192 protein-coding genes, 3 tRNA genes, 5 pseudogenes and 1 riboswitch are annotated in these 220,551 nt (G+C 38.9%); of the genes and pseudogenes, 77 read left to right on the forward strand and 123 right to left on the reverse strand.

The window, feature by feature from the left end:
• Positions 1 to 4,042: retention module-containing protein (locus tag I6F40_RS04110; RefSeq protein ID WP_197192530.1), on the reverse strand; the 4,042-nt coding region annotated here is incomplete at its 3' end.
• Between the two features lie 227 nt (positions 4,043 to 4,269).
• On the opposite strand from I6F40_RS04110, the gene I6F40_RS04115 reads away from it, so the two are divergent.
• The 4 genes from I6F40_RS04115 to I6F40_RS04130 all read left to right on the forward strand — a co-directional run bounded on the left by I6F40_RS04115 (position 4,270) and on the right by I6F40_RS04130 (position 10,798).
• The gene (locus tag I6F40_RS04115) at positions 4,270 to 6,246 is read left to right on the forward strand and encodes a TolC family outer membrane protein (RefSeq protein ID WP_166377232.1); all 1,977 of its coding nucleotides are present in this window, start codon (positions 4,270 to 4,272) and stop codon (positions 6,244 to 6,246) included.
• 384 nt (positions 6,247 to 6,630) lie between these two features.
• On the forward strand, positions 6,631 to 8,769 hold the full coding sequence (locus I6F40_RS04120) for a type I secretion system permease/ATPase (protein ID WP_165740754.1): 2,139 nt from the start codon (positions 6,631 to 6,633) through the stop codon (positions 8,767 to 8,769).
• Positions 8,766 to 10,187 (forward strand): HlyD family type I secretion periplasmic adaptor subunit, encoded by a 1,422-nt coding sequence (locus I6F40_RS04125; protein ID WP_024608819.1) that lies wholly within the window; start codon positions 8,766 to 8,768, stop codon positions 10,185 to 10,187. Before I6F40_RS04120 ends, I6F40_RS04125 begins: the two co-directional genes overlap by 4 nt.
• Before the next feature lie 23 nt (positions 10,188 to 10,210).
• A complete protein-coding gene (locus tag I6F40_RS04130; protein ID WP_010553236.1) occupies positions 10,211 to 10,798 on the forward strand; it encodes a response regulator transcription factor in 588 nt (195 codons plus the stop codon).
• Between the two features lie 22 nt (positions 10,799 to 10,820).
• Here I6F40_RS04130 and I6F40_RS04135 read toward each other — a convergent pair whose 3' ends face one another.
• The 3 genes from I6F40_RS04135 to I6F40_RS04145 form a co-directional block, all read right to left on the reverse strand.
• On the reverse strand, positions 10,821 to 12,776 hold the full coding sequence (locus I6F40_RS04135; RefSeq protein ID WP_166377234.1) for a bifunctional diguanylate cyclase/phosphodiesterase: 1,956 nt from the start codon (positions 12,774 to 12,776) through the stop codon (positions 10,821 to 10,823).
• A complete protein-coding gene (locus I6F40_RS04140; protein ID WP_166377236.1) occupies positions 12,776 to 13,483 on the reverse strand; it encodes a transglutaminase-like cysteine peptidase in 708 nt (235 codons plus the stop codon). The genes I6F40_RS04135 and I6F40_RS04140 overlap by 1 nt, the downstream gene beginning before the upstream one ends.
• A gap of 403 nt (positions 13,484 to 13,886) precedes the next feature.
• Positions 13,887 to 14,345 carry an LPP20 family lipoprotein gene (locus I6F40_RS04145; protein WP_024593173.1) on the reverse strand — a complete coding sequence of 153 codons (459 nt, stop codon included), beginning with the start codon at positions 14,343 to 14,345 and terminating at the stop codon, positions 13,887 to 13,889.
• Positions 14,346 to 14,485: 140 nt separating this feature from the next.
• Here I6F40_RS04145 and I6F40_RS04150 point away from each other — a divergent pair, with 140 nt between their 5' ends.
• The gene (locus I6F40_RS04150) at positions 14,486 to 15,679 is read left to right on the forward strand and encodes a flagellar assembly protein FlgT (protein WP_197192531.1); all 1,194 of its coding nucleotides are present in this window, start codon (positions 14,486 to 14,488) and stop codon (positions 15,677 to 15,679) included.
• Here the strand turns inward: I6F40_RS04150 and I6F40_RS04155 are convergent.
• Positions 15,676 to 16,575, reverse strand: coding sequence for a LysR substrate-binding domain-containing protein (locus I6F40_RS04155; protein WP_197179215.1), 900 nt, complete (start codon positions 16,573 to 16,575; stop codon positions 15,676 to 15,678). The genes I6F40_RS04150 and I6F40_RS04155 overlap by 4 nt on opposite strands.
• Before the next feature lie 111 nt (positions 16,576 to 16,686).
• Here I6F40_RS04155 and I6F40_RS04160 point away from each other — a divergent pair, with 111 nt between their 5' ends.
• The 4 genes from I6F40_RS04160 (at position 16,687) to I6F40_RS04175 (ending at position 20,737) form a co-directional block, all read left to right on the forward strand.
• Positions 16,687 to 17,415 carry a glutathione peroxidase gene (locus I6F40_RS04160; protein ID WP_197192532.1) on the forward strand — a complete coding sequence of 243 codons (729 nt, stop codon included), beginning with the start codon at positions 16,687 to 16,689 and terminating at the stop codon, positions 17,413 to 17,415.
• 81 nt (positions 17,416 to 17,496) lie between these two features.
• Complete coding sequence (locus I6F40_RS04165) at positions 17,497 to 18,945, forward strand: dihydrolipoyl dehydrogenase (protein WP_166377240.1); 1,449 nt, start codon at positions 17,497 to 17,499, stop codon at positions 18,943 to 18,945.
• A 145-nt stretch (positions 18,946 to 19,090) separates the two neighbouring features.
• Positions 19,091 to 20,023, forward strand: a complete 933-nt coding sequence (locus I6F40_RS04170; protein ID WP_166377242.1) for an exopolyphosphatase — start codon at positions 19,091 to 19,093, stop codon at positions 20,021 to 20,023.
• Between the two features lie 120 nt (positions 20,024 to 20,143).
• Positions 20,144 to 20,737: a DUF4303 domain-containing protein gene (locus I6F40_RS04175; RefSeq protein WP_166377244.1), complete on the forward strand. Its 594-nt coding sequence runs from the start codon at positions 20,144 to 20,146 to the stop codon at positions 20,735 to 20,737.
• Positions 20,738 to 20,814: 77 nt separating this feature from the next.
• On the opposite strand, the gene I6F40_RS04180 is transcribed toward I6F40_RS04175, so the two are convergent.
• The 11 genes from I6F40_RS04180 to rppH all read right to left on the reverse strand — a co-directional run bounded on the left by I6F40_RS04180 (position 20,815) and on the right by rppH (position 31,005).
• Positions 20,815 to 20,889: transfer RNA gene (locus I6F40_RS04180), tRNA-Arg, on the reverse strand.
• Between the two features lie 72 nt (positions 20,890 to 20,961).
• Complete coding sequence (locus tag I6F40_RS04185; protein WP_166377254.1) at positions 20,962 to 21,639, reverse strand: FlgO family outer membrane protein; 678 nt, start codon at positions 21,637 to 21,639, stop codon at positions 20,962 to 20,964.
• A gap of 8 nt (positions 21,640 to 21,647) precedes the next feature.
• Positions 21,648 to 22,349 (reverse strand): FlgO family outer membrane protein, encoded by a 702-nt coding sequence (locus I6F40_RS04190; RefSeq protein WP_197192533.1) that lies wholly within the window; start codon positions 22,347 to 22,349, stop codon positions 21,648 to 21,650.
• 13 nt (positions 22,350 to 22,362) lie between these two features.
• Entirely contained in the window at positions 22,363 to 22,956 is a 594-nt protein-coding gene (locus I6F40_RS04195; protein ID WP_166377256.1) for a FlgO family outer membrane protein, read from the reverse strand.
• Positions 22,957 to 23,692: 736 nt separating this feature from the next.
• On the reverse strand, positions 23,693 to 24,376 hold the full coding sequence (locus tag I6F40_RS04200; RefSeq protein WP_166377257.1) for an SPOR domain-containing protein: 684 nt from the start codon (positions 24,374 to 24,376) through the stop codon (positions 23,693 to 23,695).
• A 334-nt stretch (positions 24,377 to 24,710) separates the two neighbouring features.
• Positions 24,711 to 25,589 (reverse strand): UTP--glucose-1-phosphate uridylyltransferase GalU, encoded by an 879-nt coding sequence (gene galU, locus I6F40_RS04205; protein ID WP_197192534.1) that lies wholly within the window; start codon positions 25,587 to 25,589, stop codon positions 24,711 to 24,713.
• A 23-nt stretch (positions 25,590 to 25,612) separates the two neighbouring features.
• Positions 25,613 to 26,464 carry a thymidylate synthase gene (locus tag I6F40_RS04210; protein ID WP_197192535.1) on the reverse strand — a complete coding sequence of 284 codons (852 nt, stop codon included), beginning with the start codon at positions 26,462 to 26,464 and terminating at the stop codon, positions 25,613 to 25,615.
• A gap of 10 nt (positions 26,465 to 26,474) precedes the next feature.
• Complete coding sequence (gene lgt / locus I6F40_RS04215; RefSeq protein WP_007583122.1) at positions 26,475 to 27,278, reverse strand: prolipoprotein diacylglyceryl transferase; 804 nt, start codon at positions 27,276 to 27,278, stop codon at positions 26,475 to 26,477.
• A gap of 13 nt (positions 27,279 to 27,291) precedes the next feature.
• Positions 27,292 to 28,101 (reverse strand): sulfite exporter TauE/SafE family protein, encoded by an 810-nt coding sequence (locus I6F40_RS04220; RefSeq protein WP_166377259.1) that lies wholly within the window; start codon positions 28,099 to 28,101, stop codon positions 27,292 to 27,294.
• A gap of 90 nt (positions 28,102 to 28,191) precedes the next feature.
• Positions 28,192 to 30,456 carry a phosphoenolpyruvate--protein phosphotransferase gene (ptsP, locus tag I6F40_RS04225; protein ID WP_197192536.1) on the reverse strand — a complete coding sequence of 755 codons (2,265 nt, stop codon included), beginning with the start codon at positions 30,454 to 30,456 and terminating at the stop codon, positions 28,192 to 28,194.
• Positions 30,457 to 30,486: 30 nt separating this feature from the next.
• A complete protein-coding gene (rppH, locus tag I6F40_RS04230; RefSeq protein ID WP_002958704.1) occupies positions 30,487 to 31,005 on the reverse strand; it encodes an RNA pyrophosphohydrolase in 519 nt (172 codons plus the stop codon).
• A 684-nt stretch (positions 31,006 to 31,689) separates the two neighbouring features.
• On the opposite strand from rppH, the gene mutH reads away from it, so the two are divergent.
• Positions 31,690 to 32,361 (forward strand): DNA mismatch repair endonuclease MutH, encoded by a 672-nt coding sequence (mutH, locus tag I6F40_RS04235; RefSeq protein ID WP_024589993.1) that lies wholly within the window; start codon positions 31,690 to 31,692, stop codon positions 32,359 to 32,361.
• A gap of 188 nt (positions 32,362 to 32,549) precedes the next feature.
• Here the strand turns inward: mutH and eno are convergent, their stop codons facing one another.
• The 5 genes from eno to rlmD all read right to left on the reverse strand — a co-directional run bounded on the left by eno (position 32,550) and on the right by rlmD (position 40,048).
• Positions 32,550 to 33,848 carry a phosphopyruvate hydratase gene (gene eno / locus I6F40_RS04240; RefSeq protein ID WP_166377260.1) on the reverse strand — a complete coding sequence of 433 codons (1,299 nt, stop codon included), beginning with the start codon at positions 33,846 to 33,848 and terminating at the stop codon, positions 32,550 to 32,552.
• Between the two features lie 112 nt (positions 33,849 to 33,960).
• Positions 33,961 to 35,595, reverse strand: a complete 1,635-nt coding sequence (locus I6F40_RS04245; RefSeq protein WP_010553216.1) for a CTP synthase — start codon at positions 35,593 to 35,595, stop codon at positions 33,961 to 33,963.
• Positions 35,596 to 35,757: 162 nt separating this feature from the next.
• Complete coding sequence (gene mazG, locus I6F40_RS04250) at positions 35,758 to 36,555, reverse strand: nucleoside triphosphate pyrophosphohydrolase (protein ID WP_166377261.1); 798 nt, start codon at positions 36,553 to 36,555, stop codon at positions 35,758 to 35,760.
• A 2-nt stretch (positions 36,556 to 36,557) separates the two neighbouring features.
• Positions 36,558 to 38,714 carry a GTP diphosphokinase gene (gene relA, locus I6F40_RS04255; RefSeq protein ID WP_166377262.1) on the reverse strand — a complete coding sequence of 719 codons (2,157 nt, stop codon included), beginning with the start codon at positions 38,712 to 38,714 and terminating at the stop codon, positions 36,558 to 36,560.
• Between the two features lie 8 nt (positions 38,715 to 38,722).
• A complete protein-coding gene (gene rlmD, locus I6F40_RS04260; protein ID WP_166377263.1) occupies positions 38,723 to 40,048 on the reverse strand; it encodes a 23S rRNA (uracil(1939)-C(5))-methyltransferase RlmD in 1,326 nt (441 codons plus the stop codon).
• Between the two features lie 109 nt (positions 40,049 to 40,157).
• On the opposite strand from rlmD, the gene barA reads away from it, so the two are divergent.
• A complete protein-coding gene (barA, locus tag I6F40_RS04265) occupies positions 40,158 to 42,932 on the forward strand; it encodes a two-component sensor histidine kinase BarA (RefSeq protein WP_166377265.1) in 2,775 nt (924 codons plus the stop codon).
• A gap of 81 nt (positions 42,933 to 43,013) precedes the next feature.
• Here barA and pdxJ read toward each other — a convergent pair whose 3' ends face one another.
• From pdxJ to rpoE, 10 genes are all read right to left on the reverse strand, one after another.
• Positions 43,014 to 43,745, reverse strand: a complete 732-nt coding sequence (pdxJ, locus tag I6F40_RS04270; RefSeq protein WP_010553212.1) for a pyridoxine 5'-phosphate synthase — start codon at positions 43,743 to 43,745, stop codon at positions 43,014 to 43,016.
• Positions 43,746 to 43,767: 22 nt separating this feature from the next.
• Positions 43,768 to 44,460, reverse strand: coding sequence for a DNA repair protein RecO (gene recO, locus I6F40_RS04275; protein WP_007581733.1), 693 nt, complete (start codon positions 44,458 to 44,460; stop codon positions 43,768 to 43,770).
• Positions 44,461 to 44,480: 20 nt separating this feature from the next.
• On the reverse strand, positions 44,481 to 45,413 hold the full coding sequence (gene era / locus I6F40_RS04280; RefSeq protein WP_007581730.1) for a GTPase Era: 933 nt from the start codon (positions 45,411 to 45,413) through the stop codon (positions 44,481 to 44,483).
• Positions 45,403 to 46,080: a ribonuclease III gene (gene rnc / locus I6F40_RS04285; RefSeq protein WP_024598752.1), complete on the reverse strand. Its 678-nt coding sequence runs from the start codon at positions 46,078 to 46,080 to the stop codon at positions 45,403 to 45,405. The genes era and rnc overlap by 11 nt, the downstream gene beginning before the upstream one ends.
• Before the next feature lie 2 nt (positions 46,081 to 46,082).
• The gene (lepB, locus tag I6F40_RS04290; protein WP_166377267.1) at positions 46,083 to 47,018 is read right to left on the reverse strand and encodes a signal peptidase I; all 936 of its coding nucleotides are present in this window, start codon (positions 47,016 to 47,018) and stop codon (positions 46,083 to 46,085) included.
• 16 nt (positions 47,019 to 47,034) lie between these two features.
• Complete coding sequence (lepA, locus tag I6F40_RS04295; RefSeq protein ID WP_007581724.1) at positions 47,035 to 48,822, reverse strand: translation elongation factor 4; 1,788 nt, start codon at positions 48,820 to 48,822, stop codon at positions 47,035 to 47,037.
• Positions 48,823 to 49,097: 275 nt separating this feature from the next.
• Positions 49,098 to 49,547 carry a SoxR reducing system RseC family protein gene (locus I6F40_RS04300; protein ID WP_166377269.1) on the reverse strand — a complete coding sequence of 150 codons (450 nt, stop codon included), beginning with the start codon at positions 49,545 to 49,547 and terminating at the stop codon, positions 49,098 to 49,100.
• 19 nt (positions 49,548 to 49,566) lie between these two features.
• Positions 49,567 to 50,517: a MucB/RseB C-terminal domain-containing protein gene (locus I6F40_RS04305; RefSeq protein ID WP_007581719.1), complete on the reverse strand. Its 951-nt coding sequence runs from the start codon at positions 50,515 to 50,517 to the stop codon at positions 49,567 to 49,569.
• A gap of 4 nt (positions 50,518 to 50,521) precedes the next feature.
• On the reverse strand, positions 50,522 to 51,139 hold the full coding sequence (locus tag I6F40_RS04310) for a sigma-E factor negative regulatory protein (protein WP_007581717.1): 618 nt from the start codon (positions 51,137 to 51,139) through the stop codon (positions 50,522 to 50,524).
• Between the two features lies 1 nt (position 51,140).
• Entirely contained in the window at positions 51,141 to 51,722 is a 582-nt protein-coding gene (gene rpoE, locus I6F40_RS04315; RefSeq protein ID WP_002958721.1) for an RNA polymerase sigma factor RpoE, read from the reverse strand.
• Between the two features lie 246 nt (positions 51,723 to 51,968).
• On the opposite strand from rpoE, the gene nadB reads away from it, so the two are divergent.
• A complete protein-coding gene (gene nadB / locus I6F40_RS04320; protein WP_165734537.1) occupies positions 51,969 to 53,579 on the forward strand; it encodes an L-aspartate oxidase in 1,611 nt (536 codons plus the stop codon).
• Here nadB and I6F40_RS19655 read toward each other — a convergent pair.
• Together I6F40_RS19655 and I6F40_RS04325 are read right to left on the reverse strand one after the other, a co-directional pair.
• Positions 53,554 to 53,910 carry a hypothetical protein gene (locus I6F40_RS19655; RefSeq protein ID WP_231609300.1) on the reverse strand — a complete coding sequence of 119 codons (357 nt, stop codon included), beginning with the start codon at positions 53,908 to 53,910 and terminating at the stop codon, positions 53,554 to 53,556. The genes nadB and I6F40_RS19655 overlap by 26 nt on opposite strands.
• Before the next feature lie 55 nt (positions 53,911 to 53,965).
• A complete protein-coding gene (locus I6F40_RS04325) occupies positions 53,966 to 54,217 on the reverse strand; it encodes an FAD assembly factor SdhE (protein ID WP_007581709.1) in 252 nt (83 codons plus the stop codon).
• 164 nt (positions 54,218 to 54,381) lie between these two features.
• Between I6F40_RS04325 and ygfZ the strand changes: the two genes are divergently transcribed.
• Together ygfZ and I6F40_RS04335 are read left to right on the forward strand one after the other, a co-directional pair.
• A complete protein-coding gene (gene ygfZ / locus I6F40_RS04330; protein ID WP_010553210.1) occupies positions 54,382 to 55,293 on the forward strand; it encodes a CAF17-like 4Fe-4S cluster assembly/insertion protein YgfZ in 912 nt (303 codons plus the stop codon).
• Between the two features lie 12 nt (positions 55,294 to 55,305).
• Positions 55,306 to 55,791 (forward strand): FKBP-type peptidyl-prolyl cis-trans isomerase, encoded by a 486-nt coding sequence (locus I6F40_RS04335; protein WP_007581704.1) that lies wholly within the window; start codon positions 55,306 to 55,308, stop codon positions 55,789 to 55,791.
• Between the two features lie 42 nt (positions 55,792 to 55,833).
• Here I6F40_RS04335 and I6F40_RS04340 read toward each other — a convergent pair whose 3' ends face one another.
• From I6F40_RS04340 to I6F40_RS04350, 3 genes are read right to left on the reverse strand one after another with little or no spacing between them, the layout of a single operon-like run.
• On the reverse strand, positions 55,834 to 56,316 hold the full coding sequence (locus tag I6F40_RS04340; protein WP_166377273.1) for a hypothetical protein: 483 nt from the start codon (positions 56,314 to 56,316) through the stop codon (positions 55,834 to 55,836).
• A gap of 25 nt (positions 56,317 to 56,341) precedes the next feature.
• On the reverse strand, positions 56,342 to 57,154 hold the full coding sequence (locus tag I6F40_RS04345) for a DUF481 domain-containing protein (RefSeq protein ID WP_166377275.1): 813 nt from the start codon (positions 57,152 to 57,154) through the stop codon (positions 56,342 to 56,344).
• Between the two features lie 44 nt (positions 57,155 to 57,198).
• Positions 57,199 to 57,519 carry an HI1450 family dsDNA-mimic protein gene (locus tag I6F40_RS04350; RefSeq protein WP_166377277.1) on the reverse strand — a complete coding sequence of 107 codons (321 nt, stop codon included), beginning with the start codon at positions 57,517 to 57,519 and terminating at the stop codon, positions 57,199 to 57,201.
• A 367-nt stretch (positions 57,520 to 57,886) separates the two neighbouring features.
• On the opposite strand from I6F40_RS04350, the gene I6F40_RS04355 reads away from it, so the two are divergent.
• From I6F40_RS04355 to I6F40_RS04385, 7 genes are all read left to right on the forward strand, one after another.
• Positions 57,887 to 58,678, forward strand: coding sequence for a crotonase/enoyl-CoA hydratase family protein (locus I6F40_RS04355; RefSeq protein ID WP_197192537.1), 792 nt, complete (start codon positions 57,887 to 57,889; stop codon positions 58,676 to 58,678).
• Between the two features lie 71 nt (positions 58,679 to 58,749).
• Complete coding sequence (locus I6F40_RS04360; RefSeq protein ID WP_010553207.1) at positions 58,750 to 59,103, forward strand: CidA/LrgA family protein; 354 nt, start codon at positions 58,750 to 58,752, stop codon at positions 59,101 to 59,103.
• A complete protein-coding gene (locus I6F40_RS04365) occupies positions 59,096 to 59,839 on the forward strand; it encodes an LrgB family protein (RefSeq protein ID WP_197192538.1) in 744 nt (247 codons plus the stop codon). The genes I6F40_RS04360 and I6F40_RS04365 overlap by 8 nt, the downstream gene beginning before the upstream one ends.
• A gap of 38 nt (positions 59,840 to 59,877) precedes the next feature.
• Positions 59,878 to 60,714, forward strand: coding sequence for a mechanosensitive ion channel family protein (locus I6F40_RS04370; RefSeq protein ID WP_197192539.1), 837 nt, complete (start codon positions 59,878 to 59,880; stop codon positions 60,712 to 60,714).
• Between the two features lie 162 nt (positions 60,715 to 60,876).
• Positions 60,877 to 64,131: an nSTAND1 domain-containing NTPase gene (locus I6F40_RS04375; RefSeq protein ID WP_197192540.1), complete on the forward strand. Its 3,255-nt coding sequence runs from the start codon at positions 60,877 to 60,879 to the stop codon at positions 64,129 to 64,131.
• 22 nt (positions 64,132 to 64,153) lie between these two features.
• A complete protein-coding gene (locus I6F40_RS04380; RefSeq protein WP_166377285.1) occupies positions 64,154 to 64,543 on the forward strand; it encodes a DP-EP family protein in 390 nt (129 codons plus the stop codon).
• Between the two features lie 175 nt (positions 64,544 to 64,718).
• A complete protein-coding gene (locus I6F40_RS04385; RefSeq protein WP_197192541.1) occupies positions 64,719 to 65,708 on the forward strand; it encodes a sensor domain-containing diguanylate cyclase in 990 nt (329 codons plus the stop codon).
• Between the two features lie 78 nt (positions 65,709 to 65,786).
• On the opposite strand, the gene I6F40_RS04390 is transcribed toward I6F40_RS04385, so the two are convergent.
• Positions 65,787 to 66,269 carry a winged helix-turn-helix transcriptional regulator gene (locus I6F40_RS04390; RefSeq protein WP_024590009.1) on the reverse strand — a complete coding sequence of 161 codons (483 nt, stop codon included), beginning with the start codon at positions 66,267 to 66,269 and terminating at the stop codon, positions 65,787 to 65,789.
• A gap of 169 nt (positions 66,270 to 66,438) precedes the next feature.
• Between I6F40_RS04390 and putA the strand changes: the two genes are divergently transcribed.
• Both putA and I6F40_RS04400 read left to right on the forward strand, forming a co-directional pair.
• A complete protein-coding gene (gene putA / locus I6F40_RS04395) occupies positions 66,439 to 70,242 on the forward strand; it encodes a bifunctional proline dehydrogenase/L-glutamate gamma-semialdehyde dehydrogenase PutA (RefSeq protein WP_166377289.1) in 3,804 nt (1,267 codons plus the stop codon).
• A gap of 119 nt (positions 70,243 to 70,361) precedes the next feature.
• A complete protein-coding gene (locus I6F40_RS04400; RefSeq protein WP_166377291.1) occupies positions 70,362 to 71,555 on the forward strand; it encodes an HD-GYP domain-containing protein in 1,194 nt (397 codons plus the stop codon).
• Between the two features lie 59 nt (positions 71,556 to 71,614).
• On the opposite strand, the gene I6F40_RS04405 is transcribed toward I6F40_RS04400, so the two are convergent.
• The 6 genes from I6F40_RS04405 to I6F40_RS04430 all read right to left on the reverse strand — a co-directional run bounded on the left by I6F40_RS04405 (position 71,615) and on the right by I6F40_RS04430 (position 77,024).
• Positions 71,615 to 72,616 carry a general secretion pathway protein GspB gene (locus tag I6F40_RS04405; protein ID WP_166377293.1) on the reverse strand — a complete coding sequence of 334 codons (1,002 nt, stop codon included), beginning with the start codon at positions 72,614 to 72,616 and terminating at the stop codon, positions 71,615 to 71,617.
• Between the two features lie 11 nt (positions 72,617 to 72,627).
• Positions 72,628 to 73,545, reverse strand: a complete 918-nt coding sequence (locus tag I6F40_RS04410) for an ExeA family protein (protein WP_166377295.1) — start codon at positions 73,543 to 73,545, stop codon at positions 72,628 to 72,630.
• Between the two features lie 164 nt (positions 73,546 to 73,709).
• Entirely contained in the window at positions 73,710 to 74,228 is a 519-nt protein-coding gene (locus I6F40_RS04415) for an Lcl C-terminal domain-containing protein (RefSeq protein ID WP_166377297.1), read from the reverse strand.
• Between the two features lie 9 nt (positions 74,229 to 74,237).
• A complete protein-coding gene (locus tag I6F40_RS04420; protein WP_197192542.1) occupies positions 74,238 to 75,896 on the reverse strand; it encodes an Lcl C-terminal domain-containing protein in 1,659 nt (552 codons plus the stop codon).
• 69 nt (positions 75,897 to 75,965) lie between these two features.
• Positions 75,966 to 76,298, reverse strand: a complete 333-nt coding sequence (locus I6F40_RS04425; RefSeq protein ID WP_166377301.1) for a hypothetical protein — start codon at positions 76,296 to 76,298, stop codon at positions 75,966 to 75,968.
• Positions 76,299 to 76,319: 21 nt separating this feature from the next.
• The gene (locus I6F40_RS04430; protein ID WP_166377303.1) at positions 76,320 to 77,024 is read right to left on the reverse strand and encodes a DUF2982 domain-containing protein; all 705 of its coding nucleotides are present in this window, start codon (positions 77,022 to 77,024) and stop codon (positions 76,320 to 76,322) included.
• Positions 77,025 to 77,270: 246 nt separating this feature from the next.
• Here I6F40_RS04430 and I6F40_RS04435 point away from each other — a divergent pair, with 246 nt between their 5' ends.
• From I6F40_RS04435 to msrA, 3 genes are all read left to right on the forward strand, one after another.
• Complete coding sequence (locus I6F40_RS04435; protein ID WP_166377306.1) at positions 77,271 to 78,323, forward strand: efflux RND transporter periplasmic adaptor subunit; 1,053 nt, start codon at positions 77,271 to 77,273, stop codon at positions 78,321 to 78,323.
• Positions 78,324 to 78,326: 3 nt separating this feature from the next.
• Positions 78,327 to 81,425, forward strand: a complete 3,099-nt coding sequence (locus I6F40_RS04440) for an efflux RND transporter permease subunit (RefSeq protein WP_166377308.1) — start codon at positions 78,327 to 78,329, stop codon at positions 81,423 to 81,425.
• Positions 81,426 to 81,510: 85 nt separating this feature from the next.
• Positions 81,511 to 82,047, forward strand: coding sequence for a peptide-methionine (S)-S-oxide reductase MsrA (gene msrA, locus I6F40_RS04445; protein WP_166377310.1), 537 nt, complete (start codon positions 81,511 to 81,513; stop codon positions 82,045 to 82,047).
• 236 nt (positions 82,048 to 82,283) lie between these two features.
• Here the strand turns inward: msrA and I6F40_RS04450 are convergent, their stop codons facing one another.
• Both I6F40_RS04450 and I6F40_RS04455 read right to left on the reverse strand, forming a co-directional pair.
• On the reverse strand, positions 82,284 to 84,134 hold the full coding sequence (locus I6F40_RS04450; RefSeq protein WP_166377312.1) for a TonB-dependent receptor domain-containing protein: 1,851 nt from the start codon (positions 84,132 to 84,134) through the stop codon (positions 82,284 to 82,286).
• Between the two features lie 37 nt (positions 84,135 to 84,171).
• Positions 84,172 to 84,355, reverse strand: a riboswitch (cobalamin riboswitch).
• Positions 84,356 to 84,521: 166 nt separating this feature from the next.
• Positions 84,522 to 85,004: a YajQ family cyclic di-GMP-binding protein gene (locus I6F40_RS04455; protein ID WP_007377833.1), complete on the reverse strand. Its 483-nt coding sequence runs from the start codon at positions 85,002 to 85,004 to the stop codon at positions 84,522 to 84,524.
• A gap of 152 nt (positions 85,005 to 85,156) precedes the next feature.
• Between I6F40_RS04455 and I6F40_RS04460 the strand changes: the two genes are divergently transcribed.
• A complete protein-coding gene (locus I6F40_RS04460) occupies positions 85,157 to 85,510 on the forward strand; it encodes a VanZ family protein (RefSeq protein ID WP_007581666.1) in 354 nt (117 codons plus the stop codon).
• Entirely contained in the window at positions 85,503 to 86,405 is a 903-nt protein-coding gene (locus I6F40_RS04465; RefSeq protein ID WP_166377314.1) for a ketopantoate reductase family protein, read from the forward strand. The genes I6F40_RS04460 and I6F40_RS04465 overlap by 8 nt, the downstream gene beginning before the upstream one ends.
• A gap of 40 nt (positions 86,406 to 86,445) precedes the next feature.
• Here I6F40_RS04465 and thiI read toward each other — a convergent pair whose 3' ends face one another.
• Both thiI and I6F40_RS04475 read right to left on the reverse strand, forming a co-directional pair.
• Positions 86,446 to 87,903 (reverse strand): tRNA uracil 4-sulfurtransferase ThiI, encoded by a 1,458-nt coding sequence (gene thiI, locus I6F40_RS04470; protein WP_166377316.1) that lies wholly within the window; start codon positions 87,901 to 87,903, stop codon positions 86,446 to 86,448.
• Between the two features lie 97 nt (positions 87,904 to 88,000).
• Complete coding sequence (locus I6F40_RS04475) at positions 88,001 to 88,654, reverse strand: TetR/AcrR family transcriptional regulator (RefSeq protein ID WP_166377318.1); 654 nt, start codon at positions 88,652 to 88,654, stop codon at positions 88,001 to 88,003.
• Between the two features lie 198 nt (positions 88,655 to 88,852).
• Here I6F40_RS04475 and coaD point away from each other — a divergent pair, with 198 nt between their 5' ends.
• Complete coding sequence (gene coaD, locus I6F40_RS04480) at positions 88,853 to 89,344, forward strand: pantetheine-phosphate adenylyltransferase (RefSeq protein ID WP_166377320.1); 492 nt, start codon at positions 88,853 to 88,855, stop codon at positions 89,342 to 89,344.
• Positions 89,345 to 90,790: 1,446 nt separating this feature from the next.
• Here the strand turns inward: coaD and I6F40_RS19660 are convergent.
• From I6F40_RS19660 to argC, 7 genes are all read right to left on the reverse strand, one after another.
• Entirely contained in the window at positions 90,791 to 91,324 is a 534-nt protein-coding gene (locus tag I6F40_RS19660; RefSeq protein ID WP_231609301.1) for a hypothetical protein, read from the reverse strand.
• Between the two features lie 16 nt (positions 91,325 to 91,340).
• The gene (locus I6F40_RS04485) at positions 91,341 to 91,538 is read right to left on the reverse strand and encodes a hypothetical protein (protein WP_166377322.1); all 198 of its coding nucleotides are present in this window, start codon (positions 91,536 to 91,538) and stop codon (positions 91,341 to 91,343) included.
• A gap of 286 nt (positions 91,539 to 91,824) precedes the next feature.
• Entirely contained in the window at positions 91,825 to 93,690 is a 1,866-nt protein-coding gene (gene argH, locus I6F40_RS04490) for an argininosuccinate lyase (protein WP_166377324.1), read from the reverse strand.
• Between the two features lie 48 nt (positions 93,691 to 93,738).
• A complete protein-coding gene (locus tag I6F40_RS04495; protein ID WP_197192543.1) occupies positions 93,739 to 94,941 on the reverse strand; it encodes an argininosuccinate synthase in 1,203 nt (400 codons plus the stop codon).
• On the reverse strand, positions 94,938 to 95,870 hold the full coding sequence (locus I6F40_RS04500) for an ornithine carbamoyltransferase (protein ID WP_024590034.1): 933 nt from the start codon (positions 95,868 to 95,870) through the stop codon (positions 94,938 to 94,940). The genes I6F40_RS04495 and I6F40_RS04500 overlap by 4 nt, the downstream gene beginning before the upstream one ends.
• A gap of 7 nt (positions 95,871 to 95,877) precedes the next feature.
• Positions 95,878 to 96,645 (reverse strand): acetylglutamate kinase, encoded by a 768-nt coding sequence (gene argB / locus I6F40_RS04505; protein WP_166377326.1) that lies wholly within the window; start codon positions 96,643 to 96,645, stop codon positions 95,878 to 95,880.
• Positions 96,646 to 97,656, reverse strand: coding sequence for an N-acetyl-gamma-glutamyl-phosphate reductase (argC, locus tag I6F40_RS04510; RefSeq protein ID WP_166377328.1), 1,011 nt, complete (start codon positions 97,654 to 97,656; stop codon positions 96,646 to 96,648).
• Between the two features lie 224 nt (positions 97,657 to 97,880).
• On the opposite strand from argC, the gene argE reads away from it, so the two are divergent.
• Complete coding sequence (gene argE / locus I6F40_RS04515; protein ID WP_166377329.1) at positions 97,881 to 99,041, forward strand: acetylornithine deacetylase; 1,161 nt, start codon at positions 97,881 to 97,883, stop codon at positions 99,039 to 99,041.
• A gap of 64 nt (positions 99,042 to 99,105) precedes the next feature.
• On the opposite strand, the gene I6F40_RS04520 is transcribed toward argE, so the two are convergent.
• Both I6F40_RS04520 and radA read right to left on the reverse strand, forming a co-directional pair.
• The gene (locus I6F40_RS04520; protein ID WP_166377331.1) at positions 99,106 to 100,038 is read right to left on the reverse strand and encodes a hypothetical protein; all 933 of its coding nucleotides are present in this window, start codon (positions 100,036 to 100,038) and stop codon (positions 99,106 to 99,108) included.
• Positions 100,039 to 100,113: 75 nt separating this feature from the next.
• Positions 100,114 to 101,499, reverse strand: a complete 1,386-nt coding sequence (radA, locus tag I6F40_RS04525; protein WP_166377333.1) for a DNA repair protein RadA — start codon at positions 101,497 to 101,499, stop codon at positions 100,114 to 100,116.
• 362 nt (positions 101,500 to 101,861) lie between these two features.
• Here radA and I6F40_RS04530 point away from each other — a divergent pair, with 362 nt between their 5' ends.
• Positions 101,862 to 104,327, forward strand: a complete 2,466-nt coding sequence (locus I6F40_RS04530) for a PilZ domain-containing protein (RefSeq protein ID WP_166377335.1) — start codon at positions 101,862 to 101,864, stop codon at positions 104,325 to 104,327.
• 20 nt (positions 104,328 to 104,347) lie between these two features.
• On the opposite strand, the gene serB is transcribed toward I6F40_RS04530, so the two are convergent.
• Positions 104,348 to 105,376 (reverse strand): phosphoserine phosphatase SerB, encoded by a 1,029-nt coding sequence (gene serB, locus I6F40_RS04535; RefSeq protein WP_166377337.1) that lies wholly within the window; start codon positions 105,374 to 105,376, stop codon positions 104,348 to 104,350.
• Positions 105,377 to 105,528: 152 nt separating this feature from the next.
• Between serB and I6F40_RS04540 the strand changes: the two genes are divergently transcribed.
• On the forward strand, positions 105,529 to 106,149 hold the full coding sequence (locus tag I6F40_RS04540) for an AhpA/YtjB family protein (RefSeq protein ID WP_166377339.1): 621 nt from the start codon (positions 105,529 to 105,531) through the stop codon (positions 106,147 to 106,149).
• Here I6F40_RS04540 and I6F40_RS04545 read toward each other — a convergent pair.
• The 4 genes from I6F40_RS04545 to prfC all read right to left on the reverse strand — a co-directional run bounded on the left by I6F40_RS04545 (position 106,116) and on the right by prfC (position 111,364).
• Positions 106,116 to 106,883, reverse strand: coding sequence for a TatD family hydrolase (locus tag I6F40_RS04545; protein ID WP_166377341.1), 768 nt, complete (start codon positions 106,881 to 106,883; stop codon positions 106,116 to 106,118). The two genes, I6F40_RS04540 and I6F40_RS04545, sit on opposite strands and share 34 nt — an antisense overlap.
• Positions 106,884 to 106,904: 21 nt before the next feature.
• Positions 106,905 to 107,543: a pyridoxamine 5'-phosphate oxidase gene (pdxH, locus tag I6F40_RS04550; RefSeq protein WP_033028926.1), complete on the reverse strand. Its 639-nt coding sequence runs from the start codon at positions 107,541 to 107,543 to the stop codon at positions 106,905 to 106,907.
• Positions 107,544 to 107,972: 429 nt separating this feature from the next.
• Positions 107,973 to 109,715 (reverse strand): arginine--tRNA ligase, encoded by a 1,743-nt coding sequence (argS, locus tag I6F40_RS04555; RefSeq protein ID WP_166377343.1) that lies wholly within the window; start codon positions 109,713 to 109,715, stop codon positions 107,973 to 107,975.
• 59 nt (positions 109,716 to 109,774) lie between these two features.
• Positions 109,775 to 111,364: a peptide chain release factor 3 gene (gene prfC / locus I6F40_RS04560; protein ID WP_166377345.1), complete on the reverse strand. Its 1,590-nt coding sequence runs from the start codon at positions 111,362 to 111,364 to the stop codon at positions 109,775 to 109,777.
• Positions 111,365 to 112,214: 850 nt separating this feature from the next.
• Here prfC and I6F40_RS04565 point away from each other — a divergent pair.
• Positions 112,215 to 114,881 (forward strand): ATP-binding protein, encoded by a 2,667-nt coding sequence (locus tag I6F40_RS04565; protein WP_197192544.1) that lies wholly within the window; start codon positions 112,215 to 112,217, stop codon positions 114,879 to 114,881.
• A gap of 75 nt (positions 114,882 to 114,956) precedes the next feature.
• On the opposite strand, the gene rimI is transcribed toward I6F40_RS04565, so the two are convergent.
• From rimI to guaB, 5 genes are all read right to left on the reverse strand, one after another.
• Entirely contained in the window at positions 114,957 to 115,424 is a 468-nt protein-coding gene (gene rimI, locus I6F40_RS04570; RefSeq protein ID WP_007581622.1) for a ribosomal protein S18-alanine N-acetyltransferase, read from the reverse strand.
• Positions 115,411 to 115,716 carry a hypothetical protein gene (locus I6F40_RS04575; protein WP_166377349.1) on the reverse strand — a complete coding sequence of 102 codons (306 nt, stop codon included), beginning with the start codon at positions 115,714 to 115,716 and terminating at the stop codon, positions 115,411 to 115,413. Before I6F40_RS04575 ends, rimI begins: the two co-directional genes overlap by 14 nt.
• 64 nt (positions 115,717 to 115,780) lie before the next feature.
• Positions 115,781 to 115,857, reverse strand: a tRNA-Trp gene (locus I6F40_RS04580).
• A 155-nt stretch (positions 115,858 to 116,012) separates the two neighbouring features.
• Positions 116,013 to 117,590 carry a glutamine-hydrolyzing GMP synthase gene (gene guaA / locus I6F40_RS04585; protein WP_008170177.1) on the reverse strand — a complete coding sequence of 526 codons (1,578 nt, stop codon included), beginning with the start codon at positions 117,588 to 117,590 and terminating at the stop codon, positions 116,013 to 116,015.
• Between the two features lie 265 nt (positions 117,591 to 117,855).
• Positions 117,856 to 119,325 carry an IMP dehydrogenase gene (gene guaB / locus I6F40_RS04590; RefSeq protein WP_002958783.1) on the reverse strand — a complete coding sequence of 490 codons (1,470 nt, stop codon included), beginning with the start codon at positions 119,323 to 119,325 and terminating at the stop codon, positions 117,856 to 117,858.
• Between the two features lie 135 nt (positions 119,326 to 119,460).
• On the opposite strand from guaB, the gene xseA reads away from it, so the two are divergent.
• Entirely contained in the window at positions 119,461 to 120,795 is a 1,335-nt protein-coding gene (gene xseA / locus I6F40_RS04595; RefSeq protein ID WP_166377351.1) for an exodeoxyribonuclease VII large subunit, read from the forward strand.
• Between the two features lie 32 nt (positions 120,796 to 120,827).
• Here the strand turns inward: xseA and I6F40_RS04600 are convergent, their stop codons facing one another.
• The 3 genes from I6F40_RS04600 to I6F40_RS04610 form a co-directional block, all read right to left on the reverse strand.
• A complete protein-coding gene (locus I6F40_RS04600; protein ID WP_121955564.1) occupies positions 120,828 to 121,514 on the reverse strand; it encodes a hypothetical protein in 687 nt (228 codons plus the stop codon).
• A 15-nt stretch (positions 121,515 to 121,529) separates the two neighbouring features.
• Entirely contained in the window at positions 121,530 to 122,348 is an 819-nt protein-coding gene (gene cysE, locus I6F40_RS04605) for a serine O-acetyltransferase (protein ID WP_121955565.1), read from the reverse strand.
• A gap of 197 nt (positions 122,349 to 122,545) precedes the next feature.
• Positions 122,546 to 125,428: a M16 family metallopeptidase gene (locus tag I6F40_RS04610; protein WP_197192545.1), complete on the reverse strand. Its 2,883-nt coding sequence runs from the start codon at positions 125,426 to 125,428 to the stop codon at positions 122,546 to 122,548.
• 259 nt (positions 125,429 to 125,687) lie between these two features.
• Here I6F40_RS04610 and I6F40_RS04615 point away from each other — a divergent pair, with 259 nt between their 5' ends.
• Positions 125,688 to 126,644, forward strand: coding sequence for a methylenetetrahydrofolate reductase (locus tag I6F40_RS04615; protein WP_197192546.1), 957 nt, complete (start codon positions 125,688 to 125,690; stop codon positions 126,642 to 126,644).
• A gap of 169 nt (positions 126,645 to 126,813) precedes the next feature.
• On the opposite strand, the gene I6F40_RS04620 is transcribed toward I6F40_RS04615, so the two are convergent.
• Both I6F40_RS04620 and I6F40_RS04625 read right to left on the reverse strand, forming a co-directional pair.
• On the reverse strand, positions 126,814 to 128,061 hold the full coding sequence (locus tag I6F40_RS04620; protein ID WP_197192547.1) for a DEAD/DEAH box helicase: 1,248 nt from the start codon (positions 128,059 to 128,061) through the stop codon (positions 126,814 to 126,816).
• 175 nt (positions 128,062 to 128,236) lie between these two features.
• Complete coding sequence (locus I6F40_RS04625; RefSeq protein ID WP_024598641.1) at positions 128,237 to 128,938, reverse strand: DUF3581 domain-containing protein; 702 nt, start codon at positions 128,936 to 128,938, stop codon at positions 128,237 to 128,239.
• A 112-nt stretch (positions 128,939 to 129,050) separates the two neighbouring features.
• On the opposite strand from I6F40_RS04625, the pseudogene I6F40_RS19880 reads away from it, so the two are divergent.
• Positions 129,051 to 129,371 (forward strand): annotated as a pseudogene (locus I6F40_RS19880) (CPBP family intramembrane glutamic endopeptidase); the annotation flags it as partial.
• 210 nt (positions 129,372 to 129,581) lie between these two features.
• On the opposite strand, the gene I6F40_RS04630 reads toward I6F40_RS19880, so the two are convergent.
• The 4 genes and pseudogenes from I6F40_RS04630 to I6F40_RS04640 form a co-directional block, all read right to left on the reverse strand.
• On the reverse strand, positions 129,582 to 130,556 hold the full coding sequence (locus I6F40_RS04630) for a transposase (RefSeq protein ID WP_197192548.1): 975 nt from the start codon (positions 130,554 to 130,556) through the stop codon (positions 129,582 to 129,584).
• A gap of 546 nt (positions 130,557 to 131,102) precedes the next feature.
• A pseudogene (locus I6F40_RS04635) lies at positions 131,103 to 131,201 on the reverse strand (transposase); the annotation flags it as partial.
• 528 nt (positions 131,202 to 131,729) lie between these two features.
• A pseudogene (locus tag I6F40_RS19885) lies at positions 131,730 to 131,816 on the reverse strand (Mobile element protein); the annotation flags it as partial.
• Between the two features lie 83 nt (positions 131,817 to 131,899).
• Positions 131,900 to 132,520: pseudogene (locus I6F40_RS04640) on the reverse strand (transposase); the annotation flags it as partial.
• Between the two features lie 71 nt (positions 132,521 to 132,591).
• Here I6F40_RS04640 and I6F40_RS04645 point away from each other — a divergent pair.
• Entirely contained in the window at positions 132,592 to 132,795 is a 204-nt protein-coding gene (locus I6F40_RS04645) for a hypothetical protein (protein WP_197192549.1), read from the forward strand.
• A 370-nt stretch (positions 132,796 to 133,165) separates the two neighbouring features.
• Here the strand turns inward: I6F40_RS04645 and I6F40_RS04650 are convergent, their stop codons facing one another.
• From I6F40_RS04650 to I6F40_RS04660, 3 genes and pseudogenes are all read right to left on the reverse strand, one after another.
• Positions 133,166 to 134,011, reverse strand: coding sequence for a hypothetical protein (locus I6F40_RS04650; RefSeq protein ID WP_197192550.1), 846 nt, complete (start codon positions 134,009 to 134,011; stop codon positions 133,166 to 133,168).
• A 150-nt stretch (positions 134,012 to 134,161) separates the two neighbouring features.
• Positions 134,162 to 134,317, reverse strand: a pseudogene (locus tag I6F40_RS04655) (Mobile element protein); the annotation flags it as partial.
• 103 nt (positions 134,318 to 134,420) lie between these two features.
• Complete coding sequence (locus tag I6F40_RS04660; RefSeq protein WP_197192551.1) at positions 134,421 to 134,816, reverse strand: hypothetical protein; 396 nt, start codon at positions 134,814 to 134,816, stop codon at positions 134,421 to 134,423.
• Positions 134,817 to 135,567: 751 nt separating this feature from the next.
• Here I6F40_RS04660 and I6F40_RS04665 point away from each other — a divergent pair.
• Together I6F40_RS04665 and I6F40_RS04670 are read left to right on the forward strand one after the other, a co-directional pair.
• Entirely contained in the window at positions 135,568 to 136,212 is a 645-nt protein-coding gene (locus I6F40_RS04665) for a CPBP family intramembrane glutamic endopeptidase (protein WP_231609302.1), read from the forward strand.
• Between the two features lie 101 nt (positions 136,213 to 136,313).
• Positions 136,314 to 136,709, forward strand: a complete 396-nt coding sequence (locus I6F40_RS04670; RefSeq protein ID WP_197192553.1) for a hypothetical protein — start codon at positions 136,314 to 136,316, stop codon at positions 136,707 to 136,709.
• Between the two features lie 13 nt (positions 136,710 to 136,722).
• On the opposite strand, the gene I6F40_RS04675 is transcribed toward I6F40_RS04670, so the two are convergent.
• The 4 genes from I6F40_RS04675 to proB all read right to left on the reverse strand — a co-directional run bounded on the left by I6F40_RS04675 (position 136,723) and on the right by proB (position 140,296).
• Entirely contained in the window at positions 136,723 to 137,022 is a 300-nt protein-coding gene (locus tag I6F40_RS04675) for a 2OG-Fe(II) oxygenase (RefSeq protein ID WP_197192554.1), read from the reverse strand.
• Between the two features lie 170 nt (positions 137,023 to 137,192).
• Positions 137,193 to 138,677 (reverse strand): glutamate--tRNA ligase, encoded by a 1,485-nt coding sequence (gene gltX, locus I6F40_RS04680; RefSeq protein ID WP_007581594.1) that lies wholly within the window; start codon positions 138,675 to 138,677, stop codon positions 137,193 to 137,195.
• A 39-nt stretch (positions 138,678 to 138,716) separates the two neighbouring features.
• Entirely contained in the window at positions 138,717 to 139,076 is a 360-nt protein-coding gene (locus I6F40_RS04685; protein WP_007581591.1) for a glutaredoxin family protein, read from the reverse strand.
• A gap of 116 nt (positions 139,077 to 139,192) precedes the next feature.
• Positions 139,193 to 140,296, reverse strand: a complete 1,104-nt coding sequence (gene proB / locus I6F40_RS04690; RefSeq protein ID WP_165721072.1) for a glutamate 5-kinase — start codon at positions 140,294 to 140,296, stop codon at positions 139,193 to 139,195.
• A 119-nt stretch (positions 140,297 to 140,415) separates the two neighbouring features.
• On the opposite strand from proB, the gene I6F40_RS04695 reads away from it, so the two are divergent.
• Positions 140,416 to 141,375 carry a DMT family transporter gene (locus I6F40_RS04695; protein WP_197192579.1) on the forward strand — a complete coding sequence of 320 codons (960 nt, stop codon included), beginning with the start codon at positions 140,416 to 140,418 and terminating at the stop codon, positions 141,373 to 141,375.
• On the opposite strand, the gene I6F40_RS04700 is transcribed toward I6F40_RS04695, so the two are convergent.
• Genes I6F40_RS04700 through pdsO form a run of 3 tightly spaced genes read right to left on the reverse strand, consistent with a single transcriptional unit; the run spans position 141,270 to position 144,692 of the window.
• Positions 141,270 to 141,875 (reverse strand): class GN sortase, encoded by a 606-nt coding sequence (locus tag I6F40_RS04700; protein WP_166378085.1) that lies wholly within the window; start codon positions 141,873 to 141,875, stop codon positions 141,270 to 141,272. The genes I6F40_RS04695 and I6F40_RS04700 overlap by 106 nt on opposite strands.
• 17 nt (positions 141,876 to 141,892) lie before the next feature.
• A complete protein-coding gene (locus tag I6F40_RS04705) occupies positions 141,893 to 143,914 on the reverse strand; it encodes a marine proteobacterial sortase target protein (RefSeq protein ID WP_166378083.1) in 2,022 nt (673 codons plus the stop codon).
• 46 nt (positions 143,915 to 143,960) lie between these two features.
• Positions 143,961 to 144,692: a sortase-associated OmpA-like protein PdsO gene (gene pdsO, locus I6F40_RS04710; RefSeq protein ID WP_166378081.1), complete on the reverse strand. Its 732-nt coding sequence runs from the start codon at positions 144,690 to 144,692 to the stop codon at positions 143,961 to 143,963.
• 204 nt (positions 144,693 to 144,896) lie between these two features.
• Here pdsO and pdsR point away from each other — a divergent pair, with 204 nt between their 5' ends.
• The 3 genes from pdsR to I6F40_RS04725 all read left to right on the forward strand — a co-directional run bounded on the left by pdsR (position 144,897) and on the right by I6F40_RS04725 (position 148,437).
• Complete coding sequence (gene pdsR / locus I6F40_RS04715; protein ID WP_166378079.1) at positions 144,897 to 145,586, forward strand: proteobacterial dedicated sortase system response regulator; 690 nt, start codon at positions 144,897 to 144,899, stop codon at positions 145,584 to 145,586.
• Positions 145,586 to 147,724 carry a proteobacterial dedicated sortase system histidine kinase gene (pdsS, locus tag I6F40_RS04720; protein WP_166378077.1) on the forward strand — a complete coding sequence of 713 codons (2,139 nt, stop codon included), beginning with the start codon at positions 145,586 to 145,588 and terminating at the stop codon, positions 147,722 to 147,724. Before pdsR ends, pdsS begins: the two co-directional genes overlap by 1 nt.
• Positions 147,725 to 148,272: 548 nt before the next feature.
• Positions 148,273 to 148,437, forward strand: a complete 165-nt coding sequence (locus I6F40_RS04725; RefSeq protein ID WP_166378075.1) for a hypothetical protein — start codon at positions 148,273 to 148,275, stop codon at positions 148,435 to 148,437.
• A 5-nt stretch (positions 148,438 to 148,442) separates the two neighbouring features.
• Here I6F40_RS04725 and I6F40_RS04730 read toward each other — a convergent pair whose 3' ends face one another.
• Positions 148,443 to 149,693, reverse strand: coding sequence for a multifunctional CCA addition/repair protein (locus tag I6F40_RS04730; RefSeq protein ID WP_166378073.1), 1,251 nt, complete (start codon positions 149,691 to 149,693; stop codon positions 148,443 to 148,445).
• Positions 149,694 to 149,825: 132 nt separating this feature from the next.
• Between I6F40_RS04730 and I6F40_RS04735 the strand changes: the two genes are divergently transcribed.
• On the forward strand, positions 149,826 to 150,044 hold the full coding sequence (locus I6F40_RS04735) for a hypothetical protein (protein WP_166378071.1): 219 nt from the start codon (positions 149,826 to 149,828) through the stop codon (positions 150,042 to 150,044).
• 34 nt (positions 150,045 to 150,078) lie between these two features.
• On the opposite strand, the gene I6F40_RS04740 is transcribed toward I6F40_RS04735, so the two are convergent.
• The 5 genes from I6F40_RS04740 to I6F40_RS04760 form a co-directional block, all read right to left on the reverse strand.
• Positions 150,079 to 151,176: a murein transglycosylase domain-containing protein gene (locus I6F40_RS04740; RefSeq protein WP_331460296.1), complete on the reverse strand. Its 1,098-nt coding sequence runs from the start codon at positions 151,174 to 151,176 to the stop codon at positions 150,079 to 150,081.
• An 80-nt stretch (positions 151,177 to 151,256) separates the two neighbouring features.
• Positions 151,257 to 151,757 (reverse strand): DUF1543 domain-containing protein, encoded by a 501-nt coding sequence (locus I6F40_RS04745; protein WP_166378067.1) that lies wholly within the window; start codon positions 151,755 to 151,757, stop codon positions 151,257 to 151,259.
• A gap of 8 nt (positions 151,758 to 151,765) precedes the next feature.
• Positions 151,766 to 153,115 carry a sigma 54-interacting transcriptional regulator gene (locus I6F40_RS04750; protein WP_166378065.1) on the reverse strand — a complete coding sequence of 450 codons (1,350 nt, stop codon included), beginning with the start codon at positions 153,113 to 153,115 and terminating at the stop codon, positions 151,766 to 151,768.
• 2 nt (positions 153,116 to 153,117) lie between these two features.
• Positions 153,118 to 153,663: a hypothetical protein gene (locus I6F40_RS04755; RefSeq protein WP_024607489.1), complete on the reverse strand. Its 546-nt coding sequence runs from the start codon at positions 153,661 to 153,663 to the stop codon at positions 153,118 to 153,120.
• 1 nt (position 153,664) lies between these two features.
• Complete coding sequence (locus I6F40_RS04760; protein WP_024607488.1) at positions 153,665 to 155,122, reverse strand: sensor histidine kinase; 1,458 nt, start codon at positions 155,120 to 155,122, stop codon at positions 153,665 to 153,667.
• A 330-nt stretch (positions 155,123 to 155,452) separates the two neighbouring features.
• Here I6F40_RS04760 and I6F40_RS04765 point away from each other — a divergent pair, with 330 nt between their 5' ends.
• The 6 genes from I6F40_RS04765 (at position 155,453) to I6F40_RS04790 (ending at position 159,484) form a co-directional block, all read left to right on the forward strand.
• Positions 155,453 to 155,686 (forward strand): cag pathogenicity island protein Cag25, encoded by a 234-nt coding sequence (locus tag I6F40_RS04765; protein ID WP_007581561.1) that lies wholly within the window; start codon positions 155,453 to 155,455, stop codon positions 155,684 to 155,686.
• A gap of 24 nt (positions 155,687 to 155,710) precedes the next feature.
• On the forward strand, positions 155,711 to 155,938 hold the full coding sequence (locus tag I6F40_RS04770; protein WP_007581559.1) for a hypothetical protein: 228 nt from the start codon (positions 155,711 to 155,713) through the stop codon (positions 155,936 to 155,938).
• Between the two features lie 187 nt (positions 155,939 to 156,125).
• Positions 156,126 to 156,362, forward strand: coding sequence for a hypothetical protein (locus I6F40_RS04775; protein WP_007581558.1), 237 nt, complete (start codon positions 156,126 to 156,128; stop codon positions 156,360 to 156,362).
• 9 nt (positions 156,363 to 156,371) lie between these two features.
• Positions 156,372 to 156,608: a calcium-binding protein gene (locus tag I6F40_RS04780; protein WP_024598659.1), complete on the forward strand. Its 237-nt coding sequence runs from the start codon at positions 156,372 to 156,374 to the stop codon at positions 156,606 to 156,608.
• 418 nt (positions 156,609 to 157,026) lie between these two features.
• The gene (locus I6F40_RS04785; RefSeq protein ID WP_166378054.1) at positions 157,027 to 158,703 is read left to right on the forward strand and encodes an amidohydrolase; all 1,677 of its coding nucleotides are present in this window, start codon (positions 157,027 to 157,029) and stop codon (positions 158,701 to 158,703) included.
• Positions 158,704 to 158,806: 103 nt separating this feature from the next.
• Positions 158,807 to 159,484, forward strand: a complete 678-nt coding sequence (locus I6F40_RS04790; protein WP_166378052.1) for a FlgO family outer membrane protein — start codon at positions 158,807 to 158,809, stop codon at positions 159,482 to 159,484.
• A gap of 55 nt (positions 159,485 to 159,539) precedes the next feature.
• Here the strand turns inward: I6F40_RS04790 and I6F40_RS04795 are convergent, their stop codons facing one another.
• Complete coding sequence (locus tag I6F40_RS04795) at positions 159,540 to 160,379, reverse strand: HDOD domain-containing protein (protein ID WP_166378051.1); 840 nt, start codon at positions 160,377 to 160,379, stop codon at positions 159,540 to 159,542.
• Positions 160,380 to 160,674: 295 nt separating this feature from the next.
• Here I6F40_RS04795 and I6F40_RS04800 point away from each other — a divergent pair, with 295 nt between their 5' ends.
• The gene (locus I6F40_RS04800; RefSeq protein WP_197192555.1) at positions 160,675 to 162,375 is read left to right on the forward strand and encodes a dipeptidyl-peptidase 3 family protein; all 1,701 of its coding nucleotides are present in this window, start codon (positions 160,675 to 160,677) and stop codon (positions 162,373 to 162,375) included.
• Between the two features lie 41 nt (positions 162,376 to 162,416).
• On the opposite strand, the gene I6F40_RS04805 is transcribed toward I6F40_RS04800, so the two are convergent.
• Positions 162,417 to 162,821 carry an HIT domain-containing protein gene (locus I6F40_RS04805; RefSeq protein ID WP_166378047.1) on the reverse strand — a complete coding sequence of 135 codons (405 nt, stop codon included), beginning with the start codon at positions 162,819 to 162,821 and terminating at the stop codon, positions 162,417 to 162,419.
• Between the two features lie 111 nt (positions 162,822 to 162,932).
• Here I6F40_RS04805 and I6F40_RS04810 point away from each other — a divergent pair, with 111 nt between their 5' ends.
• Both I6F40_RS04810 and I6F40_RS04815 read left to right on the forward strand, forming a co-directional pair.
• A complete protein-coding gene (locus I6F40_RS04810) occupies positions 162,933 to 165,158 on the forward strand; it encodes a S9 family peptidase (protein ID WP_197192556.1) in 2,226 nt (741 codons plus the stop codon).
• A 141-nt stretch (positions 165,159 to 165,299) separates the two neighbouring features.
• The gene (locus I6F40_RS04815; protein WP_197192557.1) at positions 165,300 to 166,937 is read left to right on the forward strand and encodes a methyl-accepting chemotaxis protein; all 1,638 of its coding nucleotides are present in this window, start codon (positions 165,300 to 165,302) and stop codon (positions 166,935 to 166,937) included.
• A gap of 71 nt (positions 166,938 to 167,008) precedes the next feature.
• Here I6F40_RS04815 and I6F40_RS04820 read toward each other — a convergent pair whose 3' ends face one another.
• The gene (locus I6F40_RS04820; protein ID WP_197192558.1) at positions 167,009 to 168,529 is read right to left on the reverse strand and encodes a M17 family metallopeptidase; all 1,521 of its coding nucleotides are present in this window, start codon (positions 168,527 to 168,529) and stop codon (positions 167,009 to 167,011) included.
• Positions 168,530 to 168,658: 129 nt separating this feature from the next.
• A complete protein-coding gene (gene dinB, locus I6F40_RS04825; protein ID WP_197192559.1) occupies positions 168,659 to 169,711 on the reverse strand; it encodes a DNA polymerase IV in 1,053 nt (350 codons plus the stop codon).
• Positions 169,712 to 170,387: 676 nt separating this feature from the next.
• Between dinB and I6F40_RS04830 the strand changes: the two genes are divergently transcribed.
• From I6F40_RS04830 to I6F40_RS04840, 3 genes are all read left to right on the forward strand, one after another.
• Positions 170,388 to 170,822: an acyl-CoA thioesterase gene (locus I6F40_RS04830; RefSeq protein ID WP_197192580.1), complete on the forward strand. Its 435-nt coding sequence runs from the start codon at positions 170,388 to 170,390 to the stop codon at positions 170,820 to 170,822.
• 9 nt (positions 170,823 to 170,831) lie between these two features.
• Positions 170,832 to 171,884: an aldo/keto reductase gene (locus tag I6F40_RS04835; protein WP_197192560.1), complete on the forward strand. Its 1,053-nt coding sequence runs from the start codon at positions 170,832 to 170,834 to the stop codon at positions 171,882 to 171,884.
• Between the two features lie 116 nt (positions 171,885 to 172,000).
• Positions 172,001 to 172,924, forward strand: a complete 924-nt coding sequence (locus tag I6F40_RS04840) for an ABC transporter substrate-binding protein (protein ID WP_197192561.1) — start codon at positions 172,001 to 172,003, stop codon at positions 172,922 to 172,924.
• On the opposite strand, the gene I6F40_RS04845 is transcribed toward I6F40_RS04840, so the two are convergent.
• The 6 genes from I6F40_RS04845 to I6F40_RS04870 form a co-directional block, all read right to left on the reverse strand.
• Positions 172,875 to 173,495 carry a fumarylacetoacetate hydrolase family protein gene (locus I6F40_RS04845; RefSeq protein ID WP_197192562.1) on the reverse strand — a complete coding sequence of 207 codons (621 nt, stop codon included), beginning with the start codon at positions 173,493 to 173,495 and terminating at the stop codon, positions 172,875 to 172,877. The genes I6F40_RS04840 and I6F40_RS04845 overlap by 50 nt on opposite strands.
• Positions 173,496 to 173,779: 284 nt before the next feature.
• Positions 173,780 to 175,747: a hybrid sensor histidine kinase/response regulator gene (locus tag I6F40_RS04850; protein ID WP_197192563.1), complete on the reverse strand. Its 1,968-nt coding sequence runs from the start codon at positions 175,745 to 175,747 to the stop codon at positions 173,780 to 173,782.
• A 10-nt stretch (positions 175,748 to 175,757) separates the two neighbouring features.
• Positions 175,758 to 176,219: a response regulator gene (locus tag I6F40_RS04855; protein WP_002958089.1), complete on the reverse strand. Its 462-nt coding sequence runs from the start codon at positions 176,217 to 176,219 to the stop codon at positions 175,758 to 175,760.
• Positions 176,220 to 177,704 carry a sensor histidine kinase gene (locus I6F40_RS04860; RefSeq protein WP_197192564.1) on the reverse strand — a complete coding sequence of 495 codons (1,485 nt, stop codon included), beginning with the start codon at positions 177,702 to 177,704 and terminating at the stop codon, positions 176,220 to 176,222. It abuts the gene before it with no gap.
• Positions 177,705 to 177,742: 38 nt separating this feature from the next.
• Positions 177,743 to 177,952, reverse strand: a complete 210-nt coding sequence (locus I6F40_RS04865; protein WP_007581523.1) for a histidine kinase dimerization/phospho-acceptor domain-containing protein — start codon at positions 177,950 to 177,952, stop codon at positions 177,743 to 177,745.
• Between the two features lie 14 nt (positions 177,953 to 177,966).
• Positions 177,967 to 179,307: a sigma-54-dependent transcriptional regulator gene (locus I6F40_RS04870; RefSeq protein WP_197192565.1), complete on the reverse strand. Its 1,341-nt coding sequence runs from the start codon at positions 179,305 to 179,307 to the stop codon at positions 177,967 to 177,969.
• Positions 179,308 to 179,540: 233 nt separating this feature from the next.
• On the opposite strand from I6F40_RS04870, the gene I6F40_RS04875 reads away from it, so the two are divergent.
• Both I6F40_RS04875 and I6F40_RS04880 read left to right on the forward strand, forming a co-directional pair.
• Entirely contained in the window at positions 179,541 to 180,056 is a 516-nt protein-coding gene (locus I6F40_RS04875) for an NUDIX hydrolase (protein WP_197192566.1), read from the forward strand.
• Between the two features lie 218 nt (positions 180,057 to 180,274).
• Positions 180,275 to 181,651 (forward strand): NAD-dependent succinate-semialdehyde dehydrogenase, encoded by a 1,377-nt coding sequence (locus I6F40_RS04880; RefSeq protein ID WP_197192567.1) that lies wholly within the window; start codon positions 180,275 to 180,277, stop codon positions 181,649 to 181,651.
• A gap of 280 nt (positions 181,652 to 181,931) precedes the next feature.
• Here the strand turns inward: I6F40_RS04880 and I6F40_RS19810 are convergent, their stop codons facing one another.
• The 5 genes from I6F40_RS19810 to I6F40_RS04900 form a co-directional block, all read right to left on the reverse strand.
• A complete protein-coding gene (locus I6F40_RS19810; RefSeq protein WP_269435495.1) occupies positions 181,932 to 182,063 on the reverse strand; it encodes a hypothetical protein in 132 nt (43 codons plus the stop codon).
• 337 nt (positions 182,064 to 182,400) lie between these two features.
• Complete coding sequence (locus I6F40_RS04885) at positions 182,401 to 182,715, reverse strand: hypothetical protein (RefSeq protein WP_029751226.1); 315 nt, start codon at positions 182,713 to 182,715, stop codon at positions 182,401 to 182,403.
• A 244-nt stretch (positions 182,716 to 182,959) separates the two neighbouring features.
• A complete protein-coding gene (locus I6F40_RS04890; RefSeq protein WP_197192568.1) occupies positions 182,960 to 184,033 on the reverse strand; it encodes an endonuclease/exonuclease/phosphatase family protein in 1,074 nt (357 codons plus the stop codon).
• A gap of 23 nt (positions 184,034 to 184,056) precedes the next feature.
• Positions 184,057 to 184,419 (reverse strand): hypothetical protein, encoded by a 363-nt coding sequence (locus I6F40_RS04895; RefSeq protein WP_197192569.1) that lies wholly within the window; start codon positions 184,417 to 184,419, stop codon positions 184,057 to 184,059.
• Positions 184,420 to 184,495: 76 nt separating this feature from the next.
• Positions 184,496 to 184,744: a TIGR03643 family protein gene (locus tag I6F40_RS04900; RefSeq protein ID WP_007581511.1), complete on the reverse strand. Its 249-nt coding sequence runs from the start codon at positions 184,742 to 184,744 to the stop codon at positions 184,496 to 184,498.
• Positions 184,745 to 184,867: 123 nt separating this feature from the next.
• Between I6F40_RS04900 and I6F40_RS04905 the strand changes: the two genes are divergently transcribed.
• The 3 genes from I6F40_RS04905 to I6F40_RS04915 all read left to right on the forward strand — a co-directional run bounded on the left by I6F40_RS04905 (position 184,868) and on the right by I6F40_RS04915 (position 188,378).
• A complete protein-coding gene (locus tag I6F40_RS04905) occupies positions 184,868 to 185,557 on the forward strand; it encodes a substrate-binding periplasmic protein (protein ID WP_197192570.1) in 690 nt (229 codons plus the stop codon).
• Between the two features lie 29 nt (positions 185,558 to 185,586).
• Positions 185,587 to 186,243: a YoaK family protein gene (locus I6F40_RS04910; protein WP_197192571.1), complete on the forward strand. Its 657-nt coding sequence runs from the start codon at positions 185,587 to 185,589 to the stop codon at positions 186,241 to 186,243.
• 74 nt (positions 186,244 to 186,317) lie between these two features.
• Positions 186,318 to 188,378 (forward strand): TonB-dependent receptor, encoded by a 2,061-nt coding sequence (locus tag I6F40_RS04915; protein WP_197192572.1) that lies wholly within the window; start codon positions 186,318 to 186,320, stop codon positions 188,376 to 188,378.
• 18 nt (positions 188,379 to 188,396) lie between these two features.
• Here the strand turns inward: I6F40_RS04915 and I6F40_RS04920 are convergent, their stop codons facing one another.
• Entirely contained in the window at positions 188,397 to 189,188 is a 792-nt protein-coding gene (locus I6F40_RS04920; RefSeq protein WP_024605835.1) for an AraC family transcriptional regulator, read from the reverse strand.
• Positions 189,189 to 189,294: 106 nt separating this feature from the next.
• On the opposite strand from I6F40_RS04920, the gene I6F40_RS04925 reads away from it, so the two are divergent.
• Positions 189,295 to 190,491, forward strand: a complete 1,197-nt coding sequence (locus tag I6F40_RS04925; RefSeq protein ID WP_197192573.1) for an MFS transporter — start codon at positions 189,295 to 189,297, stop codon at positions 190,489 to 190,491.
• On the opposite strand, the gene I6F40_RS04930 is transcribed toward I6F40_RS04925, so the two are convergent.
• From I6F40_RS04930 to I6F40_RS04940, 3 genes are all read right to left on the reverse strand, one after another.
• The gene (locus tag I6F40_RS04930) at positions 190,480 to 190,701 is read right to left on the reverse strand and encodes a hypothetical protein (protein ID WP_197192574.1); all 222 of its coding nucleotides are present in this window, start codon (positions 190,699 to 190,701) and stop codon (positions 190,480 to 190,482) included. The genes I6F40_RS04925 and I6F40_RS04930 overlap by 12 nt on opposite strands.
• 110 nt (positions 190,702 to 190,811) lie before the next feature.
• Positions 190,812 to 191,225: a GFA family protein gene (locus I6F40_RS04935; protein WP_007377055.1), complete on the reverse strand. Its 414-nt coding sequence runs from the start codon at positions 191,223 to 191,225 to the stop codon at positions 190,812 to 190,814.
• Between the two features lie 305 nt (positions 191,226 to 191,530).
• Complete coding sequence (locus I6F40_RS04940; RefSeq protein WP_197192575.1) at positions 191,531 to 192,520, reverse strand: fatty acid desaturase; 990 nt, start codon at positions 192,518 to 192,520, stop codon at positions 191,531 to 191,533.
• Between the two features lie 468 nt (positions 192,521 to 192,988).
• On the opposite strand from I6F40_RS04940, the gene I6F40_RS04945 reads away from it, so the two are divergent.
• Positions 192,989 to 193,073: transfer RNA gene (locus I6F40_RS04945), tRNA-Leu, on the forward strand.
• 208 nt (positions 193,074 to 193,281) lie between these two features.
• On the opposite strand, the gene I6F40_RS04950 is transcribed toward I6F40_RS04945, so the two are convergent.
• The 4 genes from I6F40_RS04950 to I6F40_RS04965 form a co-directional block, all read right to left on the reverse strand.
• The gene (locus I6F40_RS04950) at positions 193,282 to 193,755 is read right to left on the reverse strand and encodes a VOC family protein (protein WP_197139884.1); all 474 of its coding nucleotides are present in this window, start codon (positions 193,753 to 193,755) and stop codon (positions 193,282 to 193,284) included.
• Between the two features lie 100 nt (positions 193,756 to 193,855).
• Positions 193,856 to 194,326, reverse strand: a complete 471-nt coding sequence (locus tag I6F40_RS04955; protein WP_058154198.1) for a GFA family protein — start codon at positions 194,324 to 194,326, stop codon at positions 193,856 to 193,858.
• Between the two features lie 105 nt (positions 194,327 to 194,431).
• Positions 194,432 to 196,504: a catalase gene (locus I6F40_RS04960; RefSeq protein ID WP_165727642.1), complete on the reverse strand. Its 2,073-nt coding sequence runs from the start codon at positions 196,502 to 196,504 to the stop codon at positions 194,432 to 194,434.
• A 242-nt stretch (positions 196,505 to 196,746) separates the two neighbouring features.
• The gene (locus I6F40_RS04965; RefSeq protein WP_010553100.1) at positions 196,747 to 197,580 is read right to left on the reverse strand and encodes a mechanosensitive ion channel family protein; all 834 of its coding nucleotides are present in this window, start codon (positions 197,578 to 197,580) and stop codon (positions 196,747 to 196,749) included.
• A 370-nt stretch (positions 197,581 to 197,950) separates the two neighbouring features.
• On the opposite strand from I6F40_RS04965, the gene I6F40_RS04970 reads away from it, so the two are divergent.
• The 6 genes from I6F40_RS04970 (at position 197,951) to I6F40_RS04995 (ending at position 207,246) form a co-directional block, all read left to right on the forward strand.
• Positions 197,951 to 198,337 (forward strand): hypothetical protein, encoded by a 387-nt coding sequence (locus I6F40_RS04970; RefSeq protein ID WP_165741090.1) that lies wholly within the window; start codon positions 197,951 to 197,953, stop codon positions 198,335 to 198,337.
• Between the two features lie 331 nt (positions 198,338 to 198,668).
• On the forward strand, positions 198,669 to 200,537 hold the full coding sequence (gene gss, locus I6F40_RS04975) for a bifunctional glutathionylspermidine amidase/synthase (protein WP_197192576.1): 1,869 nt from the start codon (positions 198,669 to 198,671) through the stop codon (positions 200,535 to 200,537).
• Between the two features lie 136 nt (positions 200,538 to 200,673).
• The gene (locus tag I6F40_RS04980) at positions 200,674 to 201,042 is read left to right on the forward strand and encodes a DUF2237 family protein (protein WP_165727644.1); all 369 of its coding nucleotides are present in this window, start codon (positions 200,674 to 200,676) and stop codon (positions 201,040 to 201,042) included.
• Positions 201,043 to 201,277: 235 nt separating this feature from the next.
• Complete coding sequence (gene dps, locus I6F40_RS04985) at positions 201,278 to 201,802, forward strand: DNA starvation/stationary phase protection protein Dps (RefSeq protein WP_166378003.1); 525 nt, start codon at positions 201,278 to 201,280, stop codon at positions 201,800 to 201,802.
• A 624-nt stretch (positions 201,803 to 202,426) separates the two neighbouring features.
• The gene (locus I6F40_RS04990) at positions 202,427 to 205,351 is read left to right on the forward strand and encodes a TonB-dependent receptor (protein ID WP_197192577.1); all 2,925 of its coding nucleotides are present in this window, start codon (positions 202,427 to 202,429) and stop codon (positions 205,349 to 205,351) included.
• 155 nt (positions 205,352 to 205,506) lie between these two features.
• On the forward strand, positions 205,507 to 207,246 hold the full coding sequence (locus I6F40_RS04995) for a SulP family inorganic anion transporter (RefSeq protein ID WP_197192578.1): 1,740 nt from the start codon (positions 205,507 to 205,509) through the stop codon (positions 207,244 to 207,246).
• A 52-nt stretch (positions 207,247 to 207,298) separates the two neighbouring features.
• Here I6F40_RS04995 and I6F40_RS05000 read toward each other — a convergent pair whose 3' ends face one another.
• Entirely contained in the window at positions 207,299 to 207,976 is a 678-nt protein-coding gene (locus tag I6F40_RS05000) for a glutathione S-transferase family protein (RefSeq protein WP_024590248.1), read from the reverse strand.
• Between the two features lie 177 nt (positions 207,977 to 208,153).
• On the opposite strand from I6F40_RS05000, the gene I6F40_RS05005 reads away from it, so the two are divergent.
• The 4 genes from I6F40_RS05005 (at position 208,154) to I6F40_RS05020 (ending at position 210,937) form a co-directional block, all read left to right on the forward strand.
• Entirely contained in the window at positions 208,154 to 208,924 is a 771-nt protein-coding gene (locus I6F40_RS05005; protein ID WP_166377997.1) for a DUF1223 domain-containing protein, read from the forward strand.
• A 306-nt stretch (positions 208,925 to 209,230) separates the two neighbouring features.
• On the forward strand, positions 209,231 to 209,911 hold the full coding sequence (locus I6F40_RS05010) for a CsgG/HfaB family protein (protein WP_166377995.1): 681 nt from the start codon (positions 209,231 to 209,233) through the stop codon (positions 209,909 to 209,911).
• On the forward strand, positions 209,911 to 210,258 hold the full coding sequence (locus I6F40_RS05015) for a DUF4810 domain-containing protein (protein WP_166377993.1): 348 nt from the start codon (positions 209,911 to 209,913) through the stop codon (positions 210,256 to 210,258). Before I6F40_RS05010 ends, I6F40_RS05015 begins: the two co-directional genes overlap by 1 nt.
• 1 nt (position 210,259) lies before the next feature.
• On the forward strand, positions 210,260 to 210,937 hold the full coding sequence (locus I6F40_RS05020; RefSeq protein ID WP_166377991.1) for a DUF799 domain-containing protein: 678 nt from the start codon (positions 210,260 to 210,262) through the stop codon (positions 210,935 to 210,937).
• Positions 210,938 to 211,073: 136 nt separating this feature from the next.
• On the opposite strand, the gene I6F40_RS05025 is transcribed toward I6F40_RS05020, so the two are convergent.
• Positions 211,074 to 211,382, reverse strand: a complete 309-nt coding sequence (locus I6F40_RS05025; protein ID WP_166377989.1) for a hypothetical protein — start codon at positions 211,380 to 211,382, stop codon at positions 211,074 to 211,076.
• Positions 211,383 to 211,564: 182 nt separating this feature from the next.
• Between I6F40_RS05025 and I6F40_RS05030 the strand changes: the two genes are divergently transcribed.
• On the forward strand, positions 211,565 to 212,923 hold the full coding sequence (locus tag I6F40_RS05030) for a serine hydrolase domain-containing protein (protein ID WP_166377987.1): 1,359 nt from the start codon (positions 211,565 to 211,567) through the stop codon (positions 212,921 to 212,923).
• 164 nt (positions 212,924 to 213,087) lie between these two features.
• On the opposite strand, the gene I6F40_RS05035 is transcribed toward I6F40_RS05030, so the two are convergent.
• Positions 213,088 to 213,909 carry an AraC family transcriptional regulator gene (locus I6F40_RS05035; protein ID WP_166377985.1) on the reverse strand — a complete coding sequence of 274 codons (822 nt, stop codon included), beginning with the start codon at positions 213,907 to 213,909 and terminating at the stop codon, positions 213,088 to 213,090.
• 126 nt (positions 213,910 to 214,035) lie between these two features.
• Between I6F40_RS05035 and I6F40_RS05040 the strand changes: the two genes are divergently transcribed.
• Complete coding sequence (locus I6F40_RS05040; protein ID WP_008165251.1) at positions 214,036 to 214,506, forward strand: YHS domain-containing (seleno)protein; 471 nt, start codon at positions 214,036 to 214,038, stop codon at positions 214,504 to 214,506.
• A gap of 110 nt (positions 214,507 to 214,616) precedes the next feature.
• Here I6F40_RS05040 and I6F40_RS05045 read toward each other — a convergent pair whose 3' ends face one another.
• The 6 genes from I6F40_RS05045 to I6F40_RS05070 form a co-directional block, all read right to left on the reverse strand.
• Entirely contained in the window at positions 214,617 to 214,958 is a 342-nt protein-coding gene (locus I6F40_RS05045; RefSeq protein ID WP_166377983.1) for a YajD family HNH nuclease, read from the reverse strand.
• A gap of 37 nt (positions 214,959 to 214,995) precedes the next feature.
• Complete coding sequence (locus tag I6F40_RS05050) at positions 214,996 to 215,928, reverse strand: hypothetical protein (RefSeq protein WP_166377981.1); 933 nt, start codon at positions 215,926 to 215,928, stop codon at positions 214,996 to 214,998.
• An 85-nt stretch (positions 215,929 to 216,013) separates the two neighbouring features.
• Positions 216,014 to 216,628 carry an acyl carrier protein phosphodiesterase gene (locus I6F40_RS05055; protein WP_166377979.1) on the reverse strand — a complete coding sequence of 205 codons (615 nt, stop codon included), beginning with the start codon at positions 216,626 to 216,628 and terminating at the stop codon, positions 216,014 to 216,016.
• Between the two features lie 153 nt (positions 216,629 to 216,781).
• Positions 216,782 to 217,276 (reverse strand): hypothetical protein, encoded by a 495-nt coding sequence (locus tag I6F40_RS05060; RefSeq protein ID WP_166377977.1) that lies wholly within the window; start codon positions 217,274 to 217,276, stop codon positions 216,782 to 216,784.
• A 254-nt stretch (positions 217,277 to 217,530) separates the two neighbouring features.
• A complete protein-coding gene (locus I6F40_RS05065; protein ID WP_166377975.1) occupies positions 217,531 to 218,841 on the reverse strand; it encodes a type II toxin-antitoxin system HipA family toxin in 1,311 nt (436 codons plus the stop codon).
• Complete coding sequence (locus I6F40_RS05070) at positions 218,831 to 219,136, reverse strand: helix-turn-helix domain-containing protein (protein WP_166377973.1); 306 nt, start codon at positions 219,134 to 219,136, stop codon at positions 218,831 to 218,833. Before I6F40_RS05070 ends, I6F40_RS05065 begins: the two co-directional genes overlap by 11 nt.
• A 409-nt stretch (positions 219,137 to 219,545) precedes the next feature.
• Here I6F40_RS05070 and I6F40_RS05075 point away from each other — a divergent pair, with 409 nt between their 5' ends.
• Together I6F40_RS05075 and I6F40_RS05080 are read left to right on the forward strand one after the other, a co-directional pair.
• Positions 219,546 to 219,929: a hypothetical protein gene (locus I6F40_RS05075; protein ID WP_166377971.1), complete on the forward strand. Its 384-nt coding sequence runs from the start codon at positions 219,546 to 219,548 to the stop codon at positions 219,927 to 219,929.
• A gap of 241 nt (positions 219,930 to 220,170) precedes the next feature.
• Positions 220,171 to 220,416, forward strand: coding sequence for a DUF4235 domain-containing protein (locus tag I6F40_RS05080; protein WP_024593336.1), 246 nt, complete (start codon positions 220,171 to 220,173; stop codon positions 220,414 to 220,416).
• The last annotated feature ends 135 nt before the right edge of the window (positions 220,417 to 220,551 follow it).

Consider the following 220,551-nt stretch of genomic DNA (forward strand, 5'->3'; position numbering starts at 1 on the left):
TATCAGTGATAGTAAGTATAACGGTGCCACCAATTTCATTACTGGTGCCTTGTAGCTCTGGGGTTAAGTCGCTAATGTCACCCACGGTTTGGAAGGTTAACGTGGGCGCTTGCGTGTCTATGGTTATAGTATCTGTAACAGTTGTGGTGTTTCCTGCTGCATCAGAGGCGCTCACTGTTACTGTATTATCACCCTCATTTAGCTCAACTTGAGGGGTTACTTCCCAGTTACCATTTGCATCAACAGTTGTAGTTAATGTTTGTTCAACTCCATTTTCATCAGTAATAACAACAATGATACTCGTGCCTATCTCTGCATCGCTAGTACCCGATATTGTTGGTGTTGCATCATTTGTTACGGTATCGAAGTCGACTGTTAAGCTTGGGCCCGCAGTATCAATATTACCTATTGCTGTGTCTGAAGCACTATTTCCTGCGGCATCTGATACTTCAGCCTCTACAGAAAAGTCACCTGAGGCCAATGCTTGAGGTAGCTCTAAACTCCAATCTCCGTCAATATCAGCTGTAGTATTAAATAAGCGAATAACGCCTTGCGAATCTGTCACTGTTAAGCTTATAACAGTGCCTGACACTACACCTGTAGCATTACCAGAAATAACTGGTGTTGTATCATTACTCGTTTCCAATTGATTAATTTGTATTGTTGGTGGTGTAATATCAATAACAGCATTGAGCTCAGCTGTAGCAGTACCACCACCTAAATCGGTCACTGTGGCATTGATTAAAACGGTACCTTCGGCAAGATCTGCAGGTGGTGTAACACTCCACAGCCCGTTAGCATCAACAAAAGTAGTTAGAGTAATTGTTGCGCCGGTAAAGTCAGTGATCTGGACATCAACTTGCGAACCCACTTGAATATTAAAAGTATCACCGTTTATTTCAGGGGTTTGATCGTTAGTTTCCCCAATAATATCTATATTAATAGTAAGTGTGCTTGTATCAATTGTTCCTGAAGTGTTTGCAGTACCTTCATTACCTGCGCTATCACTTATACTTGCAACAACAGAATAATTACCTTCGGCAAGTGCTGCTGGTACTTCAGCTGTCCAGCTTCCATCTGCAATTACTTGTGCTGTGACTGTTTGATCAACCCCGTTAGCGTCGGTTACTATTAAAGTAACTGTTGAACCAGCAGGCTCACCGCTAACCGTGCCTGAAATAGTTGGCGTCGTATCGCTAGTATTACCCAGCGTATTAATGGTTATTACTGGCGCTGATGTATCAACTGTTCCAGCTGCCGACGCTACCCCGTTATTTCCTGCAGTGTCTGTTACTGACACATCTACAGTATAATCACCCTCTCCAAGCTCATTTAATACATTGGCAGTCCAACTACCATCCGTTAATGTTTGTGCAGTAATTGTTTGTGGAATACCATTTGCACCGGTTACCGTTAGCGTCACGGTGGTACCTGTAGGCACCCCCTGTACAGAGCCCGAAATAGCAGGTGTGGTGTCGTTGGTATCTAAAAGCAGATCAATTGTGACTATCGGCGCGGAGGTATCTATTTCTCCTGTTGCAGTTGCTGTACTTTCATTCCCCTCAGTATCTGTTACTGATACGTCTACACTGTATTCGCCTTCGCTTAATTCATCTGGTACATCTGCAGTAAAGGTGCCATCAGCGAGTACTTCTGTAATAATTATTTGTTCGTTACCCGCGTCATCAGTTACGGTAATGGTAACAACCGTGCCTGCTGGCTCGCCAGTTGCGGTACCTGAAATAGTCGGTGTGGTGTCGTTGCTATCTGTCAGTGCATCTATCGTAACAGTTGGTGCAGATGTATCAATTTCTCCAACCACAGTGTCATTTGCTTCATTGCCTGCTGCATCAGTGACTGTTGCAGTAACTGTAAATTCACCTTCACTGAGACCTGTAGTAATATCTGCGGCATAAGTGCCATTGGTATTTGTAGTTGTTGTGAGCGCTTGTTGATTACCCTCGCTATCGGTAATTACTAATATAACTTCTGTTCCTGCTGGCACACCACTTACATTGCCGCTCAAAGTAGGTGTAATGTCATTTGTATCTTCAATTGGGTCAATCATTATCACTGGAGCTGTTAAATCAATTTCTCCAGTTTCACTTGCAGACGCAGTATTACCCGCAGCATCAGTTACTGTTGCAACTATACTAAACTGGCCTTCAGCTAATTCGTTACTTGCCTCGACTGACCAGCTTCCATCAGCACTAGTAATTACTTGTATGGTTTCTTCTGCACCATCGCTTCCTGTAAATATAACTGTAACTAATGCGCCAGGCTCTACGTCTTGGGTAGAACCGCTAACCGTTGGCGTTGTATCGTTAGTATCAATAATAAAATTAATACTTATAGTTAAATCGACATTACCTACTGCAGTGGCTTGCGCTTCGTTACCCGAGTCATCTATAACAGCAGCAACTACGCTAAAGTCCCCCTCAGGTAGAGGGGTTGTTACTTGTGCGCTCCACGAACCATCTTCTTGCGTCACTGCAAGTAATGTAAATGTACTGCCACCGCTTACTGTAATAGTTAAGGTAATTGTTGTACCTGCAGGCACATTGCTAGTATTACCACTTAAAAATGGAGTGGTATCATTTGTATCCGCTATTGAATTTATTTGAATAGAAATAGGCGCAAAAGTAACTTCGCCATTCGTTTGTGCCGATGCCTCATTACCTGCTGCATCGGTTACAGATGCTACAACTGTAAATTCACCGCTCGGTAGCAATTCAGTGGCATCAACACTCCATGTGCCATTTTCATTTAATAAGGTCGTTAATGTTTGCACATTACCGTTGATATCAGTTACTACAACAGTAATAACTGAACCAACAGAAGCACCTTCCACCTGACCTAAGAATGTTGGCGTAGTATCGTTTGTATCAGCAATTGCAGTAACTGTAATTTCAGGTGCGGTTAAATCAACATTCGCAACCGCTTGATCTACAGCCTGATTACCCGCTGTATCTATTGCCACTGCGCTTACATTAAACTCTCCTTCAGATAAAGGTGAGGTAGTAGTAATAACCCAATTTCCTAGCGCATCAACCTGAGTAACAATTGTTTGTACCGTACCTGCACTATCCGTTAACGTGACTGACACATTATCACCAGTGTTCAACCCAGATACAGTCCCTGTAATTGTCACTGTTTGCGAAGCAGAATCGATAACAGGATCAATAGCAATAAGCGGAGGTGTTGTATCAATTTCTATAGAAATAGTATCGTTTATAGGGTTGCCAACAGGATCTGTCGCTTCAACAACAACGGTCACAGGGCCATCCGCAACTGGAGTCGGTAAGGTTATTTCAAAGGTACCATCAGGGCCAATCACAACACTCACTACTTGAGAATTTCCATCAACATCAGTTACCGTTACATTAACCGTTTCGCCAATTAAGTTTTCACTCGTACCGGTAATTGTTGGTTGTGATGAATTAGTAACGCCCTGCTCATTAAGTGAAATAGAAGCTGTAGTTGCGTCAGGCACAATACCATCAGAGGTGTCTCTTAAATTAAAAGCTTCAGTAACGCTTTGATCAAAAGACGAGTCAAAAGTAACACTATTAGGATCAACACTTTCAGAAATTCGAGTTAATTGTACAAACGAGCTACCTCCACCTGCACCCGCAGCGTTACCACCACCAGCAGCTGTTGCTTCTAAATTATCTAAAATGTCCCCATCACCCTCTAATGCATCTAAAAAATCAGTTACATCTGAATTAGCTGCTGTTGATGAGTTTTGTTCTGTACCTAAGCTTGCGATTGCTTCATCTAAACTTTCGTCAAAAACGGTTGTTTCGCTAGAGTCTCTTGCTTCTTTAGCTAGTAGATCTGGGGTTATTTTTACTTTTTGGTTTGCGGGTATAGATAAGGTTTCACCTTGTACATCTAGTTGTAAAGATGACTTTATCGCTGTCACAACTAAATCACCTACGGTAATAATGTCACCAATGTTTAATGCCCGTATTGAACCATCATCCAACACAACACCAGCAGAACCCTGAATATCAATAACTAACAGTTGATTTGCTTCCATTTAGGTACCCTCAAACTTTTTAAAATAACAATCTTATAAATTAAAGGTAGAACAAAAAAAACATACAGATACTGTACCCAAGTACAGGTTTAGGAGAAAAAATAAAAATCGACGAGAAAGTGGTAGAAATTTTTTATGCTAATCAAAATGATTAGTTGCAAAAATAGTATTCCTTTACTAGATATTAATTAAGTATTTGCAGTCTGAACTAAGTATAAGAGGCCGAAATGATTACAAAAAATACTTTTAAAAAGCACCAAGGAACTATGGTAATCGGATTAATGATTACAGCCGTAACTTTATCAAACTACGTGCATGCAAACGAACAATCAGCAATGCCACTTACATACGTCTCAAGTAAAGCGATTGAAAACAATCCTGAAGTACAAGAAGCATGGCATGCTTTTAAATCTTCTATTTATGGAGTGGATGCTGCCCGTTCAGGTTATTTACCAAGTGTTGATGTATCAGCAAGTGCAGGATATGAAAGAAGAAATTACGGTATTGAAGAAGAATATAACCGTAATACAGCCGAATTAAGCGTTACTCAAATGCTTTATGACGGTTTTAGAACATCTAATACAGTTGACCGTTTTAAACGTATTCAACTTATTAGGTACTTTGAGCTTATTTCTCAAACAGAACAAACAGCACTTGAAGCCTCGATTGCACTACTTGACGTACAAAAATTCAAAGAGTTAGTACAACTTGCAGAAGCTAATTTACAAGAGCACGAGTCTGTATACCAACAAATAGAGCAAAGCGTAAGCGCCGGTGTAGCGCGCGCAGCAGACCTAGAACAAATTAGTGGCCGTTTATCTCTAGCGCAATCTAATGTATTAACGGAGTACTCAAATTTACATGATGTAAGCGCTCGCTACCTAAGAGTTGTAGGTGAGCTACCTATGAACGATATAAAGCAAGCTGACCTTGATGAAAACAATATACCAATTTCGGTTAACCAAGCGCTAGACGTCGCCTACAAAAACAGCCCTTCATTTTATGCCTCTTTGTATAATATTGAAGCGCAAAAGGCGAACGCCAAAGCACAAAAAGCGGCCTTTCATCCTAACGTAGATTTATCTGCCCGCTACGGTAGCCAAGATAGAGATGAGCTTGGTCAAAATGAAACCAGAACAGAAGCGCGAGTCGGCATAGATATTAGTTATAACTTGTATAACGGTGGTCTTGATAGCGCTAATTTAGAACAAGCTTATCAAGATATAAACATTGCAAAATATCAACGAGATCAAGCCTGTATTGATATTCGTCAAAGTCTGCAAATTGCCTACTACAACGTCACTATACTAGAGCAAAAGTTGCCAGCGCTTAATCAACACCGCGAATCATCAACTAAAGTTAAAATTGCATATAAAGATCAATTTGATATAGGCCAACGAACTCTACTAGACGTACTTGATGCCGAAAACGAATCGTTCCAATCAACACGTTCATACATAGTTGCGCTATACGACCGCCAATCAGCAATTTTAACTATGCTAAAAGAAATGGGGAAATTATTGCCAGCACTTGACGTAATGTCAGGTAAATACCCTACATTAAAAGAGCTAACTGACGATCCTATTGTGCATAACGCACAAAATATTTGTCCGAGTTACGATGTAGCAACCACCTTTAGCCGCAAGGCATTTCTACAAAAAAAAGCGAAGCAAGATAATGCCTACATGAGTGTAACCGCTATGCCAAGGTACTTAGATATACCGTTGGAAACCGACACTACACAAAGTAGCTTTTTAGATGATGATGGTGACGGCGTACCAAACGAGCAAGACACTTGTCCGAGTACGCCGCTGTCAACTAATGTTGATTTATCTGGCTGTACAATTTATAGCGCATCAACCTCGAATATAGAGATTGGTATCCCTTTTTCTGCTGACTCAAGCGATGTAAGGTCTCAATATATTCAAGAAATTAGTCGGCTTGCAGATTTTTTAAAAGAAAACCCAAATAAGCAGGTTGAAATACAAGGTCATGCTTCTCTAGATGGAGATCGAACATATAACCGCAAACTATCTGAAAAACGTGCGTTTGCCGTTGCTGAAATTCTAATTAAACAATTCGATATAAAACCAAAACGTGTTAAATCGTTCGGGTACGGTATTGATCAACCTCGAGTAAACGAAATATCAGTAAGAGCAAATGCTGCGAATCGACGTATCGAAGCTGTAATTACTGATAGCTAAGTCAATTAACGTTATGTAAATAACTAGGGTCTGTTGATCTTTGCGGATTAAAATTTGTTCAAACTAGGGGCTGTTTAATCGCGGCGCGAGATTTGTAACCTAGTGGGCTAAGTAAAAACCGAGCAACAAAGAGTAAATAGCCCCTAGGAAGAACCCTTTGGGCAGCGCCTGTTTGGCATTAATGCTACGTTATCACCCATTTATGGGGAATAACCACACTGCATAGGCTCTGCCTTGCCTAAATACCAAACAGACTGCTGCAAATTTAACCTGAAAGATCAACAGACCCTAAACTCGGCTTGAAATATTTAAGCTAAATTTATTTCTCGAGTTTAGGTTTAGTAGTAACAACCGCATGCAGTTCTACATAACATTGGATGGTTTATGGAATTAAACGATGTACTTGATCACGGTGGCATACTCGTTGACTGCCTAGCAGTTTTATGTCGCCATCATGATAAAGAGTTTTCAAGAGAAGCACTATTAAATGGACTTCCTCTAACTGATGGAAATCTTACTCCATCAGGTTTTTCGCGCGCAGCTAAGCGCATTGGCTTTAAATCGAAAGTAGTTAATAAGCCACTACAAAAAATTAATACAGCACTGCTACCTGCCATCTTAATTTTAAAAGACAATCAAGCCTGTGTTATTAATTCTATTGATTACGATAAGCAGTTGGTGAGTGTAATTTATCCAGAGCTTACCGAATCAGTTATCGAACAAAGCATTGATGAATTAGCAGGCAACAGTGTTGGTTTAATTATTTATGCACAACCAGAATTTGCATTTGATGAGCGAACACCTGTACTTGAAAAACTATCAAAAGACGGATGGTTTTGGGGAGTAATTAAAGAGTGCCGCTCACTTTATAAAGACGTAATCATTTCAGCTATTGCGTTGGGCTTTTTGTCGGTTGCCATGCCTTTATTTGTAATGAATGTATATGACCGCGTAGTGCCCAACCATGCAACAGAAACCCTTTGGGTACTTGCCATTGGTATTTTGATAGCACTCACTGCTGACTTTGTTTTACGCTTAGTAAGAGGCTATTTTGTAGAGCTTGCTGCAAGCAGAATAGATGTAAAAGTATCGGCTGTAATTATGGAGCGGGTATTAGGTATGAAACTAAAAAACCGTCCATCATCAGCTGGCTCCTTTGCTAGCAATATTCAATCATTTGAAGCTGTACGTAACTTTTTTAGCTCCATAACGCTTGTCGCATTAGTCGACTTACCATTCGTAGTTTTATATTTAATTGTTATCGCCATTATTGGCGTACCTCTAAGTTTACCCATTATAGCGGGCGCACTTATATTATTAGCTTACGCTATAGCCGCACACCGCAAACTTGAAGCCCTTTCAGAGCAAACAATGAAAGCAAGCTCAATGCGAAATGCAGTATTAGTAGAAAGTTTAACCAGCATTGAAGATGTAAAAAGCTTTCACTCAGAGTGTAAAACACAATCTGTATGGGAAAAGTCGACCATTTACATTGCGCAAGTAAACGCACAAAGTCGACTCGTTTCTAGCTCTATATCAAATACAGCATCGTGGATACAGCAATGTGTAGGCGTGATAATAATGATAATAGGCGTACACCTCGTTATTGAAGGTGAGCTAACTCAAGGCGGATTAATTGCAGCCTACTTATTATCATCTCGTGCTATGGGCCCTATTGGGCAGTCAGCCGCTGTTTTAGCGCAATATCATCATGCCGCAATAGCAATGCAGTCACTAAATGAGATTATGGAAAAAGAGGTCGAGCGCCCACCTGGTAAGCATTGGTTAAGCCACCCTATTTTAAAGGGCGATATAGAATTTAAAGATGTATGTTTTAAATACTCTGACGAATCTCATAATGCACTCAACGGCGTTAGCTTTAAAATTAAAGCTGGTGAAAAAGTCGCAATTTTAGGACGTAATGGCTCAGGTAAAAGTACATTAGAAAAGCTTATCTTAGGGCTATATGAACCCTGTTCAGGAGCAATTTTGATGGACAATAACGATATACATCAAATTGACCCTGCAGAGCTTCGCCATAATATTGGTTATGTACCGCAAACCGTTGCCCTGTTTTATGGGACCTTAAAAGACAACCTTACGATAAGCGCTTGGCATGCCAAAGACGAGCAAATTATTGAAGCCTGTGAGCGAAGCCAATTATTTGATTTAATTAATTCGCACCCAGACGGATTTGATCTACAAGTAGGCGAGCAAGGCCGCCAATTATCAGGAGGGCAACGCCAAGCTGTAGGTATGGCAAGAGCCATAATTAACGACCCACCAATACTATTACTAGATGAGCCAACTTCATCGCTAGATCACAATAGTGAAAGTAAAATTATTAACAATTTAAAAAATTATTCTAAAGATAAAACCCTAATTGTAGTGACTCATCGCTCATCATTACTCGAGCTTGTTGACCGTATTATAGTTTTAGATAACGGAAAAGTAGTTGCTGATGGACCAAAACAAAAAGTAATTGCGGCGTTAAATAATAAAACCGTGGAGCAAGCCTCATGAGTGATAACAAAAAACCACTTGAACAACGCTCTTTTGAATCTGTTAGCAAAGCAATAGAAGCAAGAAAACAAGGTAAGCCATCCGTATTTAATAAACTATTTAAAGGATGGATTTCACCGCCAAATACTCAAGACTGGGTAGTAGATGCACAGTGGGAAAAAATGCAGCAGGAACCAGCAAGCGCTAGGTTACTACTTTATCTAATTTGTTTAACGTTTATATGCCTTATTGTGTGGTCTGGCTTTGCTAATTTGGATGAAGTTGCTCGTGGCGAGGGCCGTGTTATTCCCTCTAATAAATTACAGCTTATTCAATCTTATGACGGCGGTATGGTCGAAAAAATAAATGTCCGAGAAGGCCAAATAGTAAACGAGGGGGATGTACTCATTAAAATAGACCCTACCCGCTTTATTTCTAGCTTTAGAGAAAATCAATCCAAGGTTGAATCGTTAAGTGCAAAAGTTGCGAGGCTCAGAGCGCTCACTCAAAAAAAGGAGCTCGTATTTAACGAAGATGTTATAAAAAATGCACCTCAGGTGGTTCAACACGAACGCTCTCTTTATTTGAGTAACAGCCAAGAGTTGGAGCAACAGGTAAGTATACACAAACGCCAACTAGAGCAGCGACACCAAGATTATATTGAAGCAAAAGCGGCACTTCAGCAGCATACCAGCGCGCTACGCTTAACAAACAGGGAGCTTAAAGTGACCCGCCCATTGTTACGCACCGGTGCTATTTCGGATATAGATATTATTCGTTTAGAGCGTCAAATAGTTGATTTAAACGGCGAGATAAACAGAACCAAAGCAGTTATAAATAGGAGTCTTTCGGCCATTAACGAAGCTAAAAATAAGGTAACCGAAGTTGAGCTCGTTATGATTAACCGCTGGAACAATGAACTCTCCGAAGCGCTACTGCGACTAGATTCAATTAAAGAAACTGAATCTGGCTTAGCCGATAAAGTAACTCAAACTGAAATACGCTCTCCTGTTAAAGGCACTGTACAACGATTATTAGTTAATACTGTTGGCGGTATTTTACAGCCAGGTAGTGATGTTATGGAAATTGTCCCGCTTGACGATCAACTTGTAGTAGAGGCAAAAATCCCGCCTAAAGACATTGCATTTTTACGCCCTGGGCAATCTGCAATGATAAAATTTAGTGCCTACGACTTTGCCGTATATGGTGGCCTTGAAGCCGAAGTATTACATATAAGTGCCGATACAATTACAGATGACCGCGAGAATACCTTTTATTTGGTGCAGCTAAAAACCACCAAAAATAATTTTTCAAAAGAGCTGACTATTATTCCAGGAATGACCACTCAAGTGGATATTATTACCGGTAAAAAAACCGTACTTGAGTATATTTTAAAACCGGTTCTTAGAGCTACATCGCAAGCAATGACAGAGCGTTAAAACATTTTATAAATGGAGAAGTAATGCGCCAAAGTATTTTTATTACACAGCCTGAATTTGAATCGAAACACTGGCATACAGCGTTTCCTGGTTGTTTGATATTCACAAAAGAACCACACAGAGTCACGGCATCAAGTATTATTTGGGTTTTAGCCGGCACACCTAATTGGCTTGAGCTTGTTAAAAAGTATTCTCAGCAACGTTTACTGGTTATAGTTATGACTAACGAACTAGAAATAAATCAACTAAGAAGTGCGCTTGAAGCAGGAGCTAGGGGGTACGTAGAAGCACTCGCTACTAAAGTAATTATTGAACAAGTACTTGAGACAATTTGTACCGGCGGAATATGGTTACCAGGGCAATTACTATCTAACTTAGTAGGAGCTTTATCAAATACACCGTTTAAATATGCGAGCACATGCGAGCTTGATGTACTCACAAAGCGAGAACGTCAAGTAGTTGATATTGTTGTAACAGGTGCAACTAATAAGCAAGCTGCAGAATCTTTAAATATTACAGAACGCACAATTAAAGAGCATATGAGCTCTATATTTAATAAGCTAAAAGTTCGCGACCGAATTCAATTAATGTTAGTTGTAAAAGGGCATTAACCGCACAGTTAATGCCTATTACTTACTCTTTAATAACCCCATCAAAACCTAAGTTAATAAGCGTATCTATATCATCTTGGCTTGTTACACCTTGAGCCACCACTTTAATGCCAATAGAATGCGCTAACGTGCACACTCCTCGCAGAAATGTTTGGTTATCTAGGCTGTAACTAATATTGTGTCCGTAAACGCTATCAACCTTAATCATTTCAAGACCAAATTCCTGAATTTTATTAATTTTAGTAAATTCAGGGCCCACACGTTTTAATGCTACCTTAGCGCCCATACATCGAGCCTGCTCACAAAAATCTTTAAATATCTCAATTTCGCTAACGGCAATACTTTCACGAATATCAAAACAAATTTTAGAGGCTAAATCAGGAAACGCCGAAAGGTACGTAAGAATCGAAGCAAGTGCAGCATCATCAAGTAGCGTCTGAGCAGATAATTCAACCGAAATCAGTTCACTTGGTGGCTCAATACTATAATGAGCCACCAACGCCTTAATTAAACCCCAATCTAAACGCGCTAATAACTTTAATCGGTTAGCCCACTGGTAGTAGTAACTAGCACGGTATACTTGCCCACCAAGCTTTAGGCTCAACCCTAATTGATTTTGCATTACCTGCCCTGTAAAGCTCGTTACTGGGTAAGTATTTATTTCTAAATTATTATTGTTGAGTGCCTCTTCTATGGCATTTTTCCAGCTAGTTGCATTATCAAACAGCTCACTTTCTTGCTTGATTTGAGCTACTTTTGCTTGTACATCAGATTGTTTACCCGATGATTTTAAAAGTTCATCCGCGCGCTTTAATACATCAAATCGCGTGTCGTCTTTTTGAATATAAGTACAGCTGTGAGGTATCGCTAGCTTAACGTTTTTATACTCTTCAACAAACGATTGATGCATCAATAAAATACGTTCACTGATTGCTTGAATATCATCAATATCACTAAATAAAACGGTAAAATCGCTGTGAGAAATACGTGCAATGTAATTTTCAGAAAAGTGTTCTTGATTGCTCTCTAAGAAGCTAACCAACATCTGTGAAAATCGACGTAGAAAGTTAACCATTTCTACTCGTCCCACTTCCTCACTTACGCGATCGAGGTTAACAACCCTAAATAAAAACAAGGCACCATGGGCATGATCTTTCGATTTTTGTAAGTGAGCCTCAAGCGTTGCACCAAAGTATTCTCTATTTGCTAAACCAGTTAGCTCATCGTGTTGCGATTTAAATCTAAGCTCTTCTAAACGTTTATTATCTTCTTTAATAATACGGCTAAAACGGGTAGATAATTGGTTCATTGATTGCACTAAACGTGCAAACTCAAATGTGCGCGGAACGCTCGATTTAATAAAACGTTTTTCACCAAATGCATTAGCCTGATACACAACATCATCTAGTGGTTTTAATATCCTACTTAAAAAGTAAGCACTAACTATACAAGCAAAAAAAGCGACAATTAAAAAACTAAAAAATAGTTTAAGCGCACTTTCCCATAAGGCTTGCTCAGCATATTGACTATGACTTTCTATAAACAAAGTACCAAACTGCTGCCAACCATCATTTACTTGCCCAACCCCTGGCTGTACATTTAATCCATACATTGCTCTAAACCACTGCGGAGCCGTCGCTTCGAGTTCATCGGTAAACGTGCGTTTAACAATCACCTCACCATTAGGGTTTTGTAGTTCTATTCGCTTATAGTGACCGGTATCAAATGTGGCCGATACTAATAACTCAAGCTCAACGGGGTCCTTGTCTAATTGGCTGATCATTAACGCGAGTGAACTGGCGTTATCTACATTTTTTAAGTACAGCTGGGTCGAAAAATAACTTTTAGCCGAATTAGTGCTAATTAAAACACTACTTATAAAGCCTACAAAAATAACAATTAATAATGCAATCCACAGCTCTTGCCTGAGTGTTATTTTTCGTTTTTTAAGATACTTAGATAAGGAAAATGATGCCATTACCACATAACTCCTTCTTTGGTTGTCTGCTCCAAAATTTTACGCCAGCGTGAAAGTCTTGCTGTTGGGCTGGCTACACTTTTGGTTGAATTATTAGCCCATAAACCTTGGCTGTTAAAGCTAAAAACAGGGCTTAAATCTACACGTTTTGCAGCAGGTAAAACCTTTGTTATTAAACTGTCTAAAATAAGTGGCTGATCGTTTGGTGTAGCAAAATAACCTAACACCATATGTGCTTGCGTTTTGTTAGTGCCCGCAATTTTTGCTTTTACATAAATAAGGCGTAACTTGTCGTCACTCACCCCTAGGGCTCTCAAGCTTATATACTTTGCTATTGCGTAATCTTCACAATCACCTAAGCCTCTGCCTAACGTTTCTAAAGGGGTTGCCCAATAATCGTTTTGTTTCCATAGCAAAATATCAGTTTGGTAGCGTAAATTACGCGCAAAAAAATCATTAACAATAAGAATTTGTTGTTGCTCTGGTTTGTTTTGAGTTTGTACCAACATACTTTGCCAGTTACGTGCAACAGCCGCTCGCGCAGGTCCATATTTTTGACCCATCAGCTCAATAAAGGTATTAAATTGAATAGTTAGTCGGCTTGCAAGCACACCACTAGAGAGTACAAAAAACAGTAATAGGTAGCGCAAATTGGCTTTGCACCATATAAATAATTTAGGATTTAAATGAGTTGGCTTAAACGCCATTTACAGAGCCACTGTTAATATAAGTGGCAATAAAATACATCTGTTGAGCACTACGCAATCTGCTTAAAAATTAATCCTAACAACAGCATAGCACTCAATATAAGAGGATGAGATATTTTGAATAACTTTTTTAATCATTAGGGCGTGTTGACCTTTGTGGATTGAGATTTGTTCAATCTAGGGGCGATTAAATCGCGGCGCGAGGTTTGTAACCTAGTGGGCTAAGTAAAAACCGAGCAACAAAGAGTTGATCGTCCTTAGAAAGAACCCAAAGGGCAGCGCATGTTTGGTATTTATACTACGTTATCGCCTATTCATCGGGAATAACCACACTAAATAGGCTCCGCCTTGCCTAAAAACCAAATATACTGCTGTAAATTCACCCACCAAAGATCAACACGCCCTAGTAATAAGTTACTTTTTTAACTTCGCGTGGTTTTACTTCACCTATGTATAAATCGTGCACACGCTTCATATTAAGCTCAAGCTCGGTCACGTAAGTGTCATCTACCGCGTAAGTTTTAATTATTTGTGCACCTTTAATAAGCCCCTGCACTTTACTTTCTAAGTAATCGTCTTGAGCAATTGAACCTTCCACCGTTGTTCCTGCGGTAATTTTTTGCCCATATACTTGCTCAGTAAGCTCGCGGTAAGCCTCAAGCTTAGAAGCCTTAATTGCCATAAGTTGCTTTTGTGACAGGTTAGCGCCTTTTTGCAGGCTAATAGGTGCATACCCTATCGCTTTTAAAACGGGGTAATTATTTGGCTCTACATATTTATATTCAACATGCTTATCAAAAACGCTGCTACAACCGCCTAAGGTTAAACACCCAAGTGTAATAAGTAATGAAATTGCTCGCATAGCATCTAGCCCTTGTATAGTAATTAGCAGTACATATGCACGTTTAATGCCATTTATAGCATTACTAATAATTACCAAATAACATTGGTACAGTCCTTGCTGTACCTAGTTAATAGCTAACGTTTAATTGGAGTAAAAGTATGAAGTCGTTTTTATCATTGGCATTTGCAGGATTAAGTGTAACGGCATTATTAACCTTCTCCCCTTTTACTAAAGCACAGTGGTATGAATCAACGGGTCATGCGAACGTTCAAAATGGTGATACGAGCGCAGCTAAATCTGCCGCTATAAAAGATGCGATTACACAAGCGTTAGTGTTCTCTGGCGCACGGGTTAGCTCTGTACAAACCCTGGTAGATGGCGTGTTAATGCAAGATCAGCTAAAAATTAGCAGCCACGGCGAAATTCAAAAAATTGAACTAGTCAGCGAAAATAAATACGACAATAAATTTGCCGTTACATTACGACTCGATATTTTTTCTCAAACAGAGCAATGCCCACAAAATAGTTTTAATAAGTTTGTGGCCGTTACACAAAGCCAACTTGTTCATCGTGAACACGCCAAAATGGGTCAAATATTTGACGTAAGCAAAGCGATTAGCAAAAATATTTTTACCTCTCTACAAAAATCAAAAATGAGCGCAGTGCCTATTGCTTACTATAATAATGCAATAAGCGTTGATAAATACTTTTCGCAGCAGCACGACTATTCAAACGCTCAATTAGAAGAAATATCTTCGCGCAGTAACGCTCAATATGTCCTGCTTAGCCAAATAACCAGCCTTTCGACCAGCGACAAACTTAATAACGATTACGCATTTTGGCAAGACGAGGCGTATGAGCGCAGTTACAACATTGAATTTGCACTATTTGATGGCACTACCTATGAGCAACTTTGGCAAAATAGTTACCATACTCAAGCAATTTGGCCGTTTGAAAAAACAACCATAGTTGATGTCAATAGTGATAGATTTTGGCAATCGCCTTATGGGCAAAGCATAACCGATATCAACCAATCGGTAAGTTATGATATTCAAGCCGCCATGGCGTGTTTGCCAACTCAAGGCAAAATAATGCACATGGAAAATAGCAAAATCGTTATCAACTTAGGTAAAGCCCATGGTTTGAAAAAAGGCCAGACGCTTAGTATTGCGCATCATAACTATTTAACCGATGCCGCAGGTAATGTAATGCCGCACACTATCACCACGCTTAATGAAATTCGCGTTGAGCAGCTTTACCAGCAAACCGCAGTAGCAGTCAGTATTGACAATAAACCGCTACCTGGCGTGCAAATTAACGATGTAGTAGAAATAATCAGCCAAGATCTTTAAACCTTTTTAGCTAATTTAGCTCTTAAATTAGGGTGAGCCGATAACCACTCACCCAATTGTTCTACACCAGATAAATGCGGATAATGCTTTCTGCATGCAAACACCACATTACGCTGCTGATTAGGGAATATAGGCAAGTAATCAATCCCTACACGGTCGGTACATGCCAACTTTGGTACAAATGTAATACCGTCATCCATAGCCACTAACGCTAATAATGTTTCTAAACTATTACCTTTATACTGGTTAGATACATCGACCCCTGCAGAAAAACAAAACTTTTGGGCTTGATCTTTAAAGCAATGACCATCACTTAACATTAATAGGCTACAACCTTGCAGGTCACTAAGCGCTACTTTTTTATGTTTAGAAAGCGCGTTGTCATGTGATACAGCAACTAAAAAGTCTTCTTTGTATAAACTAATAGTATGGTAGCTTTTAAGCTCTGGTACATCGGCCAAAATAGCAAAGTCGAGTTCGCCGCTATCAAGTGCCTCTAAAATAGTGGCTGTTTGCATTTCGATAAACGAAAACTGGCTATCAATAAATGCCGCTTTCATCGATGTTAATAACGCAGGCAGTAAATACGGTGCTATGGTAGGAATAATACCAATAGTTAATTTACCTTGTAGAGGCTCGTTAGAAGTAGCTGCAAGTTCTTTGAGTATTTGCGTTTGTTCTAAAATAATCTCTATTTGCGTTAATAAACGTTCACCTTTTGCTGTTAAGGTAACTTGTTTAGTTGAACGGTCAAATAAAGTAACGCCAAGCTCATGTTCGAGTTTTTTTACTTGACCACTTAATGTAGGCTGGCTAACAAAACATGCATCGGCAGCTTTGCGAAAATGCTTGTATTGCGCTATTGCTTTTACATATTCAAAATCTTTTAAGTTCATATTCAGCTCTGCATGATAGGTTATACCTATTAGTTTAATACAAACAAACGATTGGAACTATATTTATTTATTCGCCATAATGGATCCATCAAATCAAGAGGAACAAAAACTATGTTAAACAATATCGAAGGTCAAACAATCCCAAGTGTTACATTTGCAACTCGTCAAAACGACGAATGGAAATCAGTAACTACAGATGACATTTTTAAAGGTAAAACGGTTGTCGTGTTTTCACTACCAGGTGCATTCACACCAACATGTTCATCAACTCACTTACCACGTTACAACGAATTAGCTGGCGTACTTAAGCAAAATGGCGTTGACGAAATTGTATGTTTATCAGTAAACGATACCTTTGTTATGAACGCATGGGCTGAGCATCAAGAAGCGCAAAACATTACTTTATTACCAGACGGCAACGGCGAATTTACTGACGGAATGGGCATGTTAGTAGACAAGAACGACCTAGGCTTTGGTAAGCGCAGCTGGAGATACTCTATGCTTGTTAAAGATGGCGTGATTGACAAAATGTTCATCGAACCAGATTTACCAGGTGACCCGTTTGAAGTATCTGACGCAGACACAATGCTTGATTACATCAACCCTAAGCAAGCTAAACCAGAACCAGTAAGCATCTTTACTAAACCTGGCTGTCCTTTCTGTAAAAAAGCGAAAGAGCTTCTTGCAGATAAAGGCTTCGCATATGAAGAGATTGTTATGGGTGCAGGCGCATCACTAACAAGTCTAAAAGCTGTATCTGGTCGTGACACTGTTCCACAAATATTCATTGGTGGTAAACACATCGGTGGTTCAGACGACTTAGAAAAATACTTTGCTTAATTAATAAGTAAATTAAATACCTAACGTTAGTAGGTAAAAATAGGGGCTTTTATGCCCCTATTTATTAGAGGAAAAAATACTATGAAAGAATTGCAAACCGATGTTGTTGTTATAGGCGCAGGCACTGCTGGTTTAAGTGCTTATCGTAATGCTAAACAGTTCACACAAAATGTATTAATGATCGAATCAGGCCCATACGGCACCACATGTGCACGTGTTGGTTGTATGCCAAGCAAGTTATTGATTGCAGCCGCTGAAGCTGCACACGCAATTGAAATGGCACCTGCATTTGGTGTTCATAGCTCAAAACCTATCATTGATGGCAAAGCAGTTATGGCACGCGTTAAAAGTGAACGAGATCGTTTTGCAGGATTCGTAGTAGAAGCCGTAGATGAATTACCAGATGGTGATAAAATTCGTGGTTACGCTAAATTTTTAGACACAAACCGCATACAAATAGACGACCACACAATTATTACAGCAAAACGCTTTGTAATTGCCACCGGTTCACGCCCTTCGTACCCTGGCGTATTTAATAACTTTGGCGACAAACTTATTATAAACGACGACGTATTTGATTGGGATGACCTACCAGAATCAGTCGCTGTATTTGGCCCTGGTGTAATAGGTCTTGAAATTGGCCAAGCACTTAGCCGTCTAGGCGTAAATGTAAAACTATTTGGTGTAGGCGGCGCAATTGGCCCACTTACAGATCCAGTAGTAAAAGACTATGCAAATACTGTTTTTGCTGAAGAATTTTTTGTAGATACCGACTCAAACGTATCTGACATGATGCAAGTTGGCGACAAAGCACAGCTAACTTACACCGACAAACAAGGTGAAAAACACACCGAACAGTTTGACTACGTACTTGCAGCCACAGGCCGAGTACCTAACGTAGATAAACTAGGCCTTGAAAACACCGGCATTGAACTTGATGAACGCGGCGTACCGCACGCAGACACACATACAATGCAGTGTGGTGAATCGAACATATTTATAGCAGGCGATGCGAGTAACATGCTCCCATTGTTACACGAAGCATCAGACCAAGGTGCTATTGCAGGTCAAAATGCCGGGCGCTTCCCAGATGTGCGTATAGGTCTGCGCAGAGCTAAAATTGCAGCTGTATTTAGCGACCCACAAATAGCAATGGTAGGCGAAAGCTACAAGAAAATTACCGACCGTTTAGGCCCATGCGGTTGTTTTGAAGTAGGCGAAGTCAGCTTTGAAAACCAAGGCCGTAGCCGAGTAATGCTTAAAAACAAAGGTCATATGCGTGTATATGCGGAGCAAGGCACAGGCTTATTTTTAGGTGCTGAGTTTATTGGCCCACAAGCCGAACACATCGCTCACTTATTAGCATGGGCTGTACAAAACAAAATGACCGTACCAGAAATGCTTGATATGCCATTTTACCACCCAGTAATTGAAGAAGGGTTACGTACCGCCCTTCGCGACTTAAATGCCAAACTTAAATTTGGCCCAGACATTGTAAATTCATGTATGGAATGTGGTCCAGGCGCATAACCTATTTACTACACATACAAACTTACTAAGTAAAAGCCAAAACTAACGTTTTGGCTTTTTTTTATAATTTTTTTAAGCTGACCTCTCAAAAAAAAATTTAGCTGTTACACTTAATTGATAATTCAATTAAAAAGATGGAATAGCTATGCCCAATAATAAATTTAGACTAGTCACTCGCAGCGATTTTGATGGCTTAGTTTGTGCCGTATTGCTTAAAGACTTAGACCTAATTGACGATATTTTATTTGTTCATCCAAAAGACATGCAAGATGGCAAAATAGACATTACCGAAAACGACATTACGACCAACCTCCCCTACGTTGCAGGTTGTCACATCGCATTCGATCATCACCTTAGCGAAACCGTTCGTAACTCAAGCGACATAAAAAATCATATTATTGATCCAGAAGCCCCATCAGCAGCTCGCGTAGTTTATGACTATTATGGCGGCGCTGAAAAACTTCCAAATATTTCTGTTGAAATGATGGACGCGGTAGATAAAGGCGATGCTGCTCAGTTTTCAAAAGACGAAATATTAAACCCAACCGATTGGGTATTAATGAACTTTATTATGGATGCGCGTACAGGACTTGGCCGTTTTCGCGAGTTTAAAATTTCAAATTACCAATTAATGATGAAACTGATTGATGCGTGTAAAGATCAGAGCATACAAGACATTCTAAAAATGGAAGATGTAGCCGAGCGTGTTGCTTTATATAACGAGCATAACGAAAAAGCAAAAGAGCAAATTTCTCAATGCGCTACCGTGCATAAAAACTTAGTGATCCTTGATTTAACCCAAGAAGAAACTATTTACGCCACAAATCGATTTGTTATTTATGCAATGTACCCCGACTGCAATATCTCGATTCATAAAATGTGGGGCCTTAAAAAGCAAAACGTAGTGTATGCCGTTGGTAAATCTATCACTAACCGCAGTTCGAACACCAATGTTGGCGAGCTGTGCTTAAAATATAATGGTGGTGGCCACTTAAATGCCGGTACTTGCCAAGTAGAAACAAGTAAGGCCGAAGCGGTACTGAGTGAGTTAATCAATACAATTACGAGTGATGGTTAATATTAACTTACAATAACCAGAGTCATATAATAGCTCTGGTTATTTTATTTTAGTAGAGTGAGTTTTAATCGCTCTCTTTTTCATATAAATTTCTGTAATAATAAAAGAAATAATGACCTCATGTTAGATACTAAAAACTTCGAAAAAACACTTTATCAAGATACCAAAAAAGCATTTAAAGACATCATTCAAAAATATGGTAACGATCTTTATGTAATGGGTTTTTACCACACAGGCAGCTACTCATTACTTCCAATGTTTAATACCTTATCGGATTTAAAAAAAGTATTTAAAGAAGAGTACGACAATGATGTAAGTAGTTTTTACATGGCTAAATGGAATCCAGAAGACTACCCTACGCTTGAGGATTATTCCGAATACTTTGATGAAACAACTCTAGAGTGTCAAAAACTAGAAAACAGCATTGATTTGTTTCAATCAGATATAGAAGCAATGGATAATTGGCATCAATGGCTTACAACCATGGAGAAAGTGCTCATACAATTAGATACCGAAGGAATATTTTCAAATGGTATCGAACGCGAAAAAATTACTTTAGCAATACTCGCCTATGATGAAGAAGAAAGTATTCAATTTAAAAGAATCAAACGACTTAACCCACCAACTGTTCTAGCACAAATTCAAGCTGACTTTGAAGCCATGATTACAGAGCGTGAAAAATGCGGGCAAGAAGCTTTAAACGCCTTTAATTAAAAAGTGCAACACTACTACATATACGCTATACACAAAGTATAAGGGAGGGAGGTTAAAATATAACTTATTGATTTAATTGGTAGCCCCTGCAAGAATCGAACTTGCAACTGCCCCTTAGGAGGGGGCCGTTATATCCATTTAACTAAGAGGCCACAAATAAGCTGTGTGCTTAGAAGTGTGAATTATAACGGCATCTGGTTTTTTATATCAAGCAACAACTGAACTTAATTGCTTGATAAGTATATATCTTCTTTATTTAGTACATAAATTGGGATTAGTTTTCGGCTACTAGCGACGATTTTTTTTGTATGCGCGTTAATTACACGTGTATTTACAACGACAGCATCACTGCGATAAATTAATGTACCCGCCAATACATGGCTCGCCATTTGCTCTTCGCTAAGCTTTTCAATATCGCGCGAAAAAGCAAAATCACCACGGCTATTTACATCTATTGTTTGGGTTGTTTTAAAATCAACCACGCCATAACCAAACTTTTGTAACTGATGAATTAACGTCTCAGATATTTGATTACCCAATTGATTACTTTTAGTAAGCGATGAATCAAGATCAACCAAGGTAGTAACGGCAATATTAATATTGGTGTCGGTATCACTTTCAAATTCAAGCGTATCAACCAAATCAAGTGCCATTTGCTCTACATAATTAACAAGCGTTTTATGGTGCTTAAGTGGTGTAAATTGCTGAGACGAGTCGTATTCACTTTGTGATTGTATTACTTGAGTGTTATAAACAGCATTAAGCTCATTATAACTACCGTTCACAGTGTAGTCGGTTCGCGAATCAGTATCTTCGTTATGCTCATTATTTTGTATCATTGAGCAGCCTGTTAATCCAATGAAAGTAATAAATCCAACGGTAGCATTTAGTTTATACGACATAATTAGCCTCACTTGCTCGCTTGTTTCAGCATTATTCCATCAGTGCGGTAATTACTATTAAGTGCATCAACAACTGACTGTGGGATAAAACCTTGTGCAGTACCTACTACGGCTTTACTTTGAAGCCCAATAACACGTGCATTAACAAGAACTCCTCCTTGGCTACTCACTAATGTGCCAGCGAGTACATATTTAAAGTTTTGATTTTGGTTTAGCTCTAAATAATCGCGGCTTAATACAAAGTCCCCTTCTGGGGTTACACGCATGTAGTCGGTTGTTTTAAAGTCAACAACAGGTATACCAAAGTTATGTAGCTCATGCATGAAGCTTTCAGCTATTTGATTTCCCAGTAAACTACTATCACTGTAGTCATCATCTAAAAATACAAAGCTTGAAACGGCTAATGGGGTTTTTGCGTTTACATATTGTAGGTTCTCAACCATGTCTTGCATTATTCCGCGTACATAATGGTTGATGTTTTTTCGCATTGGTGGAGTTGATTTTGCACGACTATTTTGTAGAACTAGCTTCGATTGAAATAAATTATCATTCGATACTGGTTCTGCAACTCTGCGTTGATAGTTTGTCGATTGTGCTGTTTGGTTATCACTTCGAACCGAGGCTTCATTTGCACTTGTATTCATACCGTTTAGTATATGCGAACAGCCAAAGCCCAAAGGTAAGCAGAGGGTAATTAATAGATTTCTCATTTTGTGCTCCTGGTTAATATTCGCTGCGGTATAAATAACCGTCGCGTTGCTGTATTTTTTCATTACCCCACATTACATTAATTGGGATCTCTGTACTGCCTGCAGACAAGATTTGTTTATTGTTAATATTTATCAAGCGTGCATTTACAATATAAGCGTGTTGCTGACGGGTTACCGTACCAGTAATAATCAAGTCAATATTCTGACGATCGCGCAATTTATTTAAATCACGACTAAGTATACTGTCGGCATTTTCTAATAAGTTTAAGTTATTCCCCAGTCTATACTCAACAATGTTATAGCCCAAAAGAGTCATTTGAGTTAAGAGGCTTTCTTGTATTTGTTGGCTTAAACCGGCACCTTGCTCTGACATTAGTTTTGAGTCGATCTTATCTGCAAGAAAAAAACTACTTACACCAATGCGCGCATTTCTGCTGAGCGGCCTTTGAAGGCTATTAAGCTGGGCTGTTAAATTATTAACGTAGTCGTTTACTGTATAAGGTGCCATAGCTGCTTTAGGAGCATTAGTACTGATACTCGGCTCAGGCTGAGGTATTAAACTACAAGCCGCTAGATTTACAAATAATATGGGCAATAACAGGCGCATAGTTGCCATCCTCTTTAAAATATACAAGGGTTAAAGCAATAATTATGCCTAAAGGACGCTAACTGTAAGGTTATTGAACGTAATAGCTAACAGCTTATGCTACTTGCTACTTTATTAGAGCTAAATAGTCACTTTTTACATCCATTTATGTTGATATAAATACCTAACTTTAATCGATAAAAAGTTATGCTATTAATCCTTACGGTTTCTACATTTATCTAAGTGGATGAGTGTAGTGGCATAATTCTTTGATGTTTTCTCTTTTAATTCGACTGTTTTATTTTGCAATGTATTTTTAAGGCGATAATTTGCAAAGTAAATAATGCAGAGTGGTTTTTTAATATGCTTTTGTTATTGTCCATAGCATCATTAACACGACGATTCTGAACCTTATTTAATCATTTTAAATTTTGGCTCATTGCATTAATTTACTTTCAGGCTTAGGTGGCTATTCTATTTTGTTAAGAGCTTTGAAACTTGTCTGCAGAAATTTCCTGCTAGCCTAAATCAGACTTTTAATAAGAATAAATTGCGCAGTTATGTGATTCGTTTTAATTTTTTGAGATGAATTACATACTAATAAAATAAGTACAGCAGCTAGCATCATGGATTTTAAAATTATTACCTTCCCTCAAATGACGTTATTTTAGGAGTTTATATATCCCCCTCTAAACGTATTGAATTATGAAGGTCGTATATTAAGGATAAACAGATTTTAAGCTTACTTTTGTTTTAACTACAGCTTTACAGGCTTATCGGTGTAGTTACTTACTATACAATCGAGTTTATACAGCTTGAATACGCCACAGTCTGCTTTGGCATTTTTAAAATTTTTATAAGAGCCAAGCTTTAACCTGTAAAAAATTTTGCCGTTTATTTTTACGGTTTCTACATTAGTCAATATTTTATCTCTAAACAACGGCGCAGCTTTAGTATTTAGCTCTTGCCATGCTTTAATCACTCTTTGCTCTGAGTCAACCGAAGCTACTTGCAAAGCAAATACATGTTTAGGTGTATTTAATTTTACCGCTTGTTTTTTATTACTGTAGTGTTGTTTAACTTGTTGCTGCGATTTAACATTGCGCGTGTTTCGTGGTGAACTTACAAACTTGCTGCTATAACCTTGATTAGACTGCGCAATAGCTTTGCTGTTTATAATATCAATATGATTTACGAGGTAAGTTATTTCTTTTTCTAACCTTAAAATTCGCTCTATGCCTTCGCGTGCTTGTTGCCACTGCATTGCAGCATCTTTTAGCTGTGCAAGTTCAAGGGCTGTAATCGATACGTAATCAGGCGAGTTACTTTGAGGTTGCTCATCAATGGTTTTAATTTTTGGCGTAACACTACATGCAGTGCTAAATAAAAGCATTAGCGAGCAGAGTAAAAGCCTAGTGTAATTTTTTTCGTATATACACATGTATTAGTTGTCCTGAAAGCAGTATTTTTAGACTACATTTCAGTTAAACATTCTCACAAGAAAGCGTTTAACTTTATTTAGCTGTGAGCTATAAAACTTAGCTCTTAGTATGGCTATCAGTGCTTCGTAAAGCACTATATTCATACTCAACATCTTCCTTGAGAATATTATTTCATAAAAAATTAATTAACATAAACCTTACAACATAAATAACAATATGTCTGTAATGACTTAAAAACTTTTATTTTAGAGCTATTCCTTTTCTTATTTTTATCCTAATAAAACTCATAAAAAAGGCGCCGATATCGGCGCCTTTCATGTTTTACGTTAACTGTTAAATCAGTTTTTTAATAAATGATTTTAATTCATCGGCAAACTCATCGCGACGAAGTGCAAATTCAATAGTTGCTTTTAAGTAACCAATTTTACTTCCACAATCGTGGCTACGGCCTTTTATAGCGTACGCATCTACTTTTTCATGTTCCATTAACATCGCAATTGCGTCAGTTAATTGAATTTCGTCGCCTGCACCTTGCGGAGTTTTTGCAAGTAAAGGCCAGATATTTTCGCTTAATACGTACCGGCCCACTACAGCTAAGTTTGATGGAGCTTCATCTACTGGTGGCTTTTCTACCATATTAAGAATTGGCGAGCTTTCACCTTGCTTTAAGTCAACATCACCTAAATCAACCACACCAAACTGGTTCACTTGCGCCATTGGTACTGGTTCTACCATAATTTGGCTGTGCTTGGTTTTCTCAAAATTAGCGATCATTTCTGCTAAGTTATCTTTTTTAAGATCGCTCTCTACATCGTCAATAATTACATCTGGTAAAATAACTACAAACGGTTCGTTACCAATAATAGGCGCTGCACAATTAATAGCATGGCCTAAGCCTTTTGCTTCACCTTGGCGTACGTGAATAATGGTTACGTCTTTAGGGCAGATTGCTTGCACTTCGGCAAGTAGTTGCCGCTTTACACGCTTTTCTAAAGTAGCTTCTAGTTCAAAGCTCGTATCGAAGTGATTTTCGATTGAATTTTTACTAGAGTGAGTTACTAACACTATTTCTTTAATGCCTGCAGCAACGGCTTCGTTTACTACATATTGAATTAAAGGACGGTCTACCACTGGCAGCATTTCTTTAGGAATTGCTTTAGTGGCTGGTAACATACGAGTACCAAGGCCCGCTACTGGGATCACTGCTTTCATTTTATGTTTTCCTTAATCTTTTATTATACTGAAAATGGATATTGAATCGCTTCATGGCATTGATAGCCTGTTACTTCAAAGTCGTCTCGTGTTACCCACGTTTCTATGTCTTCTAATGATTTAATTTTTGGATTAATTTTTAACTGAGGTGATACAAATGGCTCACGCGTTAACTGCACATCTCGCATCAGTTCAAGTTGGTTTTCGTAAATATGTGCATTAGCAATTTTGTGGTACGCCTTACCCGCTTTGTGGCCGGTAATTTGAGCCACTAACGCAAGCAACACAAAACACTGAATTTGATTGAAATTAAGGCCAAGCGGTACATCACAGCTTCGCTGGTATGACGTTAAATATAGCGTATCGCCAAGTAGCGAAAAAGTGTGCGTATGCATACACGGCCGCAAACAACCAAGCTCAAACTCACCTGGATTATAAAACGTGATTATTTCACCACGGTCATCTATGCCATTTTTTAAGTTATTAATAACTTTGGAAAACTGATCAAGCGTTGAGCCATCTGGTCGTTGCCAACCACGGCCTTGTACGCCATAAACACGGCCCATATCGTCCTCGCCTTTACGGTGAGGATTATTAAGCCATGCATTGTTATCGTTTGCGTTAGCATCCCACGTTTTACAGCCAATCTTACGAAACTGCTCAGCGCTGTCGTAACCACGTAAATACCCTAGTAACTCAGCAATCGCTGCTTTGTAGTAACTTTTACGCGTCGTGATCATTGGAAACTTATTATTAGCCACATCGTATTCTAAATCGGCATTAATAACGGTTAAACAACGCGTACCTGTACGTTTGTTTTCGACCCACTGACCTTCGTCAACAATACGCTGACATAATTTTAAATATTGTTTCATGCTTTTCTTATTATGCCTTAGCTGTTTTAACGTGTTGTGGTTGCTTATATGCCCAAATTAATAAACCTAAACCACCCACTATCATAGGAAGTGAAAGTATTTGTCCCATTGAAATAAAGTCGGCAAATAAACCTAGTTGTGCATCGGGTTGGCGAAAATATTCAATACAGAATCTAAACACGCCGTAACCTAATAAAAATACACCGGCTACGCTGCCTGCTGGACGTGGTTTTTTAATAAACCATTGCAGGATTAAAAACAGCACTAAGCCTTCAAAAAATGCTTCGTATAATTGCGATGGGTGACGCGCAAGCGGACCGCCCGTTGGAAATACCATTGCCCATGGCACGTCGGTAACTCGGCCCCATAACTCACCGTTTATAAAGTTACCAATACGCCCTGCTAAAAGCCCTACAGGAACAAGTGGTGCAACAAAGTCGCCTACTTGAAGCAGTGACTTTTTACGCGTCCACGAAAAAATTGCGACGGCGGTTATAACGCCAAGTGTTCCACCATGGAACGACATACCGCCCTGATCTATCCTAAATAAATACAGTGGGTTTTCTATAAAATAACTAAACTGGTAAAACAATACGTAGCCAATACGCCCACCTAGTATTACCCCTAACATGCCGTAAAACAGTAAATCGCTTACTTGGTCTTTAGTCCAACCCGAATTTGGCTTTGACGCTTGACGATTAGCAAACCACATCGCAAATGCAAAACCTATTAAGTACATTAAGCCATACCAACGTACGCTTAGCGGTCCAACAGAAAAAATAATTGGATCAATTTGAGGAAACTCAAGTGCCATAAAAAATAAACCTTTAGCTAAAAACCATTTTAATTGCGATAACTACAAGCAGCACCGCGAAAACTTTCTTAATTGTATTAACAGGTAAATAGTGAGTTGCTTTGGCGCCAATGGGCGCAACAAACCACGAGGTAATAACAATCCCAAATAATGCAGGTAAATAAACAAACCCGGCAAAACCATGCTCTAAATCGGTAACATGCCAGCCTGCGCTGATGTAACCAATAGAGCCAAATAATGCAATAACAATTCCGCACGCTGCCGCGCAGCCAATTGCTTTTTTTATATCAACCGAAAAATAATTAAGCATCGGTACTATTAAAGCTCCGCCGCCAATCCCTATTAAACCTGATAACCCGCCCATTATTGCAGAAACGCCCCCTAAAATAGGACCAGCCGGCAACGGTTTTTCTGACATCGGTTTATTACGCGCGGAGAGCACCATTCTTGCTGCAATAAATACAACACTTATAGCAAACACTGTACGTAATATTTGTTCAGGGATTAAACTTGCTGCAAAGCCACTAATAAGTGCACCTAAAGCCACACCCGACATAACCCACGGGGCGATTGCCCAAGGCACGTTATCATTTTTATGATGAGCCAGCGCTGAAGACGTTGAAGTAAATAAAATAGAAGCGAGTGAGGTTGCAATAGCAATTACTAATACATGATCAGCCGACGTTACATTAAATGAGAGTAGCAGAATGCTTAGTACTGGAACGATAATTAAACCGCCGCCAATGCCTAGTAACCCAGCTAAAAACCCAACAATACAGCCTAGTAGTGCGCAGCTTGCGACTAACAAACCTAAGTCATACATAGTAATCTCAAATACCCTTTTAAGGTTTATATATTAAAGGATTATAAAACTAATAGCATCTGTGTATTGCAATTAATTAGGTGTACAAGCTTATTTTGGGGTGTAAAACAAATCACCTAATTTATGCTCTAGCATAAAGCTTCGCGTTAAACGTAGTACTTGTTTGGCAGTGGATTGCGCTAAACATTCACTTAGTAGTTGTTCCATGTCACTGACATTTAAACGCCTAAGTACCCACTTCACTTTATTAAGCGATGATAAGTTCATACTAAGGCGCCTGTAACCCATGGCAATAAGTAAAATAGCCCCTTCAGGATCGCCGCCTAGTTCACCACACAAACTAAATGGCAGTTCATATTGCTCACATTCGTGCGCCACTTTATTTAGTACTCTTAGTACACCTGGGTGATAAGGGTTAAAAAGTTCGGCTACACGTGCGTTAGCCCTATCTACTGCTAATAAATACTGTGTTAAATCGTTACTGCCTACTGAGCAAAAATCGACTTTTTTTGACCACTCTGGAAGCATAAATACACTTGAAGGTACTTCCAGCATTATTCCTATGTCGGGTCTTTCTATGGTTTGCTCTGGGTATTTTTCACTTAACTCAAAATAAGCCTGTTCAAATAACGCAAGTGACTCATCAACTTCTTCAGTGCCACTGATCATAGGGAGCATTATTTTTAAATTACCCAAACCAATATTTGCTTTAAGCATCGCTTTTAGTTGATCTAAAAATAACTCTGGATGATCAAGGGTAATACGAATACCACGCCAACCTAAAAATGGGTTTTCTTCGGTAATATTAAAGTAATCAAGTACCTTATCGCCCCCAATATCCAATGTACGCATAACCACAGGATTAGGATGATAGCTAGTTAGTACTTCTCGGTACCAATTTTCTTGCTCTGATTGCGAAGGAAACTGACCCTTTTGCATAAACCACGCTTCGGTTCGATAAAGCCCCACACCGTCACAAATATGCGCGCTACTTTGCTCAGTATTAAGCTCAAGGCCTGCGTTTAATAATAAGCTAACATGTTCACCGTCAAGCGTAATTGATTCTGAGTCTTGCTCAGCTAAAAAGCGGTTATTTAGTAGGTTATCTTGATGCTGTAACTCTGTGTATTCGTCCATCAGCATTTGTGAAGGCGATATATATAAACGCCCAGCAAATGCATCTAAAATCATCGGTTTGCCATTAAACTGCAGTAGAGGTAAATCCTCTATACCCCAAATGGCAGGGATCCCCATCGCACGCGTTAATATAGAAGCATGGCTATTTGCAGAGCCATTTACGCTTACAACGCCTGTTAAGTGACCTTTTGGCACCTCAGCAAGCATGGCGGGCGTTAAGGTATTAGCAATTAAAATAGTGTTGGGCGGATAATTTTTAACAGCGTGCTCGGTATTTACAAGGTGGTGTAATACGCGAAGACCAATGTCTTTAACGTCAACAGCACGCTCTTTTATATAAGGGTCTTGCATGGCATTAAATTGAGATATTAAACGCTCTATTACAATTTTTAGGGCGCTTTTAGCACACCAGCCTTCTTGTAATTGCATTTCAACATTATGCCCTAAACTTTTAGCATCAAGCAGTTGTTGGTACACATCAAATACCGCAAGAGCTTCGTGCGGAATAGAATCGCTTAGCGTCATCGATAGGGTATTAAATTCTTTTCGCGTTGCAGCTACAGCTTGAGTAAACAAACGGCGCTGCTCAGTGACGTCACTGTCTTTTAAAAGCTCAATAGATTTAAAATCAAGTTTTGGTAATACAACAAATGCTTGTCCTATACCTATTCCTGGCGCACTCGATACACCTTTTAAAACAGACGTTTGATGAGATGACTCATCTTGGCGTAGTATTTCTTTAATTTCAGCATGCGCTAACTGTGAAGCAAGTTGAGCAGAAAGCGTTATTAAAAACGACTCTTCGTCTTGGCTAAATACACGTGCCATTTTTTGTTGGACAACAATAACGCCCAGTACTTTTTTTTGATGAACAACGGGTACAGATAAAAAAGCGTTGTAGCCTTCTTCATTTACTTCGGGGGAGAGCTTAAAACGAGGATGCGATTTAGCAAATGCAATATTAATAGGTTCTTCGCGTTGCGCTACTAGGCCAACTAAACCTTCGGTAAAACCAATTCTAAACTTACCTACCGCATCGGGGTTTAGCCCTTCGGTTGCCATAAGTACAAAATTGTCCTGGCTGTAATCTGCAAAATAAATGGAGCAGCACTGGGTTTTCATGGCATCTTTAACCATTTGCACAAAGCACACTAATGCGCTGTCTAAATTCGCTTGTCGCGATACAGACTCCGCAATAGATCTCAGTGTAGCCAGCATGTCCTGCTCCTTTATTTTATTCTGAATTAACTACCTTTTACTTCGCCAATGATCTTTATGTTGTTCTCTCTTATTAAAAGGCATGGCGAAAGGAGCAAACTCTTTCATTACACGTCGATAAACATCCCGTTTAAACGATACAACCTGTCTTACAGGATACCAATAACTTACCCAGCGCCAATCATCAAACTCTGGATGATGGGTTTTAAGTAAATTTACATCTTCGTCTTTACAGCGTAATTTTAGTAAAAACCATTTTTGTTTTTGCCCAATACACACCGGACTAGAGTCTCGGCGGATTAATCGTTTGGGTAATTTATAGCGTAACCAATGTTTTGAGCTTGCGACTATTTCTACATCTTCTGGTCGCAACCCTACTTCTTCGTGTAATTCACGGTACATGGTTTGTTCTGCAGTTTCGCCATCATCAACACCACCTTGGGGAAATTGCCAAGAGTGTTGACCATAACGTCTGGCCCAAAAAACCTGTCCCTGATTATTGCAAATCACAATTCCGACATTGGCACGAAAACCTTCGGCATCAATCACCTTAGTGCCTCATTTGTAAGTCGATTTTTAATGATTGTTCCACATTAGCCGCAATACGGCAAATACTATTATACCCAACCCGATTAGTAAGCTAAGTTTGGGCTTTTAGTACATTGATAAATTAATGGAGAGTGGGTAAATATTTGGAAAATAACTTAATAAGGCTATTGCGGTTCTTGTTTTCCTCTAGTTACTCACAGTTTGTGCATAACTTTTGTAAAACACGCTCATTTTGCAAACAAATCCACAATATTAGATCTAAAAACTTGGCTTCTCCACAGATTCTGTGGATAAACATGTTCATATAGTTGTATTTATCCTTACAACTTTTAAATTGCTTAATCAAAACTGAATGTACAACATTAAAAAAACCAACTGAGTCAGTAACTTAAAGTAAAGCAGCTTAATTTCAATATGCTCAAAATTAACCCAAACAACAAGCGAGCAAAAAACACACAACTCTAGAGATATCCACGGCTTAGCCTATTTGCTATCATGGCTATGATATTTATACAACCGAAATTAAGAATACTGATTACGTTGAATTGACATTTATAATCGCAATAAAAAGTAGCTCAATAACAAAAAACTATCATATGCAGTTTCTCCGCATAAGTAATTTCAACGTAGTTAGTGAGTTATTAAACCTCTATAATATTCATATTTTAATAAAATTGGCATGACATGCGACCTACAAAACCACACTCAATTAACGATTTAATGCAACGCGTTAATAATATTGCCGGATTAACTCTAGGGCAGCTTGCTAACAAGTATAATTTTAAAACGCCAGATGATTTACTGCGCGAAAAAGGTTGGACTGGTCAGTTAATTGAATACGTACTAGGTGCTACTGCGGGCTCAAAACCACTTCCGGATTTTGAAGATTTAGGAATTGAGCTAAAAACACTCCCTATTTCCTATAAAGGTAGGCCACTTGAAACTACGTTTGTATCGGTTACACCTTTAATGAACGTTACAGGAATGACTTGGCATACCAGCTCTGTACGTAAAAAACTAAATCATGTTTTATGGCTGCCAATTTTAAGCGAACGTGATATTGCCCCGTTTGATAGAACCATCGGCAGCGGCTTTTTGTGGCAACCCTCACCTGAACAGGACGCTTTATTACAGCGCGACTGGGAAGAGCAAATGGAGCTAATTGCGCTAGGTAGAGTCGACGAAATATCAGGCCATTTAGGCGATGCGATGCAAATACGCCCTAAAGCTGCTCATAGTAAAATAGTGACTGATGCTATTGGTCCAAATGGGCAAATAATTAAAACCCTACCCCGTGGCTTTTACTTAAAAACCAGTTTTACAGGTGATATTTTAAAGCAGCAGTTTCAGCTTTAACTGTGTTATAAAATATTAATTGTTGAGCCATTTTGTGAGTACCCTCTTTTCGCACTGCGTGCGCGCCAGCAAGCTTAACGCTACAACTTATTCTCATCTCTTTGAAAAAGTATCAGGCATAAAAAATCCCCGCTTATGCGAGGATTTTATCATCTAAAATTAAAAATTAGATTCTATATAAAATAGAATTACTGACCTTTAACTTCTTTAAGACCGTTGTACGGTGCTTTATCACCTAATTGCTCTTCAATACGTAGCAATTGGTTGTACTTTGCAACACGGTCAGAACGGCTCAATGAACCTGTTTTAATTTGACCTGCAGCAGTACCAACCGCTAAATCAGCAATTGTTGAATCTTCAGTTTCACCCGAACGGTGAGAAATAACAACAGTAAAACCAGCATCTTTAGCCATTTTTATTGCAGCTAAAGTTTCAGTTAAAGAACCGATTTGGTTAAACTTAATTAAGATTGAGTTAGCAATACCGTTGTCGATACCACGTTTTAAAATCTTAGTATTTGTTACAAATAAATCATCACCTACTAATTGGATTTTATCACCCATTAATTTAGTTTGATGTGCAAAACCATCCCAATCAGACTCATCAAGACCATCTTCAATAGAAACGATTGGGTAGCGAGTAGTAAGATCTTGTAAGAAGAAGTTAAATTCTTCAGAAGTGAATTTTTTGCCTTCACCCTTAAGGTCGTAGATATTTGCTTCTTTGTCGTAGAACTCAGATGCAGCACAATCCATCGCTAAAGTAATATCTTTACCTAGCTCGTAACCTGCGTTTGCAACAGCTACTTTAATTGCAGCAAGAGCCGCTTCGTTAGATGCAAGGTTTGGTGCAAAACCACCTTCATCGCCAACCGCGGTTGAATGACCATCAGCTTTAAGTACTTTAGCAAGGCTATGGAATACTTCAGCACCCATACGTAGGCCTTCGCGGAAGTTTTTAGCGCCAACAGGTTGGATCATGAATTCTTGAATATCTACAGAGTTATCTGCATGTTCACCACCATTGATGATGTTCATCATTGGAAGTGGCATAGAGTAAACACCTGGCGTGCCGTTTAAGTCAGCGATATGTTCATAAAGCTCAACTTTTTTAGACTGTGCAGCTGCTTTCGCAGTTGCTAGTGATACAGCTAAGATTGCGTTTGCACCTAATTTTTCTTTATTTTCGGTACCGTCTAAATCTAGCATCACTTTATCTACAGCGCTTTGATCTAATGCACTTTGGCCTTTTAAAGCATCAGCAATTTCGTTATTGATATAACCAACTGCTTTTAATACACCTTTACCTAAGTAACGTGATTTATCACCGTCGCGTAACTCTAATGCTTCACGAGTACCGGTAGATGCGCCTGAAGGTGCTGCTGCACGACCCCAAGAGCCATCTGCTAAATGTACGTCTGCTTCAACAGTTGGGTTACCACGCGAGTCCATAATTTCGCGACCGATTACTTTTACGATTTCTGACATCTTGATTCCTCTATATTCCCAAAATGGTGAGTTCAGCTAACTTTACTACGTTTTATATAGCTTAGTCAGCCCTTAAAACAAAAAAGCCGTGCAATATGCACGGCTTTTAAAATTACGAATTCGCTTTTTGGTGGATATGCGCGGCTGCTACAAACCCTTCAAACAACGGATGACCATCACGAGGAGTTGACGTGAATTCCGGGTGGAACTGCGCGGCAATAAACCATGGGTGATCTTTATTTTCGATAATTTCTACCAGTTTTTTATCTTCTGATAAACCAGTAAAGCTTAAGCCTGCTTTTTCAAGTATTTCTACAAAGTTATTATTTACTTCGTAGCGATGACGATGACGTTCAACAATTTCGTCGCTGCCATATACTTCGCGTACTTTAGAACCTGGCGTTAAATGACATTTTTGTGCGCCTAAACGCATAGTGCCACCTAAATCAGATTTTTCGCTACGTGTTTCAACATTACCTTCAGCATCTAGCCATTCAGTAATTAAGCCAACTACTGGTGCTTCTGAATTTGCATTAAACTCTGTAGAGTTTGCATCCGTTAAACCTGCAACATTACGTGCATATTCAATTAATGCTACTTGCATACCTAAACAAATACCTAGGTATGGTACTTTATTTTCACGTGCGTATTTAGCCGCTAAGATTTTACCCTCAACACCACGTCCGCCAAATCCACCTGGTACTAAAATAGCATCTAAGTGTGAAAGTAATTCAACACCTTTGTTTTCTAAATCTTGTGAATCTACGTATTGAATATTAATTGTTAAACGGTTTTTAAGGCCCGCATGCTTTAATGCTTCGTTAACCGATTTGTACGCATCTGGTAATTCAGTGTATTTACCAACCATACCAATTGTCACTTCACCCGTTGGGTTAGACTCTTGGTAAAGCACCTGTTCCCACTCAGCTAAATCAGCTTCAGGTGGATCTAAGTGAAAACGACGACATACGAAGTTATCTAATTCTTGCGTTTTTAATAACGCAGGAATTTTATAAATGCTGTCTACATCTGGTAGTGAAATAACCGCTTTTTCTTCTACGTTTGTGAATAATGAGATTTTTGCACGCTCATTATTAGGTAGTTTACGGTCTGAACGACAAATAAGAATATCTGGCTGAATACCTACTGAGCGTAACTCTTTAACAGAGTGCTGAGTTGGTTTTGTTTTAACTTCACCTGCAGGGCCTAAAAATGGCACTAACGTTAAGTGAATAAATAGCGCGCGTTCGCGGCCAATTTCAGTTCCCATCTGACGAATTGCTTCAATAAACGGTTGTGATTCTATATCACCTACAGTGCCGCCAATTTCTACAATAGCAATATCATAACCTTCAGCACCGTCGTATACACGTTGCTTAATATCGTTAGTGATATGTGGAATAACCTGAATAGTAGCGCCTAGGTATTCACCACGGCGCTCACGACGTAATACGTCTTCATATACACGGCCTTGTGTGAAGTTATTACGACTAGTCATTTTGGTACGAATAAAACGCTCGTAGTGACCTAAATCAAGGTCAGTTTCTGCGCCGTCTTCTGTAACGTAAACTTCACCGTGTTGAATTGGGCTCATTGTGCCTGGGTCAACGTTGATGTAAGGATCCAGCTTTAAAATGGTAACATTTAAACCACGGGCTTCTAAAATAGCGGCCAGTGAAGCTGCGGCAATACCTTTACCCAAAGAAGAAACAACTCCGCCAGTAACGAAGATAAATTTTGTACTCATGCGAACCCTAGAATATCAGGAATTAAAAGGAATATAACACCCAAAGAAGAGCCTAAGGGTATATCATCAAGACGGGGCGAAATTGTACCAAAACACTGCTTATCAATCCAGCTAAAATTAGCTAATGCGCGCACAAAAAATGTGCACTATTTAACATTAAGCCTATTTTACTTTTTTAATCGCATCCCATGCGCTGTCCATTTCTTCAAAGGTGGCTGTATCTAAGCTTTTGCCTTGCGCGTGCAAATAAGCGTGTACCTTCTCAAAACGCGCTGAAAACTTGTCATTTGCGCTACGAAGCAGTTGCTCAGGATCTCGTTTAACATGGCGTACAACATTAACAGTGGCAAAAAGTAAGTCGCCGAGTTCTTCCGCTGTATGATCAGATGACGGGTCTTGCTCAATCGCTTCTTTTACTTCAAGCACTTCTTCGCTCACTTTATCAAGTGCACCATGATACGTTGGCCAATCAAAACCAAGGGAAGCCACGCGTTGTTGAATTTTTTTAGCTTTACTTAAACTTGGCATATTGGCAGGAATATCTTGCCAAAAAGAAGGTGATTCTGTTTGCGCTCTAGCACTGCGTTCTTGTGCTTTGATTGTTTGCCACTGCTGCGATAGCTGCTTATCTGTTAGCTCTTTTTTATCGCCAAATACATGCGGATGACGACGGGTAAGCTTATCGTTTAATTGCTCTACTACATCATTAAAATCAAATAGATTTTGCTCTTGTGCAAGCTGCGCATAAAAAATAATTTGAAATAACAAATCACCCAATTCACCTTTAAGCTCATCTAAGTTGCCTGACTCAATACAGTCGGTAACTTCGTATGCTTCTTCTAGTGTATGCGGCACAATAGATTTAAAATCTTGTTTGAGATCCCACGGGCAACCGCCCTTGGGATCTCGCAGTGTTTTCATTATGCTAAGAAGTTGTGTAAGCGCTGCATTATCATTCATGATTAATGACCACGCTTGGCATCGTGTACACCTTCAATTTGGTGTAACTTAGAAAGAACACGGTTAGTACCCGATAAGTCATGTACTTCTATTTGCATCGTAAATATAGCTAACTGATTATCTTCAACCGTATTTACGTTCATGTTTAAAACATTTACTTTTTCGTTAGCAAGTACTGAGCTTATATCGCGTATTAGCCCTGAACGATCGGTTGCTTCTATTTTAATACTTAGTGCGTACGAGCCGTTGATATCTTCAGACCAACTTACCGAAATAACACGCTCTGGATGCTGATTTTTTAAGTTATTAAACGAATCACAGTCTTCCTTATGAACACCTATTCCTCGACCTTGCGTTATATAACCTATTATTTCATCGCCAGGTACAGGGCGACAGCATTTGGCTACATGGCTCATTAAGCTACCAACGCCATCAACCACTATGCCGTTTTTATCACCGGTTACTTTGCTAGGTGCTTTAATACGAATAACTGGCTCATCTTCTGTCCGATCACTTACAAAGTTAAGCATTTGATTGAGGCGTACATCGCCCGCACCAATTGCAACCATTAAGTCATCAAGCTCTTTAAAATTAAAACGCTTGATTGCTGGCTCTAAATCTTTGTATGTTAAATTGAGCTTTTGTAGTTCGCTGTCGAGAATTTCTTTCCCCGCACTTAAATTTTTGTCGCGGTCTAGCTGTTTAAACCAGTGATGAATTTTGGCTCTAGCGCGCGATGACTTGATATACCCTAATGACGGGTTTAACCAATCACGACTTGGATTTGGTTGTTTTTGGGTTAGTATTTCTACCTGATCCCCCGTCGTAAGTTGATGCGTAAACGGCACTATTTTGCCAAATATTTTTGCACCAATACAACGATGCCCCACATTTGAGTGAATGTAGTAAGCAAAATCAAGCGGTGTAGCGCCAAGGGGTAAATCAATAATATCGCCGCTTGGGGTAAATATGTATACGCGGTCTTCTACTACTTGGTTTTTAAGCTCTTCTGCTAAATCGCCACCATCAACTACTTCTTCTTGCCATTGGAGTAACTTACGTAGCCAGCTAATTTTTTGCTCATAACCCGAGCCGCGCCCTGGTAATGCACCTTCTTTGTACATCCAGTGTGCAGCCACACCCAACTCAGCATCTTGATGCATGTCGCTAGTACGAATTTGTATTTCTACTGTTTTACCTTCAGGCCCAAATACCACGGTATGAATTGACTGATAGCCATTTTGTTTTGGGGTTGCTACATAGTCGTCAAACTCTTTATTAAGATGACGCCAATTGGTGTGCACAATGCCCAGCGCGCCATAACAATCTTGCAGGCGTTCAACGACGATACGCATTGCACGAATATCAAAAAGCTGATCAAACTCGTAGTTTTTTTGCTGCATTTTTTTATAAATGCTGTAAATGTGCTTAGGGCGGCCATAAACTTGGGCTTCAATGCCCGCTTCACTTAAACGGGTTTTTACTTGTTCAACCATATCTTCCATATAGGCTTCGCGCGTAAGGCGTTTGTCGTCAAGTTGTTTGGCTATGCTTTTATAGGTACCTGGGTGCAAATATCTAAACGATAAATCTTCCAGTTCCCATTTTAATTGCCCTATTCCTAATCTGTTTGCCAGTGGTGCAAAAATATCAGCAGTTTCTTTAGCGGCAATAACGCGGTCTTCTTCATCCGCATTTTTTACATTACGTAGATGACATACCTGCTCGGCAAGCTTAATGACCACGGCGCGCACGTCTTCGACCATGGTTAATAACATTTTTCGAATATTATCAACTTGCATAGTACCTTTACCTTGATGAGATAAAGTACTAATAGTGGCCATTTGTGCAACCCCAGTTAACAGCATGGCTATGTTACTACCAAGCTGCTCTTCTATGGTTTCAAGTGATATTAAATCGTTTAAAAAATACGGGGTTAAATACGCAGTAGCTAACGATTCGGGGTCGAGATTTAGCTCAGCTAAAATTTCAACCATTTCGATTGCAGTAGTTTGCCTGCTTTCATTATCACATTTTACGCAGAGCGCTTGCGCTTTAGTAAGTAGCTCTGTTTTTTCTTCAGACAAGGCAAGAAATGAAAGCCGAGTGCTAAAATCTGTTGTCTCATCTTGCTGATGTGATTGTCGTGTAGCTACCATAATGCGTTCTACCTCCGTTGAAATAACGCCATAGTTTCAATATGCCCTGTATGAGGGAACATATTCATTAGCCCAATTTTATTAAGATCAAAGCCAGCTTGTGAAATAATTGCGCTGTCACGGGCTAAAGTAACAGGGTCACAAGAGACATATAAAATAGTTTTAAACTGCTTTAAAGGTAATTGCTCTAATACAGCCATTGCACCAGTCCTAGATGGATCGAGTACAAGTACATCTAAGTTTTTACTAAACCATGGGGCGCTCTGTATGCTTTGCGTTAAATCAAAGCAATGAAACTGCGCATTGGTAATAGAGTTAGTTTGCGCATTTTGAGCAGCCATTGCAACCGCTGAAGTTACACCTTCTACGCCAATTACAGATTTTGCTTGTTTTGCCAGCACTAATGAGAAATTACCAATGCCACAAAATAAATCCAATAAATTTTCATCACCTTTTAAATCAAGCCAATTTGCGGCTTGCTTTAACATAGCTTCGTTAACTTGCGCATTTACCTGAATAAAATTACCTAAACCAAATTCAAATTTTAGATCAAACTCTTTAAGATAATAAAACGGCATGGCTAAGTGTGAATGCTCAATTACATCGCTCTCGCTTTGCCATACAACTTCAAACTGTTGGCTTTTTGTTATGTGCTCAACCAAAGCCTTTGTATCATCGTTAATTGCTTTAGTGTGACGAATAACAACAAAGTTTTTCTCATCACTTTGGCATAACTGTAAATGGCTTATACTGTGCAGCGCTTTGTGTTGATTAATTAAACCATCAAAAAGTGTAAAAACATCCGAAAATACTTCATCAAGTACTGCACATTTATTAATACTCACAATATTTTTTGAACCACTTGCTCTATAACCCACACGCATTTTTTTAGCCGCTTTATCAAACATAACGGCTATTCGGGCGCTGCGCCTGTAATGCACAGACTTACTTAATAATGGAGCTTGCCAGTTTAAGCTGTTTAATTTAGCAAACTTACTAAATAACTGAGTAACTGCAGTTTGTTTTTCTACAACTTGTTGGCTTACTTCTAAATGCTGTAATTGGCAGCCACCACACTGATTATAGTGCTCACAAAAAGCGTCTACTCTTGATTCACTCGCTTTAATAACTTTAATTACTTTTGCACTGCTGTATTTAGCTTTATCTTCGACGAGCATTGCTTTAACTGTTTCATTTGGTAATGCACCGCTTACAAAACATACTTTATTATTATGCTTCGCAATGCCACGCCCTTGATGATCCATTCCCGCTATATTTAATTCTAATGTTTGTTGCTTAAGCGGTTTTTTTTTCGCTTTAAAAATTTGCGCCATTAGGCATTACCTTCAGTTTATTTATGAAGCACCTATATTTAGATGCTTTAGAATGCGTGTTGAACCGTATATACTCAAATCATACTAATAACGATAAAACGCTCCCATTATGACCAAATTAGGCTTACGCGATTCTGTTTTAACACTGACCCTGATCCCAACGGTGATCATAGGATTACTACTTGGTGGCTATTTTACAATAAATCGTTACATTGAGCTTGATGAAATTTTATATCAGCAAGGTACTACTATTTCTGAGCCCCTTGCTATTGCGCTTGAGCAACCCATGCTCGAAAAAAACAAACAGCTATTGAATCGCCTTATAAGCTACACACATAACAAACACTCCCCTACAATTAAGTCGATTGCAATTTTTGATAAAAATAACGCGCTATTAATGACGAGTAATTATCACCGCTCATTTGAAAAGTTAATTAATCAAAAAACGCTCATAAATTTAAAAACGACCCATGTGCAAAAGTCAGATGAGCTTGTTACATTCTTCACCCCCATTATTAACCATACAAGTCACGACTCTAAATGGGATCCATCGGCTTTTCAGTCATCTCTGGGCACCGTTATTATTCAGCTAAACAAAGACCAAGCGGTTATAGGGCAGCAACGTGCTTTATTAATTAGCGGTATTGTAATTATTTTATCATTGGTGTTTGCAGCAATTTTAGCTTTAAGGTTAAGCCGCATGTTTATGACGCCGCTTAATAAGTTAGTACTTGCAACCGACAAGTTAGTCGAAGGTAAAAGAAGTACTGGCCTTAACGACAACATGATAGGTGAATTTGAGCTATTGCGAGAAGGCTTAAATACCATTGCTCACACTATGGTGATGCAAAAAGATGAAATGCAAAAAAATATTGACCAAGCAACTAGCGACTACCGCGAAACACTAGAGCAATACGAAACTTCAAATATAGAGCTCTCATTTGCAAAAAAAGAAGCTCAAGATGCTAACCGCGTAAAATCAGACTTTTTAGCTAAAATGAGTCACGAACTTCGTACTCCGTTAAATGGTGTTATTGGATTTACACGCCAGCTTTATAAAACACCACTAAACAAGCATCAAAAAGATTATCTCGACACTATTATGCTATCAGCAAATAGTTTAATGACTATTATTAGCGACATTCTAGATTTCTCCAAACTAGAAGCGGGTGCAATGGAACTTGAGTCGATTCAGTTTCAACTTCGTGATGCTGTAAATGAAGTGATGACGCTACTCGCTCCTAGCGCACACGATAAGCAATTAGAGCTATCCATTTACATTAACCAACAAGTACCAGATGACTTAACGGGCGATCCCACTCGCTTTAAACAAGTGCTGATAAACCTATTAAGTAATGCGATTAAATTTACTGAAAAAGGCTCCATTAAGGTCGACATAAGCCATCGGTTACTCGATGACGAACGTACTTCTTTACTTGTGTCAGTAACAGATACTGGCGTGGGTATACCTATGGATAAGCAAGACTCTTTATTTACTCCATTTGGGCAAGCAGACTCAAGCATTACACGTAAGTTTGGTGGTACAGGTCTTGGCCTCATTATTACCAAGCATATTGTTGAAGCGATGAATGGCCGCATAACATTAAACTCTGCACCAGGTAACGGTACCTGTTTTACATTCAATAGTGTGTTTAGTTTGCCCAATCATGTATTTACTAACGACTTACCTACGAAATCGCTCATTGGTAAACGTATTTTATATTTAGAGCCACACGAGCATACACATCACGCTGTACTTTCGTTATTGACTCAGTGGGAATCAAGCGTGACGGCATGTTTTAACGAGACTAGCTTTTTAGACGCTATAAAAAATACTGAACATAAATATGATGTTTGCTTAATTGGCCATATGGCATCAGTTGATGATATGCAGCAACTAAAAAGCTATGTAAAAGCCGTGCGTGAATCTACTGATTACTTATATTTAATGCTAAATACTGTATCGCACAATATGCGAGAAGCCTTTATAGGCAGCGGTGCTGATGCGTGTTTAAGTAAACCACTTAATCACCGTAAATTATGTGAAGTACTTGCCGCACCTTATAGGCTTGACCACCCTACTCATAATATTGAACAAAACGATCAAGCTTTGCTACCGTTAAAAGTATTGGTTGTTGATGATAACGATGCCAACTTAAAACTTCTCCATACTTTATTAAGTGAACAGATTGAAGTAATAGAAACGGCACATAATGGTTCACAAGCATACAGCTTAAGTAAAAGTCATAAATACGACATAATTTTTATGGATATTCAGATGCCAATTATGGACGGTATAACCGCATGCAAGCTTATACAAGAATCATCACTTAATGAAGATACACCAATTATAGCTGTAACGGCACACGCCCTTCAAAGCGAAAAAGAGCAACTACTAAAAGATGGCTTTAAAGGCTATTTAACTAAGCCTATTGATGAAGATATGCTTAAACAAATTATTAGCGATCATAGTCCACAGAACCCGGTTAATCGCGATAAAGCTAAAACAGATACACCACAAAGTCCTGCACCATTTCAAAGTAGTCGAATTGATTGGGCGCAAGCCCTGCAGCGTGCTGGCGGAAAGAGCGAGTTAGCGCTAGAGATGCTTAATATGCTACTTCTAAGCGTCCCTGAAACTCTTACATTGCTTGCAAAAGCGATAGAGAGCAATGATTGTCAGCAAGTCTTAAGTATTGTCCACAAGTTTCATGGCGCATGTTGCTACACTGGTGTACCTAAACTTAAATCACTCGCAGAAACAATTGAAACATCACTTAAAAATAAATGCTTGTTAGAGAATATTGAACCTGAATTATTTGAGTTACAGGACGAGCTTGAAAACTTACTTGCTGATGCAAGCGTAACTGAGCTACAAAGATAAGCTTTGAATTTTAGATACAAAAAAACGCGGCATTTACCGCGTTTTTTTATTAAGCTTTTTAAATACTTATGTAGATTCGTATTACATTCTTGCTTCAATCATTAATCGTTTCATATCGCGTACGGCTTTATCGAGTCCATCTATCGCTGCACGAGCAATAATAGCGTGGCCAATATTTAACTCATAAATCTCAGGCATTGCGGCAATGGGTTTAACGTTATGGTAATGAAGACCATGGCCAGCGTTAACAATCAAACCTAAGCTTGCTGCGTATTTAACACCTTCACGAATATGCTCTAACTCTTTGTGTAAATCAGTATCATTTGTTGCATCAGCATATGCGCCTGTGTGTATTTCTACATAAGGAGCACCACATTCTTTAGCTGCATCTAATTGTGCTTTATCTGCATCAATAAATAGCGATACTTTAATACCCACGTCGGTAAGCGTTTTTGTTGCGGCTTTAATTTTATCTATATTACCCGCTACATCTAAGCCGCCCTCGGTGGTTAACTCTTCGCGCTTTTCAGGTACTAAACACACGTACTCGGGTTTTACTTCAAGCGCTATCTGTATCATTTCATCGGTAACAGCGGTTTCAAGATTCATGCGAGTTTGGATAGTTTTAGCCATCACATAAACGTCGCGATCTTGAATATGGCGTCTGTCTTCACGTAAGTGAATCGTAATACCGTCTGCGCCTGCATGCTCTGCTACACTGGCTGCATGGGCTGGATCTGGGTAACTTGTTCCACGCGCTTGACGAAGTGTTGCAATATGATCTACGTTTACACCCAAAAGAATATCTTTCATTTTCTTACCTGTAAAATTACGTTTATTGAGAGGCCATAAATAGCTCACGGCTTTTTAATGGTTTACTACCTAATAAGGGTTTTAATAAATAGCGACTTAATTGCTTTGCCATATATAGCACATCACTTTGGCTAAAGTCATGATTTGCTATGGCGTTGAGTTGTTTGCCACTAAATCCAGAACGCGTATCTTCTTGTACTAAAAAACCAAGTTCGGGGAAATAACTATACGTCTGCTTTTCATCTATTGGTTCACCACTGGCATCAAAACTAAAATCCACGCCATAACCGAGTAATTCCAATAATTGAAATTCGTACGAGCGAAGCACTTCTTGTAAATTGGCTCCGCTGTTTAGGTTTCCTAGGTGGGATTTATATAGCTCAAATACTTGTTCAATTGGCTCATTAACAGGAACGATGCGGTTAGTCAGTTCGTTCAAATAAAAACCACAATAAAGCTCATCACCTTTTAAAAAGTGCGGGTTACCATGCAGTTCAAACTTATTGATATATTTTAAATCGTACTTGCCACTGTAATTAACAAGGAGTGCCTGGAACGGCTGAAGTTGTGCTTTATGTTTAGTGGCCTGGCGACCACTAATTCGGGCCAGCATTCTTAACTGACCAACGCCTTCTACAAGCATATCTAACATTACCTGGGAGTCACTATACGGACGCCTATGTAATAAATACGCGGTGTAGAAGTCGCTATCCATTCACTAAGCTACTGCTTGGTTTAGTCTTCACTGTAACCTAAGCTTCTTAGTGCACGTTCATCATCAGCCCAACCCGACTTAACTTTAACCCAAAGCTCTAAAAATACTTTGTTATCAAGCATTTCTTCTATGTCTTTACGAGCTTCACGGCCAATGGTTTTTAGCTTTTCGCCTTTATTACCAATAACCATGCGTTTTTGTGTTTCGCGCTCAACAAGAATTAACCCATTGATGTGCCAAATACCGTTGTCTTGCCATTTAAACTGCTCAATTTCAACAGTCACAGAATACGGTAGTTCTTCACCCATAAAACGCATTAGCTTTTCACGGATAACTTCAGCTGCCATAAAGCGCATCGAACGGTCAGTTACATAATCTTCAGGAAAGTAAAATTCGCAAGGAGGTAAGCGTTTAGTTACTTCTGCTTTGATTAAATCAACGTTTTTACCTTGCGTTGCTGATACTGGCATAATTCCAACAAAATCAAACTTGTCACTTAACCACTTCATATGAGGCAATACAAGATCACGGTCTTTAACTTGGTCAATTTTATTAATAACTAATAATACAGGCTTACCACTTTGCGATACTTTATTAAGTACCATATCGTCATCTGCATTCCAATGAGTGCCTTCAACGACAAAAATAATAAGCTCTACATCGCCGATAGAACTAGACGCTGCTCGATTCATTAAACGGTTAATAGCACGCTTTTCTTCAACGTGTAGACCCGGTGTATCTATGTATACTGCTTGGTGTTTATCTACAGTATGAATACCCATAATACGATGACGTGTAGTTTGTGGTTTACGTGAGGTAATACTCACTTTTTGCTCAATAATCTCATTAAGCAAAGTCGATTTACCTACGTTTGGTCGACCGACAATCGCCACCATTCCACAAAATGTATCTACATCACGTTCATGAGGCTGTATTAAGGTATCAAGGTTCATTTTTAAGTATCTTCAATGCTTTTTCGGCAGCTTTTTGTTCGGCCTTACGGCGCGAACTACCAACAGAAATTATGCTATCCATTCCATCAACAATACATTCAACCGTGAATGTTTGATTGTGTGCTTGGCCTTTAGTATCAACTACTGTGTAGCCCGGTAACGATAATTTACGGGCTTGCAAATACTCTTGCAGCAGGGTTTTAGGATCTTTCTGGTTAAGCCCTGGTGAAATAGCATCCAAGCGTGATTGGTACCACGCCAATATAAGATCGCCACAACTGTCGATACCTGAATCTAAAAATGCAGCGCCTATAATAGCTTCTACTGCATCAGCAAGCGTTGACTCGCGACGAAAACCGCCACTTTTAAGCTCGCCCGGCCCTAAGCGTAAATAATCGCCTAAACCAAATTCAAGACCAAACTCGGCAAGTGTTTGACCACGCACAAGTGTTGAACGCATGCGGCTTAAATCGCCTTCACGCGCTTTAGGAAATTTGGCATAAAGTGCATTGGCAATCACAAAGCTTAAAATCGAGTCGCCTAAAAATTCTAGTCGCTCATTATGTTGACCTTTGTGGCTGCGGTGCGTCATTGCTTGTTCAAGTAAACCTTGATCAGCGAATTCATAGCCAATTTTTTTATATAATTCTGTTACATTTTTTTTCATCGTTACTGAATATTACCTAGGCGTTCAAAGCGAACACCAGTTGGAACCCATCCTGGTAAAATATCATCAGGGCCATTCTCAAATTCAAAACTCATCCATATAAAGACAGCTTTACCCACCAAGTTTTCTTTTGGTACAAAGCCCCAAAAGCGACCATCTTGGCTGTTGTCGCGGTTATCACCCATCATAAAATAATGTTCAGCAGGAACAGTCCATTCATCAGAAGGCGTGCCCGGTTGCTGATAGTAACGCCCTTTTCTTTCAGGCGCTTGTGGGTTGATTAATATATCATGCGTAACTGTTGTTAAATTTTCATTAACACGAGCTAGAGGCATTGGGCCTTGTTTAAATTCGTTATCATTAATTAGTTTAAAATCAATTTTATTGAATTCATTACATAAAAGCTCACCCTGTTGGGTTTCGCCTTCTTTACAGTTTGGCTGAATATATAAACGTTTATCACGATAAACAATTTTATCGCCTGGTAAACCAATCGTACGTTTAATATAGTCAACACTTTCATCTAAAGGGTATTTAAAAACAACAATATCACCACGCTCTGGCTCACCTACGTCAACTAACTGAGTACGCCAAACTGGGTCTTTTATTCCATATGAATACTTTTGTACTAAAATAAAGTCACCCACTAACAGTGTAGGCATCATTGAACCAGATGGAATTTGAAACGGTTCAAAAATAAATGATCTAAAAATAGTAATTGCTGCAATCATCGGGAAAATCGACTTTGCGGTTTCCGTTATTACTGGCTCTGGTGCAATTAATGCCGCAGTTTCTTCATCTAACGGAGCTCCAGCAGACGTTTGCGCTATCGCTAAGCGCTCCTGTCTTTTAGGTGCATACATTAAGTGATCTATTAACCATATTAAGCCTGAGCCTAAGGTTAATAGCACCAATAAAACTGAAAAATAACCAGCCATTTATAATCCTTTGTTTTTATTTACCAACTTTTAAAATAGCTAAAAACGCTTCTTGAGGCACTTCAACATTACCTACTTGCTTCATACGTTTTTTACCATCTTTTTGCTTTTTAAGTAGCTTTTTCTTACGACTCACATCGCCACCGTAACACTTAGCAATTACGTTTTTACGTAACTGTTTTACCGTAGTACGTGCAATAACGTGTTGCCCAATAGCTGCTTGAATCGCAATATCAAACATTTGACGAGGAATAAGCTCTTTTAATGCATCAGCTAATTGACGACCACGAGACTGTGCACCATCGCGGTGAACAATAATCGCAAGTGCGTCAACACGCTCACTATTGATTAAAATATCAACACGCACCATATCTGATGTTTGGAAGTGTTTAAAGTTATAATCAAGCGATGCAAAACCACGGCTTGTTGATTTTAATTTATCAAAAAAGTCCATTACCACTTCAGCCATAGGTAGCTCATACGTAACAGCTACTTGCTTTCCGTGATAGGTCATTTTTGTTTGGCTACCGCGTTTTTCAATACACAAAGTAATAACATTACCTAAGTATTCTTGTGGTACCAAAATATTAGCTTCAACAATCGGCTCACGAATTTCTAAAATATCGTTTACTGCAGGTAAGTCAGACGGGTTATCAATCTGGAATGTACCTTCTTTAGTAACTATCTCATAGATTACCGTAGGTGCCGTTGTAATTAAATCAATATCGTATTCACGCTCTAAACGCTCTTGAATGATTTCCATGTGTAGCATACCTAAAAAGCCACAGCGGAAACCAAAACCTAATGCAGTTGAATTCTCTGGTTCAAAGAATAACGACGCATCGTTTAAGCTTAGTTTATTAAGCGCATCACGGAATGATTCATACTCATCTGATGCAATTGGGAACATGCCTGCATAAACCTGAGGCTTAATTTTTTGAAAACCAGGTAAACGAAGTGGAGCCGCATTTTTTTGATGAGTTATAGTATCGCCTACTGGAGCACCATGTATCTCTTTGATGCCAGCAATAACAAACCCTACTTCACCGGTTCTTAAAATACCGGTGTTAGTTTGCTTAGGCGTAAATACACCCACTTGGTCGGCAGTATGTATATGCTCGTTCGACATTATTTTTATTTTATCGCCAGTACGTAATTCACCGTGCTTAATACGCACTAGTGATACAACGCCTTGGTATGGGTCAAACCAAGAATCGATAATAAGTGCTTGTAGAGGTCCATCTGTATCGCCTACTGGCGGCGGAACATCTCTAACAATCATTTCAAGAACTTCGGCAATACCTACACCCGTTTTAGCGCTACATTGCACTGCATCAAGGGCATCAATACCAATAATTTCTTCAATTTCTTCTGCAACGCGCAAAGGATCCGCTTGCGGTAAATCGATTTTGTTAAGTACTGGAATTACTTCTAATTCCATTTCAATAGCAGTGTAACAGTTAGCTAATGTTTGTGCTTCAACGCCTTGGCCTGCATCAACAACGAGTAGTGCACCTTCACATGCAGCTAAAGAACGCGATACTTCATACGTAAAATCAACGTGTCCTGGAGTATCAATGAAATTAAGTTGATAAGTTTCGCCATCGTTCGCTTTGTAATTCAACGTTACACTTTGCGCTTTAATGGTAATACCACGTTCGCGCTCAATATCCATTGAATCCAAAACTTGTTTTTGCATTTCACGGTCGGTTAAACCGCCACAAACTTGGATCAAACGATCTGAAAGGGTCGATTTACCATGGTCAATATGGGCGATGATCGAAAAATTACGGATATGCTTCATAAACTGGATTCTATACTTCTATTTTAATGGACTAAATATGAATACCTAAGTGACTTGAAAATACTTGCTGTAGGATGCCATAAGCTCAGTTTGTAAATTACAAACATCACCAATGCTTTTTAATATTGATTAAAACCATTTTATTTATTGAATAACAATAAGTTAAATTTATTTAACTTATATAATTCAGCTAGATAAAATAATTTAAAAAACCACTATTCCCTGTATTTCCAAGTTACTTTGGTATAAAACGGCAATTTTACATTTAATTGGCGTCAATCACCATCTATTTGAGTTAAAGGGATACTAATTGGGTGAATTTTTATAACTTTTATATCGTGCTTTAGCGATTTCACGCGAGTTTTAGCTATAAAGAAACCAGTAACACCACCTAAAGCTGCAGCTAAAATTTGCCAACCTTCACAAGCCATAAATAATTGCGCTGCAATCAGTGCAAAAACCAGACTTAAAAGCAGTGGCAGTATGTATACCGCAAATGCATGCTTAACGACGTGACTATCATCAAGTGACAAGGTTACCTTTTGTCCTACTTCAACAGAGGATTCAAATTTATAAGGGAAGGTTTTTTTTGCAGTGCCAAACAGCTTACCAAACACTTGTGAGCCGCAACGACCATTGCAGCCTTCACAAGCTTGTTTTTGTTGTGCTTCTAAATGAGCAATGTGGCCATCGAGGGCCACAACAGTGAGGGTTTGTTCAATCATAACAATCCTTACGAATCGTTTATAATGCGCGGGTAACTGACTCAGCAATCGCTTTTGCGGTCATACTCGGTACATTACCAACAACCGATACATCAAAATTACCGCCATTATGCACATATACTGTCGTTGCACCAGAGGTTAGTGCACCACTTAAACGCTTACCCGGCAATGGACGCTGAATAAATACCGAAATTTCAACAAAACCATCAGAGAACAAGTAATAGTCTGTTAATTCGTTATTTAAATCGAGCTTATGTCTGTCTGATTTTAGTAATTCAAAGCCATCCGGTAACCAACTAATTTGCCAGTTAGTAGCTGTACTGTCTTCGTTTATAAGTGCATCGTTTGGTAAAGGCGTTGGAAAGTTTCGATTGAGCACTTCAAGTAACATACCTGCTGGCTGCTCTGTCACACTAATGTGAGTAAGCTGTAACTGCTCTAAGGCCTCACCTTCATGGTTAACGTACGCGGCTTTTAGTAATAACGACGACTCCATATCCAGCCAAATCCAATAATTATATTTATACTCGTCTTTAGATTCTATGCGAACTAGTTGTGCAGCACGCCCTGCAATACGACCTTTACCGCCTAGTACAAAATCATAGTGCGCGCTTAAGCGATCTATATCTTTAAAAAGTACTTCAGGGATTGGACCCGCTATTGAATCTGTTTTTAGGGAGTATGGTTCTGACTGAGGTTCAAAATAAGTAACTTGGTTGTCAATACGGACCATTTCAAGCCCAGCACCGTTAAGTAAACTTAAATGCTCAAGTTCTGTATCACCTTGTAAAGCATGCACCCATCGGTAGGGTTCCATTGTTTTACCTTTGACAACCACAAACGAAGCGTCAAAATTACGGGTGTGAACGGCATTAGCCATTTTTAGTAATAAATCTTTGGCAGGATTTGTGTCGTTGGCAAATGCATTAAAGCTTACTACCAACGACAGAACAAAAGTGATTACTTTCATTTAATTAGTTTTTTTCCTCAGACGCTTTGGTATTAGTTTGCGCTGTTTCTAAAGAATTCGCAACTCGTGCTTGGCGTTGATGCTCAAGAACTAATGCACCAATGCGTTGTTGCTGTAATTCACGTAAACCTTGCTCTGCATTTTCAAGCGCAGGCTCAGATGAGTAACTTACTGGCGATGCCATACCTGTCAGCGGTGTGGTTTGTAGTAATGGAATTTCGCTTTGTTGCTCGTTGTTACTTTGAGGAAGCGTATTAACTCCCACAATAGCAAACATTGCCACACTGGCTGCAATTGCTAGTTGAGCAACGGGTTTGCGCCAATTAAAAGCCACTACTTTATTATCTTGTACCGTCTCAGTGATTGCTTGAGGCTGTGTTTTTGACTGACTAAAGTCAGCATAAACAGGCTCGCTTTCAAGTGCTAATGCAACGCGATCGCTAATATCAATATGTATGTCGTTATTATTTTTTTGAGCACGCATCGCATCACCAATTAACGCATAACGGCCAAACGTAGTTACATCTTGCTCTGCAATTTTTGCATCAGTCAGATGTTGCTCGCCATCAAGTAATGCCGATAACGCTTCGTTATCTAACTTGTTAAGGTGTGCTTTTGTCATACTAAGACTCGCCTATTAATGGGTTTAATTTGTTATCTATTGCTTCACGGGCACGAAATATACGCGAACGCACAGTCCCGACCGGGCAATCCATTACCACTGCTATTTCTTCATAGCTCATCCCTTCGATTTCTCTAAGGGTGATTGCGGTTTTAAGATCTTCAGGCAAACTATCAATCGTATTAAAAATAACAGCGCGTACTTCTTCGCTTAAAAGTAGGTTTTCAGGAGATGCATTAGATCGCATTGAATCTGCACAATCATAAAACTCGGCATCTTCAGCGTCTATATCATTTGCTGGCGGCTTACGCCCCTGGGCTACTAAGTAATTTTTAGCACAATTAACGGCAATACGGTATAACCACGTGTAAAAGGCGCTGTCACCTCTAAAGTTTGGAAGTGCACGGTAAGCTTTAATAAAAGCCTCTTGTGCTACATCAGCAATATCGCCTTGGTTTGATACATAACGTGAGATCAAACCTGCAATTTTGTTTTGATACTTCTTTACTAATAGGTTGAAGGCGTTTTTATCTCCTTGCTGGACCCTTTTTACTAGCACTAAATCTAATTCCTGCTCGCTCATTCGAGCCGGTACTCCTATGTCTGATTTTTGCTTGTTATTCATATTGTCGTCATTGTTCACAAATACTCTGACCTCTTTATGAATAAAAAGTTCTGCTTAATATTATTTTTTTATAAAATAGATGATAAATAACGGCGCTAAGCCTTTAAAATCACTACGTAGTAGTATGACAAATATGGTACAACTACAGATATTAAAAACAAATATTGCTCTATACGAGCATTGTAACCGCAAAGTACCTCTGACATGAACCAAAATAAACATCACATTGCAGATGTCGCTATTATAGGTAGCGGCGCAGCAGGCTTATCACTTGCATTATCTCTAGCTAATTATTGTAACGTTACCGTGATCAGTAAAGGAGCGCTTACAGAAGGTTCTACTTTGTATGCTCAAGGTGGTATAGCAGCTGTATTTGATAAACAAAACGACAGCATAGAATCTCATGTTGAAGATACACTCGATGCGGGCGGCGGTTTATGCGACAGAGACGCTGTTCATTATACTGCCAGCAATGCTCACGATTGCCTACAGTGGTTAATCGACCAAGGTGTTCCCTTTGATATGGAGTTTGATAGCAAAGGAAAAGAGCGTTTTCATTTAACACGTGAAGGCGGTCACAGCCATCGTCGTATTTTGCATGCAGCCGATGCTACTGGCAAAGCTGTGCAAACCACGCTTATTAGCCAAGTTAAAATTCATAAGAATATAACGCTCTTAGAGCAATACAATGCTATTGATTTAATTACAGATAAAAGCGCCGGAAAAACAGGATCACACATTGAAGGTATGTATGTGTGGAACAAAAAAGCTAAAAAGGTAGAAACCATTTCAGCTAAATTTGTTGCTCTTGCCACTGGTGGCGCAAGCAAAGTGTATTTGTATACATCTAATCCAGATGTATCAAGTGGTGATGGCATTGCAATGGCATGGCGCGCAGGCTGTAAAGTTGCCAATATGGAATTTAATCAATTTCATCCAACGAGCCTTTATCATCCAGAGCTACAAAACTTTTTAATTACAGAAGCTATGCGCGGTGAAGGAGCTTATTTAAAACGACCTGATGGCACTCGTTTTATGAAAGATTTTGACAGTCGTGAAGAACTTGCTCCACGCGATATAGTGGCACGCGCAATCGATTTTGAAATGAAGCGTTTAGGTGCTAATTGTGTTTATTTAGATATTAGCCACAAAGATAAAGACTTTATTATTGAGCACTTTCCTACTATTTACGCAAAATGCCTAAGTGTAGGGCTTGATATAACAAAAGAAGCAATCCCAGTTGTACCTGCTGCGCATTACACTTGTGGTGGCGTAATGACCGACTTTAACGGTAAAACAGATCTCGATAACTTGTATGCTGTTGGCGAAGTCGCTTACACAGGCCTACATGGTGCAAACCGTATGGCAAGTAATTCATTATTGGAATGTATTGTATTTGCCCACGCTGCAGCTAAAGATATTTTAAGTAAAATTGAACATGCACCAGAGCCAATGGCTCTACCTCATTGGGATGAAAGCCGTGTTAGTAACTCTGATGAAGAAATTGTTATTACCCATAACTGGCATGAACTACGTTTATTTATGTGGGATTATGTAGGTATTGTACGCTCTACTAAACGCTTAGAACGTGCACTGCATAGGGTTGAGTTGCTGCAGCAAGAAATACATGATTATTATGCAAACTTTAGAGTAAGTAATAACTTGCTTGAGCTTCGTAACTTAGTACAAGTGTCAGAACTCATTATTAGAAGTGCAATGGAGCGAAAAGAAAGCAGAGGCCTACATTATACTATTGATTACCCTGAGCAAAATAAAAATCCAACACCGACTATTTTGACTCCAAAACGCAATTAACCGCGCTTAAAGTAGCGCGTTTTAGACGCGCATAGCTTTGTTCATTAACACCATTGGCTGAAATTATAAGCCAATGGTTGTTACTAAAACCTTTAATATGTAGCCATATATTATTGCCATAAAAACGGCTTTTTTTACTAATTTCACCCTGAATTTTTAAGCCCTCTCCCTCAAACCTAAATAGGTTGGGTTCTAGTATTATAACGCCATGATTTGGATGAATTGCCAACACTTTTTGCCACACTAAAAAGCCAGCTAATATATTAATTATCAAACAAAAAAGCATAGCTAGTAGAGAATCTAAAAATAAACATAATATTAAAATGAGCATGCAAAAAAAGACCACAATAGGTTTGTGGTCAGCTCTATTATTAGTAACTGTAAACCTATACACGAACTCGGTCTAAGATCAGCGAAACCATACCATTTAACTGCTCATCTTTACATTCTTGATGACCCATAAACCATGCAAATAAGTCAGGGTCTTCTTCTGTTAGCAAACGCTGAAAAATAGCCTGTTGCTCTGCGCTCAAAGAGTCGTATGCTTCTTCAACAAACGGCATAAACAAAACATCAAGCTCTAACATGCCACGACGGCAAGCCCAACGAATACGTGCTTTACTATGAATTTCAACCATTTTAAACCTCATACTTAATTGACTCGAGTTTAACAAACACAAGCCTATTTAGCAGCTATTAATCTCTCATTAAAGAATAAACCCGCACCAATAAGCGCTTGTCTGTACCATACGTAACAACTGCGTTATTATGTCACTTCATTTATATTGCAAAGAAGGTTTTTATGTCGAGCGTTTATGCATGTCCGTTATCTCATCAACTTATTAGCCTCTGCGGTGCTGATAAATTATCTTATTTACACGGGCAAATCACTCAAGATCTAAATAAATTAACCAGCAGTAATTATTTGTGGGCTGGCCATTGCAGCGCTAAAGGTAAACTTTGGGGCGTATTTAAATTATTTTCTTATCAAGACAGCTACTACCTTACAGGCAGCGAAAACGAAGTAGAAAAATCGTTAGCTGAGCTAAAAAAGTATGCCGTATTTGCAAAAGTTGACATTAGTGCATGTTCAAAGCGATTAATTGGTCTCATTGGTGATGATTTATCGGATGTACTCGCACAACTTGATATTAACTTTGAAGGTGATGCGAGCGCGTGTGACTTTGAAAGCGGTAAAGCACTAAAATTAGCTGATAACCGTGTTTTATTGATGGTCGATAGCCAGTTTAGTATGCCTGATGACGTATCTACACTTGATAACGAAGCTCCTTGGCAACAAGCATCTATGCTTGCAGGTGAACCTCAGTTAAGTGCAGATGCAATTGGCGAGTATGTTCCTCAAATGGTAAACCTACATGCTATTGACGGTATAAGCTTTAAAAAAGGGTGTTATACCGGTCAAGAAACTGTGGCTCGCATGAAGTACCTAGGTAAAAATAAGCGTGCAATGTATATAGTCTCAGGTCAAAGCGAAGGGATACTTTCAGAGCCCGATTTAGAAACCCAATTAGGCGAAAATTGGCGCCGTGCCGGTAAACTTATTGCACAAAGCTTTAATGAACAAACAAATAAATTAACAGGCCTCGTTGTGTTGCCAAACGATACTGATGTAACTCAGGTACTTCGTGCAAAACACACACCTCAGGTGGAGCTAAGCATTCTGCCTCTACCCTACTCTCTTGAAGATGAATAAATAGGAATGACTATGATCGTTGCGGCAAACAAAGTGGTAAAAATGCATTATTCGGTAATGGATAATGATGGCAATAGCATTGATAACTCGTTCGGTGGTGAGCCACTACACTTTATCATTGGCACAGGCTACTTAATTTCAGGCCTAGAAAATGCTTTGCAAGGTAAACAACCAGGCGACACACTTAGCGTAAAAGTTGAACCTGATGAAGGTTATGGCGAACGCCACGATAACCTAATGCAAGCTGTACCTAAGTCGATGTTTGAAGGTATGGAAATTGAAGTCGGCATGCAATTTCGTGCATCAACAGATGATGGTGACCAATCAGTAATGATCATCGATATCCAAGATGAAGAAGTTATTGTAGATGGTAACAACCCACTTGCAGGCATAACACTTAACTTTGATGTAGAAATACTAGAAGTACGTGATGCAACCGAAGAAGAACTCACTCATGGTCATGTACATGGTGAAGGTGGGTGTGGTCACGACCACTAATACACTGTTAAACCAAGTAAAAAAGCGCCTAGGGCGCTTTTTTTATATCATATTGTTGCGCTTAACCGTTTCAGTTTTTGCCTTACTAGGCAGCGCGATTGATACATTATTTTCTTTTAGAGCGGCTAGTAAACCTTTTTGATCGTTTGTGCCAACTCGATATAAAGTGCCATCTTTAAGCGTTAGCTGTATTGCACTAAAGCCAGATACTGTATACACCCAACCATCGTGAGTAATTCGCATACCAATACCGTGCCTGTAAGAGTTTTGAACTGCCTTAGCTTCTATTACTTCGCCAAGCTCAATGCTTTGCCCTGCAACGCCAGGACCAAACGCCCAGCTAATTTTTTTATCATCTACTTTTACTGTTAGACCATGGAACAAAAAGCCCACCAGCACTAAAATCCCAGCAAATATCATTAAAGGTCCATCAGCGCCTAACAAGTTCCATGCAAGCGCTACAAAACCGCCTATCCACGCTAATACAAAAAAGATAAACACCGCATACTGTTTATGCTGATACATAATATTCTCTAAATTAAATAAATACTTAAAAGCTGTACACCAATGTAGCACTCAGCTCCGAGTCAAACTTGAGTTTATCATCTTCGGGTTTTGAATTATAACGATACATGTAGGCAAATTTAAGCGATACGGCACCAATCACTTGACTAATAAGCGCCGTTTCCGATTTTAAGCGAGAATTAAGCCCTGAAAGCGACTGCTCTATACTCACATCTTGATTAAAACGAGTACGCTTGGAAACCAAACGTTCCCACTGCATTGCAACACGTACTAAATAACCAGTTTTATTAACTTCATCTTCGCTCACATCCGAATCTTCATCGGCTACTGAACGGTACAAACCAGGTCCTATATCAATGTCTACTTTGTTTTTAGAGCCTTGATATACACGCGCACCATAGCCTGTCGCCACCGTACTTTTGAAATCAAGTCCACTAAATTCATCTTCTTCGTAATCACCGTAAATAAAAAATGAGGAGTTTTTAACACCTACTTTATAGTTACCTTGTGCTGAAACGAAGATACGGTTTGCAGTGACATCTGTTTCATCTGTTTCATCATTATGATCACGCTTGTAAAGGGAGTCTATTTTGAATTGATTCCGCCAATTTTCAAAGTCTTGATATAAATTCCCTTTGAGCTTAAAGCTAGTTGAATTGGTATTCCCTTTGCTTAGAATAAAGCCAAATTCAGTGTCACCGTAGAACATGTCACCTTGATGTAACTCATGAATTTCTTCCTCAGAGAGCTTGCCATATTCATGAAAATCCTCAAAGGGATCAACCGCCCAACAAGGGCTACTAATCATCACAAGAATTAAAAATAAATACTTAAGCACAGCACTCTCTCTGATACACAGTTACAAAAACAAGTAAAATATATTTACTCTGTTTCTTTCCATAAGATATGACAAAACGGAGCATCTTTATCAAGGCTAATCAAAATCTTAGCAAACAAAACATCATCATTTTCGAATTCTAAACCAACCAACACCTGAATAAAATGCTCTGGCTCTATCTCAAGGGCTACAAAGTCTTGCCACTGTTCATCTGGCTCGTCTTCTTCAATGAAGCCTAGGTCTTCTCTAAACTCATTAAAGTCTTCAACATCTTTTTCACTCAAGTTATTTGGCGCTAACTCTAAAAAAATATCATAAGCTTGGTGAGTAGCTTCTTCTACCGTATATAAACGTGGACCCGACATATGTGCTTAACCTTAAGCTTTTAAGTTGCGCTATATTATCAAATATCATCATCATTTTGATAAAAAAAAGCTTAAAACACTGACTTTTTTGTAACCGAGTCATGCTTTATTCAGTATATAACTAAAACGACGAGCAAAACTAAACTAATCTACTGAATATAAAGATTAATTTTTATTTTTTGGTTGAAAATAACAACGTGAAATATTTTTATCATCTTAGGTTCTAATTGTTTAGCTTTTTATCATCTAAAACCAATCCTTTAAGACTACGGCTTTAGCAATAAATTCCATTTATTTAAAAAATACCGTAACTTTACTTAATTCTTATAACAACATAAGCTCAATAAACAGGTCAGAGGAGTGTGTAATGATAAAACTAGAAAAACAAAATGGCATTGCAACCGTCACGCTTAGCAGAGCAAAAAAACAAAATGCATTAAGCTTTGAAATGTTTGTAGAGCTACATAAAGCCATTAAAAATATAAAAAGAGATCGCAGTATTCGTGCTGTGGTAATAAAAGGCGATGGCGAGCATTTTTGTGCAGGTCTTGATATATCCGCAGTAATGGCTACACCAATGAACATAGCAAAATTATTGTTTAAGTGGTTACCTGGTAATCAAAATTTAGCGCAAAAAGCAGTATTAGGCTGGCAGTCACTGAGTGTGCCCGTTATTGCACAAATTGATGGCAACTGTTTAGGGGGTGGTTTGCAAATAGCTTTAGGGGCAGATTACAGGATTGTTCATATTGATGCCAAACTTGCCATTATGGAAGCGCGTTGGGGATTGTGCCCCGATATGGGAGCGAATGTAATGATGAGCAGTTTAGTTAAGCGCGACCAAGCACTTTGGCTTGCAAGCCACGCAAACCAAATCACAGCACAACAAGCAAATGAGCTAGGTTTGGTTACTCAGCTTACCGATGATACTCAGCAAGCAACGCAAAACATGCTCGATACATTACTTGAGCGTTCACCAGATACGCTTGCTGCTATTAAACGTGTTACACAACTTAGCTATAAACCAAACCAACGAAAAATACTCGCTAAAGAAACCTTCAGCCAAATTCGCTTATTGCTAAACCCAAACACTAAAAAAGCAATTGCTAAAGCAAAAGGAAAAGCGGATATAACCTACGCAAATATAAAGCACTGGTAGGCTATTGCACAATGCATAAAAGAGTTTGATTTGTTAAAGTTAAGCTCTTATCTTTTCTGTGAGCCAATTTGATGAAATATCTGCTCAGTAGCGCTATTATTTTACTATGTTTAGCCTGCGCTAAACTCATTATGCACTTTATTGGTGGAAGCTTTCCTGCACCGTTACTCGCTATGGTTATTTTATTAGTTTTACTCTTATCGGGTATTGTAAAAGAGCAACATGTAAAACCATGCGCCTCCCCTATTTTAAATATTATGCCTATATTTTTCATTCCTGCGGGTGTGGGATTTATTGAACATCTCGGCCTTATAAAGTCGCACTGGGCATTTTTAGCCTCAGTTGTGGTGCTAGTCCCTATAACTACCTTGTTGCTTGTTAGCAGTGTAATTGCGTACTTTAAGGGAAGAGAAAATAATGACTGATTTTACTTTTCCCGCTATTTCAGAGCTACAGCCTAATTTATGGTGGCTAAGTATTCCTTTTATTATTGTATTGTTTTTAGCACTAAGGGCCGTAAACCAAAGTATAAAAAACAGCGTATTTAAATCGCTCACTAACCCCGTATTTTTAAGTATTAGTATTATCGCTTTATTACTAATTAACCTAAATCTGCCTTATACGCAATTTGCCTCGCACAGCAAATTATTAAGCTGGTTATTAGAGCCCGCGATTGTGGCTTTAGCACTTCCTTTATATCAGCAGTTTACACACGTACGAAAAAATCTATTACTCATAGTCGCAACATGTAGCTTAGGTATTGTTAACGCAACCGTTGTCGCATTTTTGCTAAGCATATTATTTAATGCGCCTGCGCAGCTAAGTGCATCTGTTGCCGCACTCAGTGTCACAACCCCAATATCTTTAATTGTTACTGACTCATTAGGGGGGATTAGCTCTCTTGCTGCGGCTTTAGTTATTTTTATTGGTTTACTAGGCGCTTTATTTGGCTTTATGCTTTTTAAACTCATTAATATTTTTAATCACGAATCTCAAGGTGTTGCCATGGGCACAGCTTGTCATGCAATTGGGACTGCTGCTGCTATTGCTGAGCATCCAAAAGTAGGCGCTTACTCCTCAGTTGCAATGGCGCTAAGTGCTTTATTAACAGCAATTATAGTGCCGCTGTTATATCCATTTTTAGTCAACATTTTGCTATAGTTGGAAAAATACAACATAGCCCTAACATAGAGCGCTTTATGATCAGTTCTGAAATCGAACAGTTTGAAAAATATTACACCATGCTTACTGAGTATATGGTTACCTACAGTATGCAAATTGTTGGCGCTATTTTTATCGTCCTCATTGGTTTGTGGGTAGCACAAAAGCTTGCCAAATTTGTAGCCGCGTTAATGACCCGCCATAACGTTGACATTACGCTTACTAACTTTGTCAGTAGCGTGGTAAAAGTACTGCTAATTGTAATGGTTATAATTATTGCACTTGGCAAAATAGGTATCAGCGTTACGCCATTTGTAGCAGCCATTGGTGCTGCGTCTTTAGGTGCAGGTTTAGCATTGCAAGGAATGCTCTCTAACTATGGTGCAGGCCTTGCGATTATAGCCACTCGACCTTTTGTTGTTGGTGATACTATTGAAGTTAAAAATGTAAGCGGCCAAGTTAAAACTATTGAGCTTGGCTACACTATTTTAATCAATGAAGAAAAAGTAGAAATTACCATTCCAAATAAGCACATAGTAGGTGAAATACTTCATAACTCATTTAGTTACTCATTGGTCAAAGGTGAAATAGATATAGCCTATAGTGCTTGCTCTGATAACGCGATTAGTCTCATTGAGGACGTACTTAAAGCACATGAATTAGTTGCACAAAATCCGTTATCACAAGTGGGTATTGAACGTTTTGCCGATAGCGGTGTTACAATAAGCTACCGATATTGGGTGCCTACTACTAAAATTATCGAAACTAAGCTGGCTATTAACGGTGGTGTTTATAAAGCAATTAATAATGCTGATATTGAAATCCCATTCCCTCAACGCGTAGTTACCATAAATAAAAGCGATATAGAGTCATAAAACTCAGTGGGTAACTCAATATTGAATTACCCACATCAATAAACCACTTTTACTGCGTAAAAACTCTTTATCTGTTTGTTATTTTATCTGTAATATAAAGACTTGGTTAAAAAAGTCGGCAAATCACTCGCTTTAATTACATAATAACAATAATGAGCAATTATGAATCGCAGCCCTTTTTATTTAGGTGATTGGCAAGTCAACCCCCTGTCAAAGACTCTTCAGCGTGCAGAAAAAACTAAACAGTTAGAACCAAAAGCCATGGATGTATTAGTCCATCTGTGCTTACAAAAAGGCGAAATTGTTACGAGTGACGAGCTATTAGATCAATGCTGGAAAAATGTTGAGGTAGGCGATAACCCGCTGCATAAAACAATTACGCAGTTACGAAAAGCCCTTGGTGATAAAGCAAGTGAGCCCACCTACATAGAAACTATTCGCAAACGTGGTTACCGCGTTATTGCAAAACTAGAGTTTCCTCTAGCTGAAGACATAAAAACAACTGAAAACACATGGCAAGGAGGCTCTCCTTTTTTAGGATTAAGCGCCTACAACCCAAGCGATACACACCTATTTTTTGGCCGCAATCAATCTATAGAAACGTTACTCAATAGAATATCGAGCCAAGTTAAATTTGGTCGCGCGTTTTGTTTAATACTGGGTCCAAGTGGCACAGGTAAATCATCACTTGTTAATGCGGGTATATTGCCTAAATTACTTGATGAGCGAGGCTATAATGGCATTGGGGTTATTTCTTATAGCCAACTCGACTTTGCAGATGTTCATAAAAATAGACTTTTTTTAGATTTAGCTTCTACATTGCTTGATTGGGATATAAACGGCCTTCCTGTGTTTGAAGGATTAAGCGCGCAAACACTGGCAGAGCAACTAGAATTGACAATCGATGGCGTAATCAACTCCATACAAATTGCACTTAGCAAAGCCTCTACACAACTTAAAACACCACAGTTATTTTTATTTATTGACCGCTTAGAAGTACTGCTTTCTTCTCTTTTATTTAGTAGCGAAACACGCAGCCATTTTTTATCGGTTATTGAGCGCTTAGCAACCTCTAAAACAGTGATTGTATTTAGTGCGTGTCGTAACGACTTTTATCCTTTAGTGGTTGAACAACCCAGCCTAATGGCAGGTAAAGCTCATGGCGCACACTACGATTTAACACCACCAAACAGGCACGACCTACAACAAATTATTCGCCTGCCAACGTTAACCGCTAATTTAACATTCTCGAATGACCCAGAAACCCAAACGCCACTGGATGAAATACTTTGCGCCGATACAGCCAATAATCCCGACGCACTACCCATGCTGCAATACACACTGCAAGAGCTGTATTTGCAACGCAGTGATAATAACGAGCTACTACACAGTGTTTATACAAAACTAGGTGGTATTGAGGGCGCAATCGGTAAAAAAGCAGAAGATGTATTTATCAGCCTAAACAGCGAGCAACAGCAACAACTTAATAGCGTGTTATCGCAATTAGTGACCCTAAATCCTGATGGTAAAACCATTACGAGCCGAGCAGCACGTTGGCAAACATTAAATAATAAAAGCCAAAAAGAATTTGTGCAGGCCATGGTAGAAAGCCGTTTATTTGTATCACACTTACAAAATGGCGAAGCCTGTTTTAGTCTTGCTCACGAGGCACTATTACGCCAATGGCCTCGTGCAAAAAACTGGATTAATGACCATAAAGATGCACTAGCAATAAAAAGCCGCTTACAACACCAAGCACAAAACTGGATTAATGAAGGTAAAAGTAATGCTTACCTTTTGGCGCCGGGTAAACCACTGCAAGAAGTTATTTCACTACTCAACGATAATGTATTCGAGCTTGACGATAACGAACATGCACTTATTAAAAGATCCATTAAAAGCACTAAAACTAAAACAAACATAAAACGTGGCACAATATTTTTACTCTGTTTACTCACATTTATTGCGTTATTAATGAGTTTCACCAGTTTTAAAGCACAACAGCAGGCACAGCAAAAGCGACTTGAAGCAGAAAGCCTGCTTGGTTTTATGGTCGGTGATTTTGCCGATAAATTACGTAGCGTAAAGCGAATGGACTTACTTGACGGTATTAGTAATAAAGCACTTGAGTATTTTACTAATCAAACTGACGAATCAGGTTCACTTTTTAGCTTTAGCGATGATAAAGCACAATTTAACAACCGTTTTCAGTACGCACAAACTCTTGAAGCAATGGGAGAGGTAGCTTATTCACGCGGTAAAACCGACGAAGCCTTCACCGCCTTTGAAAATGCCCGCACCCGCCTTGAGGCATTATTAAAAATCCAGCCAAACAACTTAGAGCTACTCACGCTTGCGGGTGCCAATGCCTTTTGGTTAGGGCAGCTTAGTTACGATAAAAGTGATTACGCCGCCACTGAGCCATTATTTAAAAAGTACCACTCTTATAGCGAAAAAATGTATTCATTAGCACCCAATGATTTTAACTCGATTATGGAATTGTCATATTCACATAATTCACTGGGTTCTTTATACACAGAGAAATTTGACTATATAGCCGCGAAAAAAAGCTTTACAGAGTCACTTATGCTTAAGAATAGGGCCATTGAACTAAAACCGAATAGTAAAAATTTATTACGTGATAAAGCAGATACAATCAGTTGGCTTGCAAAAACTGAAGGTAACTTAGGTAACTTTAATGTCGCAATGAATATGCTGGAAAATGCAGTTTCTGTGGTGAAAGAAATGACTAATCACTACCCTGATGACGCCAGTCTTTTTTATATGTCAGCAAATATACATATGCAACAAAGTTATTTACTAAGTTATTTACCTGATAAAAAAATGGCCTATTTAAAAGCTCGCTTTGCGAATGAAATTATAAATGAGGCTTTAAAGCAAGATCCGGAAAATAATGAATTTCAACATATGTATTATCGCTCATTAGCGCAATTGATAATGTTGTCTTATGACAAAAAGATTGATTCAAGGACAGAAAAAATTATTAGCTTCTTAAAATCACAAGGTCTTAATAGTATCAATTCTATCAATACACAAATTAGTCTAATTCACTATTTTATTGACAGAAACTTCCCCCTTAAAGCGCAAGAGTTATTAACGACCCTTGAGAATGATGGCGAATATAAACGGTACATAACCAATAAAATGAAAAATAGAGATAACTTAGCCCCCATAAATATAAACCTACTCAAAGCTAAATTAGCTGCGACCAGTGAACAACGAGAGCAATTTTGCTTAAATGTGCTTAAAGCTATTACTAAAACAGTAAAAATAAACCAAAGTATTCACGTAAAGTACCCGCAGGTACAAGCGTATACCTGCTTAAACCGAGCAAACGAAATACCAACAATAACAGCAAGCCTGTTAAAACTAGGCATTACTGACTTTAAACTATAAAACTAAATACAAAGGAAATTACATGACTACAACTATAAACAAAGTCGACATTCAAGTGCATATTGAGTTTAACGATAAAAAAGAGGCTATTTTTAGCTACACAGAAAATGGCAAAGCCGTTGATGGCGGCGGTACAGTAAGAACCGAAACTGCAGGTACTTACACTTTAACTCCTGCTGCAGTTGGGCTAGGCTTTTTTTTCACAGGAGCTACAGTTACTGATAAAATAGGAACATGTGCCCAAGACTTCAGTTATGCACTTAGTGATAACCACCAAGCAATCACTATCACCGATACAGCAAAAAACTCAGGCACTGCGTGTTTAATATTTAACGTTGAATGTAATGATAAACCTTATTCAAGCCCTGACCCACAAGTTATAAATAAAAAAAAATTAATCAACAACGATTAATTATTGATTTTAAATTGCACTGGGCTGATTTATTCCTGTGCAATTTATTTAAACCAAAAAAATAAACAATAAGTAACAACAGCTTAGAAAGGAAGGTTACCGAAAGGTTTCAAACCCATAAATTAAATAAACTACTAGACATAAAGTTTCATTAAGAATAAAAATGAGCAACACCATGTCTAACAATAATGAAAATAGCAGAGCAAACAACACCGACAACGCTGTATCTGCATTAATCAGCAGCATTTCTAATACCGTTAACAATGAAAAAATAAGCGCAATTATTAATGTCACTAATGTCATGGCCGATGCTATTTTTATTGTTAATGCAGATGGAGTGTTTGAATCAGTAAATCCCGTTGCAGCTCGTTTTTTTAATGTTACGTCTGACTCATTAATAGGTAAAAAATGGCAAGATTGTTTACAAGAACAGTATCGCGATGACTATCAATACATGTTTGAAAGTTGGAAAAACAACTATCAAACACCACTCAATCATGGCCCTAAAGAAGTTAAAATAATAAAAAACAATGGTAACTGTTTAGATATAGAGCTCTCAATTTCTTGTATACCCGCATCAACCACAAACAATACCCCTCTATTTATTTGTATTATGCATGATATTTCCAAGCATGTTAAAAAGTATAAAGTACTCGAAAACATAGCCAAAATAGATCACCTTACAGGCGTCGCTAATCGCTGCACTTTAGAAAAGGCGATTATTAAAAATTGGCAAGAATGCATAGTAGACAAACAGCCTTTGAGTTTTATCTTGATCGATATTGATTTTTTTAAACTGTTTAATGATAATTTTGGTCATGTAAAGGGTGATAAATGTTTGCAAAAAGTAGCTCAAACAATTGAAGACTGCCTCCCCTCAAAAGATAGTTTAGTAGCACGCTATGGTGGTGAGGAGTTTGCTGTTGTATTACCCCGCTCACATGTCTCAAATGCAGAAATGATCGCAAAACGTATTCAAGAAAAAATACTCAACATTAATTTTAGAGATATTGGTTTGCCAGCGAATGTAAAGATAAGTGTAAGCCAGGGTTTAGCGTGTGAATACAATAATCAGTACAGAACATCTGAGGCATTAATATGCGCGGCTGATACGGCTTTATATAGAGCGAAGTCGGAAGGTCGTAATAAATTATGTATAAGGTGATGTACTAACTATTTGGTATAGCCTTTATCTACTAAAATAAAAAACCGCAATTGCGGTTTTTTATTACTTGAGAAAAGCTTAAATGTCGATTAGCAGCCCTTCGTCTTTTTTAATCTTTTCGATCACCATATAAGTATGATGAGTGCCCACGCCGGGAATATCGACTAAGTCGCCAAGAACTTGTCTATATTCTTCCATATTAGACACGCGGATTTTTAATAAATAGTCATAACCGCCTGCCACCATGTCGCATTCAACGACTTGTTGTATTCTTAGTATATGCTCTCTAAATACCTTAAATACTGCTGTATTTGAAGCAACAAGCGACACTTGAACATGTGCTACTAAGCTTTGATTAAGCTTTGCTTCGCTAAGCTTAGCGTAGTAGCCTTCGATATAGCCTTCTTGCTCTAATCGTTTTACACGATCAAGACACGGGCTTGCACTCAAATTAACCTGTTTTGCGAGGTTAACATTTGAAATTCTGCCGTTCTTTTGTAGAACGTCTAGTATGGCTAAATCAATACGATCTAGCATGCGTAATCTATTTGGAATTGTCATAACAGAATTTTATGCGGATAAGTTAAATTTATGCCCTGTAAATTATCGTAAAACGCGAAATTTAACCAGCATATTCTGCTGAAATTTAATTAGAATGCACTCACAATATCACTGGTAATTTATTGGTAATTAATTTTACTTTAATTCTTAACACTCCTGAGGGTTGCTTATGTTATTCAACGGCGATTTAACAACGATTTGTCCTATTAGACAAAGAATCCGTGACTTCTACCGCATAGATGAAAATGCGGTTATTGATCATATTTTACCGCTTGCAGAAGTAGGCGTAAAAGCACGAAGTCGTGCCTGGGAAAGAGCCCGCCAGATTGTTTTAAACATTCGTAAAGAGCAAGATGGGCAAGGCGGTGTTGATGCGCTTTTAAATGAATTTTCACTCTCTAGTGAAGAAGGCGTTGTATTAATGTGTTTGGCCGAAGCGCTGCTTCGCGTACCAGACAAAGCAACTCAAGATGTACTGATTCGTGACAAGTTAGCGAAAGGTGATTGGAGCTCTCATTTAGGCAGCAGCGATTCTTTATTCGTAAACGCGTCTTCTTGGGGATTATTAGTTACCGGTAAAATGGTTAACTACACAGACAAAACGAAAGAACAACAGTTCGGCATGCTTAAAAAGACCATTGGTCGTTTAGGTGAGCCAGTTATTCGTAAGTCTGTAAATTTTGCTATGAAAATTATGGGTAAGCAATTCGTTATGGGTCGTACCATTGACGAAGCAATTGAACGTGCTGCCGATACAGAGCAAAAAGGTTATGTATATTCTTACGATATGCTAGGCGAAGGCGCGCGCACAATGAAAGATGCGAAGCGTTACTTTGACAGCTACATGAATGCTATACACTCGATTGGTAAAGCGGCAAATGGTCGTGGTCCAATTAAGAGCCCTGGTATTTCAGTTAAGCTTTCTGCTATTCATCCACGTTATGAGTTCACTCATAAAGACCGTGTGATGGAAGAAATAGTCCCTAAGTTAAAAGAACTTGCGCTTGCTGCTAAGAAATACGATATCGGCTTTACCGTTGATGCTGAAGAAGCTGACCGTTTAGATATTTCATTAGATGTCATTGAAGCGGTATTTAGTGATGAAGATCTTGGTGATTGGCAAGGATTTGGCTTAGCGGTTCAAGCGTACCAAAAACGCGCTATTTTTGTAATTGAATGGCTAACAGACCTTGCAACCCGTGTTGGTCGTAAAATGATGGTACGTTTAGTTAAGGGCGCGTACTGGGATACTGAAATCAAAACCACACAACAAGATGGTTTAGAGCATTTCCCTGTATTTACTCGTAAAGCAACAACCGATGTTTCTTACAAAGCATGTGCAATTAAAATGCTTGAAGCGCGCGACGTACTTTATCCACAATTTGCTACACATAACGCTTACACTGCCGCGACTATTTTAGAAGTAGCGAAAGGCGACAACACCGGTTTTGAATTTCAACGTTTGCACGGTATGGGTGAATCATTATTCGACCAAATCGTTAACGAAGAAAAAATTCAATGTCGTGTATATGCCCCAGTTGGTCAACACGAAGACCTACTTGCTTACCTTGTTCGTCGTTTGTTAGAAAATGGTGCTAACTCATCATTTGTAAACGCGATTGTAGATACAACAAAACCTGTTGAATCATTACTACCAGACCCTGTAGAAACACTGCAAGGCCTGCGTAACAAGTACAATACGCAAATCAAAATGCCAATTGATTTATACGGTGAAGAACGTGCTAACTCTAAAGGCATGGATTTAACCGATATTAATGTTATTACCCCTTTCAAAGAGAATCTTGAAACATGGTTTAATGAGCACTTAATTGAGCAAAGCCAAGTACCAGAAGGCTCATTGGCTGTTAAAAACCCAGCAAATCACAAAGAAATCATCGGCCACGTTAAGTTACAAACTGGCGAAGAGATGAAAGTATTACTGGCTAACGCTGAAGCGGCACTTAAATCATGGTCACAAACACCAGTAAAAGAGCGAGCTAATTTACTGCGTCGCGTTGCTGACATTTTAGAGCGTCATCATGATGAACTAGTCGCTATCTGTATTAAAGAAGCGGGTAAAGTAGCGCAAGATGGTATTGATGAAGTACGTGAAGCGGTTGATTTTTGTCGTTACTACGCAGCGCGCGCTGAAGAGTTATCTAAAGATGAGCGTTTTGAAGCCCGTGGCGTTATTTTATGTATTAGTCCGTGGAACTTCCCGCTTGCAATATTCTTAGGTCAAGTTGCTGCTGCGATTGTTACAGGTAACACTGTAATTGCCAAGCCTGCTGAGCAAACAAGTTTAATCGCCCTTCGTGCCATTGAACTAATGCTATCTGTTGGTTTACCTGAGCACGTTGTTCAACCTGTTATTGCTCGTGGTTCTGAAGTAGGTAAAACAATTGTTCCTGATGAGCGCATTCAAGCGGTTATGTTTACAGGTTCTACTGAAACAGGCACATTAATTTCCCAAACACTTGCTGCACGTAACGATATTCAAGTACCGTTAATTGCAGAAACAGGTGGCCAAAACTGTATGATTGTTGACTCAACGGCGCTTCCTGAGCAAGTAGTTGACGATGTGATCAGTTCTGGTTTTCAAAGTGCTGGCCAACGTTGTTCTGCTCTTCGTGTTTTATTCATTCAAGATGACGTAGCAGATGGCATTATCGAAATGCTTAAAGGTGCTCTAGCTGAGTTACACATTGGCGATCCATCGTTACTATCAACTGATGTTGGTCCTGTAATTGATGAAAAAGCACTTAAAAACTTAAATGAACACGTTGAGTACTTAAAAGGTAATTCTATACTTCATTACGAATGTAAAATTCCTGATAATACTCAAAATGGCGCATACTTTTTTGCTCCTCGTTTATACGAAATCAAAGACTTATCAGTACTTAAACGTGAAGTATTTGGCCCATGTGTTCATATTGTTCGCTTTAAATCGAATGAACTTGATGATGTGATGGATCAAATAAATAACACGGGCTATGGTCTGACAATGGGTGTTCATTCACGTATTGAAGAGCGCTGTGAGTACCTTGCTAAAATGTCACGTGCAGGTAATGTTTACATTAACCGAAACATGATCGGTGCCATTGTTGGTGTGCAACCGTTTGGTGGCCGTGGTTTATCAGGTACTGGCCCTAAAGCCGGTGGCCCTAACTACCTACAACGTTTAGTAAAAGAAAAAGCATCACCAGATAACGTACAGATGACTAATCTAACGCCTGACGAACTTGATTTACACCACTACAGCGGTGCGAATGAGCAAGTTAAAAAGCTAATGATTAACTCAATGCGCGATGAGAAAATTTGGCGTGCAACACCACTGAATGACCGTGTTTCGGCTGTACGTCAGTTGCTTGCTAAAATCGCGACGGTAGAAATTATCGACGATTTAGCAGACGACTTAGCATTAACATTATCAGAAGCACGTGCACAGCTTAACCGCCTTGAAAAGCACATGCGTAAGTTTACTACCCTGCCCGGGCCAACGGGTGAGTCTAATACACTTCATCTAGAAGCACGTGGTTGTGTAGTGTGTTATGCAGATAAGAGCACATCATTTAACTTCTGGGCATTGTCTATCATTACTGCTATTGCCGCAGGTAACACCGTAATTACGGTAGCGTCTGAGTTATTTTATGATGAAGCCGTCGCTTTTAAAGATAAATTTATCTCTACAGGGGTTGCTGAAGGTGTTTTCCAGGTAGCTAAACCTAACCAGTTACAAGCTATTTTGGCTCACCCTCATTTAGCCGGTGCGGTAGTTGCTGCTCGCTCGTCTCGCTTAGGCTACTTTAGCCAGCAGCTTGCACAGCGTAAAGGTGCAATTTTACCAGTAATTAGCTCTGAGTATTACGATACGTTAATCAAACGTCTTATTACTGAAAAAACAATCAGTATTGATACAACAGCATCAGGTGGTAACACATCACTAATGACGCTTGTTGAAGACGATGAATAAGCGCTCTAATACTATTTAGCTTATTTTTTATAAAAGGCACTGAAAAAGTGCCTTTTTTATTAGATAAAAATGAATATATTTGTTAATTTAGAGAGAGATTAGCAACCGAAGTTGAAAAATTGAAAACTATTCCTATCTCAAAGCTACTACCTGGTATGTTTGTGCAAAGCGTTACGAAGCAAACAGGCTCTATTAAAGTCACAAATCAAGGCTGGGTTAAAACGCCTGAGAGTATCGATAAGCTTAAAAAGGCAGGAATTTTAGAGGTAATAATAGATCCCAATAAAACACTCATTGATACAGTCCTTGAAAAAGATCCAATCGCGATACCTCAAGAAAAAATAAAACGTGACCCTTGGCAAAAGACGCTGAGTAGCGAGCAAGAAATGGGGAAAGCAAAAAAGCTCTACGATGAAGCAAAAACACTACAACTAAAAGCATTTAAAGATATTGAAGCAGGCCGTAATATAGATATAGCTCCTTTTAGAGAGCTTGCGAGTGGCTTCATGGACTCTATTTTTAGAAATCAAGATGCGCTAGCATGTCTTACGCAAATGCGTCAAAAAGATGCTTATCTTCTAGAGCATTCTATTAATGTTTCGATTTTAATGAGTATTTTTGCAAAGCATTTAGGTATAGAAAAAGAAATTATAGAGCAGCTAACAACAGGAGCTCTTTTGCACGATATTGGTAAAATAAAAATCCCTGATGAAGTACTTAATAAGCCAGGTCGTTTTACTGAAGCTGAATTTGAAATAATGAAAAAACACTCTCTTTTTAGTAAGGAGATTTTAGAAGAGGCCGGCTTAACCGGTATTGCTGTTGATATAGCTGGTATGCATCATGAAAGATTGGATGGCAAAGGCTATCCGTTTGGTAAGAAAGGCGACGAGATAAGTCAGTACGTACGTATGGCGTCAATTGTAGATGTGTATGATGCACTTACAGCTGAACGCGTCTATAAAGCGGGTATGGAGCCAATTAAAGCATTCAAAATTTTAAAAGAGGGGTGTCCGGATAGTTTTGATACTGGTCTACTCACCAAGTTTATTCAATGTATTGGTATCCATCCTGTAGGGACGTTAGTTAAACTGTCTAGTCAAAAGGTGGGGTTAGTGATTGAAAGCAACCCAGCTAAGCCGTTAAAGCCGGTGGTTAAAGCATTCTATAGTGCTAAACATAGCCGCTATACGCAAATACAGAACATTGATTTATCAAGCAAAAAAAATTCAGATACGATTGAATGTGCTATTAAACCCAAAGAATATAATATTGATTTAGAGCGTTTTTACAAAAACTCTATTTTACCTTAGGCATATAAAGCTACTTCATTAAAATGATTAATTGTATATTGAAGTAGCCTCAATAATTTTTATTCAGGCCAGTCTTGTAGTGCTTTGAGACTAAATTCATAACCATCAAAATCAAGTACACTTTGCTCAGGTGTAATCTCTCTTACAGTTAGAACACCAATGCTCTCCCCTTCATGTAACTCTCGGCCATTTAGCTTGATCCAACGCTTATCAGCACTCGATGAATAAATATGCGCTTGATATTTAATACTAGGTAACATTGATTGCAAACCATCAGGTAGCAATTCTACAGGCTCAACACGTGATGACGTTTTTGATGCGTGGGTAACCTCATAATCTTGGTTTTTTTCGACATCTTGTATAGCTTGCGCAAATGCATTTTTAAGCGTTGTAGGCACTCCATCAAGCTCAGGGTCATCCGTCTGTTGAGATTGGGTGCTGCCATTAATTGGCTTACCCAGCACTTTATACTTACTCATATCTAATTGAGCTGATGCCGTATTTTGACTTTGATTTTGCCCAAATGCCGAAACGTTTTGTGTATTATTTGGATTATAATTATTTTGTGGATTAAATACTGGCTGATTATAACCTATTGCGCTCGTGACCTGACTCGATGGCATAGGGATATATTGCCCATTAGGCGTTAGTAACATTTGCTGTACACCATTAGGTGTTTGCACATGTACAATTTGCCCTTCAATCGTCGCAGTATTTGTTGGGGCCACTTTAGCGGGTTCTAACTTAGCTACTTGCTGATTTTCAGCTTCAGCATCTTCCTCTTTAACTTCTTTGTTAGGCGATGATTTTTCGCTTTCCACCACCTTAATTACAGCGGGTTCCGCTGCGTTTAATAAAGTAGTACTTTGAAACCACTTTCCGGCGGTAAAGCCACCAGCTACAGCAATAAAAGCAGCTAAGCTTGTACCAAATACTAATGCTAATCGTCTATAACGCTTAAGTGCTTGCTGTTGCTTTAACTGCTCAGATTGTAAGTCGTACTGTTCAGCACTCATATCTGATTGCTGCGACTGCTTTAGCGCATCTAATAAATAAGACATAACTTACCTAACTATAAAATAAATGAAAGCCCAATACCTACGGCAAATAAAGCAGCGAATGCAAGGCTATATGATACAAATGATGTTCCCTTGTTCGCTTCGTTAACCGGTGCTACAAAATCCATGGGTAATGACTCATGTGCTGATTTTTTTATTATATCGCTATCAACTATCAACTGCTGCTTTGCAAAAGTCCCAACTAAAGCACGCTCACATACCAAGTTCATTAATCTTGGCACACCGCCAGTTAATTGATGAACAGCTTGCATGGCATCCATCGAAAAAATTCCTTTATCACACCCTGCAACATGTAAACGGTGCTTTATGTAAGCAACTGTTTGGCCTTGCGTAAGTGGCAATAAATGATAACGAGCTGTTATTCTCTGGGCGAGTTGCCTTAATTCATTGCGTTTTAAAAGCTCTTGTAGCTCAGGTTGACCAACCAATACTATTTGTAATAATTTTTTATGATCGGTTTCTATATTTGTCAGCAAACGTAATTGCTCAAGCACGTTAGGGGCCAGTAATTGTGCTTCGTCAATAATAAGTATCGTGTGCCCGCCCGATTTATTATTAGTCTCTAAATGCTTTTTTATAATATCGGTAAGGCTTTTTAGCGTAGCATTACTGGCATCGTAATTAATGTCGAGCTCATCACAAATACTGGCTAATAACTCCAGCTCTGAAAGCGCTGGATTATGGATCATCGCTACTTGAGTGTTTTCAGGAAGCTGCTCTAACATACTGCGGGTAATTGTCGTTTTACCAGTACCTACTTCACCTGTTAATAATACAAAACCACCGTCTTCACCTAATCCATAGGTAAGGTGTGCTAAGGCTTCTTTATGTCGTTCACTTAAAAATAAGTAATGAGGGTTGGGCGAAATCGAAAAAGGTTTTTCGTTCAGGCCAAAATAGCTTAAATACACCGTGATGTTCCTTCGTAATTAAATCACGGCCTATAATGGCAAAAAAACGCGCTTAGTGACAACGTTGTAAGCGCTTTATTATTGAAATAACGTAAATTTATGTAAAACAAAAAAATGCAGCGGTTTAAAGCTGCACTTTCATCTATCTAATCTTAGTATGTACTTTATTCTTCGTAGCGAACTAACCGTAAATACACATTACTGGTTTTAGCATGCAAGCTATTCAACCCACTATCAAATTGATAAACCCACGCAGAGCTCATAGTGCTCACACCTGATGTATTTGACCAATAGTTTTGAAGCTTAGTGCCAAAAAACACCTCTTCATTAATACTCGGCTCGGTGCAACTGTGCTCTAAAATACTCGCCAGTTCTTTAATGTTAGGCATTTGCCAATCATAGTAATCTGCGGTTGTATCATTTTTAGCACCACGTAGTGCTTCTTGCCAAGTAAGAGAAGGTGTAGAGCCTTCACAAAGCTGCGTCTCTGTATTATAAGTTTGCCCATAACTACAGCGTTGCCACATTAAACCTGTTTCGGTATCAGACACGGTACCATCAGTATTTATTGTAAATCTATCTGTCGGTGTTGTGGTATCTACACCATCGTAGCAAGTTTGCGCCGCTGTAATATTAAAGCTCAAGCTTATAGTTGTTAGTGCATAGAGTAATTTCAATTTCATTATTTTCTCCTAACGGCTTCTAACTAAACGTACATAAGCGGCATTTTCTTTTGGATAAGCAAGGTCATTACCATCACTCATGTCAATAATGTACGCTTGCGATAAACTTGTACCATCGGCTGCAGTTTGCGAGGTCCAATAAGGTAAATTAACGCTGTTTATTGCACCAGAGACAGGGATATTAGGAAAGAAACTTTCATCTATTAATACTCTTTGTCCTTGCTTACCATAATCAATTAGGCCTAGCAGTTCATTATAAGTAGGTACTCGCCAATTTGTACCTCCACAAAAATCAAGCGCATTAACTTCATCAATATAAGTTCGTAAACCACAGTCCGTATTACTAGGACAAGTTGTATTTGCCCCACCTGCAGTTGTAACTCCTGACGTTGTATCTCCTATATCCCAAATATAATGATTTTGTCCATCTCGCAAAACCGTACTTGGCACTACACCCGATGCAGCACTTTTTACTTCCCAAACTAAACCAGTTAGATTATCGCGAATACAGGTAAAGTCACTACTATCATCACCAACTTCATCAGCAAATTCATTTAGTTTTGTGTAATCGAATGCTAAATTACCTTTCCCTGCTTTTTCAAGGTCATTGGCGTAACTATCACGGCCTAGTTCAGCATCTTGTGCTGGGAAGTCTTCGTCACCGCAATTAATACGTTGCGCGTTATTAAAGCACTCGCCAACACCACTGTCGTTTATAAGCCCGAGTGCTTTTGGTGATACATCAATAAATAAAGAGTCTGTATCGTTACGCCCTTTTGAGTCAGTTACCGTTACTTCAAAGCTCAATGTGGTTTGTGTATCTACATCAGAGGCAATAAATGTCGCTGTACATTGGTCACTATTGATTAATGTTTCAGCATTACCGGTAAGTTGTTGCCATTTACACTGATAGGTATCGGTAACAGTTTCGCTATTAGTTGCATCAAGCGTTACTTGTTCAAACTCTTCGACATTTTTATCAGCGCCCGCATTTGCATCCACTAACTCATTTGTTTTGTTAAGGGTCATTGAATATTGAGTACTCGCCTCACCACCTTCATCATCAGTGACCGTTAGCTGCCAAGATAAATTTGCGTTACTTTCAAGCAATGGATGAGAAAAGCTAAGAGTTGACTCATTAAAGCTGGCAATATCTAAATCAGGACCTGATAGCAGTTGCCACAAATAACTATCAATTTGGCCATTATCATCAGGATCGCTCGACTCAAGGCCGCTCAAAGTCACTGTATCTTTGTATACAGAAGGAAGTGTTTCAGGAGATGTTTGGGTAACAACAACAAGTGGGAGTTGATTATTAGAGCTCACTAAAATAGAAATATCGTCACTAACAGCGCTACTACCCGTACTTTGATAGCTTACTCTTAAGATTATTACACTGTCAGTTTTCACATCAGGTGCTTTCAATGTTTGCTCAGCGCCATCAAGCACAAAGCCATCTAAGCTTGGGCCGCTAACTTGCTGCCATGTGAACGTACCATCAGCGGGGGAACCTTGTGCTGTGATAATAAATTCGCTTTTTTCAGTGATTTGTAAATCAATACCAGCATTAACAGACGTTTCTACAACTGTATTATTGCTATCACCACCACCGCCACATGCACTCAGTAAACCACAAAAAATGAGAGAAATTGAAGTAAACGCTTTCATACGCAACACCTTGTTATGTCAAATAATTACTATGGCGTAATTATAAGCAATAAAGGTGCCATCAAAGCGTTACATGTAGGCATCTTGATGGATACGCACAAATAGCTTTGTGCCTACCTTGCTGTAGTCAACTTTATACTCTCGCCCATCTAAAGCTTGAATAAAAAGCAACTGTTTCTCTTCTCCAAATACATCGGCGCTAGCCACATGAACCAGTTCTAGGTAGCGTTCTTTTGCATCGCGACGGTTCTTAGGAAGTTCTTCTTTAAAAGGCTCTAAACCATGTTGCGTTACTTTAATTCGAGGATGAATTTCAGAGTTTATAATTACTAAATCATGCTTTCTATCTTTATGTATTATGGTGTTTCTACCACTTTTTAAAAAGGCTCTGTCTTGGCTCATTTTCTTTCCTACAGCCGCAGCTTAATTATTAATTTGCGACGCTATAAACTGACTAGGTTCGCGCTTCCACTTATTTAAGTTAGCACTGAATACCCAAATATCTCTATCTAACACACTGGCTGGTAATAATAAATCGTAACCGGTTAACAGTTGAAGGTGCTTAGTCCTGTTAGCAAACATAGCTATAAGCCCAGTATAGCTTATCCCTTTATGGGATGTATAATGTGTATCTTCTATTAGCCATTCTGATGGGCAATTACCATATTTGCAATGTTTTTGAACAACTTGCATAAATAAGTTGCGCTGCTCTATTAATAACTTTCCGGCAATTCGAGGCGCTATACTTGTTAAAAAGTCATCTATGTCGTTTACCTTAACACCAACCGCATTTAATTCTAAATAATCAAAGCCATCTTCTACTTTGGGTATACCACTGTGATGAAAGTTACTGTGAGGCATACACCAAGCTCCGTACTTATGGCAATAAATGAGCTCAGATTCACTTAATATAAGGCTATGATATGGCTCTTGGGTTTTTAAAAAGCCAATAAAGATAGCAGCAAGGCACAAACTCACTAAAAAAACTTCAAGGATACTGATCTCCCCTGGCCTTAGTAAATTAAATAGCATAATAAAGACTAAGCCTATTGCACCTGCAATAAGCACCTCAATTGCGTTTCGCGCACCTTGTGCCCGAAACTTAATGACATTGTTAGATTTATCCATGTTGGTAAAACATCATATAAAAAACAAACATAATAATAGCCCAAATTATGAGTTTTCTTGTTGTTATACATAAGTTACAGGTGGTTTTAAATTTCATACATTACCGCTTTTTCCTCAACAAAATAGGAACAATGAATAAATCTTATTTACTTTTACGCTTAACGCACAAATTTATGAGACACATAACCGCCTTTTCCCGGTCTTATTTCGTACAATACATATAATTAATTTTCAGGTATGAAAACGATGTACTCAAGACAGTCAGGTAAAGCACTTTTTCCATTTATTATTACGTTACTACTAATATTTAGCGTTTATTTATATTTACCCGCTAGCCACGGCGAACAAGCCGATTTATCACAAATGTCTACTCAAGTAACAGCTCATACTGTTACTTCTCAGGAAAACGCAGTGATGATAGAAGCGATCGGTAGCGCGCGTGCAAACCAAGCAATCTATATAAAAAGTGCGCAAAACGATTATGTCACAGATATATATTTTAAAGACGGCGACTTAGTCAGTAAAGGACAAAAGTTAGTACAGTTACAGAGCCAACAAGAACAGCTTGCAGTTAAAGAACTTGGCATCAACTTACGTGAAGAACAACGCCAGTTAGATCGCCTTACCGAACTTTCACGCTCGCAATCAACGGCAAAGTCGTTACTTGAGGAGCAGTTATCTCGTGTTGATGCCACTGAAGCTCAACTAGAAAGCGCTAAAACTAAATTAAACGAAATGACTATTAGTGCGCCCTTTTCAGGCCTGTTAGGTAAGCGTGAAATATCAATAGGTGCCTACGTAAGTAATACAACAATAATCACAACACTTGATGATATTAGTATTATTAAAGTTGACTTTAAAGTACCTGAAAAATATTTAGCACAATTAAATATGGGCATGAAAGTGCTTACGCAAAACGATGCCTATCCGGGGCAAACATTTAACGGCAAGGTAACGCATATTAGCTCGCGTATTGATTCGGTAACACGCAGTGTTGAAGTAACAGCAAGTTTTGCTAATAAATCAGGATTACTTCGCCCTGGTATGTTACTAAATACAGCACTTGAGCTAAGCAGCAACCAAGCTTTAATGGTGCCAGAAAAAGCGGTTATACCTTTGCAAGACAAACACTTTGTTTTTCAAATTCAAGATGGGATAGCTAATAGAATTGAAGTGCATGTTGCTAGCAGAAATAATGGCTGGGTTGCTATCGACGAAGGCCTAACTGATGGCGAGCAAATTGTTACTGAGGGGCTAATAAAAATTCGCTCTGGAAGTAAAGTAAGCGTAAAGGGGTAATACGTGAAAATTACTGATACTAGCGTTAAACGCCCCGTTTTTGCCATAGTAATTAATTTACTGCTTCTTACTTTTGGACTGGTTGCGTTTACTATGCTGCCACTTCGTGAATACCCGGATATTGAAACGCCGATTGTAAATATCAGCACTGAATACACAGGTGCTTCTGCCGAAATTATAGAAACCAAAATAACGCAAATAATAGAAAATCGAATTTCGGGTATTGAAGGTATTAAAAGTATTGACTCATCGAGTCGTAATGGGCGTTCAAACATTACCATTGAGTTTGATATTAACCGTGATATAGATGCAGCATCTAACGATGTACGCGAACGTGTAGCACGTGCACTTGATAGTTTGCCTGATCAGGTACGCCCGCCAGAAGTATCTAAATCAAATAGTGATGAAAGCCCTATTGCATGGTTTGTATTAAACAGCGAAACAATGGACTCGTTACAGCTATCTGATTACGCGCAGCGTTTCATTGTTGATCGTTTAGCTGTGGTAGATGGCGTATCTAATGTGCGTATTGGTGGTGAGCGTCAATACGCCATGAAAATTTGGCTAAACCGTCAAGCAATGGCTGCACGCGGTATTACTTCAAGCGATATTGAAAATACACTGCGTACAGAAAACGTTGAACTACCCGCCGGCGAAATAGAATCAATAGATCGTGACTTTACCGTGCGTACTGCTCGTAGTTATAAAGATCAGCGCGATTTTAAGAATCTGGTAATTAAACGTGGTGATGAAGGTTACTTAGTACGTTTAGGTGAAGTTGCCGATGTACGTTTAGAAGCTGCCGATGACGAAAGCTTATTTCGTGGTAACGGGCGTAATATGATTGGCTTAGGTATTGTAAAACAAGCTAAAGCAAACACACTAACCGTAGTAGATAACGCACGCAGCGAACTTGAAAAAATCAAACGCAACCTACCTGAAGGCACCACAATTCAAGACAGCTACGATTCATCTGTATTCATTAAAGAGTCTATTAATGAAGTTTACAGCACACTTGCCATCTCTATGGGTTTAGTCGTACTCGTTATATTTTTGTTTTTAGGCAATATACGAGCAACGCTTATTCCTGCGGTCACCGTACCGGTCGCACTTGTTGGTAGCTTTATGTTTTTATTGGCAATGGGCTACTCAATTAACTTACTAACTTTACTTGCCTTAGTACTGGCCATTGGTTTAGTAGTAGATGATGCCATTGTAATGCTTGAAAACATTCACCGCCGTATTGAACTGGGTGAGCCGCCGTTACTAGCTGCATTTAGAGGCGCGCGTGAAGTAGGTTTTGCCATAGTAGCAACCACTCTTGTACTTATATCTGTGTTTGTGCCATTAGTATTTATGGATGGTCGTATAGGTGCATTATTTACTGAGTTTGCTATGGCGGTAAGTGCTGCCGTATTTTTCTCAAGTGTTACAGCGCTTACTCTCGCACCAGCCTTGTGCTCAAAAGTACTTAAAGTATCAGACAAACCAAATAAATTTAGCCAATGGATGGACCGTCAATTTACTAAAATTGAAATAAGTTACCGTAATTCACTCTCCACTAACATAACCCGTAAATGGGGCTTAATGGTGAGCTTATTATTAGCTGGCTTTGTTAGTTACTCATTGTTCTTACAAGTTCCTTCTGAGCTAACGCCAAAAGAAGACCGTGGTACATTCTTTATTATGATGAGCGGCCCAGAAGGCGCAAGTTACGAGAACAATGCTGCTAATATGGCTAAAATTGAAGAGCGCTTAATGCCTTATTCGCAAGCTGGTGAGCTAAGTCGCGTACTTGTTCGAGTACCTGGTTGGGGTGGCAGCGGCGGTGTTGCGATTGTGGGTATGGCCGATTGGGATAAACGCAAACGCTCAACATGGGAAGTAATGGATGAAATAAGCGGTAAAATGCAGGAAGTTACCGATGTTCGTGCATTTGCCATTATGCGCCGTGGTATTGGCGGTGGTGGCTCATCTCGCCCTATTGAGTTTGTATTGCAAGGTAATGATTATGCACAACTAGCCGATTGGCGTGACCGTATAATAAAGCGTGCTGAACAAAACCCTGGTTTAGTAAGAATCGATCATGATTATAAAGAAACCTTCCCGCAGTTTTTAGTCAGCATAGATAAAAACAAGGCTGCTGATTTAGGCGTTTCGGTATCTGATGTAGGCCGTACACTAGAAACAATGTTGGGTCAGCGCCGTGTTACGACCTTTATTGACCGTGGTGAAGAATATGATGTGATTTTAAAAGGGACAAAAGAAGATTTTACCAATCCTACTGATATTTCAAATATATACCTTAAATCACGAAGCGGTGAACTAGTTCCACTTGATAGCCTTATCAGCTTAAAAGAAGAAGCAACCGCATCGCGCTTAAACCGTTACAACCGTATGCGCGCAATTACATTAAGCGCCAACTTAGCCGACGGTTATACACTTGAGCAAGCGCTTAACTTTTTAAACGAAGTAGCCGCGCAAGAAAACGATATAGATGGCGCAGTAGATTACAAAGGTGAATCGCAGCTTTATTACGAAGGCGCATCAGCGATGACCTACGTATTTATACTTGCACTCACCGTTACCTTCTTGGTACTTGCTGCACAATTTGAAAGCTTTATGCACCCATTTGTAATTATGCTTACCGTACCGCTTGGTTTAATGGGTGCTATGTTTGGGCTTTGGGCTACAGGACTTACCTTAAATATTTACAGCCAAATAGGTATTGTCATGCTCATAGGCTTAAGTGCTAAAAATGGTATTTTGATTGTGGAATTTACTAACCAATTACGCGATAAAGGCGTTGAGTTTAGTGAAGCAATACTACAAGCTGCTACCCAGCGCCTTCGCCCAATAATAATGACCTCACTAACAACCGTTATGAGCTCTGTTCCTTTGGTTTTTGCCTCTGGCCCCGGCGCCGAAAGCCGTATGGTAATTGGTGTAGTTGTGTTTACAGGGGTTATTGTATCTACCCTGCTGACTCTTTTTGTTGTACCTGCTGCGTATTATGCTCTATCGAAAAATACACAGTCACCTGAGTTTTTACAACAAAAGCTGAATAAACAAGCTGCTGATAAACCTTTCGAAGAGATCTAATCTCTTTATTGCGCCGTAACCTTGTTGTTGCGGCGCATACAATTTATGCTCGCCTTTAAACTCCATATACATTTTAGGAATACTTATGAGCTCAACAACGCAAGTAGCAACATTTGGTGGCGGCTGTTTTTGGTGTATAGATGCAGCATTTAGACGTGTAAATGGCGTATTGGATGTGAGTTCTGGCTATACCGGTGGCGAAACCGACACCCCTACCTATAATTCTGTATGCTCTGGCAAAACCGGGCACGCTGAGGTTGTTAAAATTGAATTTGATACTACTGTAGTTAGCTTTGAAACACTGCTAGCAATGTTTTTCACTTTGCATGATGCAACACAATTGAATCGCCAAGGTAACGATATAGGCACACAGTATAGAAGCGTTGTTTATTATCACGATGAAGCTCAACTAAAGCAAACCAATGAAATGATAGCTCAACTGCAAAGCCATGTGAGTGAGCCAATTGTGACAGAAGTCAGCCCTGCCACTACGTATTATCCAGCAGAGCATTATCATCAAGATTACTATAACGAAAACCCACAGCAGGGTTACTGTAGTATTTTAATAGCACCTAAATTACATAAGTTTGCAACCGTATTTAAAGAGTTCTTAGCTGATTAATACCAATCAGCATAAGTATAGAAGCTATTTAACGATAATAAAATTGCGCTCTAACTAGGCAAAAATTTTATATCTAGTGGTTCTAAATAAAAATTTATAACGACGTTAGCGTATGATTTAATCGGTTAAACTGTTTAGAGGTCTATGCAAATTGGTATAACTTAAAAGTAAACAGAAAATGCAAAAAGCCCGATAACTTATCGGGCTTTTGTATTTTTTATAACTAAATAATAAACTTAGAACTGGTAGCTAATCCCAGCAAATACTTGTCTGCTGGGTGCGCTGTAACCTAAAAGCTCACCACTTGCGGCAAAGCCAATACCCGCAGTGAAGTACTCTTTATCAGTTAAGTTTTCAATACGTGCATGTAGCGCTAGATTATCTAAAAGCTGATAGTTAGCAGCAATATTAAACACAGTAAACGCTGCAATTTCTGTATCGTAGTATGAAATTGAATCGCGAGATGAGCGATATAGCATGGTTAGATTGGCGTCAAAATATCCCCAACTTTTAGTAAGTGTATAATTAAATGCTTCAGATGGACGACGCGCTAACTCTTTACCCGTAGTTTCATCTTCTGTATCTAAGAAACTTAAGTTAGCGTTATGTTCAAATCCTAATGCGCTAAACTCAGCACTAATTTCAACCCCTTGCATAGACACACGCGCAACATTTGAAGGGACATATTTTCCCAAATTAGCGTCATATTGGTTTTCAATTAAGTTTGTAATATTATTATCAAAAATAGTAATATCGTAACGACCCCATTTTGTTGTAAGCGTAATGCCCAGCTCATTATTCACAGCCTCTTCGGGCTTAATATCGCTGTTACCTACATAATAGAGGCTATTCGTTACAAACGCGTTCACCAATGATGGTGCTCTAAATGCTGTACCGTGACTTGCACGAACACTAATATATTTATTAGCTTTATAACCAACACCTGTGCTATATGTATTAGCGCGACCGTGGTAATCGTAATCATCGGTTCTAATAACAGCACTAGCAAGCCATATGTCATCGTCATAAAAAGCACCAATAAATAATGCTTTATTATCGCGTTTTTCATGTAATGAAGTTGCTGTAGAACCGGATAAATCTTCTTGTAATAAATTAACACCGCCACTTAATTCTAGTGTTTGAGTTAAAGTATATAGACCACGATATTCTGCTTCAAAACGTTCAGTACTATAAAAAGTATTTACTGCAGTCCCTGTTTGCTCATTTTCTTCTTGCGATAAACTGACTGAAACACCTTGATTATAATTTTGAGAGCTTTTTTCCCAACCTAATTTAGCTATATAGTTTTCAAAATCATAAGCGTCGCTAGAGTATGCCGAGTCGTATTCACCCTCACCTTCACTATACTGTGCTTGTGCGCTAAATTGACCCAAATCTTCAGTATGATAGCTTAAGTTAAAACCAATATTTTTATTTCTATAGCCATCATCATCATGATCTTTAGTAATTGCAGCAGTAGGGTCTTTTTCAGTAACATCAAAGCCATCTGTTTCTTCATAACCTGCATTGTATTTAAAGCTCAACGCATCTTTAGCTACCCCACCTGCTAGCTGATAGTTTGAGTAACTATTGCTACCAAATGTTGCAGATAAGGTATTATTAATTGCATCACGAGTAATGATGTTAATAACCCCTGCGATTGCATCTGAACCATAAATGGCCGCGCGAGCACCTTTGATAACTTCGATACGTTCAATGCTATTAACAGGGATATTAGTAAGCGACACACTCCCCGAAGTCGCATCACTTATCCTAACACCATCCACCAAAACCAATGTGTATTTTGCCGACGCGCCACGTACAAATACATCCGCTTTTTGCCCAAAGCCCCCATTACTTACAATATCAAGACCAACAACTGTATTTAAAAGAGAGGGTAAGTCGCGTACGTTGCTTGCTTCTATTTCTGCACGCTCAATAACATTTACACTTGCTAAAACGTCATTGATTGATTGCTCAAATTTATTAGCTGTAACGGTTATTTTTTCAATTGATTGCTCTGCGCCAGACACAGAAAATGAAAGCGCAGCAGAAATAGCAACGCCTAAAGTTGTTTTGTTTAACATGATGTCCCCTACCTTTGCCCACCGCAAAGATTTAAGTAAGTAAGATTGCATCAAGGCCGGTCTCCGGACTCAGTAAGCACATCAAAATATGCAATACTTTACCGTTGCGGGGGCAGTGTTGGGCTTGTAGTCATCATGAAAACGCACCAACTTCCCGATTATCCTGCTAAAAAAATCATTACATGAAGTGGCTAGCAAGCACCTTGAAAATATGTCGCTATTGTGAGTATTTTGTTTACAAATGTCAATGGACGTCTATATAGCTAAAGCTAGATTTACCTATGATAAATACGAAAAATAACCTCACAGAAAAAAAGCCAAACATTACTGTTTAGCTTTTATTAATACATTCAACACACTCGTTAGCTAGGTTCTAGCAGGTGCACTTTAGTCACGAAAGTTTTTAAACTGAAAAGGCTGACCTAGCTCAGCGCTGCGCACTACTTGCATAGCCTCTTGAAGATCGTCACGTTTTTTACCCGTTACACGTACTTCTTCGCCTTGAATAGCAGCTTGAACCTTAACTTTAGAGTCTTTAATGGCTTTAACTACTTTTTTAGCCATGTCCTTTTCGATACCTTGCTTTAAGCCAACGTTACGAAATACATTTTTACCTGCACGGGTAATATCTTGAAGCTCTAAGCTTGATACATCCATACCACGCTTAGATATTTTGTTAGCTAAAATATCAAATAATTGCATAACCTGAGAGTCTGCTTCAGCTTTAAGCTTAATTGTTTTGTCATTTAGCTCAATAGATGCATCAACGCCTCTAAAGTCAAAGCGAGTCTCTAGCTCACGATTTGCATTATCAACTGCGTTTTTAGCTTCGTTCATTTCTACTTCAGATACAATATCAAATGAAGGCATTGGTTTGCTCCTAACTATTTAATCTTAATTTTATGTGGTAATTATAACGCTAAAATTATAAATCTTTACATTTTTCTGCATCTTGTTCAGGTGCGATATTAAATTAGTTTGATATACTTGCGCCTCTTTTTTAAGCGATTTTAGGATTTGTCGTGACAAGGCGTGTTTATCAAGCAATTTTTTTAATCAGCATAGTAGCTTTTACCTTTTTATTTGCCAAAGAAATAAAAGGTGGCGTTGTAAATTTATTTCCTCATGTTGATAAAGTCGCCCATTTTGGGATTTTTTTTATACTAGCCATAATAATGGATAAAGCGTTTAAGCTTCCTTTATATGCGCAAATACTTTTATTGGCAGGTTATGGTGCCTCTATAGAAATAATGCAAGACGCACTTCCATATAGGCAAGCATCACTCGGTGATTTTTTTGCTGATTTTGCAGGTGCCGCAAGCTACTTTTTACTTAGAGTAATTTTTACACCTCGAAAAAAGAACCCATATGGCTAATATTTTAATTGTCGGCGATGGTGCTATTGGCTTGTTACTTAGTCATTTTCTAAGTGCGTCGCATAATGTCAGTGTTTTAACTCGCAAAAGCCCAACAAATACCCGCTTTTATAGTCGAGGAAAGGGCGCATCAAAAAAAATTGACGCACAATTTATTACATTAAATCAGCTAAATAAAGCAGCTGAATTTGATGTTGTTTTATTTACCGTTAAAGCCTTTCAAGTACTTGATGCATTTACGCAAATAAAGCCATTTTTACCAAATCATTGCTCTGTTGTACTTTCGCATAACGGAATGGGTAATGTTGATGAGGTAAATAGCCAACTAAGCACTCACCAAGCACTCTACTTTTTAACGACAAGCATAGCGGGCTTTAAATCAAACCAATACATTGTGCAGCACACTGGTGAGGGACAAAGTGTTATTGGTGCTTGTAATGAATTAGCTTTTCAAAATAGCGCGCCAATAGCTGATATTTTTAAAGTGATACCCAGCCTAAAGTTTACTAATAACATTCAGCAGCTTCGTTTTGAAAAACTACTCGTAAATATTGCCATTAACCCATTAAGCGCTTTAAGTAATGTAAAAAATGGTGAGTTACGCACACCTAAGTACAACGCTATAATTTTTAATGCACTCACTGAAGCATGCAATATAGCAAACGTACAAGGGCTTAATATCCCATTGATTAAAGCACTAAATACCGCTTATAAAATAATGGAATTAACGTCTGACAATTACTCTTCAATGCAGCAAGACGTAGCGCATTGCAGAGAAACTGAAATATCAGCTATATGTGGCTATATTAGCCAACAAGGTAAACTTTACGGTATTCCTACACCTTACAATGATGAGTTGTTTGTCAAAATTCAGGCAAAAAAAAGCGTGGTATAAACCACGCTTATATTAATTCTTAACTTTAAGACGACAAACCTTATGGGCGGTAAACTTTTACCGTTTCAAAGCCTTGTTCGTGCAGCATAAGTGCCTGTAGTTGGCTCATTACGCCTCTATCACAATATAAATAGTAGTCAGTGTCTTTTGGTAAATCACCAAACTTAGTCGCCAGACGGAAGAATGGTAAATGCACCACTTCAATACCATCAATAACTAACGGTGCAGCTTCTTCTTCCTCTGGTGAGCGAATATCAACTACCACAGAGCCTACAGGTAAATCAGCAACCGATTCAGCTTCTTTAAGTTCTTGTTTGGCTTCAACGTCAATATCACGCACATCCATTATACGTGCGTTGTTTACAACGGTATCAAGTACATCAAAGTCGAACTTTTCTTCTTCACCAAGAATAACGTCTATTTTGGCTTTAACCGTTGGCTTTTTAGAAATAACACCACAGTATTCAGGCATTGTTTCTGCCATTTCGGCCGTACCAATTTGACGAGCAATATTAATAATTTCTTGCTTATCGTGTTGAATAAGCGGCCGTAAAATAAGCGTTTCAGTAACACGGTCAATCACGCTTAAATTCGCTAATGTTTGACTAGATACTTGGCCAATACTTTCGCCAGTCACAAGTGCTTGAATGTTTAACTTTTGCGCAACCACACTCCCTGCGCGCATCATCATACGTTTAAGTACAACACCCATTTGGCTGTTTTCAACGTTTTCTAAAATTTCAGCAACAACAGGTTCAAAATCAACCGTTACAAATTTAACTTTATGTGTAGAGCTGTATTTTTTCCATAAGTAGTAGCTTGCTTGCTTAACGCCAATTTCGTGCGCTGCGCCACCTAGATTAAAGAATAAAAAGTGTGTGCGTGCGCCTTTACGAATCATTTGGTAACTTGCTACGCCAGAGTCAAAACCACCAGACATAAGCGAAAGCACATCTTCTTGAGTTGGCAGAGGAAAACCAGCCATACCAAAATGTGTATGAGAAACAATGTAAGCTTTATCGTCTTTTACTTCTAGGCGTATTGTTACTTCTGGGCGGCTAAGCTTTACGCTTGCGCCTTCGATATGTTGATTTAATCCACCACCAACATAACGCTCTAAATCAGTTGAGGTAAAATCGTGTTGCCCTATGCGCTTAGCACGAACACAAAAGGTTTTACCCACAATAGTATGACCAACTAAAGCGATGGTTTTTTGATAAATATCATCAAGAGTTTCGAATTGTGTTTCGGTTACTTCAATAAATTGAACAATGCCAGGGATGCGTTTAAGGCTATCGATAAAATCAAGGCGAACTTGCGCGTCTTCAAGCTTTGTAACAACTGAAATGTTATCCCAGTTATTTCTTACTTGTACTTTTTCGTCAACACGGCGCAATACAATTTTAATGTTATTTTCTAACACTTTAGTAAAGCGTTTACGGACTGAACGGCTTTTAATGGCTATTTCAGGGTGTAGTTTGACGATAAATTTAAGCATAGTTCACTCTTAGACTGCGGGAATTCGCGCTCCCAGGCATTTGGCGCGGGATTATAGCAAAAAATTCAGCGCCTAGGAAACAGCCTATTACTATCGATTAAACTACAGCTAGGGCCTGTTGCGCTAATTCAGTATATTTTTCACGTAGCAGGTTCATTTTATCAATGCTTTTATCGGTACTGTACGCTCTAAATAATGTAAGTACTTTTAAAATGCCATGATATATATCTTGCTCGGCTAGTGTGCCACTTGGTCTACGCGCTTTAATGTAAGGCGTCCAAAAGCTAACCGTTAATTTTAATGTATGCGCTAATTCAATTACATCTTGCTCATCAATAGCAATCATTTCACTATCGCGTAAGCCAATAATTATTTTACGAACTTGCTCTAACAACTCCAACTGAAAATCAATATAAGCTTGTTTTAAATCAGCATCTCTAGAGAGAATATCCCCGAGATTGTCGTAAAAAAAATGATAGCGCCACATCAGCTCAAATAACGAATCTAGGTAAGCCGTTAAATGATTAAATGCATCATCATCTTTATTAATAGGTTTAAAGTGAGTATTTAAATGATCGCGATACAGCGCAAAAATATGACGGATAATGTCTTCTTTATTTTTAAAATGATAATAAAGATTACCCGGGCTCATCCCTAAGTTTGATGCAATATGATTTGTCGTTATTGCACGCTCACCATTTTCGTTAAACAACAAAATACTGGTGTGTATTATTTTATCCTTGGTATTCATATGCTAATACTCAAATTATCTATAGGCTACATTACACTCAAAAGAGGTAAACAGTATAAACAAATATGAATCATTAAAACACTCCCACCATGGACTGACCTGTTTAAAGAAAGTAAGTGTTTATATGCTTTTTTAGCTAGGCTGCTTTGTGGCATAAACACTGTTAAACTAGCGCTAAAATAATAAATAGTGAACATTATGAAAGTTATTGCAATTTACCCTGGCACCTTTGATCCACTAACTAATGGGCACACAGACCTTATTCAACGTGCAGCTAAAATGTTTGATACTGTATTAGTTGCCGTTGCTAATAACCCAAGTAAAAAACCCTGCTTTAACCTTGAAGAACGTGTTGAGCTTGCAAACACTATTTTAAGCCACATAGATAATGTTAAGGTAATTGGTTTTTCTGGTTTATTGGCTGACCTTGCGCGCGATCACAATGCTAATGTGCTTATTCGCGGTATTAGAGCGGTATCTGATTTTGACTATGAATTTCAATTAGCTAACATGAACCGCCGCCTGAACCCTGACTTAGAAAGTGTATTTTTAACACCCGCAGAGCGAAATTCATTTATTTCATCAACGCTCGTTAAAGAAGTAGCACGTCACAATGGTGATGTAAGCGAGTTTGTAGACCCTGTAATTGTCAAAGCTCTAAAAACTAAACTGGGCTGTGGTGCCCAATAGCACTTCGAATTAGCACATAACTTATATGCGCTAATTCGGCTTTGGTCTAAATAATGGTTTTAATTTTTTAATTAACCAAACTAGTTTTAGCAAGACTTTATTTATAATTAGTATTAATACCATAGTAAAGTCGAAAGTACATACCGAATGTGTAAATGGCCCAAAACTAATGGGGGCTGGCTTTTTACATAATGCTCGCCAAGGTAATAAAGTAGAATCAAAAATAAAAACAATTTAAGTGAGGAGTCGCTGTGCAAGCGTTCCATACAAAGACTTGAAGTATAAGAAACCAGCATAATGAGTGATAACTGTAGCAGGTTTTTATCTGCCTTATTTATACTTGCTGATAGATTATATAAAAATGAGATTAAAAAGAACCAAGTAAATAATAGTCCTATATTATCGCCTAAATCGACAAGGCTCCAAAGTAGATCAGCCACCAACCGTCCTTTTCAAACTAGTAATCAAACCATTTTTTAATTTCATCAAACATAGAAAATCTTTGTTTATAAAAAATATAGCTACCATTATAAAATCCACAGCGTTGATCCCAATTGCGTAAGCATTCCAAAGCCACCAATAACTTATATTATTTAATATATAGATGTCGTAATGCATGAAGAAATGTAAAGCTGAGTTTATAGCTAAACCAGTAATAATATATAGATGGGTAACACCATCATGCCAAAGCTGCCTAAGAAAAATAATAACTAAGAGAGTTAGAATATCGGAAAACAAAAAATCTAGATAAGTTACCGTATCCATATTTGTAAATATACTAAATGAATATGAAACACTCATAACCAAAGACAAATACACTCTTTCTTTATTGAGCTTATTAATCGAATGAGTAAGGGAGTACAAAAAGGCCATAAGGAATCCCCATTGTACAAGCCCTCCAATGTAAAACGATACTGTTGGACTAACTATAAGTTCACTCATTATTTTTAATATTTTTGGAATTTAAAGTAATAATTTTAAAAGGTGACATTTGTACAAATTTTTTATTCAGTATCAGCGAAAGCATCATCAATATATCTATTAAAGTACTCCCAACAGAATAAAAGCTCCAATACCACCACTCATCTAAGTGGTAAAGAATATACAGATCGTAATGCATTATTGATGCGAGAAGGCTATTAATAGCTAAACCTATTAGAATAAAATTAGCACTTGGGCAATATTTAATAAGGTCAATTTTTTTAAAAAAAGTATTGCTACTATGGTAAGTAAGTCATATAAAATCCAATCTAAATAAGGATCATTCAATATAGTAAAGTATCCACTCAAAAAATATGAACACAACATAATGCTTGATGTAATGAGAAGGGATTTATTTTTAATATTGACACTAGATACTAAGCAATACAAAAAGGCCATTAAAAAGCCCCATTGTGTAAAAGCATTTACATAATCTAGGAAAGCACCTGTAAAGTACATTCTAAACTAAATTACTTTGCGGGTATCGTTTGAGTTGAAGTAGCTGAGGATTTTGTTCTTTAATTTATGAAGACCGAGGAAGTCTCTATCTACAATTAGTACAACAATCATAACTAAGTCCATTAAGTTAACTGTATATGTGTAGGCATCCCATAAAAACCACGGTTCTCTATTCTCAAAAATGTATATATCGAGATACATACAAAAGAAAAAAATCGAATTTATAGACAATCCAATAATTAAATATAAAAAAGAAGGGGTTGTTTTATTTATTATTTTATAAATACACATGAGTGCAGCAATAGTAACAATATCGTAAAAAGCCCATTCAATATATACTGAATTCCTCATAGATAGCCATGTATAGAAGTAATCAGACAAGGTGTAAGATATCATCATAATAAATGAACTGAGCAAAAGGGTTGTACCCCTTTTAACATCTAATGAGTATACGAAGACATTAAAAAAGAATGTCATCAAAAAAGCCCACATCGTAAAAGCAGACAGTGAGAACAACCCAAAAAACTCAGTTAAAATCATTTAAAACCTTAAAATATTACTTTGGTCTGGTAGGCACTACGGTACCACCGGCACGCTGTAAATCAGCACTCGCAGCACTCATCGCTTCTGGAGAGAAGCTTACTGTATCAGATTGCAGGGTTTTAGGGCTAGCAGTTTGTTCCATTGCAGGCTTTAATTGTTGTGTTTTGTTGTATGCTTGCATTTGTACTTGGCTATTAGCTGAAACTTGCATGTGATTGATCCTTGTAAAAGTTTTAATTATATTTGGTGCAACTTTTAACCACATTATTATGTAGATAAATGCATCACCTGTTTAAAGTAGTGATAGCTATTTTGCTATCTACTTTATACAAAGCAACCAATGTGCCAACTTATTTTGACGCGCTAAATATACCTATAAAATATTTATACAACCAACCAAGCAAATAAAACAAACAAAAAAACTCAGACCAGACCAAATTACTGCAGACATAAAAAAACGCACAGGGGTAACCGTACGTTTTTTGTATCCAGGGAGTTTAAGCTACGTATTTACACGGGATCTCCGTACTTTTACTTAGCTTTAAAATATATTCCATTGCTACCTCGTCACAATTTTCTTTACGAAGGCATAATTCACAATCTTTCATTACTTTTTCAGGCAGGCTCTCTTTAGAGCAAAACGTAAAACGCTGCTTTTCAAAAAAGTCAGGGACACGTGTTAATACGATTACCCGATTTAGCGCCAATTTTTTGGCTTTAACTAATAAGTGCTCAACTAACTGCCTACCCTGCCCTGAAACAGCGCTTTGAGGGTCTATACCCAATGAGCGTATTTCAGCAAGACCAGTATCGTATATATACAACGATGCACACCCAGTTACTCTGCCGTTAATTTCAGTTACAGCAAACTCATTTATAGAATGCACCATATCACTTTTAGCACGCGGTAGGTTTTCGCCTACGGTTGCCCAGTGTTGAACCAATTTAGCTATTGATTCAACATCATCTAAGTTGGCATCACGAACCGTTATTTGCTGTTTTTTTTTCGCTTCTTTTATTGCATTTGTTACTTGCTCAATAGACGTGCCGCCAAGCGCTTGACGTGCTTTTATACACGCGTCAATTTCAAGTACAGGATAAACATCATCCTCAAACACGTCGCTTACAGATTTATATTGCTCAAGCGAAAGATCTTCAAGTGTTTTGCTTTCGCTAATAGCAAGCTGAACTAGCACACCTACAATATGATGCCCTTCTCTAAAAGGTACGCCTTTAGCAACAAGGTAATCGGCAAGTTCAGTTGCATTTGCATGACCCCCTTTAGCTGCGGCAAGAGTGCGATCGCCTCTTACCTTAACGCCTTTAATACAAGCTTGTGCCATGTGAATACACGCAAGCCATGTTGGCATTGCGTCAAATATGCCTTCTTTGTCTTCTTGCATATCTTTATTATAAGCAAGTGGCAACGCTTTTAACGTCATCATCATCGCGCTAAAGGCACCAAACACACGTCCAGTTTTACCACGAATAAGTTCTAATGCATCTGGGTTCTTTTTTTGTGGCATGAGCGATGAACCCGATGTCACGTTATCTGCAAGCTCTATAAAACCAGCTTCACCAGAGTTATAAAATATTAAATCTTCTGACATACGTGATAAGTGAATCATCGAAATAGAAGCACAGCTTAATAACTCTACAACAAAATCGCGATCAGACACGCCATCAAGACTATTTTTAGTCGCGCCCGTAAAACCTAAACCTTGTGCAAGTATTTGGCGATCAATTGGATAAGCAGTACCGGCTAATGCACCACTTCCAAGTGGGCAAAAGTTCATGCGTGCTTTTGCATCTTGTAAGCGGCTTTCATCACGCTCTAGCATTTCTACATAAGCCATACACCAGTGACTAAATAATACTGGCTGAGCGCGTTGTAAATGAGTATAACCAGGTAAAATTGTACCCAGTTCACGCTCAGCTAAAGATACAAACTCACCTTTAAGTTGCTCAATTGCTTTTAAAATATGCTCTGCGGTATCACGACACCATAACCTAAAGTCAGTGGCTACTTGGTCATTACGGCTTCTGCCTGTATGTAATTTTTTAGCTAAATCACCTACTTTTTCGATTAATGCAGCTTCAACATGCGAGTGAATATCCTCTGCACCCGATGTAGCTACAGCGAGTGGATCAGCTTTTACTTCTTCAAGTAACTCATACAATGCTGCAACAAGTTCTTTGTGCTCATCACTCGTTAACACATTTACTTGCTCAAGTGCGCCAGCCCATGCCACAGAGCCAATAATATCTTGCTCTGCTAACTGGTAATCGAAGGGAAGAGAGTCGTTAAATTGCTTAAACGCCTCATCTGGACCCGTAGAAAAACGTCCGCCCCATAATGCCATGAAATCTCTCCAAACCCTGTAGTGCCCCTTTTAAAGGGGCGTAATAATTTACTTTTTAGCGAGTGCTGAAATTCTGCTTGAAAGCGAGAATAAACGAATAAAGCCTTCAGCGTGTGATTGGTCGTACACATCGTCTTTACCAAATGTAGCGAATGCTTCGCTGTATAAGCTATTTGGTGACTGCTTTTGTACTGCAGTTACTTGACCTTTATATAGCTTAAGTACCACTTCACCTGTTGCCGCTTTAGAAAGTGCTTCAGCACCGGCTAAAATAGAATCTTTAAGCGGCGTAAACCAACGGCCGTCGTATACTAAATGCGAAAACTCACCGCCAAGTACTTCTTTCCATTTACGGCTTGCTTTATCAAGCACTAGCTCGTCAATGGCTTGAAGCGCAGCCATAATTACTGTGCCACCTGGTGTTTCATAACAACCGCGTGATTTCATGCCAACTAAACGGTTTTCTACAATATCAACACGTCCAACACCATGAGGCGATGCAATATCGTTTAATTTAACCAAACAATCATAAGGTTTAAGCTCTACGCCATTTACAGCAACCACTTCGCCTTCAACAACTTTTAATGTTACTAGTTCTGATTTATCTGGTGCTTGCTCTGGAGAGTTAGTCCAAGTCCATACTTGTTCAGTTGGTTGACACCATGGGTCTTCAAGCTCACCACCTTCGTGCGAAATATGCCATGCGTTAGCATCACGGCTATAAATTTTTGTAGCAGATGCTGAACACGGAATGTCACGCTCTGCTAAATAATCAAGTAATGATTCACGGCTCGATAAGTCCCACTCACGCCATGGCGCAATTACTTTTAAATCAGGGGCTAGTGCTGCAAAACATGATTCAAAACGAACTTGGTCATTACCTTTACCAGTACAACCATGAGAAAGTGCATCAGCACCTACTTTACGCGCAATTTCAACTTGTGCTTTAGCAATAATTGGGCGCGCCATAGACGTACCTAATAAATAAGTACCTTCGTAAATTGAGCCCGTTTTAAGCGTTGGGTAAATGTAATCACTTACCATTTCATCTTTTAAGTCAACTACGTAACATTCAGATGCACCAGACGCGATTGCTTTAGCTTCTACGCCTTCAAGTTCTTCAGCGCCTTGACCTACATCGGCAACAAACGCGATTACTTCACAACCGTAGTTTTCTTTTAACCATGGCACGATAGCCGACGTATCAAGACCACCAGAATAGGCTAAAACAACTTTTTTAATTGAACTCATAGGTGTTCCTTAACAAAATTTGGATTTAGTAATGTAACTAGCAAAGCATTTTGCGCATGCATGCGATTCTCTGCTTGTTGAATAATTTTTGATGCTGGACCATCCATTACCTCAGAGGTAATTTCAAATTCACGGTGTGCCGGTTGGCAATGTAATACCGTAGTCGCACCTGTTTGATCTAGCAATGCCTGATTTAATTGATAAGGCATGTATTTTTCTTTTACTTGCTCAAGCGGCGTTGTATCACCCATTGATACCCATGTATCTGCGTATACAACGTTTGCACCAACTGCAGCTTCAACTCTATCGCTCACCATGACTGATGCGCCATTCATTGCTGCAATTTGCTCTGCTTTTTTTAGTATTTGTGAATCTGGCGAACACCCTTTTGGTGTTACAGCAACAAAGTCAGTACCTAGCGTTGCGGCAAGTAACATCAATGAATGAGTTACGTTATTGCCCTCACCTAAGTAAGCTACTTTAAGCTCACTTACATCGCCATGTACTTCTTGAAGCGTTAAAAAGTCAGCAAGTGCTTGGCAAGGGTGGTACAAGTCACACAAGCTATTTACCACAGGTACCGATGAATATTCACCTAACGTGGTTAATGTGCTGTGCTGATTTACACGCGCCACAATACCGTCGGCCCAAGTAGAGATATTAAGTGCAAAATCTTTAATTGATTCACGTGCACCCATAGCGCCATTTTGCTGATCTAAATAAACAGCATGACCACCAAGGCGATTAATACCTATATCAAACGATAAACGTGTACGTAAACTTTGCTTTTCAAACAATGTTACGATTGATTTACCCGATAATACTTGGCTGTATTTTTCTGGCTTTGCTTTTATATCTTGCGCTAACTTTAATAAATTAAGTGCGCCTTCTTGGTCTAATTCTAAACCCGTTAAAAAATTCTCAAACATAATAAACCTATGGTGTAATCTTTGTTCCGACATGCTCACCTTGCAGCAGAGCAGTTAAATTTTCTGGCTTTTGCCAGCTGGAAATATACACACCGCGTCGTAAATGTTGGGCAGCGTGAAGGCTGGTCTTAACTTTGACCTCCATCCCGCCCACAATTACTCCATCTGTAATTAAAGTATCAATGTGTTTTGTGTCAAGTTGATGTAACGGTTGTTTATTTGCGTCAAGTACCGCTTCTACATCCGTCATAAAAATTAGTTCTGCATTTAAATTACTGGCAATAGCCGCTGCAGCTTCATCTGCATTTACGTTGTACCACAAGCCTTGTTCATCAAAGCCGATAGAGCTAACAATTGGCAAACGTCTAATTTTAAGTAAATCGTTGATGATAGAATCGTCGTTACTTGTGCATTTACCTACTAGGCAAAGCGCTTTTAATTTTTGAGTTGCAGTAACACCTGCCTCAAAAAGGCTTAATCCAACCGGTTTATGCCCTGCGCTTATAGCCTGTGTCATTAATTGTTTATTAGCGCAACCTGCAAGTGCGCCAACTATATAAGGCATTTGCTCTGCGGGACTAATACGTAACCCTTGGTGTTTAGCACTGGCAAAACCCGCTTGCTTTAGCCATGTATCTACTAAAGAACCACCGCCATGCACAATGACAAACTCATCATTTTTTTGCTCACTTAGCACATCAAATAATGCTTTTGCTGCATTTTCTGCATTAAGTACTGCACCACCGAGTTTAATAACCCACGTTTTTTTACTCACTTAAAACGCTCCTTTTAAGCCGGTAGTGTGATCTAAATTCATAGAAATATTAATACACTGCAAAGCTTGTCCAGCAGCGCCTTTTAATAAGTTATCAATAGCAGACATTACAATTAACTGTGTGCCTTGTTGCTGCCAACCAATATCAACAAATGGTTGCTTAGCAACACCTTTAATTGACGGTATTTTATCGCCTAGCAAACGAATTAATGGCTCGTTAGCAAGTACTTGATAAGCCGCTGTAACGTTTTCCTTGGTAACGCCTGGCTTAAGCTGTACATAAATAGTTTCTAAAATACCGCGCGCAAAGCTACCTAAATGTGGAGTAAATAATACTTTGTGGCCAAGGTGTTGTTCAATTTCAGGACCGTGGCGATGGTTAAACAAACCATAAGGGGTAAGCGATACTTCACAAAAGTGAGTACCTACACTCGCTTTACGCCCAGCACCCGTAACACCCGATACTGCATTAATAATAATACTTTCGCTGCTCAATAAGCCGGCTTGTTTAAGTGGTTTAAGTGCATTAAGCGCAGCAGTTGGGTAACAACCTGCAACAGCTATTAGTTTTGCGTTAGCTATAGCATCATGGTTCCACTCAGCTAGACCGTAAGCGGCTTCATTTAAAAGCTCTGGATGTTGATGTTCAAAACCATAGTAAGTAACGTAGTCGTCATTGCTTGCTAGGCGATAGCCACCTGATAAATCAAATACCTTTTTACCCATAGCTAAAAATTGCGGCGCTAAATCAACACTTACTTTGTGATCGGTACATAAGCATACGTAATCAGCATCACTTTGAATGTCATCAAAAGCTGATACGCTAAGAGGAAGTAAAGGGCAGTCTAGTAAGCCAAGGTGCTCTGGGTATAAATCACTTAGCAATTTATTTTTATCTAAGCTACCCTCAGATACATAACAGCCTGTTAAAGTTAAGTTTGTATGCTTAGCAACTAAACTTGCTAACTCTGCGCCGCTATAACCGCTTGCGCCAATAATCACTACATTCATTTGTTACTCGTTATCTTAAAATTAGTTACTAGTTATCTATAATGTTCGCTTAAACTAGCTTAGACGCTAATTAAGTCTTTTTTATTAATGAATTTTGATTATCGTCGCATTCTTTTCATGGCGTTACTTACAATATATTTATGCTTAAAAAGTGAATTGATATTCATCATAAATACTTTTATATTGTTATGCAATTAAATTGAATACTTATTTTGGATTTTTTTATGCCTTTACCTTCGTTTATTTCCATGTACCAACAATTGATTGCAGCCCCTTCTATTAGTGCTATTGAAGACAACCTGTGTATGAGCAATAAAAATGTAATCGAACTCCTAGCCAGTTGGTGCGAAACACTCGGTTTTACGTGTGAAATTATAGAATTAGAAGGAGGTAAGGGACGCTATAATTTATTAGCGAAACGCGGAGAAGGTGATGGCGGACTAATGCTAGCTGGTCATACCGATACAGTGCCTTTTGATGACAGTCGTTGGAATCATAATCCGTTTAAACTTACCGAACTCGATAATAAATTGTATGGATTAGGAAGTATTGATATGAAAGGCTTTTTTGCCTTTGTATTGCAAGCAATTAGTGAGCTTGATGAAAAGCAGCAAAATCAGCCTATTTTAATACTTGCCACAGCCGACGAAGAAACAACAATGGCTGGTGCACAACAAATATGTAAGCATCCCAATTTAAAACCTGCGCGCTGTATAATTGGTGAACCTACTGATATGACACCAGTATTTATGCACAAGGGCCATATGAGTACAGCAATAAGAGTAGTTGGTCGCTCTGGCCATAGCTCCGATCCCGAACGTGGCCTTAACGCCATTGAAGTTATGCATAAAGTAATTACAAAATTGATGATCTTAAAAGAGCAATTAAAGCATAAATATTCAATAGAACACTTCGAAATACCTTACCCTACATTGAATTTGGGTAATATTCATGGTGGCGATAACGCGAATAGAATTTGTGGTTGCTGTGAAATGCACATAGATATGCGCCCATTACCGGGTTTAAGCATTAAAGAACTACAAGCATTAGTACACGATGCAATGAAAGAAATTAATGATCAATACCCTAATGCAGTGAGTGTTATTGATTTACACGAGCCCATTCCGGCATTTAGTGGCAGCACCGACAGTGCTTTAGTAAAAATGGCTGAAAAAATAGCGGGACAAAAAGCAGTCGCGGTAAATTACTGTACTGAAGCTCCTTTTATACAACAACTTGGTTGTGAAACAATTGTAATGGGCCCTGGCTCAATTAACCAAGCGCATCAACCTGACGAGTTTTTAGCGATGGAAAAAATAAAACCATCACAACAAATAATCACCGACATAATAAAAGCAAACTGCTTTAGCAATCAGAGCCACTAACTGCTTATAACAACACAAATAATAAAGGCGCCAATTGGCGCCTTTATTAATACAGAACTAAGGCCTAATCACCTTTAACTTCTAAATTAATAAACTTAACTAGCTCTTCAGGTTGCCCTACTAGCATCATAACTTGTTGATTAATTTCCATCATGGTTTTGCCTTCAGGTAGCTTTGCAGATACGCTGAATGAATTTAAACCTTTAGCAAAGCTAGTTAAAGCTTCAGCTATGTCTTCAGTAACAGGCGCTTGTTGCAACTGCTGATCTAACATCATTTGCATTTGCTCTAGCGTCATGCCCTGCTTTTCAAGCTCACTTGATAGTAAGTCTTTTAACTTACCTTGGTTATTTAAGGTAAAGCTAACATTGCGCGGCTCTAACTTACTCATTGCTTGCATAACAAGTGTTTGCTGCTGTAACTCTTGCTCATAAGTAAGTGGCTGGTTACCCGCTTCTTGCTGCGCTTTACTAATCGCTAATGAAGCATCCATTAATGCTTTTGAATTAGCCAAGCCCATATCCATATTAAAACTAACAATGTCTTTTGCATCAAGCTTAACTACTACATCGCTATTGCCAGACTCTTCATCGTAATCAAGTGATGAATGTAAGTCGTAACTTGCCGACGCTAGCATTTCGTTTGTATCTGCAGGTAATTTTGATACAAAGTTTTTATCAAACTGAAAGCTTTTTACATCAAACGATGTATGAGGTGATATTTTATCTGGCTCGTAACCTGTTATTTCAATGCTTTGAATATTAGCAACATTGTCGCCCTCAGGGCTTATTACTTCCATGTTTGTTATTTCTACGCTTTTTGAAATAACACTTGCCGATAAACCAGCATATTTAAATGTAGCGCCAGTTTGCTCGCTTACTAGAGCAAGTTGCTTATCTACTTCTGCACGCACTTCTTGTGTAGCTACATAATTTGCATAGCTCACGCCACCAACGCCCGCAGCTACAATCGCTGCAACTATTACTAACTTTTTCATGTTATTTCCTTATTCTATTCTTTGTGTAAACCGAGTTTTATTAAGAGTAACATTACACATTAACACCCGTAAGTGTTAATTAATCAAACTAAGTAACTCGTGCACTGTTTTTACTGGGATAATTTTAGCGCCAAGCCCTTCCATTGATTTATGATAATTACGAAATGGGATATATATTTCAGTAAAACCATGCTGAGCGGCTTCTTTAACGCGCGGAACACCGCTATCGATTGGGCGTACATCACCGTTTAAACTCAACTCGCCCATAATACAAGTGGTTCGCGGTACAACAAACTCATTTAAGCTGCTAAGTAGCGCGGTAACCAATGCTAAATCGATACAGGTTTCTGTTTCATCAATTCTTAGCCCGCCAACAATATTAAAAAAAGTATCGTGAAATATTTTAGTTTTAGTGTGTTTGCGTAATATACCGGTCAGCATTTTTATACGATTCATGTTTAAACCAACGCACACACGTTGCGGAAACTCAGCCTCGGTTTCGGTAGTTAAACATTGAATCTCAAGTAGTAAGTTACGGTTGCCTTTACGTATACAGGTAATTGTAGAGCCTGGCGAATCAGTTGTAGACCCCGATAAGAATATTTCGCTCGGATTATCAACGCTTAACATCCCGCGTTCGCACATTTTAAAAATGCCAACTGTATCAATATCGCCAAAGCGGTTTTTATTTGCCCTAAGGGTACGTATTTGCCCATCGTTGGTGTCTATATGTAGCAGTGCATCTACAATGTGTACCAACGTTTGCGGGCCCGCTATTTCATTATTTTTATTTACGTGAGCAATAATGAACATGGTTACATCGTTTTGCTTACAGTATTGAGTTAATGCTTGGGCGGCACTTTTTACTTGCGAAGGCGAGCCTGGGCTACCATTTGCCGTTTCGGTTACAACTGCTTGAATAGAGTCGATTACAGCAAACTTAATCTTATTTTTTTCGAGCTCTTCAATGATGGTTTCAACGCTCGTTTCTGAGAGTAAATAAAGCTCGTCAGGGTTATAGTTTAATTTTAAACGGTTAACCCTGTTTTTAAACTGCGATAAAGACTCCTCTGCCGTACAGTAAAGTGACGGCATACGTTGCGACATTCTCGCTACTAAATCAGATAATAGAGTGGTTTTACCTGCACCTGGGTCACCCGAAATTATATTAACAGAACCGGTAGTTACACCACCGCTTAGCACGCGATCGAGCTCGCCTATTTCAGTTAGCTGTTTTTCGGCCTCTGATGTAGCAATATCATTGATTTTTTTAGAACCACCACCAGCGCCGCCAGCATAACCGCCTACATTCGCTCGAACTGATGTTTTTTTACTTTGCCCTGCTGAAGGTTTAAATTCTGCTAATGTGTTCCACGCACCGCAGCGGCATTGACCCTGCCAACGTGGGTAGTTCATGCCACATTCGGTACACACAAACTCTATTTTTGCCGCTTTAGTCATTTATAACCTTATCTACGATTCTTTAATTTTAAAAACATTTACTGTTAATAACTTATTTTGCCACTTCAAGCATTTATTTAGCAACAAACTCTTGCCTGCATAAAAATCTAACGCCACAATCATTAAATACAAATGATGTTTCTTTTTAGCGATAATTTAGGGCATACTTTTTGCTTTGAAATAGTTTAAAGTAACTTGCCAACAAAATGGCATATACCACATAATAATAAACTTTAAATGATCCTTACTGAAATAACCTTAATCATATTAACAAGATATAACAGTTTAGTATTTAATGGGATTTCTAATAAAGAGACATAACAGTATACCTACTTTTCAATTAGACGGTGATAGTTTTATAAATGACTGATGACATAATGCTCAAACATGAAGACCTCGTGAACGAGTTAAAAACATATTTAGGCAATACTAAATTTGACTTAATTTTCAAATCAAAAACAGGGAAATTAACTAAACCTGAGCAATTTCTGATGAAAATGGAGATGTCACGTTTATCTCAGCCAGTGGAACGCTCTATTGACTTACGTGGCGCGGTTAATGGGACTGTAAAATCCTACGAGCACGATGGTAAGCAACACTTCATGGATGATGCAGCTATTGAAGCATTTGAAAAGGCACTAAAGCAATATGGTGGATACACTTTGGCGGTTTACGAAGCCGTACTAAATACAAAAAACCATAACCGTAATATTCAAAGTAAAGAGCAGCAGCAAGCACTAGACAGCTTATTAAGTATCAATGTAGTAAAATTTGCCTCTTACGAAAGCCGTTGTGAAGAACGGATGAATTACTCAATAAAAGTAACAATTGAGTATAATAATAAAAAAGATATATCCGCTAGTACCTCAGATATTTCTTTAAGCGGCTGTAAAGTAAAGCTCGCTAAAGAACATATTATAAAAAAAGGTCAACTTATAGCAATGCGTCTAGTTGGTCTTGAACAAGATTTTGAATTAGGTTTAAAAAATGGAATTCAGTATGAAATTGTTGCTATTGAGAACAGAACATCTGAATTCAATCATGTTAGATTAAAGCGTACCTATATAGAAAAAAATGATGTATTCGATAACTTTTTAAACAGTTTTATCAATGGCAATAAACGCCGCTATAAAGTAAATCTAGATAACACACTAGATGCTGTGATTTCTAAAGGTTACGAACAGTTTTATATTCCACGTGTAACATCGCTATATGTATTTTTAAGTGAAAAAGATGAACAACTTTATCCTAGCCTTAATTTAACTACTGAAAACAACATTTTTATTCAACGCTACTTTACTGATGAAAGAAAGGTGTCACGTTTGTACAGCGTGCTAAACCACAAGCGTGTGAAAAAAATACTTGTTCAGCCTACGGCTATAAAAGAAGATTACCTTTATACATTTACCCATATTGTACATGGGAAAATTTATTATTATTCAGCGACCCGTAATGAACTTAATAATAATGCTGAATTAAGAAAATTATTTTTAGGCCTAGGAAGCCAAAAAGAAAATTGGCAGTGCTTTAAAATTCAAATTATGCCAAGTCACCCTGCTGATTCATATATTCCTTTATCACTGCCAGATAGCGTAAACGCAAACATTGCAAAACTAAATAGCCCTCCGATCCCACGCGTTGAAGGTCTTATAAAAAACGTTAAATATTTAGTTATTTTAACAAGTATTGGTAATACCGTAGAAAAACAAAATTATCAAAGAACCGATTACGATAAGTCACTTGTTAACCAACTAAAGTTATTTGGACATACAAAACACAAAGCTCCTCCACATTTAGATACAGTCGCCCTTGAGTATATAAATTTACGCTCACAAAAACGCTACCTTCACCGAACGTCTGTAGAAATGAATATTAATGGAGTGACTATTCTCGGTCATACTCGAGATTTTTCAGTAATGGGCTTGCATTTAGAGTGCGAAAAAGCTACCACATTTAACAAAGGTGATATTGCGTTACTCTCATTCCCAGAGCTACAAAAGATAACAAAAAACTACAATCTAAAAGAGTTAAAATACGAAGTTATGGCCGTTGGGGAAACGCTCGTCACATTAAATTTAAAAGCAAATAAGGAAGCAAACTCCGAGCATATTGGAATTGATTTTTTCACCCAACTAATTGAAAAAAACAAAGATAAGTTAAAAGCGTCTGAGGAAGAACCTAAGGTTGAAGGGATCTCTACGGCTTTAAGGAATATGGTTACTAAAAGTATTTGCCAATTTCCTTTATATCTAAATAGAGAAGCTGCTCATTTTAAGGTTGGCGCTGTAGGTTTTGGCTTATACGCAAGCCCACTCCATACAATTTTGCAGAATTTTGGTTTACTAAACAATAAAACAGACTTATCAAGTATATTAAGTAAAGAAGATATTCTTAACGTTATTACCCCAAATATAAAAGATCGTAGTCGAAAAGATATACCTTTACCATTCACCCTTATTCTTAACTTCAACCCTCGCATAGGCAACATTGAAGATGCAATTACAAGCCAATGTATATTCGGTGAAGATTACCAAAAAGGCTTTATACAGATAAAAAATGGTATAAAGTCTGAACTTATTTTCGTTATGCGTTTGTTTATGTCGCGCACAGGTCGCCCCGATACTGACTATCTTTCAAATGAGCTAAAATACGTAAGCCAATATGCAATGCATAAAGCAAAAGATTTAGAAGAGGCATTATGGGCAGTTGCGGGCGTGGGTGACATAGTAGATATAACAGAAGAAGCTTTAAGCCATTTAGAACTTGAAAAAGAGCAAGTTGAACAAATGGGCCGCCGTAAACTAATCTGGTTAAACCGCTTGCGCTAAGCGGTTTAACTCTATTTGTATTATGGTGTTGGCTCTTTTACTAACGGAATAGCCAGCATGTACAATAATTGCAATAGTGACCCCTCACAAATAGCGGCTTGCGCTTGCTCAACTACTTTTGGCTTACCATGTACAGCAACTCCAAGACCAGCTTGAGCCATCATTACTAAATCGTTTGCGCCATCACCTATAGCTACTGTTTGTGTTTTTTCAAGTCCTAGCTTTTGCTGAAGTGACTCTAAAAAAACCGCTTTTTGCTGCGCATCTACAATTGTACCCAGTACCTTACCTGTTAACTTATCGTCTTGAAATTCTAGTACATTAGCGTGTACTTCATCTAAATTAATAAGCTCTTGTACGCGCTCTGCAAAAGGCATAAAACCACCAGAAGCTATTGCTAAATACCAATTGTGTTGCTTTAAAATTTGGCACAGTACCTTAATACCAGGCATGAGTGGTAATGTACTTTTCAATTCTTCAATTAAGCTTTTTTCAATACCTTCAAGCTTAGCCACACGCTGATTTAAACTCTCACTAAAATCAAGTGTACCTGCCATTGCAAGCGCAGTTACTGAAGCTACTTCATCGTATACATTCGCAAGGCGTGCTATTTCGTCTATGCACTCAATAGTAATAGCTGTTGAATCCATATCCATGACCAACAAACCAGGCTCATATAAATTAGGCGGCGTAGCAACTTGCACTAATTGACAATCTAAAGTGTTTGAGAACTCTTGTAGCACTAACGGATTTATAGCTTGATCGGAATTTTGCGCGTAAAAACACAATGCTGGAGCTAATCCTAAATCTGGTTGATATTGGCATATAGCACTAACTGTTTGGTTATGCGTAGCTAAAAAATCAGTAATGCTCGCGATATGCTTTTCTTCAAAATCCCCCGCAAACGCGATACTAAATAACCCAAATTTTTTCTCAGGAACATGATCGAGAGGTGTAAATATACCACCACTATAGCTAAACCATTTATTTAGAGTTAAGTGTTGTAATGGTTGCTCAGCAGCTGGCTGTGCCATGTTGATTTGCGACATGGGATCTCCGTGTTTATTTTTATTTTCCTGATAGTTGAAATATCAAACTTGGTATTCTCAACACTAAATTCGCCATCAGGTAGGGTTTAAGGTTATAGTTGGTATAGTTGTAACATCAAATCAAAATGCTGTCAGTAGCATAAACGGTGACTATGAAAAATAACCATCTTAAAAATCCAATATCTCCATCTCAAAGAAAGCGACTTGCTCGCTTAATAATTGCGGCTGGCTGTTTTGTATTACTAAGCTGGGTGGGTGTAAATAGTAGTTTTCAGAGTCACCAGTTACTTTACGATAGCGCCGGTAGCACTGCAAAAAGTCTCACTCAATTTATGGCTTTAAATGCTAAAACACCTTTAATTGAAAAAAACAAACCACGGCTAAATGCAATTTGTAACGATATAAGTAAAGATGAATTTGTCCTTTCAGCTACCATTTACGATCAACAGGGTATTTTATTAGCCAGTAGCGATAATTGGCAGTCGTATCATATTGATGGTCAACTTTCCGACTCAACGCCTGGTATAAGTAAGTTAAAAACACCTTTTATGGAGCCTGTAATAAGCAATGATGACCGTCCTATAGGCTTTGTGTCGGTTACTTATTTAACTCGCGCCGCGATAGCTAAAAGCCACAATCATTTTCACGATTTAGGTCGGCAAGTACTATTAATGCTAGTAATTGCTTGTATTTTTACGTGGCAATTAGGCCGAGGGTTAAAACGCTGGCAAGTAAACCGTTATATGCAAAAAACATCTGAGCAAGAATCGTAAAGCTGTTTTGCAAGCGCCTCTCTTTCGCTATGTGGCTTTAAATCACATAATGCGTTAAACACATCAGGTATATGTAATGGCGTGTTAACTTCACCCTGATAGCCGCTTAACGGCATTGAGGGCGAATCGGTTTCAAGCACTAAGTGCTCTGGCTCAATAGCAGCAATAACAACACGTGTTTTAACTGCACGTTCATAGGTAATAACACCGCCTACGCCAAGCTTAAAGCCTTGTTTAATATAATACTGCGCTTGTTGGATTGATCCCGAAAATGCATGAATCACTCCCCCATTTTTTGGCTTACACCGTTTAAACGATTGCGCAATTAAATCATGGCTTTGTCTATGGTGCACAATAAGCGGTAGGTTAAGCTCGTTAGAAAGCTTTATTTGCTGTTCAAATAAATAAGTTTGTTTAGAAAGGTTTTCAATACTTCGATCAAGCCCGCACTCTCCAATTGCAACCAGCTGATGCTTATTTTCAGTCGCAAAATCAAATAACGCTTCTATGTGCGATTCTTTATGTTGCTCTAAAAAGTAAGGATGTAGCCCTGCGGCTATTTTTATACTTGGGTAGGTTGCTTTAAATTTTATGAGAGTATGCGATTGAGCAAGCGTAATACCCGGCACAACAAACTGATTAACTCCCTTTGCTACACACTCGTTTATGAGTGATTCACGATTCGAATCAAACTCGCTAAAGTCGAGGTGGCAATGAGAGTCAATAAATTGCACGGTTACTTACTCGTCTATTTATTAAGGGTTTAAGCGTGTAATTTGCCAGCTATTATCTGCTTGGCGCTGATATATAAAGCGGTCATGCAAACGATGCGCCCCGCCTTGCCAAAACTCAATTTTAGTAGGTACTACACAATATCCGCCCCAAAAGTCAGGCAATGGAATTTCACCTTTAGCAAACTTGTTTTTCATGTTAGCGAAGGTTTCCATGAGTACTTTACGTGATGACACCGGACGACTTTGCGCTGACGCCCACGCGGCTAATTGGCTTTCTTTAGGACGAGATAAAAAGTACTTTGCCACAGCAGAGGTAGGCAATGGTTTAGCCTCGCCATACACAATAACTTGGCGTTCCATGTGGTGCCACGGAAAATGCAGCGATATTTTATTATTACCTTTAAGCTCTTGCGCTTTACGCGAGCCCGTATTAGTAAAAAACACAAAGCCGTTATCATCCAAATGCTTTAAAAGCACAATGCGCTGTGAAGGTTGACCGGTTTCGTCAACGGTTGCTACAACCATTGCTGTTGGATCGGGTAGTTTGCTTGCCACTGCATGCTCAAGCCATGTTTCAAACTGCTTGAATGGATCATCTTGCAAGTTATCTTCGCTTAACGCGTCTTGCAGGTATTCACGGCGGATATCTTCGAGTTTCATAACAAATCCTTTAAATAAAGCCTTAGAAAAGAGCTTAGAGTAGCGAGCTTAAAACAATAGATGTTGAGTAGTAACAAATATTAAGATTCAGGTGTATGCGATAGCAATAAACATAGAGTCTCAGGTGTATCGTTGGGTTTCGTTTCACTCAGCCCAACCTACAATGTAAAACATTACATCTGCAAGTGTAGGAGTGCTAGCAAGGCGGTAAAACTATTTATGCCAAGGAGCATACGGTTTGTATGTGACTTAGGCTAAATAGTTTTACCAACGCAGCTAAAGCGAACTACACACAGCAGAAGGTTCACCTAAGTAGTTTAGCCTAAGACAAGGCGTCCAATCCGGCTTATCCCTATGAGCATACGGTTTGTATGTGATTAGGGTAAGTCGGATTGGATAACGCAGTATTAGGTTAAAATACGACGGTGATTACATTTGCTCCATAACTTCGATGCCTAGCAAATCTAATCCCGTTTCTAATGTTTTAGAAACCAAATTACACAACACTAATCGGCTATCGCGCACGCTTGGCTCTACGCCTTCTTTAAGTACTGGGCAGGCTTCGTAAAATGTCATGTATAAGCTTGCTAGCTCATATAGGTAACCACATAGTACGTGCGGTGTTGCTTCGCTGATCATTAAATCAAGTACTTCTTCAAGCTGTAGTAGCTTAAGCGCTAGTGCTTTTTCTTGAGGCTCAATAATTGCAACATTTGAATTTAATGTAGCTGCATCAACGCCTGACTTACGGAAAATACTGCGTATACGTGTATAAGCATATTGTAAATAAGGAGCGGTTGCGCCTTCAAAGCTTAGCATGCTGTCCCAGTTAAAAATGTAATCGCTGGTACGGTGCTTAGAAAGGTCGGCGTATTTAACTGCGCCAATACCTACTTTACGTGCAATCTCGCTGCGATCGCTATCACTTAAATCCGATTCACGTTCAGCTAGTTTTGCAGCTGCACGGTTAATTGATTCTTCCAATAAGTCAGCAAGTTTTACTGTGCCGCCAGTACGTGTTTTAAATGGTTTGTTATCGGCGCCCATCATGGTGCCAAACGGGCAAAACTCGTAACTTGTTTCGTCTCGTAATAAACCAGCTTTACGCGCTGTAAGCTCTACTTGATTAAAGTGTAGATTTTGACGTGCATCTACAAAAATTAAGATACGATCAGCACCTAATTTATTTGAACGGTAATCACATGCCGCTAAATCTGTTGTTGCATATAAAAACCCGCCGCCAGATTTTTGTACGATAAACGCAGATGGTTCACCATCTTTGTTGGCAAGCTCATCTAAAAACACAACTTGCGCGCCTTGCGACTCTACTGCAATATTTTTATCTTTAAGTAGGCTAATAATGTCGTTAAGTTCTGCGTTGTATGCGCTTTCAGCCATAATATCGGCTTGAGTAAGCGTTACATTTAAACGTTTGTATACTTCTTCAGAGTGCTTAACTGAGGTTGCTATAAATAGTTTCCAAAGTTTTTCACAGTGCGCGTCGCCGCCTTGTAATTTAACAACGTAATTACGTGCTTTATCTGCAAAGCCTTCTTCGTCGTCAAAGCGTTTTTTAGCATCGCGATAAAAGGTTTCTAAATCAGCAAGCGCTACCGAATCTAAATCTACACCTTCGCTAATTTGATCTTCTAAATGCGCGATTAACATACCAAATTGCGTGCCCCAATCACCCATGTGATTTTGACGTACAACCGTGTCGCCTCTAAATTCAAGCGCACGCACAATTGAGTCACCAATAATAGTTGAACGTAAATGGCCTACGTGCATTTCTTTAGCAAGGTTTGGTGATGAATAGTCAACAACTACTTTTTGCGGGTTAGCATGCTCGTTTACAGCAAGTTTTGCATCACTGTTAGCTGCTTTAACGCTTTGCGCTAAAAATTCAGGCTTTAAATGAATATTAATAAAACCTGGGCCAGCAATTTCAGTCTTTTGAGCAATATCGCTTACATCAAGATTATCTATAATTTTTTGCGCAAGCTCACGTGGGTTGCTTTTCATTTTTTTAGCCGCGCCCATTGCTGCATTAATTTGGTAATCACCAAATTGTGGACGTGTGCTTTGTGTTACTGCTGGGTTTGTATCTTCAGGTAAGCCTGCGCCCGCCATAGCGGCAATGGCTTTTTCGATTAAAATAGTACGAATATTCATATTTTTTACCTTTGTAAGCCCGCCAAAGCAGGCTTTCAGTTAACTGTAGTCAGTCGATTCTAGTTTTCGCGAGTGTGGTTAAATGTCACTTCTGGGTAACGCTCTACTGATAAATTAAGATTTACACGGCTCGGCGCAATGTAAGTTAAGTTATCGCCACCATCGAGTGCTAAATTACTTTCGCACTTACGCTTAAAGTCTTCAAACTTTTTCACATCGCCGCTGCTTACCCAACGCGCTGTATTTACGTTTACACCTTCGTAAATAGCATCTACGTTATATTCGGCTTTTAAGCGCGCTACAACTACATCAAACTGAAGTACACCTACTGCGCCCACAATTAAATCGTTGTTTATAAGCGGTCTAAATACCTGCACAGCACCTTCTTCAGAAAGCTGTACTAAGCCTTTTAATAATTGCTTTTGCTTAAGCGGATCGCGAAGACGAATACGGCGGAATAATTCAGGCGCGAAGTTAGGGATACCACTAAATTTAAGTTTTTCGCCTTGCGTGAATGTATCACCAATTTGAATGGTTCCGTGGTTGTGCAAACCAATAATGTCGCCGGCGTAAGCGTCAGCCGCGCGCTCGCGGTCGCCCGCCATAAAGGTTACCGCATCAGAAATGCTCACTTGCTTGCCAATTCGCACGTGATTCATTTTCATGCCTTGGCTGTACTTACCCGATACAATACGCATAAATGCAATACGGTCACGGTGTTTCGGGTCCATGTTGGCCTGAATTTTAAATACGAAACCGGTAAAGTTCTCTTCAGTTGCAACAATAAGTCTGTCTTCTGTTTCGCGCGGTAATGGCGTTGGAGCCCATCTAGTCAAACCATCTAAAACGTGGTCAACACCAAAGTTACCTAGTGCAGTACCATAATAAACAGGCGAAAGCTCACCAGCTAAAAACAGATCTAAATCAAATTCGTTTGATGCGCCAATAACAAGCTCAAGCTCATCACGTAATTGCGCAGCTAAATCTTCACCAATCGCAATATCTAGCTCAGGGTTATCAAGACCTTTAATTGTACGAACTTCTTGAATTTTATGACCTTGACCTGATTTGTATAAAATAGCTTCGTCATTGTGGATATGGTAAACACCTTTAAAATCCTTACCACAGCCAATTGGCCAAGTAATAGGCGCACAGGCAATTTTTAGTTCTGTTTCAACTTCGTCTAACACTTCCATTGGGTCGCGAATTTCACGGTCACATTTGTTCATAAATGTAACGATTGGCGTTGTACGCAGGCGTGTTACTTCCATTAACTTGCGGGTACGATCTTCTACACCTTTTGCTGCATCAATTACCATTAAACACGAATCTACTGCGGTTAATGTGCGGTAAGTATCTTCAGAGAAATCTTCGTGCCCTGGTGTATCAAGTAAGTTAACTAAAGCGTCTTTATACGGAAACTGCATTACAGAGGTAGTAACTGATATGCCACGCTCTTTTTCCATTTCCATCCAGTCAGACTTTGCATGTTGGTTAGAACCACGGCCTTTTACAGTGCCGGCTCTTTGAATAGCTTGTCCGAATAACAATACTTTTTCGGTAATAGTTGTTTTACCAGCATCCGGATGAGAGATGATAGCAAAGGTACGTCGTTTATTAATTTCACTCAGAAGATTTTGATCTGCCATTAAAAAATTTCTTTTAGTTTGTATACGGATATTATCCACTTTAAGTATGCTGAGCTTTCAAGGCTTAAATAATACCAATTGCATTAAATTAGTGATCTATTATAACGATAAAAAACAGTGCAATAACAAGGCAAAATTATGACACGGAGTTGTTCTCTATGAATAACTTTTAACGTAGTTAGTGAGTTATTTAATACGCTGAATGATCATATTTTAATATAGTTGGTATAAGGTAACCTCGAAAGCTCAACACACCATCAGAAAAGCCCTAAATTGGCCCCTCACATGCGATCCGTTATGTTAATCGTAATTAAAGACTATTTTCGCTGATCTTGGCCTTATAAACAATCAATGGTTAGTTATTAGCTGATCTTTTTTATTAATATGGATTTTGGGAAGCCTAACTGTAAATGAGGTACAAAAAGATTAAGTAATAAGCTAAATAGTAGGAGCAGTACACAATACACCAAATCTCTACACACCATTATAATTATTAAGCCTTGCTCGAAAACATAACCTAGTAGGCCAGATAACAGCCCAGCGTTAATCCACTGGTATTTGTAACTAAGAGTAAATTAGATAATTCAATTTTAAGTGATACCACTTATTTCTAAAAAAATGACTTTAAAAGATGTAAATGTATGTAAACTTTTTAGAACAACTAAATATCTGTTATAAGTCTGTAACTTGTTAAATTAAAATAACTTAATGACATAAAAAAACCTCAACATAGAGTTAAATACCATACAGTTAATGGTTGTAATTTAGCCACCAAGACCGCCGTAAGCTTGTGTAATAAAGTCGTAACGCATATTATTGATAGATTGCATGGAGGATAAGTCGTTTGGTCATGAAAACCAGTAAGTTAAGTATTAGATTATTGTGGTATATAACACCCCTTGTTATTCTACCTTTACTATTTTTAGGTGGCTTTACGCTCACCAATGTAACTAATTCAACACAGAAACAAGCTGATTTAATAATGAGCCGTTTTGTTGAACAGCAACAGCAAAAAATATTCAACTATATCGACTCTTTTCACTCTACAGCAAAACTACTTTCCACCTCGCCAGTACTTAGCGATTTTTTAACAAATGACATTCGCGCCAACGGGAATTACACCCGAAAACTTGGTGCGCTTATGGATGTATTTGCCAGTTATAGTGAAGCCTACCCAGATATAATTAGCATTAATCTAGTTTCAACAAGTGGGAAAAGCGATGCCTACTATTCTAACAACCTAACAACAGCACCTAAAAGCTATCCATTTTTTAATCAAGTATTGCAAAGTAATTTAAGTAAGCAGCAATTTATGATTCAAAAGGAGGATGGCACTACTAGTTTGTATTTTATTCAACGAATTTATAGCGTTGATTACTATTTAAAACGCCCACAGCAACTTGGTTTTATTGTAATACATATAGAGCCTTCAATACTTAACTCCAGTATTTTAGAAGCGCCATATAACAACACGCTTAATTTAATGTTAACCAAAGACGGTAAAATTTTATTTAGTTCTGACTACAATATGCGCGGCCAATACATAAGCGAATATGAACTTAACCAAGTACACGACCTCGCCGATATCGGCATGCTTTCAACTATTGAGCTTTCAAGTATAGATAAAATAGAGCGAATGATTTTTGCCGTACAAATGCCCGGCGGATATTATTACGTTTCGACCATTCCCAAAGGTGTGCTTTATCAATCAGGTAAAGCGATAAGTTTAATAACTGGGTTAATTGTTATTATTTCGGTGATAACCCTACCAATATTAATTTTTGTAGTAGTACGTAATTTATTACTTAACCCAATTGAGTTACTAGGTGCAGCAAGCCACCGTGTGGGGGATGGTGATTTGTCGGTGCACTTGCCTGCACATACTAACGATGAAATGGGGGTTTTGTTTAACGACTTTAATCACATGGTTAATCAAATAAGACACTATCAACAACAGCTTGAAGAGTATAAGCACCATCTTGAAGACAAAGTAGAAAGTCGTACTAGAGCACTTGAAGCCATGAACAGCCAACTAGAACTTGCAATTGGCCAAGCCGAGCAAGCTAATCAGCTCAAGAGTCGCTTTTTAGCAAATATGAGCCACGAAATACGTACGCCGCTCACGGCTATTATGGGCTTTACAGAACAGTTGCTTCACAACGATAAAGTAGCTAACGACAAACAACATCTCAGCACTATTTTACGTAATTCAAAACACTTATTAGAATTAATAAATAACATACTCGATTTATCTAAAATTGAAGCTGAAAAGCTAGCAGTTGATTTATCAGTATTAAACGTAGTACAGCTTGTGCACGACATTGAATCAATTATTCGACCACTGGCACAAGAAAAAAAATTAACCCTTAATATCGACTACCAACTACCGCTACCTCGCAGCATTTATAGTGATGTGACCCGCTTAAAACAAATACTTATAAACATTGCTAACAACGCTGTTAAATTTACCGAAAATGGCAGTGTAACTATTTGTGTGCATTATTTAGAAGCGAGTCAAAGGCTTGAATTTGTAATTAAAGATACCGGCATTGGTATGTCTGAGCATCAAATAGAGCGTGTATTTAAACCGTTTGAACAAGCCGACGCCACTACCACGCGTCGTTTTGGTGGTACAGGTCTAGGGTTGTGTATTTCTAAAAACTTAGCACTGTTACTTGGTGGTGATGTAAATCTTGAAAGTGAAGTGGGTGTTGGTAGCCGCGTTACAATTAGGGTAGCGTGTCAGTTATCTGATGATCAACCCATGCTTGAATTCTTAACGCAAGACAGCCAGTTAATACCAGAGAAAGACCCTCTATTATCGTTTGCGACTAATAGCTTCGACGCCAATATATTAGTTGCCGAGGATAACCCAGATAACCAACTATTAATTAAATTATTACTGCAAACCTGGGGTCTTGAACCCGATATTGCCAGTAATGGCGCACAAGCTGTAGAAATGGCGCTCGTAAACGACTACCAACTTATTATTATGGATATGCAAATGCCTGTAATGGGTGGGTTAGAAGCGACTAAAATGCTTCGTCATGCAGCCTACGATGGCCCTATCATTGCTCTTACTGCCAATGTAATGAACCATGATATAGGGACTTATCTAGAAGCGGGTTGCGACAAAGCACTTGCTAAACCCATTGATAAAGATGCTCTTGAAAATGTACTCGTAAGCTACCTGCACCTTGAAAAAGATAATCAAAATAAATGGGATAGCTTATTAAATAGCGAAAAGTTTCAGCAAATTGCTGATAATTATTTAGCTAACTTACCTACATATTTAAAAGAAGTTAAAGCTCTGCACAATCGTGATGATTGGGAAGCATTAAGAGGCATAGCGCACAATATTAAAGGTAGTTCTGGGTGCTTTAACTTTGATAAAATTTATCAAAGCGCTGCGGCACTTGAAGAGAACTTAAAAAGTAACAATAAAGTGCCAAGAGACGAGCTGGTAAATGATTTAATAGCAGCAATTGAGCAAGCAATTAGCGACAAAGTAAGCTAAAAGTTAACTTGCATAGCGGTGCAATTACTCTGTTTTTAGCAGCTCTGTATTTTAAATGCCAATTACCGACTTTAATTATGAAAAGTTTAAACCTAGCGCCATACCCATTAAAATAGCGTCTTCAAAGCCATTTTTAGCAGGGTTATCACTTGGGTAGTAGTTTTTACGCACTGACATTTCAGCAAAGCCTGCGCGCTCGTACAGAGCAATAGCACGCGTATTTGATTCGCGTACTTCTAAAAAGAGGTTTTCAGCATTTTGCTGCTCACCATATTCAATAAACTGCGCTAACAACTGCCTTGCAATACCCTTACCCTGGTGACTTGGTGTTACACAAATATCCATAAGTGTAAAATCAGGCCCTGCTTTTTCACCAATATAAAAACCAATCATGCTCGCCTCATCAAATGCGGCAACATTAAAATAGCGCCCACCTATACATGAACCCATTGTATTTAAAGTCCACGGATGACTATGACACGCTGTTTCGATGGCCATTAATTGAGGTATTGCAGTTTCATCTACTGATTTAAAGTTTATCAAGGTGTTCACTCATTAAAGCCCATAAAGCACGCTTCTCAGAGGCGTTGAGCTGTGGGGTTGGCAATGTAAGCTTATTGTCGTTTAATTGCATCTCACTGCCCTGTACAACGCTATTTATAATAATAGGCTCTGCACTGAGTTTAATGTCTGCAAGTAGTTGCTCATTTAGCGTTAAAGAACTAGCTATCGTGCTTTGCGATAAAGTATTAGCTTGATCATTTATTTTTGGACAATAATGCTGATTGAGTTCAAGATTTTCTATATCAAAAATAGCTGCGTAACGTGGATGCATAACAACTCAGTAGATTAGACATTTGAACAATATAAGAAGTAATAAAAACGATGTAAAGAAGAAATGGCAGGGGCGGAGAGATTCGAACTCCCAACCATCGGTTTTGGAGACCGCTGTTCTACCAATTGGAACTACGCCCCTGCAATGACGACGAATTATAGAGAAGTTTCGCCAAAGGTAAAGAGAAAAATCACTCTTTTAGTTTAACTGCTTTTTAAATAAACAAAACGACGAATTAGCATGCTAATCCGCCGTTTTTTAATCACTTAAAATTAGTTAATTAAAACTAAAATTAATTATTCCCATTCGATAGTTGCAGGTGGTTTACCTGAAATATCGTAAACAACACGAGAAATACCATCTATTTCATTAATGATACGGTTTGAAACCACACCTAAAAACTCATAAGGTAAATGTGACCAGCGCGCTGTCATAAAGTCGATTGTTTCCACACAACGAAGTGATACAACCCAATCGTACTTACGTGCATCACCCATAACCCCTACCGATTTAACAGGTAAGAATACAGTAAACGCTTGGCTTACTTTATGGTAAAGCTCAGCTTTGTGAAGCTCTTCGATGAAAATCGCATCAGCGCGGCGTAATAAATCACAGTATTCTTTTTTGATTTCGCCAAGTACACGCACACCTAAACCTGGTCCAGGGAAAGGATGACGGTAAAGCATATCGTACGGTAAACCTAGCTCTAGGCCAATTTTACGTACTTCATCTTTGAATAATTCACGTAATGGCTCAACAAGGCCCATTTTCATGTCATCTGGTAATCCGCCCACATTGTGGTGAGATTTAATAACATGCGCTTTACCAGTTGCAGATGCCGCTGATTCAATTACATCAGGGTAAATTGTACCTTGCGCTAACCATTTTGCATTTTTAAGCTTTTTGGCTTGCTCATCAAATACATTAATAAACGTGTGACCAATGGCTTTACGTTTATCTTCTGGGTCTGACTTACCCGCTAGATCATTTAAAAACTGCTCTTCAGCTTCAACTTTAACAATGTTTAAGCCAAATTTATTACCAAACATGTCCATTACTTGTTGGCCTTCGTTTAAACGAAGTAAACCATTATCAACAAATACACATGTTAGTCTTTCGCCAATTGCACGGTGAATAAGCATAGCCACAACCGATGAATCAACACCACCAGAGAGGCCTAAAATAACTTCGTCATCGCCAACTGTTTCTTTAATACGCTCGATAGCATCATCGATAATTTTTGCAGCAGTCCACAGTTTTTCACAGCCACAAATATCAATAGCAAAACGCTCTAATAAGCGCTGACCTTGATGCGTGTGCGTTACTTCTGGGTGAAACTGTACGCCATAAAAACGTTTTTCTTCGTTAGACATTGCAGCATGTGGACAAGTAGATGTTTTAGCTGTTGTTGCAAAACCAGCTGGAATATCCATTACTTTGTCGCCATGACTCATCCATACGTCGAGTATGCCGTTGCCGCCATCGGTAATGCTGTCTTCAATTGCATCAAATAATGCACAGTTGCCTACTTTTTCTACTTGTGCGTAACCAAACTCTTTTTTATCCGAGCTGTGTACACTTCCGCCAAGTTGAGCTGCCATTGTTTGCATACCGTAGCAAATACCTAGCACAGGCACGCCTGCATTAAATACATACTCAGGAGCGCGCGGGCTGTTTTCAAGTGTTGTTGATTCTGGACCACCAGAAAGAATAATACCTTGTGGGTTGAACTCGCGGATTTGCTCTTCAGTCACATCCCATGCCCAAAGTTCACAGTAAACACCAATTTCACGCACACGGCGGGCGATTAATTGAGTGTATTGTGAACCAAAGTCTAAAATGAGAATTCGTGAATCGTGAATATCTTTGCTCATGGAGTATCTCGTAAAGTCTGATGCTAAATGCCGCTTTGAATACCAATTTTATTAAACATTACTAATTCTTGCAGGCTAAATAACTCTCTAACCACGTTAAAAACTTCTTATTTAGAAGAAACTAAAAATCGAAATTTTTGCCTCGTTATTGAGCCATTTATCTGTCGCAATAATTGACCACTTTATTAATGCAATTGGTATTTATATAAACGACTAAAAAGAGGGCTTGCAAAGCAAGCCCAGTATATTAAATTAATTACGCTGCTTAACCTAAGCGGTAATTTGGTGCTTCTTTAGTGATTTGCACATCATGAACGTGCGACTCACCCATACCTGCTGAAGTAACACGTACAAATTGTGGTTTTGTATTTAGCTCTTCAATTGTTGCACAACCCGTTAAGCCCATAGCGCTTCGTAGGCCGCCCACTTGCTGATGAATAATCGTTGCAATAGGACCTTTGTAAGCTACGCGACCTTCAATACCTTCAGGTACTAACTTGTCTGCTTCGTTTGATTTTTGGAAGTAACGATCTGATGAACCTTCTTTTTGATCCATCGCGCCTAATGAGCCCATACCACGGTAAGATTTGTAATAACGGCCTTGGTATAATTCAACTTCACCTGGTGCTTCTTCAGTACCAGCAAGCAGTGAACCCACCATTACACACGATGCACCAGCAACAAGTGCTTTAACAATATCACCAGAAAAACGAATGCCACCATCAGCAATAACAGGAATGTCGCGACCTTTTAAGCCTTCAACAGCATCTGAAATAGCGGTAATTTGTGGAACGCCACAACCGGTAACAATACGTGTAGTACAGATAGAGCCTGGGCCGATACCTACTTTAACTGCGTCGGCACCCGCATCAGCAAGTGCAATCGCACCTTCAGCTGTTGCTATGTTGCCTGCAATAATTTGTAAGTCTGGGTACTCTTTACGTGTTTTAGTAACACGGTCAATAACACCTTGAGAGTGACCATGCGATGTATCGATAAGTAAAACATCAATACCCGCTTCTACTAATGCAGCAATACGCTCATCAGTACCTGCACCAACACTTACAGCTGCACCTACACGTAAACGACCTTGGTCGTCTTTACATGCGTCAGGTTTGTCTTGGGCTTTTTGGTAATCTTTTACTGTGATCATGCCTTTAAGTTTAAATTCATCATCAACAACAAGGATTTTTTCAATGCGGTGTTCGTGCATTAAGCCTAAAATTTCTTCGCGTGCTGCGCCTTCTTTAACGGTAACAAGCTTTTCTTTTTTAGTCATAACGGTAGAAACAGGCTGTTCAAGCTTAGTTTCAAAACGCATATCACGACTAGTAACAATGCCTACAAGCACATTATTGCTATCGGTAACCGGAAAGCCTGAAAAACCTTTTTCGTGCGAAAGCTCAATTGCATCTGCAATTGTTAAATCGGCAGTAACCGTTACAGGGTATGAAACAATACCTGCTTCGTAGGTTTTAACTTTACGTACGTTTTTCGCTTGTTCTTCAATAGTCATGTTTTTATGAATAAAACCAAGACCACCTTCTTGCGCAAGGGCAATAGCTAAACGAGCTTCTGTAACAGTATCCATAGATGCTGAAATAAGCGGCAAGTTAAGTTTGATACCACGCGTTAAGCGAGTTGAAATATTTGCCGTGTGTGGCAAAACAGTAGAATGACCAGGTACTAAAAGTACGTCATCAAAGGTAAGAGCTTCTTTAGCGATTCTAAGCATTTTGGCAACTTCTCACATGTGGATCTAAGATAAGGAATTGCGGCCAAATTTTAACAGCGTTGTTGGCATGAGTAAATAATATTTCGCAAATATTTATGATAAAGTAGTGCAATAAATAGTTTTAGGTTGTTTTTTATGTTTTCGAAGCCTTCGCAGGCGGTTTACACCGTTTCACGCCTTAATAGAGAAATTCGCACAATCCTTGAGCAAGGTTTTGCATCTTTAGTGCTCACGGGCGAAATTTCTAACTTTATTACCCCTGCATCTGGACATTGGTACTTTTCGTTAAAAGACGATAAAGCACAAATTAAAGCCGCAATGTGGCGAGGCAATAATCGCAACCAAAGCTACCGCCCTGTAAATGGCGCACAAGTTACAGTAAAAGCGCGTGTATCGCTTTATGAACCTCGCGGTGACTACCAGCTTATTGTTGAGCATATGGAACCCGCAGGCGAAGGTCAGCTAAAACAAGAATTTGATGCGCTTAAAATGCGTTTAGCCGCCGAAGGATTATTTAGCTCTGCTCACAAACAGCCATTACCCCAAAATATTAATCGCATTGGTGTTATTACCTCAGCAACCGGCGCTGCTATAAAAGATATTTTAACGGTGCTCAAACGCCGTGCACCGCAGCTAGAAGTCATTATTTACCCTGCTATGGTACAAGGCAAAGAAGCGCACGTGCATTTAATTAACCAAATTGAATTAGCCAACACTCGTGATGAAGTAGACGTACTTATTTTAGGGCGAGGCGGCGGATCACTTGAAGATTTATGGTGTTTTAATCACGAACAGCTCGCCCGCGCTATTTTCAAAAGTGAATTACCGATAGTAAGTGCGGTAGGCCACGAAATAGATACCACTATTAGCGATTACGTTGCTGATGTTCGTGCAGCGACTCCATCAGCCGCAGCTGAGCTTGTAAGCCCAAATACGCAAGAGTTACACAATAAGGTAACGCAATTAGTTAATCGTTTATCTAACGCGTTTAAGCACGGTATTGCCGACAAACGCGCACTAGCAACGCAGTTACAGCATCGTCTTAATTTGTGTCATCCGCGTAATCAGCTCAATCAAAAATCACAACGCTTAGATGAGCTAAGCATTGCACTGCAACAAGCTATGCGTAATCGTTTATACCAGCAAGAACGCACACTCAATAACTTAACGCCGCGCTTAATGCGCCAATCACCCGACAAAAAACTCGCTACAGCAAGCCATCAACTTACGCAAATACAAGCAAGGCTTAATCAGGCTATACAACATCAATTGCAACAAGCTAATAATAATTTGGCGTTACAAGCGAGTAGATTAGACTCAGTAAGCCCACTCAACGTATTAGCACGTGGTTACAGCATTACAAAAAATGAGAAAAACAAAGTGGTTAAATCGGTAGGAGATGTAAAAGCTGGCGACACGCTAATTACAGAATTTGTTGACGGCGTGGTGCACTCACAAGTACATAGCTAAGGCTGTTAAAAAACATTATAAAGTGCGTATACTTATTCTTTGATACTTACTACAAACTCTATTTTCTCGTCGTTAGAGCTTGATGTAGTTAGCTTAAATTGCTGCCACCAGGGCATTGCTGTTAGCTTATCGTTAAGCTCACGCCACTGCGCATGTCCTTGCTCATTACTTTGCTCAGCAACAATCACAAATTTACACAGTGTTTGCTTGCACTCCAAATCACTTAACTGTGCTGAGTTACTCAAGTTGCTGGTAATTAAAAAATCGGTAAGCGCCGTTTCTATTTCATAACTCCACTGAGTATTTTCACTTTCATTATCAAATTTTTCATCAAGTTGCTTAGAAAAATCAACATCATCTAATTGCGCTAACTGAGTTGACTTTAATTGTTGTTCGGCACGCTTTAGTTCCTTGGTTTTAACGGCAAGTTCGTCGGTAAGCGTACTTATTTGCTGAGTATACTCTTGTTCAACAAATTGCCGTGTAGCATTTTGGTTGGCCGTAATTAAAGCGCTATTTAGGTTTGAGTCATTGCTAACATCATGACTACTAAGTTTATTATTGCTACTGACTTTAATAGTAACATTCTGACGCGTATTTTCTGACTGAGGATATGCGTCATTAGATATTTTATTAAAAAACAAAAAGTAACTACTAGCCAACCCCACACCAGCAATAAAACTTAGCAACATTGAAAGTGAGTTACTTTTATTAGACATTATTTTTACCTAAGGCTACAGCATTGCGCTAGTATGCGATGCGTTTTCTGGCTCTTGTTGAGTCAAAAAGTTTTGGTTCATACTTTGTGCCGGACACTCACAATCCGGTCGACCAATAATTTTAGCTGGTACGCCAACAGCGGTTGTATGTGGTGGAACATTGCTAAGTACAACAGAGCCTGCACCAATTCGTGCGCCCTCACCTACTTCAATATTACCAAGTACTTTAGCGCCGGCGCCAATTAACACGCCCGCTCTAATTTTAGGATGACGATCGCCCTGCTCATTACCCGTACCGCCAAGCGTTACAGATTGCAAAATTGATACGTTATCTTCAATTACTGCTGTTTCACCAATAACAATACCAGTTGCGTGGTCAAACATAATGCCTTTACCTACTTTACATGCTGGGTGAATATCGACCCCAAACACTTCAGAGTTACGGCTTTGAATAAAGCGCGCTAGCTCTTTGCGGTTTTGTTGCCACAAGCAATTAGCCAAACGGTGCGCCTGAATAGCATGAAAACCTTTTAGATTTAATATAACCGTAAGATAGGTTTCTGATGCAGGGTCGCGGTCTTTTACCGCTTTAATATCCTCAGCAACAAACGAGAGCATACGGTCACATTTTACAAATGCTTGGTCGAACAATTCGCGGATAGTGAATGCAGATACCACCGCATCAGCCAACTTATTAGCAACAATAAAGCTCAATGCCGAACCTAAACAATCATGATTCAAAATGCATGAATAAACATGACTTGCTAATAATGGTTCACGTTTTACTACATCGTTAGCTTCGTCGCGAAGCTGTTGCCAAATTGCATGACGCATAATACTGCACTGCCTTAAGTTGATATAAAATAGCCTTTTCCCAAGTCTAACGGATTTAACCACTAAGGTGTTAATCCCTTAGTTATTTGTTCTGGTTATTAGGTATAACTGTTTATTAAGTTTCATTATTAAATAATAAAAATGCCTCGGTGCTTATAGCACCGAAGCATTATTTTAACGCTTAAAAACCACTTAAATTATTGAAATACTTTATCGACTTTCATCACTTCAATATTTTTTGCAGGAATTGCTAATTTATAATCAGCAATCACTTTATCCTCAGCAACCAACTCAGCAGGTTTATTAGTGTTGTAAACCATTGGCGATGTTTGCTCAGGCGCTAAACGTTTTTGCATATCAGCGCCGTCTGCGGTTATAAACACATATTGAACATTGTCTGTTTGTAAGTTTTCTTTAATAACGCGATTTACATCAGCAACGCTTAGCGTTTTAAGTTTGTTAGTTACGTAACTTACAAAGCTATCTGTGTTGTAAAATTCGCTATCAAGTGCGTAACCTAATTGGCGGTTTTGACTTGCAACCATTTGCGGCACAAAGTTAATTAAAAAGTTACGCGTTGCTTCAAAGTCATCTTCGCTTATACCATTTTTAATTAGCTTATCTAGCTCAAACAAGGCGGTACGTGTTGCAAAGTGCGCATCGTTATTAGAGCGAAGTGGGCGTAACCACACTTGAAATATTTGCTCAGAGCGCCCTAGGTTTGCATCAGGCTTGGTTTGAAACATACCACGTGGAAAGTATTCAATGTATGCGTAATCGCCATAGTTCATCCCGCGAGTTTCACGAATGCGCTCATATAAAAAGCTGTTAGAACTACGGTGCTCACCGAAGTACGAACGCACAAGCCAAAGGGCTGTCCAGTCTTCGCTACTTCTTATTGTATCAATAGGAAAACCAAACGATACCGCAGTCGATTGTGCCGATTTTTCTACAATCGTTGCATGATGACCTTTAAGCACTGGTGCATCAGGAATACTTAAACGGCTTTGATCACCTTTTGGTAGCGTTGCAAAATCGCTCATCATTTTAGCTTTAAGTTTTGCAGGCACAGCCCCAATTAAGCCAACCGTGAGTTTAGATTGCGTAAGCTCGCTGTTATAAAACGCTTTAATATCATCAAGGGTCAGCGCTTCTAAATCCGAAATATCACCATAGTTGTAGCTTTCGTAAGGGTGATTTTTGTAAAGCGCACTGTATAGAACTTCTTTACCTAGCTCTTCATCGTTAGATGCTTTCAAACCTGACTTAATACCGTCGATCATTTCTTTTTTGAGGCGTTTAAAGTCATCGTCTCTAAAGCCTGGGTTTAGTAATTGATCGCTCACAAGTGCATACCACTGCACCGCATTATCTTTATGAATACGCCCTTGGAACGACAGCATTTCTTTATCTATTTGATAACCAAAGCTACCCGCTAGCGGATAAAGTGCTTTTTGAATATCTTTATAGCTTGTCGCCTGCGAACCGCCTTGTGCAAGCATAGCCGCAGTTAACGCAGCAACGCCTTTTTTACCTTGAGGGTCGGCAGCCGCACCGGTATTGAATAAAAAGTTAACATCAATTAATGGCGAGCTATTGGTTTTATCAAGCACTTTAAATACAGGTGTCGCTGGTGCTTGTTCAAGCTTTGCAGTAAGCGCATTTAAATCAACTTCTTGCTCAAACCCTGGGGCTTTATCAAGTGCCGACATCGTTAATGTGGTACGGGCGTTATCAGTAAAGTATTTATTAGCAACGGCTTTAATATCTGCGCTGGTAATGTTATCTGCCGATTTATACAGCTGGTTTATAACCTCAGGATCGCGCTCAAAATGCATGTAACTGGCAAGGGTTGATGCAATCGCTTGCGATGAATCAAGACCATTAATAAAGCTGTATTTAAGGTTTGATTTTAAATCACTCAGCTTTTGCTCATCAACAAGCTCTGTGCGTGCTTTTGCATAAGTGCGGTTAATGGCATCGCGCGCAGTGGCTAAATCGTCTGCGTTTTCTACTTTAACAAATACGTGTAATAAACCCGGATCTTTAGTCTCTGGGTTATAGGTAAACATTTGGCTGGCAATTTGTTTGTCGACCACTAGCTCTTGATATAAATCTGAATTATTTGAAAAATAAAGCTGTGAGATTAAATCAAGTGCTGCCCTGTCTTTTTTAGCAGGCTCCCACGCAGCGCCTTTGTACGATACAAGCAACCAATGCCCTGGTAGCGCTTCATCTTGCTGGTGCAAATATTTTGGTGCTTGTTGCACAGGCTCTGCCTTAATGTCAGCAACGTAGTTACCTTTTTTCCAGCTGCCCCAATGCTTTTTAACCATAGCCATTGTTTCTTCTGGCTCTACATCGCCCACAATTACAATCGATACATACTCAGGCTTATAAAATTTAGCAAAAAACTCTTTACCGTACGCCATTTGATCGGGCATCGCTTCTATGTCTTTAAAAAAGCCCATAGTGGTGTGTTTATACGTGTGCTTATCAAACGCTTCTTCGCGTACAGCGCTTAATAATTTACGAACTGGGCTCGCGTTGTTTTTTAAGTACTCACCTTTTACCGTTTGTGCTTCGGTTCTAAATTGCTCTTCGGTGTAGGTTAAGTTTTGAAAAATATCAGCTTCAAGCTCAAGTACTTTATCAAGATGCTGCTTTGAAAAGTTTAAATAGTAGTTGGTGTAATCGTTTGTTGTGTACGCGCGGTTATCAACACCTGAATTTTTTAATATGTCTGAATACACATCTTCAGGGTATTTTTGTGAGCCTTTAAACATCATGTGTTCAAAAAAGTGAGCAAAACCTGTTTTGCCCTCTTCAACTTCGTTACGCGATCCAACCGATACCGGAATTTGCAGCGACACGACATCGGGGTAATCGGTTTTAACAACCATTACGCGTAAGCCGTTTTCTAGTTCTTCAATTAAGTAATCTTGTGAAAAAACACGATCATCAGCTTTATTTACTTGTTCTTGTTGTGCTGTTGTTTGCGTGCTTTGGTTTTGCTGCATGGCGCAACCGGTTAACGCCAGCGATACCGCTAAGCTGGTTGCTAATAATTTAAATTTCATTGTTGTCCCTTTTTAAATTGAGCAAATTTATTGTCAAATTTAATACTAACTCACTCTCGATTATGCCTTAAAGCGAGTAAATATAAGAGCTTTAGCCCATTTTTTATGTAAACAACTGTGTCAATCAGCCCGTTTATTAAATTATCAGTATGAATATTCTTCATCTAAGTTGAAAAACTTTCATTAAATAAATCTATCTAGACGTCTAAATGGCTGCTATATTAAATCCATCAACACGCACTTGGCTGGAATGAGGATTATGGCTTTATCATTAAAAGAGAAAATAGAGGACACCAAACAAGGTGTTTATCTTATTGGTACTACGCCGCCTAAAATTGGCACCGATAAAGCGCAATTAAAAACCATTGCAGAAAAGCTATTAGCTCGCTTACACGAAATTGAATACGACGGCGTAATAATTTACGACATTCAAGACGAAAGCAGCCGTACAAACCAAGCGCGCCCATTTGCGTTTAAACAAACCGTTGATCCGCGTGAATACAGCCATTTAATTCGTAATTTATCTGCACAAGATGTAATTACTTATAAAAGTGTGGCGCAGCGTGGCGTAGGTGAATTTAAAGATTGGTTAAGTGAAACTAAAAACGACTACGATTTACAAAATGTAGTTTTAGTAGGTAGCCCGTCATCGGTAGGCGATATTAAGCTAAGCCTGCCAGATGCATATAAAGCATTGGCTGAGCAATCAGATGATTTCTTTTTAGGTGGCGTTACTATTGCTGAGCGCCATTCAAGCAAACGAAATGAGCATGAACGATTAATAAAAAAAACGGCACAAGGTTGTCAGTTTTTTATATCGCAAGCTGTTTACGACGCACAAGCGACTATAGAGCTAATTACTAGCTACGCGCGTACATGTAAAGCACAAGGTATTACACCTCAACGTATTATATTAACGTTTACCCCGTGCGGCGGCGAAAAAACCTTAGACTTTATGCAATGGTTGGGTATTTCAGTGCCAGAAGCTACAAAATGGCGCATGCTTGATGCAGACAATACTCTAAGCGAATCAGTGCGTATTTGCCGCGAAAACCTCGACTTAATAATAAAAAGCTGTGCGCATTTAGATGTACCGCTGGGATTAAATATTGAAAGCTTAACAAACCGTAAAGAAGAAATTGACGCGTCAATTAACTTATATCGTTTATTAAAGGCAACAATGGAATTAAACCTAGCCGAAAAGCTAATAGCTTAGGGCTTAAAGCCAAGGCTAAAACAAATTCACACCCTTCTTGGCAAGCCTAATGGCTTGCTTTTTTATGAATAACATTTAATTCAATGCGCTTATTGGGTCTGATTAAATATAATTTAGCACTTAAAATACATGTATTGCCCAAGATAAAAACTCAACTTACAAACGTCTTTTACTTACGGCGTCTGCTTGGCTCTCTTTTACCAGTGATGCGCTTTTTATCGCGATCTTTTCGCGACTTATTGGTGTTTTTACGATTATCTTTTGGCTTTTTATTCGGATCAGGCTCGTAGCCTTCTAACCATTGCGGTGTTAAGCGCGTATCGAGTAGTACTTCTATTTCTTCAAGCAGCCATTGCTCGTCAAGGCTTACCAGCGACATAGCGAGCCCTTGCTCACCAGCACGACCTGTACGGCCAATACGGTGGACGTAATCCTCAGCAATGTACGGTAGTTCAAAGTTAATTACGTATCTAAGTGTAGAAATATCTAAACCACGCGCAGCTACATCGGTTGCAACAAGTACGCGTGTAATACCTTCTTTGAAGTTTTGCAGAGCACGGTCGCGTGCGCCTTGCGATTTGTCGCCATGGATTGATTCGGTTTTTAAACCGTCTTTACACATTTCTTTAGCGAGCTGATCAGCCATTTGTTTTGTGCGAGTAAAAATAAGCACTTGGCGCCAGTTTTTCATGCCTATCATGTGCGAAACAAGCTCGCGTTTGCGGTCCTCATCTACCGAATAAATAATTTGTTCTACTTCAACGGCTGCTGAGTTACGTTTATCAACTTCAATTAGCTCTGGATTTTTTAGTAACTTTTTACTGAGCTCAAACACACTGTCATCAAACGTAGCTGAAAATAGTAAGGTTTGGCGATCGCCAGGAATATGGCGCAATATGCGTCTTATTTCGTCAATAAAGCCCATATCAAGCATGCGGTCGGCTTCATCAAACACTAACGAATCTACGCTTGAAAGTACCACACTGCCTTTAACTATATGATCGAGTAAACGCCCAGGCGTTGCCACAATAACTTGAGCCGTTCTAAGGGCTTTTATTTGTGGGCCAATACTTGCGCCCCCATAAGCTAAAGCACCATTTATATTGGTGCCTTGTGCGTACTTTTCAAAGCTTGCAAATACTTGCTGAGCCAGTTCTCGTGTTGGCGTTAAAATTACAACACGAGCAATGCCTGGTTCATCTTTTTTAGGTGTATTTAAAAGCTTATGTAACAGCGGTAAAACAAAAGCAGCTGTTTTACCTGTGCCTGTTTGTGCACTGCCCATTACATCACTTCCGGCTAAAATAGGCGGAATGGTTTTAATCTGAATTGCGGTAGGTTGAGTGTAATTATTTTGCTCAATCGCAGTTAATAATAACGGGTCGAGATTAAGTGATGAGAACGTAGTGGCAGACATAGGCTTAGCTTTAAAATAACAAAGAGCGCTATTGTACGCATATTACTGTACTGCGTAAATTAACCAATCCAGAAAAGTATCCAATCCCTCGGCTAATCTAGCTGTACTCTTAAAACCGATAAAAAAGGCGCTAAATAACAGCTGTATTTAGCGCCTTTTATAGTTTGCTGTAGCTTTAAGCTGGCTTTAGTGTCGCTTTACGCTCGTTGTAAAACGCTATTAAATCGTCAACTGTTGCTTGGCAGTATTCGCGTATACCCGAAACTACCATATGCTTTTCACCACTACCCACTTTAACGCCGTTTTCTAACAGGTTAAAACGTAGTGTAATTTTCCCGCGCTTACCGGCATACTCAAAACTAGGCTCTGCAAACTCAAGTTCTGGTTCTGTAATATCAAGATTATCAAGATTGATAAGCATTGATTCGTAAATTACCATCGGACGAGCAGGGTTTATCATTACCTCTTGCTTGCCCATTAATGGAATAATTACATGCGGAAAAGTAGTACCAGAAAACTCAACATAATTTTTTATAAGACTATTAGTTAGTGCTGGGCATTGGCTGGTTTTACCGCTGCGCTTTACCTTTAAAATAACTTTTTCGCCATTGGTTACATCAAACTCATCAGCCCCTTCAGGGAAGTTAAGTTTGGTGTTTTCATCAACCATACCGGCAAAAGTAAATTCCATTTGTTCACTAATACCGTAGCGGTCTAGTACCAATGAAAAAAGTAAGTCTCCTGGCGCGCAAAACTTTTTGGCATCTTTGTCGTGAAGTGGATTGTAATCGTCAGCAACGCATTTAGCGAATCGACAACCTTGCTCACGAGAGATAGAAACATAATCAGCATGCTGCTGAAAAAAAGGACTTAACATAGTTTGTTCACTGCTTAAACTGCTTATAACCTATCTATATTACCAGAAAAAAAATACTGAGAGGTCGAATCTGTTAGATTAGTTGCTAAATAAAACAGAGCAATAAAAAACAATGACCTTTTATTTATTAGCGCTATCAATTATATGTGTTTTTCCGTACTGCAAAATATCAATAATGCGGCAACCCCTTTGGCACTACTTACTAGCTTTAAGTGTTGTAAGTGCATATTTTCAAGGTTATATAAATTTATATGCCCTGCTGTTAACCGGGCTTTACGTTGTTTTATACTACTGTGCGCTGCATACAAAGCGGGCAATAATACGCACCATTTTAAGTGCTGTTTTTATAATTACCTCATTGGCATTAGCACTTCATTGGGTGCCTGGTTTTAATAACCTCCCCATTGTTATAAACGAGCGTATTACAAAAAACTAAATTAGACAGCCACTCTAATTGAACAAATAAAACTGTGCTATTAAATTTACTTTTTCAGCTAAAAATTTATCTTTTACTATTGGGTTATTTTTATTTCACCCATAAAATAATCCATTATCACTCTTAAACCTAAGTTACACGCATGAAAATGGCTGCATGGTGCAGTTGTGATTTATTACTGAATAGTTTTACTGAGTAGTTTAAGTTTTATGCCAGTAGCTTTTCGCAGTTACTGATATTCGCTCGCCGCTTTCGGTTTAAGTTTTCACAATAACCTTCTTGTGAGGCTGGCCTGCCCACTGCGCCATGAAATACGCGCGTAAATTGGGTTGTAAGCTTTAACCAGTTTTCTGGAGATATATTCACCCTTTCGAGTAAAGGCAAGTGTGTACTCTCAATATACCCTCGCTTATCTTCCCGTATACAACGTCCTGTTAGCTCAACAAGTTCAAGGTACGATTTAAGCTCAAAGGGTAGCCCTTTTGGCATTATTTGACGTGGCATGCCTGCAAAGCGCTGCAGTTGTTTTGGTTGTTTGCCATCCTTTGCATATGTTATGCGTTGTTTGATGCTAGTATGCTCTGATTCTTCTGGGGTATTAGCCATTTTGGCTCTGATGGGGTTTAAGTCTACATACGCCATGCAGGCCGCCAATGCGGCTTCATCTAATAATGCTTGTGAACTAAATCGTCCCTCCCAAAACCTGCCAGTGCAGTTATCTTCTTTATTTTCCCTGCGCGCAATGTCTTCATTTAACACCCGCATAAACCAACTAATACTTGATAAGCGCTCTCGATATTCCTTTACCGTTTGATTAAAAAAGATAAGTTCAGCTTTACTTAGCTTTTCACCTTGTATGTACTTTTGCGTAAGTACGGTGCCTTTGCACAGCTTGTGCCAGCGAATAACAATCGCTTTATCATTCAGCCGATTCGCTTTTTTATCATCAACATACAGGACTAAATGGGTGTGGTTACTCATAACAGCATAAGCACAGACGTCAATACAAAATATCTTAGCTAACTCAAGTAGTTTGTCTTCAACCCACCCTCTGCGGTGCTCGTAAGATTGACCAGTAAAATGGTCTTCACCGCACAAAAAAGCACGGCGTACGCAACGTGATATACAGTGGTAGTACTTTGTATCAACCAAACTTACTTGACGCTTTCTTGCGATTGCCATAAGACACCCTGCTTTTTTTTGCACTAAAAAAAGCCTAGTACTTAGTTTCACAAAGTGCAAAATTTAGAGTGGGTGTCTTGTTAATTTACACAGGAGAATTCTTAATTATGCGTATTTTACACACCAATCACACCCGAGTTTACGACTTAAGACAGCCTGGTTATGACATAGGTTTTAAAACCTGAGTGGGTGTTTGGGCACTTAAGTCGTAACATACGCTTATCCTGTATGTACTTCACTTATAATGAAACAAAAAGCGCACGCTAACCAAGGTTAACCAGATAAAGACACGAGATTTAATCTCGCTTGGGTGAATATTTTTTAGGTCCCTTGGTACGAAGCTCATTAGGAGCATGGCGCATGATAACCATGACACCATAGCTCGAATATATGTCAGTACCTTTGCTTTTCAGCAAGCTTGTGACGCATCATTACTGTGATATGAAATACATGATAATAAAATAAAGGCATCAATTTTGATGTTTATACATTAGCTCGTCTTGACTTCAAGGGAGCGTCCATATATGTCTAGTTTATTGCTAAGTGGTCTTCACCGCACAAAAAAGCACGGCGTACGCAACGTGATATACAGTGGTAGTACTTTGTATCAACCAAACTTACTTGACGCTTTCTTGCGATTGCCATAAGACACCCTGCTTTTTTTGCACTAAAAAAAGCCTAGTACTTAGTTTCACAAAGTGCAAAATTTAGAGTGGGTGTCTTGTTAATTTCTAAAATTTAGAGTGGGTGTCTTGTTAATTTCCAAAAAAGCACGGCGTACGCAACGTGATATACAGTGGTAGTACTTTGTATCAACCAAACTTACTTGACGCTTTCTTGCGATTGCCATAAGACACCCTGCTTTTTTTGCACTAAAAAAAGCCTAGTACTTAGTTTCACAAAGTGCAAAATTTAGAGTGGGTGTCTTGTTAATTTCTAAAATTTAGAGTGGGTGTCTTGTTAATTTCCAAAAAAGCACGGCGTACGCAACGTGATATACAGTGGTAGTACTTTGTATCAACCAAACTTACTTGACGCTTTCTTGCGATTGCCATAAGACACCCTGCTTTTTTTGCACTAAAAAAAGCCTAGTACTTAGTTTCACAAAGTGCAAAATTTAGAGTGGGTGTCTTGTTAATTTCTAAAATTTAGAGTGGGTGTCTTGTTAATTTCCAAAAAAGCACGGCGTACGCAACGTGATATACAGTGGTAGTACTTTGTATCAACCAAACTTACTTGACGCTTTCTTGCGATTGCCATAAGACACCCTGCTTTTTTTGCACTAAAAAAAGCCTAGTACTTAGTTTCACAAAGTGCAAAATTTAGAGTGGGTGTCTTGTTAATTTGTTGCTGCTAGTATGCTCTGATTCTTCTGGGGTATTAGCCATTTTGGCTCTGATGGGGTTTAAGTCTACATACGCCATGCAGGCCGCCAATGCGGCTTCATCTAATAATGCTTGTGAACTAAATCGTCCCTCCCAAAACCTGCCAGTGCAGTTATCTTCTTTATTTGCCCTGCGCGCAATGTCTTCATTTAACACCCGCATAAACCAACTAATACTTGATAAGCGCTCTCGATATTCCTTTACCGTTTGATTAAAGAAGATAAGTTCAGCTTTACTTAGCTTTTCACCTTGTATGTACTTTTGCGTAAGTACGGTGCCTTTGCACAGCTTGTGCCAGCGAATAACAATCGCTTTATCATTCAGCCGATTCGCTTTTTTATCATCAACATACAGGACTAAATGGGTGTGGTTACTCATAACAGCATAACCACATACGTCAATACAAAATATCTTAGCTAACTCAAGCAGTTTGTCTTCAACCCACCCTCTGCGGTGCTCGTAAGATTGACCAGTAAAATGGTCTTCACCGCACAAAAAAGCACGGCGTACGCAACGTGATATACAGTGGTAGTACTTTGTATCAACCAAACTTACTTGACGCTTTCTTGCGATTGCCATAAGACACCCTGCTTTTTTTTCACTAAAAAAAGCCTAGTACTTAGTTTCACAAACTGCAAAATTTAGAGTGGATGTCTAGTTTATTGTTCTGTGGTTGCCACCGCACACAGATTGGCGCGACTGATGTGGACATTGCTGACCAAGCAAACCCTGTACTCACCTCAGTTTATGCAAAATACACACAAGGATGCTTAATTATGCGTATTTTACACGCCAATCACACCCGAGTTTACGACTTAAGACAGCCTGGTTATGACATAGGTTTTAAAACCTGAGTGGGTGTTTGGGCACTTAAGTCGTAACATACGCTTATCCTGTATGTACTTCACTTATAATGAAACAAAAAGCGCACGCTAACCAAGGTTAACCAGATAAAGACACGAGATTTAATCTCGCTTGGGTGAATATTTTTTAGGTCCCTTGGTACGAAGCTCATTAGGAGCATGGCGCATGATAACCATGACACCATAGCTCGAATATATGTCAGTACCTTTGCTTTTAAGCAAGCTTGTGACGCATCATTACTGTGATATGAGATACATGATAATAAAATAAAGGCATCAATTTTGATGTTTATACATTAACTCGTCTTGACTTCAAGGGAGCGTCCATATATGTCTTGTTTATTTTCGCAACATGTGCTTGTTAGGCGACATTAAACTCCAAGAACTCTTTTCGGGTCATAACTCTGGTTTCAACCCCTAGCCATTCGTATACAGCTTTAACTTTACGAGCAAAATTACCATCATTAGTCACGAACACATCAGCATAAGCACCATAAATTGCATGGCTTGTGTCATGTAAACTTGCGATAAATTTCTCTGATTTATCTGGAAAGTACCTTTGGCTTTCAAGGTGCTCCATTAGCTTCTCGACAACCATTTCAAATATCGGGAAATAAGAGCGAATATAGCCAAAACGTAGCATAGAGGCGGTCATCCGCTGTTTCGGAACAAACTTTTTAAATACAGGGTCTCGTTTCATTGCTTGATGGTGGTTACGAACAATTTTATTCAGATCCTTCCGGTATTTTTCTAAAGTAAGTTGAATATCTGAATTATTAGCTTCCACTTTATTAATGCTCCCTGAAGCCTCCACTTGTTCACCACGCAAGAGCTTTTCTTCTTGGTGTTGTTCTGCAATTATATTTCGATCATGCATTGAAAATACCCTTTCATAGGTGTCCTTGGGATTTTCTTTATATGTATTTATTCCATTATTTCTAACCGAAACTAGCGTTTTCCTTGGGTAAGGCAAAAAGCAGTATGATTTAGTTAACTCTTTTAGGAAGAGAACCTTCTCATCTGCACTTTCTTCACTTTGTCCATGGTGCTTCACTGTATTAGCAATTTCTTCTAGATGAGCGGGGCTAAAAATAATTCTATGCCCATCTTTTTTTAGCTTATCGACAGCATCAATAACACTTTGACTTCTATTGTTTTTCAAATCAATGACAATGTTATTGTCAAAATATATATATTTCATCATCACTCAATTTTCATTGTCGCTTAACGAGCCTGTAGATTAACTCGTTTTTTATTTGTTTTTATTGATAAACAAACCATAGCTGAGTTCCTATTTTGGTTCAATCGATTACTGTGTTTTTCATAGAATATAAAAAATTTAGAGTGGGTGTCTTGTTAATTGTTTGTCTTCAACCCACCCTCTGCGGTGCTCGTAAGATTGACCAGTAAAGTGGTCTTCACCGCACAAAAAAGCACGGCGTACGCAACGTGATATACAGTGGTAGTACTTTGTATCAACCAAACTTACTTGACGCTTTCTTGCGATTGCCATAAGACACCCTGCTTTTTTTTGCACTAAAAAAAAGCCTAGTACTTAGTTTCACAAAGTGCAAAATTTAGAGTGGGTGTCTTGTTTATTTATTTGTTTATTTATTTCATGTTTTAACTGCATGAATATATGGATGAAAAACAAACCCTACAATTGATAGACCGCCAGTTAAATAGGCAAAAAGCCCAAGTAAACTTTGAAATGCAGTCAATGCATCTAGAGATGATTCTGAAAGCTTATTTTTGTATAAAGCCAATTTGCACTCTTTATAAGACTTCATATCGAATTTGCAATCAAGATCTTCAATTTTTATTTCTTTTTTAAGCTCGTGCTCAACAGTATATCTATATTTATGAGAATCTGCTTCTATGGGTAAAGCCAAAGTAGTTACGCTCATAAGAGATCCTAAATATAATGTAGCAACTACAAAAAATGCTTTAAAAAATCCTTTATATCCATCTTTACTAGTTATTTCTGTAATTGCAAAGTCAAAAAATTTCACCGTTCCATCCTTAAAATATAACAATTTTGTATACGACATTTGTCGTTTTATAAACCGACAAATGTCCATATATTACGTTGCACCTACTTTAGCTACAAAGCAACTCTATGTAAACAAATATTTAACATCGAACCGGCTTTTATAATTGTAGAAATACACCAAAATGGTGGAGATCAGTAATATTGGACAAAACAACAATCACTGTCTGTATTTACAGCGTTTATTAACCTAGTCAACCAACTAAATTGATAACAAAATACTCTGTTACTAATAACAAGGACTACTTTGGCAGTTGCTTTTTATAGGCTCACCAAGATCAAATTTTAATTTCATACACTAAAGTACTGACTGGCTACTTATCGCTCATTGCTGTCTGTTTAATAAAATAAGCCTGTTCATTAAATCTTTAAACACACACCAACGATGACGGTACCGATTAGTGAAAATATAATGGTTTATTAATACAAAATTGCACGTTATTGTTTAGTGCTTAACACTAAAAAATGATAAATAAATGGCTTTTTATATTTTGGCATTGTCAATATTATGCGTTTTTTCTCGCCGAAATATTTTTATAATCCGACAACCCATTTGGCACTACTTACTAGCTTTAAGTGTTGTAATTGCGTATTTTCAAGGTTATATAAATTTATATGCTCTGCTGTTTACCGGGCTTTACGTTGTTTTATACTACTGTGCGCTAAATACAAAGCAGGCAATAATACGCGCTACTTTAAGTACTATTTTTATAATGTCCTCATTGGCATTAGCACTTCATTGGGTGCCTGGTTTTAATAACCTCCCTATTGTTATAAACGAGCGTATTACAAGCGATGCGATTGCTTTTACCCTTTATGCTAATTTTGATAAAGCGATGGCTGGGTTATTTCTTTGTGCTTACTTTTATTCAAACTTAGATTCAAGTAAAAAACCTTTAAAAACAGACCATAAAAAGCCTGTTTCACTAGACTTTAAACAACCCATTTTAATAGTTTTTGCTACTGTTTTAGCTACGTTCACTGCGGCTTTAATGCTTGAACTTGTAAGCTTTAACCCTAAGGTTCCTGACTTTTGGTTAGCCTTTATTGCTATTAATCTTTTATTTACCTGTGTTGCCGAGGAAGCTTTATTTCGAGGTTTACTACAAACTAAGCTTAGCAAAATAATTACACCGACCCGTTTAGCAATACTTGCCCCTGTAATTACTGCAGGTATTTTTGCTTTGGCACATTTTGCTGGAGGAATTAGCTATGTATTGGTTTCATTTATTGCGGGCTTGGGGTATGGCTATGTTTTTTATAAAACGCAGCGCTTAGAGTGGGCTATTTTATGCCATTGGTTAGTTAATGTTTGCCACTTCTTTTTGTTTACTTACCCTATGCTCAGTAAAATCTAAATACATTTACAAATGCTAACAATTTACTTAGTAGTAAACATTGCCCGCATTTGATTTTGTTAGTAATTTACTACTTTAAATAAATTAAAGGATTAATGAATATGCTGCGTTTTATAACAACAGTAACAATGCTCGCCACACTAACGGGTTGTTCTGGCATGACTTATCATACAGATATAGACAACGGCGTTTTATCTCAAGAAATTGGCACCTACGTTAATAAAAGAGATTTGCAGCAATTTTATAGCGACCAAGAAGCACACGAAAGTGGCGCAACACTTTTAGGGCGAATAGAAGGCGTAAGCTGTGATGGCGACGGTAGAGGTAGCAATAACGTAAGCTACAATCGCTCTAAATCAAATGCGATTGATTTACTTAAAGCTGATGCCATGCGCAGAGGCGGGAATGCTTTTACTATTAATTCTTGTAGCGAAACGTCTGTACCGTATTGCGACTTATCTGTTTTATGCACCGGACAGGCCTACGACTATCAATAAGTAAAAGTGCAAATTATATATTAAGCGCAAAGCTCAGTAGCACACGCTTTCCAGACTCGATTTTAGATACGCTGTGTTCGTACTTATCGGGTCTGAATAAATACACGCGATTAAATAAGTTAATAATGCATTTTGAGCATTTAAATACCCCACCCGCTTTAGGTTGTTCTAATACAAAGTTGAGCTTGTAATAACGCCCTTGCTGCACGGGATCAATATGGTTCATTACGCTGTGACTAGTTGGGTAAGTAACGAGGTTTATCGAAAATGTATTACTGCTAAAAATGGCTTTGTTTTTAACGGTTGCAATCATACTGGCTCCATACTGTTGATGTGCCTTATTGTATCATTGGGCTGGGTCTTACTATGGTTTTTAAGCGAGACTAAAACACCATGATATATAGATATAAAACGATTAAACACAAAAAAGCCGAGCTTATTTACAACCTAATAAGCTCGGCTTTTAAAAGTGCATTTTAGTAATTATGCACTTGGGTATTCGCGGTACGCACGTTCAATATTTTTAGCCTGCTTTTTAGAAATACCTAAATGAGCAAGGGCTACACGTAAACGAGCACGTGATAAGTCAGAGCCTAGTATTTCCATTGCATCAAGCACTGACGTACTTGATGTTTTGCCTGTAATAGCGACAAATATTGGCTCTAAAAAGTCTTTAATCTTAAGCTCGTGGAATGTTGCAACTTCTTTTGCTATTGCAAAAATAGCGGGCTTTTCAAAGCTACGTAAACCTTCAAGCTGCCATACAAAAAATTGTAGCGCTTGGCGAATCACGTTTTCGTCTGCTTTGCCGGCTGTTAATAGCGCAGGATCGTAAGTTGGAATACCACCTACAAAGTGCCCTGCAAGCTCAACCATATCCGACAGCGTATTAATACGTGTTTTAACTTCTGGTAATATTTTAGCGAGCATTTCGCCATTAAACTTCCAATCAACAAAGCGCTGAATTAACTGCTCGTCGGTTAGATTTTCACGGATCCACATGCCGTTTAACCAGCTTAATTTATCTACGTCGAATACTGGACCACCAAGCGATACGCGCTTCATGTCGAAGTTTTCAATCATCTCGTTTAACGTGAACTTTTCACGCTCATCTGGCATTGACCAACCCATACGGCCTAAGTAGTTAAGCACGGCTTCTGGCAGGTAGCCCATTTCTTTATAGTAATTAATAGACGTTGGGTTTTTACGCTTAGACAGCTTTGATTTATCTGGGTTACGTAGTAATGGTAAGTGACCAAGTACTGGTGCTTCCCAACCAAAATCTTCATACAGTTTTAATAACTTAGGTGCTGAGTTAATCCACTCTTCACCACGGAAAATATGACTAATTTCCATATGGTGGTCGTCAACTACGTTCGCTAAAAAGTACGTAGGGAAACCATCTGCTTTTAAAAGCACTTGCATGTCTACGTTTTCCCACGGGATCTCAATTTCATCACGTAAGTAGTCGTTAAACTTAAATGTGCCTTCGCTTGGGATTTTCATACGTATAACGTAAGGTTTGCCTTCAGCTAAGTTTGCTTTAATTTCTTCATCTGTATGGTTTAAACCACGACCGTCATATTTAGGGCGTAGGCCTTCTGCCATTTGCTCTTCACGCATTTGATCAAGCTCTTCGCTTGTTGCAAAGCAGTAAAACGCTTTACCATCATCAACTAACTGATGCGCGTATTTTTTATATAAATCGCTACGCTCAGATTGACGATAAGGACCAAATTCGCCACCCACATCAGGACCATGATCCCACTCTAGCCCTAACCAACGTAGGCTATCCATAATCGCAAGTTCAGACTCTGGCGTGCTACGTACTTGGTCTGTATCTTCTATACGAAGTACAAATTCACCGCCTTGTTGTTTAGCAAAACAGTAGTTAAATAAGGCGATATAAGCGGTGCCAAGATGCGGGTCACCAGTTGGCGACGGGGCAACACGGGTGCGAATTGTCATGGTATATTCTCTTTAAATAAGTGAGATAATAAAAGTGGTTTATGCAGCTACTTTGTTTAAGTAAGCAATAATATCGTTTGATTCATACAGCCATTGTACTTGGCCGTTTTGCTCTATACGCAGGCAAGGCACTTTAACTTTTCCGCCTTGTTCTAGTAGCTCTTGACGATATTGCTCATTGTCTTTTGCATCACGCGTTTCTATGTTTAAGCCTTCGCGTTTAATGGCGCGACGTACTTTTACACAAAACGGGCATGCTTTAAATTGATACAGTTTAAATTGTGAGGTTTGCTGATCAAGCTGTGCTTGCTCGTCGCTTGCACGCTTTTTACTGCGAGGAGTAAATACAAAATTAAAGAATAAAATTATACAACCTAAAAACCAACGAACTAATTTCATGTTCTGCGCTCTGCTTACAACAATTTAAGGAGCCAGATTTTAGCACAAATTTACAATCAAAAAAGTGTAATACTGCGAGAATTACACTCAAGTAATTTAATTTAATAAAAGTGCTTCTATAGCAAGACCATATCATCCCTATGAAGTACTTCTGCGCCACTATCGTAATCGAGTAACTGGCCTATTTGACTAGAATGCGCACCCTTTATTTTATTTACCTCGGTGCTACTAAAGCGCGTTAAGCCCCGTGCAATTACTTGATTTTTATTATCTATTAAATCAATTAAATCACCGCGTTCAAAACGTCCAAATGCATTAGTAACGCCTTTAGCAAGTAAGCTTGCGCCTTTATTTTGAAGGGCGCCAATAGCACCTGCATCTATAACAATTTGGCCGGTACTTTTAGGCCCGGCTAGTAACCATTTTTTACGGCCATCTTTTGGAGCGGTGAGTTTTAAAAAACGCGTGCCTGGTAACTCGTCACTCATGCATTTTAAAATAACGTTTTTACCTGCGCCTTTAGCAATAATAACTTCAACACCTGCGCGCCTTGCAATGTCGGCGGCTTGCAGTTTAGTCGCCATACCGCCGGTGCCTAAATTTGTACCACTGCCACCAGCAAGTTGTCGCAGTTCATCGTTTATATGTGTTACTTCACCAATGAGGGTGGCATCGGCGTTTGTGCGCGGATCGCTGGTAAATAACCCTTCTTGATCGGTAAGTAGCAGTAACTTATTAGCATTAGCCAAAATAGCGACAAGTGCCGATAAATTATCGTTGTCGCCTACTTTTATTTCGCTGGTAGCGACTGCGTCATTTTCGTTAATGATGGGTACAACGTCGTAATTTAATAACGCATTGAGTGTATCGCGGGCATTAAGGTAGCGCTCTCTGTCGTCTACATCAGCGCGAGTTAGCAGCATTTGCCCTACATTTACACCGTATAAACCAAACAAGCTCTGCCAAATATGAATAAGTTGACCTTGTCCAATTGCAGCAAGCATTTGTTTATCAATTAAGCTTCTGCCACAGGGTTTTAATAGTTGTTCGCGCCCAGCAGCTACCGCGCCGCTCGATACTAAAATAACGTGATGACCCTGCTTTTTAAGCTCGCAGCATTGGCGTACTAATTCAACCATATGCGCTTTGTCTAGCTTATCGGTGCCGCCAGTTAGTACGCTTGTACCAAGCTTTACAACTATTACCTGTTCCCTTTGCATGTGCTTTTTACTACTGATTAATTAAAGATGAATTAATTTATACCAGCTCGGTATTTTTGAACAAGTTAAAAATATTCATGCTAGGATCTGATTTTATTAAATTATGTAAATTACTCTCTATGCCTGCCAGTTTATGTTTAATTATTGCCACCTTTTTATGGGGCAGCTCTTTTATTGCGCTCAAATATGCCATTGCCATTTACGACCCTGCCTTGGTGATATTTTTACGCATGCTCACCACGTTAGTTTTGTCGCTTTGTTTATGGCGCTATGTTATTCGGTTTGAGTATTTAAAAGGTGACTGGAAGTATTTAGTGGGTATGTCGCTTGCTGAACCTTGCTTGTACTTTTTATTTGAAGGCCATGCAATGGAATACACATCGGCCTCGCAGGCTGGGGTTATTGTGTCGTGCTTGCCCATTATTATTGCGCTACTTGCCTTTTTATTACTTAAAGAATACATAAGCAAATCCATTGTGGTCGGTTTTACGTTGTGTATTGGCGGCAGTATTTTACTTACGCTTCTTTCACCCAGTTCTGAGCAGGCACCTAATCCGTTGTTGGGTAACTTTTTGGAGCTTATGGCTATGGTGTGCGCTGCATTTTATACCGTAAGTATTAAGCATTTGGCTAATCGCTACTCGCCTCTTACTTTAATTGCTTTGCAAGGTATTAGCGGTAGTTTGTTTTTTGCGCCATTTTTGTTTTTTATCGACCTACCAAGCGAAAACCAACATGACTTAACCGCACTTATGAGTATTTTATACTTAGGCTCGTGTGTAACTCTGGGTGGGTATGGCATGTATAACTACGCTATTAGCAAGGTGTCGGTATTAACTGCTGCGGCGTATTCCAATTTAATTCCTATTTTTACACTTATTTTATCAGCTATTATTTTGGGCGAAGTGCTTAACATTTGGCAATGGCTGAGCATATTTATAGTGTTTATTGGTGTAATGGTAAGTCAGCGCCATCAAGAGCTTGTGGTTGATATACCACTGAGCGAATCTGGCGAAGACATCTGTGCAGATACAAGCAATCTTAAATCAGTACCAGAGGCAAGCGAATCAAAAGGGTAACAGGTAAGCAAATAAAGCCCTGGAGTATGTAAAAATGTGTTCTGGGATTGATGAATAACCTCAATCCCTGTTACTTTATAATGTTGTACCTCCCCACTTTGTAACTGCAAAGTAAACTCCTCACCCACTTTGGCGTTTTGTAAAAATGCAAAGTGGGTGTCGTTATGCCCTGCTATTAGCGCGCCTTTTTCGTTTCCAAATTCTTTTCCGCCAAGCTCCCCTGCGGGTAAAAATTGGCTAGGCGCAAATGCTAAATTACGACCACTCGCTCCAGCCAATACGCTTAATGTTTTATTATGGCTTGGCCAATCAAGCTTTGCAGTAACGTAGCTGTCGGCGTAATACCACGGCCTTACTTTAATCCCGGGTGATTTAAGCGCCTCTTGCCATGCTTGTTCAATTAATACTTGAGCAAGCCACGCTTTTGCCTGCATATAAGCACCGTGACCAAATAATCCAAGCCCAGCGATTAGTAAGCCCGCGCTTAGCCACCTTTTCATTTTAAGTCTCTTTTCATTTAGGGATTCGCTCTGTGTTTAAATTTAAGAGCGCCAAATCCTAATAATAAAATACAGCCTAATAATATGTGCAGCCTACTTTGCCCATCTGTTTGTGGTAAACGCATCGCCATACCTTGTGGTACTACATTAGTAGCTTGCGCCGTTTGCTCTGCCACTTCTTTTATTTGAGTTTGTTCAATCGCTATAAAAGCAGTAAACGGGCTAAGTAATTGATGAGTAAGTGCAAGCTCCTGTACTTCATCTTTAACTGTATTTTGCTCGTTGTATAAAAGTAATGACTTAATTTTTTGGCGCGCCCACAGTTTTGCTATACCTTGAGCGCTTGAGCTATTTTGTGTACTTAATTTAATACTTAAAGGCCCTTGTGCTGTTTGCCCAGCAAGTACCACACTTTTAGCATTATTAAGTTTTATAGCGACCATGATAGGCTCGCCAAAATATAAATCAGGTAGTGGTGATGGCCAAAAATCTAAGCTGTTACCGCTTTCATCGCTTAGCGCCAAATTAGTAATAGCCGGGTGTGCAAGCTTATCAAACAACTGCTGCATTTTAGGTTGCACCTCGCTTGTGCTGCCTATAAACGTAAATGAGCCCTTACCGACATCTGCCGCTCGGCGCATAAAAAAGCTATTCGGTGCGCTGCCAATACCCACTGTAAATAAGCGGCTATCCCCTAACTTACTTTGAATATTTTTAAACAATACATCCTCATTACTAACGCTACCATCAGTTAAAAATACAACTTGGCGTACAAAACCATCAAACTCGCTGCCATCAAGTACGGCATTAAGCGCACCTTGTATTTCTGTGCCGCCGTCGGCTTCTAGGCTATAAATAAATCGCTCTGCACGGCGTAAATTAAAGTCGCTGGCTATAAGTGGTTTATCGCTCATTGGAGTCACTATGTTGTCAAAACCAATTATGTTAAAGCTGTCGTCGCTATCAAGTAATGACAGCGCATAAAACAAGGCTTTTTTAGCTTGCTCCATAGATTGCCCGTGCATAGAGCCTGACGTATCAACTACAAATACCATTTCGCGAGGTAAGCGCTGAGTTTGTGTAAAGTGATCCCCCGGTGGCATTAGCATAGCAAGCCCGTATCGGTCACCATTTTCAAACTGCTGAGTAAAAAATGCGGCTTGAGCTTGCTCTTTTTGCAGCGGTTTAAACTCAAGTACAAAGTCGCGATTAACTGCATTTGTCTCATTTAACGCTATTTTATATTGCCCAAATGCTGTGTTTTGTACATCAACATTATGAAATTTAGAATTGATATCCACCAGCTCTAAGCCTACATCTATATCAATGTTTAAGCTAAATTGGCTGCTTGGTACATTATCATTTTGAGTACTATTTTGAGTGATGTTTTGAATGCTGTAAACAGGACTTAACCACCCAGTTGGGAGTGGGTTAGTATGCGTTTGGTTTTGAGTATTAACCTCAACCTCACCACTAATCGCGTGATAACGCGGTGTAATAGTAGTCGGAAATCTAATAGCGAATGTGCCGCTGCTGTAGTCAATTATTTCTTGATACTCAAGCTCAATTACTACTTGCTCACCAGGACCAATATTTGCCACATTCGTAATAAACATATTGGCGCGTTGCTGGCGTACAAGGGCCGCTTGCTTGCCTGCTTTTTTAGCCTCCTCGTATTTTTTTTCGGCCTCTACCTTTTTATCAATTTGGCCTTTAATAACTCGCTCACCTATACGCATTGTCATGGCGTGTACGGCGCTTTCATCTGGCAATGGAAAAACGTAGCGCGCGTTAACTGCATACGGGTTTTCGTTTTGATAGGTCTGCGTTACTACAACATGGTTAATTAGGCCAGTTAAGGTCATATTGGCATCGCTTTTTAATATTATTGCAGGGCCTGCTGGCGCCCCATTGCTATCAAAAAGCTCTAACTTGGGTGATTGCGCATGGCTTTTAAAACTTGCTAACAGCACAATCACTATGAATATAAAAATGCTTACTTTAGTAAGCATTTTGGTTGGTTTACTCAATTTGAACATAAAATCACTCCATCGAACGCTTAGCTTTACTTAGATTCAGTTAGGTTTAGTTACTCGCCGTTTGGCTATTTACACCATTCATTGAGCGAGTGGTAAGCGTTACGCGTCTATCAAAAAAGTTATCTTCTACTGTGTTGCTATTAGCCAATGTTTGCTGCTCGCCAAATGCTTGCGTACTTAAGCGTTTGTGGCTCACACCGTGTTTTATTAAATAGCTTTGCACGGCATTTGCGCGTTTTTTAGAAAGTAAAAGATTAGCTTGCTCATCGCCGCGCTGATCGGCAAAACCGCTTAAATCAAGCGCGAGTTGTGGTTGGTTGTTTAACAAGGTAACGAGTTGGTCTAACTGCAATGCAAAATGCGGGGCTATAGCACTTGAGCCTGTTTTAAATTGCACCGTCATCGCCAATAAGTTATTAATTTGAACTTGAGTTAACTGCTCATTTTGATTGGCAAGCACTTCTAGCTGTTGCTCTAACATATTATTGTGGTTAAGCACGTGTTGGTAATCGCTGGTTTTTTCTTTCATAACCGTAATTGCACGCTCTTGCTCTGCAATTTTGTTATCTGCTACTTTTGAATCACCTATTAAACCACCGGCAAATGCCCCAATAAACGCACCTATTGGCCCGCCTACTACGCCGCCAATAATAGCGCCTGCACCTAGCCCAATAGCCGTTTCTTTATGGGCTTCTTTTGATGGCGTGTTAGATGTTGAGGCAATTGCTGGAGTACAAAAACTAGCAATCAGTGTTAACGCAATTAATGTCTTCTTCATGATTTGATCCTTAAACTTACTTTTAAATTTGTGATGTTTTGTTTTGATGGGTGTATTAAAACAAGTTCAAGTGGCAATAAAGGGGAGCAAAAATGGCAAACTGCTGAGCAATTGTGGCAAAAAAATGGCAATTGCCTTTTTAACCTTACTTAGGTTAAGAACTTCGTTATAGTGCACAACAGAGGCAATAGGATAATGATTAGAATGAAAAAAATAGCCATCATTGAAGATGAACCCGCAATCCGCGAAAACTACATAGAAATGCTGAGCTTACAGGGCTACCAAGTGAGTGGCTTTGCAGATCGCGCCAGCGCTGAAGCTGCATTTAAAAATGCCCTGCCCGATTTAGCCATTGTTGATATTGGCCTAGGCCATGAAATAGATGGCGGTTTTTTACTGTGCCAAACATTGCGATCGCTTTCTAAAACACTGCCTATTATTTTTTTAACCGCTCGCGATAGCGAAATAGATACCGTATGCGGCCTGCGCATGGGCGCCGACGACTACCTAACAAAAGACATTAGCTTGGCTCACTTGGCTGCACGTATTGGTGCGCTATTTCGCCGAATGGAAGCACTTGAACAACCCGCTGATGCAAATGCACTCATAACACGCGGGCAGTTAACACTCGACACGCAACGTATGCAGGTTTTTTGGCAACAACAATTAGTTGATTTAACCGTAACCGAATTTTGGATGCTGCATTCACTTGCCCAGCGACCAGGCCATGTTAAAAGCCGTAACGAATTAATGAGCGATGCAAAAATTTATGTAGACGACAGCACCATTACTTCACACGTAAAACGTATTCGTAAAAAATTTATAGCACTCGATAGCACCTTTGATTGCATAGATACCGTGTATGGCATGGGCTATCGGTGGGAACAACACTAATGCTACGATTTGGTCTGCGCAGTAAATTTATATTACTTTCATGTTTTTTGTTTTTGCTGCCGTGGCTTGGCTACGAGTACGTATGGGAAATGGAAAAGTTTTTACGCCAAGGCCAAGAAAAAACCCTAGTAGGCACCACTCGTGCTCTTGCTACTGCATTACATGAGCGCCCCGCATTATTTGACGAGCAAACTAACTTTTTAGATCAAGTAATAAAAGGCCGCGATTTATACGCTTATAATCTTAAAAACCCCATTCAACTCGACGGTAAACTTAACGATTGGGACAGCTATCAGCCGTTATTTTGGCATTACGACAATCGCTACTTACAAAAAACAGATAACAAACATCAAGCCAGTGACTTATCGTTTGATCATATGGTGGGAAAATTTGATAACTACTTATACGCTGTATTTAAAGTCACCGACAATACCCTTATTTATCGCGCTAAAAATAGCTTAAGTATTACCAATAACGATTATTTACAAATTGGCCTAAAGACGCCTGACGGCCAGTTTAATACTTATATAATTGCGCCGCGCCAAGATGGCTGGGTTAATGCATTTGATGCAAATACCAAAGCCCCATTTACAAAAATTCAGGGCTATTTTGAAAGTACCGAATCAGGTTATAGCGTAGAGCTGCGCTTTCCAATTAGCATGCTGGGCAACAAACTTGGTTTTGCCATTGTTGACATTGATAGTAAAGAGGCATTGTTAGAGCCTAAAATAATGTCGACCTCAAACTTAAATAATCCAAACGATTTAGGCTCAGTATTAGTTCCTTCTCCAGAAATTAGCCGTATTTTAAGAGGTATGGGTCACAGTGGCAGTCGTATTTGGGTGGTTGATAACCATCATCGCGTACTTGCGCAATCGGGTACTATTCAAAATGCAGATGGCGTATGGGCTGATGGACTTGCCAACCAAGCACCTGAAACTTGGTGGCAGCGCTTTGAGCTAAATTACTTACACCCAATTTACTATAAAATCTTAACGCGTCCCGAAAATGAGTTTTTAGATACCCTGCACGATGTAGCTTCTATGCAAGGCACACATTTGGCGAAAGCATTAAAAGGACAACCAGCATCGTCTTGGCGCTTAACCCCCGACAGCAAAGCCGTTATTTTATCGGCCGCTTATCCTATTTGGATCCAAGACCAAGTAATTGGCGCGGTAATAGCAGAGGAAACCACAAACGGCGTACGTACACTACGTAATAAATCACTCGAAAAACTCTTTAACGTTATTTTAGCTGTGATGCTAATTGGTACTGTCACCTTGTTCTTTTTTGCCTCACGTATATCGAACCGAATTAGGCGGCTGCGCGATACAGCTGAGCAAGCAATTGATGCACAAGGGCGTGTTACCGGCAGTATTAATTACAGCGATGCTAACGATGAAATTGGCGATCTATCTCGTAGTTTTTCAAACATTGTTAGTCGACTTGGTGGCTATACCGATTACTTAGAAAATATGTCGTCGCGATTGTCACATGAGCTGCGCACGCCGGTTGCCGTAGTGCGCTCATCCCTTGAGAACTTACAAAGCTTGCCACAAAACGAGCTCAGTCAAAAATACCTCGATCGCGCCAGCGAAGGCGTTGAACGCTTAGGTAAAATAATAACCACCATGAGCGAAGCCACCCGCCTTGAGCAAAGTATTCAAAGCAACGAACCTGAACCTTTTGATTTACAAAAAGTAATAAATGGCTGCATGCAAGGCTATCAGCTTACCTACCCAAACCAGTTATTTACGCTTGATGTATGCCAAAACAAATTACCAATGCAAGGTGCACCAGAGTTTATAGCTCAGCTGCTTGATAAACTTATTAATAACGCGCTGGAGTTTAGTGAAGCCAATACGGCGATTAATGTAAGCCTTAAGCAGAGCGAAAATAAAGCAACACTAACAGTGAGTAACACTGGCCCAGCTTTACCCGAAGGATTAACTGAGCATATTTTTGACTCAATGGTGTCGGTACGTAGCCAGCAAATGCAACAACAACCACATTTAGGCTTAGGGCTTTATATAGTAAGGCTTGTGTGCAACTACCATAAAGGCAATGTAACAGCGCAAAACAACGAACAAGCCGATGGTGTCGTATTTACCGTAACACTGCCGTTAGTCAATGGTTAAGGCTGTATTTATACCGTTATATTCGTACCGTTATATTTATAGCTACAGCATTATATGCAAATAGTAATTACGTAATAAATTAGGGTCTGTTGATCTTTGCGGATTAAAATTTGTTCAAACTAGGGGCTATTTAATCGCGGCGCGAGATTTGTAACCTAGTGGGCTAAGTCAAAACCGAGCAACAAAGAGTAAATAGCCCCTAGGAAGAACCCTTTGGGCAGCGCATGTTTGGCATTAATGCTACGTTATCGCCTATTTATGGGGAATAACCACACTGTATAGGCTCTGCCTTGCCTAAATACCAAACAGACTGCTGCAAATTTAACCTTGAAAGATCAACAGACCCTAAATTCAGCTGTATATTATTTGTTAAACTAATTTATTTTTATTTACCTCAACTCCATATAAATTAACAATTATATTCTACTCGTCCCTCAAAACCTGCCGATTACAATTTAGTGCAACTTCAAATGTAACTATTCACTTTTTATTCAGTCAAACGGCCATACCCTAATACCATATTAAAGTATTACATTTGAGGAATACCCATGAAGCCATCACTAGAGCGTGAAGAACTAGACTTTATTTTTGATTTATATAGGTCGTCTAAAAAGCCTGAATCAGAGAGTGTAAAACCTAAAAGTACTAACTACAAAGAGCTAAGAAAGCACGACACGACTAAAAGCCAAGGTATATCGCACTACCTAGTCTAATTTGATTACGCTTGAGAATTCACGCGTTCCAAAAATGCTTTAATGCAGTTTATTTCGGCTAGTTTTACTTCTTCGCCTATTTCAGGGCCTTTTTTGCCATTTTTAAGTGCATTTTGCACTACCTGCTTCTTATCCATTTTTTGCAGTTCAGTATGAATTGCTCGCAGCTTAGCTGCTTGCGGGTATGGCTTGTCTACAAGTGTTTTACCACGCCCTTGTGCATCGCATTGGCACGCTTGAGTAAACGCTATAAAACGTCCTGGGTGTACCAACGCATTTAAGTTAGTCACTATTAGCTTGTGAATGGTTTGCGGCCTTAACTGATCAATCGTGTGGCAAAGGGTGTGATTATCACTGGTGAGTACGCCAACATCGCGAAAACGGTTAGGCACTTTTAAGCGCTCACAAAACTTTTCAATTACCGCAACGCCTTCGCGTTCGTGTCCACGTAAGTTTCCATACTTTTTAAAGCTAAGTGCTTTACCAAAGTCATGCGTTAGTGCTGCGAAACGTGTTTCTAAATCAAAATTTAAATCGGCAGCGCGCCTAAGTACCAGCATAGTATGTATAAATACATCCCCTTCAGGATGATGGTTTGCCGGTTGCGGTACATTAACCATGCACTCAAGCTCTGGGAAAATACCTAAGCCTTGCAGTGCTTCAAAATAAAGCTCAGGGTGCTTTTCACCCAGTGCTTTTTCAGTTTCAAGCCACACGCGCTCAGGTACTAAATGATTTAGCTCACCTTTATTTTTAAGCTCGCGCATTAATGCATACGTACTTGGGTGAATACGCCAATCACTGCCATAGCGCGCTAAAAAACGGGCAATACGCAGTACTCGAACAGGGTCTTCTACAAATGCCTCTGTGGTGTGGCGCAGTGTTTTATTTTGTAAGTCAGTTTGGCCATTAAACGGGTCAATAATATTACCGTGTTCATCAAGCGCCATTGAATTTATGGTTAAATCACGCCTTGCTAAATCTTCTTCTAGCGTCACTGTTGGGCTGGCATCAACCACAAAGCCAGTATAGCCTTTGCCACTTTTACGCTCTGTGCGCCCTAGTGCATATTCTTCTTTTGTTTTTGGGTGTAAGTAAACCGGAAAGTCGCTACCTATTGGCACAAAACCAAGCGATTGCATTGTCTCTGGTGTTTCACCAATCACTACATAATCGTTATCTTTTGATTTTATATTTAGCAGCTTGTCGCGCACTGCACCACCAACGAGGTAAACTTTTTTTAAGTTACTTTTCACTTTATTCCTAATAACACTTGCCCAATTGTTTGACGCTAATCATAACATTAATTAAAAAATTCTGCGGTGTTTGCCAAGCTTAAGTAAGCTCATTACAATGGTGCATTATTTTTAGCTATAGCCTCACATTCAATGAAAAACCACTCATCAAAAAAAGAACTCATGTTACTGCCTATTTTATTAGTGGTTATTTTAATGTGTGTGGCGGGGCACTTTTTACTACAAGCTAATTTTCAAGACAGTAATATGGTTGAATATATGTTGGCAGCGCTTCCATTTGCTATGTTTGGATTGGTTATTGTGGCGTTTAAAATGGCGGCTAAAAGTGAGCGTGATGATAACGAAAAGTAGTTAATAACTACTTTTCGTTATTCTCTTATGTTAATTATTGATATGTTTTTTCTGCAATTGTCACTTTTTCTAGGTAACGTCGAGACTCTTCCCTCGAATGTTTAGTTGTTAATATGTAATAAAACTGACTGGAAGTAAGTTGGTTTATTTTCGAAAAAGCAATATCCCTATCTTGATTAAATATTCTTAGTACATTACCTGCGCCACCGTTGTACGATGAAATCATGGCATAGTGTTGGTTTTGTTGAGTATTAATCTTATTCAAATAATCGTTCTGTAAAATACTTAAGTAAGCACTGCCTATATCAATGTTATTTTTAGGATCAAAAAGAACCTCTTTGCTTGGTTGGCCCGATACTTTTTTTATTCGTTGGTATACATCTTTACCTGCAGTTGCAGGAATTATTTGCATTAAACCATAAGCATTTGAAGAACTCACCGCATACGGATTAAAATGACTTTCTGTTTCAATAATACCGTAGATAAGCGACGCTGATATTTGGTATTTCTTTGATGCAGCTAAAACATACTCACTATATTTTTGTTTTCGTAAATGAGCATTTTGTTCGACTAATTCAAAAGTAACGGATGTAATCTGATGACCATCACTACGTTTTTTTTGCATTTTTGTATCAATTAAATAATGAGCAAAACGATTCGCTCTCCATTGATATTTAATGGGAAGTCCATCTTCATCTAAAACTTGCTGATATAAAAAAGGTTCGCCTTCTAAAATCGGAGCTTCACTTGTAAAAATATCCGTTTTATCTGGGTCGCTTGAGGTTAAAAGTGTGGTAACAATTGCTTGGGTTAATAACGCGTCTGTATTTTTAGTCGCGATTGTTTCAACGAGAACAGTGCTGCTATCAAAATCAATGATTGCTCTAGCTTGGTAGTCATTACTATATTTCACATACTTTCTACGTGTTGGTTGCTGAGTATTTTTTTTCCCCCACTTACGGCTAACAACACTCTCTAAAGTAGCTAAAAGCTGCCCAACACTACCAACTTGCTTTTTAATTGAACGTTGTGTTTTTTTTACTTGCTTTTGAATTTCTTTAACGTCGGTGGGGTTGCTCTTCACTTGGTTAGCAAGCTTATTGAGATCTCTTACCGGCGCCAAATGTGACACTGATTCACAGCCGGCTAAGAATAAAATTAGAACTATAAAACCATACTTCTTCACAAACATCCCTATTAAACACTGTTAAATTATAAAATATAATAACCAAACCAATCTGGCTTTATTGTTTGTGCTTCACCGCTTGGTGTCAACTTTATATTTAGTTTACTATCGAGTAAATCAATGGCAAAACAATCGTCTACGTCATGTAAATCATCTTTATGAATATGGCTAAGCCCTGCGAGTAAATCGTTTTTAGCTCGCTCTTTAGCTTCATGGCTACTGCTTGCAACATACAGTGCAAAGTCGTGTTGCTCAGCCATAGAATCACTTCTGTAAGCGCCTAAATTTACAAAATAGAGTTGCTTATTTTGTTCAACGTACGCATCAACAATCTCTACTTTAAAGCCATCAATATGATTAATTGCCATGTAGCTATCCATGTGAACACTACTTCTGTCGCCTACCCACTGGCTTTTTAACTTTGTATAAGTTTGCTCGATGTTTTGCCCTACAACAAAACGAATATCATGCATTTCAATGTGGCAACCTTGAATCCGTCCACCTAAATACACCATAAATAACTGCATGCTTTTCCTTAACCTAAATTATCAACATCAATATTATGCTTTTTAATCAGCTTATAAAAATCTGAGCGGTTGCGCTTAGCAAGCTTAGCGCCTTCGGCTACGTTACCATCTGCCATTTTTAAAGTGTTAATTACATAGTCACGCTCAAACTCTTTTTTAGCGTCGTTTAGTGATAATGGTTCTACGTTTGTTTCGTTACTATTTAGCGCAGCTAATACTAAGTGCTCTGAAATAACATCGCTTGGCGTTAATGCTACAACCTGCTCTACTACGTTTTGTAGTTGGCGGATATTACCTGGCCAGTCGTAACGCACAAGCGCATGCATAGCATCGCTTGCAAAGTGTTTTTCAGTTTGCTTCATGCGCTTAGCAATGCTTGCACTAAAGTGCTGTGCTAATAAGCTTATATCTTCGCGGCGCTCACACAATGGCGGTAATTTTAAATTAACTACGTTTAAGCGATAATATAAATCTTCTCTAAATTGCTGGTTTAAAATAGCTTCAGGAAGATTTTTATGTGTTGCCGATACAATACGTACATCAATCGCTATTTCTTCTTGAAAGCCTACGGGGCGAATTGTTTTTTCTTGTAATACGCGCAGTAACTTAACCTGCAAGTTAAGTGGCATATCGCCTATCTCGTCTAAAAATAGCGTGCCGCCCTCAGCTTGCTGAAACAAACCTTGATGATCTTTAATTGCGCCCGTAAAAGAGCCTTTTTTATGACCAAATAATTCAGACTCTAAAAGCTCACCCGGTACAGCGCCGCAGTTAATTGCAACGAAAGGGCCACCGCTTACATGACTATGCTGATGAATCGCCTGTGCGAGTAGCTCTTTACCTGTACCACTAGCCCCCGAAATCAATACATTAACTTGCGTTGGCCCAAGTAGTTTTACTTGCTCTAACAAGTGCAGCATTGTGCCACTACGCGTAACTATATTGCTTTTTGGTACAACTTCATCTGCATTAACACCATGTATTTCTATCGCTTTAGCAAGGCTGTCAAATAGCTCATCTTTATCTACAGGTTTAGTTATAAATGCAAAAATGCCCTGCTTAGTTGCCTCTACGGCATCAGGAATTGAACCGTGCGCTGTCATCATAATGACAGGTAATGCAGGGTAGCGGCTTTGCAACTGACGATGCAGTGCCATGCCATCCATTTCATCCATACGTAGGTCGGTTATTACGGCGTCAAACACTTGGCTTTTTAGTGTTTGTAGTGCGGTTAAGCCACTTTCACAGGTCATTACTTCGTATCCTTTTGATTCGATGCGAATAGCGAGCAGTTTTAATAAACTAGCGTCGTCGTCAACGAGTAATACTTTTGCACCTTGCACTTTGGTTGCTGCCATAGTTACTGCTCCTTAGTTTCTTCTCGTAGTAAAAGCTGCTGCTCAATTGTTGCTAACGATGAGAGGGTTTCTTGCATTTTATTGTTAAGTGCTTGCTGCTCTTTTTTAGCATTTATTTGCATAGTCACTTGCTGCTTTTGAAGCCATAAATATTGCTTTATATCATCTGGCCAAAAGTAAGCAAGATCGAGTTTTAACAACTTAGTCATCACCGTATTTGGATCATCATTTATGTTTAAGCACATAAATTTAAAAAAGCGTTTAAGATCGTTTTCACCTGTAAAAATATCTTTTTTTGGCACCAATTTAAATCCGCCACACTGATTAGCGTGCCATGCAATAACTTGCTCTGCAGGCGGATAGCTAGGTTCTATTTTTGGTCTGGGTTTTGGACTAGGTTTACTGTTTTTGTCGTTCGTTATTTTGGTATCGACCACAGGTGCAGGTGTAATTGACACACGCTCTTCTTGCCCATTATTAATTTCACAACCTGATATAACCATGCTGCTACTGAGCACACATAAAATAGCGATTAAACGCAAGCGCATGTTAATTAACTCCTAGATTTTTTGTTATGGGAATTTTAATTGAAAACCGGCAACCATGCGGCTCGTTATGCTCAACAGTAAGTGTACCTCTTAGCTGTTCAACAGACTCTTTCACAATAGTTAAGCCAAGCCCACTGCCTTGCAGCGTAACATTTTTACTGTGTTTACCTTGATAAAATGCGCTGAAAATTTGAGTTTTTTCTTGCTCTTTAATACCGCACCCTTTATCAAGTACAGCAATGCAAAGTTGGTTTTGCTCAAGCGCTAAATTAATAGTAACGCTTTGCTTATCTTGTGAAAATTTTAAGCCATTTGAAATAAGCTGAATTAAAATCATCTCAATAAGCTCACTAGGTAATGCAAGCTGTTTATTAGGTAAGTTATTTTGCCATTGCAGAGCTTGCTGACGCGCACTTAAGCGATGTTCAAAATGGCTATTAATTTTATTAATAAGATAGCTAAACTCAACTTCGCTTAGGCTGTCTTTACTGGTGCGAATCGCATTATAACTCAGCAGGCTGTCAATCATTGTGCGAAGGCGCACCATAGATTGGCTAATAAGCTCAAGCACTGCTTTTTGCTCAGCAGTAATTGGGCCTACTATTTCATCAGTTAGTAAGTCAGTGCCTTCGACCATTGAAGCAAGCGGCGTTTTTAGCTCATGGGTAACATGGCGTAAAAAGGTATCTTTTTGCTGCTCAAGCATATGAAGTTGCTCTTGCACCCATTGGAGTTTTTCTCCTAGCTCAACTAGCTCAGCGGAGCCTTTTACAGATATTTTTTGCTGCCAATGCCCCTGCCCTAGTTTATCAATAACTGTAGTTAACCCTTTTAGTCGCCCACTTATACGCCATAAAAAACCACCACCAACAATTAAAGTAAGTGGAATAAGTGCCACCAGCCAGTTTATAAATGAAGTTTGTAGGCTTGTAAGCTCATTTTGGTTATTGGTAATTTGCGCTTCATTTTTATCACGTAACCATAAAGTAAGCTCAGCAACTAAATCGCTCACTGGCACAAATAGCTCCGCTTGCTGTTGTTTTTTCTCAACAAGCTCTACATGCGCTGTTTGTAAGGTGGCATATAAGCGTTGCCATTGGTGGGTGTAATCTTTATCCGTGTTTACAAATTTAAGTTCATCAATACTTTGCAGGGATGATTGCCATTTATCGACAATGAGCTTATCTAACGATTCGCTTTTTAATACCCAGTTTTGCCTAGTGGCGCGCTCAAGGCTGTTGAGTTCTTGTTTTAGAGTGTTAAACGATTTGGTAACTTGGTAGTTGTTACTCACGATACTTTGAGTCACTGCTAATTGCTTGTTAAGCGCATTTAAAAATACAATCACCACTATAGAAAGCGGGAGTAACGAAAGCAGCATACTCATTGCAAATTGCCCAATTAAATTAGGCCGCCAGTTAAGCATTGCATGGTATTTTTTAGCTATGGTTGCTGGCATTTCGTTTAGTCCTTTTAAGTTAAGCGTTCTATTATTAAGTGCTTACCTTATACACTAGCTGAACCAGCAATTATATTTAATACGATTAACAGCCAGCGCTACAAAAACAATGTGTCGCCAAATAGAGACAACGTAAACCATTGATTTTTAAACCCTACCTTTAATCTCACTACATAGTGTTGCAAAAGGCACACAAAAATTACAATAAACCCCGTAAAAACTTCCCACCTCTTTCAAGTTAAAAACATAAACACTTGAAAATTAACAATAATTATTTTTGGCATCATTTTTGTAGTAGGAGTAATAACTTTAATCAATAAGGAAATAATTATGAACAAACGCATTTTAGTAATTTCATCATTACTGGCTTTAGGCTTTTTAGGCGCTAACGCACACGCAATGGACGTTCACGCGACTTTTAACGAGCTTGATAAAGACAGTAATGGCACATTAAGTGAAGCCGAAGCAGGTGAAGATGCCGTGTTACACGAGAATTTTTTACAAATTGATACTAATCAAGATGGGCAATTGTCGCTAGATGAATTCAAAAAATTTATTCAATAAACTCATTTAATAAGGAACGTGATTATGAAACAACTTATAGCCGCTTTTTCATTAATGTTTTTAGCAATTAGTGCCACCGTAATTGCATCGCCAACAAACGTGCGCTTTGCCCATTTAGATAAGGATATGGACGGGCAAATATCAATTGTAGAAGCTAAGGAAGACAAGGAAGTAATGAGACAATTTGCCGACTTAGATGAAGACGGTGATGAAAAAGTCTCAAAAAAAGAATTTGAAAGCTTTAAGCCTTAATGAGTAATTACTGATTAAGCTTTACTTAAGTTTGTTACAAGTAAACTGAATTTAAAAGCATTTGCCATAATCCCTGAGGGAGTGTGTAAAAGGATTTAATGTTGGGAGTTAAATTACGGCAAGTGCTTTTTTCCTTTTTATTTTATTTTAGCCACGAACTTTTAATACATCTTTTGGAAGGAAAACCATGAAGATACTTTCCCTTGTTATAAGCATTTTAATGCTATTAAGTTTTGATGCCGCGGCACTTGATGTAAAGCAACGCTTTGATCACCTAGATAGCGACAAAAGTGGCTATTTAACACACGACGAACTTGATCCCCAACCACAACTTTTAAACACCTTTGTAAAATGGGACAAAAACCAAGATAACCAAATTTCGCTAGTCGAATTTAAAAGTTATCTAACTAACAACCTTTACTAAGTGATTTGTATGAAAAGTATTAGCTATATAACGCTGCTGGCGTTTAGTATTTTTAGCACATTTAGTTTTGCCGCAAGTAACGACATTGCAAAGCAATTTAAAAAGCTAGATAGGAACAAAGATGGTTTTTTATCACGCTCAGAAACCGCTATAGACCCTGCTTTGTGGTCACGATTTTCAAGCTACGATAGCGATAAAGACGGTAAGTTAGCACTAAACGAATACGGTTTATATGCAAGTAAGTAGTTTTGGGCTCACCATAAAATCCATTTTAGTACAGGTTGCTTACTTTCATTGTTAGCTGTCGGTTTCCAGTGCCATAAGCTTATAGAAGCTGCAGCATAATCATCAAATACTCCCTCAGGATAGGACTAAATGACACTATACCCTTGAGCACTACCTTGTGAGTTAACTAATACAGACAACTCAACACAATCTGAAATACTTTTCTTTGCGGCTTTTAGCATCATGCCCAAGGGGAGTAATAAATAGAGGGTTTCCTTATGCTTTATTGATTGTTTTGCATACTAAATAATCACATTAATTACCTATTTTGTAAACAGTTAATATAGAGAAAAACATTAAAATGAGGTCTATCAATTCATTGGTATTATAAAATCAAGTTTGTTAATGTAAGTAAATTAGCAATAAAAATTAAGTAACTATGCCACTCAAAAAAATAATCAAACCACTCATACTAGCCAGCCTTTGCGCTAGTTCTAGCTACACTCTCGCACAAACAAAAGTAATTTATAACGCCAATGGTTATACCCCTTTATACAAAGGTGAAGTACAGCAGTTTTCTACCCTCGTCATTAAAAATGGCAAGGTCGTTAAGCTAGGTAGCGAAACACTTAAAGATAGCTACCCAGATGCCAAGCTAATTGACGCACACGGTAATACCTTATTACCTGGCTTAATTGATGCTCATGGGCACGTTATTGGCCTTGGCGATAATTTATCGCAACTTGACGTACGTGGCGCAAAATCGGTTGATGAAGTAACAAATAAACTAAAAGTATTTGCCGATAATAAACAAGGTTGGATTATAGGGCGAGGTTGGAACCAAGAGCTTTGGGCTGATACACGCTTTCCTACGGCTAAAGATTTAGACAAAGTAGTTAGCGAACGACCTGTGGTGCTTTCTCGGGTTGATAGTCACGCCATTTGGGTTAATTCAAAAGTGCTCGAACTTGCTGGTATTACCGCCCAAACAAAAGCCCCTGAAGGCGGTGAAATAATTAAAGACGAATTTGGCAATCCTACAGGTATTTTTATCGATAAAGCAGAATCGCTAATTGCCCAGTATATGCCAGCCCCTTCAAAACAAGATATAAGTGACTCACTAGATGCAGCAGGTAAGCATTTATTAAGTTTAGGCATTACCTCTACTCACGATGCAGGTATTGATAAAACCACATGGGAAGTTTACAAAGAGCGCGGCGACCTTGGTAATTTGCCATTACGTATTGTGGCAATGCTAAGTGGCGCAAGCCCTGATTTAGGCACAATGTTAAAGGCAGGCCGATACCACGATAAAAATGACTTTATGGAAATTCGCAGTGTTAAAGTTTACGCCGATGGCGCACTTGGCTCTCGCGGAGCCGCTCTGATTGAAGAGTATGCAGACAGACCTGGTCACCATGGCTTAATGCTTGAAACACAAGGAAAACTCGAAGCGCTCTTTACACAAAGCTTTAAAAGCGGCTTTAGCGCAAATACTCACGCAATTGGCGATAAAGCAAATAAAGTAGTACTTGACGCCTATCAAAATGTGTTTAAAAAAACGGGCGGTATATTACTACGTAACCGAATAGAGCACGCACAAATTGTAACGCCTGAGGATATCCCTCGCTTTAAAGCGTTAAAAATAATCCCTTCAATGCAGCCGGTGCATGCCACCTCTGATATGCATATGGCAGAGCAGCGTTTAACTGGAAAGCAACTAAGCGGCGCCTACGCGTGGCAAACATTTTTACAGCAAGGTTCGGTTGTTGCAGCAGGGTCTGATTATCCTGTAGAGCTTGCAAATCCATTCGACGGTTTGTATTCAGCCATTACACGTATGGATCATAACAAACTACCTGAAAACGGCTGGCGTGCAAGTGAAGTACTAAGCCGCGAAGATGCATTACGTGCATTTACTCTTGGTGGCGCCTATGCGGCTCATCAAGAATTTCAGGTGGGTAGTTTAGAAACAGGTAAATGGGCAGACTTTATTTTAATTGATAAAGACTACTTTAAAATACCTGTTGACGAGATATATAAAACCAACGTACTACAAACATGGGTTGCAGGTAAGCTACGCTATAAAAAAGAAGAGGTTACAAAAGCACTATAATAAAAAATAAACAAATTAATTATTAAATTTAATTAAAGTAATCAAAAAGTGTGTCGATAAGGAGGAGTATTTATAAAATCCCCTTATGTTTCAGGAAGAAAACATGTTATCAAAAAAAATAACTCTTACTTTATCGGCACTTTTTACACTGTCGCTTTCGGCGTGTACTACTCATCCTGTTTATAACGGACACGCGCCACATAACAATATTGGCTATAATAACGTTCATAACCGCTATGCTACAGACCATCAACCACGCGTTAATAACTGGCAATTTCCTGAAAATAATTATCGCCCAATTAACAGCAGTAAGTTATTAAGTAATTACACTGAGCAATTAGCAATGAAGCTAATTGAGAATATGAATTACATAAATAGCGGTACGCCTATCGCTATTACCTCGTTTGTAAATTTAGACGATAACCTTCAAACAACTAATATTTTTGGTAATCATTTAGCTGAAAGCTTCATTACTGAATTACAAGAATTTGGTTTGTCTGTTGTTGATTATAAGCATACAGGTACAGTGCATGTAACACCGATGGGTGATTTTTCGTTTAGTCGAAATGGTAAAGATATTAAAGGGTATCCACATATTGAATACACTTTAACTGGCACGCTTACATACACTAACCGTGGTGTTATTGTTAATGCCCGAATTATTGGTGCGAAATCTAAAGTAGTGGTGTCATCAGCTAAAGGGTTTATTCCAAGTTTTGTAGTTGAGTCTTTGTACCCTACTCGCAGAACTGATGGAATAGTATTAGACGCAATTCAATAAAAGCAAAAAGGGTTAACGCTAGTTAACCCTTTTTTGTTTGTGTAGCGAAGTGCGTTTAACTAAACATCTCTTTTACATCATTTAGCATATCGTTGTATTCATCGCTTGTGAACAGCTGCATAGACGGTATTACACCTTTATCTATGTATGTTTGCAGCGCCGCCGATTTATCAGTAACTTGTAGCGTGCCCTCTAAAATAGCCCCTACTCGAATAAAGTCTACATAACTAACCTTCTCTGGTTTGTAACTTGGGTCTGCCCAGCTATGAGCTACATCTACAAACTCTTTAGGAAACTCCCAAGCTTGCATAATTGATGAGCCTACCTTCCCGCTAAGTTTTTGAATTGCATGAGCTAAAAAGCTTGGGTTAGCAAACACTTCAGGATGGCGCTCTGCCTCGGTTAAAATTGGTAAAACACCAATATTATAAACAAGTGATGCTAATGTAATTGAATCACGGTTTAACGAAGTGTGTTTATTATTTTTTAGGTAAAATTCCATGAGTGATATTGAATGACTCGCAACTGTTAGTGTTTTTTGCCAAGCCTTGCTCATGTAACCTTTAATTAGCTCATTATTTGATACAAACAGTTGCTCCATAGCCATAGCAGTTGCAATATTTTTAATCTGACGCAACCCAATTCGAGTCACTGCTTGTTGTAAATTGGATACTTTTACAGAACGTCCCATAATCGCACTATTGGCTACTTTTATCATTCGAGCTGAAAGCGCGGGATCTTGCGAGATCACATCTGACATTTGCATTAAATTCACATCAGGGTTATCAGCAGCTTGGCGAACCTTAATCGCTACCTCAGGTAGCGTTGGTAAAACGAGAGTATCATTATTTATTCTATCGACTAAAATCGTTAATAAAGCATTTTCTGTAGACATAAAGTCGCCATCCTTTTGTGTTCAGCCTGTAAAGTAACTGCAAACTCAGGCAGTTATTTTCCGTATTCGTAATATAATTAGTATTATCTAACTTACCGATAAAGTTAAGGAAATTACAGAAGTTTATTTTTATTTCTGATGCGTTAACGCATATGTTTGCCTTACAACACCAAATACTTGCTATTTACCAATTAGTTTTGCTTTAATGCACACACAATAAGGAAGCGTTTGTACATATTTAGTCTTTAACCAAAGCAGTACAAATTATCAAACTTACTTTTCCACAGGCAATATAATGAACTTAAATAAAATTAGCCAAGCAATTGCGCTTTCTGGTGTCGTTTTTCTTAGTGCATGTTCTGAACAAGCGCCGCCTTCTACCGACAACACAGCCACAGAACTTGCTCAAAAAAGCAATGCACAATCAGGCCCTGAGCTTATTAACATAGATAAGCAACGTTTAGATATTTACACCGACTTTAGCTTAAAAAGTGATTTATCACATTTGAGCGACAATCAACGAGCGATGGTTGCAAAACTTATTGACGCTTCAAAAATTATGGACGAGTTATTTTGGAAGCAATCTTTTGGTGAAAATAAAGATGTTCTTTTAGCAAAGTTAAGCAACGACAAAGTACGTAAATTTGCCGATATTAACTACGGTCCATGGGATCGTTTAAATGGCGATGAAGCGTTTTTATCCAGCTATAAAGAAAAACCTCTTGGCGCACAGTTTTACCCTGCTGATATAACTAAAGAAGAGTTAAACAATGCAGATGTTGAAGACAAAACTGGGCTTTACTCTGTAATTAAGCGTGATGAGCAAGGCAAGCTTTACAGCGTGCCATATTCAAAAGAATACGCTGATGAGCTTACAACTGCCGCCGACCTTTTACGTCAAGCAAGTAAACTTGCTGACGATAAAGAATTTGCTAATTACCTAAATCTGCGTGCTGATGCTCTACAAAAAGATGACTTCCAAGTTTCTGACTTTGCTTGGATGGACATGAAGAACAACCCAGTAGATGTGGTTATTGGTCCAATTGAGACCTATGAAGATCAATTATTTGGTTACCGTGCTGCTTATGAGTCTTATGTACTTATCAAAGATTTAAAATGGAGTGAACGTTTAGCTAAGTTTGCAGCATTTTTACCGGAACTTCAAAAAGGCTTACCCGTTGATGCTAAGTACAAGCAAGAAGTACCAGGCTCTGACGCCGACTTAAATGCATATGATGTTGTTTACTACGCTGGGCATTCAAACGCGGGTAGTAAAACAATTGCAATTAACTTACCAAACGATGAGCAAGTACAGCTAGAAAAAGGAACTCGTCGTCTGCAACTTAAAAATGCGATGCGTGCCAAGTTTGATAAAATTCTAGTACCAATTTCAGAGCAGTTAATTGTAGCTGAGCAACGTAAACACATTACTTTTGATGCATTTTTTGCCAATACGATGTTCCACGAAGTGGCTCACGGTTTAGGTATTAAAAATACAATTACTGGTAAAGGCACTGTTCGTCAATCACTACAAGAACACGCAAGTGCGCTTGAAGAGGGTAAAGCCGATATTTTAGGCCTGTACATGGTTGAGCAGTTGCTTAAAAAAGGCGAGATCACTGAAGGCACACTTGAAGATTACTACACTACGTTTATGGCGGGTATTTTCCGTTCAGTACGTTTTGGTGCATCGAGTGCGCATGGACAAGCAAACATGATCCGCTTTAACTTTTTTGCACAAGAAGGCGCATTTTCTAAAAATGAAGCGGGTTTATACAGCATTAACATGGAAAAAATGAGCACTGCTATTGCTAATCTTTCTCGCTTAATTTTGACCCTACAAGGTGATGGCGATTACGAAAAAGTAGATCAACTAATTGCAACGCATGGCGATATAAAAGAAGAACTTGCTAAAGACTTAGAAAAACTAAGCAAAGCAAATATCCCTGTAGATGTAACGTTTAAGCAAGGTAGGGAAGTTTTAGGGCTTAAATAAGTTTAGTTAAACTTAGCTAACCCCTAAAAAAGCGTTGCAGCTTAAAACTGCAGCGCTTTTTTTAACTCTGTAATTTTTACATCTGTATACGGCACAGCTGGGTACTTACCCCAAATTGGCGCAGGCCAAGCAGCATCAGTAGTAAAGCGTGCAATATGGTGAATATGTAATTGCGGCACCATATTACCCAAAGCAGCTATGTTTAACTTATCAGGGCTAAACACATCCACTAATAATTTACTTAGCTTGGCTGACTCTTTTAAATACACAATTTGATCATCCTCAGATAAATCAATTATCTCTTTTAAGTTAGCCTGCCTAGGCACTAATACAAACCACGGATATTGGCTGTCGTTCAATAAAAGCACTTTACACAGTGGCCAATCGGCAAGCTCTATACAGTCACGTTTAAGTTCTGGCGCTAGTTTAAATTCAGGGTTAGTCATTGTTATGTCCTACTTTGTCTTTAATAATCGCCACTTTATAGCATTTAGTTGCAGTTGCACACGCTTGGCTTTACCATCAAAGCAATATTTATAATAAGCTAAGGCAACCTTGTGCTAAAAAAAATAAAACACCTCTCACTAGCCCTCCCGTTAATGGTTGGCGCTATTAGTGTTCAAGCAAAACCTTTATCATTGGAACGTATTTTTGACGATCCAAGCCTTTCTGGTAAATCACCTGTACAACTTAAATTTTCGCCTGATGGCAGCCGTGTAACTTATTTACAAGGCAAAAGCGATGACTACAACCGCTACGATTTATGGGAATACAATCTAAAAGATAACACCAACCGTGTGCTAGTTGATTCAGCAAAGTTATTTTCAGGCCCAGAAAACCTATCTGATGAAGAAAAAGCACGCCGCGAACGCCAACGTATTTTTGGTAAAGGGATATTAGAATACAAATGGTCTAAAGACGGTAAAGCACTTTTATTCCCACTTAACGGCGACCTCTACTATTACGATTTAGCCTCTGCTAAAAGTAAAAAACTAACCGACACTGAAACATTTGAAACTGATGCGCGCTTTTCACCTAAAGGTAACTACGTATCGTTTATTCGAGAGCAAAATCTATTCGCTTTAGAGCTTGAATCAGGTAAAGAGATTCAACTTAGTAAAGATGGCGGCGGTGTAATTAAAAACGGCATGGCCGAATTTGTAGCTCAAGAAGAAATGAGCCGCATGACGGGTTACTGGTGGTCAGGTGATGAAACTAAAATTGCCTATACCCGCGTTGACGAAACCCCAGTAAAAGAAGCTATCCGTAACGAAATTTACGCTGATGAAGTTAAATTATTTAACCAACGCTATCCGTTTACAGGTACCGATAACGTAAAAATTCAACTCGGTGTGGTTAAGCTAAATGATCAAAAAGTAGATTGGATTGATTTAGGTAAAGATGAAGATATTTATATCGCGCGTGCTAAGTGGCTAAAAGACAGCAATACACTGTCTTACCAATGGCAAAATCGCTCGCAACATAAATTAGAACTGCGTTTTTATAACAGCGAAACTAAAGCTCAAAAAGTAGCATTAACCGAAAACAGCGAAACGTGGATTAACCTACACTTTGATCTTGAGTTTTTAAAAGACAAAAAACACTTTGTATGGGCATCTGAGCGCGATGGTTTTAAACACTTATATCTGTATCGTACGAACGGTCAACTTGTTCGTCAAATCACCTCTGGTGATTGGACTGTTGATAGCCTAAAAGGCATTGATGAGAAAAAAGGCATTGTTTACTTTGCCGGCCGAAAAGATACACCGCTTGAAAGCCATTTATACAGCGCGCCTTTATTTAAAAAAGGCGATGCTAAACGTATCACCGAAAAAGGTCAGTACCATAATGTTGTGCTAGCAAAAGACAGCAAAGCCTTTATCGATAATAGCTCTTCTGATAATAAACCAAACTCAGCAGCGCTTCGCAAAGTAAACGGCGAATTTATTACATGGCTTGAAGAAAATAAGCTAGATAGTAACCACCCGCTTACTCCTTATTTAAGCGACTTAACAAAACCAGAATACGGCACAATTAAAGCCGATGATGGCCAAGTTATGCATTACCGTTTATTTAAGCCTAGCACCATTGCTGATGGCAAAAAGCACTCTGTCATTGTTAACGTATACGGCGGCCCGCATGCCCAACGAGTGACGAATAGCTGGCGCAGTAAAAACTTGTACTTTCAGTACATGGCGCAACAAGGTTATGTCATTTTTCAACTAGATAACCGTGGTTCTTACAACCGTGGTAAAAAGTTTGAAGATGCTATTTATAAAAACCTAGGCGTGGTTGAAGTTGCCGATCAAATTAAAGGCGTAGAGTTTTTACGTACACTTGATTACGTAGACCCACAACGCATTGGTGTTTATGGCCACAGCTACGGCGGCTACATGGCACTTATGACTATGTTTAAAGCAGGCGATTACTTTCAAGCCGGCGTATCGGGTGCTCCAGTAACCGATTGGGCATTATACGATACACATTACACTGAGCGTTATTTAGGTCACCCTGATACGAATGCTAAAGGCTACGAAGACAGCGCAGTATTCCCATATACCGATGGCTTAAAAGGCCCATTAATGATTTATCATGGAATGGCTGACGACAACGTATTGTTTACGCATTCAACTAAATTATTTAAACAACTGCAAGATAGCGAAAAACAGTTTGAAATGATGACCTACCCAGGCTCTAAGCACAGCCTACGTGGTAAACAAGTGCAAACGCACTTACATCAAACAATTACAAACTTCTTTAATCGTCATTTTGATGTTAAATAAGCAAATAAAGTAATTATAGACTAAAGGCTGATTGATAAATCAGCCTTTTTTTTGCATTAATGGTCTTGGGCCTAGATTAAACTCTCTTTTTAGCTACGCTTATTCAATGCGCTAAAGCGCACACTTTTTGAGGATAAATGTATGCCTAGTCTACGTAGTTTTAGTATATTCCAACGTTTTTCACTGTTAATAGCAATTGTAGTGCTTGGGCTAATAGTACTGAGTATATCCAGCTTGACTAACCAATATAACTCTCTTAAAAACGAGCAGTATATTAAAACACAAAATGTAGTAGAAACTGCTTATAGCATTATTGAACACTTTTATGACCTCGAGCAAAATAATTCACTCACTCAACTGCAAGCTCAAACGCAAGCTCTTAATGCAATAAAAGCACTACGATATGACAAAACCAATTATTTTTGGATAAATGATTACCAGCCTACAATGATAATGCATCCGATTAAACCTGCTCTCGACAGTAAAGACTTAAGCAATAATAAAGACCCAGATGGAAAGGCGCTCTTTGTGGAGATGGTTAATGTAGTCAAACGCGCTGGTGAAGGATTTATACCTTATAAGTGGCCAAAACCAGGTAAAGATCAACCAGTTGAAAAAGTAGCTTTTGTTAAAGGCTTTAATCAATGGCAATGGATTATTGGTTCTGGAGTGTATCTTGATTCAATTGATGAAGTATTTAGCGAGCAACGTAACCTAATCATAGTCAGTGCAATAATTATGATTATTGCTGTTATTTTACTTAGTTACTTTATAGGTAAAAGCATTCTAATACCTACTCGTTTAGCAGCGGATATGATGAAGGACATTTCACAAGGCGAAGGTGACTTAACCCGTGCCTTAAATGAATCAGGTAATGATGAAATATCTGAGTTATCGCGCTCATTTAATTTGTTTGTTTTGAAAATGCGTGAGTCACTAGCTCATGTATCCAAAAGTGCGAGTGATGTTAGCGATCATGCACATACAGTTGATGAATCAAGTAGAACCAGTCTCTCATTTATAGAACTACAAAATGACAGCTCAACCCAAGTTGCAGCCGCAATGGAACAAATGACCCATCAAATACATGATGTGAGCCGTAACGCCGAAGCCGCAGAGCAAGCTGCAAAGGATGCTGCAAAAAATGCATCAACGGGTAGAAGTGTAGTTACTCAAACAATTACAGCTATAGAAACACTCTCAAACAATATAGAAACAGTGAGTCGTGTAACTGCTGATTTGGCCAATGAAAGCCATAATATTGGTTCTGTGCTTGATGTTATAAGAAGCATATCGGAGCAAACTAACTTACTAGCATTAAACGCTGCCATAGAGGCTGCTCGCGCAGGAGAGCACGGCAGAGGCTTTGCTGTTGTTGCAGATGAAGTACGTACACTCGCGAGTCGTACGGGGCAAAGTACTGACGAAATTCAAACCATGATCACTAAACTACAAGAAGGTGCAAAAGCCGCAGTAGAAGCAGTTAAATCAAGCCAAGCGCTTTCGGTCTCTACCGTAGAGCAAGCTTCGTCTGCTAATACTTCACTTAATGAAATAGAACGACTTGTTTCAATCATTACCGAAATGAATAGCCAAATTGCACGTGCAACAGAGCAACAAACTCAAGCAGCTGATGAAGTTAATTTACGTATTAATGAGCTTTCACACTCAACAGAGCAATCACTTAATAATACTAAGCAACTTACAAGTACTAGCGATAACCTCAAGCAAAGTAGCCAAGAGCTATCTAGCATGGTCCATCGTTTTAAATTAGATTAATCGATACCGTTCTCATAAAATGCGAAAGCCCTGAATTAACAGGGCTTTTTTATTACGTGTAAGTTTTTAGCTTACAAACAGTAACGTGCAAACAAGCTCGTTACTGATGCAGCTGTTGGCTTGCCATGCTGCCAATCACCACCTTCAACACCGCTACCTGCAATATCCATATGAACATAAGGTAAAGGTTGTGCAGAGTCGTTACCGTGCTTATCAAGCCCACCAACAATAGCCATAAACGCCATAGGGAACTGATGCCCACGAGCAGTAACAGCAGATGCTGCGTTATTGCTCGAGAGTACATCGTCAGCTAGCGTGCGTGGTTTAATAAAGTCGTAATCTTCACGGCGAGAACGCGATACTTCAGCGCCATCGGCCCACAAATCTCCAAGGTCAGCTATTTGACGTGAAACACCAGCGCTACGAGCTGGACCATTTTCAACATACGCACCGTAAGGGCCCATTGCACGTGCCGCGTGACCCGTTAATGTAGCAACAGTAAACAACGTTGGGTTTATTTCGCCTTTAGCTAAATCTTTCATTTCGCTAAGCAGGTCGCCCATTGCTAAGCGCCCTTCTGCATCGGTATTACCAATACGTACACGGATACCTTCGCGGCTAGTAATAATTTCATCTGGCACAAAACAATCCGAGCCAATAGAGTTACGAACAACGGCTAAGTACGATACCACCTTAACGCCTTTAGGCTGATAATCCGCAACAGCTTTCATAAAGCCCGCAACAGAAGCTGCACCGCCTTTATCACGACTCATGCCTGCCATATGGCCACCTACTTTTAAATCTGCACCGCCTGTATCGTATACAAGACCCTTACCTACAAACATAAGTGTGCGAGTAATTTCACCCTCTGGTACATATTCAAGCTTAACAACACGTGGGTGATGGCGCTCAACTGCATAAGATGCACGAGCAACAGTGCTTAGCATTGGGTAGTTTTTATCAATAGCTGCAATATCATCAATTACTTCAACTGCAATGCTTGAGCCTTTAAATAAATCAACGCAGTAATCAGCAAAACGTGGTGGAGCCATACGCTCAGGTTCAGTGCCACATAAATCACGCGCGGCATATTGGCCAGCTGCAATTGCATTAACAGCTTTGATTGTTTGCTCGCTTGCGCCAACTAAACCAATTTGAGTAATAGGTTCAATACTTTCACCGTGATATTCACGCGCTTCTAATGGCTGCCATAAGGCTTGGCAAGCACCTAAATAAGCAACTTCTAATGCATGCTGATAACGGCTATCACCATTTAAATTTGGTAAAAATAATGCAGGATTAACACTACCCGACGCTTTTGCTTCGTTAATTGCTAATTTAGCAGCATCAAAATAACGGCGAACATCGTCGTAATCTCTATTTAACGGACCCGTTGGCGCAAGTACAACGCGTTTTTTTTCAATCACTAATAAAGTAACTTGTTTACCAATGCGAGAATCAACTTTTGCTTGGTCTAAAATAGCATCACGTAATGAGTTATTTGGTAATTGAGAAAAGTCATCACTAATAATAATAAGCGCATCATGAGATGTGCATTCAAGGCTTGCACTAACCGCTTGAGGGTATGCCATAAATAAAGTCCTGTTAGAAAACATAAGCCCCTATTATCGTCGATTTAAATATTGAAGACCAGCAAGGTGCGATGAGCTAATTATACAACTTGCCAATAAATGGCAACTTGGAGTTACAGGCTTTACAGCTTAATCGAGAATACTCAGTTGGAAGTTTTGTTCTGGCTCGCTTTTAATGCCAACGCCTATGCCAAGTAATCTTACAGGTTGTTGTAGCCCTCGTTGATAGGCCTTAGTAAAGAGTTGAATAAATATTTCTGTGTTTAAATCGTGGTATGCCTGATCGGCTGAGGTCACTACAAAGTTTGCAAACTTCACTTTAACACTCAGCTTATTAATACGGTTTTGTAATTGCTGTTTATTAAGTCTTAAAACTAATTCGTCTAACAATTTTGGCAGCTCATCTAAGCACTCTTGCAAACTTGTTTTATTGTATTCGTAGGTATGTTCAACACTCAGCGACTTTCTGATGCGATCTGTTGATACTTTACCAACATATTCACCTGCACATTTTTGATAAAGCGACACACCAAAATTACCCACATGTTGCTGCATCCAGTTAACGCCTTTTTCACGTACATCCTTGCCGGTATATAAGCCTTTTAAATTTAGCTTTTCGAGCGTTACTTTACCCACCCCCGGAATTTTACCCAGCGGTAATTGCGCTAAAAAATCATCGATCTCATGAGGCAAAACGACAAACTGACCATTAGGCTTTTTTTCGTCACTCGCTATTTTGGCAATAAATTTAATCGGTGCAATACCTGCTGATGCAGTGAGCCCCGTGGCATTGTAAATATCGGCTCTTATTTGCTGTGCAATAAGTGTGGCGCTGCCTTTACAAGCGGTGCTATCTGTTACATCTAGGTAGGCTTCATCTAAAGAGAGTGGTTCAATTAAGTCTGTGTAGCGGTTAAATACTTCACGTATTTGGTTTGAAGCTTCTTTGTATACAGCCATGCGCCCAGGGACAATAACTAAATCGGGGCATAACTGTTTAGCATGATAGTTCGACATAGCCGATCGCACGCCATACTCCCTCGCTATATAGTTAGCGGTTGAGAGCACGCCTCGTCGGCTATTGCCTCCAATAGCAAGCGGTACACATGCAAGTTTTGGATTATCTCGCATTTCTACTGCTGCATAAAAGCAATCCATGTCTATGTGAATAAACTTCTTCATCACCACAACACAACTGTTTATTTATACAGTCATTATTATGTAATCACTTGTGATAAGCAAGCCTAGGGCCTGTTTATCTTTCGAGGTTAAATTTGCAGCAGTATGTTTGGTATTTAGGCAAGGCAGAGCCTATGTAGTGTGGTTATTCCCCATAAATAGGCGATAACGTAGCACAAATGCCAAACATACGCTGCCCGAAGGGTTCTGCCTAGGGGCAATTTACTCTTTGTTGCTCGGTTTTTACTTAGTCCACTAGGTCACAAACCTCGCGCCGCGATTAAATAGCCCCTAGATTGAACAAATTTTAATCCTGAAAGGTCAACAGGCCCTAGTTAGCGATTAAAAAAAGTGCTTATTATCTTCTGATTCTTTATAACTGCTTAGCCAAAACATGACCTCGAATAAAAATCCTGCCAACATTAAAATAATAGCGCCTAATTCATTACCCATTGCGTAGCAGGTAAATGAGGCTATAAAAACCAAACAAGCTAAGGACCAATTAATTATATTGTGCATACATACCTCTGTGTGTTTTTGTGTTTGTCTGTGTAATTTAACTGTAGACCTAAAATTAAATAGGTACAAATCATCTTACAAAAAACATGCTATTAATTACCTTGAGCTCGTAACCCCATGTTGATAATCTAAGTACTTTAAAATTAAGGGCCAATAAATGATGCAAACGTTTAAAGATCAGCACCCTATCCATACCGACATCACCGTAGCGTGGGCTGATATGGATGCACTACAACACGTAAATAATGTGGTGTATTTACGTTACTTTGAAATAGCCCGAATCGACTTCTTAAATAAAATAAATCTGTTCGACACAATAAGCCCTAATGGCGTGGGCCCGGTAATAAGCGAAAATAACATTCGTTATAAACGCCCAGTTACTTTTCCAGATACGCTTACAGTCGGCGTTACTATTTCTGATATAAAAACAGACCGCTTTAATATGAACTATACCGTTTATAGCCATGCACAAAACGCTATAACAACAACAGGCACTTCAAAAGTGGTTATGTTTAATTTTGAAACAGGCCAAAAAGCCCTCATTGCAGAGCCTCTTTTATCGGCGTTAGTTAGCTACTCTCAAGACGAGCAATAAGGAATTCTCATGCAATACAGCCCACTTGGCAGCAGTGGTATTAACGTTTCAAGAGTATGTTTAGGCAGTATGACTTGGGGTAAACAAAACACTCAAAGCGATGCTGATGAACAAATAGCTTACGCACTTGAGCAAGGCGTAAACTTTATTGATACAGCCGAAATGTATGCAGTACCGCCCTCTCCAGAGACCTATGGTAAAACTGAGGAAATTATTGGCGACTGGCTATCGCGTAATAAACAAAAACGCGGCGATGTAGTACTTGCCACAAAAATTGCAGGCAATGGATTATCGTGGGTACGTGATGGTGGCAATATTACGCGCCAAACTGTTATCGAAGCCGTAGACGATTCACTTAAGCGCCTTAAAACCGACTACATTGATTTGTATCAGCTGCATTGGCCAAACCGCTCTACCCCGCACTTTGGCAGACAATGGCCCGGCACTCTTAAATTTACCGACGTAAATACACAAGAGCAGCAAGCTAGTATGCTTGATATTCTAGAGGGCCTTAATGAATGTGTTAAAGCAGGTAAAATTAAGCACTGCGGTTTATCTGACGATACGCCATGGGGTATAAGCCAGTTTTTAAGTTTGGCCAAAGAGCATAACTTACCGCGTATGGTATCTATTCAAAATGAGTTTAGTTTAGCGCACGCTAAAGACTGGCCGTATTTAATAGAACAATGTGTACACGAAGATATTGCCTACTTACCGTGGTCGCCTTTAGCGGCTGGTTTATTAACGGGTAAATACCTAAACGGTGCTCGCCCAGAAGGATCTCGTTGGACCTTCATGCAGCGCAACGGTATTTTTAGAGATACACCAAATGCAGAGCAAGCCACTAAGCAGTATGTTGATCTGGCTCATGCAAACAATATTACTCCAGCACAACTAGCACTCGCATGGTGTAACCAAGTAGATGGCGTAACCTCTTCAATTATTGGTGCAACAAACATAGCCCAATTAAAAGAAGATATTGATGCATTTAACATCACGTTAAGCGACGAAATTCTTAGTGAGATTAACACTATATTTAGAAACCATCCGATGCCTTATTAAGCATGTATGAGTTAAAGCAGCCTTGAATGAGGTTGCTTTTTAACTAGAATATTTGACCCTACTACAACCAACACTATACTTTTATTAAGTTTTCTTAATTCAACGAACACTTATCAATGCTGAAAAACGGATACTATGCATTTTGCTTATTAATTGTATTTAACGCGCATGCTGTTGAGCAAAAAGTACAGCCTTTAAAAGAAATTGTTTGGCTGCAAAGTTACACGCCCCCTTTTCATATAGCTAAAAGCGAAAGTGCACCACAAGGCGGAATTTGCGACAATCTAACTGAGCAACTCATTAGAGCCATAACAGATGTAAAACATACCCGTTTAATTGTCCCTCAGCAGCGTATAAATAAATATTTAAGTGAAGGCAAAAATGTATGTTTTCCGTGTGTTATTTATAAAAAAAATAATAACCAACTACTTAACTACTCAAATCCAACAACGGTATATCCCCCATTTTCAATTATCACGACTAAAGAGCTAAAGCCCAAATTAGAAGAAAAGCACGGCTCGCCTATTCACCTTATTAATTTATTAACCGACCCGCAATACGTATACGGGCAAGCTGCTGCACGTAAATTTACAACTAAAATTAATACAATTATTGAAAATACAAAACGAGATAAAGAGTCGTCGTTAAGTTGGAGTAGCGAAAATGAAAGTCAGGCTGTTATAGCACGCTTGAGTCACGGCTTTTTAGACTACTCAATTGATTACCCGTTTATGGCCGATTACTTTAATAAACAAGGAGAATATACGAATATAGAGAGTGTACCAATTGCAGAAAATGACATTCAATTTATACGAGGAGCAATAGGTTGTGCGGCTAACGCACCTAATAATTTTGCACAGCAAGCGCTTAAAAAAATTAACCGCGCACTAAAAAACAATGTACTACAATCGCCTGAGTATCAACAAAGTCAGCATAATTGGCTTAAAACTACCTTTGCAGACTTTGATCAACACTACCAACAGCAAGTTATTAATTTTTACTTACTTGCCACTGATGCTCAAGCAAGCACTGATCATTAGCATAAAGTGCCACAGCAAAAATACTTTTAGGTGTTACCTCGCCTACGCCCGACGGTGTGCCTGTCATTACTACATCACCATCTTCTAAGCTCATAAATTCACTAATTTCTTGTAAAATTGAGTCCGGATTATGCAGCATAAAATGAGTATCGCCTTGCTGAACTACTTTATTATTAATTTTAAGTTCAAAGGTAAAGTGCTTCATTGCATCAGTTAGCGCTACAAAATCAGTTAAAATTACAGAGCCGTCGAACGCTTTAGCGCGCTCCCATGGAAGTCCTTTATTTTTTAATTTACTTTGCACAGTACGCTTAGTTAAATCGAGGCCGAGTCCAACCCCTACAAACTTTTTATTTTTAACTACAAAACATAGCTCGGTTTCATAATGCAGCGTATCGCCGTTGTGAGCTGCAAATAACGTATTAGTAATTGCGCTATTTGGCTTATTAAATAAAACCATTTGCTCTGGCGTTTCGTTATTTAGCTCTGCAATATGTGCGGTATAGTTTCGACCAACACAGACCACTTTTGTTGGTGTTAATTCTTCAGATACTAACTTTATTGAATGCATATAAATAATGTCTCAGTTATTGGACCTGTTGACCTTTCAGGATTAAAATTTGTTCAATCTAGGGGCTATTTAATCGCGGCGCGAGGTTTGTAACCTAGTGGGCTAAGTAAAAACCGAGCAACAAAGAGTAAATAGCCCCTGGGCAGAACCCTTCGGGCAGCGCATGTTTGGCATTTGTGCTACGTTATCGCCTATTTATGGGGAATAACCACACTACACAGGCTCTGTCTTGCCTAAATACCAAACATACTGCTGCAAATTTAACCTCGAAAGATAAACAGGCCCTAGCTAATAAGCGTTTCAAGTAAGCTCAAATTAATAGGTTTAAGTAAAACTCGGTCAATATTTAAATCTTTTATTTCTCTAGGGTCTGGCTCTGCGCCACTTACAATCACCAAGCGTAGCTCTGGATATCGCTCATTAACTTGCTGGCCTAAATCAATGCCACGCCCATCGGGTAAATGCATGTCTAACAATACCTTATTAAATTGCTGGTCGTGATTAAGTATTTGCAAACATTGTGCGCAGCTAGACGCAATGACGGTTTCAACGCCTAGACTTTCTAAAAGTAGCTGCGTAATTTGCGCTGCATCGTGATCGTCTTCAACAAGTAAAAAGCGCTGCTTTTTCTCGGTTAAGCCATTGCTACAATTTATATCTTTAGCTTGCGGTGCATGCTCTGGCGCTACCAAATAATCTTGCAAACTTTGGTATAAAGCCGCGCTATCAACAGGCTTTGGTATTACATCGTTAAAGCCAAGTGCAGCAAGCTCCTCATGTATGCCTTTCATAGTAGCGGCAGTGAGCGCGATTATTGGGCCTTTGTAACCCATTTTTCTAAGCTCTATGGTAGCTTCCTTGCCGCCCATTACAGGCATGTGAATATCAATAAAAATAATATCGTAAGGCGCTTTATACGCATCTGCAATACGTACTTTTTCAAGCGCTTGCTGGCCGTGTTCGGCATAATCGACGCGCGCACCACAGGTACTGATCATGTGACCAACTAGCATGCGTAAATCACGTAAATCATCAACCACTAATACTCGCCCATGCACTTTGCATGGAGCCAATTTACTTTGTAGTTGCGGGACACTGCTAAAATTAAGTACCTGTCGTTCTACTTCGCTAATATCACCTGGGTAAATCGAAATAGTAAACGTAGAGCCTTTACCAATCTCAGAGTGCAAACTAATATCACCGTGCATACGCGCTAACAATTCAGCACATATTGCCAAACCTAAGCCAGCACCACCCACAGAGCGTGATTCTACATCAGCTATTTGCTCAAACGGTTTAAATATCAGTTCTTGTTTTTCAGGGGCAATGCCCATGCCTGAGTCTTTAATGCTAAAAAATAGCATTTCACGATCATCAACCCATTGCGTCCACGCATTAACAACAATTTCGCCTTTATCGGTAAATTTCACCGCATTGTTTATTAGATTTATTAAAATTTGGCGAACTCTTGTTGCATCAAGTCGTGCAACCAAAGGTAATGGCTGATGAGATTCAAATCGCAGCGTAAGGCCCTTATCTAGCACCGATACGCGCATTAGCGTGTATACATCGGCAAGCATGCTATCAAGGTTAACTTCGCTCAAGGTAAGCTCTAGTTTATCGGCTGCTATTTTAGATAAATCGAGCACATCGTTTAATAGGCTCAATAAGTGTTTACCGTTTCGATAAATAACACCTAATTCATTTTCTGCTTGCTGACTAAAGTCGCTCTGCATTAATAGTTCGGTGTAACCTAAAATAGACGATAGTGGGGTTCTTAATTCGTGGCTTAAATGAGCTAAAAAGCGATCCTTTGAGCGATTTTCAGCTTCGGCTTTTAAACGCTCTACTCTCTCGCCTTCAACATCTTTACGAGCAAGTGCATAACGAATAGCACGTGCAAAACGGCTCGAACTCATTTCTGTTTTTATTAAGTAATCTACTGCACCGGCATCAAGCGCCGCCGAATCTAGTTCGTCGTTTGACTGCCCGGTAAGCATAATAATTGGGCCGCTAAAGCCATTCGCAATGGCCTCTTTTAATACATCTAAACCATTAGATGCACCCAAGCGGTAATCAAGCAGGCAAATGTCGTGCTCATTTTTACTAAGCGTTGCAATTGCCTGCTCTGGGGAGCTTATCCATTGAATGTTAAACGTGTGTGAATCCAATTGGTCCAGATAGTCGCAGGTGAGTATGTAATCATCTTCATCATCTTCTACAAGCAGCAACTGAGTCACTTTATCTAACATACAATCTCCATTAATCGTTAAATGTTGTCGGTAGCTCTACAAACTCTACCCAGTATTTTCCTAGCGTTTTCATCAAATCAACTAAACCATCAAACGTCACAGGCTTAGTAATATAAGATGCAGCACCTAGGTTATACCCTTTAACCATGTCTTCTTCTTGCTTAGACGTAGTTAGTATAACAACCGGAATTCCCTTTAAGTTAGGGTTCCCTTTTATAGCTTCAAGTGCTTCACGACCATCCATTCTTGGCATGTTCAAATCAAGTAATATCAATCCTGGTCGTGGCGATACTGTTTTGTCTTCAAACTTACCTTTACGTTCTAAATATTCAAGTAACTCAACGCCATCTTCAACAAAATGAAGCTCGTTAAGTACACGGCTTTCGGCAAGGGCATCTTGTGTTAACAAACGATCATCTTCATCATCGTCTGCCATTAAAATAGTAATAGGTTTTACTTTTGAATAGGGCATTTAAGCCTCTCCTTGCAATGTGAAAAGCGCAGCTTCCACAGGTAGTTTTATAATGAAGGTTGCACCTTCACCGTCTTTACTTTGGGCAGTAATTGTTCCGCCGTGGCGTTCCACAATACGTCGACAAACAGAAAGGCCAATACCTGTACCTTTATATTCTGAGCGACCATGTAAACGTTGAAACGGTACAAATATTTTATCGGCATAGTCTTGTGAAAAACCAATACCATTATCTTCTATGGTAATAACTTGAAAACTTAAATGTGCATTATGATCCGCACTAAATATGTCTTTATCCTGATAGCTGATTTTTATATGTGGACTTACATCTGGGCGCCTAAATTTAACAGCGTTCGACAACAAGTTTAAAAACAGCTGCTGCATTTGGCTTTTATCAGCCTGAATAACCGGTAAGTCCTCTACATCAACTTGTGCATCTGACTCTTTTATCGCAATTTCTAAATCACTTAATATATCGGTTACTACTTCGTTTAAATTTGTATCATCGAAGTCTCTGCCGCGTGTTGTAATGCGCGAAAACTCTAATAGGTCATTAATTAAGTTAGACATGCGTTGCGCTGCATTTTTCATGCGGCCAATATAATCAATCCCTTTTTCACCAAGCTCATCTTTAAACATGGTTTCGAGGCGGTCACTAAAGGCTTGAATTTTTCTAAGCGGTTCTTGTAAATCATGGCTTGCTACAAAAGCAAACTCCTCAAGTTCACGGTTACTTCGGCTCAATTCATCAGAATATAAAGTTAATTCTTGCGTACGCTCAGACACTTTAATTGCTAAAGTCTCGTTTTGTTTTTCAAGCTCAAAACGATATTGTGCTGCATTTCTTAAATTAAGACGAGTCATCACAAACATACCAATAATGAGTAATAAGCTTGTGATTGCTGTAATAGCAAACGTGATTTTAGCTTCATTCTTAATTTGCGCTAACTTTGAAAAATGACTTACTTTAAAGAGTAATTCACGGTCTTGAATTTCATTAACAGACTCTCTAATTTGCTTATAAAGCTCCCGACCTTTATGTGTATTTAACACATAAATTGCACGTCGCTCTTTGTCATCCAATGCTAGGTTTACAGTTTGCTTTAGCTCTTTAATTTTGCTATCAACTACTACTAATAACTGAGCGATGCGCTCAGCTTGACCGTCAATCTCAGAGTGTAGTGACTTAACATGATCTGTTTGCGCTTCAATTTGTCCAACAGCATCGTAATAAGGCGTTAAATAATCAGTCTCTTCTGTTAATAAATAACCGCGCTGACCAGACTCAGCCTGCACTATTGATAAATGCAGTTGCTCAATTGCCGCAGTCAGCATATTAGTGTTATCTAAACTCTTTTGGGTTTGCGTTAAACCTTGAATCGTATTCAATGCTAAAAATGCGTTACCTACAATAATACTTAACACAACAACTATAAAAGCTGCCCAAGTAATATTTGTCTTACCTTGCTGTTTTTGCTTACTCATTTAGCTTCCCGAATTAGAGTTTGTACAACACTTACTATTTATTGAGAGTCAGTTATTTTTTGTAAACTTTCACTACACTGTTGGCAATTGTTAATAATTTTATCAAGTGCATCTAGCGCTTTTTCTTTTGGCATATCGTTTTCAAGTACCAACTTAATAAGCTCTGCATTCATCGATATACGATTAAGCGGCGCTCTTGCATCGTGTACTAATTTATTTAGTTGCTCTGTTTGGTTATCGGATGTCATGCCCTTCCTCAAATCTATTTATATTCGCCAATACCGCCGTATGCATTAAGGCGGTTATAAAGTGTTTTAGTACTAATACCTAGCATTTGCGCAGCAAGCGTTTTATTACCTTGCACCTTATCAAGCGTTGCATGAATAAGTTCTTTTTCAACTTCTTCAATAGTTTGCCCTGCTGATACTGGCTTTTCAGCCGCTTGGTTATTAACGCGCGAAAAAGGCGACTCTAAGTTATCAGGTAGAGTAATGTAGCTGGTTTGCGGATCGCTCATAATAAATGCACGGTGTATAGCGTGGCGAAGCTCTCGCACATTACCTGGCCATTCATAGCTTTGTAACTCTTTTAGCTGCGCGGGTGTCCAACTAAATGGGGTACCGTTTTCATCATTAAGCTGATCTAAAAAGGCTTTAGCTAATAAAGGAATATCTTCTTTTCTATCGCGAAGTGGCGGTATATCAATAGGAAAAACAGCCAACCTAAAATAAATATCTTCACGAATAATATTATTTTGCGCTAAATCGGTAAGCGAGCGGTTAGTGGCTGAAATAACACGACAATTGGTTGGTATTTCTCTGTTACCACCTACGCGTGTTACTTTTTTAGTTTCAAGTACTCGCAGTAAATTTGGCTGCATATCAATTGGCATTTCGGTTACTTCATCTAAAAACAAAGTACCGTTATTTGATTGCTCAAACACACCTTCTTTACGTGCAATTGCGCCTGTAAATGCGCCTTTTTCGTGGCCAAATAACTCACTACCAATTAACTCTTTTGAAAGTGCGCCACAGTTGCTAGCAACTAATGGGCCTTCGCACTGGCTTGCGTTATGAATAGCTTGAGCCACTACTTCTTTACCTGCACCACTTTCACCCATAAGCATCACGTTAGCATTTGTTTTAGCTACGCGTTCAATCATATTGTATAGCTTTTGCATTGGCTCAGACTCACCAATTAACCCACCAAAGTGGCGTGCAATACCGCTCGACTTGGCTTTTTTAACTGTTTTTTTAGGGCCATTTAAAACGAGTTCTAAATCTTCGCGTTGTAATGGTTTTAATAAATGCCCTACATTTGGCTCACACATTTCAGCTAAAATGCCTTTGACTGAAGGATGACCCGATATAAGTGTAATTTTTGGAGATTGCCCAATCGTTTTTAAATGATCAAGTAAGTGCAAACCGCTACCATCAGGTAACATAAAATCAAGTAGCACATGGTCAAATGTATTATTTTCAAACCATTGATGTGCTTCTTTTAAACTGGTGGCGGTGCTTATATTGTGGCCGAGGAATTCGACTATGTGGCAAACAACGTCACTAAATTCAACGTCATCGTCTACTAAAAGTATGTCTAACATGATAAATCCCTATGCTTTTTTGTTATTCTACGCATCATAAATGCTAATTTAAAGACGTGTCTAGAATCTATTTTTTTAAGTTAATTTAAGTGATTCAATGCCACTTATGTTACCAACTTAATATTTACGTAAGCTTAAAAAAATCGATCATAAAATATAAAAATAATTAAAATCGTTTCTATTTATAGAATGGTAGCAACTGTTATTATCAAAAACCTAAAAAAGGAGACGAAATGCAGCAATTAAAAACCTTAATTCATTCAGGTATTAATATTGACCAAGGTAGTCAGTTTACACGTTTAACAGCTCGCGCCATTGTTATTAAAAATAATAAAATACTTTTAATGTATACAAGCCGCTATGAAGATTACAGCTTACCTGGTGGTGGAGTAGATGAAGGCGAAAGTATTGAACAAGGCTTAATCCGCGAACTAAGCGAAGAAACCGGTGCACAACAAATAAATGTAGTTAAAGCCTTTGGACTCTATGAAGAGTATCGCCCTTGGTATAAAGACGACTTTGATATTATTCATATCAAATCGTATTGCTTTGTATGTAATATTGCCGACGAGTTTGGCAAAGCACAGTTAGAGCATTATGAGCAGCAAAATGGCATGACTGCTAAATGGGTTGATATTAACGACGCAATTGCACATAACGAGCGCACACTTGCTAACAGTGAAAAACAAGGACTCTCCATTTTACGAGAAACCTACCTATTAAAGCGCATTGCTAAAGAACTTCTATAAGTTGAATAAGCATGAGCAATCAATCTTGTAAATTTTGCATCAATCAGAACTTTTTACTGCTTTGGATAATATATTCATAGTAGTAAAAAGTTATTAGCAGAATAATAAACCAAAAATAGACATTACATTTCAATAACTTGAGATTAATTAATGCTGTTTTTTTGATACTGGCTTTCGTTTTGCACTATCACCATTACATAATTTGTAAGGAGATAGAAATGAGTAACACAGTTAAAACGATTAATCCGGCAACTGAGCAAACCATTGAAACCTACACGCTACTTTCTCAAAAAGAAGCTGAACAGGTAATCGAAAAATCTCACGAAACATATTTAAAATGGCGCTTAACGTCGTTCACTGAACGTGCGAGATATCTTAATAAGTTAGCCTCACTTTTCGAAGAGCAAAAAGAATCTATCGCAAAACTCATGACCGAAGAAATGGGTAAAGTATACGAGCAAGGCTTTCAAGAAGTTGAACTATGTGCAGGAATTTGTCGTTACACAGCCGAACAAGGCCCACAAGTACTTGCTGACGAAGAACGTGATATGGACGGCGGCCGTGCAATTATCAGCTACCAACCAACAGGTGTACTGTTAGGTATTCAACCTTGGAACTTCCCGCTTTATCAGGTAATTCGCTACAGTGCTGCCAACATAATGGCGGGTAACACAACCGTATTAAAACATGCTGGTAACGTATTTGGCATGGCTGAAAAAATTGAAGAGCTATTTAAACAAGCCGGTTTCCCAGAGTACTGTTTCAGCAACTTACTCATCGACGGTAAAACCGCCAGCTCACTCATTGCGCACAAATCAATTAGCGGCGTAACCTTTACGGGTAGTGATGCCACAGGTAAAAAAGTAGCTGCAGAAGCGGGTAAACACGCTAAAAAAACAGTGTTAGAACTGGGTAGCAACGATGCATACTTAGTACTCGATGACGCTGATTTAGAGCTTGCAGTCAAAACCTGTGTAACAGGTCGCATGATCAATAACGGCGAAACGTGTGTTTCAGCTAAACGTTATGTTGTTGTTGAGTCACTTTACGATGACTTTAAAGCACAAATTAAAGAGCAGTTTGAAGCCATGAAAATGGGCGACCCAATGGCAGATGACACAGACTTAGGCCCAATGGCTCGTGAAGATTTACGTGATGGCATTCACGACCAAGTAATGGAATCAGTTAAAGCAGGTGCAAACATAGTAACGGGTGGCGAAATACCATCGCAAACAGGTTACTACTACCCACCAACGCTACTTGATAACCTATCACCTGGCATGCCGGCCTACGATGACGAATTATTTGGCCCTGTCGCTTCGCTTATTAAAGCGAAAGATAACGACGATGCTATGCGCATCGCCAACGATTCTCGCTACGGTTTAGGCGGTGGTATTTTCTCAAAAGATGAGAAAAAAGCCATTGAGCTTGCTAAAAAGTACTTCGACACCGGCATGATCAACATTAACGGCTACGGTTTAGCACAACCTAACCTACCATTTGGTGGCGTTAAAGGCAGTGGCTACGGCAGAGAACACGGCGGTTTTGGTATGCGCGAATTTGTTAATGTTAAAAGCATTATGATCGCCAGCTAATTTAGCTGCATAAATGAAACAAGTGTTTTAAATACAGATTCTTAATATGTGTTTAAAACACAAAAATTACTAAGCCTAAAAGTGGGTAACCACTTTTAGGCTTTTTTATGACTTTTAGAAAGTAGTTTTCAGGAGACAATACTTAGTTTTTAGTAAGAGATAGTACCGAGTTTTGGATATATTCGTAGGTGCGATTTTACATCGCGCTTTTAATCTGAGGAGTCGAAGACTGCAAGCATAGCCTTTAATGGGGAATAAATATCGTGGTCTAATTTTATGTTTAATCGTCAACTCTCATACCCACCAAGTGTTCAGTCGTTTTTAATATCCTTGCTAAATAATTTACTGCGGCCTGAACAACTAACCAAGAAATATCACATGTATCTGCATCAGGGTACATTTTACTAGCCATTTGCTCATAAGGATGTATTAGATTTCGGGACCCTCAAAGTGCACGGGAGAACTGTCTAGCATTTAAACCTAACCAACCTATATGATGTGTTACATCAATTACTATTTTTCGCTTACTAGCGTTACTTATAGCTGGCTCTTGGTATTTTACGAGAAAGTTTGATGAGGAATGGAGAATGATTAGGTAATATTTAGCTAGGTACTCAAAGCGCTTTTTCTCAAGCCCTAGTATTAGAAAAGCTATCGAACGCTTAGTGAATAAGCTAAATTGCATAATAATCGAGTTAATTCGTTTATCTGATTTATATTTTCCAACTTCAATAAACTTTGTGCCCATTTTACGTTTCGTATTTTGCTGGAGCATCCATAAAGTGAAAACTGCCCCAGAGTAATAGTAAAAAAAACATGGGCAGAGAAGCCAATATAAGGTCATATTCTACAAAATTATCGCTAAGCCAATAGCATCCAAAAAACACCATGGGATATATTAAAACGCCCCATAGAAAAAATTTATTCATGATTCTATTAAACAATGGAATATTAATACTAGGCTTACTTCCTAAGCCCATAAGACTAGCGATAACTGCAAATGGGTATACAAGTAAAGGAATAGCACCTAAAACCAATAAAGTAAGCCGAAAAAACTCAAACATATAATCGAACATCCAACGTTTTGAACGTATTAACGCTATTCTCAATGACTAAAAAGTACAAACAAAGTAAGTTAATTGCCAGCGCTTATTTTGAGAGTTTTACCACTCTTTACTTCTAAGAAAACAAGTATATATATTAAAAATAAAGTATAAACCAAATAACACAGTAACAATTCAACACAAGTCAGGCTTCAGCTATTAATAACTCAATGCTTTATATAAATACCGCTATATCTAACGTTTACTAATCAAACCTTGGCACTTTTCGCTTGTCGGCCTTACTCATAGCAAGCTCTTGAATTTCTTCTTGCTTGTGCTGCGCCGATTTAGTTTCTAATGATTGCTGATTAGCGTTTTCGTAAGAAAGCTCAGTGAGTAGCGCAAAGTGATCTGAGCCATATTTAGCTAAGCGCTTAATACGCTTTACTTTAAAGCCTTCGCTGTGAAATAAATGATCGAGCGGCCAACGCATAAAAAAGTAGCCTGCATGAAAGGTATTATAAAAACCACGGCCTTTTCGAGGGTCTAAAAAGCCACTTATTTGCATAAACAAACGGGTGCTGCGCGACCATGCTACGTCGTTTAAATCTCCGGCAACTATGGTAGGCCGTGTAGGGTTTTTAAGTGCTTTAGCCACCATTATTAGCTCTGAGTCGCGCGGACGCGATGAGTCTTCCTCAGTCGGGCTTGGCGGTGCGGGGTGAATAAAGTGCCCTTGCATTTGCAGGCCTTCATCGTTTTCAAACAAAATATGAATTGAGGGAATATCTTCTTCTATAAGCTCACATATTTGTGCATCGAGTATTTTAAACTTGCTGTATAAGTGCATGCCATAACGATTGTCTTTAGGGCATTCTATGTAATACGGGTAATTTTTTTTAATGACTGATAATTTATTTTCCCACCAGCTATCGCTCTCAAGCGTAATAAGTAGGTCGGGTTGATGCTCATCAACAAGACTAATTAACTGCTCACTTTTATGGTTCGACATAAGTACATTTGCCGACATAATTCGTATGCTATCGTCGATGTGCTTAGGTGCGCTTTGCACTTCTTTTTTAGCAAGCCACGTATACGGGTAAATCCATTTACCTTGTAAAATCATTATAAGTAATGAGGTTAAGACTATAAATACATAGCCTATTGCGCTACTTTGCCATAATAAAAACAACGAAGTAACGGCTACAAAACTGGCAATATAAAAAACCTGTAAGCGCACAAAATCGCAGCTACGCACTAAGTAATGCTGGCTGTACGACATAGGTAATAAGGTAACCAGTAAAAAAAAGCCAATAATTATAGCCAGCGCAATGAGCATTTTAATATCCTTATAAAGTTAATTTAGCGACTTAAAATTGAAAGTATTTCTCGAGTATCGTGCACCATATGGATAACTGTACGGTCTATTTCTATACTCACTGTACCATTATCTCTAGAGCGTTCAATCACTCTACCTCTTTTGTATAAATCGCGTTCTAAAAAGTCGCCTCGATGATAGCTTTTACTTAGCCCAGGTGGCGTCCAACCTGCGCGAATTAACTGCTTTGCCTCTTTTTTAGAAAGGTAGTCATTGTCGTTATGTTTATGTGAATGATGCTTATTATGGCCGTGTTTATGACCATGCTTATCTTTATGCGGTTTTGCGTCTGCGCTTATTGAACATAAAGCCAATGCTATTAGTGCTGTGTATATAGGTGCTTTCATAAATAATCTCTAGCATAATTAATAGCTAAAGATTAACAAACACGGATGAACATCATATGAAACAACTAACACCTATTTAACGTTGTTTATATTGTGTTTTACAGTGGCTTCGCATAATAGCGGGATCGCGTAATTTTAAATGTTTTGTTTTACGACCTGCATGGCGCTTACGCCAAACTTTAAAACTGCCTTTTGAAACATTGTCTCGCATAAAAACCACCAGCTGCGGATACTTTAATCCGTATAGCTGCTCTATAGCCTCGTAGGGGGTTCTATCTTCCCACGCCATTTCGATAATGCGTGACTGCTGCTCTGCGTTAAACATGGTATATCTCACAAAATTTAACTTATACGCTAGGTAAAAATACTTAGATCAATGCAATTAAACTCAGTAACTGTATAATTGGCGTTCAAGTTATGTACTTTAAAAGATATCGAATTTATATTTATGCGCGCAATATTCCTGTTTTTAGCTTTAACTTTACCTTCGTTATTACTTGCAGCGCCAAGTAAAACCCTGCGCTGCGTAACAACCCACTACCCGCCTTTTACTATATTTGATGAGAAAAGCGATACGTTCACGGGTTTAGATATTGAATATTTAACGTTTATTGAGCGTAATTTAAATCTTAAAATTGACGTAATTCATCTGCCATGGGCGCGCGTTAAAAAAGAAATGGCGCTGGGTTACTACGACTGCTATTTCTCTTTGGCCAATACAGAGGAACGTGCAAAGTATTTAGATTTTACAAGTGTGCCCTTGCATACTACTAAGTATGGTTTATTTACTTTAAACAAAGATAAACTGCTCACTGACGACTTATCAAATACCCCAATAGCTATGCTGCGCGGCGTTGCCTTGCCTGAGGTTATTGCTAAAAAGTATAACCTTGATGAGAATAATCTGCTTCGCTCACTTTCAACTAAAGACACTTTTGAGCTACTAGAAAAAAAACGTGTTGAATACGCAATAACTAACTATCAAGCGGGTTTGTGGTACTCAAAAGAATATAAAAACATTTATGCTCGGCAATTAAATGAGTTTACGTTTCCTACTTACATTGCTTTTAAGCGTGGCGTAATTGATACAAAATTAGTTGATGAGCAAATAAAACGTTTTAAAGCACAAGCTCAATAATTAACTCTGCACATATTAAGAGATAACCAATGTTTACAAAACTACCAAAGTGGGTTGAATATGGCGCCTTTGCACTCGCATTTATAGCGGGCATAGTTAACGCTGTTGGCTTATTAGGATTTGAGCATCAGGCTATTTCGCATGTATCTGGCTCTGTTACTTTACTTGGTATTAAAGTAATAACTAACCCCAGCACTGCCTTATTGCTACTTTCAATAATTATTAGCTTTATGTTGGGTTCTGCACTGTCGGGATTTTTACTCTCTGGTGGCTCATTAAAACTTGGTCGTCATTACGACACTTTGCTTTTTATTGAAGGATTGCTACTACTTGCGAGTGCTTATTTACTCAAAAACACATTCGTTTACGGCATTGTTTTAACGTCTGCTGCGTGTGGGCTACAAAATGCGCTAGCCACTAATTACAGTGGTGCTGTTATACGTACGACACATTTAACCGGTATTTTTACTGACCTTGGTTTAATGCTAGGTAAAGCGCTTAAAGGTGAGCAATTTGATACTCGTAAAGGGGTTATGTTTTTACTCATTATTGCAGGCTTTTTACTAGGCGGTATAACCGGTTTTGTTTTATTTGAGCATTACTTAGTGCTGGCTTTGGTGTTTCCTGCTGTAGCTTGTTTTGTTTTATCAATTACGTATCGGGTTTATAGGCTACGTACGCTTTAACGCAACAAGTTTAAATGCATATTAAAACCGCATATTATAGAGGCAATGCAATATAGATTACTTTCAAGGAATGTATGAAACCTTATTTTTTGCCGCTGATATTACCCTTTAGCCACACTGCGTTTGCCGATAATCAAAACAACGATGCAATAGAAACCATAACAACTACGGCATCACGTATTGAAGCGCTATCGACACCACTCCCTTTATCAATAAGCACACTAACTCAAGCGCAGCTAAATAGCATAGCGCCTACCCATATTGAAGAAGCCCTGCAACGTGTAGCGGGTGCTAATATTCAACGCGGAAATGGCCAAGAATATTTACCCGCGCTGCGCTCACAAGTACTTTCGGGCGCAGGCTCTTGTGGTGGCATATTGACTCTAGAAGATGGAATACCACTGAGAGCCGCTGGGTTTTGTAATATAAACGAGCTATTTGAGGCGCACAGCGAAATGGCGCAACGCATTGAAGTATTAAAAGGCCCTGGCTCTGCACTTTATGGCTCAAATGCTGTGCACGGTGTTATTAATGTAATAACGCCCGACACCACTCAAGGCGGTGGTTTAGTTGGTTTAGATTATGGCTCGTACGGTTATACTCGCTACAAATTACGTGCAGGACAAGATTACGGCAACAGCGGCATAGGCATTAACGCAAGTGTTACCGACGATAGCGGTTACCGCGACGACGAAAGCGTAGAGCAACAAAAAGTTAATATTCGCCATCGCTATTCAAATAATAATTTATTACTTACCTCTGGGCTTACTTACACAAACCTAGATCAGCAAACTGCGGGATTTATTACGGGCTTTGAAAGCTATAAAAACGAAGACCTAGCGCAAAAAAACTTTGACCCTGACGCATTTAGAAAAGCACGCGCATTTAGAGCATGGAGCAATGCAACATGGCAATTAAATAACGATGATGTGCTCTCGACTACGTTATATTTTCGCGACCAAAGCATGGACTTTTTTAAGCACTTTTTACCCGGCACACCGCTTGAAAAAAACAGCCAAACCGGCTTTGGTGTGCAATCGCTTTATCAACATAATTTACAAAGTAATGTAAAAGTAAACCTAGGTCTTGATGGCGAATACACGCAAGCCGACTTTACTCAAAGCCAAAATGAGCCCACTCAAGGTTCTGCATTTTTAGTTGCTACAGTGCCACAAGGTAAGCATTACGACTACGATGTAAACGCGACGCTTTATGCGCCTTTTGCATCTATTGATTGGCAATTAAATAAATGGTTACTTACTGCAGGTGTACGCTACGAGCATATGCAGTACGACTACACCAATAATATGCTAGCTGGTAGAACAAAAGACGATGGCACAGAATGCGGCTTTGGTGGTTGCCGATACAGTCGCCCTGAAAGTGGGGAAAATAGTTTTAGTAATTTATCGCCAAAGCTTGGGTTGAGTTATCAGTACAATACAAATAACACGCTTTATGCGAACTTTTCTCGTGGTTACAGAGCGCCACAAGCGGCTGAGCTATACCAATTACAACGCGAGCAAACTACTGTAAACTTAAGCGCCGAAATAGCTAATAATGCAGAGCTAGGTATTAAAGGGATTTACGAAAAACTACGTTATGGCGTATCGGTTTACGCTATGAGTAAACACAACACTATTTACCGCGATAGCGACTTTTTTACGGTAAATAATGGCAGCTCTCGCCATCGTGGTATTGAGCTTGAGCTTGACTACCAGCTAACGCAGTCGCTTGCGCTTAACTTTGCAGGCACACACGCAAAGCATACTTATACTAACAACCAAATACTTAACGGTTTAAATATAAACGGCAACGACATAGACACCGCGCCGCGTAATATTGCTAATCTCGATTTAACATGGCAAGCACTCAGTAATACACAATTTGCTTTGCAGTGGCATCGCGTTGGTAACTACTACACCGACCCAGAAAACTTAAATAAATACCAAGGGCACGATGTTTTAAGCCTGCGCGCTCAGTGGCAAGTTACTAATAACCTTGAAGTGCTTGCCCGTATTATTAATTTAACTAATGAGGCTTATGCGGAGCGCGCCGATTACACCAGTTTTACCGGCGACAGGTACTTTCCTGGCAAACCTCGTAACGCGATGCTTTCGGCAACTTATACGTGGTAATGCTTATTAAGGGCTAACCTAATTTAACTGATTTAAGTCGCTCATGTATTTCATGGGCGACTTTTTCATTACCTTTTTAAACATAGTAATAAACGCACTAACCGACTCATACCCTAATAACTCCGACACCTGCTGCACACTTTGCTTATCTGATAGCGCTTTTAAGGCTGTAATTATATGCAATTGCGTACGCCACTTTCCAAATGTCATACCTGTTTCTTTTTTAATTAACCGCGCTAATGTGCGCTCAGTTAATGCAAACTGCTTAGCCCATTGTGGTAGTGTTTTTCGATTGTTTGGCTTGTTTATGAGCTGATCGCTCATAGTTTGAATTACCTCATTTTTAGATAATACAAAATCGAGTGGTTGTACTGGCATTTCAATAAGTTGATCAAATAACACCTGCGCTAAACGTGCTGTTTTACTATTTAAAGTATAGTGCTGATTATGCGCAGCCAACTCGCACATTAGCTCTTTAACTAACGGCGTAATAGCTAACGTACAGGTATTTAGCGGCATACCGTTTTTACTACTATCAATAAATAAATGACAAAGCTGCGCGTTATCAGACGCCCTATTGCTATGCACCTTTTGTGCTGGGATCCAAATTGCACTGTGCGTGGGCACCATCCACATTTTGGCTGACACTTCACACGTTACATAACCATGTAGCGCTAAAATTAACTGCCCTTTAGGATGGGTATGTAGTGGTATTTCGTGACTTGCATGGGCGTGCTCTATTTTGGCTATTATGGGCTGCGCCATAGTTTCAAAATTTTTAATGTCGTCCCAACCAATTGCATCAAACATAGTTTTGTCTGTTTTTAGTTATTTAATGTCATTATCTCTAAATTATAGTTTTTGCTAAGCCTTTATACTAGCGCCCATTAAGTATTAGCTTTAATGGTCTTCCCTTTTGTTAAATAACACACCTAAATCACGCTTTGCTGGCATATTACTTGTGCTTGGCATATTACTTATTGCCGCAAATTTACGCGCCACATTTACAGGTATTGCACCTGTGCTTGAACAAATTATTAATCACTTTGGGCTTAGCGCATCGCAAGCTGGGTTTTTAACAACATTGCCACTCATTGCCTTTGCGGTTGTATCGCCAATGGCCGCAACTCTTGCTAAAAAGCAAGGGTTAGAGCGCACCTTGTTTGTGGCTTTGTTATTTATACTTGCAGGGGTTGCAGCGCGGGTAATAAATACCTCAGCCATGCTTTTTGTAGGCACCGCTATTATTGGTGTAGGTATTGCTATAGCAAACGTATTATTACCAAGTTTAATTAAGCGCGACTTTCCTGCAAAGGTTGCGTTAATGACCTCAGCCTACGTGCTTACTATGGGCGTGGTATCGGGTGGTTTTTCTACTTTAGTATTTCCGCTTAGTCAGTTAAACGGATTAGGATGGCAACTTGCGCTGGGCTCATCAGCTCTTATTACTCTGGCGAGTATTATTGTATGGATGTCGCAATTAAGTAAGCACACAAAACCCGCGAGTATTGCTCAACACGCTGACACGTCAAAAAGTGTATGGCGCTATTTACTAGCATGGCAAATTACCCTACTGCTGGGCTTAAACTCGTTTTTAAATTATATAATCATCACGTGGTTACCTAGCATATTAATCGAAACAGGCCAAAGTGCCACGCAAGCAGGTGCTTATCATGGTGCTTTTCAAATAGCGACTGCATTACCGGGTTTAATATTGATTCCGTTACTTGCCAAATTAAAAGATCAAAGCGCGCTTAGCTTTATTTTAGCCATGTTGAGTGCACTTAGTGCATTGGGGCTGCTTTACATGCCTAACTTTGCCTTTGTTTGGACCTTAATGCTGGGTTTTTGCTCTGGAGCATGTTTTATACTTGGGCTGTCGTTTATTAGTTTACGAACCGATGATTCGCAACAAGCAGCGTCGCTTTCAGGCATGTCGCAAAGCGTAGGTTATTTACTCGCGGCTATTGGTCCTATGCTAGCTGGTGCATTACACACGACTACGGGAAGTTGGAGTGCGCCATTATGGCTGTGCGCTATTGCCGGAGTACTGTGTGCATTATGTGGTTTAGGCAGTGGTAAAAACACTACTTTAGCTAAATCAGCTAACTAGTTGATGTAACCACGAAAATAAACCAGACGAAGTTTTGTTGCTCGTGTGTTTTTGCTCATAGCGTTTATTAGTTGCTTCACGCTGTTCACGGCGCTCTTGCGCTAAATTAGCTTTTGCAGCAAAACGTAGGCGCTGTTCTTGAGTAAGCTCATCATTAAAACTAATGGCTGTTTTTTTAACTGCTCGGCTGCTTTTAGGTGAACTACACATATTATTCTCCAAATGACTGACTTATAAGTAGACAGTCATTTGGTTAAATAAATTTCAAACCGCTTACTAAAAAAGTGATTTTTATCCGTATTACTAATAGCCCCAACTAACTAGTTTTGTGGGGTTGTATCAAACGCAGGTACTTCGTGTAAGCCGCTCAACCAGCTCAATGTTGATTTAGCCCAAATTTGTGCTGTTGGCGTAAATTGATCACGCTGATCAACCGCACCAATACGCAAACCATATACACGGTCAGCTTTAGCTTCGTTAGTTGCATAAAGTGTTGTACCACATGTGCCGCAAAAACCTTGCGCACGCTTGTTACCACTTTGCGCTGTTTTCACAAACTCTTTTGGCTCACCTTGGGTAAATACTACCGAATTTGGCTCTGCAATTATAACGGCTCTAAATGGGCCGCTCGACATACGTTGGCAATCGCTACAATGGCAAACAAGTGCATTATTATTTTGAGACTTTGCTTGGTATTTAATTTCACCACAGTAACAGCTTCCAGTAATTTCCATTATTTAAATCCTTAATGCTTATGAAGATTGAATCGAGATATAAGACCGGCAGTATCGATTCATTATTTTTAAAATATAAAAAATTGCTCACCGGTTCATTTGTATGCTCGGCTAGATGTTTAATTCTTTAGAGTGATTTTTTCAAAGTTGAGCAAGTGCTACAAACATGATGCGATGTTTTAAATAAAACAGCAATACCACGTTAAGCTAATAGCGTAACGTGGTGCGTCTAAATTATTTTTTATATGTGTTTATATCATAAAATAAGAATAGCAATGTAGAACCTCCCCTTATGTTGGGGGTAATTATTTAAAAGCATTCGCATTTTTAATACTGTCAAAATCGTTAAAGCGCACGTTGTGTTGCGCCATTACTTTAAGTATTTTTTCACTTAGCATTTGACGTAAATAAAACGGCTGATTTGGCACAAAATGATGGATGGTATGCGTTTTACCAAAGTTAAAACAAAACAAGTGAAACGGCATAAATAAACGACTCGTTAATACATGTGTTTGTTCAAGCATATTATTAACACCGCCATAGTAGTGCATGCTTGAGGTAACAAAATTAAGCGAACTTGAACGAATAATATTAGGCACAATGAGCACAACCATTAAAAATTCAAACACACTCATTGTACTTAACAACCAGCTAGGTGAATTTAGCGAAAGTGGTATAAATAAATCAACGATATGAAATACAATAACGCTATATAAAACAGCAAAATACGCAGTCGCTATCGGAAATCCCGCATTAAAAACACTCGAAAAACTAAAGCCATTAATTTCTTTTCTAAAACGTTTAGTAGAAATAACTAACCCTAATAACCCATCTACAATAACTAGCGCACGTAAAAATGGATTTTTAATACCGTTACCCACCAAGCGTTCTTCTAGGTCTTGTTGTGTGCCTGAGGTTTTGTGATGGTGTAAATGCATTTTACGTCGGTACCATGGGCTAATAGTATTTGGCCGCATTAACCATACTGTTAGCATCATAAAATTATGCATGAACGGCTGATTACTAAAGTATTGTTTATGTATGAGGTCGTGTTCTAACTCATGGGAAATAGATGCAGCAATAGCCGCAAGTACTATGCATACCCAAGCAGGTATGATGGCTAAATAATATAAAACACCAACACCAATTAATGCGCTAAGCGATAGCAATAAAATAATTAACCCTAAGGTATTTTGATGTGCAAGTAACGGGTGCTTTTGACGAAGTGATGCTTCCTCTGCCTTAATTGCTTTAACAATCGATTGAATGTTCTGTTTGGCACTTAATTGGGTCATATATAATGTCTTAAAAACCTTGTTGCGCAAATAATACCTGAATTAAGCGCAACATCGGAATAAAGCAGGAATAAAGCAGGAATAAAGCAGGAATAAAGCAGGAATAAAGCAGGAATAAAGCAGGAATAAAGCAGGAATAAAGCAGGAATAATTATTGTAATACGATTAACTATTATCAATAGTTCAATTGCTTATTTATTCAATCGCATAACAATTTAATAGCACTCATAACCCAAAATATTCGCTTTATATATCAGCCCAAAAAGACTTAAAAAATTTACCGGTGGAGTCTCCTTGCTATAAACGATTAATTATCAACCAGTTGTTTATGCAAATAAAAGAAAAGGCTTGCCGCCCCCTCTTTTATTTGTATAATGCGGATACAGAATAAGAGGTATATAAGTATCCTTTTTATTTTAAGTGGTTTTTCTTTATCTTTTTATGCTTAAAAGATTAAAGAAAAATTATGCCAGCGTGATGAAATTGGTAGACATGGGGGATTCAAAATCCCCTTCCGAAAGGAGTGCCGGTTCGAGTCCGGCCGCTGGTACCACTTTTTGAACCTCAGCTAATTATTAGCTGAGGTTTTTTTATACCTAAAACTTAACTAGTAATTTATACTAATTCGCTTAATTAAGTGAGCTACGTTTAGGCAGAAAACGGTTTCGATAACAAGATAAAACCTAGATGAGTTGAAGCAAAACTTTCATTAAAGCCGTCAACGTAATTAGGAAGGTACATAAATCTAATAAGCACGCTAGTTATGCGTCTTGCTCTTGATTTGTTATATCCCCAATTCGACTACTTAACTCTTCGTCACTAACATCTTCTTTGTGTGTACCAATGATCCATATATGACCAAATGGGTCTCGTAGTGTGCCGGTCCTATCACCATAAAACTGGTCATGTAAGGGTCTTATTAGTGTTGCACCTAGATCAATTGCTTTTTTAAATACGGTATCAACATCTTCAACATAAAGCATAAGGCTTAGCGCAGTACCACCGAGTTCTTTTGGGCTTTTTAAATGCTCTTCAGAACCATTATCTGAAAGCATAATATGCGAATCACCAATTATTATTTCTGCATGGGCTATTCCACCATCAGGTAAAGGCATTTGCATTACGTGTTCAGCACTAAATGCATCACAATAAAAATCTATCGCTTTTTGTGCGTCATTCATAATTAAATATGGTGTAACTGAATGAAACCCTTTTGGTATTGCTGAGACTGCCATAATATTCTCCTTTACTTACGCGGTGATTTTTAATATTTAATAAACTAAATATGCGTTTAATTGCCCCTAAATTTAAGCTTAGCTCATACAAAAAATTGCGTTACTTTTCGAGGTTTAAACGCTTATGCCAAGCAGCAATACTTTCATCAGGGTATTCTTCAAATTGCTTGTCACCTTCATTAATGGGCGCATTTACCCAATTTGCTTTACTACCAAGCATTAAATGAGTGCGCTCTGGCGGTATGGGTAACTCACTATCTATTGCACCAGCAAAGGGGTGAACTTGCTCAGGCCAACGTGCATCGTATAACCACAAGTTAGCACTACAATGCTTACAAAAATGACGCTCTGCAGGGCTGATTTTATCGCCTATTTTTGCATGATAAATAGTTATGTGTTCACGCCCTGTAACCTCAAGCGTGCTGTATTGCGCGTTTAAATTAATAACAAACCCGCCGCTCCCTGCGGTTTTACGGCATATAGAGCAGTAACATAAATTGTAAGGATAAGGGTGTTTTGAGTTGACCGTAAATACCACTTTGCCACAGTGACAAGCCCCATTAAGCTTCATAATATATCCAATTTTTTTATTGTTGGCTTGAACTAATACCTTAACTAGGTGAGCTTAAAAAAACCACAACAATTACATGCTGTGGTTTTTTAATTATTGAGCTTACTAACGTTTCCAATATCTTAAATTACGTAATGTATTTATAAATTTATCGGCAGAGTGTGCCTCTAAATCAATCCAACCATCATCTGCTTTGTCATCGAGCCCTGCGGCTTTAAATAAAGGCTTAGCCTCTTGTGTGTAGCCAATGTATTTCATATGTGCATACGCATCACTTACAAAGTCTTTAGCTTCTGCAATAGCAGCTAGTTTTTCGGCTCCCTCTTCAGTGGTGAGTACAAGTACCGCATCGTATAAAACCGATGGACCACCATTAATAACCTGATCAGCTTTAAAGTGCTTACCTTTACTGCATTTAGCACCGCCAACTTGTGGGGCAATAATTTCAGAGTTTGCGCCTTCACTTTTAAGTGCATTGGTAACCGATTCAAAGATGTCTGCATTAAAGCCATCACTTACTAAAATACCTAATTTACGGCCTTTGAAGGTGTTGGGCGCATTTTTCAAAATACTTAACGCATCAGATACAGGTAAGTCTTTACGTGTTGGCATAGCAGCTTCAGCTGGGTCTGGCATTTCTTGCAAGCCAAGTCCTTCGGCAACTTTATCTGAGAGGGTTTCGTCAATATTTAACAAGTGCGATACCAAACGTTCTCGTATTGGTAAATGCTCAACTTTAGACAGCTCAAACACGTACGCAGATTGAATATGCGCCTGCTCTACCTCTGTTTGACTTAAATAAAATTGACGGGCTTGACTGTAATGATCGCTGAATGTTTCTGAGCGATAACGCAGTTTATCACCGCCGCTTACTTCAGGTTCCTTTGAGCTTTTAAAGCCATGTACTGGGCATTCGCGCGGGTTGTTTTCGTCGCCGCTCCATGAGTTTGGCTCATAATTAACACGCCCTTTTGGATTGTGCATTGCCATGTGGCCATCTTGCTGAAAATGACGCATTGGACATTTAGGCGCATTGACCGGAATATGCGTAAAGTTAGGACCACCTAAACGCTTAGTTTGAGTATCTAAGTATGAAAAGTTACGACCTTGCAGTAGCGGGTCGGGTGTAAAGTCGAGCCCCGGTACAATGTTTTGAGTACAAAATGCTACTTGCTCTGTTTCTGCAAAAAAGTTGTCTACAACACGGTCAAGCACCATACGGCCAACAATTTGCACTGGTACTTGCTCTTCAGGTATAAGCTTAGTGGCATCGAATACATCAAATTCAAATTCATCAGCAAATTGCTGATCAAACACCTGTACACCTAGCTCCCACTCAGGGAAGTCGCCATTACCAATAGATTCCCACATATCTCTGCGATGAAAATCAGGGTCTGCGCCATTTAGCTTAAGTGCTTCGTTCCATACTACAGATTGCATGCCGCCTTTTGGTTTCCAATGAAATTTAACAAATTTCTCTTCACCTTTGGCATTAATAAATTTAAAGGTATGAACACCAAAACCTTCCATAAAGCGTAAAGAGCGCGGAATAGCTCTATCAGACATTGCCCACATAACCATGTGCATTGACTCAGGCGATAAGCTCACAAAATCCCAAAAGTTATCATGTGCTGTTTGCGCTTGCGGAAAACCTCGGTCGGGCTCGGCTTTAGCTGAATGAACTAAGTCTGGAAACTTCATCGCATCTTGAATAAAGAAAACCGGTATATTGTTTCCCACTAAATCCCAGTTTCCTTCTTGGGTATAAAATTTTACCGCAAAACCACGTACATCACGTGCTAAATCTGGAGACCCTTTATTACCTGCAACTGTAGAGAAACGAGTAAATACTGGGGTTTTTTCACCTTTTCGCTGAAAAATATCTGCACAGGTTAAATCTTCAAGCGTGTCGTAATTTTCAAAGTACCCATGTGCCCCGTAACCTCGTGCATGCACTACTCGCTCAGGAATGCGTTCGTGATCAAAGTGAAAGATCTTCTCGCGCATTATGTGATCTTCTAATAATCCTGGGCCACGCTTTCCTGCACGTAATGAGTTTTGATCGTCACTTACAGGGCAGCCCTGCGCGGTGGTCATGGTAGGGTGTTCATCCGACGCTTTTTGATGCAATTCACCGCCATGCCCTTTATTACCTGAGTATTTAAATGATTCAGCCATGTTTAGTCCTTCATACAGTTTGATTTAATGGGTCAATAGTTTTTATGAGCTTTAAAGCTAAAAGCGACTATGCAAATGCAAAATAAAGACCAGCCATCCAACCTAGTAAAAAAGGGCTGTACAGATAACAATGTAGTATTTGAAGTGGTTTATAAAAGAAAAGGTTACACAGGTATGTAACTTTTTCACACAAAAAAAGAGCACTTAAAAGTGCCCTTAGGTTTAAATCGTTTTAAATTTAGTTAATCTTTGCTTTCGTTAACTAAAATAACTTTACGATGTGGGAAAGGTATTTCGATGTTGTTTTCATCCAGTGCTTTTTTAATTAACTCTGGCACCGTGTAAAGAATATCGAAGTAATGCTCGCCCTTACAAAAAGGTCTTACTAAAAAGTCTACTGAGCTGTTGTTAAGAGTTTCTACTTCAACAAAAGGAGCTGGATCTTTTAGTATGTGTGGGTGCGCTGCAAGTACGGCATCTATAACTTTACGTACAGCCGTTGTATCTTCACCGTAAGCAACACCAAAATGCATATCCACACCACGAATTGGATGATGTGAATGGTTTATAATTTGCGCGCCCCAAATTTGACTATTTGGAATAATAACCTGTTGGTTATCGAACGTTTGTAAAATAGTAGTAAACATATCTACTTCTGTTACTTTACCAAAACGCCCTGCGGCCTCAATAAAGTCATTCACTTTATAAGGTCTGAAAACAAGTAGCATAACGCCTGCGGCAAGGTTCGACATTGCACCTTGTAACGCCAAGCCTATAGCAAGTCCCGCAGCACCTAGCAAAGCAATAATAGAGGCCGTTTGTACACCAAAGCGATTTAACACAGCAATAATAACGAACGCTAATATGATGTAGCGAGCCATACTGCCTAAAAAGCGAAAAAGCGTATCATCAAGATGAGTGTATTTATGGCATAAGCCAATAATTAAATTGCGTACTTTGCCTGCCAGCCATAAGCCCGCAAGTAAGATTGCAATCGCTAGTAATATGTTGGTTGCCCACGTAATTGCAGCGGGTAAATATTGATTTATATCAATGTTGTTTATTATGTCTTCCATTGTTTTTCCTGTTTTAAAAACTTTTAACTGACTTCAATCCATACTAAGCGCAATAGTTTAACAAAAAATTAACTAAAGTACGACTATAGGAGTAATTTAAAACATAAAGAAAGAGCGTTCCCTCAAAACATGTCATCGCTCACGTAAATCTTTCAACACATAATTTTGCTTTAACCCTTGGTCTACAGCTTAAATAATTCAACTTTAACTTGTTCATAAATAAAGCTAATACCCGAGATAAATCTCGGTTAACTCTCTTAATTTTCTAATTACTGCTGGCACTCATCTATAAATTTACCGATAATCTCACCTAAGCGCGCATATATTGGCGAGACAACACAATTGGATGAAATTAAAACAAAGGATTATTATGAAAAAGTACTCAATTTTACTTACAGCGGCAACACTTACTGTACTTGCTGGTTGTTCAACATCTGTTGCAGTAAGAGACTTTGAACAAAACCCTATTCCACAAACATCAACAATTACCAACAGTGAAGCTGACGTAGAAAAAGGCATTCTAAAGGCATGTATTCAGCTTGGTTGGAAGTGTACGCCTATGAGTGAAGGTAAAATAAAAGGTGTACTGGATATTCGCACACACCAATTAACTATCGATATTGCGTATAACAAAACGGCATACTCAATCAACTATAAAGACTCTATTAACTTAAACTACAACGGCAAAAAAATTCACCGCCAATATGTTAATTGGGTATCAAACCTAATACGCCATATAGATGCTGAAATGATTTAGCAGCGCGTTAACCTGCTTTACATATTATAAAAATCACTAAATATGAATAATAAAAGTGGAGAAGTTACCTATAGCTTCTCCATTTTTTAATTGAGATTTAAACAGTAACAATCACATCAAAAATATCAATAAATTTCAACTAGTTACAAGTAAAATAAGCACCAAGCCTAACATTCTTAGTAAAAGTACTCTCCCGTATTTTCACTCTTTAATGAATGAGTGATTTTTTACTTATCCCCCTTCGTAAAAACATATTTTATATCTTGCTATAACGCAGTTTCGCTCATATAGTCAGCAAATTATCACACCTTTATTTTGAACATCTTTGTTTATGAAATCTTCTGCTCCTGCTAGTGATTTTGGTACCTTATTAGGTTATGCACCTGGTAATGTTGCTGTTTACTCATCTGATTATGATACGGCTGACGAAAGTATTTATCCTAATCGTAGCGCCTACCGTAGTTACCTTGATGGCATTTACATGGGCTATAAATGGCAATGTGTTGAGTTTGCACGGCGATGGATGTATCTCAACCATAGTTATATTTTTGATGATATTGCTATGGCTTACGATATTTTTGAGCTGCGTTCTGTGCGCGATGTAAATAGCCAAAACAGACTGCCACTAAACGCGTTTAAAAATGGTGCTAAACATCATCCGCAAGTAGGTAGTTTACTTATTTGGGAGGAAGGCGGCGAGTTTGAAGAAACAGGCCATGTTGCTGTCGTTGTTGAAGTGCACGAAGATAAAATACGCCTTGCTGAGCAAAATGTAGGACATCAAATATGGCCAAAAGATCAAAGCTGGTGCCGTGAACTAAAAGCAAAAGTAACTAAAGATGGCGACTATTGGATTGAGTGCTCTTACAGCGACGCCACTATTTTAGGCTGGATGACACAAACTGATGAAACAGAATATGCTGAGCCAACGTCTGAGCTAAACACTGATTTATTTATTATAGAAGCCCATAAAGCAGTAGATACAGGCCAAGCAAACAAGTCATGGTTAAATATTGCGAATGACGATGAAGCTGCCTACGTAGAAATGATGCAAGGCCATAAACTTACATCAGTAGCTGCGGATCAACATAATTACTTTGCGATATCTCAAACGGCGCAGCAAAGCATTGAGCATGCAACAAATGAGCTGCATGGCTTATTTATGCATGCAACCGACTATGTACTGCAGCACCCTGAGTTATTAAAAAAGTTTAATTTACCCGATGTTGTGATTAATAAAATTCGCCAATCGTGGGATAACCGCTTAAACCAATTAATTACCAGTCGGCTTGACTTTGCTTTAACAGCAGCCGGTTTAAAAGTTTACGAATACAATTGCGATTCGGCATCGTGTTACATGGAAAGCGGCAAAGTTCAGGGTAAATGGGCAAAACACTTTGGTGTTAAAACAGGTGTAGATGCAGGCCAAAATTTATTTAAAGATCTCGTAAAAGCATGGCGTAAAAGTGAGGTGAAAGGTCTTGTTCATATTCTGCAAGATGATGAACCAGAAGAGCATTACCACGCATTATTTATGAAAGAAGCCATTGAAGCCGCGGGCTTTGAGTGTAAGTTAGTAATTGGCTTAAGCACACTTCGCTGGAATGAATCAGGCAACATAGTAGATGAAGACGGCGCACAACTGAGTTACGTGTGGAAAACGTGGTCGTGGGAAACCGCACTTGATCAAATTCGTGAAGAATGTGAAGCCGACCAATCATTAGGTGATAACTTTGAACCACAATTCAAAATTGGTGAAACGCCACGCTTAGTCGATGTACTGCTGCGTAAAAACGTCATGGTATTTGAACCGCTGTGGACATTGATCCCAAGTAACAAGGCTATTTTACCAATACTGTGGAGTTTATTCCCTAATCATAAATATTTACTTAATACCGCGTTTGAACTTAACGACGAGTTATTACAAACCGGTTATGTAGTTAAACCAATAGTAGGACGTTGTGGTGCTAATATTCAACTTGTTGATGAACAGCAGCAAGTTATAGAAAAAACAATGGGGCACTTTGCCGAGCAAGACCAAATATACCAACAACTATTTGCACTGCCTAAAGTAGATGACTACTTTGTACAAATATGTAGTTTTACAGCCGCCGGAAAATACTCTGGTGGTGGCGTACGTGTTGATAAAAGCATGATCATAAACGGCCATAGCGATTGTATGGCACTGCGTATTAAATAAATAATACTAAGCCCGCAATTTTGCTGCGGGCTTAAGTTTGTGTAGACCCCCTTCCCTCTTTTAAGTTTTATAGCTATCTCAAGCGAGTTACTCCTGATAGAGTAAATTTATTAAACACCACAAATTAAGGTATTTCATGGCGAATCAATTTAATGTACTTGGCACACGTTTAAAACTATGTTGCGGTAATGGTGGCTACACACGTGAAGGATTTTGTTATGTACCAGAATCAGATCTTGGCAATCACAGTGTGTGTGCAATTATGACTGATGAGTTTTTACAGTTTTCAAAATCACAAGGTAACGACTTAATAAGCCCAAACCCCCTTTACGATTTTGAAGGTTTAAAAGCCGGTGATAAATGGTGCTTGTGTGCAGTAAGATGGCTTCATGCTATTGCAGCGAGCGTAGCGCCACCAGTGGTACTTGAAGCCACAAATAAAAAATCATTAGAAATAGTGCCGCTCGATGTTTTAAAAGCGCACGAATATATAGCCAAAGTTTAAATACACTTAAGCGTTATTAAATTAAAGTCTGCAGATTTTACAAATGTATGCAGGCTTTTCAAAAATTCAATCATCCCTCCAGCCTCTAAAATCTTAAATAAAAACATAACCCCATGTTTTTAAACAGATTTTAAAAACAATCAACTTACGGCATAACAGTTGCTTCATTAAGTTTAAGTCATGCTCATAACGCAACATATTATATGAGCAACACATTACTTAAGTAGGAGAAATTATGAGTAACAATAACGAATCAAACAAAACAACTAAATTTACCGCGCCAGGTATGAGTGACGAATCAGCTCAAAAAACAATAGCTACGCTAGATAACCGCATGGTTGCATTGATAGATTTACAGCTTACTTTAAAGCATATTCACTGGAATGTAGTGGGACCTAACTTTATTGGCGTACACGAAATGATAGACCCACAGGTAGACATTGTGCGCGAAATGACAGATACAATTGCAGAGCGAATTGCGACTCTTGGTGGAGTACCCGTTGGTACGCCTAAATCAATTGTAGATCGTCGTACTTGGAGCGAATACTCAGTAGGTAAAGGGTTAGTAACCGAGCATTTAGCCGCACTTGATAAAGTATACAACGGCGTTAATGGCGATCACCGCAAAGCAATTGAGACTCTTTCTGAACTAGATCCAGTGTCTGAAGATATGATCACCAGCCAACTGGCTGATCTAGAGCAATTTCAGTGGTTTATTCGAGCCCATTTAGAATCATCTACAGGCGAGTTAAAAAGCTAATATATTTAATTTAAGAAAGCCCAGCATTAATATGCTGGGCTTTTTTTTGCGTAAAAATCACTCTATTTATAATAATATATAGATATGTATCAGTAAGCTCTAATACAAAATTCATATAAAAACAATAGAAAATTGGTATTACCAAAACAAATAACCAAAATAAAATTGAATGATTTTACACTCCTCACTATTTCGCAAATTTATAAGCCATACCCAACCTTTAATGAATACCTCATTATTTTAACATCACTTAAAAAGCAAACTAAACACGTATAAAATCACATCACAAAAGCTCAAAATAGCATCTAAATCTAGGTTAAATAGTACAAAAAATATAAAAAAGCGCCTTTGGTAAGCATACTTTAATAAAATTCATTCAAAATATTAAAAATAAAAACACATCATAAGCCATTAAATTTATTAAGTATAAGCAAAATAAAAGAATATTTTGTAATACACTTTGTGAATTTTTGGTAAACAAAGGTTGTAATAAAAGCTGAATTGGACTAATTTCAACCATACCACCTGTATGACACACCACAGGGAAATAGCAGTTAAATTGGTTAACCAAGCCAAGTAACAACACACACAATGACGTAAGTCGTACCCAAACGGGAGAGATACATGAAACTCAATCAAATTACTTCAACATTAATTAATAAACATAAAAGAAGTAGCTCTACAACAATCAGTGCAGCAGCCCTTTTATTAATGGCTTCTTCTACTATTGCAGCGCAAGAGGCTCCGGCAGCTGCAGATATTGAAGTTATTGAAGTAAAAGGCATGCTAGGTAGTATGAAAGCCGCCGCTATGCTTAAACGTACTGACGGACGTATTGTAGATGCGATTGTTGCTGAAGACATTGGTAAGTTACCTGATAATAATATTGCAGAAGCACTGCAACGTATTACTGGTGTATCTATTAATACCGATTTTGGTGTGGGTGACAGTGTTTCGATTCGTGGCTTACCTCAGAACCGTGTTGAATTAAACGGTCGTTCTACTATTGGTGACTCTCGTGACGGTATTAGCTTACAAGATTACCCATCAAGCTTCTTAAAAACAGTAGAAGTAGTTAAGTCTCCTACTGCCGATATGATTGAAGGTGCATTAGGCGGAACAGTTAGCTTAAAAACAGTTCGCCCATTAGAGTTAGATAAACTAACTGGCGCAGTTTCATTAGATGGTGAATATGCAGATAAAACAGAAAAAGTAGCGCCTATTTTTAGCGGTTCACTTGGTAACAACTGGGACTTTGACGAAATGGGTACCTTTGGTGCCATTGCTATGTTTTCGTATCAAGATCGTGAAATTCGTCAAGATGAAACGTCTAGCCGTGTTAAACCCCAAGACATTGATATTAATGGCCAAGAAGGTAATACACCAAGTGGCAACGCTATCGTACGAGACGAGCACAGTGTTGAGCAATATGTAGAACAACGTAAACGTACTGCTGTAAATTTATCACTTCAGTGGGCACCGCAATCTGGCAATGGCATGGTGTATCTAGATTTAAGTGGCACTAAACGCTCTGGTGAGCAAAGTGGTAACTCTATATTAGGTGTTGCAGGTTCACTATCAACAGATGCAAATACAACTCAAGATGCTAACGGCGTAAATAATTACACGCTAACAAACGAATTTGGTATCCCTAAAACATACAGTGACTTTCGTGAAACTGACTCGTTTTCAAACGCACTTGGTGCAGAGTGGAACCTTACTGATAGCATAAAAATCTCTGGTGAAATTGCAGTAGCATCATCAGAAAGCGTAAGACCTGATTCTGAATTTACACTTCGCCCAATCGAAAAATCAACATTCGAAGCAAGTGGCGGCGTTGATCTAGTAAATCATTTATATGATGGTGCATTTTCTCAAGATGGTAATAAATTACCTAGCATCATTCATTCAGATCCAAATGCATTTACTGACCCACAAAACTTAGCACTTCGTACGTTTAAAAGTGAAGATAGAAGAACAGACAATGACGAAACAGCTATTCGTTTTGATGTTGAAATGTTTGAACCTCTCAGCAGCTTAAGCTGGGTATCTAAAGTAAAAGCAGGTGTCCGTGTTACTAACCGCGATTACGAATATGAGCAATACAAAGTAGAAATTAAAGACATTTACAAAAATGCATTTAACGACTCAGATGGTTCATTAGCTACTTTATGGGTTGATGACTACAACGCTGCTTTTTCAAATAGCTTCACAACAGTTAGCCACGACAACTCTTTTGACCAATTAGGTCATTCGGGACAAAATGACCTACTAACGTTTTTAAGCTACAACGGTTTATCTAACCCTGCAAATACTTACGCTCAACTTCAGCAGTTACTTGCAGGTACTAACCTAGCATCAACAGGTAGCCTTTCAGATAACCAAGAATTTCAAGAAAGTGCATACCGTAACGTGGTTGAAGATACAGCTGCGGTGTACGTATCGGCTTACCTAGATTTTGATAACATCACTGCGATTGTGGGTGGTCGTTATGTGACTACAGATTTAGAATCAAGCGTGTTCCTTAACGGCGAAAAAGTAACTGGCGACAATGACTACAGCGACTTTTTACCAAGCTTAAACGTTACGTATAACTACTCAGACGAAACATTATTCCGCTTTGCTGCTGCAAAAGTTATGCGTCGCGCTGACTTTAGCGAGCTAAGTCCTGCGTTTGACGTTAATAACGATATTACAGGCGCAACGCAAGGCTCTATTGATTTAGAACCATACCGCGCAACACAATACGACTTATCTGTAGAGCATTACTTTGATGAAGGTAACGTACTATCTTTTGCTGTATTTTATAAAGATGTTGAGTCTTTCTTAAGTAACGAAAGCAGCTGTCAGGCTTCTTCAAGCACTTCAACTGGTCAAAACGTAACTCAATGGAACCAAGTATGTCAGCTTGACGTTGCAGGTGTTTCACAAGACAACCTAGTTTACTCTGATGCGACTGACTACCCAGTAGATGCAGATGGCTTTAACCATGTTGCAGGTCTGCGTGATGCAGGACTAACGGGTATCGATACAGTTAAAAATGTAAATGGTGAAAACGGCTCAGTACAAGGTTTTGAAGTGGGCTACCAACAGTTCTTCACAAGTTTACCTGGTGCATTTTCTGGCTTAGGTGTTAATGCAAACTACACGTATGCCGACAGCGAACAACCAAACGGCAACCCACTATTAGATATTTCTAAAAATACATATAACTTACAAGTATTTTGGGAATACGAAGGGTTCTCTACTCGTATCGCTTATAACTACCGTGACAGTTTCTTAGATACTGAAAACGAAAAACGCGTAGAAAATATTAACTCAGATGGCAGTATTTCAGCAGAAGGCACTGTTTACGGTAATAACTACCGCGACGACAGAGGCCAGTTAGATTTCTCTGCAAGCTGGGATATTAACGAAAATATTACGCTAGTAGGTAATGCGACTAACTTAACGGGTGAACCTTCAATCTACCTATCTGAACTAGGTGGTGCTTGGAAGTACACTGAAGCGGATCGTCGTTATAGCTTTGGTATTCGCGCTAAATTTTAATTTTCCCTGAAAGCTAAAGCCTGCTTTTATGCAGGCTTTTTTACGTCTATAAAAAAGTGGCTTTATATTACGTAAAAAACACTCCCTCCTAGCTATACTTATTTGAATATTAAATTTACTATCAAAACGTTGTAACTATTAGCAAGGATACTGAAGTGCTGTCGCGTTTATATAATTTTATGCCGGGTTTAGATACATTGCTGCACTACGAGCGACAATGGTTTGCTGATGATGTAAGAGCGGCGCTATCGGTAGCTGCGGTAGCTTTACCTGTTGCCATTGCTTACGCACAACTAACCGGTGTTAACGCCGCCGTAGGGTTATATTCTTGCATACTGCCAATGATGCTATATGCTCTTTTTGGCACTTCTAAACAATTAATAGTCGGACCTGATGCCGCCACCTGCGCCGTTATTGCAGCAGTAGTAACACCTCTTGCTGCAGGTGACAGCTTTAAGCATTGGCAACTTGTTGTCACCATGACCGCTATGACCGGCTTTTGGTGCTTTATAGCCAGTAAATTTAAGTTAGGTGTATTAGCCGACTTTTTATCTAAACCTATTTTAATGGGATTACTAAACGGCGTAGCTATCACTATTATTGTGGGTCAATTTTCCAAAGTATTCGGTTTTACCTTTGACGAACGCTACTTACTTGAACGCCTAGGCGGTGTACCCACATACCTAGCGCAAACACATGTTCCAACCTTACTAATGGCTTTGTTTACACTGGCGGTTTACTTTGCCATGAAGCGCATAAGACCCACGTGGCCTGCGTCTATGTTCGCCATAGCTTTTGGTGCGCTTTTGGTATGGATTTTTGATTTAAAACAACTTGATATAAAAACCATTGGCACCGTAACTGGCGGGCTTCCCGTTTTTAATACCCCTGTTTTTGATTTAGGGATTATTCGTGAGTTAGTGGTACCCGCACTTAACTTAGCCATCGTGAGCTTTGTAAGTATGATGCTAACTGCCCGCAGCTTTGCAGCTAAAAATGGCTACGACATAGACGCCGATAAAGAATTTAGAGCGTTAGGTATTGCCAATATTGCGTCGGCTCTTTCGCAAGGGTTTGCAGTCAGTGGCGCCGACTCACGCACCGCTGTTAACGATGCAACAGGTGGTAAAACGCAGTTAGTATCAATAATAGCAGCGGCCATTATTGCGCTCATAGCCGTGTTTTTAACAGCCCCACTTGAATTTATTCCAAGCGCAGCGCTAGGTGTTGTACTTATTATTGCCTCTGTTCATTTACTCGATTTAAAAGCGGTTTGGCAATTAAAACGAAAAGATAAACAGGCATTTTATCTCGCCTCAGCCACCTTACTTGCGGTGTTATTTATTGGCGTTATACCAGGGATCACACTTGCTGTATTACTGGGGTTATTTCAATTTATTCGCACTGTTATGCGCCCAACCGACAATATACTCGGCGTAGATGTTAACGGTGTAGTAAGAAGTTTAGACGCCACAGATAAAGCAAAATCGGTGCAAGGCGTGTTTATCTATCGCTTTAATTCACCTTTAACTTACTTTAATGCCAGCTACTTTAAACGCAGATTACTTGAGCAATACGCAAGACAAAAAGACGACACTCAATGTGTAATAATTGACGCTGTACCCTGCTTTACTCACTTAGATTTAAGTGTAATGGCCATGCTTGCCGATCTCGACGTTATATTTAAAAAGCGCGATATAAGGCTTGAACTTGCAGGCAGAAAACGCCAGCTGCTCTCATGGTTTGATATTGCAGGAATGAAGTCAGGAACAGAGGGTATATACATTCACTCAGACCTATACATCGCCCTAAAAAGAAATAGCGTAAGCCAGCACACCGAGGAAGTTAATTTATTCGTGGCAGATGAAAATAAAGAGGCGTTAACACAGCCATAAAATACTAAACAGCAGATCAGCTAACTGCTCTGCTGTTTATATTAAGTACTTTTTATACTTTTGGGTAGTTTGAAGGGAAAAATGCTTTTTTAGCGTCTTCATCAAACTCTTTTTTAAAGGCTACATCAGTACCAATTACGCGTGCACGTGCAACCGCTGGGCGGCTATCAATGCTTTCAAACCAACGCTTAAGATTTGGATACGGTGCTAAGCCCTCTTCACCTAATACAACCGGTGCTTTATCAATCCAGCCCCATGCAGATACATCAGCAATTGTGTATGTATCACCCACAATAAAGTCACGACCCTCAAGGTGCGTATCAAGCACTTCGTAATGGCGCTGCGCTTCACGTAAATAACGATTAACCGCGTAATCAAGCCCTTCTGGTGCCATATGTCTAAAGTGTACACTTTGCCCTGAATACGGACCTAAACCAGATGCGATAAACATTAACCACGACAGCATTTCAGCGCGGTCATCGCTCTTGCCTTCTAGCTTTCCATATTTTTCAGAAAGGTACATTAAAATAGCATTCGAATCGAACACACGCGTTTCACCATCAACAATTGCTGGTGCTTTAGCGTTTGGATTAATTGCTTTAAATTCAGGTGTATGTTGCTCACCTTTTAAAGTATCAAGAGGAACAAGTTCAAACGGTAAGCCTGTTTCTTCTAAAAAGAGTGCAACCTTCATTGGGTTAGGAGTATGGTGAAAATAAAATTTAATCATGTAAAGTTCCTCAATAATTGAGCAACGATTAAAACACAACTTGAGCGGGTGTTCAAATTAAGTTTTTAATAAGTAAAATATACAATTAAAACGTGATTTAATTGTGAGTATTTCGTGATACTTCATTCGTAAATATCATTTAAGCTGAATGCAATATCAGCCTTTGCGAGAAGCAACATGCCTTTTAAAGCACTATCCCGTCCATTTTTTATCTCACTTGTTGGGTTAATAATTTTTTGCTTTCAAAGCCAAGCGGCTGAGCAAGTAACTATTTCTAGTACAGCTAATCCCACTACCTTTTTAGAACTTTACACATCGCAAGGTTGCAGTAGCTGCCCACCAGCTGAAAAGTGGATTTCAAAATTTACAGATGATGAAAAACTATGGACTGATTTAATCCCTATTAATTTTCATGTTACTTATTGGGATTATTTAGGATGGAAAGACCCGTTTGCCTCTGCTGTTTTTAGTAAAAGACAACGTACGTATAAGGCACTCGGTAAAAGTAGGATTGTAGCAACCCCAGGATTTATGGTTAACGGTAGCGGGTGGCAAGGTTGGTTTTATGAACAAGCTATACCTATAACTAAAACCCATTACTTAGGTAATTTAAAAGCGACTATAAACAACAGTAAAATTAACCTCGAATACAATACTGTTAATTCCGAAGATGATACCAAACAAAACTTAATAGCTCATGTAGCTCTGTTAGGTTTTGGTATAGAAACACAAATACACAGCGGCGAAAACGCAGGCCATAAGTTAAAACACGACTTTGTAGTTATTGGTTACGAGCAAAGTAACATGCAAACTAAGCAGCAATTATCATTAACTGACTTAACCCTGCCTCGCGCTAAAAAAATATCGCCAACAAAGCAAGCCTTAGTATTTTGGGTATCAAAAAAAGGCGACCCTACCCCACTACAAGTTGCAGCGGATTGGTTTTAAACGTTAAGGTTAATTCGCATAAAATTACTAATTAACAGCTCAGCGCGCAATAAATGTTCTTTAATATCAACTATAGAAAAAGGCTTTGGGTAATTTAAAAACTAATGAATTAGCATTGTTACTTTAAAGGATTTATTCTTTTTCAATATGTGTACCTGTATAAAACATAAATAACATTGTATTTACATCGACTTTTGTTTATAAAGTAACTTGAATGGACTCTTGAAATAAGTAATTGACTTATAAGTATAAAAATCAAGCGCCTATCAATAAAACTTCTGCAATTACCTATATGGACAAAAATTTATGCAAATTAACCAAAGCCACATTAAAACAATTGTAATCGCTGCAATTACAGCTTCGTCTTTAGCTGGGTGTGCTACAACATCATCTAAAGTAATAGAAACACCAACTGTTGCTAGCTATAACACAACCTACTCAGGTACAAAAAGCAAACTAGTCGTAGGTCAGTTTGTAAACCGTTCGAGCTTTCAAAATGGTATATTTTCCTCAGGCCAAGACCGTTTAGGCAGCCAAGCAAAAACAACACTAATGAGCCACTTACAACAAACAAATCGCTTTAGTGTGCTTGATCGCGACAATATGGCAGCCCTTGCAGAAGAAGCAAAGTTAACAGGTACAAAACAAGTTCTTAGCGGTGCTAAATTTGTTGTAACTGGTGATGTAACAGAGTTTGGCCGTAAAGCTATTGGCGATCGCCAACTTTTTGGGTTATTGGGTAAAGGTAAATCGCAAATTGCTTATGCTAAAGTAACGCTTAATGTTGTTGATGTTACTACATCAGAAGTTATTTATTCAGTGCAAGGTGCTGGTGAATACAGCCTATCAGAACGTGAAGTTATTGGTTTTGGAAGCACAGCTTCATACGATGCCACATTAAATGGCAAAGTACTCGACTTAGCTATTCGCGAAGTAGTTAACAAGTTAGTTACGGGTCTTGAAGCTGGTCAATGGGGCAACAAGTAATGAAAAAGCTAATTACCTTAGCATTTGTTTGTATTGCCCTAACAGGTTGTAACTCAACGAAAGAACCTATTTACTATTACGGCAACTATAGCACTGCCGTATACGCCTATTTAAAAGCAGATGACGTAACAGCCGAAGAGCAAATTAGTATGCTTGAACAAATTATTGCCGATGCCGCAAACAAAAGTAAAAATGTTGCACCTGGCCTACATGCTCACCTAGGTATGCTGTATTTTGAAACGGGTGATCCTTCATTAGGTACTACTCACTTCGAAACTGAGAAATCACTTTTCCCAGAGTCAGTTCATTACATCGACTTCCTTCTAAAGTCTGCTAAAGGCGCTTAATATGCTTAATTTCAAATCATACACAGCGATCGCTTTAGTCGCATTACTCGCTGGCTGTGTTTCACCTCCACCAGCACACGACTACACAGCATTTAAACAGGCAGACCCTCACTCAGTTATTATTTTACCACCGCTAAATAATACACCTGAAGTAATAGCACCATACAGTGTGATGACTCAAATGGTCGCGCCTATAGCTGAGTCCGGCTTTTATGTTTTTCCGGTTGCTTTAGTCGATCAAACCTTTAAAGGTAATGGCCTCACTGTTGCAAGCGACGTGCACCAAGTACCGGCAAATAAATTATATGAGATTTTTGGTGCAGACTCTGCGCTTTACATCACTATTGAAGAATACGGTACTAGCTATGTTGTCATTTCTAGCGAAACAGCTGTAACTGTGTCAGCTTCATTAGTTGATTTACGCACTGGCGAGCAATTATGGCAAGGCAAAGCAAGAGCCTCTTCAGCTGAACAACAAAGTAATGGCGGTGGTGGCCTTGTAGGCATGCTTGTTATTGCAGCAATTAATCAAATTGCTGAAACTGTCACTGATAAAGGCTTTGAAATCGCTGCAATGACTTCAACACGCTTACTATCGTCGGATGCATATAACGGCCTGCTATATGGCCCTCGCTCACCTAACTACGGGCAACCAGCACCAAGCGAAAAGAAACAATAACTCTCATTGTTATTCATCTAAAACTTAAAAAGGCCGAACCATAAAATGGGATTCGGCTTTTTTAATAACAGACAGCTTACTTAGCTAATTAGCTAAATTACCTTTAAGTATTCAGAGCAGATTTTAAAATAGAAGTTTAAAAACTAAAATTAATAAAAAAAGAAAAAATGGTCTTTATAAAAATACTGACTAAAAAAGCCACCATAAAAAATGCAGCAAATGCAGAAACAGCCCCACCACCGGTATACCCTGCTTTAGTTTTTTCTACCATCAACACATAAATTCCTAACACTACGCTTACCTTAAACCATAGCCAGTAATCGTTGCTAAAAAGAGGGATTGCAGCAAAGCCAATTATTGGCACTAATATTTTGGCTTCTTCGTTTTTGTGTAAAAAATAAAAAGCCATAATAGCAATATATAAAAGTGCCGTTATATCGGGCATATAAATAACTTCCTTGTAAGAAAATAATAAAACCAATAAACGCAGCGATTATACCTATTACTGAGCTCCTATAAAATTCGATAATTGTGTTTACTTTTTAGCTGTGCAATATTAAATCACTATTAAACACAAGGATTGCTAAACCTATTTACAGGTTTGGTATAAAAACTAAAAGGATGAATATGATTAAGCCATTTTATACGAGCTGTTTGTTAGCCCTCTTGCTATTAACACCCAGCCTTGTAATAGCAAACCCGACGGCCTCGCAATATCAGCAAATTCTTAACGAGAGCCTTACTGAAAACGAGCCTGGGGTATCGGTAATTATAAGTAAAAATGGCAAAGTACTTTTTAAAGGAGCGCGCGGGCTTGCCAACCTTGAGCATAACATTGCACTTAATGAGCAAAGCGTTTTACGTTTAGGTTCTATTTCAAAACAATTTACTGCCGCTGCAATTATGATGCTACAAGAGCAAGGTAAGTTATCAACCTCAGATGATATTCATAAATATGTTGCAAGCTTTCCTACTGAGGGCAACCTCGTCACAATCGAAAACTTATTAACCCATACATCGGGCATAGCCAACTACACAGATGACGACGACCTATTCGATAAAGAAATACAAGTACCCACCAGCGTTGACGATACACTCACGAGATTTGCCAAACACCCAATGGTATTTAAACCTGGCGAAGCGATGGCTTATTCAAATACCGGTTATTCACTGCTTGGTAAAATAATTGAAGTAGCGAGTGGGCAATCTTATAAAGACTTTATTGAACAAAATATATTTAAAAAACTAGGGATGACTCAAAGCAGTTACGAAGGACAAGAACTTGTTGCCCACCGCGCATCAGGGTATGAGCAAACAGAGCAAGGTTTAATAAACACCAGCTACATTAACATGGATTGGCCCTATGCCGCAGGGGCGCTTATATCTACCCCAACCGACTTAAATATTTGGTTTAGTGCGTTATCGTCTGGCAAGCTAATTAGTAAACCAAGTTATGAAAAAATGATCAGCCCTTTTAAACTAAATGACGGCAGCTTTTCATCCTACGGTTATGGATTAATTATTAAGCCTTTGAATGAATACACTGTAATTAAACACACAGGTGGAATAAATGGCTTTTTAGCGCACGCACGCTATATTCCAGAGCAAAAGCTATATGTAGCTGTACTGGCTAATTCCAACCACATAAATCCTATTTTTATGAACGAAAAACTCATCGCTAAAGCACTTGGTATCGTACTGCCCGAGTTTAAAAAAGCCGATATAACAGCGCAACAACTAGCGCCTGTATTAGGTGATTACCGAATTGATAAAAACACTTTACGCAGCCTCATTTTTGAAAATAATACTTTGTACTCACAGCGCACTGGCGGCGATAAAATAAAACTTATTACCATGTCTGACAATAGCTTTTACTATCCTAATTCAAACAATTACTTAGTAATAGAAAAGAACAGCCAAGGGCAATTAGTGATGAAACATTTTAGTGGGTTATCAATAACTCCTACTAAGGCGATTAAAATTTAATTTCAAGATTATCCAAATAACAATGCCCGAAGTTCACTCAAGTCGTAACCTCGGGCATGACTGGTTTTATCGTGATTCTGAGGTAAATTAAGACCCTATTAATTTGATATTACGAAAACCTTCACCAGATTCGAAAATGCAGCTTACTCAAAGAAACTAAAAATTTACTGCTGGCTCAATAACCACTCCTTTGGCGCTTGCCCTGTTTTTTTTCTAAATACACGAGCAAGTGCAGAGCCATTTTCGTACCCAACCTGATTAGCCACTAAATCCATATTTTGATTTTTTAAAATAAGCTTTTTAGCAACTGACAAACGCCAATCAGCCAAATAGTCAGCTGGTGTTTGCTCTATAATTCGCTTAAACGTGTCAGCAAATTTAGAGCGCGACATGCCACACGCCTCAGCCATAACACTAAGCGACCAGTTTTGCTCTGGGGTTTGGTGTATTTTTATTAATACTTTAGCCAACTGAGGATGGGCAAGCCCTGCCATCATCCCGGTTTTAATTGCGCCCTCTTCTAATACCTTGCGCAAAACACTAATTAAAAACACATCGCATAAGCGATCTATAATTAAATCCTTACCGCTGGCGTCTTTAAATGCCTCTTCAAAAATCCAAAAAGCGCTTTGATCTAATAATCCATCACCTGTTAATTCGTAATTTAAACAAAAAGGCAACGCCTGTAATAAAGGACTATGCCCTCCACTTTGATAGCTAATTTGCGCGCACACTAAATCAGCACCATCGTCCTTATCCGAAAACAAACAGTGCCCTGTAGAGTGAGGAAAAAAGATCACCGAAGGCGTTGATAAAACAACTTCAAAACCACTGTTACTGCGCACTTTTAACGTACCTGAACGCAATAAATGTAAATGCCCAACACCTTGATCGTTACTAAAATCGCTAGTACCGCACATGTTCCCACTAAAAAACACATTAGCGTTAAGTGAAAAATGACTCAGAACACTCGAAAGCACATCCATAAACGCCTCTTTGGATTATTGGTATGAAAATACAGACTAATAGACGCATATTAACCAAAAAATAACGATAAAGTACAGTTGAGTTTTAAACAAACACACTAATTAAATTATTATTTGGAGATACACATGAAATTTTCGACACTCACTAAATCAGCTTTTTTTGCAGCATCAGTCCTTGCAAGTTCACTAAGCTTTGCAGCAGATATAGACGCAAATGCAGACGTTAACGACATTGCAATTAGTGGCTACGATACCGTTGCTTACTTTACCCAAAACAAAGCGGTAACAGGCAGCTCTGAATATACTGCAACACATAAAAATGCCATTTATAAGTTCAGCTCAGCTAAGCACCGCGACTTATTTAGAGCTAACCCAGAAAAGTACGCACCACAATTTGGTGGCTTTTGTGCGTTTGGTGTATCAATGGAGAAAAAGTTTGACGTAGATCCAGAGGCTTTCAAAATTGTTGAAAACAAACTTTATTTAAATCTTGATAAATCGGTTCAAAAACAATGGCTAAAAGACGTACCTGGCTTTATTACTTCAGCCGATTCAAACTGGTTTGACATAAAAGACAAAACAGCAAAAGAGCTTTGATAAAACCAATTTAAAGTTAATTTTGAGGTTGCTTCGGTTTATAACCGTTCACCCTCAAAATGCCATTTAAATTAATAAAAATTAGGTTTAGGCTCTTAATTTAACTAATATTACTTTGATTTATTAAGCATTGCTTTTAAATCGGCAAATGGAGAATGCGTTGCAGCCCCTACTTTGCGCTCTGTAGTCGACCCGCCATACATAATATGTTCGTGATATTTATTGTGCTCATTATCGTGGCAATAAATACACAATAACTCCCAGTTACTGCCATCCTCAGGGTTATTACTGTGGTTATGATCAACATGGTGCACCGTTAATTCACGTAAATTAGAGTACTCAAACTCACGAGCACAACGCCCACACACCCAAGGGTACAGTCTTAAAGCTTTTATTCGGTAACCTTCCTCTTGCTTCACATAAGCCTGAGGTACATCGTTATTCTTACTCATAATATTCCAGTTAAATGTGTTATTTCGGTGCTCAATACTAAAAAAACTTAATTACTGACAAATCACCAAAAGAAGTATCTATATGCCGGCCTGTTTGCCCCCATGCACGTAGTACGACCATAAGTTTTTTATTGTCGGAAGTCCAAGAAATTCCACCACCGTAGGCCTCAACTTTTTCGGCGCCCGAATCTTTTAACCCCAGTCCAGGGTCTGTATTTCGAATATTTCCCTTACCTACTTTGTATTCAGCAAATACGTGAACATTATGCGGTAACGAAAACGATAAAAGCGAGCCAATACTCGCCCCGTACGAATTAGAAATTAACTTAGTGACCTGTGGTGCAGATGAATTTAAAAAGTCAGCCTGAAACACTATATTATCTTTATCCTCAAGAGATACATGCTTGAAAGACCACGCGCCAACAACACTTAATGCCACGTCAAATTTGCTGCTTAGCTTTGGTCTATTAAGAAAAAAATGCTCAAACAAAGACTCTTTATTATTGAAGGTATAAAAGTTGTGTTGCCCAGATAGCTCAAACTTAGTTGAACGTGTATTTTGCGAGAAAATTTTATCCGTTTGATTGCCGCTTAAATTGCTAGCCGTGCTTTGCAGCCCTTCAAGGGTTTGGTAGTTAAAAGTGATTTTAGAGTTTTTAAATTTTCTGTATGAAAGCAGTACATCTTGTGTTTTTGTTTCAACATTATCTTCAAAAATATCGGCTGAATAGCCAATTTCAATGTCGTTAATATCAAAAAACACACCCACACGTTGGTTGTTTATGGGCGCTAACGAAAACAGTGTTTTTTGATTACCAGCCAAGTCATCGTATATTAACGCATGGCTAGTATTTGGGTTTGAAATAGTGGTTCGTACTGATTTTAGGTCAAAGTCAAAAGCCAATACAGCACCAGATTGAAATGCCGCTAAAACAGCAAAGCTCACAATAACCAAGTAATTGCGATTCATTAAAAACACTCAAAAATTAATTTGTATTAGAGTAGCGCTTTTTTTACATTAAATAATCACAAAAGGTTAACAATTAATGAAGATATTAAATAAAGCGCTTTATGTCATTTTTTGGGGTGCTTTCAAGAGCAAACTCACTTACATGCTTAATCAGTTCAGGGAAGAATTCTAAAAAAGTAGCCTCTAGTTCGTCGTAGTTACGCGCTATATCATCAGCAGCGCCCGCAAAAGTGTTAGCAAAGCGAATGCGCTTGGCAATGTTATCCAGTGCTAACCCTATTCCCTCAACGGTTTCGTACTCTTTAAACCAATCGTTTTTAGTCATGCTTGTTACGACATGCTGCATTCGCGGGGGCATAACATTTAGGCGGTTATTTAAAAGCTGATAACTGGTGTACTTAAAATCACTTAAAGGTTGCTTGCTAAATCGTTGCCAATGCACAATTAAAAAGTGATCAAACACCACATCGATAGCCACACCCGCAAAGCGCTTATGCTCGGGTGAAAAATACTGTTTAGCGTGTTTTACTGCGCGGTGGGAGTCGGTAAATTTATCGACTAAATAGTGGTTATCGAGCCCATTTATAACCGTACTTGGCAATTGCTCTACGTGCCTTTTACCACCAAAGTCGCCCAATAAGTTCCCAAAGTGAGAATCGGCTGTAGGTTGTGCTAAATAAAGGTGAGCTAAATAATTCAAAGTGTACTCTGGCTTGGTATTAATACAGTTAAAATAATAACTTAATTGTAAGCGCTACTTAAAGTTAGATTTTATGCCTAATCAAAAAAATAGCATAAAAAAGGTGAAACTAAGTTCACCTTTCATATTAATTTTGAAACTAATTAGCTAGCATTACGCCGTAGAAACGTTACTTGCGCCTGCGTTGTTAAGTATTTCTTCAATAGCGTTTTTATTATCACTATCGTACTTAACACCAACTAATATAGAGCCTTTTTCAATGGCATCTTCATAATACTTAATTTCGTGCTCAGGGATAAACGCACCAATTGCAGCACCTAAAGTACCACCTACTGCAGCGCCTGCGCCACCAGCAGCAAATGCAGCGACTAATGGTCCGGCAACTAATAAGCCAGTACCGCCTGTTGCTACAGTCCCTACGGCAGTGAAACCGCCAATAATTGCAGCAAGAATACCACCTGAAGCTGCGCCTATAAGGCCGCCTTCAGAAGCTTTAGTACCTTCGTCTACAGCAAAATCTTCCTTTGCGTATGAGTCGTTGGCTACAATGCTTATATCTGCTTCATTAATACCTAAAGCTTCTAATCTATAAATTGCGAGTGTTGCTTGTGATGCACTTTCGAATAACCCAGTAATAACGGTACTCATAATAACTCCTTTATTTATTTAAGAAAATACACTTACTACTAAGCAAAACTCAAACCAAAAAAATTATTAATTTAAATCAATAAGATAAGACAAAAGCCATAACTAACCCTTTCATTGTTAGAGTAAAAGTTGCTAAATTTTGTAAAAAACTCCTATCTACAAAAAACAAAACGCCTTGCGAAATAAAGGGAGATTTTTATCACCCTCTTGTTTATGGTTATTACCATGTTTACCAAAAAAATTAAAAATAATAGTTAAGGGTAGCTCAACTCTAACGTACGACAACGCTCGCGAATGCGTTTAACAATAGCTTCATATATATGCTCAGGCATCTGCGTACGAAAGCCATCTTCGATTACCTTAAGCACTTTACTTTTAAGTACTTGTATCTGCTTTTCAACCATTAATTTAGGTAAGCCTATATTTACACCAAGCTGAACGAAATCTTCTTTAGTATAAAATCCAAATATATTATAAGCATCACTAAAGTCACCTTCGTCACCCTCCTCTATAGCAAGTACCCCAAAAGACATAAAACATGCTCTGTCAAATGTAGAGTAAGGTGCTAAGCTCAGCATATCGTACATGGGTGCAACTAAGTCCATAATGCGATTACTTTTATGAAGTTTCCTCTGCATAGAAAAGTTTTTTAAATGCAAATCGTTGTTACCGACAATGTGACTGAATACAACTTGTAGAAACAATTTGAGCGTGACGGCTTTACTGTTACCTGCACAACGAGATAACTTCAATAGTACGTTCTCGTAACTCAATGCATCACTATCTTTGTTTTTCGGATGAACTTGACATAGCGACGCCCCATCTTCAATAAAATAACGCTGCTGTTCATCAATAATATCAAAGCGCTTAGTTATATACGCAAGCTCTCCAGACTCAAAAGGAATAAGTCCGCAATCGGCAACATCAAAGCCAACTTTTTTAGCTAATTGCATAATAAAAAACTCGTTTTCAGGTAGATGAGGAGCAACTTCTGGCGCTGGTTTAACAATATATTGTCCTCCAGATCCAGTAGGAATGAGCTGTTTACCTTCTAACTTCATGAGTAGCTTACGCTGCACACCCGATATAGACTGTCCATTGGCATGATCAATAGCGTATTCGTTAAAGTCATCAGGGGAGCCAATAATAGTTACCCCTTGTTGTTCCAGCGTTTTAGAGGCAGGAATAGGAACGGCAACCGGTTGACGGCCTGTTAAAGTAGCTACTTTGCCTGCAACAACGGAAATGGCTCCTATTAACTCGTTACCATTAGCGCACAATAAACCAAATTCATCATTTTTATCTAGCCTTGATTTTTCTGCATGATGTTTACGCAGCCAGCCTTCAGATAATAAGTTTGTAAAAAATGGAGGCAAAATATCAAAACTAAATGGTTCACTTTTTAGTGGAAAGTGATGCCCTATTGGATCGCCACTAATTAGGTAGTTTCTATCGTAAATAAAAATATATTCTTCTTTACCCGATAGGCTCTGATCTCTATATTCAATCAGATCTCCTGCCCTGATACTGTTTGCAAAAACTGTCGCCCTACGATTAATTTCCATTACATCTTGCTACCAGTAACTGATAGTCTCCTAATACACTAAGAATAGATTCAATAGTTGATCGCTTGGCCGACTTTGGACTGTTATATGCTTTATAAAGCGTCGCTTTACTAATAGTGGCAAGCTCGCAAAAAGTATCTATAGTAATGCCATTCTCTTTGCAATATTGATGTACACGCTGCTTTAACTCAGATAAAGGAAAGGTTTCACTATCGCTCGATTGTAAGGACTCTATCCGCTCTATTTCTTTTAAGAGTGTTAAAACCTGTTGTTTCAAATTATATAAGTTGCTCATTATACTCAGCTCTTAAATCATAAGTTCGCCAAAGCGAACTAAAATAACAATAAGTACATTATAATACACCAAAGTAAATAGAAAACCAAAAAAGTACACTGTAGTAAACTTAAGTGAAAAAAAGTATGCAAATGTAAAAGCAGCTATTAAAACCACAATTAAAGTATACAATAACAAACTTAAGTAAAAAAAGTCTGCTAAAGTAAACTAACATTAAAAATAAGGTTAAAACAAAGACGCTTACCCTCTTCAAACCCCTACCCAGTTACAATTGTGTTTTATTAATTCAGTAAAGAGTCAGTCTAATTTTGTTATCACTACTGCTCATTTTTAGGTGCGCATGAATCGTAAAACGCTGTGCTAAATTTCCTTTTTATATTGCCCTGCAATCAGCAGATATAGGCCACCCATGGATTACGAAGACTACTTTTTAAGTCAATCACAGCAAGCTGCACTGCAACAAGCGATGGTCAATACCAAGCTTTTAAACAGCTCTTCAATAAATACTAACAACATGCCAACACCTGAACAGCAGGCTTATAGTGTTATTGCTGTCGCGCTTTACCGCTTTAATTTACAAAAAATAAAATGGTCATCATTTTTAAAAATAGCAATAAACACAGCTAGCAACGCCTGCCAATGGTTATCCATCGAACTTGCAAGATGCCAACAAGAATACAAAGCCCAACCTAATGACGCTGTAATAATTGAGCAAAATGCATTTTTGAACGGTATTTTTAGCGAAGAACTCGCCTACATTGACGCCTTACTAGGAACTGAAGCACAAACTTAATAAACTTCCTAAGCGTGAGTCGAATACCCTTTCAGTTAAACGCTCTGACTCTTGCCGTAATCTCACCCAAATTTTTACGTTTAAAGTTTTACGCTTAAATTTTTAAAACTTTGAGTGAGTTTTTTTATAACTGTGCTTATTACCCAAACATCTATCGGTACGTAAATTGCTGTTATTAATATTCTTACTTAAAGAGTTGCACATAAATAACGCTGCTGTTATTTATAAAAAGGAGAACATTATGAGTAATAAACAGTTAATTACGACGATAGGTATAGGGCTCGCCGCTGCATCTGCAGGTATGTTAACAAGGAAAACTTTACAAAAATCGTGGGAAAAGGTTACCAACGAACCAGCCCCAAAAGATAGACCAAGCGAAGAAACAGATCTTAAAGAGGCCGTTACATGGGCGGTAGTTTCGGGCATTGGTGCGGGCGCTGCAAGAATGGCCGTACGTTATGTACTAGACAAGCGCCGATCTAAATAATCCGTCCCTATTGATTAACACCACTCGTTTAAGAACGAGTGGTGTTTTTTCGTTTATACCTAACTGGATATTTTTGTGTCTTTGCGAGCACCGTTCGCGGATAAGCTTTTCGCTTTCTTTTCTCCGGTAATATTA

The sequence above is a fragment of the Pseudoalteromonas sp. SWXJ133 genome (assembly GCF_015864365.1).
In the GTDB taxonomy this organism is placed as follows: Bacteria; Pseudomonadota; Gammaproteobacteria; order Enterobacterales; family Alteromonadaceae; genus Pseudoalteromonas; species Pseudoalteromonas arctica.

What these genes read in the sequence shown, in the direction of transcription:
- I6F40_RS04115 (WP_166377232.1), top strand. Translation starts at nt 4,270, where the DNA reads ATGATTACAAAAAATACTTTTAAAAAGCACCAAGGAACTATGGTAATC.
- I6F40_RS04120 (WP_165740754.1), top strand. Translation starts at nt 6,631, where the DNA reads ATGGAATTAAACGATGTACTTGATCACGGTGGCATACTCGTTGACTGC.
- I6F40_RS04125 (WP_024608819.1), top strand. Translation starts at nt 8,766, where the DNA reads ATGAGTGATAACAAAAAACCACTTGAACAACGCTCTTTTGAATCTGTT.
- I6F40_RS04130 (WP_010553236.1), top strand. Translation starts at nt 10,211, where the DNA reads ATGCGCCAAAGTATTTTTATTACACAGCCTGAATTTGAATCGAAACAC.
- I6F40_RS04135 (WP_166377234.1), bottom strand. Translation starts at nt 12,776, where the DNA reads ATGGCATCATTTTCCTTATCTAAGTATCTTAAAAAACGAAAAATAACA.
- I6F40_RS04140 (WP_166377236.1), bottom strand. Translation starts at nt 13,483, where the DNA reads ATGGCGTTTAAGCCAACTCATTTAAATCCTAAATTATTTATATGGTGC.
- I6F40_RS04145 (WP_024593173.1), bottom strand. Translation starts at nt 14,345, where the DNA reads ATGCGAGCAATTTCATTACTTATTACACTTGGGTGTTTAACCTTAGGC.
- I6F40_RS04150 (WP_197192531.1), top strand. Translation starts at nt 14,486, where the DNA reads ATGAAGTCGTTTTTATCATTGGCATTTGCAGGATTAAGTGTAACGGCA.
- I6F40_RS04155 (WP_197179215.1), bottom strand. Translation starts at nt 16,575, where the DNA reads ATGAACTTAAAAGATTTTGAATATGTAAAAGCAATAGCGCAATACAAG.
- I6F40_RS04160 (WP_197192532.1), top strand. Translation starts at nt 16,687, where the DNA reads ATGTTAAACAATATCGAAGGTCAAACAATCCCAAGTGTTACATTTGCA.
- I6F40_RS04165 (WP_166377240.1), top strand. Translation starts at nt 17,497, where the DNA reads ATGAAAGAATTGCAAACCGATGTTGTTGTTATAGGCGCAGGCACTGCT.
- I6F40_RS04170 (WP_166377242.1), top strand. Translation starts at nt 19,091, where the DNA reads ATGCCCAATAATAAATTTAGACTAGTCACTCGCAGCGATTTTGATGGC.
- I6F40_RS04175 (WP_166377244.1), top strand. Translation starts at nt 20,144, where the DNA reads ATGTTAGATACTAAAAACTTCGAAAAAACACTTTATCAAGATACCAAA.
- I6F40_RS04185 (WP_166377254.1), bottom strand. Translation starts at nt 21,639, where the DNA reads ATGTCGTATAAACTAAATGCTACCGTTGGATTTATTACTTTCATTGGA.
- I6F40_RS04190 (WP_197192533.1), bottom strand. Translation starts at nt 22,349, where the DNA reads ATGAGAAATCTATTAATTACCCTCTGCTTACCTTTGGGCTTTGGCTGT.
- I6F40_RS04195 (WP_166377256.1), bottom strand. Translation starts at nt 22,956, where the DNA reads ATGCGCCTGTTATTGCCCATATTATTTGTAAATCTAGCGGCTTGTAGT.
- I6F40_RS04200 (WP_166377257.1), bottom strand. Translation starts at nt 24,376, where the DNA reads ATGTGTATATACGAAAAAAATTACACTAGGCTTTTACTCTGCTCGCTA.
- galU (WP_197192534.1), bottom strand. Translation starts at nt 25,589, where the DNA reads ATGAAAGCAGTGATCCCAGTAGCGGGCCTTGGTACTCGTATGTTACCA.
- I6F40_RS04210 (WP_197192535.1), bottom strand. Translation starts at nt 26,464, where the DNA reads ATGAAACAATATTTAAAATTATGTCAGCGTATTGTTGACGAAGGTCAG.
- lgt (WP_007583122.1), bottom strand. Translation starts at nt 27,278, where the DNA reads ATGGCACTTGAGTTTCCTCAAATTGATCCAATTATTTTTTCTGTTGGA.
- I6F40_RS04220 (WP_166377259.1), bottom strand. Translation starts at nt 28,101, where the DNA reads ATGTATGACTTAGGTTTGTTAGTCGCAAGCTGCGCACTACTAGGCTGT.
- ptsP (WP_197192536.1), bottom strand. Translation starts at nt 30,456, where the DNA reads ATGCTGGCTACACTGAGATCTATTGCGGAGTCTGTATCGCGACAAGCG.
- mutH (WP_024589993.1), top strand. Translation starts at nt 31,690, where the DNA reads ATGCGACCTACAAAACCACACTCAATTAACGATTTAATGCAACGCGTT.
- eno (WP_166377260.1), bottom strand. Translation starts at nt 33,848, where the DNA reads ATGTCAGAAATCGTAAAAGTAATCGGTCGCGAAATTATGGACTCGCGT.
- I6F40_RS04245 (WP_010553216.1), bottom strand. Translation starts at nt 35,595, where the DNA reads ATGAGTACAAAATTTATCTTCGTTACTGGCGGAGTTGTTTCTTCTTTG.
- mazG (WP_166377261.1), bottom strand. Translation starts at nt 36,555, where the DNA reads ATGAATGATAATGCAGCGCTTACACAACTTCTTAGCATAATGAAAACA.
- relA (WP_166377262.1), bottom strand. Translation starts at nt 38,714, where the DNA reads ATGGTAGCTACACGACAATCACATCAGCAAGATGAGACAACAGATTTT.
- rlmD (WP_166377263.1), bottom strand. Translation starts at nt 40,048, where the DNA reads ATGGCGCAAATTTTTAAAGCGAAAAAAAAACCGCTTAAGCAACAAACA.
- barA (WP_166377265.1), top strand. Translation starts at nt 40,158, where the DNA reads ATGACCAAATTAGGCTTACGCGATTCTGTTTTAACACTGACCCTGATC.
- pdxJ (WP_010553212.1), bottom strand. Translation starts at nt 43,745, where the DNA reads ATGAAAGATATTCTTTTGGGTGTAAACGTAGATCATATTGCAACACTT.
- recO (WP_007581733.1), bottom strand. Translation starts at nt 44,460, where the DNA reads ATGGATAGCGACTTCTACACCGCGTATTTATTACATAGGCGTCCGTAT.
- era (WP_007581730.1), bottom strand. Translation starts at nt 45,413, where the DNA reads ATGAACCTTGATACCTTAATACAGCCTCATGAACGTGATGTAGATACA.
- rnc (WP_024598752.1), bottom strand. Translation starts at nt 46,080, where the DNA reads ATGAAAAAAAATGTAACAGAATTATATAAAAAAATTGGCTATGAATTC.
- lepB (WP_166377267.1), bottom strand. Translation starts at nt 47,018, where the DNA reads ATGGCTGGTTATTTTTCAGTTTTATTGGTGCTATTAACCTTAGGCTCA.
- lepA (WP_007581724.1), bottom strand. Translation starts at nt 48,822, where the DNA reads ATGAAGCATATCCGTAATTTTTCGATCATCGCCCATATTGACCATGGT.
- I6F40_RS04300 (WP_166377269.1), bottom strand. Translation starts at nt 49,547, where the DNA reads ATGATTGAACAAACCCTCACTGTTGTGGCCCTCGATGGCCACATTGCT.
- I6F40_RS04305 (WP_007581719.1), bottom strand. Translation starts at nt 50,517, where the DNA reads ATGAAAGTAATCACTTTTGTTCTGTCGTTGGTAGTAAGCTTTAATGCA.
- I6F40_RS04310 (WP_007581717.1), bottom strand. Translation starts at nt 51,139, where the DNA reads ATGACAAAAGCACACCTTAACAAGTTAGATAACGAAGCGTTATCGGCA.
- rpoE (WP_002958721.1), bottom strand. Translation starts at nt 51,722, where the DNA reads ATGAGCGAGCAGGAATTAGATTTAGTGCTAGTAAAAAGGGTCCAGCAA.
- nadB (WP_165734537.1), top strand. Translation starts at nt 51,969, where the DNA reads ATGAACCAAAATAAACATCACATTGCAGATGTCGCTATTATAGGTAGC.
- I6F40_RS19655 (WP_231609300.1), bottom strand. Translation starts at nt 53,910, where the DNA reads ATGCTCATTTTAATATTATGTTTATTTTTAGATTCTCTACTAGCTATG.
- I6F40_RS04325 (WP_007581709.1), bottom strand. Translation starts at nt 54,217, where the DNA reads ATGGTTGAAATTCATAGTAAAGCACGTATTCGTTGGGCTTGCCGTCGT.
- ygfZ (WP_010553210.1), top strand. Translation starts at nt 54,382, where the DNA reads ATGTCGAGCGTTTATGCATGTCCGTTATCTCATCAACTTATTAGCCTC.
- I6F40_RS04335 (WP_007581704.1), top strand. Translation starts at nt 55,306, where the DNA reads ATGATCGTTGCGGCAAACAAAGTGGTAAAAATGCATTATTCGGTAATG.
- I6F40_RS04340 (WP_166377273.1), bottom strand. Translation starts at nt 56,316, where the DNA reads ATGTATCAGCATAAACAGTATGCGGTGTTTATCTTTTTTGTATTAGCG.
- I6F40_RS04350 (WP_166377277.1), bottom strand. Translation starts at nt 57,519, where the DNA reads ATGTCGGGTCCACGTTTATATACGGTAGAAGAAGCTACTCACCAAGCT.
- I6F40_RS04355 (WP_197192537.1), top strand. Translation starts at nt 57,887, where the DNA reads ATGATAAAACTAGAAAAACAAAATGGCATTGCAACCGTCACGCTTAGC.
- I6F40_RS04360 (WP_010553207.1), top strand. Translation starts at nt 58,750, where the DNA reads ATGAAATATCTGCTCAGTAGCGCTATTATTTTACTATGTTTAGCCTGC.
- I6F40_RS04365 (WP_197192538.1), top strand. Translation starts at nt 59,096, where the DNA reads ATGACTGATTTTACTTTTCCCGCTATTTCAGAGCTACAGCCTAATTTA.
- I6F40_RS04370 (WP_197192539.1), top strand. Translation starts at nt 59,878, where the DNA reads ATGATCAGTTCTGAAATCGAACAGTTTGAAAAATATTACACCATGCTT.
- I6F40_RS04375 (WP_197192540.1), top strand. Translation starts at nt 60,877, where the DNA reads ATGAATCGCAGCCCTTTTTATTTAGGTGATTGGCAAGTCAACCCCCTG.
- I6F40_RS04380 (WP_166377285.1), top strand. Translation starts at nt 64,154, where the DNA reads ATGACTACAACTATAAACAAAGTCGACATTCAAGTGCATATTGAGTTT.
- I6F40_RS04385 (WP_197192541.1), top strand. Translation starts at nt 64,719, where the DNA reads ATGTCTAACAATAATGAAAATAGCAGAGCAAACAACACCGACAACGCT.
- I6F40_RS04390 (WP_024590009.1), bottom strand. Translation starts at nt 66,269, where the DNA reads ATGACAATTCCAAATAGATTACGCATGCTAGATCGTATTGATTTAGCC.
- putA (WP_166377289.1), top strand. Translation starts at nt 66,439, where the DNA reads ATGTTATTCAACGGCGATTTAACAACGATTTGTCCTATTAGACAAAGA.
- I6F40_RS04405 (WP_166377293.1), bottom strand. Translation starts at nt 72,616, where the DNA reads ATGTCTTATTTATTAGATGCGCTAAAGCAGTCGCAGCAATCAGATATG.
- I6F40_RS04415 (WP_166377297.1), bottom strand. Translation starts at nt 74,228, where the DNA reads ATGAAATTGAAATTACTCTATGCACTAACAACTATAAGCTTGAGCTTT.
- I6F40_RS04420 (WP_197192542.1), bottom strand. Translation starts at nt 75,896, where the DNA reads ATGAAAGCGTTTACTTCAATTTCTCTCATTTTTTGTGGTTTACTGAGT.
- I6F40_RS04425 (WP_166377301.1), bottom strand. Translation starts at nt 76,298, where the DNA reads ATGAGCCAAGACAGAGCCTTTTTAAAAAGTGGTAGAAACACCATAATA.
- I6F40_RS04430 (WP_166377303.1), bottom strand. Translation starts at nt 77,024, where the DNA reads ATGGATAAATCTAACAATGTCATTAAGTTTCGGGCACAAGGTGCGCGA.
- I6F40_RS04435 (WP_166377306.1), top strand. Translation starts at nt 77,271, where the DNA reads ATGTACTCAAGACAGTCAGGTAAAGCACTTTTTCCATTTATTATTACG.
- msrA (WP_166377310.1), top strand. Translation starts at nt 81,511, where the DNA reads ATGAGCTCAACAACGCAAGTAGCAACATTTGGTGGCGGCTGTTTTTGG.
- I6F40_RS04450 (WP_166377312.1), bottom strand. Translation starts at nt 84,134, where the DNA reads ATGTTAAACAAAACAACTTTAGGCGTTGCTATTTCTGCTGCGCTTTCA.
- I6F40_RS04455 (WP_007377833.1), bottom strand. Translation starts at nt 85,004, where the DNA reads ATGCCTTCATTTGATATTGTATCTGAAGTAGAAATGAACGAAGCTAAA.
- I6F40_RS04465 (WP_166377314.1), top strand. Translation starts at nt 85,503, where the DNA reads ATGGCTAATATTTTAATTGTCGGCGATGGTGCTATTGGCTTGTTACTT.
- thiI (WP_166377316.1), bottom strand. Translation starts at nt 87,903, where the DNA reads ATGCTTAAATTTATCGTCAAACTACACCCTGAAATAGCCATTAAAAGC.
- I6F40_RS04475 (WP_166377318.1), bottom strand. Translation starts at nt 88,654, where the DNA reads ATGAATACCAAGGATAAAATAATACACACCAGTATTTTGTTGTTTAAC.
- coaD (WP_166377320.1), top strand. Translation starts at nt 88,853, where the DNA reads ATGAAAGTTATTGCAATTTACCCTGGCACCTTTGATCCACTAACTAAT.
- I6F40_RS19660 (WP_231609301.1), bottom strand. Translation starts at nt 91,324, where the DNA reads ATGATTTTAACTGAGTTTTTTGGGTTGTTCTCACTGTCTGCTTTTACG.
- I6F40_RS04485 (WP_166377322.1), bottom strand. Translation starts at nt 91,538, where the DNA reads ATGCAAGTTTCAGCTAATAGCCAAGTACAAATGCAAGCATACAACAAA.
- argH (WP_166377324.1), bottom strand. Translation starts at nt 93,690, where the DNA reads ATGGCATTATGGGGCGGACGTTTTTCTACGGGTCCAGATGAGGCGTTT.
- I6F40_RS04495 (WP_197192543.1), bottom strand. Translation starts at nt 94,941, where the DNA reads ATGAGTTCAATTAAAAAAGTTGTTTTAGCCTATTCTGGTGGTCTTGAT.
- I6F40_RS04500 (WP_024590034.1), bottom strand. Translation starts at nt 95,870, where the DNA reads ATGTTTGAGAATTTTTTAACGGGTTTAGAATTAGACCAAGAAGGCGCA.
- argC (WP_166377328.1), bottom strand. Translation starts at nt 97,656, where the DNA reads ATGAATGTAGTGATTATTGGCGCAAGCGGTTATAGCGGCGCAGAGTTA.
- argE (WP_166377329.1), top strand. Translation starts at nt 97,881, where the DNA reads ATGCCTTTACCTTCGTTTATTTCCATGTACCAACAATTGATTGCAGCC.
- I6F40_RS04520 (WP_166377331.1), bottom strand. Translation starts at nt 100,038, where the DNA reads ATGAAAAAGTTAGTAATAGTTGCAGCGATTGTAGCTGCGGGCGTTGGT.
- radA (WP_166377333.1), bottom strand. Translation starts at nt 101,499, where the DNA reads ATGACTAAAGCGGCAAAAATAGAGTTTGTGTGTACCGAATGTGGCATG.
- I6F40_RS04530 (WP_166377335.1), top strand. Translation starts at nt 101,862, where the DNA reads ATGACTGATGACATAATGCTCAAACATGAAGACCTCGTGAACGAGTTA.
- serB (WP_166377337.1), bottom strand. Translation starts at nt 105,376, where the DNA reads ATGTCGCAAATCAACATGGCACAGCCAGCTGCTGAGCAACCATTACAA.
- I6F40_RS04540 (WP_166377339.1), top strand. Translation starts at nt 105,529, where the DNA reads ATGAAAAATAACCATCTTAAAAATCCAATATCTCCATCTCAAAGAAAG.
- pdxH (WP_033028926.1), bottom strand. Translation starts at nt 107,543, where the DNA reads ATGAAACTCGAAGATATCCGCCGTGAATACCTGCAAGACGCGTTAAGC.
- argS (WP_166377343.1), bottom strand. Translation starts at nt 109,715, where the DNA reads ATGAATATTCGTACTATTTTAATCGAAAAAGCCATTGCCGCTATGGCG.
- prfC (WP_166377345.1), bottom strand. Translation starts at nt 111,364, where the DNA reads ATGGCAGATCAAAATCTTCTGAGTGAAATTAATAAACGACGTACCTTT.
- I6F40_RS04565 (WP_197192544.1), top strand. Translation starts at nt 112,215, where the DNA reads ATGAAAACCAGTAAGTTAAGTATTAGATTATTGTGGTATATAACACCC.
- I6F40_RS04575 (WP_166377349.1), bottom strand. Translation starts at nt 115,716, where the DNA reads ATGCATCCACGTTACGCAGCTATTTTTGATATAGAAAATCTTGAACTC.
- guaA (WP_008170177.1), bottom strand. Translation starts at nt 117,590, where the DNA reads ATGAGCAAAGATATTCACGATTCACGAATTCTCATTTTAGACTTTGGT.
- guaB (WP_002958783.1), bottom strand. Translation starts at nt 119,325, where the DNA reads ATGCTTAGAATCGCTAAAGAAGCTCTTACCTTTGATGACGTACTTTTA.
- xseA (WP_166377351.1), top strand. Translation starts at nt 119,461, where the DNA reads ATGTTTTCGAAGCCTTCGCAGGCGGTTTACACCGTTTCACGCCTTAAT.
- I6F40_RS04600 (WP_121955564.1), bottom strand. Translation starts at nt 121,514, where the DNA reads ATGTCTAATAAAAGTAACTCACTTTCAATGTTGCTAAGTTTTATTGCT.
- cysE (WP_121955565.1), bottom strand. Translation starts at nt 122,348, where the DNA reads ATGCGTCATGCAATTTGGCAACAGCTTCGCGACGAAGCTAACGATGTA.
- I6F40_RS04610 (WP_197192545.1), bottom strand. Translation starts at nt 125,428, where the DNA reads ATGAAATTTAAATTATTAGCAACCAGCTTAGCGGTATCGCTGGCGTTA.
- I6F40_RS04615 (WP_197192546.1), top strand. Translation starts at nt 125,688, where the DNA reads ATGGCTTTATCATTAAAAGAGAAAATAGAGGACACCAAACAAGGTGTT.
- I6F40_RS04620 (WP_197192547.1), bottom strand. Translation starts at nt 128,061, where the DNA reads ATGTCTGCCACTACGTTCTCATCACTTAATCTCGACCCGTTATTATTA.
- I6F40_RS04625 (WP_024598641.1), bottom strand. Translation starts at nt 128,938, where the DNA reads ATGTTAAGTCCTTTTTTTCAGCAGCATGCTGATTATGTTTCTATCTCT.
- I6F40_RS04630 (WP_197192548.1), bottom strand. Translation starts at nt 130,556, where the DNA reads ATGGCAATCGCAAGAAAGCGTCAAGTAAGTTTGGTTGATACAAAGTAC.
- I6F40_RS04645 (WP_197192549.1), top strand. Translation starts at nt 132,592, where the DNA reads ATGTCTAGTTTATTGTTCTGTGGTTGCCACCGCACACAGATTGGCGCG.
- I6F40_RS04665 (WP_231609302.1), top strand. Translation starts at nt 135,568, where the DNA reads ATGTCCTCATTGGCATTAGCACTTCATTGGGTGCCTGGTTTTAATAAC.
- I6F40_RS04670 (WP_197192553.1), top strand. Translation starts at nt 136,314, where the DNA reads ATGCTGCGTTTTATAACAACAGTAACAATGCTCGCCACACTAACGGGT.
- I6F40_RS04675 (WP_197192554.1), bottom strand. Translation starts at nt 137,022, where the DNA reads ATGATTGCAACCGTTAAAAACAAAGCCATTTTTAGCAGTAATACATTT.
- gltX (WP_007581594.1), bottom strand. Translation starts at nt 138,677, where the DNA reads ATGACAATTCGCACCCGTGTTGCCCCGTCGCCAACTGGTGACCCGCAT.
- I6F40_RS04685 (WP_007581591.1), bottom strand. Translation starts at nt 139,076, where the DNA reads ATGAAATTAGTTCGTTGGTTTTTAGGTTGTATAATTTTATTCTTTAAT.
- proB (WP_165721072.1), bottom strand. Translation starts at nt 140,296, where the DNA reads ATGCAAAGGGAACAGGTAATAGTTGTAAAGCTTGGTACAAGCGTACTA.
- I6F40_RS04695 (WP_197192579.1), top strand. Translation starts at nt 140,416, where the DNA reads ATGCCTGCCAGTTTATGTTTAATTATTGCCACCTTTTTATGGGGCAGC.
- I6F40_RS04700 (WP_166378085.1), bottom strand. Translation starts at nt 141,875, where the DNA reads ATGAAAAGGTGGCTAAGCGCGGGCTTACTAATCGCTGGGCTTGGATTA.
- I6F40_RS04705 (WP_166378083.1), bottom strand. Translation starts at nt 143,914, where the DNA reads ATGTTCAAATTGAGTAAACCAACCAAAATGCTTACTAAAGTAAGCATT.
- pdsO (WP_166378081.1), bottom strand. Translation starts at nt 144,692, where the DNA reads ATGAAGAAGACATTAATTGCGTTAACACTGATTGCTAGTTTTTGTACT.
- pdsR (WP_166378079.1), top strand. Translation starts at nt 144,897, where the DNA reads ATGAAAAAAATAGCCATCATTGAAGATGAACCCGCAATCCGCGAAAAC.
- pdsS (WP_166378077.1), top strand. Translation starts at nt 145,586, where the DNA reads ATGCTACGATTTGGTCTGCGCAGTAAATTTATATTACTTTCATGTTTT.
- I6F40_RS04725 (WP_166378075.1), top strand. Translation starts at nt 148,273, where the DNA reads ATGAAGCCATCACTAGAGCGTGAAGAACTAGACTTTATTTTTGATTTA.
- I6F40_RS04735 (WP_166378071.1), top strand. Translation starts at nt 149,826, where the DNA reads ATGAAAAACCACTCATCAAAAAAAGAACTCATGTTACTGCCTATTTTA.
- I6F40_RS04745 (WP_166378067.1), bottom strand. Translation starts at nt 151,757, where the DNA reads ATGCAGTTATTTATGGTGTATTTAGGTGGACGGATTCAAGGTTGCCAC.
- I6F40_RS04750 (WP_166378065.1), bottom strand. Translation starts at nt 153,115, where the DNA reads ATGGCAGCAACCAAAGTGCAAGGTGCAAAAGTATTACTCGTTGACGAC.
- I6F40_RS04755 (WP_024607489.1), bottom strand. Translation starts at nt 153,663, where the DNA reads ATGCGCTTGCGTTTAATCGCTATTTTATGTGTGCTCAGTAGCAGCATG.
- I6F40_RS04760 (WP_024607488.1), bottom strand. Translation starts at nt 155,122, where the DNA reads ATGCCAGCAACCATAGCTAAAAAATACCATGCAATGCTTAACTGGCGG.
- I6F40_RS04765 (WP_007581561.1), top strand. Translation starts at nt 155,453, where the DNA reads ATGAACAAACGCATTTTAGTAATTTCATCATTACTGGCTTTAGGCTTT.
- I6F40_RS04770 (WP_007581559.1), top strand. Translation starts at nt 155,711, where the DNA reads ATGAAACAACTTATAGCCGCTTTTTCATTAATGTTTTTAGCAATTAGT.
- I6F40_RS04775 (WP_007581558.1), top strand. Translation starts at nt 156,126, where the DNA reads ATGAAGATACTTTCCCTTGTTATAAGCATTTTAATGCTATTAAGTTTT.
- I6F40_RS04780 (WP_024598659.1), top strand. Translation starts at nt 156,372, where the DNA reads ATGAAAAGTATTAGCTATATAACGCTGCTGGCGTTTAGTATTTTTAGC.
- I6F40_RS04785 (WP_166378054.1), top strand. Translation starts at nt 157,027, where the DNA reads ATGCCACTCAAAAAAATAATCAAACCACTCATACTAGCCAGCCTTTGC.
- I6F40_RS04790 (WP_166378052.1), top strand. Translation starts at nt 158,807, where the DNA reads ATGTTATCAAAAAAAATAACTCTTACTTTATCGGCACTTTTTACACTG.
- I6F40_RS04795 (WP_166378051.1), bottom strand. Translation starts at nt 160,379, where the DNA reads ATGTCTACAGAAAATGCTTTATTAACGATTTTAGTCGATAGAATAAAT.
- I6F40_RS04800 (WP_197192555.1), top strand. Translation starts at nt 160,675, where the DNA reads ATGAACTTAAATAAAATTAGCCAAGCAATTGCGCTTTCTGGTGTCGTT.
- I6F40_RS04805 (WP_166378047.1), bottom strand. Translation starts at nt 162,821, where the DNA reads ATGACTAACCCTGAATTTAAACTAGCGCCAGAACTTAAACGTGACTGT.
- I6F40_RS04815 (WP_197192557.1), top strand. Translation starts at nt 165,300, where the DNA reads ATGCCTAGTCTACGTAGTTTTAGTATATTCCAACGTTTTTCACTGTTA.
- I6F40_RS04820 (WP_197192558.1), bottom strand. Translation starts at nt 168,529, where the DNA reads ATGGCATACCCTCAAGCGGTTAGTGCAAGCCTTGAATGCACATCTCAT.
- dinB (WP_197192559.1), bottom strand. Translation starts at nt 169,711, where the DNA reads ATGAAGAAGTTTATTCACATAGACATGGATTGCTTTTATGCAGCAGTA.
- I6F40_RS04830 (WP_197192580.1), top strand. Translation starts at nt 170,388, where the DNA reads ATGCAAACGTTTAAAGATCAGCACCCTATCCATACCGACATCACCGTA.
- I6F40_RS04835 (WP_197192560.1), top strand. Translation starts at nt 170,832, where the DNA reads ATGCAATACAGCCCACTTGGCAGCAGTGGTATTAACGTTTCAAGAGTA.
- I6F40_RS04840 (WP_197192561.1), top strand. Translation starts at nt 172,001, where the DNA reads ATGCTGAAAAACGGATACTATGCATTTTGCTTATTAATTGTATTTAAC.
- I6F40_RS04845 (WP_197192562.1), bottom strand. Translation starts at nt 173,495, where the DNA reads ATGCATTCAATAAAGTTAGTATCTGAAGAATTAACACCAACAAAAGTG.
- I6F40_RS04850 (WP_197192563.1), bottom strand. Translation starts at nt 175,747, where the DNA reads ATGTTAGATAAAGTGACTCAGTTGCTGCTTGTAGAAGATGATGAAGAT.
- I6F40_RS04855 (WP_002958089.1), bottom strand. Translation starts at nt 176,219, where the DNA reads ATGCCCTATTCAAAAGTAAAACCTATTACTATTTTAATGGCAGACGAT.
- I6F40_RS04860 (WP_197192564.1), bottom strand. Translation starts at nt 177,704, where the DNA reads ATGAGTAAGCAAAAACAGCAAGGTAAGACAAATATTACTTGGGCAGCT.
- I6F40_RS04865 (WP_007581523.1), bottom strand. Translation starts at nt 177,952, where the DNA reads ATGACATCCGATAACCAAACAGAGCAACTAAATAAATTAGTACACGAT.
- I6F40_RS04870 (WP_197192565.1), bottom strand. Translation starts at nt 179,307, where the DNA reads ATGTTAGACATACTTTTAGTAGACGATGACGTTGAATTTAGTGACGTT.
- I6F40_RS04875 (WP_197192566.1), top strand. Translation starts at nt 179,541, where the DNA reads ATGCAGCAATTAAAAACCTTAATTCATTCAGGTATTAATATTGACCAA.
- I6F40_RS04880 (WP_197192567.1), top strand. Translation starts at nt 180,275, where the DNA reads ATGAGTAACACAGTTAAAACGATTAATCCGGCAACTGAGCAAACCATT.
- I6F40_RS19810 (WP_269435495.1), bottom strand. Translation starts at nt 182,063, where the DNA reads ATGGCTAGTAAAATGTACCCTGATGCAGATACATGTGATATTTCTTGG.
- I6F40_RS04885 (WP_029751226.1), bottom strand. Translation starts at nt 182,715, where the DNA reads ATGTTTGAGTTTTTTCGGCTTACTTTATTGGTTTTAGGTGCTATTCCT.
- I6F40_RS04890 (WP_197192568.1), bottom strand. Translation starts at nt 184,033, where the DNA reads ATGCTCATTGCGCTGGCTATAATTATTGGCTTTTTTTTACTGGTTACC.
- I6F40_RS04895 (WP_197192569.1), bottom strand. Translation starts at nt 184,419, where the DNA reads ATGAAAGCACCTATATACACAGCACTAATAGCATTGGCTTTATGTTCA.
- I6F40_RS04900 (WP_007581511.1), bottom strand. Translation starts at nt 184,744, where the DNA reads ATGTTTAACGCAGAGCAGCAGTCACGCATTATCGAAATGGCGTGGGAA.
- I6F40_RS04905 (WP_197192570.1), top strand. Translation starts at nt 184,868, where the DNA reads ATGCGCGCAATATTCCTGTTTTTAGCTTTAACTTTACCTTCGTTATTA.
- I6F40_RS04910 (WP_197192571.1), top strand. Translation starts at nt 185,587, where the DNA reads ATGTTTACAAAACTACCAAAGTGGGTTGAATATGGCGCCTTTGCACTC.
- I6F40_RS04915 (WP_197192572.1), top strand. Translation starts at nt 186,318, where the DNA reads ATGAAACCTTATTTTTTGCCGCTGATATTACCCTTTAGCCACACTGCG.
- I6F40_RS04920 (WP_024605835.1), bottom strand. Translation starts at nt 189,188, where the DNA reads ATGTTTGATGCAATTGGTTGGGACGACATTAAAAATTTTGAAACTATG.
- I6F40_RS04930 (WP_197192574.1), bottom strand. Translation starts at nt 190,701, where the DNA reads ATGTGTAGTTCACCTAAAAGCAGCCGAGCAGTTAAAAAAACAGCCATT.
- I6F40_RS04935 (WP_007377055.1), bottom strand. Translation starts at nt 191,225, where the DNA reads ATGGAAATTACTGGAAGCTGTTACTGTGGTGAAATTAAATACCAAGCA.
- I6F40_RS04940 (WP_197192575.1), bottom strand. Translation starts at nt 192,520, where the DNA reads ATGACCCAATTAAGTGCCAAACAGAACATTCAATCGATTGTTAAAGCA.
- I6F40_RS04950 (WP_197139884.1), bottom strand. Translation starts at nt 193,755, where the DNA reads ATGGCAGTCTCAGCAATACCAAAAGGGTTTCATTCAGTTACACCATAT.
- I6F40_RS04955 (WP_058154198.1), bottom strand. Translation starts at nt 194,326, where the DNA reads ATGAAGCTTAATGGGGCTTGTCACTGTGGCAAAGTGGTATTTACGGTC.
- I6F40_RS04960 (WP_165727642.1), bottom strand. Translation starts at nt 196,504, where the DNA reads ATGGCTGAATCATTTAAATACTCAGGTAATAAAGGGCATGGCGGTGAA.
- I6F40_RS04965 (WP_010553100.1), bottom strand. Translation starts at nt 197,580, where the DNA reads ATGGAAGACATAATAAACAACATTGATATAAATCAATATTTACCCGCT.
- I6F40_RS04970 (WP_165741090.1), top strand. Translation starts at nt 197,951, where the DNA reads ATGAAAAAGTACTCAATTTTACTTACAGCGGCAACACTTACTGTACTT.
- gss (WP_197192576.1), top strand. Translation starts at nt 198,669, where the DNA reads ATGAAATCTTCTGCTCCTGCTAGTGATTTTGGTACCTTATTAGGTTAT.
- I6F40_RS04980 (WP_165727644.1), top strand. Translation starts at nt 200,674, where the DNA reads ATGGCGAATCAATTTAATGTACTTGGCACACGTTTAAAACTATGTTGC.
- dps (WP_166378003.1), top strand. Translation starts at nt 201,278, where the DNA reads ATGAGTAACAATAACGAATCAAACAAAACAACTAAATTTACCGCGCCA.
- I6F40_RS04990 (WP_197192577.1), top strand. Translation starts at nt 202,427, where the DNA reads ATGAAACTCAATCAAATTACTTCAACATTAATTAATAAACATAAAAGA.
- I6F40_RS05000 (WP_024590248.1), bottom strand. Translation starts at nt 207,976, where the DNA reads ATGATTAAATTTTATTTTCACCATACTCCTAACCCAATGAAGGTTGCA.
- I6F40_RS05005 (WP_166377997.1), top strand. Translation starts at nt 208,154, where the DNA reads ATGCCTTTTAAAGCACTATCCCGTCCATTTTTTATCTCACTTGTTGGG.
- I6F40_RS05010 (WP_166377995.1), top strand. Translation starts at nt 209,231, where the DNA reads ATGCAAATTAACCAAAGCCACATTAAAACAATTGTAATCGCTGCAATT.
- I6F40_RS05015 (WP_166377993.1), top strand. Translation starts at nt 209,911, where the DNA reads ATGAAAAAGCTAATTACCTTAGCATTTGTTTGTATTGCCCTAACAGGT.
- I6F40_RS05020 (WP_166377991.1), top strand. Translation starts at nt 210,260, where the DNA reads ATGCTTAATTTCAAATCATACACAGCGATCGCTTTAGTCGCATTACTC.
- I6F40_RS05025 (WP_166377989.1), bottom strand. Translation starts at nt 211,382, where the DNA reads ATGCCCGATATAACGGCACTTTTATATATTGCTATTATGGCTTTTTAT.
- I6F40_RS05030 (WP_166377987.1), top strand. Translation starts at nt 211,565, where the DNA reads ATGATTAAGCCATTTTATACGAGCTGTTTGTTAGCCCTCTTGCTATTA.
- I6F40_RS05035 (WP_166377985.1), bottom strand. Translation starts at nt 213,909, where the DNA reads ATGGATGTGCTTTCGAGTGTTCTGAGTCATTTTTCACTTAACGCTAAT.
- I6F40_RS05040 (WP_008165251.1), top strand. Translation starts at nt 214,036, where the DNA reads ATGAAATTTTCGACACTCACTAAATCAGCTTTTTTTGCAGCATCAGTC.
- I6F40_RS05045 (WP_166377983.1), bottom strand. Translation starts at nt 214,958, where the DNA reads ATGAGTAAGAATAACGATGTACCTCAGGCTTATGTGAAGCAAGAGGAA.
- I6F40_RS05050 (WP_166377981.1), bottom strand. Translation starts at nt 215,928, where the DNA reads ATGAATCGCAATTACTTGGTTATTGTGAGCTTTGCTGTTTTAGCGGCA.
- I6F40_RS05060 (WP_166377977.1), bottom strand. Translation starts at nt 217,276, where the DNA reads ATGAGTACCGTTATTACTGGGTTATTCGAAAGTGCATCACAAGCAACA.
- I6F40_RS05065 (WP_166377975.1), bottom strand. Translation starts at nt 218,841, where the DNA reads ATGGAAATTAATCGTAGGGCGACAGTTTTTGCAAACAGTATCAGGGCA.
- I6F40_RS05070 (WP_166377973.1), bottom strand. Translation starts at nt 219,136, where the DNA reads ATGAGCAACTTATATAATTTGAAACAACAGGTTTTAACACTCTTAAAA.
- I6F40_RS05075 (WP_166377971.1), top strand. Translation starts at nt 219,546, where the DNA reads ATGGATTACGAAGACTACTTTTTAAGTCAATCACAGCAAGCTGCACTG.
- I6F40_RS05080 (WP_024593336.1), top strand. Translation starts at nt 220,171, where the DNA reads ATGAGTAATAAACAGTTAATTACGACGATAGGTATAGGGCTCGCCGCT.